This window comes from Pseudomonas sp. GW821-FHT01D09, from assembly GCF_059422465.1.
This window is the reverse complement of record NZ_JBWKWY010000001.1, coordinates 429,214-605,033: the sequence shown is the minus strand read 5'-3', so window position 1 is coordinate 605,033 and position 175,820 is coordinate 429,214. Positions and strand designations below refer to the sequence as shown.

Here is a 175,820-nt window from a genome sequence, read left to right as displayed (position 1 = left end):
ACTTTTGCGCTTTTCAAAAGTGAGCCGCCGTCAGGGCGGAACCCTAAGTGGCCGTTACCGCAGCAATGGATATGTACTCATCCCCAAAAGAAAGTTGTGTAGATACCTATGCCCGCTCCCACAGAGGGGATGGGGGCTTACACCACCTCCAGGTACGAGCTGTGGATCGCCCGTGCCAGTTCGCGCACGGTGTCGATAAACTCGGTCAGCCGGCTGTGCAGGCCTTCTTCGAGGATCTCGTCGATACCGGTGTAGCGCAGCCGCGCTTCAAACTCCGCCGCCAGGCGCTGGGCCGTGCGGCCGTAGCTGCCCGGCAGGTCGGCGAGAATATGGCTCAACTCCTCGACACACGCATGCAACGAACGCGGCACATCGCTGCGCAACAGCAGCAGCTCCGACACCGAGCGTGCATTCAGCGCATTGGGGTACAGCTCGGTGTAGGCCTCGAATGACGACAAGGCCCGCAGCAGGGCGCTCCACTGGTAGTAGCCACGGGCGGACAGGTCGCTGACTTCTTCGGACTCCTCACCAAACATTTCGTAACGCGCATCCAGCAGGCGCAAGGTGTTGTCGGCACGCTCGACAAAGGTGCCCAGGCGGATAAAACGATAGGCATCGTTGCGCATGATGGTGCCGGACGTGGCGCCACGGAACAGGTGGGAGCGCTGCTTGACCCAGTCACAGAAGTGGCTGATGCCATGGCGCGCCAGGCCGCCGGCGGCGATGCTGCGCATTTCCAGCCAGGTGGCGTTGAGGTTTTCCCACATGTCGGCGGTGATCCGCCCACGCACGGCATGGGCATTGCCCCGGGCGGCGCGCAGGCAGTTGTAGATACTGGCGGGGTTTTCTTCGTCGAGGGCAAAAAAATGCAGCATGCGCTCGGCGTCCAGTTGTTGATGGCGCTCCAGGTAGCTGTCCAGGGTGCCACTGCTGAGCAGCGACATCGCCAGTTCGTCCAGGCCATCGCTGCGCCCGGCGTGTGGCATCAGCGACAGCGAATAGCTGACCTCCAGCATGCGCGCCAGGTTTTCCGCGCGTTCCAGGTAGCGCGACATCCAATACAGATCTGCGGCGGTTCTACTCAGCATACTCAGCCCTCCACCACCCAGGTGTCCTTGGTTCCGCCGCCTTGCGACGAGTTGACGATCAATGAGCCTTCACGCAGCGCCACCCGGGTCAGGCCACCCGGCACCAGGCGCGTCTCCTTGCCCGACAGCACGAACGGGCGCAGGTCGATATGCCGTGGGGCAATGCCGTTTTCGACAAAGGTCGGGCAGGTGGACAGGCTCAGGGTCGGCTGGGCGATATAGGCATGGGGCCGGGCTTTGATGCGTTGACGGAAGTCCTCGATCTGCGCCGCCGAAGCGGCCGGGCCCACCAGCATGCCGTAGCCGCCAGAGCCCTGGGTTTCCTTGACCACCAGCTCGGGCAAGTGCGCCAGTACGTGGGACAGTTCGTCCGGCTTGCGGCACTGGAATGTCGGCACGTTTTGCAACACCGGTTCTTCATCCAGGTAGAAACGGATCATCTGCGGCACATAGGGGTAGATGGATTTGTCGTCGGCCACGCCGGTGCCGATGGCATTGGCCAGTACCACGTTGCCGGCGCAGTAGGCCGCCACCAGGCCCGGTACGCCGAGCATGGATTCGGGGTTGAAGGCCTGGGGGTCGAGAAAGGCGTCGTCGATGCGCCGGTAGATCACATCCACGGCTTTCGGGCCATCGGTGGTGCGCATGAACACCTTGAGGTCGTGCACGAACAGGTCGGCCCCTTCGACCAGTTCCACCCCCATTTCCCTGGCCAGGAACGCGTGCTCGAAAAACGCGCTGTTAAAACGCCCCGGGGTCAGCACCACCACATTGGGGTTGTCCAGGCGGCTGGCACTTTTCAGGGTCTTGAGCAGCAGGTTGGGGTAGTGATCCACCGGCGCGATGCGCTGCTTGGCAAACACCTCCGGGAACAGGCGCATCATCATCTTGCGGTCTTCGAGCATGTAGCTCACACCGCTGGGCGTGCGCAGGTTGTCTTCGAGGACGTAGTAGGTGCCGTCGCCATCGCGCACCAGGTCGATGCCGGAAATGTGGGAGTAGATGTGGCGGTGCAGGTCCAGGCCGACCATGGCCTTCTGATAGCCTTCATTGCCCAGCACCTGCTCGGCGGGAATGATCCCGGCCTTGATAATGCGCTGGTCGTGGTAGATATCGGCGAGGAACATGTTCAGCGCATTGACCCGCTGGATACAGCCGCGTTCGATCAGGCTCCACTCACTGGCGGGGATGCTGCGCGGGATGATATCGAAAGGGATCAGGCGCTCGGTGTCTTGTTCGTCACCGTACAGGGTGAAGGTGATCCCGGCGCGATGGAACAGGAGGTCGGCCTCACGGCGGCGCTGGGCCAGCAGCTCCGGCGGGGTGTTGGCCAGCCAGCGGGAAAATTCCTGGTAGTGCGCACGGCATACGCCCTGTGCGTCATGCATTTCATCAAAGAAAGATCGAGCCATTCCAATTACCTTGTCAGTGCCTGGGAAAACGCGACAGGCACTGCCGCTTTAGAAAACGCATTGTTATAAGCCCGTGGCTTTTGGCGCCAACGGACCGGGTCCTTACTTTCTTTTGGAGTCGGCTCTGAGTCGGGGGGTAACGTTTGCTCCTGTGTTCACCTGAGGTAGGCAGGGTGTTACAGAGGTAAGCAATGGCTGTGCCTGAATGGCCTTTGGTAGAAGAACAAGGTGTGTCAGCTTGTTATCGGGCTGGCGTGCGCAAGTACGGTGCAGTAAATAGGCCGGGGTCTGCTCCAGAATGGTGCGGGCAGCGGGGTGGGTGCTGGAGACAGATGCGCGATGGCCAGGCCCTGGGATGTTTTTCGGAACAAGGTCCTACTTTAACGCCACACAGGGAGAGGCCCCCAAAGACTGCGTGTCCTGCATGCCTTCGGGAAAACTCCGTTACTGAAGAGGAGGCGTCATCATGCAAAACAACACCATTGGTTTTCCCGGCGCCCACTATCCGGCTATTCCCCGCCAAGAAGGGCCTTCCTTGCAACGTGTGCCTCGTTCGGTTGATTCGCCTGCCGGGGCTGCCACGTCAGTCAGCCTTCCTCCTCTTTTTGCAAGCGCACAAGACACCCCTGCGGGGCAGCCCAAATCTTCAGCGGTATGGGTGAACTACCAGCATGGGGTCAATCTTGCAGAGATGATTGCGCCGGGTTCGTCCAAGGGGATGACCCGGGAAGAGTTGATCGCTTATCCAACCAAAATGAGTGCCGAGGCGGTTACGCCTGAGCAAAAACTGGTGATTGCCGGGACAAGAGTGGGACCGACGCTGGAGTGGGCCGTGGCCAACGGTATTATTGCCGAGCAAACCCATTACACAGAAAAGCAGATCCATACCGCGTCATCAGCCCTGGACCAATACCTGGAAGATATGGCTCATGCCATTTCCAGCCTCGCCGGGCCTGTGCCGACAAGGAAAAACTATTTCACCGGTACGCAAATGATTTCTCCGATTAAAGGCCATGACGACCCCAACAATAAGAAATATCCAGTGGCCCTCTATGACGATAAAAAGTTTGGTGATGACTTTAAGGCCGATCTGGCAAGCAAAAAAAACGCCTATGGCACGCTGATAAAACAACTGTTCCCCAAACTGCCTATGGAGGATCGGATCGCCATAGAGTACGGCAAGGTCGGGATATATGCCCTGAAACCACCACCGCCAGACAACGAATTGGAGCGTGGGAAAGTTCTTATCAAGGCGGTACACAATGGCAAAACAACTGCCTATGAAATTGATCCAGAACGCGGGACGGCGCGCCGACGTGATGACTACAACGGGGTGTTTAACGGCAGCAGTGCCATCGGCAAAAAAACGCTACCCGACGGCACTGAAGATGACAAATTTACCGCCTGGGAAAAACCAAGCATACAAGATACAAAGTACCAGCCAAAAGTTGAGCGCCAGCATGCCACCCCACCGGATAACCAGGCATTCAGATCGAAACTCTATTCCCTGGAACTGCTCAGTGAGTTTCCCGAATCGCCTATAAAGCCTACTGAACAGGTTATGCCGAACACCATGTCTTCTGCGCGGTTCAATGACATTGCCCACGCTATATCCAGCAAGTTGTTTTATGTCAAAGACCTGAATTTGCTGGAAATGGCAGAAGATGACCCGGAGCGGGTGACACCGGAAGAAAAGGAGGACCGAGAGAACTATAAGTTATTCAAGGCCTCCAGAGAGCACCGTCGAGAGTTCTTGAAAGGTTTTGTACCCTTCTGGCAAGGCGTCGAGGCTATAGTTGCGGGCCGCCCAATAGAAGGGTTGGCCAAAATATGGATAGATATTCTTTCTTTTATGTTACCGATCGAAAAAGTTGCTACCGGTGTTGCAAAAGTCGGCATACAACTTGTTGAGTCGACCTTGCCCAAACTCGCAACATTTACTAATAAGATGTTTGGGTTCACCCGCAGTCTCGGTGTACCGGGGGTTAAATGGGAAGGCGGTGTACAGGGACTTAAATGGACCCAGAATACTAGCGAAGAATTGACCAAGGGAGTGGCGCAATTTAAAGCCAATGCTGTTGCGCTTTCCAAAGGTGAATTGGCTGCACGAGAAATTAACTTCAAGGGCAAAAAATATTTTGTCGCCGACAAGCCAGATGCAGGCGACGGAGTGCATTACCTTTTACGGATACCAGACCCGAAAGACCCGACGAAGCTGGTAAGCAGCAGTATTGTCGCCAAGCCAGACGGCGCAGGCGTATGGAATAGAAGGGGGGATGTCGGCGGAGGCGTTGGCAGTTCCACAATGCGGCCTTCGCAACAGCCATTCACAGGCACCCCGAATGAAATTTTCATTGAGAAACTCCTGCAACAACGCAATGCAATGCCTGGCGCCAGGCCCAGAATCACTTCGCTGGAAGGTATCAAAAAAGAGAACTTTAGTGTTCCTCCCGTTATTTATCGTGCCCATACGGCTGCCGGAGATTCTGCCGCTACAGGTCTCAGACGTGCTGCCGGAACGACCACATCAGGCGATGACTATCTTGCGGCCATTATCAAACATACCGCCAGACAGGGCGGTAGTGGGGGGGAGGTCATGTCTTTTAGTGCAAGCAGGTCAAAGGTAAACAGTTTTGCCAAACAATATTCAAAGGACAGCGGAACGGCCGTTCCGGTCTTTACCGTCAATACCTCGGCGGATAAGCCGGCGTTCCGCACCGCTGCTGACATTATTCTTAATGACGGTAAGCGATTGGTAGAACAGCGGAAAATCACCCCGGCCACACTTTTGCAAGCGATTGATCAGCTTGCGAATAAAGAATTGGAAGTTTTTTACATCAAGGGCGATGTGCCCGGATCATTTCTGGTGAGTTGAACCGCCCAAAACGACGCCTACGGCCGTGGTGGCAGCAGGCGTCGGCGGGGTGGCCTTAGTGCGGCGCGCGGGGAATGGTCTTGAGCAGGTCCGCCGGGCTGATATGCCCCACAACCTGCTGCTGCACACCGCTGCCCGGCAACGGCAGGTCGAGGATATGCCCCTTGATCTTGCCCACCACATGCATTTCGCATGGCTTGCAGTCGAATTTCAGGGTCAGTACTTCATCGCCGTGAATCAGTTGCATCGGCGCGACCTTGGTGCGCACGCCGGTCACGCCCTTGGCCTGCTTGGGGCACAGGTTGAAGGAGAAACGCAGGCAGTGCTTGGTGATCATCACCGGCACTTCACCGGTTTCTTCGTGGGCCTCGTAGGCCGCGTCGATCAACTTCACACCATGGCGATGGTAGAAGTCGCGGGCCTTCTGGTTGTAGACGTTGGCCAGGAACGACAGGTGCGACTCCGGGTACACCGGCGGCGGCGAAGTTTCGGCTTTGCGGCCACCCCGGGGGTGGGCCTCGACACGGGCCACCGTCAGCGCCTCGATCACATCACGGCGCAGGGCCTTGAGTTGCGAGTTGGGAATAAAGTACGCCTGCGGCGCATCCAGCTCGATCGCCGTGGCGTGATACTGGGTGGTGCCCAGTTGGCCAAGCAGGTCGCGCAGGGTGTCCAGTGCCTGTTCCGGCTTGTTGGCCACGCCGAACGGGCCGGGCAGGGTGGTGCTGGCGCTCACGCCTTCTTCACTGGTGGCGGTCAGTTGCAGCTGGTCTTCGCGCAGGCAGGCCTGCCAGGACACGCCAACCCGGCGCTCGGCCGAGGTCTTGAGCAATGCTTGCTGCCAGTTATGGTCCAGGTTGCGGTTGAGCGGATGATTGGCCCGCAACTGGTGCAAGCCCGCCGGCATTTCGTTGGGCTCGACCCGGTAGCGATAGCGCTTTTCGCCGTCCTCTTCAAATTCACCCTTGGGCTCGGCGATATTGGCGCGAAAACCCACGACTTCACGCTTGATCAGCACGTTGAGGCCGTCACCGTTGGACAGCGGCTCGTGGGTGATCACCTGCAAGTCGCGCTTGCCGGCTTTTTCCACCACGCCTACCGGCAGGCCAGTAAAGGTTGGGGTGTCGAAGGCGCCGATATCAATCTTGCGGTCACTGACGAAGTAATCGGTGCTGCCGCGGTGGAAGGTCTTTTCCGGGTCCGGCAGGAAGAAATGCGCGGTACGCCCGCTGGAGGCGCGGGCCAGGTCCGGGCGGTCTTCGAGGATCTCGTCCAGGCGCTGGCGGTAATAGGCGGTGATGTTCTTCACATAGCCCATGTCCTTGTAGCGGCCCTCGATCTTGAACGAGCGCACGCCGGCGTCCACCAGGGCGCGCAGGTTGGCGCTCTGGTTGTTGTCTTTCATCGACAACAGGTGTTTTTCAAAGGCCACCACGCGACCCTGGTCATCCTTGAGGGTGTAGGGCAGGCGGCAGGCCTGGGAGCAATCGCCACGGTTGGCGCTGCGGCCATTTTGCGCGTGGGAAATATTGCACTGCCCGGAAAACGCCACGCACAACGCGCCGTGGATGAAGAACTCGATGGCGGCATCGGTCTCATCGGCAATCGCGCGGATTTCCTGAAGGTTCAGCTCGCGGGCCAGCACCAGTTGGGAGAACCCGGCCTGGTCGAGGAACTTGGCCCGGTTCAGGGTGCGGATGTCGGTCTGGGTGCTGGCATGCAGCTCGATGGGCGGGATATCCAGCTCCATCACCCCCAGGTCCTGGACGATCAGCGCATCCACGCCGGCATCGTACAACTGGTGGATCAGCTTGCGCGCCGGTTCCAGTTCATCGTCATGCAGGATGGTGTTGAGGGTGGTGAACACACGGGCGTGGTAGCGACGGGCGAATTCCACCAGTTGGGCGATCTCGCTCACGTCGTTGCAGGCGTTGTGGCGCGCACCGAAGCTCGGGCCGCCGATATACACAGCGTCGGCGCCGTGCAGGATAGCCTCGCGCGCGATGGCGACATCGCGGGCAGGGCTGAGCAATTCCAGATGATGCTTGGGCAAGGACATAGTTTTTTTAGTCAGGCTTGTCACGGTTGAGGTGCGCATTGTAGCTGCGATTTGTCTGATAGTGCGCCGGACTTATCCCTGGGCCGCCATCGCCGTGACTTCAACCCGCATGCCTTCGACCGCCAGCGCCGCCACGCCAACCGCCGCGCGGACCGGCCAGGGTTTGGCGAAGAAACGCTTGTACACCTCGTTGAACGCGGCGCGGTCGGCCATGTCGGTGAGGTAGATCGTCAGGTGCATGACCCGGTCCATGGTGCTGCCGGCACGCTCAAGGGCCACCTTCAGGGCTTGCAGGGTGCATTCGCTTTGCGCGGTGATATCGCCCAGTTCCAGGCTGCCATCAGCGCGCACCGGGATCTGTGTGGAGACCAGGATGCCGTTGAAGCCGATGACGTCAGAGGAGATGGAATCGGGGTCGAGGTCGGGGGTGTAGTCGAGGTGGGACATGGCGGTTCTCTTATGCAAGAAGTGGATCAGGCCGGCAGTTTAACCGGGCGTAACCTGTGTTGGAGCGTCAAAGAGGAATGTGGGTGGTCGACAAGACCTGGCGCAGTCCCATGAACGATCGGATCTGGCGCACCCCAGGCAGGTAAAGCAGTTGCTCCGCGTGGAGCCGGTTGAAACTGTTACTGTCCTTGGTGCGCAACAACATGAAGTAGTCGAACTCCCCGGTCACCACATGGCACTCCATGCAGCCGGACACTTTTTGTGCGGCCGCCTCGAATGCCGCGAAAGATTGCGGTGTAGAGCGATCCAGCACCACGCCGATCAAGACCACCATCCCCGCATCCAGCGCTACAGTGTCCAGCAGTGCGACGATGCCCTTGATCAGGCCGGCTTGCTTGAGCCGTTCGACGCGCCTGAGGCAAGCCGGCGCACTCAATTTCACCTTCTCTGCCAGCGCCACGTTGGAGATGGAGGCATCTCGCTGCAGAGCCTTGAGAATAGCGCGGTCGGTTCGATCCAGTGGTTGTGGCGTTGAAGCTTTTATTGCGTTCATGGTGATTAATTCGCAATTAAAGTAGGTTTGATTTTTATAATAAGAAATTATGTTTCTTTAAATAATAAAAGATTGCAACACATGTTTTTAGAAATCTTCTTACTATTGAACTCATCGAAGCCTGCCTGAAAGAACCTGGAATGCAACCTTTGCCGTTCGGCCTGGCGCTTGGATATCCAATAATCAAGGAGCAGAGTCATGAACTTGAATCGTTTTGAACGTTATCCGTTGACCTTCGGCCCTTCACCCATCACGCCCTTGAAACGCCTCAGTCAACACCTGGGGGGCAAGGTCGAGTTGTATGCCAAGCGTGAAGACTGCAACAGTGGCCTGGCCTTCGGCGGGAACAAAACGCGCAAGCTCGAATATTTGATTCCCGAAGCGATCGAGCAGGGCTGCGATACCCTGGTTTCCATCGGCGGCATCCAGTCGAACCAGACCCGCCAAGTGGCCGCCGTTGCCGCTCACCTGGGCATGAAGTGTGTGTTGGTGCAGGAAAACTGGGTGAACTACAGCGATGCCGTGTATGACCGGGTCGGCAATATCGAGATGTCCCGCATCATGGGGGCGGACGTCCGACTGGACGCCGCCGGGTTCGACATCGGTATTCGGCCCAGTTGGGAGAAGGCCATGAACGATGTGCTGGCGCGGGGTGGCAAGCCATTCCCGATACCGGCGGGTTGTTCTGAACATCCCTACGGCGGCCTTGGGTTCGTCGGCTTTGCCGAGGAAGTGCGCGAGCAGGAAAAACAACTGGGGTTCACGTTCGACTACATCGTGGTCTGCTCCGTGACCGGCAGTACCCAGGCCGGCATGATCGTCGGTTTCGCCGCAGACGGCCGCTCGAAGAACGTTATCGGCATTGATGCCTCGGCCAAGCCAGAGAAAACCAAGGCACAGATCCTGCGTATCGCCCGGCACACCGCCGAGCTGGTGGAACTGGGGCGTGAGATCATCGAAGACGACGTCGTGCTCGATACACGCTTCGCCTACCCGGAATACGGGTTGCCCAACGAAGGCACGCTGGAAGCCATTCGTCTGTGCGGGAGCCTGGAAGGCGTGCTGACCGATCCGGTGTACGAAGGGAAGTCCATGCACGGGATGATTGAAATGGTTCGCCGGGGTGAGTTCCCCGAAGGCTCGAAGGTGCTTTATGCGCACTTGGGCGGGGCGCCTGCGCTGAATGCCTACAGCTTCCTGTTTCGCAACGGCTGATGACCAAGCTGCTCCTACCAAACCGCCGGGAGTATCGCCATGCATGGGATCACGCAATTTGCAGTCTGGATCAAGGCGCCTTCGGCGGATGTCGCTGTGGTGATCGTGACCAGCGCCACATTGCCCCAATACATGATCGACAGGCTGCACGTGGCTATTGATGAGTGGGACCAGGTAGCTTATTTGGCCGTCAAGCAAGCCGCGGCGTTGAGGGCCGACTGGTTGCGGGACGGGTCCAGCCCGCAGCCCTCTGCTGGGGGCTACGTGTGCCATGCCAGCCAACTGTTGCGCTCCGTATCCCACGGAAGCTTTTTACTGGATGTCGAAATGGGCACGGACCCCGGTATGACTTGGCTGGGATCCGTCTGCGGTCACCCGTTGCGCGTTGTCGAACTTGGAGCAATCGCGTCCTCAACTGTGCAGATGGATCGACAAGTGGAGGCGGTGTTATCGGCGACCCGGTGTCTGGCGAAAAGCGTGCTGCAGGCACGTGGGGTCATTTGACTGATGTCCTCGCAGCGGTAGTTTAACGGGGAAGAGGCGAAAGTTCGGGGCTGACAAACCATCAGCCCTCGATAAAGACTTTCAACGGCGGTTCGTGCATCAGAAAGTTCTGGTGCGAGATGTTCCAGGCATAGGCACCCGCGAGGGTGAACACCAACAAGTCGCCAATCGCCAGTTGTGCCACCGGCTGCTGCCTGGCAAGAACGTCTTTTGGCGTGCACAGTTGCCCCACCAGGGTGATGGTTTGATTGCTGATCTGGGCCGGCCGAGGCCCCCGCAGTACCGTGAATGGATGGTCATGGCCTTGAGCCGCAGGTGTGCGAAAGTGGTGAGTGCCGCCGCGGCCGATGGCAAAAAGTTCGCCGTGGCTGCTTTTGATTTCTAGCACCTGCATCACGTAGTAGCCACAGGCGGCGCTGACGAAGCGGCCAATCTCGAAACGTACGCGGGTCGCCCCCATGTCGTACTGATTGATCAGCGTCTGCAAGCCCTGGCAAAAGCGTGGCCAGTCGAAGGACTGCGTTGCGTCCTGATAATTGATGCCCATTCCTCCGCCGACATTCAAGAGCGGCAGTTGCAGGTTGTGATCTGCGCACAGTTGGCGGAAGGTCAAGAAGTAGCTGCGGATCAATTCAAGATGGGCGTCGACATCCAACTGGTGCGACAGCAGATGAAAGTGCAGGCCCTTGAGTGCCAGAGACGGTTCTTCGCGCAACAACTGCAGGGCGCTTGCCAGACCGTCCTCATCCAGGCCGAACGGTGTGGGTTTGCCGCCCATGACCAAGCGGCTTTGCGGGGCCTGGGCCAGCTTCAGGTTCAGCCGCAGCATGACCGGAGCCTGCGTACCGCGTTCGCGGGCGATGCGTGCCAGGCTGCGCAGTTCGGTCACGCTCTCGACATGAAAGGCTGAGGTCCGGTATTGCAGGGCGATATCCAGTTCGTGATCGAGTTTGCCAGGGCCGCCAAAGATCAGCGGCTGGTCGGGGCACTGTTCATGCAGCCACGTCAGTTCGCCACCGGAGGCTGCCTCGAAGCCGTCCACCCACGGCGCGAGGGTTTTCAGCACCTGGGCTTCCGGGTTGGCCTTGGCTGCGTAGAACAATTCGCAGTTTTCCGGCAATACCTGGCGCATCGCCTTTATGTGACGTTCAAGGGCCGGCAGGTCGTAGACATAGGCGCATAAAGGCGCGTCGTGCTCAGCCCTGAGCTGCTGGATGCGTTGGGTAACGGCAACAGGAAGGCTCATGCGCGTTTCCTCTTTTCAAGCATCGCCAGCGGGCTGGGTAACCAGGTGTAACCCGCTTCGCGGTCGGCACGCATCATCAGGCGGGTCATGAAGTTTTCCTTGCTGGGGAAAGGTGCGCCGGCGCATAGCTCACGCAGTTCTGTCGGGTGGTCCAGGCGTGCGGATTGCACCTGCAGCAGGTCGCCGACCTGTGCCCACAGCTGCTGCTCCAACGAGCCGCTACCATTGGCCAGATGGAAGATCGCTTCGCCGAGATTGTTCACCAGTGCGCAGTAGCCCACTCGTTGCCAGGCCTTTTGCGCGCTGTAGTACACAGAACTGCGGGTACGCTCATCCAGTGCGCTCAGTCGTTCGGTGGGCCAGATTTCAGGCACCAGCTTGGTGCCTTCCAGATCGCGAATCCAGACCTGGCTGGGTAGCCCGTTTTCAGCGAAACCGATGACGGTGTTCTGCAAGTGCGGCTCCAGCGCCACGCCCTGACGGAACAGGCAATACAGCACGCCGCCGAGCATCAGGCCGGCATAGGCGTGCAGCCAGTCCAGCGTAGCTTGCTCAATGCTCAAGCCGGTGTTGTCGGCATAGCGCTGCAGCTGTGGGCGGCAAATACTGCGACCTTGCCGATCCCAGGTAAACAGCGCCATGGCCACTTGCGGTTGATAGCGCTGGCGGTCAGCGTGGGGAAGGTTCTCCCGGTAAACGATACCGAAGCACTCGGTGACTTCTCGGGCCTGCTCCAGCGTACCCAGAGCACTGAGGTCCAGGCTGGTGGCGCTGGGCTCGGGCATCAGCCTGAAGCCGGGTTGTTGCGTCGCCAGCGCGTCCATGACCGGGCGGAGCAGGCGGGTGAGGGCGACGGCGCTGTCCAGTTCATACCAGGCGTTCTTGCGCACGCAGTTGGTCAGGCGCACGTGCATCGAGAACTTCATGAAATAGGCCATTTGCGGATGGTAGAGCGTGCGTACCGATGACGTCGGGTACATGGCCTGCCCCAGGGGGCCGAGGTATTCGATCAAACCCTGTTGTTGCGCACGCTGTACCAGCGGGTCGGCCAGCACGCGGGCGACTTCCCAGGGGTGGCATGGATAGGCATCGTCGCGCCCCGACAGTTGCTGCAGCGTGCTGCGCGGGTCCTCGCCCTGATGACGAATCAGCCTCGGGGCGACCTTGAACCAGTGCAATTGAAAGCGGGCCCCGACTTCCGGCGAGCAGGCCAGCAAATCATCATGGGAAATGCCCTCGCGACTTTTTGGCGTCGGATGCAGAGCGTGGCCCCACAGCTGGTGTTGTTCGGAGGCCAGCAGGCTGTCGGTGGCTTCGGTTGGGCGTGAGTGGCGCAAAAAGGTGCGGGTGATCTGCAAGCTGTTAGCGATCTGTTGCAGCAGCTCGCCAACGCGCTCGGCGCCACTCAGTGGGGTGCAGAGCAGGCGGGCCAGTTCGGCGGCACTCAGCGGTCGCCAGCTCTGGTGGTTGCCTTTGAAATAAGGGCCGCTGAGGTAATGGCAACGGCCCAGTAGGCTGCAGCGGTCGATGCGTACGATCAGCCGGCCGCTGGGCAGGCGAATACTGATGCAGCGGGCGTTGGCCTGGCGCAGGCTCATCGGCAGATCCTGTGCCTGATAGTTCAGGTTCGCTTCGTTGCGCGGCAAGGCGTATTCGCGCAAATAGCAATTGAGCAGGCATTCGATGGCATGTCGTTCGGCTTCACCATCGAGTACATGGTCATGCAGGGAGACAGTGTTCAGTGAGGGGGTATTCAGAGTAAGCGTCATGCTGGAATCTCCCGGGAGGCGATCAAGAGCGGACGGGCAAGCACCATGGCGGTTATGGCCGCCAGGCACGCAACGAGAAAGGGTGAGGCGATGCCGCAGGCCTGACTGACCAGCGCCGCAGTGATCCCGGCCGCGGTGCCGGCCCATTTGCCGCTGGAGTCGAACCAGCCAAACAGGCGACCGGCGCTGCCTTTTTGGCTGCGCTGGCTCAGGCAGCGGTGCAGCCCGACAAAACTGAGCAGCATGCCGGCGCCGTTGAGCAGACGCAGGGCGAACAACGGCTCTGCCTGCACGCTCCAGAATTGCAGGGCGTTACTGATGGCCAGCAACGCCAGCCCCGGCAATAGCAGGTTGCCCCGATGTTTCTGAACCCAGGGCAGGGCCAGCAGGTAAACCAGGTGCGGCAGGCTGTAGAGCATGCCGATCAAGGCATCGTTGCCAATGTTCAGTTGCTCGCCGAAGGGTACGAAATAAGGGAAGGTAACGACCATCGCGAAACTGAACAGAAATTGCACTGCCAGTAATCGCGGCATGTCTTGCGGTAGCTCGCCCAAAGGGTCTGCTTTTTTGTTAGCCAAGGCGTGTCTAGGGGCGTCCTTGGGCAGCGGCAGGATGAGTACGAAAGCCAGCAGGGGTAACCAGGCCAGGTAGCGATACAGGCCTAACCCCAGACCCTGCGCGGTCAACAGCCCCAACAGGATCGGGCCACTGATCATCGCCAGGCGTGCTGAATACTGTGTCCAGTTCAGGGCGCGAGACAAATCGCCACCCTTGAACTGGGTCGACAGGTAGGCGTTGGACGCCGCCATTGCACCGCCAAAGGTGCCCTGGATGATCAACGCCAGGACAAATACCGTCAGATTAGGGCTGAAGCCGGCCAGCAGAAAACCCGCAAACAGTCCGGCATGTGCACGCAGCAACGACAGGCGACAACCGTTGCGATCGGCCCAGCGCCCCCACATCGGCGCCGCCAGTGCGGTGCAGAGGGTCGGCAGCACGAACAGCACACCGATGGCCCAGCCGGGTGTACCAGGTGCAAGGTCGGTGAGGATGCGCGGCAGGTACAACGGAATCCCCAGTGCCGTAAAGGCCGACAGGTAATGCCCCAGCAAGACGCTGGTGATCAGGCGCCGTTGCATGCCGGCCCCTCCAGCAGGAAGTTGGCTGCGCTGTAGCCATAGAACTTATTGATGTCGCTGGCCCCGGAATGCGCCTTGCTGAACAGGCTGCCGGCGCTGAGCAAGTATTTGACCGGCAATTTCGGGCGGTCGAGCAGCCAGAGGTGTGCATCGTGACAATCGATGCCTTGCGCTTGGAGTTGTTGCAGGCACCCCATGAGACGCTGACGCAGCGTGCCGTACAGGCTGGACCGGGAGGCCAGGCCCGCAGCGGCTATCGCTTCCAGGATCGCAATGATGTTCAACTGCAAGGTAATGGTGCAGAACATCTCGGCCAGGGGCTGGCTGCTGTCGACGCGAATACGCTCGTCCTGCAAGGCTGCCGGTAGGTCAGCAAGATCCGGGCACGCCGTCGAAAAGCGCTGCGGCCACAGGCGAGCGGCGTCGTTGTCCTTCATCAGCAGGCGTAATGGCTGACCTTGCTCGAACATCAAGACGGCGTTCTGCTGGTTGGCTTCCAGTGCGATGCCGTACTGCAGCCACAGTCGCAAATGGACCTGTAGCAACAGATCGAGATACTCCTCCAGCCAGTGTTGCAGCGAACCTCCATGGAAGCGCTCGACCAGTTGTTCGAGAAACAGGCGCCCGTCGGCAAGCGGGCTGGCCAGTGCGGCGACAGGGACCAGGGTGGTGTTCTCCAGCCCCGTCGGGTAACGGCGCACGATATAGGCCAGATGGCGACTTTCGGCGGCATGGCCACCGTGTTTTTCATCGACATGCAGATAACGTGAGGCCAGGGCGGGATCGCGCTGGGCCAACGTCATCAGGGTGGTCTGGAACCAGTGGCCGTCGTAGAGGGTGCTGGGTTTTATCAGGCGCAGATTACGCGCGCCGAGCGTGCTGACCAGCAACGGCAATTTGATGTGCCACTGAGGTTGATGGACGCAGACCACTGTGCGCACGGACAGCGTAGGCTCGACCTGCATGGCAGTGCGTGGCGCCTTGAATGTGCCTTCAGGCAGGCCGAATTGCTCCAGTTCGCCCCAGGTCAACGGGTGTACTGGCAGTAATAAATGGCTGTTTTTCAAGCTCGATGGCAAGCCGACCGCTGCGAAATCCGGCCAGTGCGGCGGCTGTGAGCCGGTCAGGGTCAGCGCATGACTGGGAATCGCCAGCCAGTTGAGTTCAAAGCGCGGCGCAAACTCTGGCGCGTAGCCTTTGAGTGCGGCGGCATCAAAGCCGCTTTTGGCCCGTGCCGTTGGATAAAACGGGTGATCCAGGTAACTGGCCAATTGATCGATCTTCAGCAGCCTCTGCGACCAGTCCTGCAAATCAATCGCGGCGCTCAGCATCGGCGCATGCTGGTGAAACGCCTGGTTGCACAGGGCTCGGTGTTCAGCCGCGCAATCGGCTTCTTGCCGATACGCCGCGAACAGCTCCAGGCTATCGTCATCCAGGCCGTGGCTCAGGTGGCCCAGCCAGAGCCGGTAGCCGTGTTGCACCTCGATGTGACGCTGCGGCGACACCTTGATCCAGGCCTCGCCCGTACCGATCCAGTCCTGTAGCGGATACGCCTTGGCCACCGGCAACCAGAGTTCGTCGCCGCCCAGATGGGCGATTCGCAACCAGTGGGTATCGGGTTGCTGCGGCACGTGTTGTCTAAGGTCTGGCGCAAGCGGACAAATCTGCCCTTGGCTGACAATCCCGCGGATATCTTCGCGCAGGCAGCAATCGATGATGCGTCGAGTCATGAACGCCTGGTCCTGCAGGCTCATACCATCACCCACTTCAGGTCGTGCAGGGTTGCATTCAACTGCGCTTCGAGACCCACGTCATCGGGGGCGATCAGTCTCAGTACGCCAATGTAGTCCTTGTTGGAGTGGCTGAGGGTGATGGTATCGCCGGTAGTGTGCAGTGCACGATAATCGCACCAATGGCCCTCACCCTCGATGTTGAAGCTGGCGCTGGCCTGATCCAGGCGCCCCGAACGGTCGGCTACCAGGTAGTGAACGGTTGCTGCGGCCTGTGCCGGCTGTGGGTCGGCCAGCTCGCCTCCCAGGTGCAGCGCGACAATGCGCTCGAACCAGCCCTGTGGCAGCAGCCGATCCAGCAGGAACTCGCGACCATCGCCGATGCTGCGGTAGTTGATTTCAACCAGCACCGGGCCTTGGGCGGTCAGAATGAATTCGCTGTGGCACACACCAAAACCGACCCCGAACGCGGCGACCTGAGCCAGCGCGGCGGTACGTTGGGCGCGGCTCAGTGGCCCATCCCAACGAGCGGCAAGTTCTACGAAATGCGGCGGTGGCGAGAGGGTGACGTCAAAGCCGCCAATCACGTGCAGGCTGTGCCTGTCACCCAGGGTTTCGAGGGTGAACAGGGGGCCTTCCATGTACGCTTCCAGCAACAGTGCCCGGCCCGGTTGTTGTTGCCAGAACTGCTCGCAGTAAAGGCTCAGTTCGGCGGCGTTGTGACACAACCGGACATCCAGGCTGGCAACCCCTTCACGAGGCTTGGCAACTACTGGCCAAGGCGCATCGCTCGGCAGTTTGGCGTGCGGTGTGAGCACCTGAAACCACGGGCCAGGCAAGCCCAGACGTTGCATGCGCTCGCGCATGACTGCTTTGTTCTTGGCCGCATAGCATAAGCGCCAGTCCTTGCCAGGGCACTCGAATGCCTCGGCCACTATCGCTGTGGCGGTCTGCAGGTGATCGCTGTTGGAAAACACGGCAACCGGTTGCAAGCCCTGACTGTTGAGCGTCTCGATGACCGCCAGCGGGTTGAACACATCACATTCGATAACGTGCACTTGTGCTGCGATCGGTGACGTGGCGAGCAGGCATCGGTGTTCCTGAGCATGGTCAGTAATGATCACGATCGGCAACCCGCGTTTGTGCGCGGCCGGCAGGAAACCCTCGAGAATGGCAGGGTGGGCGACATGGGCAAGAATGACAAATGGCCGTTGCATAACAGTTTTCCTGGGATCGACGTTTAGAAGCGATAGTTGACGCCTAAAGTAAGCGAGCGTTCTGGCGCGGGCTGACGCCCCCATGGACTGGTATCGATGCCGCGGAAGTAGTATTCGCGGTTGAACAGGTTGCTGACGCCGGCAGACGCGGTCAGGACGCTCTTGTTGCCCAGTTTGAACTCACGGGCAATGGCGGTGTTCCAGACCCAGTAAGCTGGCAGTTTGCCTACACTGGCAGTGGCATCTTCATTGCGCGAGTTGGCTGCATCGGTGTAAGCGCTGCTGACGTACAGGCCGTCAAGGTTGTAAGTCCAGTGCTCGGCAAAACGGTAACGGCCGTCAACCGTGAACTGATTGCGCGAGGAGTACGGGACTTCGTTGTCACTGTAGGTGCCATTGCGTTGCTTGGCATCGAGGTAGGCATAGCTGGCATGCAGGTCCAGATCGGGCAGGGCTTCTGGTGTCCAGAAAATCTCGGTTTCAAATCCCTGGTGACGTGTACTTCCAAGGTTGTCGAAGCGGTCGGTCGTGGCGTTGTAGGCGATCTGGTCATCGAAATCGATGCGATACAGATTGAAGTCGATGCGCATGCCGTCCCACGGCGTATAGCGCACTCCGGTCTCGTAGTTCCACGCCAACTCGGCGGCGACATCGCCTTCCTTGACGATCTGTGTGACTTGCGGTGGGCGCAGGGACTTCTGGGCATTGGCATAGACGTACCAGGCGTCGGTCGCCTGATAACCGACCGTCAAGCCCGGCAGCCACTCTTCGGATTTGTTCTCGCGCGAGAACCCGGTGATGCCATCGCCGTAATCCATACGAGCATTTTCATAGCGCACACCGGGGGTGATGGTCAGGCGACGATCGAGCAGGCTGATGGCGTTGCTGAGGTAGAACGCACGGGCATCGTCATTGAACTTCCAGTCCCGGAACGGCGTCGTCACGCTGCTGGCAACGTTCTGGCGATTAACTTTGTAATCGATGTCTTCGCTGACATAACGGGCGCCCAGCAACCAGGTTTGGCCAACGGTGTCGCCATCGATGGTGGCACTGATGCGTGGCTCCGTGCCCCAGACCTTAAAGTTGCGGGGGCCGTCTTGTTTGGTAACCGCCGTACCGTTTGGGGTGAACGGCAGGCCGACCACGAAGTTGCGGTAGCTGTCGTGGGCGAAGTTGGTCCAGCTGAACTCTACCGTGTCGAAGGGGCCCATGGCGCCCAGACGCTGGGTGTAAGTCCCCCAGACGCGATTGGTGTCGCCCTCGAAGCGGTCCAGCGGACGCGTCGATTGCCGGGGGTCATGCTTGTAATCCTTCACGCTGAGGGCGCCGGCCAGGTCCATATCGGCTTTGTAGCGCTGGATACCGAAGCTCAGGTCGCGATCGTCATCAATGTTCCATTGGCCGCGCAGACGGTAGTTCTGCACATCGGTGTCAGAGTGCTCGCGACCGTATTCGCCACTCAGGGTGTTGATGTCCAGTTGCAGACCGAAGTTGTCGGTCAGGTAGCCGCCGGTGCCCATGTAGCTATCCCACAACTGGCGCCCGCCGGCGTTGAGGGTCAATTTCTCTTGCAACGTGGTTTCCCACTCGCGGGGAATCGGCTTACTGATGAAGTTGATCACACCGCCAACGTTGTTTGGACCATATTGCACGGCGGCGCCCCCGCGCACGATATCAATGCGGTCGACGGTGGCCATGGTCATTGGGAACAGTGACAAACCGGTCTGGCCGTAGGGTGCCAGTGCCAGTGGAATGCCATCCGACAAGGCTTGAATCCGGCCGCTACGGCTCTCGTACAGCCCGCGTACCGAGATCTGTGGCAAGGCGCCGGTGCCGGTTTCGTCAAAGATCTTGACGCCCGGTACCCGTTGCAGCGCATCGTCCAGACCGCGGGCACTGGCCTTTTCCAGGGCGCTGGAGTCGATAACGCTACGGCTGCCGGCATAAGTGCGCACTTCCTGATCGCTGGCCGTGCCGAGAACGTCTCCCTGAATCGTCATCGGCGCCAGGATCACGCTGCCCGTGGGGGCGGCGGGCAAGTCGGCTGGTTGATCCGCAGCCATGGCGCTGTGACAAATGCCCAACGTGATAAGGCTGAGGGAAAAGTGCAGTGAGGTTGTTGTTTTCATTGGACTATTTGTCTCATGTTACTGCTGGAGAGAATGTAGGCGGGCTTTCAATGCGTTATGCAACAAGCCCCTGTCTTCACCGGCCAGAAAGCTGCGGACCCCACGAGCGCGCCACAGCGCGTTTTGTTCGGGGGTGCGGGGATTGGCGCAAAACGGTATTCCAGCGCCAAGACAGGCATCGGCCATGCCTTGCAGCGCTTGCCAGACTTGGGGGTGGAGCGGGGCGGGCCCTAGGTCGAGATCGAGCGACAGATCCAGTGCTCCTTCCATGATCATGCCGACCCCTGGCAGTTGCAGAATCTCGCTGAGCGCCTCGACCCCGGCGCGGCTTTCGATCATGGGAATAATTGGGGCCTGGCGATTAGCCAGATCAATGTATTCAGGTAAAGGCAGGCGGCCGAATCCGGTGATACGCCCACCGGTTATTCCGCGTTTTCCCAAGGGGGGGAAGAAGGCCGCTTCGATGGCGCGCTGAACTTGCGCAGCACTTTCGATACGTGAAAGAACAATGGCTTCAATGCCAGCATCCAGTGCCCGGCCAATCAGTTTTTCGTCCACTTGCGGCAGGCGCAACCAAGGCGAAATGCCAGCAGCCTCACATGCGCGGATGCAATGCATGATGTCTTCTTCGGAGCGCAGCAAGTGTTCAAGGTCGAGAATGACGAAGTCATAGCCCGCAAACGCGAGCATCTCGCAGAGCATGGGCGAGGGCAGAGAGTTGAGTACTCCGTAGACGCTTTTTCCTTCGTTTAATCGGGAAAATACCTGGGAGGTTCGTATCACTGGCACAGGTCCTGTCGGCTCGGATGAGGTTGCTAATAATAATTATTCCCAAACGTAAGTAAACAATTTTTATGTGACCGTTAGGTGATATTTATAACGAACCTTATAGAACCGCTCCTGCTGAATGGGGCTGGGTTGGCTGCACCCTATGCAATTTGGGGGTTGAGGGGCTAAAGCGAGACGGCCTTATAGGCAATCTGATCGTTGACGCGTACGCGTCACCGTCAGGGAGGAGGGAGCTAGAACAAGGAGGGCCCAGGCGAAACCTCAGTGTTGGTGATGTCGTGTGGGTTCCGACCAGTGTAGTGGTTGGAACCTGTCAGTGATCATGGCTAATATGCGTCGCTACGCGGATAAGGACATTAGAAGACATGTTTCATCAAACTCACCTGCAGCGTTACATGCCCGGAGAGCGAGCACTAAAAGTTCTAAGGGACGAGGGGTTGTATCTCCGGAGGACAGACGAATATCCCGACGACCCCACCGAAGGTGATCGTGAGCACTTTGGGCACAACGAAAAGCGCATTCTGGAAATTTTGAATATGAAGGTGCCTGAGGCGTTGCGGCTGTCTCAGCAAGAGGCTGCGAACCTCACTCACGGTCAGATGGTCAGTGAGAAAAAAGACCAGTTTATCCAGAGTTGGTATTGGGATAAGCATATGTCTCGATTCATGTGGGATAGTTATGGGGGCTACGCAAAATCAGCCGATTGCGTCCTGTTTGTGGCTGATAGACTCAAGCTTGGAGATTATTTGGATCACGTACTGCCCATCGGATATAGATTTGAACCCGTTAGGTATGTTGTGAATAAACAAGGTCAGAGAGAAGCCTTTTTTACAAAAGATCCTAAGTTCGGTGTTGAGAGAGAGTATCGCGTAGCTCTTGATGTCCGGCAGTTGATATTTTTTAATCAGAAAATTCTGCCAGACTTCAAGTGGATTAAACGGCATGAAGGGCTCGATGTTTCTAAGGATGGCAAAAACTATCGTAATGGTGGCGTGGCCTCCGAGAAGCTATTCCGATATGTCGACGAGTCTGGTTTTATTCTCAGCGCACCATTCACCCAATTGCTAGCAGCAGTTCTTATACCAGAAGATGCTAGCAGCGAATTCGTGACTCGACTCGATGAGCTACTTCTCCTTAAAGGGTGCCAACTCAAGGCTCAGCGAGTCAAGGTTCCCGAGTCGGAAGTGGCGTGTGACAGCTAATCGGATGCGTCTGCTGAGCCCGCAGTTGTGTTGCAGCTTCTGCGCTGGTGTCTCACGAGTTGAGTACGAATTGGCGGTGGGCGTCAGAGGCAGGTTTGTAGAATCAGTGGGTTAGGCGGCTCAGGAGCAGCTCTGACATAATCCTTTATTTAACATAATATACATTATGCGAACCTTCCTATGGAGAGCTGGGGGGCTCTGGCGGTCAGATTGAAAGCCAGCCCCCGAGAACTGCTGCTAGGAAAACGATGAGGTTTTCCCTGGATAAAAATCACCGCTCTTCAAAATGGGCTCAAGGAATTTCTGGTACTCAGACCAGGAGCTAAAAACCTTGGTATCGGCTTTAGGGTTTTCAGGATCACCACTCAGGGTGACGAGAAATACACCACCACCGGCCTGGATGATGCGCTGAGCTTTTTCACCTGTAGATCCACAGGAAAACAGGTAACCAAGCGAAGCAAGTCCGAGAACTGAACCCTTCTGAGCGGCAGATGCTTTGAGCAAAGGATCTTCTGGAACGTCAGAAATCATCAGCATCAGAGCGCCCAAATGATGAGCTTCGTCATCGAAGCCATCGGCAAGCTCTTTGCCAATTCTTAAAGCGTCAGCAGCACGAGATTTAGGTATCTCGTTTTCATGCGCGAATGAGCCATAAGACGTCAGAAGAACTGTACCAACGGTAGGAGGATTTTTTGGGTAGTGCCTATCGGTTTGCATGCCTGCCTCTAAAAAATTGACGGTCAGTGACGAAGAAAGCTTATAGAAAATGAAGCAAACCTAGGAAAAAAGCGACCAGAATAGGTTGGGAGTTCTTCATCACCAGGCGATGCCTGGGAGTTCTTCATCACGCCGGCGATGGGAGTTGCTCATCACCAGGTGATGCTTGGGAGTTGTTCATCACACACTGAGGAGGTTTTGTGAAAGACAGAAACTGGACAGAGTTGACGCAGGTTGAATGGATGCTTGAAATGCAAATAGCTCGGTTTGCAGAGCTGATCAGTGCAGAGAGAAAACGGGAAATTCCCGACCAAGAAAAAATTGACACTTGGCTAAAAGACCAGGCAGGCGCAGACGATTTGCACAACCAGGTTAGTTTGATGAGCACAGAAAAAGTAGCTGAGCTGCTGAAGCATTTGAAGCTAAAGAAGGATGAAAATGGATTTTGAGTACCCTCTCACCTCCCCTGACCTTAATAACCACAAGCAATAACTATACTAAATGACTATTTAGTATAGTTATATGTAAAGTTGACCTAGAAATGGTGCTCAAAGCTTGTCGACCATAACAGGAGTTAGAAAAAGGACAAGCTCAGTGCTATTCGAAACAGTGGATGTACTTGTGAAAAGCCATTTTAGGCCGGGGATGCTGCCGAAGAAAGGAATGCTTTTTGTGACAGTGGTATCAACGTTTGAATAAACGCCGCCCAGGGCAACGGTCTGTCCAAAACCAGAGAAAACCCGGGAGGTCAAAGACGTTGTGTTAATTGGTGGAACACCATTCATTGCATTGGAATAATCGGGCTCATCTTTAGAAAGAATTACATCAAGCAAAACACCTTTCTCATTTACAAAGGGTGTGACATCTAAAGACAAAGCCGCCTCTTTAAAAGAAATTGATGTTGCACCCTCCCCCGCAGATTGCTGGTAAGGAACTTGTGAACCCTTAATGATCTTGGCCTGATGACGATCAGAGGTATAGACGCGGGGCCGCGAAATGACCCTTCCTTTTCCACGCTGCTCCATGGCATCGAGTGCGGCGTCAAGGTTGACTGCCTTTGAGACTATGCCAAAACCAGCAGCTGCAGAAGCTGGAAGACCGAGAGGAACAGAGCCAGCGAGGGTTATAGCACCGCTGCCAGCAGATCCGGTCCAGTTGACTCCGAGAGATTTGGAATACGAACGATCGACCTCAACAATACGCGCCTCGATCATGACCTGCTTGCGAGAATAATCAACAGCAGCCAGGTAAGCGCGAAATTCAGAGAGACGAGGGTCAGACATTCTGGCGACAATAACAGATGAGCCATCCTCAAAATTAAGGCTCTCACCTTGATCCAAGGGAAACGCCTTAATAGCCTCAGACGACAAGATGTTATGAACTTTAAAGATAGTTACTTTAAACGAAGACTTAACAATAGGTTGAGTTAAGTCAGATTGAATAAAGGACCCATAGGACTGAGAGGTGCGTTCGCTTTGACGCTCCAAAGAGCTAACATGAAGAAAGCTGCCTTCAACAGTATAAAGAAGACCTTTAGAGGAACTGACGTATTCAATAGCCTCTTCCCAGGTAACATTCTTCATTCGCATTGACAGCGAGCCAGGAATGGTTTCATTCATTACAAGGTTCAAGCCGCGATAATCAGCAAGAAGTTGCAAGGCCGAAGAAACCTGTATGGTCTGAAAATCAAAGTTTAACGTTTGAGTGCTCTCATCAGCATGAGCAATAGAGAAAAATACAGAAAGAAGGAAGACAGCAAGTAGGCGATTCAAGTTATTAAAGGCATGCATAGAGTAATTCCAAATAGTTGGTGAATTGATTAGGCGCGTCGTTCTCGCTACGCTAAACGCCGCTCCCAATCAACCCACCTACAATCGGGATAGGTTTTTTGAGCGACCAATTAGTAATCTTAAAACCGTCTACTATGCAGAAAGCCTCAGTGAGATCAGGAAAATAACGACAGTGAGTGAAAGATATATATCTGCTATTGCCATTATTATCAGAGATTAAGGCCAAAGCTTCTGAAACAGAGTTTGAAGAAGGACTTGGCTTAGCGGGATGAATGAACCCAACCAGACGCCAAGTAGTAGAAATAGGAGGTTCAGGGGCCTTCACAGGGGCATTAGAAATAGGAGAAGAAGATGAATCATGCTTAACAGCTGGATTGCTGCTAGCAAAGAACCGTTTAACACCGAAAATACCCAGCGAAATGCATACAACAAAGAAAATGATAAGCGACCAAAGGCCAAAAGAACGAAAAATACTAGCCCTACCATCTGCCGATGACTCATCACCAACGAAGCCAGACACTGACTGAGTAGCAGACTTATAAAATGAGTAGACATCGCTTTTAAACGTTCCTGCAGTAGTCCTGACTAACTTGCTTTTTGAAGGAGAGTCTCCAGTGACGGCACCAGTATAGATGTCAACCTTAAAGGTTTTCTTGCTAAGCTTTCTAATTCTATAAGTTGTCTCGATTAATACGCGAACCCAAGACGATATTTGAGCAAGGTCCTGGGTAACAAGAACAACACGCATTGAGTTGTTTTTATCATCAACACGGTGACGATGCTCTGCCAAGAGTTTCTGATCAATCTTGTTTGCATGATTAGCGTTCTGACCTGACGGCCAGCGTCTCCAGCACTCATCTATTATCGCTACAGAGCCCGGTGGAATGATTGAGGAAAGGTCATCAAGTTCATACCAATCAGATGGCAGCTGCGTAACTTTGCCGCCATAAGTAGAGAGAAGATCATCAATAGAGAGCGGGATATTAGTAACAACATGCCTGTCTTGCTTCAAAGAAGGAATGACAACATGCTCAACGACACCATAACTTTTGCCATGGCCGGGCTTGCCAACGTAAGCATGAATAGCCATATATCACCCGACGATAGGAAGGCGGCGAATAAGGAATCGAATCAGATAACCGCTAAGAACAAAGGTGATACCTAGAGGGATCTGAAAAACATTCATGAAATACCAGACAGAAGCAGGAATAGCAGAGAACAAGGAAGATGCTTGAGTAACCGTGCTAGCAATTGGGAGAGTATCTAGAAGACCAATGAAAGCTGACCAAATCCAATCAAGTATATTGAGAAACATATCAATGAAAAATTGCGCAACATCGCCTATTACATCACGAAGCCAAAAAGCAAAATCACTAAGCATATCTATCACCTATGCAGAAAGAATTATAAGTACAGCAAGAAGAGCCCATGCAGCCATAAACACGAAAGACAACGTAGGAGCTATTGACTGAAAAATAACGCAGTGAGAATCGAAGGTTATATTTGTACCCAGTATGTCAATAGTGGCAACCGGACAAGCGGCTGATGGATCACCAATGTTTTGGAACACAGTGCTAATAGTTGTATACGTATTAGATTGCTGAAGGGTTGAATAAAAGCCTAGATACTGTCCAGAAATACGGGCTTTTCGCTGACCTTCGCGGGGATCAAGGTCAGGTTTTCCGGGCGTTGAGAAGCCTTCGCCAGAGCCCGAGCCGTCACCACTACCCTCCCCCGAACCATCACCACCACTACCATTGCCATTGCCATTGCCACCACCTCCAGGAACGTCACATGTGCTTCCAGGAACTGTCTTATCGCAAGGCTCATCACCACCTGAGCCAGAGCCGTTAAGGCTGGAGCCAGTTTCATACGGGACAGAGTTATTTAAATCGCAGCTTGTGCCGTCAGCATTTTCATCAGTAACAAGAGTGAAAGCGTAATTACAAAAACCAGTTTGAGCATCTGTGGAAAGAACAAAGCAATCCTTAGTATTGGCAGTCTCAGGCTTTTCATAGAGACAGTTATTGGAACAAACAGAAGCGGGAGACGTACCGACTACATAGTTGTTGCCATCGCTACGAACTACAGCAGTATAAGGGCCGCGACTAACAATAGCAGAAGGAGCAGAAGAGCAAGCATTTGGAACATGGGGAATATCCGCCTGACCTTTTCTGTAGATTGGTGTGGGATGTCTTTTTACAGATACCTCATTCCATTTATCTGTACGATTGTAAAAACAAAAGCCATTTCCGCTAATAGTAGCGTCACCATCGGTTGCAGTAGCCCAGTGACTGAACGTAAGGTTTTTGTATCCAAGATCGGTATAAGTAGAAAGGAGGAAAGAACAAGCCGAATCAGGTGAAGAGTACTGCACACTACCGTCTGAAATAGTGTAGTAGTAAGCAGCTGATGCATACGAGCTGAAAAGGAAGGAAAACAAAGTGAAAAGTATGGCTCTCATATCACCACCCCGTAAAGGTAGCAAAGGAGCAACCACAGCCAATACAAAACATAGCAAAGTAGTAAAGCTGATCCATGTAGAGAGCCTCAGTACAAATAATTAAATTCCAAAAAAAAGGGCGCCCGAAGACGCCCAGGGAAACAGTGTAGGGAGGCTTAGCCGCGCAAGAAACCCAACACGATCTTGGCACCCTTGATACCGGCGTAAACAGCAGCGAGGATGCCAGCGACAGCGAGAACACCGACAGAGATAGTGCTGAAGTCGATAGAGGAAGTGAGGCCAGTGTAATCCCAGCCGCCAGTTGCATCGGCTGCAAAAACGGCAGGAGCGGAAGCAGCTACAACAACGGTGGAAACAACGGTAGCAACAGTTTTTTTGAACATTGGTAAATCCTCAGGATTGTTTGATGAAGTTTAAAAACGCACGAATGCCCATAGAGCCGACCATAAAGAAAGCTACCAGGGTAAATCCGGCCCCAAATGCTTGAGCCAAAATTGTTGGATCAAGCTGAGATGGATCAAAGGGAGGCTTATAAGACACAACCTCCCAGGTTGAAGAACAAATAGGCACACCACCGTCGACAGAAATATCAGATGGACAGTAAAGAGTGCCGGACATTACACAGTCTTTTGAGGAGTAGAAGAAGCAGAAACGGGATTGCTGATACGACGCCCTTGACGAGGATCGACTTCAAAAATCAGACGGTCATCGCGAACCTGCGCGATAACATCACACTCGTACTTTCCAGGCTGAGGAACCTGCTGAGGAGTCTCAGCGTAAAAGGTGCATTTCTGCGGATACGGAATATTTGGTAAATGGGCATAAGCCTCAAACATACAGTAGGGTTTTCCGCTCTTAGCGGCTGTACCACTACGGTGATTACCAGTTACTTCAACCACGATAACGTTAGACATGTTATGCCCTTATCTCAGTGTTGGAAGCCAGGAACAGTGCCGGGCTTACGGTATGCCCCAACTGGGCGCGATATACTCAGGGTTGCACCTGACTGTTTAAATTTTTGCACAGAACGTTGACGAGTTACTTCTTGCTGAGCCAGTGCACATAGAAACAGCCGCATAAGACTATTAACCCGAGCGCATTTATCATATTGAGGATTGTCAAATGCATTAGTAAATTCCTCCTCAACTGCAAAACGTAGATTTTGATAAGAAACCGGATTCATCAGAATCCCATCCATTCAGCAACAGAGGTTGTTCCCGTTTCTTGACGTTCAAGCGTCCAGATGCGTTCTGGTTTAACACCCTGTTCCTTTCGCGCCTCGATAGCCTTGAGGGTTTGTTCAACCTGCTGAGCAAGAACAGGGTTGATAAAGAAAGCGCGAACTCGCTGCTGCTCAGCCAATCTCCGCTGCTGGCCGCTTGTAAGCTGAGCCCCTTGAAAACTTACCGTTCTCATGCTGCAACCTGCTGAAGATGATTAGGACGCTGATACCAGGTTGGTATAGCCAAGGTGCTTTTTGTGACTTCGCGACACTGGCGGACAAAAACAGGGGCAAAACGGCTGGTATCGCAAGCGTTGCGAATGTTAATGCCGATACGATTGAGCTTGGCGGCATGACCTTTAACTTGAGACTTTGAAAAGTCGATGTTGGATGTTCCAGACATCCACTCAAGAGCGTAACTAGCCGTGGTACGAGCAGAACGTAGTGTGTCGCAAACACCTTCAGCAACCAGCTGTTCAGCAATGCTAACAATATCCATGGCTGTCACCTTTAACTTTTCATCTATCTTAAGAAACTCGCTGTGGAGTTCGGCCAGACGCCTTTCATCAAATAGGCCCCAATAGCAAAGGGCTTCGCGCTGTAAATATTCGCTTTTAAGCTCTTGTTCCATGCGGACTACGCCTTCTTGTGAGCAGTAGTTTTTAACCCGCAGAACATATTTGTACTCAGGTGAATCTTCGCCAAAGACACGCTTTATCTTTGGAAGGCAGTTCTGATTCATTTCAAAGGCTTTGTCATAAGCCTTTCGATACTGGAGACGCCCTCCTTTGCCGTTACCTTTCGGCGTCCAAGCAACGGTGCGGCCATTGGGATACAGGAAGCCAATGGAGTGCCCAATTCGCTGGCTAGAAACACCGCGTAGATAGGCAAGCACATTGCCCTCCCCCAACGAAACATTGGTGGTCAGGTCGATCCGTTCAATCTTTGCTCCATCAGCGATACGGTCGCCGGACTTTGCACCTGACTCACCTTGACGAATATCTAGGCGAGTGCAGCGGGTGAAGCCCGGCAAACCGTATTCACGTAACAAAGCGTTGTAAACCGAGACGCATTGCTCGATAGAAGCGAAACCAAACAAGTTGTCGAGCCGCCCTACCCGGCTGGGATTTCCTTCAACACGAATCTTACGGCCCTGAACGTGAATACTGACCGAGGTAGAGAAGCTAGCTTCATGCTTGAAACGAGGCTGCCGGGTACTCAAAACCTCATTGCTGTTCGCGTCTATCGTTAGGGTAAAGACGTCGCACACAATCGGAAGATCGTGATCGTGCTCCTGCGAAATCGTCAGCCAATCGATGAACATGGGAAATCCTGTCAATATCTGTATTCCAATACAGAAGTGGCAGGATTATGAGACTATCGAATACTCAAATGCAAGCAGAAATGTACCGATATATAGATACTGTATGCATAAACAGTTAATACGATGGAAAACATGAGCAATCACGCAGGCAGCAGAGCCATGACCATCGGAACAAATCTGAAACGGTATAGGGAAGCCAAAGGGTTAACCCAGCAGGCCGTTTGGGAGGCTGCGGGGATTAGTAAATCGAGCTACACCTCTTACGAAGCAGGTCGCGGAATCCCATCAGCTGACAAGGTGGTAAGCCTTGCCCAGGTACTGGGAACAACCACAGATGAGCTGTTACTAGACCCATCGGAGATGGTTGTATCCCAAGACATGCTGCCTATTCTTCGAAGGTTTGAAGCTTTGCCTGTAGATATCCGAAATCAAGCCAAAATTGCCTTGAAAGGTGTGCTTTTCGGGTACGAGCAAGAAGCTCTGAGATAGAAAAAGCAGGTCGCATGAAGGCTGGAAAGTATGGAAAACCATACCAAAGTGGGGGTGTAACAGCACCCCCACCTGCTTCGCTCGAAAGCCAATGAGTTAAAGCAAAAACAGATCGAAAAAGGAGCAGCAGATGTCAGCAGAGAAGTACACGTGTGGTCATTGTCATTTTGAATTTAACAAAGGTGTAACGGCCTGCCAGGGCTGTCTAGGGACAGTCATCTGGGGAGCCACGCAACAAGAAATGCACCAAGCTGGTCAGTTCATGGCTATCGTCGGTGCGGTCTTGGGCGCTCTGCTGATGTTTGGGCTACCGAAATTACTCAATACATACCTGGGAACAACCATGACGCTAGGCTACGGCTTGGGGTTTGGGGCAATGATTCCGATAGGAGTCATGGGACTGATCGGTTATTTCTGGGGATCGAACAACGCCGCCAAAGAACACCGCGGGGAGTGCCGTACCTTCCGCTAGGACAGGCGGCCAACCGGTGCTGATACATCGGACCTGCCGGGACCTGTCAGGCGATAGCGCTACACGTCACGGAACCGCGCAGGCTGCGCGCAATATCCGGGATAACGCCTTGGGGTAATCAGGCCGCAAAGCGATACCACGGCGACTACAAGATTTTTGAATGCGAAGAAAACCCCAGGGCTCTCAGGAACGCTGGGGTTTTTTGTTTGGGCGATGGACCGGCCCGCGTTGCGGGGTATCGGCGCAGATGTTGATTAGCCTGGCTGTAGATCGGCGAGGCGCCTAATGCCCTACGGGCAGGTCGAGGTAAGACGAAACTACGAGGGATCGGAGAAAATATCGCCCTGGCCGGCAAGCTGAAGGCATAGCCGGAATCTCTCCCCATAGGATCAGAGGAAAGGCTTGATTTTCGCGCGCGAGAAAATATGTAGCCGGAATCCTTCCCCATTAGACCCTGGCGTAAGCCCTATTTTCGCGGGCGAGAAAATGGATAGCCGGAATCTTTCCCCTTTAGATCGAGGGAAAGCGCTTATTTTCGCGGGCGCGAAAAAGTACAGCCGGAATCTCTCCCCTTTTAAAAAAAGATGAGATCAAAGATCAAGGATGGAGCGACAAGCGTCCTGCAGCACAGCCAACCGAACATCGAGGTCAGCAGATTCAGCATCGAGCTGCTGCAGCCTGGATCGGGCCTTACGAAGCTCGGAAACGACCTTTGGATAATCATCCAAAACGTAACAGACAGCATCGAGCGGATCACGAGAAGGCGCATAGAGGGTGGCCGTTTTGACCAGGTGCGTGGGCAGATCGAGTGGGCTTCGCATAATCGACGTTACATTAAACCAGCTGCGGGGCCAGGGCCAGTATCCGCAGCAGGCTCAACGTAACGTCAGTCCATTATGCGAAGTATCATATACGGAGCTGGCGGGCTCTAGTGGTCAGATTTAAAGCCTGGCACTGACTGGTTGACGAGTTATTTCCTCCAGCACCTGATCCAAGTGCGGCGCGAGCTTCAACACATCCAGGTCAACGGCTTGAACCGAGTTGGCTTCATATGGATACCGGGTGCCAACGAAAAGCTTCGAGCTAGCCGTGATCCATTTTTCCAGTTGAAAGCCTGGAGCCAATCTCTTCGACGTTTCACGCAGTTGGTTAGCCAGCTCAATAGGAATAGCGTTGTACAGATCCATCAGGCCATGCCTGTTTCCTGGCAAGCCGGCGACCAAACGCAAATGTCCTTCAGGATCATATTCAGACCTTGGAAATCGAGGGTCAGCCTCAACAAGGAATGACTTTAGAAGCAGCTCAGACGCGAGCGCCGAATTCATCACGGCTGGCCAGTAGAGATGGAAATCACCGTTTGAGGCACCTTGTTCGAGGATCTGTGCGGCCCTCAAAAAAGCACGCGCTTCCTCGATAACCCAGGTACTCGGCAAACGCTCATAATCCATAATTCATTGCCCTTTATAGTGAATATAAGGATGACCTACCCTCCTCCCTTAATAACTATTAAATATAACTAAACTAAATGACTATTTAGATGAGTTAACTCCAAACCTTAAATACGTCCCACCCTGCTTTTAATTTCATCGTTCATCCAGATGGCTATCAAAGCAGGCCGTTTCGTAACGCGTACTCGTATAACTCCTTGTCATTGGCAACCCCCAGTTTTTGCTGAGCTGATATTTTTTGATGGCTGATGGTTTTCACACTTCGATTGAGCATATTGGCGATTTCAGAAACCGTGTGCCCGTTCACGAATAGCCGCATGACCTCCGACTCTTTACTCGACAGTGCCTTTTGCCCCCCGTCCCCACGCGAATTCAAGTTGTTGACCTTGACTTCATTTAGCAGGGCCTGGACCGCAGCACCTATGTACTTTCTGCCTTGGACAACAGCCCGAATCGCATCAACAAGGTTATCGTGTCCGCTACTCTTGAGCAGTACACCCTCTGCCCCGGCAGTAACGATATTGTCCAATATTGATGGATTGGTCATCATGGTAAGAATGATCAATTTGACGTCTGGATAGCGCCGCTTGACAAACGAAACCAACGTCAACCCGTCTCCATGTTTACCGCCAGGCATGTAAAAATCACTGATCAAAACATCGGGCTTTACTTTGTCCATCAACTCGACCAAGGCAGTCGAGTCTTGCGCCTCCCCTGAGACTTCAATGCCGGGTTCATTTTCAAGGGCCATACGAACCCCGAACAAAACAATTGGATGATCGTCTGCCAGAACCACTTTAAGGGTCATGATGACGCCTCCAATATAGGATCCAAATACTCCTTCAAACGACCCAGGCACGGGTCAACCCGGGACAGGTGACCAGAAGCGGCGATCTCTTCAAGGTGCGAACAAAACTCTGCCGCGTCCATAGCGCCGATCGTCACCAGGGCGCCCTTGATGCGATGGGCATACTGAGTGACTGCCGTGGCATTACCCTCTGACAGTGAGTTCATCATAGCCGCCCAATCGTGCCTGGTTGTTGAAACAAACAAATCGCGCATGGCCGGTTTGATCTCGTCCAGTTTTGCCATCACATTGGCCTTTGAGCCCCCTGCAATTGAAACGCCAACGGCTTGCAATGCCTCTCGTAGTGCCGCGAGTGAAACCGGTTTGACCAGATAATCATCCATGCCCGCCTGTAAGCAGCGCTCTCCTTCCTCGGTCTGGGCATTGGCGGTCACCCCGACAATAGGTACGTTGACCCCTTCTGCCCGTAGCCGCCGGGTCAACTGGTAGCCATCCAGTTCTGGCATGTTCACGTCAGTCACCACGATGTCGAAGTGCTCACCACGGTGCCAGCGTTGCAAGGCTTCACGACCATCCGAGACCATCGTGACCTGGTAGCCCAGTTGCTGCAGTTGTTCGGTCAGTACCAATTGGTTGATGGGATGATCTTCAACCGCCAACACGTGCAACGTCTTGAGCACCGCAGGCACTAAGACCGGTGATGCCCGGACCCCGCCGGGCTCCTTTCTGGCCGCCCGTTGCAAGGCTTGCAGAATTCCGTGCTGGCACATACTGCTCACATGCCAACCGTCTTCATGCCATTCCGGTGTTGGCGCACCTTGCGGTTCAAGCCAGACAATGCCTGCAAACCGGTTGTCCAAAGCTGTTTCTGGTCGGTGCGGCCAGGTCACCAACAACAGGTCGTGGTGTGCTGAGTCCGGTAGGGTTTCGGTAAGGAGCTGCGCCTGGCCGTCGGCATGCTTGACTAGCGCAAGCAATGTTTCAAGTTGCTCGTTGGCGCCCGCAGACACGTGGACGATAGGCAGCCCTGCCAGGCTGGTCGGTTGCAGCTTTTCGGCAATCGCAAGCTCAAGCAATAAGGTAAAGCTGCTGCCCAGGCCCAGCTCGCTGACCAGTTCTATTTTCCCGCCCATCAACTCCATCAGCTTGCGGCAAATCGACAACCCCAGCCCCGTCCCCCCAAAACGCCGGGCCGTGGAATTATCAGCCTGGATAAACGGTTCAAACAGCTTGGCCTGCAAGGTATTACGGATGCCAATACCCGAATCCGAGACCTGGATCCGCACATCGAGTTGGCCAGCCGTATTTTCAGTGCCTTCGATCCGTATGACGATCTTGCCGCTGTCAGTGAACTTCACCGCGTTACTCAACAGATTACTCAGCACTTGCTGCAGACGGTTACGATCCCCTGTGAGCAGCGGTAGATCCGGTTGTAGACAGCAATATAACGCCACCCCTTTTTTTTGCGCCAAAGAGACGAAGCTCCTCGCCACACCCTCAGCCAACTCAACAAGATTGAACGGTGCAAGCTCCAGAGTCAGCTGATTCGCTTCAATCCTGGAGAAGTCCAGAATGTCATCGATGATATTCAGCAGGTTACTGGAGGAATGTTCAATGGTGCTGAGGTAGCCTCGCTGCTGTGGTAGCAGCGTAGTGTTTGCCAGTAGCTCCAGCGTGCCCAAGACGCCGTACAAAGGGGTGCGAATTTCATGACTCATCATCGCCAGGAAGGTTGATTTAGCCAAGCTTGCCTCATCGGCGGCGTCTTTGGCCGAGGCCAGCATCAACTCCGCATTCCTGCGCTTATTGTCATCGCCAAACGAACAAAACAGTGCCGGCTCGTGGTGATACTTAACCTCGACCAGGTGAGCCAGAATACGCACTGAGCACCCGGTGCCCGGCCTTTTGGCATCAATTTCAAGGAGATCGGTTGCAGTTACCTCCTTGTCAAACAGCATCAAAAAATAGTCGCGCAACCCCCAGCGCCGCCCTTCGTACTCGACATCAACGGTTATCAGCTCGCCAGACAGCTCGTTCTGAATCAGTACTTCACCATCGCTCTTGCGCAGCAGGCACAACCCCACCAGCGATCGATCCATCACTACCTGGACCAGGTCACGCACTTCAAGCATGTTCATTGAGTCTGGCTGTTCCGAAACAGGTATTCGACGCCGAGCTCTTCTTGCTGCCCACACGGCACTCGCCAGCCCCAACGCCAGCGCGCATGACGAGAAAATAATGGCTAGCCAATTCACTGCGCCCTCCTCAATGAGTGTGACCTGATCAAACATTGCTCAAACTCTTGGCGTAGACCACCTTTCTCTGGTGTCGTCGGTGAGTCACCTGCTAGTGCAACCCTCCAATTCGCAGGAGTTCCTGCTTGAGCCCCGCCAGGGAAACAGGCTTGGCCAGATAGCCGTCCATACCTGCCTGCAAGCAGCGTTCTGTTTCGTCGGTCTGGGCATTGGCTGTCACGCCGACGATCGGCACTTTTATTCCCTCTGCCCGTAATCGCCGGGTCAACTGATAACCATCCAGTTCTGGCATGTTCACGTCAGTTAAGACCACATCGAAGGATTCACCACGTTGCCAGCGCTGCAAAGCTTCACGACCATCCGAGGTCATCGTTACCTGGCAGCCCAATTGCTGCAGTTGTTCGGTCAGAACCCGCTGGTTGATGGGGTGATCTTCAACCGCCAGCACGTGCAACGTCTTGGGCACCGCAGGCACTAAGACCGGTGATGCCCGGACCCCGCCGGGTTCATTTCCGCCCGCCCGTTGCAGGGCTTGCACAATTCCCTGTTGGCACAGACTGCTCACATGCCAACCGTCTTCACGCCATTCAGGTATCGACGCACCTTGCGGGTCAAGCCAGACGACACCTGCAAATCTGTTTGCGAAGGTCATTTCAGGCCGGTGCGGCCAGGTCACGAGCAACACGTCGTTGTGTGCTGACGCGGGCAAGACTCCCGTCAGGGGGTACGCCCGGCCGCCGGCATGCTCGATGAGCGCGAGCAATGTTTCACGTTGTTCGTTGGCACCCGCCAATACCTGGACGGTAGACAGTCCCGCCAGGCTGATCGGCTGCAGCGTCCCGGCAATCGGTAGATCAAGCAACAAGCTAAAGCTGCTCCCCAGGCCCAACTCGCTGACCAGATTGACTTCTCCCCCCATCAACTCCACGAGTTTTCGACAAATTGATAACCCCAGCCCCGTCCCCCCAAAACGCCGGGCCGTCGAATGGTCAGCCTGGATAAACGGTTCAAACAGCTTGGCCTGCGACGCTTTTGCGATGCCAATGCCCGAGTCCGAAACCTGTATCCGCACATCGAACCTGCCTGCCGCATTTTTAACGCCACCGATACGAATGACGATCTTGCCGCTGTCGGTGAACTTCACCGCGTTACTCAACAGATTACTCAGCACTTGCTGCAGACGGTTGCGGTCCCCAACAAGTAGCGGTAAATCCGGTTGCAAGCAGCAGTACAGTTCCACGCCTTTTTTTTGTGCCAGCGATACGAAACTTCTGGCCACATGCTGTGCAAGTTCAATCAGGTTGAATTGCCCCAACTCCAAGGCGAGCTGATTTGCCTCAATCTTGGAGAAGTCCAGAATGTCATCGATGATGTGCCGCAGGTTACTGGAGGAGTGTTCGATGGTGCCCAGATAACCCCGCTGCTGCGGTAGCAACGTCGTGTTTCCCAGCAACTCCAGTGTGCCCAACACGCCATACAACGGAGTACGAATTTCATGACTCATCATCGCCAGAAACGTAGATTTGGCCGCATTGGCCTCGTCGGCGGCTTCTTTGGCGGCAGCCATCATCAATTCCGCACGTCTGCGTTCGCTGTCATCGACAAATGAACAGAAAAGAACAGGCTGATCGTTGTATTGCAACTCTGCCAACGAAACATGAATGTAGCGTTGGGTACTTTCATGAGGGGTAAATGTTGTCACACCCGTGCGATAGGACGTTTCACCGCCTTTCAGCGGGACACTCATAAAGAACTCACGCAGGCTTGCACGGCACCCGCCCATTTCGACATACGATGCGAGCATTGCCTTGGCTTTTTCACTCTGAAGCAATAACTTTCCACTTTCCCGGCTGAATACGCAGATCCCGACTGGGGCCAGTTCCAACATCGTACGGTTGAACGCCTCTCGCTCCATAAGTTGCACGGCCTGCTCTTGTGCTGGAAGAAATACTGCGCGGCGCATGTAGCGCATGACAATATAAGCCGACCCCAACGAAGCAATAAAAACCAAACAGCCGAAAACCACCGAATAACGCACCTGCCACAACACGTCACTATAACTTGCATAATAAACAACCCAGCGCTGCCCGCCGCCCAATTCTTTTTTCAATGATACGTTGAATACAGGGGCGCCATAGCTTTCAAAACCGTCACCCTTATTGTTCATCGCATTCAGAAACTCAATGGTACGATGGTCGCCCAAGTCCAGTTCTGGAACGCTACTTATTATTCGCCCATTCTTATCCAGAATCATGTACTTGATACCCAACTGCGGCGCCGCGTTCATTTCGCTCATTATTGATTTTTGAACTCGCGCATGAGGCACCTCTATTCCGAGCCAGGCATGCGGCATCAGTCGCGATGAAACCGGTTCAAAGATATATGACTTTTTCTCGTTGCCGGTCCCCAATTGAAATACGTGCAGCCCATTCTCCAATTGTTTGGATCCGTCAACATCCTGAAGTTGCTCAGAAATCTGTTTTAGCTTATTGCTATTACTTGTATCGGATTTGAATACATAGCGTGCAACGCCCGCGGCCATGTCAACGCAAATGATATTGACATTCGACTCGCGAAGCTCCTTACGCATCTGCGCAGACAGATTTAATATTCCATTATGGCTATCTGGCGCCGGCAAGGGCTGCAAATAAAATCGCTCTTTTCCCGGGTTTGAAGCGGGAGCAGCCAAGCCGCTTACAAAGTTGACGCTTTTGATCATCCCAGCAAGCAGAAGCTCATTTTGTTCAAAGAAGTCTCGGCTTTGAGTGTAACCGTTATTAAAATTCTTACGGTACTCCGAGGCTTCGGATATCACCGAAACATAAAAATACATGACGACAGCGCCCAGCACCCCGAATATAAATGCAATCGCCAGGCAACCAATCAGCTTATAAGCAAATTTCGGATGTAAAACCCAATTATCTGGAAGGCGTTCAGTATGCTTCATCATGGCGAAATACTATTCGCCGAACCAAACCTCTAGAATGAGAGGATTCTTAAACTCAAGCAAAAAAAACAGGAGGCCGCAGGCTTCGCCCCTCCCCCATTCAACCAAGCAACCGCTGCTCCAGCGCCGACGCCGTCATGGGTTTGCTAAACAGATAACCTTGCACAGTACGGCAGCCCAGTTTTTTAAGCAGCGCCAAGTCCTGAGGGTCTTCAACGCCCTCTGCAACCACTTTTATATTTAACCGTTCAGCCAGGGAAAGGCTGCTTTCAAGGGCGGCCTGAGTGACAGGGTTCTTATGTGCACCGTGAACAAATACACGATCTATCTTGATTTCGTCGAAGGGTACCGACATCAAATTCAACAGCGACGAGTACCCTGTCCCATAATCGTCAATAGACAACTTGAAGCCCTTTAATTTGAGGCGTGCCGCCCCTGCAAGGTAGTCACTGTAGTCGTCGGTCTCGGTCGTCTCGGTCAACTCCAGCATCAGTGTCGCCGGGTCGCCTCCACACTGTTCGACAATCGCCAGTAAACGCTCGGGAAGCGACTCCTCCGCGAGCAATGAAACAGGAATGTTAAACGACAAGGTGAGCGGCCAGCCCATCTTGCGCCAGGCACTCTGGGCCCTCAGGGCTTTTTCCAACAGCATCGAGTTAAGGTGGTTGATCCAGCCCGACGAGATGATGGTGTTCAAGAATACCGAGGGCAACAGAATGCCTCTTGAAGGATGATTCCAACGCGCCAGCACCTCGACCCCAACGATCCTGGAGGTCTCAAGATCATGTTGCGGCTGATACCACGCGGTAAACTGTTTGCCGATCAACCCTTCCAGCACGTCCACAGAGTCAGTGGGCATCGGTGATGAGACTGCGCCGGGCGACGCCACGGCCAACAGGCTACGTGTGCTATCGAAACCACGCATGGCAGCGCTGAGCTCGCCCGTATCAAGCGGTTTGCTCAATGCACTCAACTGCCTGAAACCCAATGAGCTGGCCAGGCGCTCTACCAACTGAATAAGCGCGACGGGTTGTGACGAAAGCACGACAAGATCTGGCTTTTCGTTCAGCTCCGCCAGGCGCTTGATAAATACAATCCCGTCCATGTCGGGCATGGCCAGATCGCAGATAATCAAGTCGTAGCGCTTGACCCTCAGCATCTCCAGGGCCTGAATGCCATTTGAAGCACACTCCACCTCAACGCCGATGTCTGTACGCAATTGTTGCGCCACGTATTCGCGCTGAAAAACATGATCTTCGACCAAAAGTACAGAGGTTGACTCTGCTCTGTGTCTGTTCGATGCATCGTACTGACTCATACATTGCCCTCGGTGGGTTACCCGTTACAGGTTAAGTATTCCTGCATGCGCCCTGCTTGTGTCCTGCATGCACGATCGACATGCCCTTAGCCTAAGCGTTGGTCTGACGGGTAAAAATGAGACAGTTCGCAATATGCCTTTTACTGATAGTCAATGGTGAACTCGATCAGTGAGTTGGCCGTGCCCGCAGTGACATTGGCCTGTGTCTGGTAATAGGCCGCGTCCAGTCCGATCTGATAATTACCCGCCATCCCGGTGTAACCGGAAAAGCGATAGTTCATCTCAAACCCGACCACGGTCCCTGCTTGCGTCGTCGTGATTTGCAAGCCGATCCCACTGGCCGCCCCTGCCCCCGGTGTCAACTGTGCGACACCGTTTGCGATGTCCCCGACGCTGCCACTGACCGGGTGCAAAGTGAACCTGATCGTGCCAATACCCGCCGGGCAATCGTTCAATGGGAGAGTGAAGCTACGTTTTCCGACAGTCGTGCCGACGCCCTTAAACTCTGATGCCGAATGGACCCCCATATTCACGGATACGTTGGTCGTGGGTGTACAACCAAGAACTGGAAATGTGGATTTGAGCTGGGTCAAGGTGATGTTGTTCGTACCGAATACAGCCCCGTTGTATTGAATCGTAGTAGTACCAATGGTCACAGCGCTTTGCGCAACGAGGGTGCTTCCTGCGGCAATGGGGCCGATCTTGACGTAGCGTGCACTGATTGCAATGCCGATATCCGTTTGTTGGTACGCCAGTGAGAAGTTCCAGGCCGGTGCTGAATTGTTATACGTGTTGGTCAACGGCACATCAGTGGCTGGCTCATAGACCGTACCGGTGTAATTTCCCGAGCTATCGGCAGTCCCGTAGATCGGATGCCATTGAAATACGATGCCAAGCCCGCTGACCCCGGTCTTGAACACGCTGTAAGTGACCCCGTCAAGGGTCAGCGAGGACGGTGAAGCCAGTTGCCCGGTGCCCCTGAGCTGTGGTCGTAACACATCGCCCGTAGAGGCATAGCACCACCAGTTTCGGAATGTTTTGTTGTACCCCGACCAGTCACCGATCCAGCCGTTGACTGGCGTATCCGCCGACGAGGTGATGACATTGCCACCGATCGTGACGGGAACAGTCGGGTCCAGCGCATAGCCGCCTCCACACTGATAAGCCTGTGCGATACCGCAACAGAGGATCAACGACACCGCGAGGATCCAGCGTTGAAGATGGGCGCGAATAGCCAGTGCCGGGCTTGGCAAGCTGACAGCGGTCTGGTTCATATTGAGGGTTTGCACAAGCATGACTCTCCCGTTACTCATTCGATTGGCTAGCCGGCGTCGCAGTGCCGCTGTCTGCGGCAATGGGTTGGCAAACCGCGCTGATGGCGACAGTGCTCGGCTCGTCACCCTTGACCGGTGCTGGCAATTGGTAATCCACTCGACAGGTGTGCGGACTCGCGTCACTCCACTTGACGTTCAACACGCCGCTGTCGGTTTTCAGGCCTCGTGCAATGAGGCGGCCGCCTTGCGCAACCGTCCCGATAGTGCTGCCATCTGCCGCGAACACTTGCGCCCCGAACGGTAGCGACTGGCCTTGCGCGGTGGTCAAGCGCAGGAACACCGCACGACCGCTATTGACGGTTTCAAATTTCAGCTTGACCACCGCCCCTGCGGTCGGCGCCACTTGCTCCATGGTTGACTTCATCTCTACGTTAACGGGCAAGCCTTTCGGATCGATCTCCACCTGGTTTCGCGCATAAGGCGTCAGGCCCGATACCACCGCATGTCCCCATGGATCGACGCGTAAACCGCTGGCGTTGGTGATGCGCGCACCAACGGCATCATCGGCTTCCACGATGGCGCTGGTCTCACCCAGGCTTGGCGTAAACACCACACCGCCGTCATAAGCCACCACACCTCCCGACAGGCTGGCCCCCATCTGGCTGTAGCCGCTGCTATGGCTGACACTGCCGCTGACACGAGCCATTGAAGAGATGTAGCTGGCATTGCCTCCCATATTGGTACTGCCGGAGGCGCCCTGGTTGTCGCTACGGCTGGCGTTCATCCCGTAACTGAAATTGTTGTCCTTGCCCAAGGTGCCACTGACCCCCTCCTGGAGGCTGCTATGACCGCTAGAGCTCTTCTGTACGGTCGTTGTCGAGTAGAGTGGGTGCCCACCGGAGCCAAGGGTAAAACCGATCGTCAACATCAGCGTGTTGTCCCATCGATCCTGGGTGATATCCAACTGCCGGGAGGCCGAAACGCTATAACTCACTTGTTTGTAGTTGTTGTTGTAGCCGAACTGATATTGCACATCGCGACCGCTACGATCCCAGTAGTCCTGGCTGGAACCCGAAGCATAAAAGTTGCCATAGCCCTCAGGCAGACTCTGGTTGACAGTGACTTGCATTTGGCCGCGACGGCGCATCAGCGAGTCCCAGGTCTGGGGCGTACCCTTGCGTTGCGCATCGTTGAGCATCACGGCGTCCTGAAAATCGAGGTAACCGCTGCTTGAATAGCGGTAGGCGGCGACAGCAATATTGGTATTGGTCGGTGCCAGGAGCTTGCTGTAGCTCAAACGTACGCTTTGGCCTGTCTGCCCAGGTTGGTTGTACAGTTGGGCAACGGCATGTGTGATGTCCACGCCGAACGCACCGAGACGGGTGTTGAGCGCCATGCCGCCCAGCGTCGCCGAATAGCCCTCTGCGGCCCTGACACCGCCATAGCCCGTGAGCATGTTGGTAAACCCGTGTTGAAGCGTGCCTTGCACCAGCCAAGGCGACTCGTCAACGCCCGGATTGTCATACTTGCCACTGCTCAAGCTGTAGCGTGTGACGCCCTCGCGAACCGAGTTTACCGGGGCGGCATACGGTACTTTGGATAGATGGACGCTACCGTCGGCTTCAGTCACCACGACCTCAAGATCACCCCCGTAACCGGTGGGATATAGGTCGTTGATTTCAAAAGCGCCGGGGGCCACGTTGGTTTCGTAGATGAGATTGCCGTTCTGGCGGATCTGTACCACTGCGTTGCTGCGGGCAATACCGTGAATGATCGGTGCGTACCCACGCTGAGAGTCGGGACGCATACGATCATCGGTCGCCAGTTGCACCCCCCGCAATCCCACACTCTCGAACATGGACCCATCGGTATAGGCCTGACCGATCACCAACTGGCTGTCGAGCGGTGCCACCGAGCGCTGCAGATTGGTCTGGATACTTTGATACTTGCCCCCCAGATAAGGGCTCTGGCTATAGTTGCCATCATGACGAAGACGCCAGGCCCCCATGTTCACGCCGCTATTTAATCCCACATAGCTTTGTGTCGATGACGTGCCCGCCGAATCACTGCGATACAGGTTCGCGTTGTAACCAAGGCGCGCTGCCGTCACGCCCTCATCCCAGAACTGCGGGTCGACATAACCGCGAGCACTGCGACTCATAGCGATCTGGGGCACGCTGATATCGAGCCTTTGCTCACCGAAGTCAAACACTGCCGTGGCATCTGGAATCAACATCGGTAACCAGGCGCATGTGCTCCCTTGGGCCAGAAGCGCGCTGGCTTGTGGGCTGAGCTTGCCAAGATCGACATGGATCCGCTCAAGCAAATCACGGTCGAAGCACGGTTGTGCATCGCCCTTGTCCTCGCCCACTGCCCGCAGGGTAATGTCGGTCTTCGCCAGCCAACTCTTGTTGACGTACAAATCGACCCGATACTGTCCCGGCGGAGCCACATTGCCCTTGCTAAAACGGCGGGTATCGATCGCCTGTTTCCCGGCGCGCAGAAAGTCATCGCTGAACTGGACTTCTTTCGCTGTATTTGCCGGTTCGGCGGCCACCAGGCCACTGACACAAAGCAGTATCAAAAGACTGATCGAGCCTTGGCGAAGGGACAAACGAGGACTCACGCGGATTTGCATCGCAGTACTACCGAAATGACAGGAACAGCAAAGCCGTCGCAGCGCTACACGCAGCTATCGCTCAGCAATTCCTGGAGTTCTTGGGAAGGGTCAGTCAGCAGTCAGTGACGGTAAGAGGCCCTTGTCACTTGGCCTGGCTGGCAGTACTGATCAAGCTGGCATCCCCCTCGGTGATACCGCCGTAATCATTGATCGCGCGGTAGTGGACCTTGGCGTCGATACCCGAGCTAACCTGCCCTTTCAACGGGAAGCTGCGCGTTTCGCCGGGGGCGAGCATGCCACCCTCCTCAAACGTGGCCGTCTTGCCTCCACTGCCGACCTCAAGACTGGCGAACGAGGCGTGAAATACGCTGGGGTTATGCGCTTCCAGGGCGCTGCCTCCGGCATCCCGAATCAAGCGCCAGGTGATGCTGCCCGGAGTGTGTGCGGCATCACCCTTGAGGTCGGCAGGCCGGAAAAACAGTTTGATCCGAGAACGGATAGCAAGCTGAAGGTGGTTTTTATCCTCTTTATCTGCAGCCGGCCTGGGTGGAACCTCCAGAACGTTAAGCCAGAAGACCGACTCTTTATTCTTGGGCAGTGCCTCACCGGTGTAGAAAATGCGTAACGTCTGGCTCTTTTGCGGATCAAGGCGTGCCAGTGGAGGCGTCACGGTAAAGGGAACATCGATTTCAGACGGTTCTGCATTCGCCTCGCCGTTGTCCACCCACGCCTGAATCAGTGCTGGCTCCTGGCCTTTGTTGCTGATTTTCAACGTGGTTTCGTGCTCTGGTGCGTTATAGATAACCCGGGTTCCAGCAATCACCACCGATGCATTCGCAGAAGAACCGGCCACCAGCCCCAGCGCTAGCAGGCTGGCACCCAGAACGACGTAAAATTTGCTTTTGATGTTCATGACCTGTCACTGATGTCGCCTGAGAAAGCTGGATGAGCGCGGCGACAACAATCGCGATCATCCGTGTCGATACAACGCGGTCTGGTTGGGGCCTTAGCCTTAGTTGTAGACAATCTCGTACATCACACTGGAGTTCACCGAGCCTGCACCTGTGGCATCGCTTGCGAAGTAACGAGCGGTGTAGGTCAGCGTGGCAGCACCCGTTGCATTGGTGGTTTTCAGCGTGTCGCCCTGGGCCGCGGCAGTTGCATTATTGAGTGCAATTGGCGCGCTCGCGCTGTTGAGCAATTGGACTTGTACGTTGGTAGCCAGGCCAGTATTTTTCAGGCGTCCGGTGGCACCATCAATGCCGCTGCTGGCAGAGCTGAAAAAAGCGCGCACGGGAACCGAAGGCGAGCAACCGCTCAGTACAATGCTGAAAGGCGTATCGCCGGCGGTCTGGCCCGCTGCGGCCAAACTGGTTGTCTGGACTGATGGCAGGGACACGCTGAGGTCATTGCTGCCACCGCCGATGAGGCAGGTATCCGCAACGAGTGCACCCGTGAAGGTAATGGTACCTGTGGTTGGCGTCGCCGATGCGAACTGGAAGGCCATGGCGCTGACGGCAAAAATCGACGCGATAAGGCTGTTTGAGGTGTTCATGATGTGCTCCGCTTGAAAGGAATCGTGTCCTCGTGGACAACGATGCCAATTTAGTCGGAGTAATCTGATGTAAGTATCAGAGGATTCTCAAAATGAGCCCCAAGCACCGCTATCACGACTGATCTTAAAGCCAGGCACACGTCAAAGATCAAACCGATCAATCGCCCGCCGCCGCTCGTTGTCATCGCGCACGTCGTAGCTGGCGGTGGTCTGGATATTGGTGTGGTGCGCCAGTTTCTGTGCAATCGACAGGTCATGCTCCTCGATCACCCGGGTGATAAACGACCGCCGGAAGTCATGGGGCATGATCTTTACCCCCACCTGTTCGCCGCGCTGGCGGGCGATGTAGTAAATCGCATGTTTGGTGATGCGTTCGCGGGTGATGTGGCTGCCCCGGCGGATGCGGTTGAACAGGAAGCTATCGTCTTGCTCCCCTTCCTTCAAATGTTCACGGCGATATTCCAGCCATGCCTGCAACTTGGCAAACGCCCAGGCCGGGGCGTACTTGACCAGCTCTTTGTTGCCCTTGCCGATCACCCGCAGGCTGCGCTCTGCAAAGTCCACCTGGGCCAGGTCGAGGTTGACCGACTCCGATTTGCGCATCCCCGAGCCATACAGGATCCCGATCACCGCCGCATCCCGCAAACCCTGTGGCCTGGGGTCGGCGGCGCAGGCATCCATCAGTTCGCGGATCAAGGTGCGGCGCAGGTTACGCCCCTGGCTCAAGCGGGTGCCGGCGGTGGCCTTGACCGAGCGCATTTTCAGCAGGTGCTCCTGGCTGATCAAGCTGATGCGCCAGGCTTCGTTCATCACCCCGCGCACGGCGTTGACGTACAGCGATGAGGTATTGGGCGCGTACCCGTCTTCGCGCAATACGGCGACCAGGGCCATCACGTGTTCGGGTTGCAGCAGGTGCCAGTCGATATCTTCGAGGTTGAGTTCTTCAAAACCCAGGCGGTCGGCGGCATCTTGCAGCACGTAGCGCATGGTCAATTGGCTGGAGGGCGCCAGGCGCGCGAGATACAGGGTCAGGGGGTTGCGGGAAATCTCGGTCAAAATAGAGCAGCCTTGAGATTAAATATCGAGACTAAGCCTATGTTTAATCTCGGTATTTATTGGTTTGGCGAGCGTCGAGTCTAACGCAGGTCGGCGCACCCTACCAAACTAGGGCTCATCCTCGGCGGGCGCCGGGCTTTGTTGCTGGCTCCAGCCGGCGTCCTGTTTTTGCATCAGCGCAAACCACTGCTGGCGCATAAACACCAGCAGCTTGGCGGGTGCCTTGGCGAAGTCATGCTCGTCGTTGTAGCAGCCGGGCAATGGCAGGTCGGTGCCCTGCTCCTGGTACTGGCTGAGCAACGCCTGCTGCCCGGCAACGCTGCAATCGGTGGGCAGCGGCATACCCCGCAGGGCGCCGGCTTCCTCGTCCCACCAACTGGCGCCATGGCGGTCGACCCCACGTAGCCCGTATTTGTGCGCCTTGCCGATATGCATAATCAATTTGAATTCACGGGGGCTGACATCACTGGTGCAGGTGCGCGAATAGCCCACGGTCACCTGGCTCAGACCGTCACCCAGCAGATCAGTGACGCGGGTCGCAGCGTTATCGAAATGCAGGCCAGCGTCGAATTCGCAGCGCTGCACATCGTCATGCAGCATCCACAGGCGCTTGGGGCGGTCGCCCTCCAGCAGGTACTGGGCGGCATAGATCGAGGCCGATTGCGTGCCGTCGTCATCGCGCTCGCCGGCTTCCTGCTCGGCGAGTACCAGCAGGTTGTGGCCTTGCCGGTCATCCCAGCTATAGGCGGCCACCTGCCGGCCCCGGACCTCGACCCCGGCAGGCACCTGGGCCAGCGGCGTCAGGCTGACGTCCCCGGCAGCCCCAGCGGTATGGGCGGCCCCGAGTGTCATCCACACCACCATCAACGCCGGCCGTAACTGGCCGCGTAAAAACTGCACGCTATTCATCCGACTACCCAGGCAAGAGATCGCTCATTTTACCGGGACTTGCCGGGTGATGCAGAGAAGATTCTGCAGGCGCCCTGGATTGAAAACCCGATTGATTCACACCGAGTTCACATCAAAACACTTACAGATAAGGACTACGGTGCAAACCGTTATCGTTTGTCTGCGCTCGTTATTGTCTAGCTGAACACTAGCTGTCTGCCCACCAAATAAACGAGTTTTTCATCTGCCTTTCATATTCGCTGGACAAATTTACGCTTAACCTTGGCCGCAATCATTGGGGGGCGTCGTGTTTTGATGACTAACTCCTTGATAATCCTTTACCTTTGGCCGTTATGGGCTTTACTCAGGGTGGCTCTGCAAGCTGCTCTTTTTAATGAGTTGCCTGCACTTTCATCCATTGTTGGTTGTCATCTCTACGCTCAAAGTTGCTCTAACCCGAGGTCATGAATCTTTGAAACCCTACCCTATTCATTGCGTGTCGATCGTTATCCCGGTGTACAACGAAGAACAGAGCCTGCCCGAACTGCTGCGCCGTACCCGGGCTGCGTGCGCGCAGTTGGCCTATGAGTATGAAATCATCCTGGTGGACGACGGCAGCCGCGACACCTCCGCCCAACTGCTGGAAGACGCGGCAGGCGAGCCCGGCAGCCATGTGGTGGCGGTGATCCTCAACCGCAACTACGGCCAGCACGCGGCAATCATGGCCGGTTTCGAGCAATGCCGGGGCGAGGTGGTGATTACCCTCGATGCCGACCTGCAAAACCCACCGGAAGAGATTCCGCGCCTGGTCGAGCAAGCGGCCCTGGGCTACGACGTGGTCGCCACCGTGCGCAACAACCGCCAGGATTCGGCCTTTCGCCGCTGGCCTTCGCGCCTGATCAACCTGGCGGTGCAGCGTTCCACCGGCGTGGCCATGACCGACTATGGCTGCATGCTGCGCGCCTACCGACGCACCATCGTCGATGCCATGCTGGCCTGCCGTGAACGCAGCACCTTTATCCCGATCCTGGCCAACGGCTTTGCGCGCCATACCACCGAGATCCTGGTGCACCACGCCGAGCGCGAACATGGCGAGTCCAAATACAGCGCCATGCGCCTGATCAGCCTGATGTTCGACCTGCTGACCTGCATGACCACCACGCCCTTGCGCCTGTTGTCCATTGTCGGCTTCAGCCTGGCGGCCCTGGGCATGCTGTTTGCGTTTTCCCTGATCATCATGCGCCTGGCCTTCGGTGCCGATTGGGCCGGCGATGGCCTGTTCGTGCTGTTCGCCGTGCTGTTTGTGTTTACCGGTGGCCAGTTCATCGGCATGGGCCTGTTGGGCGAATACCTGGGCCGCATGTACAGCGATGTGCGCGCCCGCCCACGCTTCTTTATTGAAAAGGTGTTGCGCAACGCGCCCACCACGCCGGCCCCGACAGTCATCGTCGATGGCCTGCCCTCCTCCCAGTCTTCCCCTTCCTCTTCCAGTCAGGTTCAGTCATGAGTTCAAAAGCTGTTGTCTTCGCTTACCACGATATTGGCTGTGCAGGCATCGAAGCCCTGCTCAATTCGGGTTACGAAATTGCTGCCGTGTTCACCCATGCCGATGATCCCAAGGAAAACACCTTCTACGGCTCCGTCGCCCAGTTGTGCGCACGCCGTGGCATCCCGGTGCATGCCCCGGAAGACGCCAACCACCCGCTGTGGGTCGAGCGTGTGGCCAAGCTGAACCCGGACTTCATCTTTTCGTTCTACTACCGCAACCTGCTGGGCGAGGCGCTGCTGGCCACCGCACGCCAGGGCGGGTTCAACCTGCATGGTTCGCTGCTGCCCAAATACCGTGGCCGCGCCCCGGCCAACTGGGTGCTGGTCAACGGCGAAACCGAAACCGGCGTGACCTTGCACCGCATGGTCAAGCGTGCCGACGCCGGTGCGATTCTCGCCCAGCAAACAGTCATGATCGAACGCAGCGACACCGGCCTGACACTCCACGCCAAACTGCGCGAGGCCGCCACCCAGTTGCTGCGTGACGCGCTGCCGCAACTGGCCCAGGGCAAATTGCGCGAAACCGCCCAGGACGAAAGCCAGGCCAGCTGCTTTGGCCGCCGCACCCCGGCGGACGGCAAGCTTGTGTGGAGCAAACCCGCAGAAACGCTGTTCAACCTGGTACGTGCCGTGACCCAGCCGTACCCCGGCGCGTTCTGTGCGGTGGGCGAGCACAAGTTGATCGTGTGGCAAGCCGAAGTGCTTAAGGGCAATGAAGGCCAGGCGCCGGGGCGCGTGATCAGCGTCAACCCACTGCGCATTGCCTGCGGTGAAGACTCCCTGGTCATCCACTTCGGCCAGCGCAATGACCACGGCCTGTACCTGACCGGCCCGGCCCTGGCTGATGAACTGGGCCTGGTGGATGGCTCGATCCTGCGCGGCGCCGAGTCGGGCGCTAAACCACGGCGCACCCGGGTGTTGATCCTGGGGGTCAACGGCTTTATCGGCAACCACCTGTCCGAGCGCCTGCTGCGTGACGATCGCTACGAGGTCTATGGTCTGGATATCGGCTCCGACGCCATCGAGCGCCTGCGCAGCCACCCCAACTTCCATTATGTGGAAGGCGATATCAGCATTCACTCCGAGTGGATCGAGTACCACATCAAGAAATGCGACGTGGTCCTGCCGCTGGTGGCCATTGCCACGCCCATCGAATACACCCGCAACCCGTTGCGCGTGTTCGAGTTGGACTTTGAAGAAAACCTCAAGTTGGTGCGCTATTGCGTCAAGTACAACAAGCGCGTGATCTTCCCCTCGACTTCTGAAGTGTATGGCATGTGCCAGGACCAGAACTTCGACGAAGACACCTCCAACCTGGTGGTCGGCCCGATCAACAAGCAGCGCTGGATCTACTCGGTCTCCAAGCAACTGCTGGACCGGGTGATCTGGGCCTACGGTGCCAAGGGCCTGAATTTCACCCTGTTCCGCCCGTTCAACTGGATGGGCCCGCGCCTCGACCGCCTGGACTCGGCGCGTATCGGCAGCTCCCGCGCCATTACCCAGTTGATCCTCAACCTGGTGGAAGGCACGCCAATCCGCCTGTTTGACGGCGGCGAGCAGAAACGCTGCTTCACCGACATTGCCGACGGCATCGAAGCCTTGGCGCGGATCATCGACAACGATAACGACGCGTGCAACGGCCAGATCATCAACATTGGCAACCCGGACAACGAAGCCAGCATCCGCCAGTTGGGTGAAGAGCTGCTGCGCCAGTTCGAGGCCCATCCGCTGCGTGGCAACTTCCCACCGTTCGCCGGCTTTCGCGAAGTGGAAAGCAAGGCCTTCTACGGCGCCGGTTATCAGGATGTGGCGCACCGCAAACCGAGCATTGCCAACGCCAAGCGCCTGCTGAACTGGGCACCGAGCGTGGCCATGAGCGAGACCATCGGCAACACCCTGGACTTCTTCCTGCGTGAAGCGATGCTGGAAGTCGCCCAGACCCGCGAAGCGGGCAAATAATGAAGGCAGGTTTGCGCATCGACGTCGACACCTACCGCGGCACCCGTGATGGGGTGCCACGGTTGCTGGAGTTGCTGGATGAGGCCGGCATCAAGGCGACGTTCTTCTTCAGTGTCGGCCCGGACAATATGGGCCGGCATTTGTGGCGCCTGATCCGCCCGCAGTTCCTGTGGAAGATGCTGCGCTCCAACGCGGCCGGGCTGTATGGCTGGGACATCCTGCTGGCCGGCACTGCCTGGCCGGGCAAGCCGATTGGTCGCGACCTGGGGCACCTGATGCGCCAGGCCAGGGCGGCCGGGCACGAAGTGGGCCTGCATGCCTGGGATCACCATGGCTGGCAGGCCAATGCCGGGCGCTGGAGCGAGGCGCAGTTGGTGGAGCAGGTACGCCGTGGGCTCGACACCCTGGGCGATATCCTCGGCGCCCCGGTGCAATGTTCCGCCGCCGCCGGCTGGCGGGCCGATGAGCGTGTGGTGCAGGCCAAGCAAGGCTTTGGCTTGCGCTACAACAGCGATTGTCGCGGCAGCGGCCTGTTCCGCCCGCTCCTCGCCGATGGCCGCGCCGGCACGCCGCAGATCCCGGTGGACCTGCCGACCTTCGACGAAGTGGTCGGGCCACAGGTCGCGGCCAAGGACTTCAACGGCTTCATTCTTGATCGGTTCACCGAATCGACACTCAACGTCTATACGATCCACGCAGAAGTAGAAGGGATTCTGATGGCCAATGAATTTCGCCAGTTGCTTGCCCAGGCCGGGCAGCGCGGCATCCAATTCCAGCCCTTGGGCGACTTGCTGCCGGCCGACCCGGCGAGCCTGCCTCTGGCGCATCTGACACGCGGCGTACTCGACGGCCGCGAAGGCTGGCTGGGAGTGCAAAAGGCATGATCCGACGTTGGGCCCTGCCCCTGCTCCTGTTGGTCTTCGGCCTGTGTTACCTGCTGCCGATGGTCACCCATGGCCTATGGATCCCGGACGAAACCCGCTACGCGCAGATCAGCCAGGAAATGCTGCTGACCGGCAAATGGGCGTCGCCGCACTTTATGGGCATCCGTTATTTTGAAAAACCGGCGGCCGGCTACTGGATGATCGCCCTGGGCCAGGCCCTGTTCGGGCAGAACCTGTTTGGCGTGCGCGTGGCCTCTGCGCTGGCCACGGGCTTGAGCATCCTGTTGGTGTACTTCATGGCCCAGCGCCTGTGGAACGACCCACGCAAGAGCCTGGTCAGCGCCGTGCTGTACATGAGTTTTGTCAGCGTGGCGATGTCCGGCGGCTACGCCAACCTCGATCCGCAGTTCAGCTTTTGGATGAACCTGACGGGGGTGGCCTTGTGGCTGTGTATCGACAGCCACAGCCGGCGCGCCCGCCTGGGCGCCTGGGCCTTGCTGGGGTTTGCCTGCGCCATGGGGTTCATGACCAAGGGCTTTCTGGCGTGGCTGCTGCCGGTGTTGATCGCCCTGCCCTACATGGTCTGGCAAAAGCGCTTTGGCGAACTGCTGAGCCATGGCCTGGTGGCGGTGGCCGTGGCGATTGTGGTCAGCCTGCCCTGGGCGCTGATGGTGCATGCCCAGGAACCGGACTACTGGAACTTCTTCTTCTGGCACGAACACATCCAGCGGTTTGCCGGTGAGGATGCCCAGCATGAAGAGGCCTGGTGGTACTACCTGCCCTTGCTGGCCGCCTTCAGCTTGCCGTGGCTGGCCCTGCTGCCCTCCACTCTGAAGCAGGCGTGGCAGGAAAAACGCACGCACAAGACCGGCTTCCTGGTGTTGTGGCTGTTGATGCCCCTGGCGTTTTTCAGCTTGAGCAAGGGCAAGCTGCCGGCTTATATCCTGCCGTGCCTGCTGCCTTTGGCATTGCTGATGGGCCATACCCTGGCCGACAAGCTGGCCCAGGCCCGTGGCCGGGTGTTGCAGGTCAACGGCTGGCTCAACCTGATCCTCGGGGTAGTGGGCCTGCTGGCCATCGTGTATTTCCAATTGAAGAAGCCGGTTTATACCCCGCAGCAGGAGCTGTCGAGCCTGGTGCTGGTGTTTATCGTGTTGCTGGGCTGGATCATCGCCAACCTGTTGCAGGCCGCCCGCCCGCTGCGCCTGTGGGCGGCGCCCGCCGTGGGCAGTTGGTTGCTGGTGGCCCTGGTGCCGGCAGCGTTGCCGCATTCGGTGGTTTATAACAAGACCCCGGACCGCTTCATTGCCGACCACGCCCAAGCACTGGCCGGCACCCAGCGTTTGCTGAGTAACGACCTGGGCGCGGCCTCGGCCCTGGCGTGGCGGCTCAAGCGCCCGGACGTGACGCTGTACGACACCCAGGGCGAAGTCAAATACGGCCTTGCCTACCCCGACAGCGCTGCGCGCCGGGTCGACACCACACAAGTCCAGCAATGGATGACCGAGGCCCGTAAACAGGGCTCGGTGGGCGTGGTGATGCGGGTCAAGGGCGAGAGCGAAGTGCGCGAAGTCGAGTTATTGCCCAAGGACGGCCAGCGCTATGAGCAAGGCAACATGGTGATCCTGGTGTTCCCACAGGTGGCGCCTTGATCACCCTGCTGCTGCTCCTGGCCGCGTGCCTGCTGACCTGCATGGGCCAGATCGCGCAAAAGTATGCCGTGGAAGGCTGGCGTGGGCAGCCGGCGGGCTGGGCCTTGAAACTGCGCTCGCCGTGGCTGTGGCTGGCGCTGCTGTGCCTGGGCCTGGGCCTGCTGGTGTGGCTGTTGGTGCTGCAACGCCTGGAGGTGGGGATTGCCTACCCGATGCTCAGCTTGAATTTTGTATTGATCACCCTGGTGGCGCGCTTTGTGTTCCATGAGCCGGTGGATCGCCGCCACTGGATCGGCGTGGCCCTGGTGATGGGCGGCGTGCTGCTGCTGGGAGGCCAGGTATGAGCCGGTTACGCGGTTTCACCCTGGCATTATCCAGCGTGGCGCTGGTCAGTGCGGCCCAGTTGGGCATGCGCTGGAGCATGACACGCCTGCCCTTGCCGGCCGAGTGGCTCAACGCTCCGCTGGTTGATCCCCTGGCGCTGAGCGTGGTGGGCCTGGCCATCGTGGCCTACGCCCTGTCGATGCTCTGCTGGCTCGGCGCATTGCAGCACCTGCCCTTGGGCCGCGCCTATTCGTTGCTGAGTATCAGCTACGTCCTGGTGTACCTGCTGGCGGCCAGCCTGCCGGGCTTCAACGAACCCTTTTCCCTGTCGCGGACCTTGGGGGTGGCCCTGGTCATCCTTGGCGTCCTGACCATCAACTCCCGTCGTATCGGCCCTATAAGCCCCAGGAATACCCCATGAAAATCAGCGTATTTGGTAGTGGTTACGTTGGCCTGGTACAGGCCACCGTATTGGCCGAAGTCGGTCACGATGTGATCTGCATGGACGTTGACGAAAACAAGGTGCGCCTGTTGCAACAGGGCCATGTGAGTATTTTCGAGCCGGGGCTGGCCAGCCTGGTGCGGGAAAACCTGGAGAACGGCCGGCTGACCTTCACCAGCCAGGAAAAACTCGCGGTCGAGCATGGCGAAGTGCTGTTTATCGCGGTCGGTACACCGTCGGACGAAGACGGCTCGGCAGACTTGAAATACGTGCTGTCGGTGGGCGATGCGGTGGCCCGCCACCGCGTCGAACCGGTGATCCTGGTGGAAAAATCCACGGTCCCGGTGGGCACCGGCGACACCCTGCGGGCCCATATCGACAAGGCCCTGGCTGGGCGCAGCCTGGTGTTCGATATCGTCTCCAACCCGGAATTTCTCAAGGAAGGCTCCGCCGTGGCTGACTGCCGGCGCCCCGACCGGATCATCATCGGCTGCGAGCGCGAAGAAGTGCGCGAGGTGATGCGTGACCTGTACGCGCCGTTCAACCGCAACCACGACCGCATCATCTTTATGGATGTGCGCAGCGCCGAGCTGACCAAGTACGCCGCCAACTGCATGCTGGCCACCAAGATCAGCTTTATCAACCAGATCGCCGAACTGGCCGAGCACCTGGGGGCCGATATCGAGTCGGTGCGCCTGGGCATCGGTGCCGATTCGCGGATTGGCTACCACTTTATCTACCCGGGCTGCGGCTACGGCGGCTCGTGCTTCCCCAAGGATATGCGCGCCTTGATCCACAGCGCCCAGCAGGCCAACTGCTCCAGTGACCTGCTCGAAGCGGTGGAAGCCATCAACCAGCGCCAAAAAAGTAAACTGTTCGAGCGGATCCGGGCGTTCTACAAAGGCGAACTGCGCGGCAAGACCTTCGCCTTGTGGGGCCTGGCGTTCAAGCCCAACACCGACGACATGCGCGATGCGCCCAGCCGGGTGCTGATGGAGTCGCTGTGGGCCGCCGGGGCCAACGTGCGGGCCTTCGATCCCGAGGCCATGCAGGAAACCCAGAAACTGTACGGCGATGATCCGCGCCTGATGCTGATGGGCACCCCGGAATCGACCCTGGGCGGCGCCGATGCCTTGATCATCTGCACCGAGTGGCAGCAATTCAAGGCCCCGGACTTCGACCTGCTGCACGCGCGGCTCAAGGCGCCGGTGATCTTTGACGGGCGCAACCTGTATGACGCCGAGCGCCTGGCGCGCAAGGGCTTCGATTACTTCCCGATGGGGCGTGGGCAGTCCTGTGACTTACCGATCCCCCAACAACAGTGGGTGCCACGGTTGCTGGAGGCCTGAGGCGTGGACAAGAGGCTCGACCCTGCCCTGCGTCGCCAGTCCTGGGGCCTCGGCCTGCTGGCGCTGTTGCTGTTTATCGCCGGCAACTGGGACCAGGCGATCATTGGTTTCGACTCGCGTTTTGTGCTGTTTGCCCAGGAGATGCTGCGCCACGGCCCGGGGTTTTTCCCCACCACCTATGGCCAGCCGTATGCCGATTACCTGTCGACCTCGACCCTGCTGACCTGGCTGCTATCGCTGCCCCTGGGGCGCGTCACCAGCCTCAGTGCCTGGCTGCCGACCGCCGTTGCATCGGCGTTCATTGTCGTGCTGGTCTACCGCCTGACCGCGCCTTACTCCCAGCGCTGGGCGCTGCTGAGCATCGCGTTGTTGTTGCTCAGCAGCACGTTTATCAGCGAAGCCCGCGCGGTGTCCCTGGACCAGATGCTGGCGGCGGTGACCCTGGGCGTCTTTTACCTGGGCTATGCCCACGATCATTTCGCCAGCGCGCGGCGCCTGCCCTGGCTATTGCTCCTGTTATTGCTCGGCTTTGCGATTCGTGGCCCCATCGGCCTGGTGATCCCCACGGGGGTGCTGTGCAGCTATTACCTGCTCAACCGCCAGTGGCGCCGGTTGTTCAGCGTCGGCCTGCTGGCCCTGGCGTTACTGGGGGCCTGCGTCGGCCTGCTGTTGCTGCTGGCCAAGCTCAGTGGTGGCGAAACCTTTATGCAAGACGTGATCCGCATGCAGTTCCTCGGGCGCCTGGACGGCCGCGAAGGGTCCAGCAGCGGGTGGTATTACTTCACCAGCTCCCTGGGCAATTATGCCCTGGCGTACCCGTTGGCCCTGCTGACCCTGCTTGCGCTGCTGCTCAGTGGCCGGCGCACTGAGCAGAGCGGCTGGCCGTTGTTGCTCGGTTGCATGGCCGCAGGGTTGATGGTGATGGTGGGCCTGTCGATCCCCGAAGCGAAGAAAGCGCGCTATGTGTTGCCGATGTTGCCCATGATGGCGATCATCGCCGCGTACCCGTTCCAGCGGGCCGATGGGCGCCTGTTCCAAGGGCTGCGGGGCTTGATGCTGGGGGTGTGGGCGCTGACACCGGGCCTGTTGATCGGGGCGCTGCTGGTCGCTCGCCAGCGTTTTGGGGCGCAGTTGGAGCACTTCCAGGGTGTGCTGGGCTTGCTGATCGGCTTGCAGGTCCTCAGCGCCGGGCTCCTCCTCAAGTGGCGCTGGCGCCCTGTAGGCCCGGCGTTTTGCGCGGTGCTGGCGGTGTGGGGCGTCTATATCCTGGTGGTCGAACCCCTGGAGCGCCGCCTGTACGATACCCGCACCTTTAGTCGCGAGGCCCATGCGCTGATCCAGCAGCACCCGGCGCCGCTGGTGTTGCATGGCCTGGGTAAAGATGCCAAGGCCATCAAGTTCATGGTCAACGTGACGTGTGACCGGGTGCCGCTGTTCACCCAGGCGCCGGCCGACCTGGCAGCGCTGCCGGCGCCGGCGTGGCTGGTGATGGACAAGGCCGACTTCGAGCGCCTCGACGCGCCGCGCTGGCGCGGATTGACGCCGGTCCTTACGGGGTCCTTCGATAAAAACACCTATGTGCTGCTGCGCTTGGACAAAGTGGCGCCCTGAGTGGGCACTATCAAGAAAGCTCCTACGTTTGTATCCGTAAATGCCGGTAGCGACTCCCCTACCGGCCCCATGACCCCGACGGTAAACTCATTTTACATCTGCGCTACATAGTTACCGCCATGCGTTCACAAGACGCCTCAGAGGACCGCTGCCGTGCCTGACGAGCTATCGCCTGTTGCCGCTGCCATCGAGCCTGTACATGTCGGCTATATCCCGGTCACCCTCGACCGGCTGATGGAGCTGCGCGACGCCCTCGTGGCGCTCAAGGGGCCGCTGGCCAACAACCCGCACCTGCGGGAAAGCGTACACAAGCTACTGATCAACGCAGAGAACCACGACCGGGTGCTGGGCAAGGTCAGCCCGGGGCGGGAGCCGTATTGATGCAAAATTACTGCACTTAACCTGCATTAATATGCATTGGCGGCCGTTTTGTTTGATCGGCACACTGCGCCGGTTCCTCCCCCTGATGTGGGAACTTTTGAAGGGCTTTACGGGAAACCGCAAAGCCCTTCTTTTTGCCTGATGCCCGCTCGCCACTGGGTGGGCCCTTGTCTGGCCCCCTCTTCTTACCCCCCTCCTTATATTTAGATTGGATTGCCCCGCAATGCTCGCTCGCTGGTTACCCGCTACTATCAATACCCGTCCCGCCGAATGGAGCCGTGCCGCCATCGGCATGGCCCTGGGCACCCTGTTGACCGTATGGCTCTGCGCCCAGGTATTTGGCCTGGAAGTGGCCATGCACCTGTTGGGCCCGCTGGGGGCTTCCGCCGTGCTGTTGTTTGCGGTGTCATCGGGTGCCCTCGCCCAGCCATGGTCGATCGTCGGCAGCTACCTGTGTGCCAGTGTGGTGGCTTTGCTGGTGGTCCGTGTCCTGGGACGCACCCTGGGCAGCGCCTGCCTTGCGGCGGGCCTGGCGGTGATCCTGATGTGTTGGCTGCGTTGCCTGCATCCGCCCTCGGGTGGCCTGGCCATGACCCTGGTCCTCGCGGACCCGGCAACCATCGCCCTGGGCTGGCAGGAAGTCGGGCCGGTAATGCTCGGCGCTGGTACTTTGCTGCTCTCGGCCCTGGCCTACAACAACCTGACCCGCACCCGTTACCCCAAGGGCCCCAGCGAGGCGCCGCTGATGGTGCCGTTGCGGCCCCAGGAGGTGGACGCAAAAATCACCGCCGTGGACCTGGAGCAGGCGTTGGCGCAAATGGAGCAGTTTTTCGATGTCACCCCCAGCGAACTGGAAGAGCTGATCCATATCGCCGAAGACCATGCCCGCCGCCGCAGTATTGGCCAGGTGCTGGCCAGTCGGGTCTAGGCGTACACACCCTGGTTTTTTATCCATGACCTGCTGCATAAATGCAAAGATGACCTGCAGGATTCCAGGTTGTACTGGGCAAATTTGCACTGGTACGATCGAGCGAGGGTTCGCCCCCGAATCATTTTGATAAAGAACAATAAAAGCAGGGAGTTACAGATGACCGCTCAGGCTCAGTCCCAGGCGACATGCAGCACCGAGTCCTCCCAGGACAGCGTCCTGGCCGAAGTACGCAACCACATCGGCCACCTGACCCTCAACCGCCCCGCCGGCCTCAACGCCATCACCCTGGATATGGTCCGCAGCCTCTCGGCGCACCTGCGCGCCTGGGCCGATGAGCCGCAGGTGCACGCCGTGGTGTTGCGCGGCGCCGGTGAAAAGGCCTTCTGCGCCGGTGGCGATATCCGCTCGCTGTACGACAGCTTCAAGCGCGGCGACACGCTGCACGAAGACTTCTTCGTCGAGGAGTACGCCCTCGACCTGGCCATCCATCACTACCGCAAGCCGATCCTCGCCCTGATGGACGGCTTTGTCCTGGGCGGCGGCATGGGCCTGGTCCAGGGTGCCGACCTGCGGGTAGTCACCGAGCGCAGCCGCCTGGCCATGCCGGAAGTGGCCATCGGTTATTTCCCGGACGTGGGGGGCAGCTACTTCCTGCCGCGCATTCCCGGCGAACTGGGGATTTACCTGGGGGTGACCGGGGTGCAGATCCGCGCCGCCGACGCCTTGTATTGCGGCCTGGCCGACTGGTATCTCGACAGCGCCAGGCTGGCCGAACTGGACCAGAAGCTCGACCACCTGCAATGGCACGACTCGCCGCTCAAAGACCTGCAAGGCCTGCTGGCCAAGCTTGCGCTGCAACAATTGCCGGATGCGCCGCTGGCGGCCCTGCGCCCGGCCATCGACCACTTCTTTGCCCAGCCGGATGTGCCGAGCATTGTCGAGCAACTGCAGCAAGTGACCGTGGCCGACAGCCATGAATGGGCCGTGAGTACCGCCCAACTCATGCACACCCGTTCGCCGCTGGCCATGGCCGTCACCCTGCAAATGCTGCGACGCGGACGCCACCTGGCACTGGAAGACTGTTTTGCCCTGGAGCTGCACCTGGACCGCCAGTGGTTCGCCCGCGGCGACTTGATCGAAGGCGTGCGCGCGCTATTGATCGACAAGGACAAAGCCCCGCGCTGGAACCCGCCCACGTTAGCGGCATTGGACCAAAAACACGTCGACAGCTTCTTCCAAGACTTCGCGAAGAACGGGAACTAACTCATGCAAGACATTGAATTTACAGAAGAACAAATCATGATTCGCGACATGGCGCGCGACTTTGCCCATGGCGAAATCGCTCCCCATGCCCAGGCCTGGGAAAAAGCCGGCTGGATCGATGACGGCCTGGTGGCGAAGATGGGCGAATTGGGCCTATTGGGCATGGTGGTGCCGGAAGAATGGGGTGGCACCTATGTGGACTACGTGGCCTATGCCCTGGCTGTCGAGGAAATCTCGGCGGGCGACGGTGCGGTCGGCGCGCTGATGAGTATCCATAATTCAGTGGGTTGCGGGCCGATCCTCAACTACGGCACACCCGCGCAGAAAGAGACCTGGCTGGCCGAGTTGGCCAGTGGCCAGGCCATTGGCTGCTTCTGCCTGACCGAACCCCAGGCCGGCTCCGAAGCCCACAACCTGCGCACCCGCGCCGAACTGCGCGATGGCCAATGGGTCATCAACGGTGCCAAGCAGTTTGTCAGCAATGGCAAGCGGGCCAAGTTGGCAATCGTGTTTGCGGTGACCGACCCGGAGCTGGGCAAAAAAGGCATTTCGGCGTTCCTGGTGCCCACCGACACCCCAGGCTTTACCGTGGACCGTACCGAACACAAGATGGGCATCCGCGCCTCGGACACCTGCGCCGTGACCCTCAGCCAATGCAGCGTGCCTGAGGCCAACCTGCTGGGCGAACGCGGCAAGGGCCTGGCCATTGCCCTGTCCAACCTCGAAGGCGGGCGCATCGGCATCGCCGCCCAGGCCCTGGGCATCGCCCGCGCCGCCTTTGAAGCGGCCCTGGCCTACGCCCGGGACCGGGTGCAGTTCGACAAGGCCATCATCGAGCACCAGAGCGTGGCCAACCTGCTGGCCGACATGCAGACCCGCCTCAATGCCGCCCGCCTGCTGATCCTGCATGCCGCGCGTTTGCGCAGTGCCGGCAAGCCGTGCCTGTCCGAGGCCTCCCAGGCCAAGCTGTTCGCGTCGGAAATGGCCGAGAAGGTCTGCTCTTCGGCGATGCAGATCCATGGCGGCTATGGCTACCTCGAAGACTACCCGGTGGAGCGTTACTACCGGGATGCGCGGATCACCCAGATTTATGAGGGCACCAGTGAGATCCAGCGCATGGTGATTGCCCGGGAGCTGAAGCACTATCAGCTCTGATCGGAAAGGATTGCTCCCTTTATATATAAGGGAGCCATTGGCAAATAAGAGACGGTCATAAGTTTTCTATGTCGAACTTCACATTCGCCGTCAACTTCGTGTTTTCCCGTTCGGCCTCAATCAGCATCGTTCCGTGAGCACGCTTTTTGTCTGAAGAAAACGTAACGTCAATGTGGCCGCTTTTTGTCGGCCAGGGTTTTAATGAATCCAACGAATAATAGTCCAAGGAACGGAGCTCCTTGTCATCGTACTCATACTTGCCAGTGGGAGTGTTAGCCTCCAAAGCCGCTTCTATAGCCGTAAAATTGGGTGATACCCCTCGGTCACCGTATAGGTGAACTGAATTCTGGAGGTTGCCATACCAAACATAGTCCGCCACAAAATCCGGTTCAGAAGTGCCTCCTATTGTTATTTTTGCCGTCATTGTTCCTTTTAAACAGACACTGTCGTTTGGGTTTTTTCTACGCGTATCGATATACATATTCTCACCATCCAAGTGACTGATTAGTAGGGTGTGCGCCCATTAGATAACGAGTGGTGAATATTAAAAACTGTCAAATCTGACAGTCTAAAAAGTTGTTTTTTATTGCTTTTCATCGCAGTTGGTGCCCTTCTGCCAGTGGTGCCCGGCAGCCTGCCCGTGCAATGCCCGTAACGCCGACTATTCTGACTAGCGCCCAGTGCCCGTTCCCGCCACACAGGAGGTGTGCCATGAGTGCCGTCAATCATCGGATCCACGCCGAGCGGATCAGTCAGGAGCGTTACATCCAAGCCCCCATCGAAGCCGTCTACGACTACGTGACCCAGCCGGATCGCTGGCACGAGTGGCACCCCACCTCATTGAGCGCAGACACCGGCACCCGTGGTTCACTGCCCGCCGGTCAGCGCTTTACCGAGATAATCGACCTGATGGGCGTGCGCGTGCCCATGAGCTACCGGGTGCAGATCGCCGTGCCGCCACGGGAGTTCAAGACCGTTTTTACCTCGCTCGCCGTCGATGGCAGCATTCACTACTTTCTCCAGGCTCGCGGCAGCGGCACCTTGTTCACTCGGGTGCTGAGCTATGAGACCGAACTGCAACTGCAGGCCTTGCAAGTGCGCATGGTCGAGCTGTCGAATCAGGCCATGGATCAACTCAAGCAGCGCCTGGAAGCGTCTTGAGCTGACAAAACTGTCATCTTTGTCTCAGTTTGCCGACAGCTACGGACGCTAAGCTGCGTGCTTGTCGCGTGCCCGTATAATTTTGAAACATAACCACCTCACCTGATGCGCAAAAGCACGGACAATGCGCCCTCTTTGCGCACTCCGTAACCGATGGGACCTGTCTATGAAAACCACCCTGCGCCTGACTCTACTGTCCGCCCTGTTCATCACCACCCTGGCCCAGGCGGCCGAGTTGATCCCGATTGATGTGCACCGCGACGCCAACTGCGGCTGCTGCAAGCAATGGATCAGCCATCTGGAAAGCAACGGGTTCAAGGTCAATGACCATGTCGAAGCCGATATGAGCGCGGTCAAGCAGCGCCTGGGCGTGGTTCCGCGCCTGGCTTCGTGCCATACCGCCGTGATCGACGGCAAGTTCGTCGAAGGCCATGTGCCTGCCGACCAGGTATTGGCCCTGCGCAAACGCAACGACCTGCTGGGCATCGCGGCCCCGGGCATGCCCATGGGCTCGCCGGGGATGGAAACCGAGGGCATGAGCGACGCGTATCAAGTCATTGGCCTGACCCGCGAAGGCAAAGACGTGGTGGTAGCCCAATACCCGGCCCGCTGAGCAATGCTCGCGGGCTATGCCGGGCTGTTTTTCAGTGCGTTTGGCGCCGCCACACTGTTACCCCTGCAATCGGAAGCGGTGCTGGTGGCGCTGCTGCTCAATGGCAGCTACTCACTGTGGTTGCTGCTCGGCATCGCGACCCTGGGCAATGTGTTGGGCTCTTGGGTCAACTGGTTGCTGGGGCGCTCGGTCGAGCTGTTCAAGGACCGCCGCTGGTTCCCCGTCAGCGCCACGCAGCTGGAAAAATCCCGCCGCCATTATCGACGCTGGGGCCATTGGTCACTGCTGCTCAGTTGGCTGCCGATCATCGGCGACCCCCTGACCCTGGTGGCCGGGGTGATGAAGGAACCGCTGTGGCGTTTTGTGCTGATCGTCAGCCTGGCCAAGGCGGCCCGTTATGCCGTGGTGGCAATGGTCACGCTGCACTGGATGTAACACCGCCAGCCGCGAGGGCTTCAAGTTAGCGCGGTACCGGCAACGGGGTGTCTGTGCTGAGGCTATCTGCCCAGGCCTGGACCGCTTGGTGGTCAATGACGCGCCCAGCGTCAACATCATCCAAGGCTTCGCGTGTCAGGCGGCTACGCTCTTCTTCCTGGTCGATCCAAACGGACAGAGCCTGTAGCTTGCTGTAACAGGTTAATCCCCGCTTAATCCACTCGCCACAGCATCCGGGAGCATCGCCCCAGGAGCCTTCCCATGCCGCTGACACGCTCGTTTCTCTTTACCGGCCTGCTGGCCACTTGCGCCCTGCCTGCCTTGGCAGCCATACAAAACCCAAGCTATGGCCCGCAGTTGCAAGGCTTCCCATACCCGTATCCGCTCGAACACTTCGACTTCCAGTCCCAGGGCCAGGCCGTGCAAATGGGTTATATGGATGTGCCCGCCAAAAGCCCCGCCAATGGCCGCAGCGTGGTGTTGATGCATGGCAAGAACTTCTGCGGTGCGACCTGGGAGGCCTCGATCAAGGCCCTGAGCGAGGCCGGCTACCGGGTGATCGCCCCGGATCAGATCGGCTTCTGCACCTCCAGCAAGCCTGAGCACTATCAGTACAGCTTCCAGCAGTTGGCAATCAACACTCATCAGCTCCTGCAAAAGCTCGGCATTCCCAAGGCCACCCTTGTCGGCCACTCCACCGGTGGCATGCTGGCTACCCGCTACGCCCTGCTCTACCCCAAACAGACCGAGCAACTGGCACTGGTCAACCCGATCGGCCTGGAAGACTGGAAGGCCCTGGGCGTGCCCTATCGCAGTGTCGACCAATGGTATGCGCGCGAGTTGCAACTGAGCGCCGATGGCGTGCGCGAGTACGAGCGCAAGACCTACTACGATGGCCGCTGGAAGCCTGAATACGAACGCTGGGTGGACATGCTCGTCGGCCTGAACCAGGGGCCTGGCCATAAGCGGGTGGCGTGGAACTCGGCGTTGATTTACGACATGATCTTCACCCAGCCGGTGTACTACGAATTCAAGGACCTGCAGGTGCCAACCCTGTTGTTGATTGGGACATCGGACATTACCGCCATTGGCAGCGATAACGCACCGCCCGAGGTCAAGGCCAGGCTCGGTCACTACGACAAACTGGGCAAGCAGGTGGCCAAGCTGATCCCCCGCTCGACCTTGGTGGAGTTCCCGGGCCTGGGCCATGCACCACAGATGGAAGAGCCTGTGCGCTTTCATCAGGCGCTGTTGCAAGGGTTGCAGGCGCTCTGAGCTTCTTAAGGGTATCCAGGCATGGCGGGCGGGCGGTGCTTGCATAAAAAATTTTGATATTTGACTTCATGAATATAATTTAACTTCATGATTTATATATAAATCATATCTTGATAAATCACTTTAAGTAGCCTGCTGCACTGCTATCGAGCAGCCCGCCCCCGACGCCCCATCAAGAGGCAACCCCGCAGACACGGGTGTTGCAAATTAAATTGTCCTACAAGCCTTGCAGGCCCTGGGCTCTGTCCTAGACTGAAGAACGATGGGTCATCGATCAGAATAAAAGCCCCCGCAAAAAATCGAAACTTTCCAACTCTGCCGCAGGTCAGGTTTAAGGTAGGACGCACGCCACCGGCACCAGCCGGACGTCCGCCCATCCAATCTATCTATCAGTTCGGTGCAATTGGCATAAGCCTTGCCAGTCTGTGCAGTGCTAGTGCGCGTGACCGCAGGACGCGGTTGACTTTCGCCGAGGGCGCCAGGCTCTCGGCTGACCAACACATGGGAGATAACGATGATCAGTGCCGCTTCGGGAATTCAGGGACAGCGTTTCAGTCAGCCGGTCGATGGGCCAACCACTCTGGTTGACCTTCCCGGCACAGTGCGGCCGGTCTCGTCTCAAAACCCCAATCGCAAGAAAGTCCTGTTTGTGACCTCGGAACTGGCTGACCTGGTGAAAACCGGTGGCCTGGGCGATGTGTCCGCCGCCCTGCCCCGGGCCATGGCCCATCTGCATGATGTGCGGGTGTTGATTCCGGGCTACCGCCAAGTGCTCGACAGCGACAACCCGATCCATATCATCGGCGAACTGGGGGGCCATGCTGCGCTGCCGCCGTGCAAGATCGGGCGCATGGACCTCAAGGACGGCCTGGTCATCTATGTGCTGATCTGCCCCGAGCTGTACGAGCGTGAAGGCACGCCCTACGGCGCCAACAACGGTCGCGACTGGCCCGACAACCATATCCGCTTCGCCCGCCTGGGCCTGGCCGCTGCCGATATTGCCGCCAACCTCGCGCAAATCCACTGGTGCCCGGACCTGGTGCACGCCCATGACTGGCCGGCGGGCCTGGCCCCGGCCTATATGCACTGGCGTGGGTCACGCACGCCCACCCTGTTTACCATCCATAACCTGGCCTACCAGGGCGTGGTCAGCCTGGCTTCGTGCCCGGAACTGGGGATTCCCGACCATGCCTTGCAACAGGAAGGCATGGAGTTCTACGGCAAGATGTCGTTCCTCAAGGCGGGCATGGCCTATTCCAGCCATATCACCACGGTCAGCGCCACCTACGCCCGGGAGATCACCACCCCCGAGTTCGGCTGCGGCCTGGACGGTTTCCTCGCCAGCAAGACCCAGCAAGGCCTGCTCAGTGGCATCCCCAATGGCATCGATGAGAGCTGGGAATCGTCCACCGACCCGCACCTGGATCACCCCTTCAATATCGGCGATTGGCAAGGCAAGGCGGTCAACGCCAGCCATGTGCGCCAGCTATTCGGCCTGGATGAATCCACTGGCCCCTTGTTTGCCGTGGTGTCGCGCCTGGTGTACCAGAAAGGCCTGGACCTGACCGAAGCCGTGGCCGGTTTTATCGTCGAGCATGGCGGGCAGATTGCGATCATCGGGCGTGGCGAGCCGGAAGAAGAACAGGCCATGCGCGCCCTGGCCCTGCGTTTCCCCGGCCGTATCGGCGTGCGCATCGGCTTTAACGAAACCGACGCCCGCCGCATGTTCGCCGGCAGCGACTTTTTGCTGATGCCCTCGCGCTACGAGCCGTGCGGCTTGAGCCAGATGTACGCCCAGCGCTTCGGCTCGCTGCCGGTGGCGCGCAATACCGGCGGCCTGGCCGACACCATCGAAGACGGCGTGACCGGGTTCCTGTTCGATGAGTCCACCGTGCCCAGCTATGAAGCGGCCCTCAAGCGCGCCTTCAAGGTATTCGCCTTCCCCGGCCTGCTCAACGCCATGCGCTGCCGGGCCATGGCCGCCCCCTTCAACTGGGGCCAGGCCGTTGCACCCTATGCCGAACTTTACGAGCAACTGGTAGCGAAAGGACTGGGAAAATCGGGGAAAGTCTAAAGAGGTTGGGATAGATGCCGTCACGGACTCTGGAAACATGGCCCCACGGCGCGATCCTGCAGGATGCGCAACACACCCGCTTCGCCCTGTGGGCGCCGGATGCCTTTTACGTCAGCGTCGAGCTGCAAGGTGGCCAGTCGGTGCCCATGCTGCCCCAGGCCGAGGGTTGGTTTGTTGTCACCTTGCCCTGCCCGGCCGGCACCCGCTACCACTTCAACATCGAGGGTGAGCGCGATGTGCCGGACCCGGCCTCACGCCTCCAGCACGCGGGTGTGCATGGCGACAGCGTGGTGGTCGACCCGCTGGCCTACTCCTGGCGCCACGGCACCTGGCAAGGGCGGCCCTGGCATGAAGCGGTGATCTATGAGCTGCATGTGGGGCTCCTTGGTGGTTATGCCGCAGTGGAGCAGCACCTGCCACGCCTGGCCGAACTGGGTGTCACCGCCATTGAGCTGATGCCACTGGCGCAATGCCCCGGTGAGCGCAATTGGGGCTACGACGGGGTCCTGCCCTACGCGCCGCAAGCGTCCCTGGGCACGCCGGACCAGTTGAAGCACCTGATCGACAGCGCCCATGAGCATGGCCTGGCGGTGATCCTCGATGTGGTCTACAACCACTTCGGCCCCGACGGTAACGACCTGGGCCAGTATGCCAGCGGTTTTTTCCGCGAAGGCACCCACACCCCCTGGGGCGCCGGGATCGACTTTCGTCGCCGCGAAGTGCGCGATTTCTTTATCGAAAACGCCCTGATGTGGTTGCTCGAATACCGTTTCGACGGCCTGCGCCTGGATGCGGTGCATGCCATCAACGACCCGCCATTTCTCCAGGAACTGGCCCGACGGGTGCGCGAACAGGTGGACCCGTGCCGCCATGTGTGGCTGGTACTGGAAAATGAATTCAACCAGGCCAGCCTGTTGCAGCAGGGCTTCGATGGGCAATGGAACGACGATGGGCATAACGCCCTGCACGTGCTGTTGACCGGCGAGACCGACGCCTACTACGCCGACTTTGCCGATGACCCCACCGCCAAACTGGCCCGCTGCCTGGGTGAAGGTTTTATCTACCAGGGCCAGACCACACGCCACGGCACCCGGCGCGGCGAGCCCAGCGGGCATTTGCCGCCCAGTGCCTTTGTATTGTTTTTGCAGAACCACGACCAGGTCGGTAACCGCGCCCTGGGCGAGCGCCTGCACCAACTGTGCTCGCCCCAGGCGTTGCAGGCGGCCACGACCTTGCTGTTGCTGTCGCCGATGATCCCGTTGCTGTTTATGGGCGAGGAAGTCAACGCCGCACAGCCTTTCCTGTTTTTTACCGACTACCACGGCGCGTTGGCCGAGGCCGTGCGCGAAGGCCGGCGCAATGAGTTTGCCGACTTCGCGGCCTTCAGCGACCCCCAGCGCCGCGCGCAGATCCCCGACCCCAACGCGCTGCAGACCTTTGAACGCTCCATTCCACGGTTTACCCAGGCGCCTGCGGCGTTGTATCGGCAATTGCTGGGCCTGCGCCGGCAACATATCGTGCCCCATCTGCCCGGCAGTATGGCCCTCGGCGCGCAGGTCCTGGGCCCGGGCGCGCTGTCGGCACGCTGGCGCCTGGGCAATGGCCGCGTGTTGCAGATCGACCTCAACCTGAGCCCGGCCACCCTGCACCACCCGGCCGGCCCTATCGCGCTGTTCAGCACCAGCGGCGCCCCTGGGGTGCTCACGCCCTTCTCTGCCCACGCCAGCCTGACGCCGGGCGCCCCCTCATCCTCTGTTGGAGAACACCCTTGAGCGACGCGCAATTGCAACGCCTCGCCAGCCGTGCAGGCCTGGCGGTGGATTGGATCGACGCCAATGGCCGAGCGCAGCAGGTCAGCGCCGACGCGCTGCGCGCCGTGCTCAATGGCCTTGGCCACCCCGCCGACACCGACGAAGCCATCGCCGCCAGCCTGCAAGCCCTGGAACGCACGCAGCAAGACCGCCATCTTGCACCGCTGTTGACCGTAGACGTGGGCAGCAGCCTCGACCTGGCCGCTCACTTTGCCCCCGGCACGCCGTGCCAGGTTTATCTGGAGGACGGCAGCACCCTGGACCTTGAGTTGGATGCCCAGGCCAGGCTGCCCGGCATCCTGCCCGTGGGCTACCAGCGGGTGCAGGTCGCCGGGCAGTCCTTCACCCTGGCCGTTGCCCCCCAGCGTTGCTTCAGCGTCGCCGAGGCGGTGGGCTGCCAGCCCGCCCGCGCCTGGGGCCTGAGCGTGCAGCTGTATGCCTTGCGCCGCAGTGGCGATGGTGGCTTTGGCGATACCCAGGCCCTGGAGCAACTGGCCCGCGCAGCCGCTGAGCGCGGTGTCGATGCCCTGGCCATCAGCCCCCTGCACGCCATGTTCAGTGCCGATACCCAGCGCTATAGCCCGTATTCGCCTTCCAGTCGCTTGTTCCTCAACAGCCTGTATGCCTCGCCGGCGTGCATCCTCGGTGAACGGGCGTGGCGCAGCGCCATTGAGGCCACGGGGCTGGCCGATGAGTTGCAAGAGCTGGAACAACAAAGCCTGATCGACTGGCCCGCCGCCGCCAAGACCAAACAGCGCCTGCTGCGTGCCCTGTACGACGACTTCCGCCAGGGCGAGCACCTGCAACAGGCCGACTTCCTGAGCTTTCGCCAGGCCGGCGGTGAGGCCCTGGAAAACCACTGCCGTTTCGAGGCCGTGCAGGCCGAGCGCGCCGCCAAGGGCGAAAGCCTCGACTGGCGCCAATGGCCCGAAGACTGGCGCGACCCGGGCAGCGCCACGCTCACGCACTTTGCGGCCGAGCAAGGCGAAGCGATTGGCTTCTACGCCTTCACCCAATGGCTGATCGCCCGCTGCCTGGAACGCGCCCAACAAGCCGCTCGCGGCAGTGGCATGGGTATCGGCCTGATTGCCGACCTGGCGGTGGGGGCCGATGGCGCCGGCAGCCAGGCCTGGAGCCGCCAGGATGAACTGCTGGCCGACCTCACCGTGGGCGCGCCACCGGATATCCTCAACCGCGCCGGCCAGGGCTGGGGCATCTCTGCGTTCTCCCCCGAAGGCCTGAAACGCAACGGGTTCCGTGCGTTTATCGAAATGCTGCGGGCCAACTTCGCCCATGCCGGCGGTTTGCGGATCGACCATGTGATGGGCCTGCAACGGCTGTGGGTCATCCCCAGGGGCGCCTCGCCCAGGCAAGGCGCGTACCTGTATTACCCGGTGGACGACCTGCTGCGCCTGCTGGCCCTGGAGTCCAGCCGCCACCGGGCGATTGTGCTGGGCGAGGATTTGGGCACGGTGCCCGAGGGCCTGCGGGAAAAACTCAGCGCCCGCGCCATGCTCGGCATGCGCGTGCTGTTGTTCGAGCAGGACCATGGCGGGCGCTTCACGCCGATCCTCGACTGGCCGGACAACGCCCTGGCCACCACCAGCACCCATGACCTGCCGACACTCAATGGCTGGTGGCACCACCGCGATATCGAGTGGAATGTACAGCTGGGGCTGATCGATACGCCCACGGTGGAGCAATGGAGCGAACACCGCCAGCGCGAACGCGCGGCACTGCGCCAGGCCTTGAGCCAGGATCCGCAGAACTTTGGCGCTGCGCTGCGCAACGAAACCGACGCCCTGCTCGATGCCAGCGTGCGCTACCTCGGCCATACCCGGGCGCCCCTGGTCTTGCTGCCCCTGGAAGATGCCTTGGGCACCCTGGAGCAAGCCAACCTGCCCGGCACCCTCGACACCCATCCCAACTGGCGCCGCCGCCTGCCGGGGGATGCCACGCACCTGCTCGACGATGACAACGCCGCACGCCGCCTGGAACTGCTGGCGGTGGCGCGCCAGCAGGCCCTGGAGCGTGACCGATGAACGCCCCTGTGCTACGGGCCACCCAACGCCTGCAATTCCACCAGGGCTTTACCCTTGACGACGCGGTGCCGCTGGTGCCGTACTTTGCCCGCCTGGGCATCAGCCACCTGTACGCCTCGCCCCTGCTCAAGGCCCGCGCCGGCTCGATGCATGGCTACGACGTGGTGGACCCGACCACGCTCAACCCGCAGCTGGGCGGCGAGCCGGCGCTACGCCGCCTGGTGGCGGCCCTGCGCACGCACGACATGGGGCTGATTCTGGACATCGTGTCCAATCATATGGCGGTTGGCGGCAGCGACAACCCCTGGTGGCTGGACCTCCTGGAATGGGGGCGCCTGAGCCCCTACAGCGAATTCTTCGATATCCAGTGGCACTCGCCGGACCCGCTGCTCAAGGGCCAACTGTTGCTGCCCTTTCTCGGCAGCGACTACGGCGAAGCCTTGCAAAGCGGCACGCTGCCCCTGCGCTTCGATCCGGGCCAGGGCCGTTTTTTTGTCGAACACTACGAGCACCATTTTCCGATCTGCCCCCGTGACTATGGCGCTATCCTGCGCAGCCACCCTCCCCTCAAAGACCTCGCCGACCGCTTCAGCGCCCTGGCCTATCAGGCCGATGCCTGGCCCCTGGCCGCCAGCCTGAAACAGGAACTGGCCGCACAGGCCCGCAGCCCCTTGAACCTGGCCGCCATCGAACACGCCCTGGGCCTGTTTGATGGGCGCCAGGCCGAAGGTTTCGCGCGCCTGCATCAGTTGCTGGAACAGCAAGCCTATCGCCTGGCCAGTTGGCGCACGGCGGCGGATGACATCAATTGGCGGCGCTTTTTCGATGTCAACGAGCTGGGCGGCCTGCGGGTCGAACGGGCCATGGTGTTCGAGGCCACCCACCGCAAGATTTTCCAGCTGATCAGCGAGGGCCTGGTGGATGGCCTGCGTATCGACCATATCGACGGCCTGGCCGATCCCCGTGGCTACTGCCGCAAGTTGCGCCGGCGCGTGGACGGGTTGTCGCCAACCCGGCACTTGCCGATCTTTGTCGAGAAGATCCTCGGCAGCGGCGAAACCCTGCGCGAAGACTGGCAGGTCGACGGCACCACCGGCTATGAGTTTATGAACCAGGTGTCGCTGATGCAGCACGATCCCCAGGGGTTCGAGGCATTGGCCCGGCTGTGGAGCGCCACCAGCGAGCGGCCCTCGGCATTTATCGAGGAGGCGCACCTGGCTCGGCAACAGATCCTCAACGGCTCCCTGGCCGGGGATTTTGAAAGCGTGGCCCAGGCCCTGCTGCAAGTGGCCCGTGCCGATGTGATGAGCCGTGACCTGACCCTGGGTGCGATCCGTCGCGCCTTGCAGGCGCTGGTTGTGCACTTCCCGGTGTACCGCACCTATATCAGCGCCTGTGGCCGCAGTGCGGCTGACGAGGCGGTGTTCCAACAGGCCCTGGCCGGTGCCCGCGCAACCTTGAGCGAGGCCGACTGGCCGGTGCTCGACTACCTGCAACAATGGCTCGGCGGCCAACCCTGGCGCGAGCGCGCCTGGGGGCAACCGCGCAAGCGCCTCAAGCATGCCTGCGTGCGCTTCCAGCAACTGACCTCGCCGACAGCCGCCAAGGCCGTGGAAGACACTGCACTCTATCGCTCGGCGGTGCTGCTCGCGCGCAATGATGTGGGGTTCAATACCGAACAATTCAGCGCGCCCCTGGCCGACTTCCATGCCGCCAACCAGCAGCGCCTGCAGACCTTCCCCGACAATCTGCTGGCCACGGCCAGCCACGACCACAAGCGCGGCGAAGACAGCCGCGCGCGCCTGGCGGTGCTCAGCGAGTGCGCGCCGTGGTATGCCGAGCAGGTGCAGCACTGGCGCACCCTGGCCATGCCCTTGCGCGATGACCTAGCCATTCCGTCGGCCGCTGATGAGCTGATTCTCTATCAGGTGCTGCTGGGCAGTTGGCCCCTGGACCTGGATCTGCAGGACACCGGTGACTATCAGCGGCGCCTCTGGCAGTGGCAACAAAAAGCCCTGCGCGAAGCCAAGCTGCACAGCAGCTGGAGTGCGCCCAACGATAGCTACGAGCAGGGTGTCGAAGCCTTCCTCAGCCGTTTGCTGCTCGAGCCCAGCGGCTTGCCCTTGCGCACGGCGATCCACGCGGCCGCCGAGGCCATCGCCCCCGCTGGCGCCTTGAACGGGCTGGCGCAATCCTTGCTGCGCAACACCGTGCCAGGCGTGCCGGACCTGTATCAGGGCGACGAGTTCTGGGACTTGAGCCTGGTGGACCCCGACAACCGGCGGGCCGTGGATTTCAATGCCCGGCAACGGGCACTGGCGACAGCCCCGCACGCTTTGCTTGAGCGCTGGCGTGACGGGCACTTGAAGCAGGCGCTGATCGCCCAGGTATTGAACCTGCGCAAGGCCCACCCGCTGCTGTTTGCCAGGGGGCGCTATGTGCCGCTGCCCGTGTTGGGCAGGCATGCCCAACGGATTGTCACCTTCAGCCGCGAGTATCAGGGCCAGTGGCTGTTGGTGGTGGTGCCACGCTGGACCCACACCCTGCTTGAAAACAGCGCGTGCCCCCAGGTGGATGCGCAAGTGTGGGGCGATACCCGGATCACATTACCGTTCGACGTCACGTTGCAAAACTGGAAGGGACTTTTGCAAACCGGTGCAGTCACACCCAACAAGGAGCTACTGATCAGCGCTGCCCTGAGGGATATACCGGTGAATGTCTTTATCCATTCTGACGATCAAGAAAGCTGAAATTCTCTGTGAGGAGCATTGCGATGAGCACCGAAGACAAACGCATTCGTGAATTCGCGTATCAGATCTGGGAGTCTGAAGGTAAGCCCGAAGGCCAGGAAGCCCGCCATTGGGAAATGGCCCGCAAGTTGGCCGAAGCCGAGGCCCAGACCCCCAGCAAACCCAAGGCCAGCACAAAGCCCAAGGCCAAACCGCCTGCGGAAAAACCCGCCGTGGCCAAGAAACCCCGGGCCCCGCGCAAGCCCGCCGGCTGACCCACCTCAAGCGCCGGTACACAACGCAATGATTGACCTGACCTGATGTCAGCACGGGCCCCGTTTGGCCTGAAAAAACCTTGCAGGAGCACCACCATGAGCAAGACACCCGATACCGAGCCGTCGCGGATTCGTGAAGGTTTACCCTTCCCCCTCGGCGCGACCTGGGACGGTCTGGGGGTCAATTTCGCGCTGTTCTCGGCCAACGCCACCAAGGTCGAGCTGTGCCTGTTCGACGACACCGGCGAAGTCGAGCTGGAGCGCATCGAACTGCCGGAATACACCGACGAGACCTTCCACGGCTACTTGCCCGACGCCCACCCGGGGCTGATCTATGGCTACCGCGTGTACGGGGTCTATGACCCGGCCAATGGCCATCGCTTCAACCACCATAAATTGCTGATCGACCCCTATGCCAAGCAACTGGTGGGCGAGCTCAAGTGGTCCGAAGCGCTGTTTGGCTACACCATCGGCCACCCGGATGCCGACCTGAGCTTTGATGAGCGCGACAGCGCGCCCTTCGTGCCCAAATGCAAAGTCATCGACCCGGCCCATACCTGGGGCAACGACCAGCCGGTGCGCACGCCGTGGGACCGCACCATCCTCTACGAAACCCATCTGCGCGGCATCAGCATGCGCCATCCTTCGGTCCCGGAGGCGGTGCGTGGCACCTGCGCCGGGTTGATGGTCGACGATGTGCTCAAGCATATCCGCCAACTGGGCGTGTCGTCGGTGGAGTTGCTGCCGGTCCACGCCTTCGTCAATGACCAGCACCTGCTGCAAAAAGGCATGACCAACTACTGGGGCTACAACAGCATCGCCTTCTTTGCCCCCGACCCGCGCTACCTGGCCAGCGGCAAGATCGCCGAGTTCAAGGAAATGGTCGCGCACCTGCACGAAGCCAGGCTGGAGGTGATCCTCGATGTGGTCTACAACCACACCGCCGAAGGCAACGAGCAGGGCCCGACCCTGTCGATGCGCGGTATCGACAATGCCTCCTACTACCGCTTGATGCCCGATGACAAACGCTTCTATATCAACGATTCCGGCACCGGCAATACCCTGGACCTGAGCCACCCCTGCGTGCTGCAAATGGTCACCGACTCCCTGCGTTACTGGGCCACGGAGATGCATGTGGATGGTTTCCGCTTTGACCTGGCGACTATCCTGGGGCGTTATCACGACGGTTTTGACGAGCGCCACAGCTTCCTCGTCGCCTGCCGCCAGGACCCGGTGCTGCGCCAGGTAAAAATGATCGCCGAGCCCTGGGATGTGGGCCCCGGCGGCTATCAGGTGGGCAACTTCCCGCCAGGCTGGGTGGAATGGAATGACCGTTTCCGCGACACCGTGCGCGCGTTCTGGAAAGGCGATGACGGCCAACTGGCGGACTTTGCCGGGCGCATGACCGCCTCCGGCGAGATGTTCAACCAGCGCGGGCGCCGGCCCTACAGCTCGGTGAACTTCATCACTGCCCACGACGGCTTCACCCTGCACGACCTGGTGTCCTACAACGACAAGCACAACGAAGCCAACGACGAAAACAACCAGGACGGCAGCAATAACAACCTGTCGTGGAACCACGGCGTCGAAGGCCCGACCGACGACCCCGCGATCAACGCGCTGCGCCTGCGCCAGATGCGCAACTTCTTCGCCACCCTGCTGCTGGCCCAGGGCACGCCGATGCTGGTGGCCGGTGACGAATTCGCGCGCACCCAGCACGGCAACAACAACGCCTACTGCCAGGACAGTGAAATCGGCTGGGTCAACTGGGACCTGGATGAAGACGGCAAGTCGCTGCTCACGTTCGTCAAGCGCCTGATCAAGCTGCGCCTGGCCTACCCCATCCTGCGGCGCGGGCGCTTCCTGGTGGGCGACTATAACGAAGACATTGGGGTCAAAGACGTGACGTGGCTGGCCCCCGACGGCAACGAAATGACCATTGAACAGTGGCAAGACAGCCAGGGCCGTTGCCTGGGGATGCTGATGGATGGCCGCGCCCAGGAAACCGGAATTCGCCGGCCAGGCGCCGATGCCACGCTGCTGCTGGTGGTCAACGCGCACCACGACCTGGTGAATTTCCGCTTGCCCCAGGTGCCGGATGGCGGCTTCTGGACCTGCATGGTCGACACCCACCAGCCGGCCGTAAGCGGCCAGGAGCGCTTCGATTTTGACCACGAATACGCCGTGACCGGGCGTTCGCTGCTGCTGTTTGAACTGCAGCATGAGCCAGCGGCGTGAAAAGGGCTCGACGTGTTTCTACCAAGGGCCTGATGCACTCACCCTGAAAAAAATACGATTTTGCCCGACGACGGCGCGACGAATCCCCGGCTATGAACAATACTCATAGACGGCAATCCAGGATTCGGAGCGCCAGCGTGCCGTAATGGCCTTGCGCCATAGCGACAAAAAGGAGAGTCGACCCGTCAACGGGGTACGACCTGCATCATCAGGACAAGGACGTGACATTGATCAAACCCGCCCCTCTGCACGACAGTCGCCGCCTGCCGGCGCAAATCTGGAACAGTGCGCCGCAGTTGGCGCAAATCCCCACCATCAGCCCTTCCCTATTGGTGCCTCCTGGCTCACGCGTTGTTGTCGTTGCCCCCCACCCCGGTGATGAAGTGCTGGCCTGCGGCGGTTTGCTGCAACTGCTCAGCACCCTCGATTACCCCTTGAAGCTGATCTCGATCACCGACGGCAGTGCCAGCCATCCGGGTTCCAACCAGTGGTCGGCGCAGCGCCTGAGCGTGTTTCGCCCCCAGGAAAGTGTCGAGGCCCTGCGCCGCCTTGGCTTGCCCCTGCACAGCCTGAAGTGGATTCGCGGCGGCTTTTGCGACAACGCCCTGGCCGCCCGTGAACCCGCCTTGAGCCAATTTATTGCACGCTACCTGCAACCCGGTGATGTGGTGTTTACCACCTGGCGCAATGATGGCAATGACGACCATGATGCTGTCGGCCGGGCTACCGCCATCGCTTGTGCGCAGACCGGCGCGCGCCTGCTGGAGTTGCCGATCTGGGCCTGGCACTGGCCCGCCCGCGACGCCGGCCGCATGCCCTGGCAGTGCGCGCGCAAGGTGCGCCTCGACACCTGGAGCGTGGCGCGCAAACGCCACGCAGCCCACGCTTATGCCAGCCAGTTGCTTGGCGACCCGCTGATCGGCCTGGCGCCGATGCTACCGCCGGTGCTGCTGGAGCGCATGCGTGAACCCTATGAGATTGTGTTCCTGTAACTGGTCTATACCTGTTAATTCTGACAGTAGCGGGCCTTCCCGCCGGTTGCTAACGTGAAACAAGCGCTGCACAGGTTCAGGTGCAGTCGAGAAAGCCATGCCAACCCCTTGCACTGGCGATGTTTTACGATCAGGAAACCTGCTGTCCCTTCTCGTTATCGTGCTTCACGTTGCCATGGCCCTGAGCGTGCCTGCCCTTGCAGGCGGCAAGACGTCATCTCCCATCGAACGAGGGTGGATCATGAGCACACGGCGATATTCCCTGCTGTACCTGGGCATCTGGATGGCCAGCGCGACACTGATGTTCCCCCTCGCGCCACCGGCCGACGCAGCGTGTACGCCGGCAGTCACCGCCGGCGACGACACCACCACCTGCGACAGTGGCAGCACGCCAGGCTTTACCGACCTCAATGGCCATAACACCCTCAACCTGCCCGCCGGTGGCAATGGCGCCATCACCAGCGCGGTGACCTTTGGCGATGGCAACGATCGGGTGCAGGCCCATTCGGGCAGCATGGGTGCCCTGAACATGGGCAACGGGGCGAATACTTTGCGCGTGGAACTGAATGCCGTGGTGGGCCCGGTAACCCAGGGCGATGGGGCCGATAGCGTACAAATCAGCGGCGGCACCGTCGGCGCAATCAGCCAGGGCGCTGGCATCGACACCTACACGCAAAGCGGCGGCCGCGTGGCCAGCGTGGCCCAGGGCGATGGCCGGGATACGTTCATGATGAGTGATGGCGAGATTGTTGGCGCCTTTGAAGATGGCGATGTGGCCACCCAGTCCGGGGGCACCATCGGCCGCGTCGATATGAAGCTCGACAATAACTTCTACACCCTGCTAGGCGGGAGGATCAACGGCAACCTGGTAACCGGTTTTGGCCTGGACACCATCACGGTCTCCGGGGGCTATATTGGCGGCAACGTCAGTGTCAGCGGGGGCAACGACCTGCTGACCCTCAGCGGCGGCGTGATCAATGGCCAGATCCTCATGAGTTTCGGCAACGACCAGTTCAACTGGATCGGCGCCGGCACGATCAATTCCACGGTCAATATGGGCGCGGACAATGATACGGCGCTGCTGCAGAACCTGACGCAAGCCATCCTTGCCCCTACGCCCTTGATCGATGGCGGCCTGGGCAGCGACACCCTGACCTTTGACAACACCCAATCGGCCACCGCAGAACGCTACATCAATTGGGAAACGGTCAATCTCAACAACGGCTCGCGCTTTACCCTGGCCGGCACTTTCAAGCTCGGTGATAGCGCCAGCGCCACAGGCGCCTTGAATATCGACGCCAGCAGTGTACTGCTGGTTAGCCAGGGAGCCATCACGCCATTCACCGCTAGCCAGTTGGCCACCCTTAACAACAGCGGCCTGATCGATATGACCAGCGCCAGTACCAGCGCCACCGACAGCCTGACGGTCAATGGCAACTACACCGGCAACAACGGCCAGATTGCGCTGCAAAGCGTGCTGGGCAGCGACGGCTCGGCCAGTGACAAACTGGTGGTGAACCAGGGCACGCTACAGGGCACCACCCGCCTTGACGTCAGCAACCTGGGCGGACCTGGGGCCCAGACCCTGAGCAATGGCATCCAGCTGGTCGAGGCCCTCAACGGTGCGACGGGCAGCGACCGGGCTTTCAGCCTGGCGGGCGGCTCGGTGTCCGCCGGGGCGTTTGAGTACTTCCTGTTCAAGGGCGGCGTCACCGCAGGCTCCGAACAGCAGTGGTTCCTGCGCTCTGCCGTTGTCGCGCCACCGCTGCCCGACCCGGAGGACCCGGTGGTGCCGCCGCCGGTTCCCGCCGTGGGCACACCGGTGGACTTGCCAACGTCCGTGCCCGGTGCCGAGCCGATCCCGCTCTATCGCCCCGAAGTGCCGGTGTATTCGACACTGTTTCCGGCAGCCCAGCAGACGGTACGGGCCATGCTCGGGACCTACCACGAGCGCATGGGCGACCAAAGCCGCCAGACCGGCACCGGCTCATTCCCGGCGGGCTGGGGCCGGGTCTATGGCAACAGCCGCCGCCAGGCCTATGCCGGCACGGTCAGCCCACGGTTGGACAGCTCGGTCAGCGGTTTCCAGGTGGGCAGCGATCTGCATGCCTGGACCACCGCCAATGACCAGGTGCAGCGCCTGGGGTTCTTCGTCGGCCATAGCCGCCTGCGGGGCAATGTGGATGGCTTCAACCGAGGTTGGCAGCACCTGGATGCCGGCAAGACGACCTTGCGCGGTGACAGCCTGGGCCTGTACTGGACCTTGATTGATCCGAATGGCTGGTACGTCGATGTGGTGCTGATGGGCACCCGCCTCAAAGGCAGCAGCGAGTCTGATCGGGGGCTCAAGCTCAAGACCAAGGGGCATGATGTACTGGGTTCGGTGGAAGTGGGCATGCCGCTGCACATCACGCAAAACTGGGAGTTGGAGCCGCAACTGCAACTGATCGCCAATAAAACCCGGTTCGATCGCGAGCATGATGGGGTCTCCGAGGTGGCGTTTTCAGCCGACACGGCCCTCACCACCCGGCTCGGGGTCAGGCTGCGGGGCAGCTATCTGCTGGCTTCAATGCCGATCCAGCCCTATGTCCGCGCCAATGTCTGGCACGCGTCCTCCGGGACCAACCGGGTGCGCTTCAATGACGTCACGGATATCGATACCGAGCAGAAATCCACCACCCTGGGCCTGAGTGCCGGTGCCACGTTGCAGGTTTCCAGACAGTTCAGCCTGTATGGCGAGTTGGGTTATGAAGGCAACCTGGACAGCAATGCCCTGGATGGGCACCAGGGCACTGTTGGCGTCAGGATGGCGTTCTAGCACGATGGACTATTGGAACACTTGGGCTTCGCCATCGACGGTTGCACTGATCCAGCGTGGCTCCATGGGATCGCTCCATACCGAACGGGGTGGCGTCCCGCCATCGCTGATCAGGATGCGCCTGCCCGACTGGCTCCACTCCTGCATCCGCGCCTTGAACGCAGCCGGGTAATCGGCTGCCCGGCAGGTGATACCGGCCCAGGGGTCGACGACCCAGGCGTCGTCCCACTCCGGCCCCACAAAGCCTTTGCTGCGCGGTTGCCCCGGCGGCCCACCGACAATCGCGAAGGTATGGCCCTTGACCTGGGCGATCCGCGCACTGCCGCCACTGGCATTGATCGTATCAACGGCGACCTTGGCCATCTGGTCACAATTGCCGGCACCGGTCTTCAGGACCATTTCGGAATAGTTCGGCGCGCCCGTGCGTGTATAAAGCCAACCCACCATTTCCGTCGCCGTCTCGCTGCGCGCGGCCTCACCGGCCAGCCCAGGGACCTGTTGGTTGGCTGAGCGGATGCCTGTGGCCTGGAACTGCTCGTCAACCGCTTTTCTCGCCCCTTGTGCATACACGCGGTTCTGTTGTTCGGCCGACAGTTGGGCAAAGTCAGCCGGCTTCTTGACCGGCGCCAGGCGAATCGGTTTGGCCGCGATCACCACATGCCCGGGGTTGTTGCCCGCCGCGTACACCCCCATCAGGACTTCGCGCTGTTTCTCGGGGGAAAGGCCCTGCAAGACGCTGGCAAGATGGTTGATCTCCGCGGGCGACATGGGTTCGTCAGCCACGATTTTCTTGATCAGGCTCTCAAGGCTGGGCAGCACCACCAACGGATTGTCCGGAAGCCCCTGCGCCACGAAACCGTAGACATCCTTGTATTGGTCATACTGCTTGATGAATTGAACATCCAGCGCATCATTGCGGGTCATCCGGTGAAAATCGAGTTGCCCGTTGCCTGTCAGCTCGGCGTAATAGTGAACACCGGTATCCGCTTCGACCACTACGTACTGGTGGCCGCCATGGTTGATCTTGATCCCCCGGATGACACGCTGATCATTACTCATATCGCTGATCGCATCCATCTTGACCACCACCGTATCCTGGTTGATCGCCCGGGGCACACCGAAATCGTCATAGCCAAAATCCGGCTCGTTGACCAGCGTGCCGCTTGTGCGAGGCTTGTAGGTCACGGGTTCTACACTCGCCATCGGCAGCAGTTCCTGGTTTCCCGCTTCATTGACGCGGTAACGACGGTGCTCGTGGATCACCGTGCGCGGCCCTTTTCCAGGCCCGGCCCCCGGAATCAGTCGCCGATGTTCAAGGGCCTGGGCGTCCTGGAAGACCGACGTTCCTCCTGGCTCGATCTGTTTGGTGTAGCACAGGTCGTTGAGGTCGCGTTTCAAGCGCCGGCCGCCGCCGCCACACGTCAGCACAAACCCTTCAAATAGCCCGCTATCGTCGGGGCCGCCGAGTTTGATCAGGCTCTCGGGTTTTTTCGGGTCATAGCGATAGACATCGTCACCGATTATCACGTCGCTGTGGTTGTGCCTCTGCAGAACCCGGGCCTGGTCACTGGAGATCCCTTCGGGCACCCGCAACGTCTTCCCTTGCCCAATGGGCCTGGGCGTCAGGGGAATTTGTGGGGTAACGTCGTAACGGCCTCGGCCAGGCAGTTTAAGGGCCGCGGACTGTTTGAACTTGCCGAGGCTGGCCTGGAGATTTTTCAGGCCCTCGCCCTGATACTTCAGCACACGACGCCCACTGCTACTCAACACGGGCATCAACGGGTCGAGAGGGTTGAGGTTGCGCGCAACGGAACCTGCGAACTTTTTCACCAACGGTGCAAATTTTGGCAGCAGGGCCCGCACGCCGATCTTGCCTGCCGTGGACACGAGGCGCACCGAGCCTGCGGCAAACTTGCCCGCCGGGCCGGCGAACGTCAGCAGCCCATCGGTGATCAGGTCTTTGATGCCTTGCTTGGTATCACCCTTGATCAGGTTCTCGATGCCACTCCAGAACGGAATAACCATCTGGCCGACGCCTTTGACCCGCTCCCAAAATGCGTCATCGTTTTTATGTGCCGCGCTTTCCCGGGCAGGGTCGGACTCGGCCCATTTTTTCAGCGTGTCCTCATCGACATAAAACAGATCCGTGGTAATGGCCTTGGTGATCGCCACTGAACGTTCGGACGCCAGGGTGTGCGGCACCGCATCTTTAGACGGATTGCCCGCCGCTGGAAAGTGCGCGAGCTGTTGCGGTACCACGATGGAAAAGCTCTTGGGTTTGGGGCCCTTGCCGGCCTTGTAGTCTGCCCACTGTTGCTTGAATTCGACCTTGCTGTCGGGGCGGGTATGGCGCACTACCAACTCTTCAGAAGGCGTACCATCAGCGGTATGGTCAATTGAAATAAAATCCTTGCCATAGTTTTTATCGGTGGGGTTGTAGGACTCCAGGATCGGCTTCAAGTCGTCGCGCCGGCGGGCGATGCCCTTGACCGGGTTCATTTCGTAATAGTTTGTCTCACCCTGGTGTACCGCCTTGAGAATAAACGCCGGACGTGTGATTGCCGCCTTTTTCTCCTCGTCTGTCTCATCGGTGCCGGGTTTTGTCCGCAGGGCATACAGCGTTACGTCACCCCGTTCAATCGCCTCGCGGTCCTTTAGCGGCAACTGGGCCAATTGGTTGTGGATAAGCGTTCCGTAGGCGACCTTGGTGTCGGCCAGGTATTTGTCAAACGCCCCCTGGAACTGTCCTTCATCATAAACAGGGTATTGATAGAGAATGTCCGAGGGGGTGATTTTCTCGCCGCTGGCATGCCTGTACAGCGCAAAAATAGGGCTGATCAGGCTCAGTAATTCGGTACGGGAAGTGCCCTTCTCCATACGCTCAAAATAGTCCTTGCGCATCGGCACATCGGCCATCATCTGCTCGGTTGCCGCGACCACACCGGCACTGTGCTCATCAAATGCAGTGGCCGCCTTATTGATATCCTCCGGCGAATAGCTTTCCTTTTGCGCGAGTACACCTTGTGCCACCGCCCACTCCAAGGTCGCCTGGGTCCGGGTCGACGTTATAAGTGCCCAGTCGTTGTCCGTGGTCGCTTGCTCGCTGAGCTTGCCAGGCAGATCGACCAGTTGTTGAAAACCCATGCCCCGCGACGAGCCCGGTTTGATTGTTTCGGCCAGATTGACGCCATGCTGGAAGTTCACCCACACCGCCGAACCCCGGTAAGGCAGGTCCGCCGGCATATCACGCACGGCAAAGTCGGCCGGGAACTGGGGTTGTAGAATATAGGCCGCCAGAGACGCCTGATCGCTGGAAAACTGCTTTGAATCGACCAGGTGTTGCCTGAACGCGGACTTTATCGACGGGTAGCTTTGGCCCCAATGGGCACTTGAGGCCAGATTAAAGCCGGCCACCTCCCCGGGTTTACGCGCCTGTAGCGGGTCCAGGCTCAAGGTCAGGGCCTTGAGCAACAGCTTGACCTTGACGCCGGGCGTAATCACGCCATCCAGGGGGAAATCGGCCCCACCCAGGGTTCCTAACAACTGCTGAACCCGTTCATTGGCCTTGGGCGATTTGAGTATCAGCTCCAGCACGGCGGCCGGCGTGCCCTGGGCTTTTTTCAGGGCCTGTGGCGAGAGTTCTTCGGTCAACTGGCTGAGCAAAGGTTTTTTGTACTTGGCCTCTTGCTCGGCGACCCAGGCCTGGATCGCTGGATCATTGCTCTTGCGCAACAAGCCATCCACATCACTGGAAGCATCATCCAGGCCCAGGGCAATTTCGCTGCGGGCGTCTTCCACGGCGTTAATCGCCGCTTGCACCTGCTCCGATGTCTTGGGGTTGGAGGGCACTATCGCGTAAAACGCGAGCATGTTATCCAGCCGATTGGTACCCGGTTGGGTGGAGCCATTGGCGGGTATCAGCGGCGAGTCTTTGTTGAGAAACAAACTTTTATTGACGACGGCATTGGGGGTGTTCAGCGCGTGCAGCACCCGCAGTATTTCATCCAGATCACCGAGTTTTCCCCGCACTTGCGCCTGGTGTGAGGTGGCCGCTGGCGCAGGCGGTTGCACCAACGTCAGGCTGGCATTGCCTTCGGAAGCGGGTGGCGTGTCGGAGCGTTGCAAGGTGGGAGCGGCAGCAGGCAAAAATCGTGTATTCAGGTGGACAGGCGTCATGATTATTCGTCTCTGGCAGTGATACACCGGCCCAGCGACAAAACGATTAGGACTGGGGAACTACGCCTGATCGCTGGTCATTCTTATGTGGCGCACACGTAAGAAAATGTTCCAGACAGATTGGTAACCGCGTTCGTCAGGCCATTGTGGTTAAACCACGATGGCCTAGCCGCCCCCTTCACGCCTGGCTCAGTATCAGCACCGCCAATGGCGGCAAGTTCAACGCCAGCGACACCGGCTGCCCATGGTGGGGCTCATCCTGGGTGAACACTTCGCCGCCATTGCCGTAGTTGGAGCCGCAATAGGTGTCGGCATCACTATTGATCAGCTCTTTCCAACTGCCGGCAAAGGGCACGCCCACCTGGTACGCCTCACGGGGCACCGGAGTGAAGTTGGCCACCACCAGCACCGCCTTGCCGTCCTTGCTCCAGCGCAGCCAGGCATAGACGCTATTGATCGCATCGTCGCCAATCAGCCACTGGAAGCCCTGGGGCGCGGCGTCTTGTTCATGCAGCGCCGGCTCTTGGCGGTACAGGCGGTTAAGGTCGCCCACCAGTTTCTGCACGCCGCGGTGTTCCGGGTATTGCAGCAAGTACCAGTCCAGTTGCTGGTCGTGGTTCCACTCGCGCCACTGGCCGAATTCACAGCCCATGAACAATAGCTTTTTGCCGGGGTGCATCCACATAAAGCTCAGGTAGGCCCGCAGGTTGGCGAATTTCTGCCAGCGGTCGCCGGGCATCTTGTCGATCAGCGAGTGTTTGCCATGCACCACTTCATCGTGGGAAATCGGCAGCACAAAGCGTTCCGACCAGGCATACACCAGGCCGAAACTCAGCTCATTGTGATGATGGGCGCGGTACACCGGGTCCTGTTGGATGTAATGCAGCGAATCGTGCATCCAGCCCATGTTCCATTTGTAGTTGAAGCCCAGGCCACCCTGCTGGGTCGGCTGGCTGACGCCCGGCCAGGCGGTGGACTCTTCGGCGATCACCAGGGCCCCGGGGGCTTCCAGGGCGACCACGTCATTCAAATGCCGCAGGAAGTCGATGGCTTCGAGGTTCTCGCGCCCACCGTGGCGGTTGGGCACCCACTCGCCGGCTTTGCGTGAATAGTCGCGATACAGCATCGACGCCACCGCATCCACCCGCAGCCCATCGATATGGAAATGCTTGAGCCAGTGCAGCGCCGAGGCCAGCATAAAACCGTGGACTTCGGTGCGCCCCAGGTTGTAGATCAGCGTGTCCCAATCCTGGTGGAAGCCTTCCAGCGGGTTGCCGTATTCGTACAGCGCGGTGCCGTCAAACTGGGCCAGGCCGTGGGCATCGGTGGGGAAATGCGCCGGCACCCAGTCGAGAATGATGCCGATACCCGCCAGATGGCAGGCATTGACGAAGGCGCCGAACTCATCGGGCGAGCCAAAACGCGCACTGGGCGCGAATTGCGACAGCGGCTGGTAGCCCCAGGAGCCACCGAAGGGGTGCTCCATGATCGGCATCAGCTCGATATGGGTAAAGCCCAGTTGCTGCACATAGGGAATCAGCCGCTCCCCCAGTTCGCGCCAGCTATATTGGCGCGCCACTTCGCCCAACTCATCGAGCTCGCATTGCCAGGAGCCGACGTGCAGTTCATAGATCGACAACGGCGCACTGGCCGCCTGGCGTGCGCCACGGGCCTGCATCCAGGCCTCATCGGCCCAGTCCACCTGTAACGGCGCGGCGACTTTCGACGCGGTGTCAGGTGGCAGTTGCGTGGCCAGGGCCATGGGGTCGGCCTTGAGCGGCAGGATGCCGGCAGCGCCGAGGATTTCGTATTTGTAGGCGGCGCCCGCTTGCAGGCGCGGGATAAAGATCTCCCAGACCCCGGCGGGATGTCGCAGGCGCATCGGGTGGCGGCGCCCGTCCCAGATATTGAAGTCGCCCACCACCGACACCCGCCGCGCATTCGGCGCCCACACCGCAAAACGCACGCCCTGGATGTCATCGACGCTCATCACCTGGGCCCCCAGGCAACCGCTCAAGTTGCGGTGATTGCCTTCGGCAAACAGGTACAGGTCCATCTCGCCGAGCAACGGGCCGAAACTGTAGGGGTCTTCGGTGATCTGCTCGCCACCGGCCCACTGGATCTGCAACAGGTAGCCCTGGCGCGTGGCGAAATGCCCGATAAACAAGCCCGGCACCGGGGTGGTATCCAGGCTGCCAAGCACTTCGCCGCGGTCCCGGGCCAGCACCTGTACACTCAAGGCCTCCGGCAGGAATGCGCGGATAACCTGGCCGCCCTGCTCATCGTCGTGGGGCCCGAGGATCGCAAAAGGATCTGGATGTTCGGCGCGCACCAGGGCTTCAATGTCCTTGGGCGCAGGCATGACAGCGAACTTCGATTGCAGCGGTTCTTTATGTGTAAAGCTCATGGTTTCTCCCACCTTGAGGTTCGCGCGCTTGGGCTGACCGTCATTAATAACCTTCCAACAACCCGTGCAATCCGCGCAATGGCACCGCCAGCCAGGTCGGACGATTCTCTGCCTCGTAGGCCACTTCGTACGCGGCCTTCTCCAGGCTGAACAACGCCAGTGCCGCCTGCGCGCCCTTGGCATCCTGCCAGTCATGCGCCAGTGTAGACGTAGCCTGTTGATACGCCTGGATAAACGCCTGGCGCGCTTGATTCAGGTAACGCTCCGCCACGCGCTGGCATGCCGCATCGGCGGCGGCCGAGTGCTCCAGGCCTTGGCCTTGCACATTCAGGGCCATGGCGGCGGCATAGTCGAACGAACGCAACACGCCGCTGACGTCTTTGTATGGGCTGTGTTTGCCCCGGCGCTCGTGCAGCGGCCGTGCGGGCTCACCTTCAAAGTCGATCAGGTAGGCATCGCCCTTGACCACCAACACCTGGCCCAGGTGCAAATCACCATGCACGCGGATGCGCAAACCGCCTACCGTGGCTTTCGCCAGGGCCTGTACATGGCTGGCAATCGCCTTTTCCTGGGTCAGTAGTTGAGTGACCAGGGCCTGGTCGGCCGGGTTCAATTCAGGTTGGTGCTGTTTGAGCAACTGCAGGGCACGCGCGATCTGCGCCCCCACCTGTTTGGCCCAACCCTGGCTGTCCTTGACCGAGGTGACTTGCGGCTGGAAGTCCGGGTTGGCCGTTGGCGCAGCCAGGACCTGGTGCATTTCCCCCAGCCGCTGCCCGAGCAGCCCGGCGAAATCCGCCAGTTCACCCAGGGCGTTGTAGTGCTGCTCCTGCTCGGACATGGCCTCGGCCAGCTCATCGCGGATGGCCCGTTCCAGGTTGTTCTGGGTCCAGCCCCAGGCGTCGCCCTGGTTACTGAGATAGCCCTGGGCAATCATCAACAGAGTGTCCTGGCCCTCGGCATCGCGACGGATCACCGACCCCAGCAGCGGCGAAATATGCCCATAGCCGGCGGCGGTCAGGTAGGCGCCCATTTCCAGTTCCGGGTGAACCCCGGCGCTGACCTTGCGGATCAACTTGAGCACCAGGCTTTCGCCGACCACCACCGAACTGTTGGACTGTTCGGCCGCCAGGTAACGTACTGGCAATTCATCCCCCAGCGGCAGGTCGGCCAGTTGGGGGGTGGCTTGGAAACGGATCTCGCCGTCGCTGCTGCTGAGCACGGTCTGGGCGCGCAGGCCCTCGAGCACCGCACGGATATAGCTGTCGAGGCTGAAGGCATCGGTGATCAAGCCCACCTGGCGTACCCGGCGCACCCGCGCCAGGGCCAGTTGTTGCGCCAAGGCTCCGCTGAACTGGTCTTCGCCCAACAAGCCGAATGGCAGTTGGTAACGGCTGGTCTGCCCGCCGCTGGTCACTTCAATCTCACTGAGCAGCACCGGATGCTGGGCATCGCCAAAACGTACGCCATAGGCGATATGCACGCGCTCGATGGCTGAGCCCTTATTGGCAAACCAACGCCGCTTGGGCAGCCAGCTAGGCAACGAGGTCTGCTCCAGGGTGGTGCGGCACGGCGCTTCGAGCAATTCTTCGAGGCGTTTTTTCAACACCAGGGTGGTGAAGTCCGGCAGGCTCTGGGCCGGTTCCACATGCCAGCTGGGCATCTGGTTTTCGGCGGCGAGCACGAACCAGTAGAAGCCATAAGGGGCCAGGGTCAGCAGGAAATTGAGCTGGCCAATGGGGGGGAATGCGTTGCCGCCGAGCATTTCTACCGGGACCATGCCGGCAAAGGCTGACAGGTCCAATTCCGCCGCCTGGGCCGTGCGCGAGACGTTGGCCACGCACAGGATGATTTCAGGCTTGCCATCGACGCCGGTGTATTCGCGGGTGTAGGCCAGGATCCGGCGGTTGCTGGGCGAGAGCATTTTCAGGCTGCCGCGCCCGAAGGCCTTGGACTGCTTGCGGATCGCCAGCATGCGTCGGGTCCAGTTCAGCAGCGAATGCGGGTCCTGGGCCTGGGTTTCGACGTTGACCGACTGGTAGCCGTAAAGCGGGTCCATGATCGGCGGCAGCACCAGGCTGGCCGGGTCGGCGCGGGAAAACCCGCCGTTGCGGTCGATGGACCATTGCATCGGCGTACGCACGCCGTCGCGGTCGCCCAGGTAGATATTGTCGCCCATGCCAATTTCATCACCGTAATACAGGGTCGGTGTGCCAGGCATGGACAGCAACAGGCTGTTGAGCAGCTCGATGCGGCGGCGGTCGCGCTCCATCAAGGGCGCCAGGCGCCGGCGGATGCCCAGGTTGATGCGCGCGCGGCGGTCGGCGGCGTAGTAGTTCCACAGGTAATCGCGCTCTTTGTCGGTGACCATTTCCAGGGTCAGCTCATCGTGGTTGCGCAGGAAAATCGCCCATTGGCAGTTGGCCGGAATCTCCGGGGTCTGGCGCAGGATATCGGTGATCGGGAAGCGATCCTCCTGGGCCAGGGCCATGTACATGCGTGGCATCAGCGGGAAGTGGAAGGCCATATGGCATTCATCGCCGTCGTCGCCCTTCTGCTCGCCGAAGTACAACTGGGTGTCTTCCGGCCATTGGTTGGCTTCGGCCAGCAGCATGCGGTCGGGGTAGTTGGCGTCGATCTCGGCACGGATCTGCTTGAGCACATCGTGGGTTTCGGGAAGGTTTTCGTTGTGGGTGCCGTCGCGCTCGATCAGGTATGGGATCGCGTCCAGGCGCAGGCCGTCGATGCCCATGTCCAGCCAGTAGCGCATCACCGACAACACGGCTTTCATGACTTGCGGGTTGTCGAAGTTGAGGTCCGGCTGGTGGGAATAGAAGCGGTGCCAGAAGTACTGGCCGGCGACCGGGTCCCAGGTCCAGTTGGACTTTTCGGTGTCGAGGAAAATGATGCGGGTGCCGTCGTACTTCTGATCGTCGTCGGACCACACGTAGAAGTCCCGGGCGCTGGAGCCGGGCTTGGCCTTGCGCGCCCGCTGGAACCATGGGTGCTGGTCGGAGGTGTGGTTGATCACCAGCTCCGTGATCACCCGCAGCCCGCGCTTGTGCGCTTCGGCGATAAAGCGCTTGGCGTCGGCCAGGGTCCCGTAGTCGCTGTGCACGCCACGGTATTCGGCGATGTCATAACCGTCGTCGCGGCGTGGCGAGGGGTAGAACGGCAGCAGCCAGATGGTGTTCACGCCCAGGTCGGCGATGTAGTCGAGTTTGGCGATCAGCCCGGGGAAATCACCGATGCCGTCGTTGTTGGCGTCGAAATAGGATTTGACGTGAACCTGGTAAATCACCGCGTCCTTGTACCAGAGTGGGTCCTTGATAAAGGTGGCAGCCTTGGGTTTCTTCGCCATTGGAAACTCCTGGATAATTCAAAAAAATTGACAGACAGGACGTGCTCAATGTGGGAGCGGGCTTGCCCGCGATAGCGCTGGATCAGTTGATGGATACGTGACTGAAACACTGCTATCGCGGGCAAGCCCGCTCCCACACTCGATCGCCGCCAGCATCAAGACTGGGTGACGCGCCAGATGCCAAACGGCAGGTGGGGCTCGATGCGCATCCATTGGGTCTTGCCGTACCAGGTCCAGCGATGGCCATTCATCAGGTCTTCGCCCTGGACCTGGGCGTCGTCCGGCAGGCCCATCTCCCACAGCGGCAGCTCGAAATGCGCCTCCTGGGGGTTGAACGGGTCGAGGCTGACGGCGATCAGGATGAAGTTGCTGCCATCCTCGCTGCGCTTGCCGAAGTACAGGATGTTGTCGTTGAACGCGTTGTAGAGCGTCAGCCCCAGGTGTGTCTGCAGCGCCGGGTTTTGCCGGCGGATGCGGTTGAGCTGGGCGATCTCGGCAATGATGTTGCCGGGGGCGCTGAAGTCCCGAGGGCGGATCTCGTACTTTTCCGAGTCCAGGTACTCTTCCTTGCCCGGCACCGGCGCGCTTTCACACAGTTCAAAGCCCGAATACATGCCCCACAGGCCCGAGCCCATGGTGGCCAGCGCCGCGCGGATCAAGAACCCAGGGCGGCCGGATTCATGCAGGAAGCCTGGGTTGATATCCGGGGTATTGACGAAAAAGTTCGGCCGGTAGCATTCACGCCAGGGCGACTGGTTGAGTTGGGTGAAGTACTCGCTGAGTTCGGCCTTGGTGTTGCGCCAGGTGAAATAGGTGTAGCTCTGGGAGTAGCCGACCTTGCCCAGGCGCGCCATCATCGCCGGGGTGGTAAAGGCTTCGGCGAGGAAAATCACCTCGGGGTGCCGGGCCCGTACGTCGCTGATCAGCCACTGCCAAAATGGCAGCGGCTTGGTGTGGGGGTTGTCGACGCGGAAGGTCTTCACGCCCTCCTCGACCCAGCCCAGCACGATATCGCGCAACTCCAGCCACAGGCTGGGGATCGCATCGGCGGCATAGAAGTCGACGTTGACGATATCCTGGTATTTTTTCGGCGGGTTCTCCGCGTATTTGATCGTGCCGTCCGGGCGCCAGTTGAACCAGCCGGGGTGCTGCTTGAGCCACGGGTGGTCCTGGGAACACTGGATGGCAAAGTCCAGGGCAATCTCCAGGCCATGCTCGGCGGCAGCCGCCACCAGGCGGCGGAAATCCTCGCGGCTGCCCAGTTGCGAATGGATTGCATCGTGGCCACCCTCCTCGCTGCCAATCGCATAGGGGCTGCCGGGATCGTCGAGGCCGGCGCTCAGTGCGTTGTTCTTGCCCTTGCGGTGGCTGCGGCCGATGGGGTGGATCGGCGGGAAGTACAGCACGTCAAAGCCCATGTCGTGGATCATCGCCAGGCGCCCATGCACGTCATTGAAGGTGCCGTGGCGCGCCGGATCGTCGGTGATCGAGCGTGGGAACAGCTCGTACCAACTGGCAAACAGCGCTTGGGGGCGCTCCACATCCAGTGGATACACCGGGCTGATACTCAGGTAGGGGCGCAGATCGGCCTGGGCCATCAGCTGTGCACTGTGTTCGTGCAGAAACAGCGCCACCTGCTCGGTTTCCAGGAGTGCGGACAGTTGTTGATGCAACTGCTGCAATTGCGCCTGCAATTCGCCTTCGCTGCGTTCGGCCGCTTGCAGCACCTGCAGGCGGCCTTCCTGCAGCTCCAGGCTGACCGGCACGCCGGCCGTGTGTTTCTTGCCCAGTTCGTAGCAGAAACTGGCGAAATGGTCGATCCACGCCTCTACGCAATATTGGTGCGGGCCCTGCTGGGTGACGTCGAAAGTGCCTTCCCAGGTGTTGTTGCCCTTGTCTGCCATGACCTCGCTGTGCCAGTTGTCTTCACTCAACGACCGCCAGCGAATCAACACGGCCAACTGGTCATGCCCGTCAGCGAACACCTTGCTGGTAACGTGGATGGCTTGCCCTTGCACGGCCTTGACCGCGAATGCGCCGGCATCAATCACCGGCATCGTGTCTTCAATGGCGATCCTGGGCAGCAACAGTGCCTGGGACAGCGGTAATGCGGATATTTCAGGCGTCATCGAGCATCTCCCCTTACGCCCCATGGACGCTCTTGTGCTTGATTGCTGCAGGCGGGCTCTTGCTGAGCCGGCCACATAAGGTCCGAGCCCGGTGGCCGGCGCAAAGTTCAGATGGATGTGCCGCCACTGGGCGGGAATCAATCGGCCATGGCGGTTGTCCACCGATTGAGCAAAGCACAAACGAGGCCACCGCGATGAATATCCCGATTCCTGCCCAAACCCCAGACCCGAATATTGATCACCCCACCTTGCCACAGACCGAGCCAGAGCCGATCCCTGAGCCGATCCCTGAGCAGGAGCCTCCGGAAAGCGTGCCACCGGCAAAGGAAGAACCACCGACGACTCTGCCGCCGGTTATCGTATAGGAGCCCGAAGCTAAGGCTTGTCCAGTCGCTTCACTGCTGAATACCACTGGCGCCAGTACGGTGCTCAGTACCGCGGTGTGTCCACTCCTCTGGCACAGAATCCTCCAACACCTTAAGGAGAACATTCCCACCAACAGGGTAGACAAGGATTAACGTTTGCTTTGCCTCGGTGCTCTAGGCTGATTTCACACATACCTGCAACTTCATATCCGTAGTAGGTGCTACGTCTAGAGGACTGACCATGTCGATCATCAGTAACCAACCCAGAGCCCCTCATCCAATCCACACAACTGAGCCCCCATCCGACGCCCAGAGCGCAGGGCGGGACCGAGGGCCAGACGGTACTTCACCCACGCGCACCGCGATAAGTGAATTTATACGCGAGAAAAGTCTCAGAGAACTGCACGCCTTTATAACACCCGAGAATGTCATTGAGTTACTGCGTAACCCCAGCTCTAAAAAGAACGCTGAAGTCTTGAAGAAGATTAATGATCTATTGACTGCGCAGAGTATCAACTCATTGCTACGGGGCCCCTATGCCAAAGAAAATGGCAAAATCCTCACAGAATTAGCCTCTCTATTTACAGACAAAATCAATAACGATCTTCTCACTATTGGGGAGGAAGTGCTCAAGAGGATGAAGGATGAAAACGAAGAAAGAAGATACAACATGTATTACCAACTGATCTCTGTCGGCACTGACGGTGACAATGGCGTCCTGAATCTCATAACCGAATGGCAGCATACGATGGACAGTCTGCAGCGAGGTTTCCAGCAAAGTGATAAGACAGCAGGCATCTTTTTAGAAGTCGGCTCTCGCTTGAGCAAGAGCAGAATCAGTAAGAACGCCGACGGTTGAAGGCCAGCACCGGTGATTCGGTGATTTGATTGACCTGGATCAGCATGCCCCCAGCGCTGTTGATCCAGGCACGAGCCCCACGGCTTGCGGGGTGCTGCACATTGTCGCAGGCGCGCCTTAAAAACCCATCTGATCCGCTTTTTATCGTTTTACCTGAGTCTGTTATGCAAACAGATCGCGGCCCATAGTTTGTCGGCCTGATGGAGGCTGATGAGCGAAAGACCATGAGCGATAGAATCCCCGTCCGATTAGTAGAAAACTTCGAGCCTGCACATCCAAAGAAGATGAAGGCCAAGTCCAGCGACAACCAGATCCATACCCGTAGTTTCACCGGCCTGTTCCGTACCTTGCGCATAAGCGGTGCGGGCTTTTTGTTCCTGGCGTTTTTTGGCACCGTGTGGCTGAACTGGGATTCACGCCAGGCGGTACTGTGGGACTTGGCTGAAAGCAAGTTCCATATCTTTGGCGCGACCTTCTGGCCCCAGGACTTCATCCTGTTGTCGGCGCTGTTGATCATCTGTGCTTTCGGCCTGTTTGCGATCACCGTGTTTGCCGGCCGTGTGTGGTGTGGCTACACCTGCCCGCAAAGTTCGTTTACCTGGCTGTTTATGTGGTGCGAAAAGATCACCGAAGGCGAGCGTAACCAAAGGATCAAGCTGCAGGCCGCGCCCTGGGGCGTGAACAAGCTGGCGCGCCGGGCCGCCAAGCACACGCTGTGGCTGGCCATCAGCGTGCTGACCGGCCTGACCTTTGTCGGCTACTTCACGCCGATCCGCCCCCTGGCCGAAGAGCTGCTGACCTGGCAGATGGGCGGTGTCAGCCTGTTCTGGGTGCTGTTCTTTACCGGCGCCACCTACATCAATGCCGGCTGGCTGCGCGAAGCGGTGTGCATGCATATGTGCCCGTATGCGCGGTTCCAGAGCGTGATGTTCGACAAGGACACCCTGACCATTTCCTACGACGCCGCCCGTGGCGAAAGCCGTGGCCCGCGCAAACGTGATGTAAACCCGGCCGAGGTCGGCCTGGGCGACTGTATCGACTGCCACTTGTGCGTGCAGGTCTGCCCCACCGGCATCGACATCCGCGACGGCCTGCAAATGGAATGCATCGGTTGTGCGGCGTGCATCGATGCCTGTGATTCAATCATGGACAAGATGGGCTATGCGCAGGGTTTGGTGGGCTACACCTCCGAGCATCAGTTGCAAGGTGGCAAGACCCACCTGCTGCGGCCACGGTTGATCGGCTACAGTGCGGTGTTGCTGGTGATGATCGCCGCGTTGGTGATGGCGTTGGTGCAGCGGCCGATGGTGTCGCTGGACGTGACCAAGGACCGTGGTATGTTCCGCGAAAACAGCCAGGGGCTGATCGAGAACATCTACAGCCTGAAGATCATCAACAAGACCCAACTGCGCCAGGATTACCACGTAGAGCTGGTGGATGGCGAAGGCTTCCAACTGCAAGGCAAGACCCAGATCAGCCTGGCCCCCGGGGAAATCACCGATGTGCCGGTGTCTGTAGCCTTGACCCGTGACAAACCGAGCAGCAGCTCGCAAACCATCCGTTTCAAGGTGACGGATAGGGATGAGCCAAGTGTTTATAGTGTCGCCGAGAGCCGTTTTGTGGCGCCGCTGAACCGCTGAGACAGGTGGGAGTGGGCTTGCCCGCGATTACGGTGTGTCAGTCGAACTATCGGCTACTGACACACCGCCATCGCGGGCAAGCCCGCTCCCACATTTTTACCTGTGTAGACCCTAGGATCACGATGAAACGCTACGAGAAATTTGCCGACGACATCGCTGAACTGATCCGCTCCGGCGTCCTCGGACCGGGCCAGCGGGTGCCGTCAGTGCGCTATGCCAGCCAGACCTATGGCGTCAGCCCGTCCACGGTGTTCCAGGCCTATTACCTGCTGGAGCGCCGTGGCTTGATCCGGGCGCGGCCGCGCTCCGGGTATTTCGTCAATACCCATGCCCCCAGCCCGTTCTCGGAACCGGCGGTCAGCGCCCATGTGCACGAGTCCACCGAGGTGGACGTCAGTGAACTGGTGTTTTCCGTGCTCGATTCGATCAAGGACCCACAGACCGTGCCCTTTGGCTCGGCCTTTCCCAGCCCGACGCTGTTCCCCCTGCAACGCCTGGCCCGCTCCCTGGCCAGCGCCAGCCGCGAAATGGACCCGCGCATGGTGGTCACCGATATGTCGCCGGGCAACCCGCAACTGCGCCGGCAAATCGCCCTGCGCTACATGGTCGGCGGTTTGATGTTGCCCATGGAGGAGCTGCTGATCACCAACGGCGCCCTCGAAGCACTGAACCTGTGCCTGCAAGCAGTGACCGAGCCCGGCGACCTGGTGGCCATCGAAGCCCCGGCGTTTTATGCCTGCCTGCAGGTGCTGGAGCGCTTGAAGCTCAAGGCCGTGGAAATCCCGGTGCACCCGCGTGACGGCCTTGACCTCAAGGTGCTGGCCCAGACCCTGGAGCGTTACCCGATCAAGGCCTGCTGGTGCATGAGCAGTTTCCAGAACCCCATGGGCGCCACCATGCCCGAGGTCAAGAAACAGGAGTTGGTCGAGTTGTTGCGCGGGCATCAGGTGCCGCTGATCGAAGACGATGTGTACGCTGAACTGTACTACGGCCAGCAGGCACCCAAGCCGGCCAAGGCTTTTGACACCGAAGGCCTGGTGATGCACTGCGGCTCCTTTGCCAAGAGCCTGGCCCCCGGCTATCGCGTCGGCTGGGTGGCGGCCGGCCGCTATGCGCAAAAAATCGAGCGCCTGAAGTTGATGACTTCACTCTGCGCCTCGATGCCGGCCCAGGCAGCGATTGCCGACTATTTGCAACACGGTGGCTACGATCGGCACTTGCGCAAACTGCGCTATGCCCTGGAAGAGCAGCAAAGCGCGATGCTCGCCGCCATTGCCCGCTATTTCCCGGCGCAGACCCGGGTCAGTCAGCCCGCCGGCGGCTACTTCTTGTGGCTGGAGCTGCCGGAGCAGACCGATTCGCTGAAACTGTTCCAGATGGCCCTGGCCCAGGGTATCAGCATCGCGCCGGGGCCGATTTTCTCGCCGACCCAGCGCTTTCGTAACTGCATCCGTCTGAACTACGGCAGCCCCTGGGATGAGGCGGCGGAAAAGGCCATGGAAACGCTGGGGCGGATTGTGCGTTCGTTTTGAGGGCAGGCTTGAAATAAACCGGCCAAATAATCCCGTTGGAAGGTGCCATTTAGCGGTTTAGGATCAGCGTGTTCTCATTAAAACAGAGCGAGACGCCATGAATAATCTCCTGCCGCCATTTTTTTATTTTCCATTGCCCATCCCGCCCAACTACATGCGTGTCGCAGAACAGCGCGAAGTGCGCCAACTGGCTGGGCCAATGGGACGTCCTGCCGGGGATCAGCGTTCGGCGCAAAAAATTATCGAACAGAGCACGGTCTTGAAGCACTTCCTCGACGGGCATCACCGCTGGCAGTTGGAGCATGATCTCAAGCAGCATGTGGGTGACTGGACGCAAGCCAATCCAGACCCGGAATCACGCGCCAATGCGGCCTATGACCTGGAAAGAGTGTTGCGTTTTATCGATAACCTGAACGAGCGCAAGCTCGACGGTAGCGATGAGCGCAACGGCAAGATAGACGGTTTTGCCGAGAGGGGGGTCATCATCCAGCACAACTCGGAGGCGGACTGCCTGGACCAGTTCGCCCGCGAAGGTTACGCGGCGTTGCGTGCTTTTTGAGGTTCGAGCGGTGGCAAGGGGTTTGGCCCGTGTTATCGCCCGCCCCCGAGGTCAACAAACGTCCCCGTGGCATAGGACGCCTTGTCCGACAGCAGCCAGACAATCGCCTCCGCCACTTCATCCGGCCGCCCGCCACGGGCCATGGGAATCGCCGATTCAAGCTTGCTGACCCGCTCAGGATCGCCGCTCAAGGCATGGAAATCAGTGAAGATGTACCCGGGGCGCACGGCATTTACCCGAATCCCCTCGCCCGCCACTTCCTTGGCCAGGCCGATGGTGAAGGTGTCCAGTGCGCCCTTGGACGACGCATAGTCCACGTACTCGCCAGGCGAGCCCAGGCGTGCGGCCACCGAGGAGACGTTGACGATGCTGCCACCCTGCCCGCCATGCCGGGGCGACATGCGCAACAAGGCGTGCTTGGCACACAGGGTCGGGCCCAGCACATTGGTCTTGAGGGTTTTCAGGATACGGAATTCGGACATCTCATCGACGCGGGACTTGTGCCCGACAGTGCCGGCATTGTTGACCAGCGCAGTGACGCGGCCCAATTCGGCGTCGACCCGGTGGAACAGGCCAATCACTTCGTCTTCGATGCTGACGTCGGCGCGCACCGCAATGGCCTGGGCGCCCAGGGCGCGTACCTGTTCCAGTACCCGTAGCGCGGCGTCTTCATCGGACTGGAAATTGATGCAGATGCGATAGCCCTGCCGGGCCGCCAGCAAGGCCGTGGCGGCTCCGATCCCACGGCTGGCACCGGTGATGACGACAACTTTGTCCATCTGTACTGACTCCCCATTCAACTTCAGCTGTTGGGCCCAAGAATACCGGTGCCTGCCAGGTTTTGCATGGACCGGGGTCAATGCCGGTCAGGGGGCGGCCGGCGGCGGCGCCTGTTGTTCCTTGGCGACGATGGCGCTCATAAAGGTGTCTGGCGGCAACGGATGGCCCAGCAGGTAGCCTTGCAGCGAGTCGCACCCCAGGCGGGTGAGGAAGTTCTGCTGCATGTCGGTCTCCACCCCTTCGGCCACGATGCGCAGGCCAAGGGCCTGGCCCAGGGCAACAATCGCCGAGACGATAGCCGCATCGTCGCTGTCATGTTCGAGGTCACGGACAAACCCGCGGTCAATCTTCAGCTCATTGGCGGGCAGGCGCTTGAGGTACATCAGGCTGGAGTAACCGGTGCCAAAGTCGTCGATAGACAGGTCCACGCCCATTTCCGAGAGTTTTTGCAGCACCGTCATGCTGGCATCGGCATCGCTCATGGCCGTGGTTTCGGTGATTTCCAGGGTCAGGCTATTGGCCGGTAGCTGGTGGCGTTGCAGGGCCTTGGCAACGCTGGTGACCAGCCCGGCATGGCAGAACTGCAGGGCCGACAGGTTGACCGCAATGCGCCAGTCACGGTAGCCCAGGGCAAACCACAGCTGCATTTGCCGGCAGGCTTCGTTGAGCACCCAGTCGCCGATGGCGATGATCAGGCCGGTCTTTTCCGCAAGCTCGATAAACTTGTCCGGCAACAACAGGCCGTGTTGTGGATGCTCCCAGCGCAACAGGGCTTCGGCGCCGATGGCGCGGCCGCTGAGGGCATCGAACTTGGGCTGGTAATACAGGCGGAACTGCTGTTGCTCCACTGCAATGCGCAAATCCTGGAGCAGTTGCAATTGTTTGCGTGCATTGGTGTTCATCGACACATCGAAAAAGCTGTAGCCGTTTTTGCCCATGCTCTTGGCGTGATACATCGCCGCATCGGCATTCATCAGCAGCTCCTGGGGCGTGGCACCATTGCCGGGGAACATCGCAATGCCGACGCTGGCGGAGATGTTCAAGTCATGCTCGGCCACCCGGAACGACTTGTTGATCAGCCCCACCTGGCGTTCGGCCAGGCGCAGTGCATCGTCGGGCTGGCTCAGTTGCACCAGCAGCACAAACTCATCGCCGCCGATCCGCGCCAGGGTATCCTGGCTGCGCAGGTCTTCGCGCAGGCGCAGGCCGACCTCGCGCAACAACTGGTCGCCCAGATGATGGCCAAAGGCATCGTTGACCGGTTTGAAGCCGTCCAGGTCGATAAACATCAAGGCAAAACAGCCACCCTGCTCCGCCACCAGCTGTGTTGCCTGCTGGATACGATCGGCCAGCAGCGTGCGGTTGGGCAGGCCGGTCAGGGTGTCGTGCAGGGCCAGGTGGGTCAGCTCCTGGTTGGCCTGGGTCAGGGAGTCGGCCAGCACGGCGGTGCGCGCTTCCAGCCGGGCGTCGAGCAACGAGGTCAACAGGGCGATGGCCAAGACCGCCAGGGTGGTCACCAAGACCAGGTTATCCAGGCCGCTGCCGCTCAGGCCATCCACCGAGGCCCCGCAAAAGCTGCCATCGGCAAAGCGCGCCGCCGCCATGCCGGTGTAATGCATGCCGACGATGGCCACGCCCATCACCACCGCCGCGCCGCTTCGCGCCAGACGTACATAGGGGGTATTGCGCCGCAGCTTAAAGGCAATCCACAACGCGGCGGCCGAGGCGCCCACGGCAATCAGCAGCGAGGCGCCAAATAACGTGGGGTCGTAGTCGATGCCCGGCACCATGCGCATGGCGGCCATGCCGGTGTAGTGCATGGCACTGATGCCCGCGCCCATGATCAAGGCCCCAAAGCCCAGTTGCCAGGCCGGCAGGCGCGATTGGTTGACCAGCCACAGGGCGAACCCGCTGGACAACACGGCGATCAGCAGCGACAGCGCTGTTATGCCGATGTCATAGCCCAGGGTGATGGGCAGGCGAAACGCCAGCATCCCGATAAAGTGCATCGACCAGACGCCAATCCCCATGGCCAGGGCGCCACCGGCCATCCACAATTGCGCCGCCCGGCCCTTGGCGGTGGCGATACGCCCGGTCATGTCCAGGGCGGTATAGGAAGCCAGGATCGCCACAAACAGGGAGATCAGCACCAGTGCGGGGGAATAACTGCCGGTCAGCATGGGTCTTCTCGAGGCTGATAATGCGAACGGCGTCCATGCCGTGGAAAAGCTGGAGATTGTAGCGAGAATAATTCTTGGGCAGTTGGAATATTGCCATAACGCCATTACTGGCAATGTATCGCGTAACGGGCCCCAACAGTACATATCCGTGGTTGCGGTAACGGCGGTGTGGCCGATCCCCCTGTGGGCGCTGGCTCCCGCAGGGGTCAGGGTTTTTCTTGTGGCTCCAGCTGGCCATCCCAACCGCCACCCAACGCCGCGATCAGTTGCACACTGGCCACCAGCCGGGTTTGCAGCAAGGTCAAGACCGTGCGTTCGTTGCTCAAGGCCGTGGCCTGCACGTTAACCACATCCAGATAGGCAATCAGGCCCGCCTTGTACTGGTTCTGGGTCAGGCGCAGGGATTCGCGCGCGGACTCCAGGGCCTCGTTGCTCACGCCCGCCTCGTCCTCCAGGACCTTGAGCTGAACCATATAGTTTTCCACTTCGCGGAAACCGTCGAGCACGGTCTGGCGGTATTTGGCCACGGTTTCGTCGTAGGACGCTTCGGCACGGTCGACTTCCGCCGAGCGTTGCCCACCGTCGAACAAGGTCATCGCCAGTTTGGGCCCCACCGACCAGAAACGGTTGGGCAGGCTGATCCAGTCGGCATAGGTACTGCTGGAATAACCACCGGCCAGGCTCAGGGTCAGGTCCGGGTAGTAGGCGGTTTTCGCCACGCCGATATTGGCGTTGGCAGCGATCACCGCACGCTCGGCCGAGGCGATGTCCGGGCGGCGCTCCAGCAGTTGCGATGGCAGGTTGGCAGGAATCTGCGGCAAGGCGGGAATGTCCTGGCTCACCGCCAGGTTGAACGTGGCCGGGGGCTCGCCGATCAGCACCGCGATGGCGTTTTCCAGCTGCGCACGCTGCCAGATCAGGTCGATCAGGCTGGCCTGGGTGCTTTTGAGCTGGGTCTGGGCCTGGGCCACGGCGTCCTTGCCGGACACGCCGGCGCGGTACTGGTTCTGGGTCATTTGCAGCGAGCGCTGGTAGGTCTCGACGGTGGCTTGCAGCAAGCGCGTCTGTTCGTCCATGACCCGCAGCTGCAGGTAGTTCTGCACCAACTCCGACTGCTGGCTCAGGCGCATGGCGGCCAGGTCGGCGGCGCTGGCTTGCTCACTGGCATTGCTGGCTTCCAGACCACGGCGCAACTTGCCCCAGATATCGGCCTCCCAGCTCACCCCCAGCTGGGTGTTGAGGGTGTTGCGGATACCGCTGCTGGAGCTGCTCAAGCTCGCATTACTGCTGCCGGTGCCCTGGCTGGCGCGGGTTTTCCCGGCGCTCAGGTCAACGGTCGGGAAGAACGCGCCACGGGCGCTGCGTGCGGTGGCCTGGGCCTGGCGGTAGCGGGCTTCGGCCTGGGCCACGGTCTGGTTGGCCGTGTTGAGTGTGTCCACCAGGCTGTTGAGTTGCCGGTCGCCATACAACTCCCACCAGGCGCCACGGGCCAGGGCATCGCTGGGGGCGGCCTGGCGCCAGCCCTGGGCTTGTTTGTACTGCGCAGGCTCTGCGACTGGCGGGCGCTGGTAATCGGGGCCTACGGCGCAGGCGCTGAGGAGCGCGCCGCACACAATCACCGCCAATGCAGGGGCCCGGAAAACAGTTGATTCGGTCATAACGGAGTGTCCAGGGCAGCGTCGGTACGCACCCCGCGCCAGTCGTTGAAACGATGGCGCAGGCGGTCGAGATAGAGGTAAACCACCGGGGTGGTGTAAAGGGTAAGGATCTGGCTGAAGACCAGGCCGCCGATAATGGTCAGGCCCAGAGGCTGGCGCATTTCCGCGCCTTCGGCGCTGCTCAGCAGCAAAGGCAAGGCACCGAGGATCGCCGCCAGGGTGGTCATCAGGATCGGCCGCAGGCGCAGCAGGCAGGCACTGCGAATCGATTCCAGGGGCTGCATGCCTTCCTTGCGTTCCAGTTGCAGGGCCAGGTCGATCATCAGGATCGCGTTTTTCTTCACCACGCCGATCAGCAGGAACAGGCCCAGCAGCGAGATCAGGCTGAACTCGCCGCCCAGCACGTAGATCGACAGCAGCGCGCCGACCCCGGCCGAGGGCAAGGTCGAAAGGATGGTCAGCGGGTGAATGTAGCTTTCATAGAGAATCCCCAGCACCAGGTACACCGCCACCAACGCGCCGAGGATCATGAACGGCTGGCTTTTCTGGGTGGCGGCGAAGGCGTCGGCGGTGCCGGCCATCTTGGCGATCACATCTTCGGGCAAGCCGACCTTGGCAATCGCCCGCTCGATGGCGGCCGTGCCCTGCTCCACCGTGACCCCGGGCGCCATATCGAAAGCAATGTCTTCAGAGGCAAACTGCCCTTCGTGGCTGACGCGGTCGTCGGCCAGGCTGTTTTCGTAGTGGGCGATGGTCGACAGCGGAATCCGCGCGCCGTCAGCGGTAATCACCTGCACCTGATTGAGGGTAATCGGGTCCTGAGCGTATTTGGGGTTGACCTCCATCACCACCCGGTACTGGTTGAGGCTGTCATAAATGGTGGAAATCTGCCGCTGGCTGTAGGCGTTGTTCAGCACCGAGGTGACCATGTTCATGTCCACGCCCAGGCGCTTGGCCTGGTCGCGATCGACAATCAGCGTCACCTGCTGCGCGCCCCGGCCTTCGCGGGCGTCGATGGCGGTCAGCTCTGGCAAGGCGCGCAAGGCGGCGACCACTTTCGGGTACCACAGGCGCAAGGCGGCCAGGTCGCCACTTTGCAGGATGTAGGAATACTGCGAGGACGTCTGGTCGCGGCTACCGCCAAATTGCAGGTCCTGGTCGGCCATCAGCATCAAGCGGCCACCGGGCACCGGGGGCACGTTTTTGCGCAGGCGCTCGATCACCGCCTGGGCCGACAGCTTGCGTTCCTTGATCGGCTTGAGGCGTACCAGCATCACCGCGTTGTTGGTGCCGTTGCTGCCACCGATAAAGCCGGCCACGCTTTCCACGGCCGGGTCTTGCAGCACGGCCTTGCGGAAGATCTCCATCTTCGGCTGCATGACACTGAATGACAGGCCGTCATCGCCGCGCACAAAACCGATCAGTTGCCCGGTGTCCTGCTGCGGCATAAAGGTTTTGGGCACCACCACATACAGCGCAATATTCACGCCGATGGTCAGCAGCAGGCTGAGCAGGGTCAGGCGCTTGTGTCGCAGCACCCAGTCGAGGCTGCGGGCATAACCCGCGACCATCTGGTCGTTGACCTTCTGGCTCCAGCGCTGCAAACCGGTCTGCTGGCCTTTGACATGGGGCTTGAGCCAGCGCGCGCAGAGCATTGGCGTCAGGGTCAGGGAAACCACCAGCGACACGATGATCGCCGCCGCCAGGGTGATGGAGAACTCACGGAACAGGCTGGTGACAATCCCGCCCATAAACAGGATCGACAGGAACACCGCCACCAGCGACACGTTCATCGACAGCAGGGTAAAACCGACCTCCTTGGCCCCCAGGTACGCCGCCTTCATCGGTGCGATACCGTCGTCGATATGCCGGGAGATGTTCTCCAGCACCACAATGGCGTCGTCCACCACCAGGCCGGTGGCGAGGATCAGGGCCATCAGCGACAGGTTGTTCAGGGAAAACCCATACAGGTACATGATGGCAAAGGTGCCCACCAGCGACACCGGCACCGCCAGGGTCGGGATCAACGAGGCGCGGAAGTTACCGAGGAACAGGTACACCACCAGGATCACCAGGGCCACGGCAATCAGCAGGGTCATTTCCGCTTCATGCAGGGTGGCGGTGATCACCGGCGAACGGTCCATGGCCAGGTTGAGCTTGACGCTGGACGGCAGCACCGCCTGCAACGCCGGCAACTGGGCCTTGATCTGCTTGACGGTCTCGATGATGTTGGCGCCGGACTGGCGGTTGATCACCAGCAACACCGCCGCATCATTGTTGAAGAAACCACTGTTGTAGCGGTCTTCGACGCCATCGCTGATCTTCGCCACGTCACTCAGGCGCAAGGCGGCGCCGTCCTGGTAGCGGATCAGCAGCGGCTCATAGTCCTTGGCTTTTTCCAGCTGGTCGTTGGCCTGGATCTGCCAGTTGCGCTCGCCATCTTCCACCGAGCCCTTGGGCCGGCGCACGTTGGCATTGGCAATGGTGTCGCGCACTTCATCCAGGGACACGCCGTACTGGTCCAGGGCCTTGGGTTCCAGCTCGATGCGCACCGCTGGCAGGGAGCTGCCGCCGATCTGCACTTCGCCCACCCCCTGCACCTGGGACAGGCTTTGCGAGAGGATGGTCGAGGCCAGGTCGTACAGCTGCCCCTTGGGCAATACGTCCGAGGTCAGCGACAACACCATGATCGGCGCCTGGGACGGGTTGATCTTGCGGTAGGTGGGCATGCTGCGCATGCCGCTGGGCAACAGGTTGCGCGAGGCATTGATCGCCGCTTGCACTTCCCGCGCCGCGCCGTTGATATCGCGGTCGGAGTCAAAGGCCAGGATCACCCGGGTCGAGCCCTGGCTGGACGAGCTGCTCAGGGTGGTGACCCCGGCAATCGCGCCAAAGGAACGCTCCAGGGGCGTGGCCACGGTAGACGCCATCACTTCCGGGCTCGCACCAGGCAGGCTGGCAGACACCACGATCACCGGGAAGTCGATCTGCGGCAACGGCGACACCGGCAACAGGTTGAAACTGACACCGCCCAGCAACATGATCGCCAGGCTCAGCAGCATGGTGGCTACCGGCCGGCGAATAAAAGGTCCGGACAGGTTCATGGCTCAACCGGCTCCAGCGCTTCGGGGCTCTTGCGCCAGCGACGGCCAAGGCGGTCGAAGTACAGGTAGATCACCGGCGTGGTAAACAGCGTAAGGATCTGGCTCAACAGCAAGCCACCCACCATCACCAGGCCCAGGGGCTGGCGCAACTCGGCGCCGGAGCCCGTGGCCAGCATCAACGGCACGGCCCCGAACAGCGCTGCCAGGGTGGTCATCAGGATCGGCCGGAAGCGCAGCAGCGCCGCCTGGTAGATCGCGGTCTGCGGGTCCAGGCCCTGGTTGCGTTCGGCGTCGAGGGCGAAGTCGATCATCATGATCGCGTTCTTCTTCACGATGCCGATCAGCAGGATGATGCCGATGATCGCGATCATCCCCAGGTCATTGCCCGTGAACAGCAACGCCAGCAACGCCCCCACCGCGGCCGACGGCAAGGTCGAGAGGATGGTGATCGGGTGGATATAGCTCTCGTACAGCACGCCGAGCACGATGTACATGGTCACCACCGCCGCCAGGATCAGCAGCAAGGTGCTCGACAGCGACGCCTCGAACGCCTGGGCGGCGCCCTGGAACTGAGTCTGCACGCCGATCGGCATGCCGATCTCCTTCTGCACCTGGTTGATCAGCTCCACACCCTTGCCCAGGGCCACACCGGGCGCCAGGTTGAACGACATCATCACCGCCGGGAACTGGCCGATATGGGTAATCGCCAACTGCGCCTGGCGCTGTTCGAGGCGGGCCAGGCTCGACAGGCGCACCTGGCCGCCGTCGGTGGTCTTTACGTGGATCTGGTTCAGCGCGTCCGGCCCCAGGCTTTCGCCGGACTGGGCCTGCAGCACCACGCGGTACTGGCTGGCCTGGGTGTAGATCGTGGAAATCTGCCGCTGGCCGAAGGCGTCGTACAGGGCGTCGGTGATATTGGCCACCGACACGCCCAGGCGCGAGGCGGCATCGCGGTCGATCACCATGTACACCTGCAAGCCTTTGTCCTGCAGGTCGCTGGCCACGTCGGTGAGTTCCGGGTGCTGGCTCAGGGCCTGTACCAGTTTGCCGCTCCACAGGGCCAGCAGGTCGGCATCCGGGGAGGACATGCTGAACTGGTACTGGGTGCGGCTGACGCGGTCTTCGATGGTCAGGTCCTGCACCGGCTGCATGAACAGGCGGATGCCTACCAGTTTGTCCAGCGTCGGTTGCAGGCGCGCGATCACCTCGACAGCGCTCAAGTCCCGCTCTTTATGGGGCTTGAGGTTGATCAGCAGGCGGCCGCTGTTGAGGGTGGCGTTGTCGCCATCCACACCGATGTAGGACGACAGGCTTTCCACCGCAGGATCTTCGAGGATGATCTTCGCCAGTTCTTGCTGGCGCTGGCTCATGGCCGCAAAGGAAATCGACTGCGGCGCCTCGGAAATGCCCTGGATCACCCCGGTGTCTTGCACCGGGAAGAAGCCCTTGGGCACCACCAGGTACAGCACCACGGTCAGGCCCAGGGTAGCGATGGCCACCAGCAGGGTCAGCGGCTGGTGCTTGAGCACCCATTGCAGCTTGCGCCCGTAGGCGGCCACCAGCCAGTCGATCCACGCGCCGCTGGCCTTGTAGAAGCGGCCCTGTTCTTCCTCCTTGGGTTCGCGCTTGAGCAGGCGCGCGCACATCATCGGCGTCAGGGTCAGGGACACCACCAGGGAAATCAGGATCGCCACCGCCAGGGTGATGGCAAACTCGCGGAACAGCCGCCCGACCACATCGGCCATGAACAGCAGCGGGATCAAGACCGCGATCAGCGACAGGGTCAGGGACACCAGGGTAAAGCCGATCTGCTTGGCGCCCTTGAGCGCGGCGGCCAGCGGCGTCTCGCCTTCCTCGATATAGCGGGAAATGTTCTCCAGCATCACGATGGCATCGTCCACCACAAACCCGGTGGCGATGGTCAGGGCCATCAGGGTCAGGTTGTTGATGGAGAACCCGGCCAGGTACATCACGCCAAAGGTGCCGATCAGGGACAACGGCACGGCAATCGACGGGATGAGGGTGGCACTGAAACGGCGCAGGAACAGGAACGTGACCATCACCACCAGGGCAATGGCGATCAGCAATTCATGCTGCACATCGGTGACCGAGGCGCGGATGGTCTGGGTGCGGTCGGTGAGTACCGTCACATCGAGGCCGGCCGGCAGGTTATCGGTGATGCTCGGCAGCAGTGCCTTGATGCGGTCCACCACCTCGATCACGTTGGCCCCCGGCTGGCGCTGGATATTGAGCAGCACGGCCTGGTTTTCATTGGCCCAGGCGGCAAGGCGTTCGTTTTCGGCACCATCGACAATCTGTGCGACATCTTTGAGGCGCAGCGGCGCGCCGTTGCTGTAGGCCAGGATCAGTTCGGCGTACTGCTCGGGCGAGACCAACTGGTCGTTGGCATCGAGCATCGACACCCGGGTCGGGCCGTCGAAGTTACCCTTGGGCTGGTTGACGTTGGAGGCGGCGATCAGGCTGCGCACGTCCGCCAGGTTCAAGCCATTGGCGGCCAGGGCCTCGGGGTTGACCTTGATCCGCACCGCCTGGCGCTGGCCGCCGGCGATGCTGACCATGCCCACGCCGCTGATCTGCGCGATCTTTTGCGCCATGCGCGTATCGACCAGGTCATTGAGCTTGGGCAGCAGCATGGTCTTGGAGGTGATGGCCAGGGTCAGCACCGGGGTATCGGCCGGGTTGACCTTGTTGTACACCGGTGGCGCCGGCAGGTCCGAGGGCAGCAGGTTGCTGGCCGCGTTGATCGCCGCCTGCACCTGTTGCTCGGCCACGTCCATATTGACGTCCAGGCTGAAGCGCAGGGTCAGCACCGAGGCGCCACCGGAACTGGTGGACGCCATCTGCGTGAGGCCGGGCATTTGCCCGAACTGGCGCTCCAGGGGTGCGGTGACCGCGCTGGTCATGACATCCGGGCTGGCGCCGGGGTACAGGGTCATGACGCGGATGGTCGGGTAATCCACCTGGGGCAAGGCCGACACCGGCATCAGGCGATAGGCAATCAGGCCGGCCAGGACAATGGCCAGCATGCTCAGGGTGGTGGCGACGGGCCTGAGGATAAACAGGCGTGACAGGTTCATGCGCCGGCCTTTGGCGCCTTGCCGGCATCCGCCGCCGGGCTGCTGTCGCCTGGTGCCGCAGGCTTGCCCTGCAAGTGTTCGGTCGGGGTGGTGGGGACCTGGTTGCCGTCGTTGACCACTTCCACATCGGTGCCGTCCTTCAGACGGTCGGTGCCTTCCAGTACCACGCGATCGCCTGCCGCCAGGCCTTCCTTGACCACGGTGTTCTGGCCATCGGTATCACCGATGACCAGGGTGCGGATCTTGACCTTCTTGTCACCGTCCAGGGCGTAGACAAAGGTGCCATTGGTGCCGAACTGGATCGCCGCCGAAGGCACCAGCACCACGTTTTTCAGGGTGTCGGCCAACAGGCGCACGTTGACGAACTGGTTGGGGAATAGCACCTGGTCCTGGTTATCGAAGCGTGCCTTGAATTTCAGGGTGCCGGTGGTGACGTCGATCTGGTTGTCCAGGCTCTGCAACACCCCGGTGGCTTGCAATTGCACATCGCCACGGTCCCAGGCCTGTACCGGCAGCTTGTTGCCGCTGCGGTAGCGGGCCAATACGGTTTGCAGGCTGTTCTCCGGCAAGGTAAAGGCCACGCTGATCGGCTGGGTCTGGGTGATGATCGCCAGGGCGGTGGTGTCATTGGCCGCCACCAGGTTGCCGACGTCCAGCTGGCGCAGGCCGACACGCCCGGAAATCGGTGCGCGGATCTTGGTGAATTCCAAGTTGAGCTTGGCGTCATCCACCGCGCCCTGGTTGGTCTTGACCGTGCCCTGGTATTGCAGGACCAGCGCAGCGGCGGTGTCCAAAGTCTGCTTGGCAATACTGTCCTGTTCATACAGGCCGCGATAACGCTCGAGGTCGACCTGGGCGTTCTTCAATTGGGCCTGGTTTTGCAGCAGCGTGCCCTGGGCCTGGAGCAAGGCGTTCTGGTAGCTGCGCGGGTCGATTTGCGCCAACAGGTCGCCAGCCTTGACCATCTGCCCTTCTTCAAAGGCGATCTTGACCAGCTCTCCCCCGACCCGGCTGCGCACGTTGATGGTGTTCAAGGCCGTCACGGTCCCCAGCGCCTTGTAGTACAGCGGGAAGTCCCCCGTGACCGCCGGCGCGACACGCACCGGCACTGCCGCACCGGAGCCGCCGAAGCCGGGACGCATCATCCCGGTCTTGCTGGTCCTGGCGGCCGGCGCGTCCTTTTGGGCGGTGCCGGTCGGCCAGAATTTCCAGCACAGGAAGGCAACAACCAACAGCACGAGCAAGCCAAACAGCCAGCGGCGGGAACTACGGGGGGACGATTGCATGGATTGATCAACCATTGGAGGCGAGGGCTTCTACTGTGGGAGGCTGAAAGATAAGCACTGGGGCGCGTTTAGAAAAGCGCCTTTACCGGCTATTTACCTTCGGGCTTACAAACATTTACTTTTCGCGGTGAAACATCAGCTATTTGACCTAAACCGCTGAAGCACAAATAAAAACGGCCTGGACAAGGCCAGGCCGCAAGCATGCATCATACGTGTTACTGCAAAGCGACAGTAACGCGCAGCCGCAATTACTTCAGTACAGCCAGGGCCGCGTCGTAGTTTGGCTCTTCGGCGATTTCGCCCACCAACTCGCTGTGCAGCACCTTGTCGTTTTCGTCCAGGACCACCACGGCGCGGGCGGTCAGGCCCTTGAGGACGCCATCGACAATGGAGACACCGTAGTCAACGGCAAAGTCGGCGCTGCGGAAGTCCGACAGGTTCTTCACGTTTTCCAGGCCTTCGGCACCGCAGAAGCGGGCCTGGGCGAATGGCAGGTCGGTGGAGATGCACAGTACAACGGTGTTATCCAGCGCGTTGGCCTGGGCATTGAACTTGCGCACCGATGTGGCGCAGGTCGGGGTGTCAACGCTTGGGAAGATGTTCAGTACTTTGCGCTTGCCGGTGAAAGTCGCCAGGGTGACGTCCGACAGATCGCCTGCCGTCAGGGAAAAGTCGAGGGCCTGGGTGCCAACTTGCGGCAACTGGCCTTCAACCTGGACCGGGTTGCCTTTGAGGGTGACTTGAGCCATGAACGGAATCCTTATGCTGAGTTGGATGAAACGAATTCGAGAGGCCGAAGTTAACCACAAAGTGCGATTGACACCTATGCCCTAACACAAAATGTCATGACTGCGCCCGTGCCGGGCCGCTGTGGTTTAATTGCGCCGCTTTTGCCCTGCCCTTGAAGGAATCCATCGTTGAACACTCCGTCTGCCACCCACGTCCTGGTCATCGGTTATGTCTGGCCGGAGCCCCGCTCCTCGGCCGCCGGCGGGCATATGATGCAGATCCTGGAAAGTTTTCTGGCCCAAGGCTGGAAGATCACCTTCAGCAGCCCGGCCGCTATCGGCGAGCACAAGGCCGACCTCGCGGCACTGGGCATCGACGAATGCGCCATCGAGCTCAATAGCAGCAGTTTCGACGACTTTCTCCGCGAACTGGCCCCGGACATTGTGCTGTTCGACCGTTTCATGATGGAGGAACAATTCGGCTGGCGTGTGGAAAAGCATTGCCCCCAGGCCCTGCGCGTGCTGGAAACCTCGGACTTGCAGAGCCTGCGCGATGCCCGCCAGCAGCGCCTCAAGGATTACCTCAAGCATCAGCCGGATGCTGACGACTTCAGCCCGTTATTCGCCCCCGCCCTGGACGAAGCGTTCCAGATGATGGCCGACACCGACCTGGCCAAGCGCGAGATCGCGGCGATCTACCGCTGTGATATCAGCCTGATGATTTCCGATGTGGAGATCCAGTTGCTCACCGAACACTTCAAGGTGCCCGCCGCCCTGCTCCACTGGTGCCCCTTGATGGTCGATGCGCCCAGCGAGACCTTTACCCCTTATGAGGATCGCGCGCATTTCTTGAGCATCGGCAACTTCCGCCATGCCCCCAACTGGGACGCCGTGTTGTGGATGAAAAACAGCCTCTGGCCGTTGATTCGCCAACAACTACCCGGCGCCCAGCTGCATATCTATGGCGCCTACACGCCGCCCAAGGCCACGGCCTTGCACAACCCGGCCCAGGGCTTTCATGTGATGAACTGGGCCGAGGACGCCCTGCAAGTGATGTCGGCCGCGCGTATCTGCCTGGCGCCGCTGCGCTTTGGCGCCGGGATCAAGGGCAAGCTGGCCGATGGCATGCTCTGTGGCACACCGAGCATCACCACGCCCATCGGCGCCGAAGGCATGGGCGACGGGCAGCCCTGGCCTGGTGCGGTCGCCCACAGCGCGACGACCCTGGCAGCCGCTGCCGTGGCCCTGTACGAAGACCGGCACGCCTGGACCCAGGCCCAGGAACAGGGGCGTGCGCTACTGGCCCGGCGCTATGCCTCACAGATCCACGGCCCGGCGCTGGTCGAGCGCCTGCAGCACTGCCGCGATACACTGGCGCAACATCGACGCAACAACTTTACCGGCAGCATGCTGCGCCACCATCTGCACAAAAGTACCCAGTACATGGCGCAGTGGATCGAGGCAAAAAACCGCGCGCTGTAGGCAGCGGCGCTGGCGAGGTGGCGTGCAACGGGGCATTATCGGTTGCGCACCCCCACTAAAAGCGACGGCAGCATGACCCGGGCAGCGCGAATCACCGACCCTTCCTACGAGCTGATGGACGACCACAACGGCCTGTCCATCATCTATCGCCAGCATGGTTTCCCCTGCCCGCTGGTGCGCTGGCACTTTCACAAGGAATACGAGCTGCACTTGATTATCGCCAGCGCCGGCAAGGTGTTTATCGGCGACTATATCGGCAATTTTCACCCGGAAAGCCTGTTCCTCACCGGCCCCAACCTGCCCCACAACTGGATCAGCCAGGTGGCGGAAGACGAAGTGGTGCCCAAGCGCGACATGCTGGTGAATTTCACCGATGAATTGCTGGAGGGCGCCAGCCAGATCTTCACTGAGCTCAAGAGCCTGGCGCCGCTGCTGGAACGGGCGCAGTACGGCATCGAATTCCGCTGCAAAAAGACCATCGCCCAGGCCATGACCCTGATGCAACACATCGAGGACGCCCGGGGCATGGCGAGACTGGGGCACTTCTTTATCTTGCTGGAGGCCCTCAGTGCGTGTGAGGACTACCAGTTGCTGTCAGGAGGGACCACGGCGCAGTTGGCCGATGAGCACAGCATCGACCGGACCAACCGTGCGGTGGACTATATCTTTGCCCATTACGCCCGGGAGCTGCCGCTGGAAGAGGTCGCGCAGTACCTGGGGATGAAACCCACCTACTTCTCCCGGGTGTTCAAGCAGGCCACCGGGCGCACTTTCATCGAGTTCGTCAACCGCCTGCGCATCAGCAAATCCTGCGAGTTGCTGGCCGATGGCGACAAGGCCGTGACCGAGGTGTGCTTTGAGTCCGGGTTCAACAATATTTCCAACTTCAATCGGCGCTTCCAGCAGCTCAAAGGCATGACGCCCTCGCACTACCGGCGCCTGGCGGTCCAGCGCCTGACGGAGCAAAACCTGGCCTGAGCCGCCGTGGATGGGTAACCATTCGTCGCCACTGTCAATCTTGACAGTTATATGCGCCCCCGCCTTGGGTGTGTGATGTCCTTGTTCAGTTGCCCGCCCAAGGAGCATCCACGATGAAGAAGCCTGCGCCATCCACCCCGCCCTCGTTACCTTGCCTGCCTCATCACCCGGCCCCCGGACAACCGACTGATGCAGACGAACTGCTCCCCCCCTTCGTCAGCGACGAGGTGATCCCGCTGCCGGGAGCCGCGCGTGGGCTGGGCATTCGCCATACGATGCCCTGGATGACGGTAAATTTTCCACGCTGGACCAGGCTCAGCCCAGGCGATACCTATAAGTTCTATATGGGCAGTGATCGCTTTGCCATTGCTTCGGATGAGATCAGGGCAGAGGATCTGGACAAGGCTGTTTTGCGGTTGGTCATCCTGCCTGAGCTTATTCCGGAGACGTTTACCTACCCTACTTTTTGCGAAGTTATCCGCAGAGGCAGCACCACCCCCAGTACTTCACCCCGTGAAACCTGGTATGTCAAACGCACTCGCCCGGGTGGGGTCAGTAAAGACCCGGCATTGCCCTATCACACCGAACTGGTGATACACCTGCCGCCGGACCTGGTGGGCAACGTGCTGGACCCCGAACGCGCCAAGGAGGGAGTAGAGCTGACGATCGACCGCTACCCTAATATCACGGAAGGCGACACCGCCGAGGTGTATTGGAACGGCCATCTGACGATCCTTCGGATTGATGGCGAGCATGTCGCCGGCATCAAACCCATTACGGTATTGATCCCTGAGTCGACCATCATTGATGGTGGCAGCGGCGACGTCATTATTCGCTTCCGGCTGTATGACAAGGTGTTCAACTTTTCCGGAGAGGTCCAACAGTGGTCGGATCACGTCACGGTGGACAGCGATCTGGACCCCCTCCTGCTCCCTACTCCACACTTTGTGGTGGATGGGGAGTCCGTCATGAAGCTGAACCTCGACACCCATGGCGATGCCTTCTTCGAGGTCGAAGTGGTTATTCCCAGAAGGCTGCCAAGTGGAACATTGACCCCTGCTGGTGCCTTGATCATCATGACCTTGAAAGGCGCCGATGCCGAGGGCTTGCCCTTTGAAACCACATTGCCAGCGTTTCCGGCACGTATTGGGCTGTCGGCCACGGCCCCAGTGGACCGCAAACACCTGGTGGCGGTGCTCAACGGCCATATGCAGTTTGAATACACGCTGACCACGGCCACCCACGTGCCCCTGGGCAAATCCCGGCGCCGGAATATCACGGTCTTCGGCACCAAAAGCACGATGCCGGCGATGATCATCGAGCAGAACGAAGGTGGCAACATTGACCCTGCGCATCCCTTTATCAAAGTCTTCTTTCCGCGCTACACCCCTTATGATCGCCACTACAATGTGACGTTGCGGATGGAGGCGGTACGGCCAGGGGGCGGCCTGGTGTTTTATGAAGAGAGCGCATTGGCAGGCCAGGAGCCACCGCCGGAGCGTTACCGTATTGTCGACCAGGAAGACTTCGCGCGTTTTGTCGGGATTGGCACCGTCCAGGTGTTTTACCTGGTAGATGATGGCAAGGTGCGGATCATGAGCCCCGGCATCCAGACCATTCGCAAGTCCGATGTGCTGGAAGTGACCTTTGGCCAGCGCGATGCCGAACTGCCAGAGCCGCAGCTGCAATATGTGGACGAGTTCAATAATCTGGACCCCGCACGCATAAAGGGCGGCCAGCTCCAGGTGACCCTGCCGTATACGCGGACGGTGCCAGACGATGTTTTCAGGTGGACCTTGCTGGGGGCTAACAGCAACGGATCCGCCAGTGACGAGATCCCCCTCAACACCGGAACGGCAGGCAGGCCCGTGCAGTTCTACCTGGAGGAGGCGCTGATTGTTGCCAGCAAGAATGGCGAAATTCGCCTCAGTTATTCGCTGGTGCCTGCAAGTGGTGGTGGCACACGCTATTCGCAAGTCTTGATCGTCACTGTGGGGGAGGCCCTGGACCTGTTGCGGCCAGAGGTATTGCAAGCCCAGCGTTACCCCGACCAACTGGTCCCCGAAGCCGCGCTGTCCGGGGCGACCATCGCCGTCTCCTATCTACAGATGCTGCCCAGTCATCGCATCCAGGCCTGCTGGACCGGTATTCCCGGGATAGGTACCCATTGCGAAACGAAGGATGGCAATACGTCCAAAACCTTGCACTTCGAGGTGCCCGCAGAGGTCATTGGCGCCAGCCTCAATGGATATGGACGCTATATCGAGGTGCAGTACTTCGTGCTCTTGGGTGTCCATCAAACACCTTCGCCCGTGCTGAGCCTGAACCTGCTGCCTCCCGTCCTCCCGCAGCCCTACATCGAAGGCCATACCAGCAGCGTGCTGAACATCAGCACCTTGCTCGGTAGCGAGCGCGCCATGGTCGATCGCTGGAGCTTTATCAACCGCAATCAACGGATGTGGTTTGAATTGCGGGGCACCTATGCCAATGGCACAGATTTCTACGCAACCTTCTACAACGGCGACCCGGTGACCTTTAACGGCGAGCAGAACGGTATCCGCCCAACGGCGCCAGTGAGCGAGATGCGTCAACTCAAGGATGGCTCGCAATTGCTGATGCGCTTCGGGGTGACCTTTGACCAAACGGCCATTGAGTCCAATGCCCTGTGGTTCCCGGAACGCCGGTACACCATTCAGGCCATCCCGGCCCAGTTCCCGGTGCCGACGTTGCGACAGGCCACGGGCTCTGGCTCTTCAGTGACCTTAGCCCCGCTGGATGCGCGATTCGGTGCAACGGTAGACGTGTCCTACAGCCCGATGTATGTCACCGACTTCATTACCCTGGAGGTGATGGGGGCCCCGGGAGCGGGTTCGGGGCAACAGGGGCCAATCAACGGAGAAGCCGACGGCACGGTCACCTTCAACCTGCCGGAGGCGCTTATTGCCGCAAACATAGGCAATAAAGACACCCTCTTCACCGTGAAATATACCGTCCTGCGCAATGGCACCTTCCAGCCGTCAGCAGTGTTGACCGTAACGCTCAAGGCAATCCCCCAGGCAGAGCTGAAAAGAACCCTGCTGCGTATTGATGAAGCGATCAGCGGTGTACTCGATGTGGGGGAATTGGTCGGTAATGCAACGGCAACGGTGGGAACCTGGCCATTCATTGCCAGGGACCAGCCTGTGTGGCTGCGCTTGTTCGGTAACAAACCCAACGGTACGGCCCATAACCTGCCCCTGCTCAACGGTGCCGACGGCGATCGGGTGACCGATGCCTGGTTGAACCTTGGGTATCAGCAGAAAGCGATACTGAATACGTACCTGATTGATCTGGGCAATGCGACCCAACTGACCATGCAACTCAAGGCGGCGTTAACGACCAGTACCGATGAATCGAAGGCCATTGAGTTCCCGCCGGTGGTGTACAACATACGCAGCCGGATGATTAACGACGAGACGACGTTCGACGAGTACTACTTCAATCACTGGCTCAGCCAATGGCCCAATGTGGGCATCCGCCGCGAGACAAATGCCAACTATTACCTGCAATCCGTTCCCTATACGGGCAGTGGTGTCAGGATCTACAAGGTCTATTTCCCTTATGCAGCGGGATACTATCGAATTAGATTTAGGTACAAGATCAGCAAGTTTGCCAATATTGGTGGGCCGACCAGTATCTTGGTGCATACCAGAAACTGGCAAAACAATGTTGTCATCCCCAGCATCAATACATGGCTCAATGCCGATGTGCAGACGGGCTTTGTGCCGGGTCAATCCTTTGAACTTTCAATCTCTGTAGTCAACCCGGCAGACGGTGGCATCTACGATTTTGATGACATCAAAGTACAACAGCGTCCTTATCCATCGGGGACCGATCTGGAGGAGTAATTTCTGCGGTGTTAAAAGACCGAGGCCCCAGCGAAAATGCTGGGGCCTCGGTGTAACTACAGGGTATCACTGGCACTTTCCAATGCTCTCATCAAACTCCTGCCCACTAGGGCAGCGGTAGTCATATCTAGTGAACTTATCAGCTCCAGGTCTTTTGTAACACCTGTAATACCCGCCCACGATGACCGTACTTTTAAAATAACCATTCACTGTGCAAGGTGGCTCTTCAGCGTTGGGTGATTGTGTTGTGCAGGCACTGATAAACAGCGCCACGCCCAGGCCTAGAACCGCTTTGTACAACGGGTTAATCGTGGGTCTTACCTTGGAAAGATCCATAGCCATCTCCTGATTGGATTGTGCTCCATCATTAACCGGCTATTTGTTTATATCGTCTACTGTCAAAAGTAACAGGTGGCATCAACGCCAATCCCTTGTGCATAGACTTCCCTGAGGCAGCTTCCAGCAGGGCTCAGTGCAAAAAAGTATCAGTCCAAGTGCTCCCAAGGATTTGTCATCACGCCTGCGCAGCGCTGTAATCAACGCACACTCTTCCTGCCACCTTGGGAAGACACAACAACAATAACTGTCCTTCTGCAGCCCCCGGGCGCAGAAACGGAGTGCGCGATGAATTCCACTGCAAAAGCCCTGCTTGCCTGTACCTGCATGACCCTCAGCGCCGCCAGCCTGGGTGCGCAAACCCTGACCATTGCCACCGTCAACAACAGCGACATGATCCGCATGCAAAAGCTCTCGAAAACCTTCGAGGCCGAGCACCCGGACATCCAGTTGAACTGGGTGGTACTCGAAGAGAATGTGCTGCGCCAACGCCTGACCACTGACATTGCAACCCAGGGCGGGCAGTTCGATGTGCTGACTATCGGCATGTACGAAGCCGCACTCTGGGGTGCCAAGGGCTGGCTGGAACCGATGAAGGACCTGCCGGCGTCCTACGACCTGGACGATGTGTTCCCTTCGGTACGTGATGGCCTTTCGGTCAAGGGCTCGCTGTACGCCCTGCCGTTCTACGCCGAAAGCTCTATCACCTACTACCGCACCGACCTGTTCAAGGCGGCCGGGCTGAGCATGCCCGAGCATCCGACCTGGGTGCAGATTGGCGAGTTTGCGCAAAAGCTCACCGACAAGAACAAGGAGCAATACGGCCTGTGCCTGCGCGGCAAGGCCGGTTGGGGCGAGAACATGGCGCTGATCACCACCCTGGCCAATGGCTATGGCGCGCGCTGGTTCAATGAGCAGTGGCAACCCGAATTCAACGGCCCCGAGTGGAAGGACGCGCTGAACTTCTACGTCGATAATATGAAGAAGTCCGGCCCGCCCGGCGCGTCCAGCAACGGCTTCAACGAGAACCTGGCGCTGTTCAACAGCGGCAAGTGCGCGATCTGGGTGGATGCCAGCGTCGCCGGTTCGTTCGTTACCGACAAGACCCAGAGCAAGGTCGCCGATCACGTCGGCTTTACCTTTGCCCCGCAACAGGTCACCGACAAGGGCAGCTCGTGGCTGTACTCCTGGTCCCTGGCGATCCCGACCAGTTCCAAAGCCAAGGACGCAGCCAAGGTCTTCAGTGCCTGGGCAACCTCCAAGGAGTACGGCGCGCTGGTGGCCAAGACCGATGGCATTGCCAATGTCCCGCCAGGCACCCGCGCCTCGACTTACAGCGAGGAGTACATGCAGGCTGCGCCATTTGCCAAGGTGACGCTGGAGTCGCTGAAAGTCGCGGACCCGACCAAACCGACCCTCAAGCCGGTGCCCTATATCGGTATCCAGTTGGTGACCATCCCTGAGTTCCAGGCCATTGGCACCCAGGTGGGCAAGTTCTTCTCCGGCGCCCTGACCGGCCAGCAGACAGTGGACCAGGCCCTGGCTGCCGCGCAAACCACCACCGAGCGGGAAATGAAGCGGGCCGGCTACCCCAAATAGCCCAGGCTCACCACAGTCGATGTGGGAGCTGGCTTGCCTGCGATGGCGGCCTGTCAGTGGATAAATCAGTTAACTGATCGACCGCTATCGCAGGCAAGCCAGCGCCTACATTGACCGCATTCCAAGGCTAATTCTGTATGCCTCCAATGGGTTTTGATTGTCATGAATACGTCTAAAAGCCGCCTGCGCAACCCCGGCTGGTTCCTCGTCAGCCCCTCGGTGGCCCTGTTGCTGCTGTGGATGATCGTGCCCCTGGGCATGACCCTGTACTTTTCGCTGATCCGCTACAACCTGCTCTACCCCGGCGAAAACCAGTTCGTGGGCCTGGAGAACTTCACCTACTTCATCACCGATTCAGGCTTTTTGCCCGGTGCCAGCAACACCCTGTTGCTGGTGGGCAGCGTGCTGCTGATCAGCATGGTGCTGGGGGTGTTGATCAGTGCCTTGCTGGAGGCCAGCGAGTTTTTCGGCCGCGGGCTGGTGCGGGTATTGCTGATCTCGCCGTTCTTTATCATGCCCACGGTCGGTGCGCTGATCTGGAAGAACCTGATTTTCCACCCGGTGTCCGGCGTACTGGCGGCGGTATGGAAGCTGTTTGGCGCGCAGCCGGTGGATTGGCTGGCGCACTACCCGCTGCTGTCGATCATCATCATTGTGTCCTGGCAATGGCTGCCCTTCGCGATCCTGATCCTGATGACCGCCATGCAGTCCCTAGACCAGGAACAGAAAGAAGCCGCGCGCCTGGACGGTGCCGGGCCGCTTGCGATCTTCTGGCACCTGACCCTGCCGCACCTGGCCCGGCCCATTGCCGTGGTGGTGATGATCGAGACGATTTTCCTGCTCTCGGTATTCGCCGAGATCTTCACCACCACCAACGGCGGCCCCGGCTACGCCTCGACCAACCTCGCCTACCTGATCTACAACCAGGCGCTGGTGCAGTTCGACGTGGGCATGGCCTCGGCCGGCGGCTTGATTGCCGTGGTCATTGCCAATATCGCGGCGATCATCCTGGTGCGGATGCTCGGCAAAAACCTGACTGACAAACCTTGAGGGCCGCGCCATGACGCTTCAACAATCCCGCCGCCTGCAAAGCCTGCTGCTCGGCACCCTGGCCTGGGCCATCGCCATCGTGATTTTCTTCCCGATCTTCTGGATGGTGCTCACCAGTTTCAAGACCGAAATCGACGCGTTTGCCACGCCGCCGCAGTTCATCTTCACGCCCACCCTGGAGAACTACCTGCACATCAATGAGCGCAGCAATTACGCCAGCTTTGCCTGGAACTCGGTGGTGATTTCCTTCAGCGCCACCGCCCTGTGCCTGCTGATTGCGGTGCCGGCGGCCTACTCCATGGCGTTCTACGAAACCCAGCGCACCAAGGGCACGTTGCTGTGGATGCTGTCGACCAAGATGCTGCCCCCGGTGGGCGTGCTGATGCCCATTTACCTGCTGGCCAAGAGCATGGGCCTGCTGGATACGCGCATCGCGCTGATCATCATCTACACCCTGATCAACCTGCCGATTGTGGTGTGGATGGTGTACACCTACTTCAAGGACATCCCCAAGGACATCCTCGAAGCCGCACGCCTGGATGGCGCCACCTTGTTGCAGGAAATGCTGCGGGTGCTGCTGCCCATCGCCAAGGGCGGCCTGGCCTCCACGGTGTTGCTGTCGCTGATCCTGTGCTGGAACGAGGCGTTCTGGTCGCTGAACCTGACCTCGTCGAATGCCGCGCCGTTGACCGCGTTGATCGCCTCCTACTCCAGCCCCGAAGGTTTGTTCTGGGCCAAATTGTCCGCCGTCTCGACCCTGGCCTGCGCACCGATCCTGATCTTCGGCTGGATCAGCCAGAAGCAACTGGTGCGCGGCCTGTCCTTTGGCGCAGTGAAATAACGACCCCTTATAAAAAGGAGGCCCATCATGGCCAACCTGAAAATCAAGAATCTGCAAAAAGGCTTCGAGGGTTTCTCCATCATCAAGGGCATCGACCTGGAGGTGCACGACAAGGAGTTCGTGGTATTCGTCGGCCCCTCCGGCTGTGGCAAGTCCACCCTGCTGCGCCTGATTGCCGGCCTTGAGGAAGTCAGCGACGGCACCATCGAACTCGATGGCCGCGATATTACCGAAGTGACCCCGGCCAAGCGCGACCTGGCCATGGTGTTCCAGACCTACGCCCTGTACCCGCATATGAGCGTGCGCAAGAACATGTCGTTTGCCCTGGACTTGGCCGGCGTGGACAAAAAGATCGTCGACAGCAAAGTCAGCGAGGCGGCGCGCATCCTGGAGCTGGGCCCGTTGCTGGAGCGCAAGCCCAAGCAGTTGTCTGGCGGCCAGCGCCAGCGCGTGGCCATTGGCCGGGCGATTGTGCGTAACCCGAAAATCTTCCTGTTCGACGAGCCGCTGTCCAACCTCGACGCCGCCCTGCGCGTGCAAATGCGCCTGGAGCTGGCGCGCCTGCATAAAGAACTGCAGGCCACCATGATTTACGTGACCCATGACCAGGTCGAAGCCATGACCCTGGCCGACAAGGTGGTGGTGCTTAACAGCGGGCGCATCGAACAGGTCGGCTCGCCCCTGGAGCTGTACCACCAGCCGGCCAACCTGTTTGTCGCGGGCTTTTTGGGCACACCGAAAATGGGTTTTCTCAAGGGCCAGGTCACCCGGCTCGACGGCCAGGGCTGCGACGTGCAACTGGACGCCGGCACCCTGATCAGCCTGCCCTTGAGCAGCGCCAGCTTGCGCGTGGGCAGTGCGGTGACCCTGGGCATCCGCCCGGAGCACCTGGAACTGGCTGCGCCGGGCGATACCACCCTGACCGTCACCGCCGACGTGGGCGAGCGCCTGGGCAGTGACACCTTCTGCCATGTGCTCACCGCCAGTGGCGAGCCGCTGACCTTGCGAATCCGTGGCGATATGGCCAGCCAGTATGGCGAGACCCTGCAACTGCACCTGGACCCGGCGCACTGCCATCTATTTGACAGCGACGGTGTGGCGGTGGCTCGTCCACTGCGCGCTGCCGCCTGATTTCGAGAACTCTTGATGAAACTCAATAAGCAGAACCTCACGTTGCTGGCGCCCGAAGTGCGCCTGCCGGCCTACACCATTGCCGATACGCGCCAGGGCATCGCCCATATCGGCGTCGGTGGTTTCCACCGTGCGCACCAGGCGTATTACACCGACGCCTTGATGAACACTGGCGTCGGCCTGGACTGGAGCATCTGCGGCATTGGCCTGCGGGCCGAAGACCGCAAGGCGCGGGATGACCTGGCCGGCCAGGACTATCTGTTCACCTTGTATGAGCTGGGCGACACCGATGACACCGAAGTGCGGGTGATCGGCGCCATCAGCGACATGCTGCTGGCACAAGACGGCGCCCAGGCCCTGATCGACAAGCTGGCCAGCCCTGCCATCCGCATCGTCTCGCTGACCATCACCGAAGGCGGCTACTGCATCGACGACAGCAACGGCGAATTCATGGCCCACCTGCCGCAGATCCAGCATGACCTGGCCCACCCTGCGGCCCCCAGGACCGTGTTCGGCTTTATCTGCGCCGCCCTGGCCCAGCGCCGTGCGGCGGGCGTTGCGGCCTTTACCGTGATGTCCTGCGATAACCTGCCACACAATGGCGCCGTGACCCGCAAGGCGCTGCTGGCATTCGCGGCGTTGCGCGATGCCGACCTGCATGACTGGATCAAGGACAACGTGAGCTTCCCCAATGCGATGGTCGACCGCATCACACCGATGACCAGCACTACCCACCGCCTGCAACTGCATGATGAACACGGCATTGATGATGCCTGGCCAGTGGTGTGCGAGCCCTTTGTGCAATGGGTGCTGGAAGACAAATTCGTCAACGGCCGCCCGGCCTGGGAACAGGTGGGCGTGCAGTTCACCGATGACGTCACCCCCTATGAAGAAATGAAGATCGGCCTGCTCAACGGTAGCCACCTGGCCCTGACCTACCTGGGGTTTCTCAAGGGTTATCGGTTTGTCCACGAGACCATGAACGATCCGCTGTTTGTCGCGTATATGCGTGCCTATATGGACCTGGACGTGACCCCCCACCTGGCGCCGGTGCCGGGCATTGACCTGACGCAGTACAAGCAGACCCTGGTGGAGCGCTTCTCCAACCAGGCGATTGCCGATCAGTTGGAGCGCGTGTGTTCCGATGGTTCGTCGAAGTTTCCCAAGTTCACCGTACCGACCATCAACCGCTTGATTGCGGAGGGCCGTGACACCGAGCGCGCGGCCCTGGTGGTGGCGGCCTGGGCCTTGTACTTGCAGGGTGTGGATGAAAATGGCGTGCGCTACCGCATCCCCGACCCCCGCGCCGACTTCTGCCGGGCACTGGTGGCGGATGACGGGTTGATCAGCCAACGGTTGTTGACGGTGGAAGAGATTTTTGGCCCGGCGATTCCCAACTCACCGGAGTTTGTGGCCGCGTTCGAGCGGTGTTTTGCCAGTTTGCGCGATAACGGTGTAACAGAAACCCTAAAACAACTTACCTCCTGAAGAAACTCGATCAACCTGTGGGAGCTGGCTTGCCTGCGATGGCGGTGTATCAGTCACATCATGGTTGCCTGGACGGCCGCCATCGCAGGCAAGCCAGCTCCCACATTGATCGGGTTTTCACCCTACTGTCTGCTGAGTAACCACCATGACCCGGCAATCTTTGTTTCTTGGCATCGACTGCGGCACCCAAGGCACCAAAGCCATCGTCCTCGACGCCGCCAACGGCCAGGTGCTGGGCCTGGGCGCCGCCGCGCACAGCCTGATCAGCGGCGCCAATGGCCGGCGCGAGCAGGACACCACGCAATGGCTGGACGCCTTGACCGAAGCCACCCACCGCGCCTTGCAACAAGCCGGCGTGGACGGCCAGGATATCCTCGGCATTGGGGTTTCCGGCCAGCAGCATGGCCTGGTCCTGCTCGATGCCCAGGGCCAGGTGCTGCGCCCGGCCAAGCTGTGGTGCGACACCGAAACCAGCGCGGAAAATGCCCGGTTGCTGCAGCACCTGGGCGGTGAACGTGGCGCCCTGGAGCGCCTGGGCGTGGCCATTGCGCCGGGCTACACCGTGTCCAAGCTGCTGTGGACCCTGGAGCAACACCCGGATGTGTTTGCGCGCATCGCCCATGTCCTGTTGCCCCACGACTATCTCAATTACTGGCTCACCGGCCGCGCCTGCGCCGAATATGGCGACGCCTCGGGCAGCGGCTATTTCAATGTGCGCACCCGCCAATGGGACTTGCCATTGCTGCGGCATATCGACCCCAGCGGGCGCCTGGAAGCGGCGTTGCCAGCGCTGATCGAAGCCGATCAGGCGCTGGGCACTGTGCTGCCGGGGATCGCCGAACGCCTGGGGATCAACCCCGGGGCCATTGTGTCCAGTGGCGGTGGCGACAATATGATGGGGGCCATCGGCACCGGCAATATTGTGCCGGGGGTGATCACCATGAGCCTGGGCTCATCGGGCACCGTGTATGGGTTTGCCGACCAGCCGACGGTCAGCGCCCAGGCCGCGGTGGCGACATTCTGTTCCTCCAGCGGCGGTTGGCTGCCGTTGATCTGCACCATGAACCTGACCAATGCCACCGGGGTGATCCGCGAATTGTTCGAGCTGGACCTGGTGGCGTTCAACGCCCTGGTGGCCCAGGCACCGATTGGCGCCGAGGGCGTCAGCATGCTGCCGTTCCTCAACGGCGAACGCGTGCCCGCCCTGCCCCACGCCACCGGCAGCCTGCACGGCCTGACCATGACCAACCTGACCCGTGGCAACCTATGCCGCGCGGTGGTCGAAGGCACCACCTTTGGCTTGCGCCAGGGCCTGGACCTGCTGCGCCAGACCGGCCTGCAAAGCCACAGTATCCGCCTGATCGGCGGCGGCTCGAAAAGCCCGGTGTGGCGGCAGATGGTCGCCGATATCATGGACACCGAAGTGGTGTGTACCGAACAAAGTGAAGCGGCGGCCCTGGGCGCGGCGATCCAGGCTGCGTGGTGCCAGTCCGGCGAAAGCCTGCAAGCACTGTGCGCCCGCTGCGTCAGCGTCGACCCGGCCAGCCGTACCCAGCCCGTCGCCGCCAGTGTTGCGGCCTATCAACAGGCCTATGCACGCTATCAACAGTATGTGGCAACCCTTTAAGAGCGAATAATATGTATCTGGTGTGTGGCGAAGCGCTGTTTGATTTTTTCAGCCAGGAGGATGCCAGCGGGCAGGCCTCGAAAGTCAATTTCAAGGCGATTGCCGGCGGCTCGCCGTTCAACGTGGCCGTGGGATTGCGCCGCCTGGGGATTGAGGTGGGGCTGTTGGCCGGGTTGTCCAGCGACTACCTGGGCCAACGCCTGCGCCAGGTGCTCAGGGATGAAGGGGTGCGCGACGACTACCTGGTGGAGTTTGCCGCACCGACTACCCTGGCGATGGTCGCCCTGGGGGCCAATGGCTCGCCGCACTACAGTTTCCGGGGGGAAGGCTGTGCGGACCGGCAGTTGCAGCTCGGGCATCTGCCGGTCCTCGATGCGCAGGTGCGCGGCCTGCATTTCGGCTCGTTTTCCCTGGTGGTGCAGCCGGTGGCCGACAGCCTGTTGGCCTTGCTGCGCCGAGAAAGCGGCCAGCGCCTGATCAGCCTCGATCCGAATGTGCGCCTGAACCCCGAGCCGGATATCGAGGTCTGGCGCCAGCGCGTGGCCGAGCTGGTGCAGCATGCCGACCTGATCAAGGTCAGCGATGAAGACCTGCACCTGCTCTACCCTGGCCAGGCGCCGGAAAGCGTGCTGCACGGCTGGCTGCAGCATCGTTGCCAGCTGATTTTCCTGACCCGTGGCGGTCAAGGGGCGACGGTGTTCAGCCGCCAGCATGGCAGTTGGTCGGCCCCGGCGGTGCCAGTGGTGATGGCCGATACGGTCGGCGCCGGCGATACCTTCCAGGCGGCCTTGATTGCCTGGCTGACCGAGCAACAGCTGGATTCGGTAGACGGCGTGCAGGGCCTGGCCCGGGAGCAGATCGACGCGATGCTTAGGTTTGCCATTCGCGCCGCCGCGCTGACCTGTGGCAAGACCGGGCCCGACCTGCCTTATCGCCAGCAATTGCACGGCTAACCATACTCAGGGCTTTTCCCGTATCGCCCGGGCCACCAACGCGCCGACCACGCCGCCGGCCAGGGGCGCCAACCAGAACAGCCAGAGCTGCATCAGGTAATCAGTACCGGCAAACAGCGCCGGCCCGGTACTGCGGGCCGGGTTGACCGAGGTATTGGTGACCGGGATCGACACCAGGTGGATCAGGGTCAGGGTCAGGCCGATGGCAATCGGCGCAAAGCCTGATGCGTTACCCGGCGCCGTTACCCGCATGACAATAAACACTAGGAAGAACGTGCCCACCGTTTCCACGACCACGGCGGCCAGCAGGCTGTACTGCCCCGGACTCAACGCGCCATAGCCATTGGCGGCGAACTCGCCGATCTCAAACCCTGGCCGGCCACTGGCGACCAGTGCGAGGATCGCCGCCGCAACCGTCGCGCCGGCGACCTGGGCGATGATATAGGGCAGCACCTCCAGCCCTGCAAACCGCCCTCCGACCCACAACCCCACCGTCACTGCCGGGTTAAAATGCGCGCCACTGATACTGCCCACCGCATAGGACATGGTCAGCACACTCAGGCCAAACGCCAGGGCCACCCCCGCAAAACCAATCCCCAACCCTGGAAACGCGGCCGACAGGATCGCACTGCCGCAACCGCCGAAGGTCAACCAGAAGGTACCGAGAAACTCTGCTGCGATTTTTTGTTGCACTGAAACCCTCACTTCCTTCAAGGGGCAAGCGCTGACGTTAGCAACAGCAGGGCCAAATCCGTATCAGAGTTTTCTGGTTAATGCGCAGCATCAATGGCTGGCATTCGGGCTTGTGGCGGTTATATAAGTCCTGGACAGAGAGTGCCAATGTGGCTACGCCTATTTTGAAGTTGGTACAACTGTCAATTTTGACAGTTGTACGAAGGTCCAGCGCAGCCTTTAATGTTTTCAGCATAGAGGCAGCTGTTTGGCGCAAACAAAGGACAAGTAATACTGCAGAAATAGAGTTGAGCTGGGAGCGGGACTCTCGAACCGCTCACGCTTATCAAGCCTGCCGTCAATTACTTATCAGTGATTTCCAGGAAGGAATAACATGAACTCTTTTATAAAAAACAACGCAATAATCGCCACGCTACTGATGGGGCTCGGCGGTGCACATACTACAATGGCCGCTTATGTCGCGATCACCCCACCTGGCGGAAAACAGTGCAGTGTTTCAGGCATCAATAATGGCGGTGTTGTGGTTGGAAACTGCAGTACCGGCAGTATAACAATCCCCAATTCCCCCTGGGTCGCCCTTACCCCGGCAACGCCTGTCTTGTTACCGCGCCTGGCGCCTTCACAACCTTGCTCAGTGGGGGCCATCAGCAATGCCGGGTGGATTGTCGGTAAATGCGGTGCCCCGGATGGGGCCGACTATGCCGTTGTGTGGGACGCCAACGATCTGCCGTCCGGCATTCTTAAACTGTTCCCGCGCCCAGGGCTGATTGGCCTGTTTCCCGATGTCAGCACCGTTCCCTCTGCAATCAATCAGCGCGGCGGTGTGCTGGGCTCCAGCATCAACCGGTCCGGGGTTTCCACGGTTGTCCTGTGGGGCGCGGGGCAAAGCAATGCTCGAGATGTATCGAGCCCCGGTGACAATTGCAGAGGGGTCGATCTCACTTATACATTGGTCAACTCCCGCCCCGTAGTCGCCACCAGCTGCCCTGATGCCAACGGCACCATGATCGGTAAAATTGCCCAGCACAATGGCCTGTTATATGTCTCCACCCCATTACCCAAACCTGCCGGGGCACTGACCTGTATCGCCACGAGCATCAATGATGCGTTGCAGGTGGTGGGGGGGTGCAAGTACTCAACCGCACCGTTCTCCCGTGCGGCATTCTGGGCAACGCCAACCTCGACGCCAACACTCGTACCAACCTTGAGTGGCAATAGCGTGAGTATTGCCAGCCAGTTGAATAACGCTGCACAAGCCGTGGTGGATTACACCGACACCGATGGGAACGGCAGCACCGCCGTATGGAATATTACGGCAGGCACCGTCAACCTGGTTCCGGCCTTTACAGTGGGGGTTGGCAGTTCAGGTGTAGCACTGGCGGATAACGGAACTTTATTAGTCCAGGGCGCCAACTCTGGCACGTTTACAGAAAGCGCCACTTGGGATATTTCAAACGGGTTGCAGAGTTTTGGATTCTATAGCGGCGGCAAGAGCGCGATGATTGGGGTGATTTCCCAGGACGGTACTAAGATCGCCGGAACTGTAGAAGACAGCGCACAAACCTATACGGCAGTTATGACTCAATAAATAATACTCCAACTTAACTAAATACTCACTACAAAACTTACGGAGTCATTATGTTAGTACCAATATTAAATTTGAATTTTTTTACAACCAAAAAAAGCGTATTTCTCAAAACCATAACATTGATGGTTATCTTAGGACTTGAAATGAGCAGCAATACGGTCATGGCAAAAGTTTTTGATGGACACCCCTATGGCGGCCTGACAAAAAACGAGCAAGTTAATTTGTATTACAGCGCCGCTAACGGCTATGTCGGCCCCGATATAGAAAGGAATTGGGATTTAATCAACGCGAGAGACAAGGCAGACGAAGAGCGCCTTAATAAGATGCTCAAGATGTTTAATAAGAACTTTCTCATGCATCACTATAACAATAAATTTACTTATAGTTATTGATAAGTACTTCAGATGCTACACCAGCCTGGAATCATGCAAACAAACACTTCCGGGCCTGGCGTTTACCCAGGCCCGGCAATCCGCAATACCCCAGTTGCCCCGATCAGTAAAGCCTCGCCCCCGCCCGACGTGGCGCCGGAGCATGGGCATGCTTGAGGTCTTCACGCAACTCGGTGATCAGGTTGCAGATGGCTCGACTGCTGTCGAGCTTATCGGCCTGGATACCGGTGACGGTGATGCCCGTACCCTCAGCATCGTCGTAGACTTTGATCGTCAGCGTCGCATCCTGGGCCTTGATGCATTCACAACGTCGAGGCAGGAAACCTCCTTCAATAATGCTGCGCAACTCCAGTTCCGAAAGCATGGCTAAACCTCTCCTTTGTTGAGACCGCCAATGAATTATTATCGCTATCGATAGTCTGACCGTCGCGTCGACGGTTGACTTCACGCCTTGCCAACCCTGGCAGGTACGTTCAACTGCTGAGCCTACTCCTTGTGTCCAACGGCGTAGGATCCTTTCCTCATAAGCAACCGCCACTCTTATATAAGTTGCTGCCGGTTTGCACTGCCGAGCGTTGGCGTGCATCGTTGGCAACCACTGTTCAACTGACCTCAAGATAAGGACGTCCCATGACGGCTTCTCCCTTCACTCTCCTTTCGGTACTGGCAATGAGCATGCTGGCCGCACAGGCCAACGCTGCCAAACTTGAAGATATCGCGCCCTACCCCAAGGCCGATGCCGGGCACGTGCGCCAGGTTATCCACTTGCCTGCACAGCCCCGGGAACAGGACCTTCAGGTCGAGATCCTGGCCGGCAAAACCCTGTCTGTGGACTGTAACCAGCAACGCCTGGGCGGGGTGCTGGAAGAAAAGAATCTCGAAGGGTGGGGCTACCCGTTTTACCGGATGGAGAACGTCATTGGTCCCATGAGCACCCTGATGGCCTGCCCCGACGGCAAGACCCGCAAGGCGTTTGTACCGGTGGTCGGTGACGGTTTTTTGCTGCGCTACAACAGTAAATTGCCCATCGTGATATATGTTCCAAAAGATGTCGAAGTGCGTTACCGCATCTGGTCGGCCTCGCCCACCGTCGAGAAGGCCAGCGTGCAGTAGCGCCATAGATCAAATGGGGAAGCTGTGCTGTTGTGCCGCCACCCGCTCGGCCACATGGCGCAAACTATCGAAATTGATATTGGCCCCGGAGTTGATCGCCACCAGCGTCTGCCCCAGGGCCCCGCTGCGTTTCACATAGCGGCGGATACCAGCCACCGCCAGGGCGCCGGAGGGCTCAGTGATGGCGCGGGTGTCGTCGTAGATCAGCTTGATCGCGCTGCACAGTTCATCGTTGCTGACGGTGATGACTTCATCGACATGGTGACGGCAGATTTCAAAGCCATAGGCGCCGATCTGCGCCACGGCGGTGCCATCGGCGAAGTTGTCCACACTGGGCAAGATCACCCGCTCGCCTGCACCCAGGGCCGCCAGCAGGCAACTGGAACCTTCAGGCTCCACGCCAATCACCCGTACTGCTGGCCGCAGGTATTTGATATAGGCGGCGATCCCGGCGATCAGCCCGCCGCCACCGACCGGGACAAAGATCGCGTCCAGCGCGCCTTGTTGCTGGCGCAGGATTTCCATGGCGACGGTGCCCTGCCCGGCGATCACATCGGGATCATCGAAAGGCGAGACAAAGGTGGCCCCCGACTGCTCGGCCAACTGCAACGCATGGGCCAGGGCAAATGGGAAACTCGCGCCCTGCAACACCGCCTCGGCACCTCGCGAGCGCACACCCAGCACTTTCAATTCGGGCGTGGTGCTGGGCATCACGATCGTCGCCCTGATCCCCAACTCACGTGCCGCCAGGGCCACGCCCTGGGCATGGTTGCCCGCCGAAGCTGTAATCACCCCGCAGGCCTTTTGCGCTGCGGTCAGTTGCACCAGCTTGTTGTAGGCGCCACGGATCTTGAAGGAGAACGTCGGCTGCAAATCTTCGCGCTTGAGCAGGACCTGATTGCCGAGCAGCGCCGACAGCGCCGGGGCCGCCTGCAAGGGCGTGCGTATCGCCAGGTCGTAGACCGGCGCGGCGAGGATTTTTTTTACGTATTGCTCAAGCAGCAAGGGGCTACTCATGGGGGACTCCTGGCGTTTGACAAAGCCCAGGAGACGGAAAAACAAAACCCGCCTCTAGGGCGGGTTTGGGTACAGCCGAACGCTATCCCGCCAAATGAGGAATGGCGGTAATAATAATGCTTGGCTGGGAACGATAGGTTTGCAAGGTCATGCCGCAAAACTAACCGGCGCTCTGTGGCAAGTCAACTCTGGGGGTTTACGAGCGATATACGAAACGTATACGCTTTGTATATCAACCCTACACAGTGAAGCTCATGGGCATCGTCAAGATCACCGATCAACTGCATGAACAAATCCGTCTGGCCAGCGCTGCCATGGACCGTTCGATCAACGCCCAGGCGGAGTTCTGGATCAAGATCGGCCTGTTGGCCGAACTCAATCCGCACCTGGCCTACAACGACCTGATCAACAAGCTGTTGCTCGACAAACCCGACCTGATCCGGGGGCGCAGCCGATGATCAAGACCCCTGCACAGATCGCCGTGATGCGCGAAGCCGGCCGCCTGCTGGGCCAGGTCTTCAGCATGCTCGACAACCGGGTCCGCGCTGGCCTGACCACCCTGGAGCTGGATGCGGCAATCGAGGCGTTTATCCGCCAGGACCTGCAAGCGCGCCCCGCCAGCCTTGGGCAGTATGACTACCCCTTCAGCAGCAACACCTCCCTCAACGAAGTGGTGTGCCACGGCATGCCAAGTGCCCGGGACGTGTTGAAGGACGGCGATATCCTCAATATCGACATCACCCTGGAAAAAGGCGGGTTTATTGCCGACGCCAGCAAGATGTACATGATCGGCGCCGTCGCGCCCAAGGCCCGGCGTCTGGTAGAGCAGACCTTCGAGGCGATGTGGGCCGGTATCCGCCAGGTCAAGCCCGGCGCACGCCTGGGGGATATCGGCCATGCGATCCAAAGCCACGCCCAGGCCAATGGCTACAGCGTGGTGCGCGAGTATTGCGGCCACGGGATTGGCCGGCAAATGCACGAAGAACCGCAAATCCTGCACTTCGGTCGCCCGGGCACCGGCTTGACCCTGCGCGAAGGCATGGTGTTCACCATCGAGCCAATGCTCAACCAGGGCAGCGCCAAGGTGCGCAGCCTCAAGGACGGCTGGACCGTGGTGACCCGCGACAACAGCCTGTCAGCCCAGTGGGAACATACGGTGGCCGTGACCGCTGAGGGGTTTGAAGTGCTGACGCTACAGGCGGGAGCCTAGGTTACCCCGCTTTCCCGCCGCCCCTGGCAACCCGCCTGAGCCCCAACACCATCCCTGCGGCGCCCAACGCCATCGCCAGCAGAAACAGCGGGTACGCCACCCACCACGGTGTACCCGCCGTCATCATGCTGAACTCGGACATGCCGCCAATGCTGGCGATCAGGTTCAGCGGCAGGAACACCACGTTGATCAGCGTCAGCTTGCGCAACAGGTTGTTCATGCTGTTGTTCATCAGGTTGCCCCGGGCGTCGATCAGCCCCGAGAACACGTTGGAATAGATCTCCGCCTGCTTGTAGCACTGGTGGTTCTCGATGATCAGGTCATCGATCAAGCCCAGGGTCTCTGGGCTGAAATGCTCCTTCTCGGCGTGGTTGCGCAAGCGCGTCAAGACCGCGCCGTTGCTGTGCAGCGCGTTGATGTAATAGATCAGGCTCTCGCTGAGGCTGAACATTTGCATCAGGTGGCGGTTGCTCATGGAGGCGTTGAATTGCTGCTGCAACTCCCGGGCGACCAGCTTGATCACCTTGAGGTGGCCCAGGTAGTGGTGAAGGTTGTTCAGCAGCAGGTCCAGCAACACGTCCAGCGGTGTATGCAACGGCCGCCGCTCGCCCAGGCCGGACAGTTGGCTGTCGTCGGTGGCAATCACCAACAGGCGGTCCGGGGAAAACAGCAAGCCACAGGACGACACTTCAAACACCAGGTTGCTGCCCCCGGAGTAGTTTTGCGGGCGCTTCCAGATCAAAAACAGGTTGTCTGGATGGAACTCGATACGCGACACCTCGTCCGGGTCCAGGGCCGACGCCAGCGCGTGCTCATCGACCTTGTAGCGCTCGCGCAGTAATTCACGCTCATGGCTGTCGGGGTTGTTGAACAGCAGGATCTCGGCATTTTCGCGCTCGCTGCGGCGCAGCGCGCCTTCGCGCAGTTCAAAGCCGATCACCAGCCTTGGCCCTGGCGCTTGAGCTCCAGGCGGCGCACGAACTCTTCCAGCACCAGGGAATACAGGTCGTCCTGCAAGTAGGCATCTTCGATCCCGGCATCCATGTTCGGGTTGTCGTTGACCTCGATCACCACCACCTTGTCGCCGGACTGCTTCAAGTCCACACCGTACAAGCCATCGCCGATCAGGTTGGCGGTCTTGACCGCCAGCTCCACCACGGCCTTGGGCGCCTCGTGCACCGCCAGGGTCCGGCACTCGCCGTTGATATCCTGGCCGATAGCCTTATGGTTGTAGATCTGCCAATGGCCCTTGGACATGAAATATTGGCAGGCAAAGATCGGCTTGCGGTTGAGTACGCCAATGCGCCAGTCGTACTCGGTATAGAAAAACTCCTGGGCCAGTAGCAACACCGAGTGCTCGAACAGCTCGGCCGTGGCGGTCAGCAGCGCCTCCTGGCTTTCTACCTTGATCACCCCCCGGGAGAAACAGCCGTCGGGGATTTTCAGCACCAGGGGGAAGCCCAATCGCTCCCCCACCCGCTCGAAATCTTGCGGTCGTTCCTTGTACAGAATCTCGGTGGCGGGCATGCCCAACTGATGACTGTTGAGCAGGTCCGTAAGGTAGACCTTATTGGTACAGCGCAGGATCGACGCCGGGTCGTCCATCACCACCAGCCCTTCACTCTCGGCTTTCTTGGCGAAACGATAGGTGTGGTTGTCGACACTGGTGGTTTCGCGGATCAACAACGCGTCGTATTCGGCCAGCCGTGCGTAGTCCTTGCGCTCGATCAGCTCGACATCGATGCCCAAGCCCTTGCCCACCCGCACGAAATTATCCAGGGCCTTGGCATTGGACGGCGGCAACTGCTCCTGGGGATCATGCAGGATGGCCAGGTCATAACGGGCCAGGCGCTTGGAGCGCGGTTGGCGCCAGATCCGGCGGCTGAAGTTGTCCAGGGCATGGGCGAATTGATCTTCCTGATCATCACGCAACTTATGTAAGACCCCGGACTTGATGCCTTCGATATGCCAGCCGTTATGCTTGCGGAACTCAACTAACAGGATGGGGGATGGGAAGGCTTCAAATAACTGCCGGGCTAAATCTTGCAGCGGTTCAATATTGGTCCGGCCAAAATAAAGTGTCAGGGTAAACCCTTCGGTATTGCTGTAAAGATGATGACTCAATGCTTTATCGAGGGTTTTATCCAGGTCATCCAGGGCCAGGCCGTACAGGGATTTTTTCGTCAATTCGCTGATGGTACGCACCGACGGAATCACCTTGTGCCCCCGCGCTTCGGCCAGCAGCGAGCAGTAGTAGCCATGCCCCAGGTACTTATAGCTGCGGCACAGGTTGATCACCTGCACCCGTTTGCCTGCCTCGTTCTCCCGGGAGTGTTCGAGGTATTCCTGGGCGGTGACTATATCTTCGCTGGGGAAGTACGAGGCCCAGTCTTCCTTGCGCTCAACAATAATCACGACTTGGCTTGGACTCTTGGGCTGTGTGGAAAAATATCCGCTGGAAGTGATTGTCGCCGCGACGCTTTGCTCGGATACTTCTCGCCAATGACTTTGTACCGCTGACATATTGATTGATCCGCTAGAGAACTTGACCTTTTCTATTAAGCACGATCTTTCACGGAAGTCTCGTTTAGTTACGCAACTTTTACGGCGGTTATATGACTCTTTGTTTTCGCATTGCAACCCTTGATGACGTGCCGGCGCTGGTGGCACTGGAACAGCACTGTTTCACCACCGAGCGTCTGTCCACCCGCAGTTTCCAGTGGATGATCAGCCGTGCCCATGGGCAGTTGCTGGTGGCCGAAGACACCGGCCACTTGCTCGGTTATGCCCTGGTATTGTTCCATCGCGGCACCTCGCTGGCGCGCCTGTACTCCATCGCCATTGCCACGCCTGCCCGGGGCATGGGCCTGGGCAAGCAACTGCTGGCGCGCATCGAAGCCTGTGCCGTGGAACACGACTGTGCCTACCTGCGCCTTGAGGTGCGCACCGACAACCCTGGCGCCATCGCCCTGTATGAGCGCAGTGGCTACCGGCGCTTTGCCCTGATCAACGACTATTACGCCGACCATACCGACGCCCTGCGCCTGGAGAAACGCATCCTCCAGCACGCTGACGCCCGGGCCTTGAGCGTGCCCTACTACCCGCAGACCACCGATTTCACCTGCGGCGCCGCGTGCCTGCTGATGGCCATGGGCGCCCTGGTGCCGGGGCGTGAGGCCCTGCGCCGCGAAGAACTGCAGATCTGGCGCGAAGCAACCACCGTGTTCATGACCGCCGGCCACGGCGGCTGCAGCCCCCAGGGGTTGGCCCTGGCCGCCTGGCGTCGGGGGTTTCGCGTGCGCATGCAGGTCAACGTGCGCGGGCCGCTGTTTCTCGATGGGGTGCGTAACCTGCATAAAAAAGAGGTCATGCGCCTGGTGCATGAGGGGTTCGAGCAAGAGTTGGCCAACAGCGAGGTGCAGCAGGTGTTCGGCGGTGCGTTGGACCTGGCGCAGGTCCTGGGCGAAGGCGGTCAGCCGCTGGTGCTGATCAGCAGCTACCGGCTGACGCGCTCCAAGTCACCGCACTGGGTGATCGTGACCGACTGCGATCAGGAGTTTGTCTACCTGCATGATCCCGATGTGGACCATAGCCAGCATCGCCAGCCCATGGACTGCCAGCATTTGCCGGTCAGCCACGGGGAATTCGCGCGGATGTGCCGCTTTGGCAATAACCAACTGCGTGCGGCGGTGGTGCTATACGGGTAACGCCGTCGCCCTGGCGCTGCCGGTCGCGGCGGCCTTGGCCTCCAGTTCGCGCACCAGGGGCAGCACGCGCTGGCCAAAATACGCCACCTCTTCCTGAAAGTGCAGGAAGCCCGCCAGCACCAGGTCCACCCCCACCGCCTTGAGTGCGACGATGCGCTCGGCAATCTGCCGGGGTGTGCCGATCAGGTTGGTCTTGAAGCCGTCGTTGTACTGCACCAGGTCAGCGAAGCTGGACTTGGCCCAGTTGCCCTCGCCTTCCGGCGAGGCCTGGCCCGCCTGCCTGGCGGCATCGCCAAAGGCATTGACCGCTTGCGGGTCGGCCTTGTCGATGATCTCGGCCAACACCGCCTGGGCCTCTTCCTCAGTGTCGCGGGCGATCACAAACGCGTTGACCCCGATCTTGACCGAATGGTTATTGGCTGCGGCCTTGGCGCGGATATCATCGACCTGGGCCTTGATCCCTTCTGGCGTGTTGCCATTGGTGAAATACCAATCCGACACCCGCGCCGCCATATCCCGTGCCGCCCGGGAGCTGCCACCCTGGAAAATCTCCGGGTGCGGTTGCCCCAGGGGCTTGGGCTTGAGGGTGTAATTGTTGAAGCGGTAGAAATCGCCCTTGAAGGTGAAGTCATCCTGGGTCCAGATGCCCTTCAAGGCGCGGATGAATTCCTCGGAGCGCCGGTAGCGCTCGTCGTGCTCCAACCAATGTTCGCCGATGGCCTGGAACTCGCCCTTGAACCAGCCACTGACGATATTCACCGCGACCCGGCCATGGGTCAGTTGATCGATGGTCGCCAGTTGCTTGGCCGCCAACGCCGGCTGCCAGGGGCCCGGCAGGATCGCGGCGATCACCTTGAGCGTGCGGGTAGCGGCCAGCAATGCATGGCTGAAGGCCACGGATTCATGCTGGTATTCGGCGCCGTAGCCGGCGGTGAAGCGGATTTGCGTCAAGGCGTACTCAAACCCCGCCGCCTCGGCCAGTTGGGCCAGTTTGCGGTTGTAGTCGATGCCCCAGTCGGTGCGTTGCTCGACCTTGCTGACCACCAGGCCACCACTGACATTGGGCACCCAATAGGCAAATTTCACGGCTTGCTGAGTCATGGCTCGGTACCTCGCACACAGGGGATGTGCAGGGTGTGGAGCAGTAAGCATGCCAGCGCGGGCAAAGCCCCGTGGCTGGGGCGTTCGACCGCTCCGGGCCCGGGCGCGGCAATGTTGCCCTGGCGGGTGGTTTGTTGGATCACTGTTGCTGGCACAACACCTGGCTCCTCTTGGTGAGGGTGTGTTGCAACAGTCGCCCTGGCAAGCGGTTATCGGTAAGCTATCGGACTTTCGCGCAGCCCCTTTCTGCGCCTCGCCGAAAATAAGTCGCCTCCATGCCTTTTGAACTCAGCGTTGACCTCACCACCCTGGCCATCCTCGCCGTGGTGGCCTTTATTGCCGGTTTTATCGATGCCATTGCCGGCGGCGGTGGCTTGCTCACCACACCAGCCTTGCTCACCGCCGGTATGCCGCCCCATCTGGTGCTGGGCACCAATAAATTGAGTTCGACCTTCGGCTCGGCCACCGCCAGCTTTACCTTCTACCGGCGCAAGCTGTTCCATCCGCGCCAGTGGATGCACGCCATCGTCGGCACCCTGGTCGGCGCGCTATTGGGGGCCATCGTTGCCCATTACCTGCCCGCCGAGTGGCTGAACAAGATGCTGCCGGTGATCGTCTTCGCCTGCGGGATCTACCTGTTGTTTGGCGGCACGCCCAAGGCGCCGCTGGATGCCGATGCGCCGATCAAGAAGAAATGGCAATCGACCCAGGGCTTCGGCCTGGGCTTCTACGATGGCGTGGCCGGTCCCGGCACCGGCGCGTTCTGGACCGTCAGCACCCTGTTGATGTACCCCGTGGACCTGGTCAAGGCCAGCGGCGTGGCACGCAGCATGAACTTCGTCAGCAACGCGGCGGCGCTGTCGGTGTTTATCTTCAACGGTTCGGTGGACTGGATTGTCGGCCTGAGCATGGGCCTGTCGGTGATGGTGGGCGCATTCTTTGGCGCCCGCAGTGCCATCAGCGGCGGCGCCAAGTTCATTCGCCCGGTGTTTATCACCGTGGTCCTCGGCCTGACGGTGCGCCTAGCCTGGCAGCACTGGTTCAGCGTGGCCTAGACGGCGCGCCACATACAGGTCGATAAGGTAGCGGGCAATCGAGCGCGAGGCCGGCAGCGGCGGCAACTGGTGGATGTTGAACCACTGCGCATCTTCAATCTCATCGGCCTGGGGCACGATCTCGCCCCCGGCGTACTCGGCGTGAAAGCCCAGCATCATGGAATGGGGGAACGGCCAGCACTGGCTGCCCACGTACTGGATGTTCTGCACCTTGACCTGCACTTCCTCGCGCACTTCGCGGATCAGGCAGTCTTCGGCAGACTCCCCAGGCTCGGCAAACCCGGCCAGGGTGCTGTAGACCCCGCTGACAAAACGCGGCGAACGCGCCAGCAGAATCTCATCACCACGGGTGATCAGCACAATCATGCTCGGCGAAATGCGCGGGTAACTGCGCAGGTCGCAGGCCTTGCAGAACATCGCGCGCTCGCGCGGCACCTGCACCATCGCCTGGCCGCAACTGCCACAAAAACGGTGCTCGCGGGCCCAGGTGCCGATTTGCGCGGCATAACCCAGGACGTTGTACAGGCGGTGATCGTCTTGCAGCATAAAGGCGCGCAGGCCTTGCCAGCGGCAACCGGGCACCTCGCCAGGGCTGTTGAGCTCCAGCAGGTACACCGGCTCGCCATCCAGATGGCCAATGCCGTGTTCGGCCATCACCGACAGGTCCTGGCGCTTGAGCCAGGCCCTGGGAAACAGCGGCCCGTTGTCGTCGCGTAAAAAGCCTTCGCGACTCCGGGCCACAGCCCAGCCGCCCGGGGCCTCGTTGTCCAGTAGCGTTGTAGTGATCCAGCCTGGGGTCATGTTCAGTCAATCCACGAATTCGGGTTTCTGCTTGCTCATATGGGCCGCAATGGCCACGCGCAGGTCGTTGGATTGCAACATAGCCGCGTTCCAGGTGGCAACGTATTCCAGGCCGTCGTTGATGCTGTGGTCACGCATGTAGCTGATCATGGCCTTGGTGCCGGTTACGGCAATCGGCGATTTGGCGGCAATTTGCGCAGCCAGCTCCAGCACCCCGGCCAGCAGGCTTTCATGGTCGGCAAAGATCCGGTTGACCAGGCCGATGCTGCGCGCTTCTTCGGCGCCGAAGGTACGGCCGGTGTAGGCCAGTTCGCGCAGCATGCCGTCGCCGATGATGCGCGGCAGGCGTTGCAGGGTGCCGACGTCGGCGGCCATGCCGATGTCGATTTCCTTGATCGAGAATTGCGCGTCGTCAGCGGCGTAGCGCATGTCGCAGGCGCTGATCAGGTCGATGGCGCCGCCGATGCAGTAGCCCTGGATCGCCGCCAGCACCGGCTTGCGGCAGTTATCCACGGCGTTGAACGAGGCTTGCAACTGTAGGATCTTGCGCCGCAGCAAGCGCGCATTGCGCCCCACGTCCTTGCCGAACTCATTGGCCACCGAGGCCAGCATCATCAGGTCGATGCCCGAGGAAAAATGCTTGCCGGCACCACTCAATACCACGGCGCGCACGGCGTCGGTATCGTCGATCCATTGGAAGATCTCGACGATTTCGCTCCAGAACGCCGCGTTCATGGCGTTGATTTTTTCCGGGCGATTGATCTGCACATGGGCGACGTTGCCGTGGAGCTCGACGACAAAGGCTTGGTATTCGGACATGGCAGTGATCCTTGACTGGCGGCTGATAAGGCCCGAACTATAGCAAGGGTGCGTCAAGGGCGGTAAGGCTGCGCATGTGCCAAAAGCAGGACTGCATAAAAACCCCCATCAATGTGGGAGCTCTAGACAGACAGTTAGGTGGGCAGCCACAGGCGCAGGCGTGCGCCACCCAAGGGCGAGGCCTGGGCGGTGAGTGTGCCGCCCTGTGCTTCGACGGCCCGGCGGCTGATCGCCAGGCCCAGGCCGAAGCCGCCGGTGGCGCGGTCGCGGCTGCGGTCCAGGCGGTAGAACGGCTCGAAGATCCGCGCGCGCTGTTCCTCGGGGATGCCAATGCCGTCGTCATCCACCCAGATCTCGCAGCCCTTGGCGCAAACCTTGACGCCGATCTGGATACGTCGTTCGCAATAGCGCATGGCATTGCGCAGCAGGTTTTGCAGGGCGCGGGCGGTTAGGCGTGGGTCGAGGGTAAAACGCTCCACGGCGCAGTCCAGCACCACATCAATCACGATCTCGGGGTTCTCCAGCTCGTCGTCGATGCTGCCCAGGATGCTGTCGATAAACTCATCGAGCACCACCTCCACCTGCTCGGGCAGTTGCGCCGGGTTTTGCAGGCGGCTGTAGGACAGCAACTCCAGCACCAGTTCATCCAGTTCGCGGATATGCGCCACCAGGCCTTGCAGGCGTTCGCGGCTGGCCGCCGGCTGGTCTTCGGACAACGCCAGGGCCAGGCCGAAGTCCAGGCGGGTCAGCGGGGTACGCAGTTCGTGGGACACGGCGTTGAGCAGGTCACGCTGCTGGTTGAGCAGGTGCTCGATGTCATTGGCCATGGTGTCGAACACCGCCGCCAGGCTGCCGATGTTGGAGCTGGGGGGGATGTGCGTGCGTTCTTCCAGATGGCCACGGCCCAGTTGCGCGGCGGTGGCCTTGAGGCGTTCAAGGTCGCGCCAGTGCGGGCGCAGCCACAGCAACAGCCCCCCCAGCAACGCCGCGCCAATCAGCACGTTCATGGTCCAGTACAGCAGGTTCATGTCCAGCGGGTCGGGGGGGATGGTCAGCTTGACCGCCAGTTGCCCGTTGAGCGGCGAGCTGATTTCTTCCATCCAGCCCCACTCCCCCAGGCGGATCACCGGCTTGCCCTGCTCCAGCAACTGCTCTTCGGCCGGTGTGTAGCGGGCATCCTGGCGATGCAGCAATTGCACTTTCAGCGGCGCAAAATCCCGGGCCAACTGGGCGGTGACCTCCGACCAGCGCTCCACCGGCCGGCTGTGGTACTGGCGCACGATCAGGCTCTGCAAGCCCCGGGACTGTTCGATGGTGTAGTTCATGTAGCGATGATGGAAGACCTCGATGATGCCCATGGGGATCAGGTAGATCGCCGCGCTGTACGTCACGATGGTCAACAGGTAGAGACGGATCAGGACCCTGAACATGCTGTCAGCATTCCCACTCGGAACGGCTGAACAGGTAGCCCTTGCCCCATACCGTCTTGATCTTGCGCGCCTCGCCGGCATGGTCGTCGAACTTGCGCCGCAGCTTGGAAATGGCTACGTCCACCGAGCGGTCGGTGCCGTTGAACTCGATGCCCCTTAAGCGTTGCAGGATCTGGTCGCGGCTAAGCACTTCGCCAGCATGCCGCGCCAGCACCACCAACAGGTTGTATTCGCCGCTGGACAGCTCCACCGCCTGGTCGCGCCAGGTTACGGAACGTTCCGACAGGTCGATGCACAGGTTGCCCATCAGGATCTGGTCATTGGCCGCCTGTGGCTCGCTGAGGCTGCTGCGGCGCAACAAGGTGCGCACCCGGGCCAGCAACACCCGTGGCTCGCAGGGCTTGGTCACGTAGTCATCGGCACCCATTTCCAGGCCCAATACCTGGTCGTGGCTGTCATCGCGGGCGGTGAGCATCAGGATTGGCAGGCCGGCCGAGTCGGCGCGCAGCAGGCGGCACACTTGCAGGCCATCCAGGCCCGGTAGCATCAGGTCGAGGATCACCAGGTCCGGCGGGTTGAGCCTGGCCCGCTCGCGCACATGGTCGCCACGGCAGAGCACGTTGACGTGATAGCCATTGCGTTCAAGGTAACTGGCAATCAGCTCGGAGAGCGCGGCGTCGTCTTCGACCAGGAGGATGTTGGGCATGGTGCTTCCAATTAATACAGTTTCACATTAGATCGTCATTGATCAAAGGAGCTTGTTAGGATCCACAGCCGTGAAGGATATACGCACGGGTGATCGAGCGCGCTCGCACCTTACATTTCTTCACACACCACCTACACAGCTTCACAGCACCAAGCCGGGGGCGCCCGTAGGATGCGCCAGTCAATATTGGGATAAGAGCATGTCAAAGAATCTGTTTGCGCCGTTTTGCCTGTTGGCACTGACGTTGGCCCTGAGCGCGTGTGACAACTCCGCAGGCGACGCCCCGCAAATGCCCCTGGCCAAGGTACGCATCGAAACCCTCGAAGCCAAGCCCCTGTCCATCAGCAGCGAGCTGAGCGGGCGGATTGCCGCGCCGCGCATTGCCGAGGTGCGCGCACGGGTCGCCGGCGTGGTCTTGCAGCGGGTGTTCAAGGAAGGCCACGACGTCAAACAGGGCGATGTGCTGTTCCGTATTGATCCGGCGCCGTTCAAGGCCGACCTCGACAGCGCCCAGGCCAGCCTGCGCAAGGCCGAGGCCAACGCCTTCCAGGCGCGCCTGCAAGAGCAGCGCTACAGCCAGTTGGTCGAAGGCAATGCCATCAGCGCCCAGGACTACGACAACGCCCGCGCCGCCGCTCGGCAAACCGCCGCCGATGTCGCGGCCAACCAGGCGGCGGTGCAGCGCGCCAAGCTCAACCTCGGTTATGCCACCGTGACCGCACCGATCTCCGGGCGTATCGGCCGGGCGCTGGTGACCGAAGGCGCCCTGGTGGGCCAGAACGAAGCCACGCCCATGGCGCTGATCCAGCAACTGGACCCGATCCACGCCGACCTGACCCAGTCCACCCGCGAACTCAATGACCTGCGCCGCGCCTTCCGCGCCGGGCACTTGAAACAGGTGGGCCAGGACCAGGCCAAGGCCACGTTGATCCAGGATGACGGCAGCCTCTACCCGTTGCCGGGCAAGTTGCTGTTCGCGGAGATCTCCGTGGACCCCGGCACCGGGCAAATCATCCTGCGCAGCGAATTCCCCAACCCGGACCTCGACCTGCTGCCTGGCAGCTTTATCCGTGTGCGCCTGGAACAGGCCGTCGACCAGCAAGGCCTGAGTGTGCCGCAGCGCGCAATCACCCGCGACAGCGCCGGTATCCCCATGGTGTTGCGGGTAGACGCCGAACAGAACGTCAGCCAGCAGCCGGTGGAGTTGGGCGCGGCGATCAATGATCGCTGGGTGGTCAACAACGGCCTGAAGGCCGGTGACCGCATCATCGTCGAAGGCCTGCAACACGCACGCCCGGGTGAAAAAGTCGAAGTCGATGCCAGCCCCGCGCCTGTCGCCCAGGCAGCCGGCCAGTAATCAAAGGGATCAGAGACAATGCCGCAGTTCTTTATTGACCGCCCGATCTTCGCCTGGGTGGTCGCCTTGTTTATCCTGCTGGCCGGCGCCCTCGCCATCCCGCAGTTGCCCGTGGCGCAGTACCCCAACGTCGCACCGCCGAAAGTGGAAATCTATGCGGTGTATCCGGGCGCGTCGGCGCAGACCCTGGACGAAAGCGTGGTCAGCCTGATCGAGCAAGAGCTCAACGGCGCTGATCACCTGTTGTATTTTGAATCCCAGAGCAGCCTCGGCTCGGCCACCATCACCGCAACCTTCCAGCCGGGCACCAACCCGGAAATGGCCCAGGTCGACGTGCAGAACCGCCTCAAGGCGGTGGAGCCGCGCCTGCCGCAAGCCGTGACCCAGCAAGGCCTGCAGGTGGAGAAAGTGTCCGCCGGTTTCCTGTTGCTGGTGACCCTGACCTCCAATGACGGCAAGCTCGATGACGTAGCGCTCAGCGATTACCTGGCGCGCAACGTGATGAACGAGCTCAAGCGCCTGGACGGCGTGGGCAAGGCGCAGTTGTATGGCGCCGAGCGGGCGATGCGCATCTGGATCAACCCACAGAAGCTGATCGGCTTTAACCTGACCCCGGCCGATGTCAACGCCGCGATTGCGGCACAGAACGCCCAGGTCTCGGCCGGCAGCATCGGTGATTTGCCTGGCACCCACACCCAGGAAATCACCGCCTCGATCCTGGTCAAGGGCCAGCTCTCAACCCCGGCCGAGTTTGCCGACATCGTGCTCAAGGCCAACCCGGACGGCTCCACCGTGCGCATTGGCGATGTGGCGCGCGTCGAGATCGGCAGCCAGGAGTACCAGTTCTCCACGCGCTTGAACGGCAAGCCGTCCACCGCCATCGGCGTCCAGTTGACGCCCGGCGCCAACGCCTTGAACACCGCGACCCTGGTGCGGGCGAAGATGGACGAACTGTCGCGCTACTTCCCGGCCAATGTCGAGTACAAGATCCCTTACGACACCTCGCCGTTCGTCAAGGTCTCGATCACCAAGGTGATCTACACCCTGGGCGAGGCGATGCTGCTGGTGTTTGCGGTGATGTTCCTGTTCCTGCAGAACATCCGCTACACCCTGATCCCGACGCTGGTGGTGCCGATTGCGCTGATGGGCACCTTTGCCACCATGCTGTTGCTGGGCTTCTCGATCAACGTGCTGACCATGTTTGGCATGGTGCTGGCCATCGGCATCCTGGTGGACGATGCGATTGTGGTGGTGGAGAACGTCGAGCGGATCATGGTCACCGAAGGCCTGTCGCCCAAGGAGGCCACGCGTAAGGCCATGGGCCAGATTACCGGGGCAATCATCGGGATTACCCTGGTGCTGGTGGCGGTGTTCCTGCCAATGGCCTTTATGCCAGGCTCGGTGGGGGTGATCTACCAGCAGTTCTCCCTGTCGATGGCGACCTCGATCCTGTTCTCGGCGTTTCTCGCCCTGAGCTTGACCCCAGCCCTGTGCGCCACCCTGCTCAAGCCGATTGCCAAAGACGAGCACCATGCCAAGGGCGGGTTCTTTGGTGGGTTCAACCGCCGCTTTGAACAACTGACTGACCGCTATGAAGGCTGGGTCGCCTATGCCCTCAAGCGCAGCGGCCGTTACCTGCTGATCTACCTGGTCTTGCTGGTGGGCCTGGGGTTCCTGTTCAGCCGCCTGCCCGCCTCGTTCCTGCCGGTGGAAGACCAGGGCTACACCATCACCGATATCCAGTTGCCACCGGGCGCGAGCAAGAACCGCACGGTGCGGGTGGCCGAGCAGATCGAGGCGCACAACGCCAGCGAGCCGGGCGTTGGTGATACGACGATGATCATGGGTTTCAGCTTCTCCGGCTCCGGGCAGAACGCGGCGCTGGCGTTTACCACGCTCAAAGACTGGTCCGAGCGCAGCAGCGACGATTCGGCGGCCTCGATTGCCGATCGCGCCAACATGGCCTTTACCGAGCTCAAAGATGCGATGGCGTATGCCGTGCTACCGCCGCCGGTGGATGGCCTGGGCACCTCCAGCGGCTTTGAGTTCCGCTTGCAGGACCGGGGTGGCGTGGGCTATGCCGCGTTGATGGCGGCGCGCACCGAGCTGCTGGCGGCGGCGGAAAAAAGCCCGATCCTGGCCAATGTGCGCGAAAGCGCCCTGGCCGAGGCGCCACAAGTGCAGCTTGAGGTGGACCGCAAGCGCGCCAATGCCTTGGGCGTGTCGTTTGCCGATGTGGGCAACCTCCTGTCCTCGGCTATTGGCTCGGCCTATATCAACGACTTCCCCAACCAGGGGCGCATGCAGCGCGTGGTGGTGCAGGCCGAAGGCGACCAGCGCAGCCAGGTTGAAGACCTGATGAAGATCCATGTGCGCAACAACGTCGGCAAGATGGTGCCGTTGTCGGCGTTTGTCGAAGCGCGCTGGGTCCAGGGCCCGGCGCAGTTGACCCGTTACAACGGCTACCCGGCCATCGCCATTTCCGGTGAGCCTACGCCAGGGCACAGCACCGGCGAGGCCATGGAAGAAATCCAGCGCCTGGTCAGCCAACTGCCGGCGGGCCTGGGTCAGGAATGGACTGGCCTGTCCTTGCAGGAGCGTTTGTCTGGCTCCCAGGCGCCGCTGTTGTTGATGCTGTCGCTGTTGGTGGTGTTCCTGTGCCTGGCGGCCTTGTATGAAAGCTGGTCGATCCCCACCTCGGTGCTGCTGGTGGTGCCATTGGGCGTACTGGGCGCGGTCATGGCGGTGTCGCTGCGCGGCATGCCCAACGATGTGTTTTTCAAGGTCGGCCTGATCACGATTATCGGGCTGTCGGCGAAAAACGCGATCCTGATCATCGAGTTTGCCAAGGACCTGTATGACCAGGGCGAAGACCTGATTGACGCGACATTGAAGGCCGCACGCCTGCGCCTGCGACCGATCATCATGACCTCGCTGGCGTTTATCCTCGGTGTGGTGCCGTTGGCGATTGCCACCGGTGCCAGTTCGGCGAGCCAGCAGGCGATTGGGACCGGGGTGATCGGCGGGATGATCACCGCGACCCTGGCAGTGGTGTTTGTGCCGGTGTTCTTCGTGGTCGTCATGAAGCTGGTGCGCAAACGCAAAGGTTGATCAGCCCCCTGTAGGCGCCGGCAAGCCGGCGCCTACAGAAATAGGCTATGGTGCTCACCTATCCTGTGTTTGTGAGCCCCCATGCCCTTTCTCGCCCGCACCCACCCTCGCCTGTCCGCCGCTGCCGTGCTTGGCCTGGCGATAGGCATCCTCGCCCCCTTCGACGCCCTCCTCACCCAGGTCCTGATCGGCTGGAACGCCGGGGTCTGGACCTACCTGGTGCTGATGCTGCGCCTGACCATCCGGGCCAAAGCCGAGGACGTCAAGCGCATCGCCGAGGTCGAGGATGAAAACGCCGGCCTGGTGTTGTTCATGGTGTGCATTGCCGCGATTGCCAGCCTGGTGGCTATTGCCGTTGGCCTAGCCGGCAACAAGGACCTGGGCACTGCCGAGCGCTTGTTGCATTACGGTTTTACCGGGGTGACGGTGATGGGTTCGTGGCTGCTGATCGGGGTGATTTTCAGCGTGCATTATGCCCGCCTCTATTACACCTGGGAGGGCAAGGAGCCGGCATTGCGCTTTGCCGAAGGGTTGCTGACCCCCAACTACTGGGACTTCCTGTACTTCTCCTTCACCATCGGCGTCGCCGTGCAGACCTCGGATGTAGGTGTGGCTACCCGGGCCATGCGCAAGGTGGTGTTGGGGCAGTCGTTGATTGGGTTTCTGTTCAATACGGCGATACTGGGGTTCTCGATCAATATTGCGGCGGGGTTGTTCGGTTAGCCTAAGTGCCAAAAAGTCTTAAAACCAGTCAGCTTAGACTGTCATTCCTGACAGTAGAAAAACCTTTGAAAAGGCGTCTAATGATATCGAGCCAGGTTTGGGGGCCGGTTCCAGGACATTCATAAGTCACTCCCTTCGTCCCCTGTTAGTTTTGACAGTTTACAGCCCAGGCCTACTGCTATTCCATGACTCGAACAGAGCCGTCGAAACCTCTGTGACTCGCACAATCATCAGCGATGGAGAAGCGATCATGACCGTACCCGCGCAACAGTTGTCCCCTGAGCAAAAAAAGTTGCTGTACCCCAAGCCCCTTACTGCAACAGGCACATTCAACGCAACTATCGATGCAATACCGGTCCACTTTCAGACCTTGACCCTGGTGCATGACCGTGAAGCGGCCATCTACCGCCTTGTAGCACGACATGCTGATCCCGCAGTCACGGTGAAAAAAATCACGATTGAACTGCCCGATATCATTCGCGAGGCGCAGGTTATAGAACTGAGTAAGTGGCAGTCCAATAAGGTCAATGTCTGGTATGCCGTCAAGTCCCCTACGATTCATTACGTCGTGCGATGCTCCACGGGTACTTTGATCATTACTGGCTTGGAGGGTGGCATCATCAAAATCAGCGGCACGCTGGATGGCACCACCGATAAGGATGTCAACGGGAACACCCACACACTAGAGGTCAATTTTGACGTAACCAGTTGATCGCTTATGCAAGAGCAAAAAAAACGCCCGTATCTTTCGATACGGGCGTTCATAAGCGTCAAGTCTTTACCAACTGTAGCGTACACCTACGTTGGCGCCCCATGGCTGCTCGACCTTGCCGCCGCTGCTGTGCTCAAGGTCGGCGTGCAGTTGCAGGTTTTGCGACAATTTAACCGCAACGCCCGCACCAAACTCAGCGCGTGAACCCGACAGGTCGTTGTTGAACACATTGTTGTTGACCTTGACCTTATTGTTATTGGCAAACTCATGCACCATCGCCGCCCGCAGGTAGGGCTGGACCACGCTGCCACTGTCGAGCTGGATGTCACGCCCCACCGTCGCACCGGCCTTGGCCATGATCGAACGGGTGCGCTCGCCATCGGCGTGCAGGCCATTGTCCAGGTTGTAGTTGGCGCCCTGGATCACCACGGTGGACAGCTGCGCATATGGCTCGACAAAAAAACCGTCGTCCAGCTTGATATTGCGGCCGAACTCCGCCGACAGACCGCCACCCGTGTTGGCGTACTTGCCCTTGGATTTGGTGCCGTCACTCAAGCCGACCTTGGACTCGTTATGGAAACGGTTGAGCTTGGCCACGGCGTCGAAATACAGACCGCTCTCTTCATCCAGCCAGGTTGCATAAGCCCCCACGTAGTAGCTCTTCACCGTGCCTGACGTACCGCGCTTGAGGTTCAGGTCCGACGTACTATGGCCGGCCATCACACCCACCAGCCACTGGCTGTCGGCCAACGGTGTATCAGCACCCAGGGTAAAGCCCTGCTGGTTCTGGTTGTAGCCAACCCCGGTGCTCTCGGCCACCTTGTATTTGTTGCCATAACCACGCATCCACACACCTGCCTGGCCAGGCTCGAAACGCAACTCGCCCATGCGCGTACGCAGGGAGGTCGCCTCGCCGTACCAAACAGTGGGGGCGGTATTGAACAGTGCCATGACCGAGCGAGTCGCCGGGCTGATCACGCGATTGTTCGGGTCGAGAAACCAGTCGGTGCCCTCCTTTTTCAGACCATAGGAATAGGCACCCACGTCGACGAAATCGCCCACCAGTGAGAACTGCGCGTCGCCCCCGCCGGTATGCACGATACGAATCTCTTCGGGGCTGACCGGCTCCACACCGCTGGCTTCAAGCAACAGGCTGTGATTACCGTTGGCCTCGCCGCTGATATTCAGGAAGTCCGTCATGCCGTTGGCAAAATCGGTGCCCATGACGAAGGTGCCGTTGCCGTCGAGGCTGTCCAGGTCCAACTGATAGAACGCATCGGTATGACCGAATATCACCGTACCGTCCACCAGGTTCAAGGCACCCACCTGGCTGTCGGCGGTCAACTCCCAGTACGACCCGTTGCCTACGTTCAAGCTGGTGACATTCTGCAGTTGGCCTTTGAGCCCGGAGCTGTTTTCCAGGTTCAAACGCGCCGTGCTGCCATCTTCGACAATGACGTCGCCTTTCAACTGGCTGCTATCGACATTCATGTTCGCCTGGGCACCGCCGTTGACTTCCAGCAGCACGCCATTGCCACCGGTCAGGGTTGAGCCATTGCGCACGTCGATTTCAACTTCCATCTCCTCGCCAGGGTAACCTTCGACGACAATGGCCGAGCCGCTGCGCCCTTCGACGCTGGAGTTATTGAGCACCAGTTTGCCGGCACTGCTGTTGCCAACGTCGTTGGTAAACAACACGCCACTCTTTGCGCCAATGATGCTGCTTTGGCTGGCAGTCGCCGTTGCACCGTCGAGCCACACGCCATAACTATCGGTGCCGGTGCCTTCGACCACGGTGTTCTGGTTGAAGTGCAACTCAGCATTGCCGCTGGCTATTGCCCCGCTCTTTTCCCCCCGGATGATGCTATTGAACACCTGGGCAATGCCGCCCTTGCCGGAATTGAAACTCTGGAACGCCTGCAGACCGAAAGTTGTGTTGCTGGTGATGGCACTGTTGCGAATGATGGCCGTGCTGTCATCCAGGCGCACCGCCCCCCATATCGAGTGGTTGGATTCAACAGTGGCACCGTCAACGTTGACGGTGGAGCCCTGCGTCGCACGGATATCTTCGATCCGGCTGCCGGCATTGACATTCAACGTTGAGTCGTTGGCCTGGATATGTCCGGCGCGAGCGCCATTGACGGTCAGCTCGGACTTACGATCCAGCTGCCAATCATTTTTCAGCTCATGGGGGCCAATGGTCCTTGACTCACCGATCAGCTGACCGGCTTGGACATTTGTGTGCACCGCTGCAAGCAAAAGCACGCTAATGGCTGGAACATGCATCATCTTGCTCAAGGGCTTGAGCTCGAATCGGGTAGGTAATGACATCGGGGTTCACTCTCTGGGTAGCGCCTCTAAAAACGGCTTGGCTCGTTCCCGCGGAATGAAGCCTCACCTCTGTAAGGCGCAGAGGTTACGTAGTGAACGTACTGATGACTGTAGGACTAATCCGATCAAAGAATGGGCATAGGCACCGCAGTGGCATGGAAAACGGCACAACTGGCAAACTGATCCGTTCACAAAGCAGTCATCCATTGCTACCCGATGCACAAAAGGGAAGCCATGCTTCCCTTTTGTACTTTCAGCGGTTTATGGACTTGAAGCAGTGGTTTCGTAGGTTAAGCAGGGATGCCATCACAGAAAGAGTCAGGGTTTGAGAATGTTGTGTAGACTTCGGCCGGCCGGCCGCGACCGATGCCTCCACCCGCCACGTTCGTGGTGTAGGTGACCTCGCAAGGCCCAAACGGTACTTGAGCCAGGAATGGACGGTAAGTGATCTCGACATTAAAGCCGTTGGCTACATCGCCAGCGGTCAAGGGCAGGGTTGTAATAGTCAGTTCAAAGGGGCCCGGTGGAAAAAAAGGGAAGTCGTTAGTGATAGTGACCATAACCTCCACGGTATTGCCCACTACCAGCCTGGGATCGCCCGGAATGTGAAGTATGGCGGCCAGTACCGGGGGCGAACCAGGCAGCCGTGGTACCAGCGACTCACAGGTCCAGTCGCCAAAATCGAGACGTTCATATACTGCCGGCGCCAGTTCCACCGTCACGGCATCGATCACATTGACGGTGGTAACGGGCGACGGGTTTTCATTGATAGTGCCGGGGCCAGTGACCGAATAGCTGACAAGCTGCAGATTGTTCCCGTGGCGGGCAACCACCTCCCAGGGAATGGTGAACGTCGCGTCGGCGCCGGGAACCGTAGTGCTTAAAGGGAAAGGCCCGACACGCTCTTTGGAGGCGCCCCAATACAGGTAAAACTGATTGTCTGGGTGAGGCAGTGCCGCGATATTCCAGAGTGGAATCACAATAGTCACAGGTCGGTTCGCATCGCCAATGCGCAGGATGTTCAATTCGCCTGAAACCTCGCCAAACACTTGTGCCGGGTTCAGCCCAGGGTTTATGTCGCCTGGTTCCAGTGTGCCCGGCAATACAGGGCCTTCTACTGACAAGTCGAGCCGGACGTTTTTAGTTGGCGAGAGGAAGAACACACCGTTGCGATCAATCCGGTATCGCACGCCTACTGTCTGAGGGCCTAGGGTCGCGGTATAGGCGGCCTTGATCGCGTCATTCATATTACTGAAAACTACCGGGAAGCCACTGAGTTCAGGGCTTTGCGGACCAAAGGGTTCGCTTTCCCATTGTGTCTCGAACTTGTCCAGCCCTGTAGCGAAATTAAGATACTGTTCGATATGGAGTTTAATTCCCTGCACATAGTCCGCAATGCTGAGCAAATCATCCGTGCTACCGTCACGTGGGGCCGGCGCGAGCGGTAGGAAAGGTTCCAATGGTACAGGGTCCGTCAATAACGAAACCGTGCGGAACTCATTGAACGATGGGCGACTGACATTCCCTGCCCGGTCCGTGATGGTGTAGAAAATATAATACAGCCCACTCAAGATGATCTGGTTGGCTGGCAGGAAGTAGCTGGTCTGGGCGGGTGGCGGCAGCATCGGCACACCTGCACCAGTGACCAGATACTCTGGTCGTGTGTCCATTACCGGGCTGAAGTAAATGTTAATCAAATCTCCCGCTTCAAATCGCCCGGACTGCGAACTAAAGGTGTTTGGGGGAATACTGATATCCAGGCCGCCCTGGTTTATCAGGAATGCATTGTCGATAACCGTCCCCACCGGCGCATTGACTAATGTCGGAACGGTCGGTTGCTCACGTGACGACGCTAGCGCGTAAGGCGCAATGAGATCGACCCGGAACGCGGCAGGGCTGGACTCATCCCGCGAAGGGCCTGGGACACCACCGGAATTGCGGTATTGCACGACTTTGAGTTCATAAAAACCATGCTGGAACTCAAGCTCGGGAGGCGGAGCAGGAATAAATCTATCAAGGATTGCGGGCACTGGGGTCTCGTTGATCTGGAATGGGGGCAAAAAGGTCCTCCAGGTAGGCACCGGATCTGTGGTTGTGCGAATTTGAATACCCAGCCAATCGGTCGGCACCGAGATCAGCCCGGTTCTACACTCCACGGTGATACCCGCACGGGCAACGACCGCTGGAATAAGACCCGTTGCATCATCCAGGGCTTCTGCAATCGTGGGTGCATCCATAAGCAAAGGTTCTGGTGTAATGGTGACGTCAGGGTTGCTGCTCATATCAGTCTCTCCTTTAGTACTTAATGTAGACAGCGCACAAACACTCCCCCAGCCGTAAGACATGCGGCCAAACAAACCGACTTTGGATTTACCCGTCAGAAGTTCAATGAAACGTGCGCGGTATTCCAACACTCATGACACGAAGCCCTCGGAATCAGGGTTCGGGGCCATTGCCATCAATCCAGCAATAGATCGGGTTTGGCGGCGGTGGCGAGGTATTGACTACCCGATCGAACGGCACATACCTGGAATCAGACCGGCCAATGATCACGCCCCCCCTGGACACCGTGTAACTGGCCTCTCCTCCGGCGTTTTCTTTCAGGGGCCGGATCAATCGCTCGACATCGGTAATCAAGAAGACATAGCCCGATGCATCGATGACCCCATCCCAATAATGCGTGAGGGTTTCCACGATATTGGGGTCTGGATTGACATCCGGGTACAGGCCATACCCCTGGAACCGCAGCGTAATCAGATCGCCAGAAAGTATGTCCACGTGAGGGGCGATGAACACCTCGACATAGGACCAGATCGCAGGATCGGAATCGCAGGTCATGTAGCCGTTAGGATGCGACTCTGATTGCGGGAAATGGGGCCGAGGGTATCTGGACGGCGGAAGGCCGGTTTGCAGCCCGGCTTGCGCCACCAGTGAAAACAGCGGGTTGATGTTGCCAGCACGGTCCTTCAGGCGATAGAAGCAGAAGATCCAGAGCGCCCCCGGAAAACGACGGAACACGTCGCTGGGCACATCCACGAATATGCGGCCGGTGGCGCTGGTCAACGGCGCGGAAATCAGGGTGGGCACGCCGGTTGGCAAGGTATTCATGTCTGAAAAATACAGCAGTACCTCATCACCGATCTCACGCCCCAGATATCCCTTGGGGATTTCCATGCGCACCAGAGGGTTGGCGACCAGGTAGGCCTCGGTAATCGGATCAATGGGAAAAATGGCCGGTGCCAGCAACGCGCCACCGCCGGGCGCATCGCGGTCGATCCTGAGCGTCACCACCTCAGAGGTATCGAAGCTGGGGCTGTTCGGCGTGCTGTTATGGATGCGAAACCTCAGATCAACAATTGCACTGTTCAGCAGGAGTACCTGGGGTATCTGCATGGGGTAGGGAAAGTCGGCGGCAGTCATCGACTCAGGCAGCAAAACCGGTGGCAGATCGACGGGGCGGGCGCCGTGCACGCGCCACTCGAACACCAGATATTGCGGCCTGCCCGGGCCCGGTAGAAACGCCCAGGGCTTCGGAATCAAAAGCCGTAAGTCCGAAAAGTAATACTGTGCCGGCAACAACCCGTCAGGCAGCGCGTCGACGACGATGGGCGCGTCAATCGCCCGGACACCTGGGCCTTGGGGGCCAGCATTGTGGGTGCTCATCTAAACCTCCCGTCCCTCGTACACGCCTATGCATCAACGGATCACAGCGCTACGGTTCTGTTGGGGCAATTGAACACCGCCTGTGGTGCTGCGGATACTGTCAGAATTAACAGGTACGTTCGCCGCTCGTCGGTTTGAGCAGCCCAATTTCACGCTTGCCCGAACAAAGATTTCTTGACGAGACGAGCTGGCTGGTGTTTTCTGAAACCGGTTTCAATGCCTCATGCACTGTCACCTCACACTAATAAAAAAGGCCCTGCCGTGACTTCATTCTCCGCCGCCCAGCGCAGCCGCGTGACCATGCTTGATGTGGCCCAACGCGCTGGCGTATCCAAGGCCAGCGTGTCGCGCTTTATCGGCGATGACCGCGCCCTGCTGTCCGATGCCATCGCCCTGCGTATCGAGCAAGCCATCGATGAGTTGGGCTACCGCCCCAACCAGATGGCCCGTGGCCTGAAACGCGGGCGCACACGCCTGATCGGCATGCTGGTGGCCGATATCCGCAACCCCTATTCGATTGCGGTGATGCATGGCGTGGAAACCGCCTGCCGCCGCCACGGCTACAGCCTTGTGGTGTGCAACACCGACCGCGATGACGAGCAGGAGCGCCAGCACCTGGCCGCCCTGCGTGCCTATAACATCGAAGGCTTGATCGTGAACACCCTGGGGCATCACCTCGAACAACTGCTGGAACTGCAACGGGAAATGCCCCTGGTGCTGGTGGACCGCAAGGTCGACGCACTGCACAGCGACCTGGTGGGCCTGGATAACCCGCGAGCCGTGAGCATGGCCCTGGACCACCTGGAGCAACAGGGCTACCGGGAGATCCTGCTGGTCAGCGAGGCCGCCGACGGCACCAGTTCGCGGGTTGAACGCATGGAAGGCTTCCATGCCCAAATCCGTCGCCGCAACCGACTGCATGGCGCCGTGCTGGAAATTGGCGCTGATTTGCCCGCCCGTTTGCAGGCATTTATTGCCTCACCCCAGGCCGGCCCCAAAGCCCTGTTCTGTGCCAACGGCGTCGCCGCACTGGCCTGTACCACAGCCCTGCGCGCGTTGGGGTGTCGGTTGTTCGAGGACGTGGGCCTGATTGCCCTGGATGACCTGGAATGGTACCCGCTGGTAGGCAGCGGCATCACCGCCCTGGCCCAGCCGACCGAAGCCATAGGCGCCAGCGCCTTTGAGTGTTTGCTCAAGCGCTTGCGCGGCGATACCTCGCCCACCCGCTCCCTGGATTTTGCCCCGCAACTGATCGTCCGAGGTTCAACCCGCCCCCTGTAGGCGTCGCCGCCTGGGGGGCGTTTTTTTATTTACAGATGAAACCGGTTTCAGAGATCAATAAAAATGCATAAATACCCCGTTTCCATCAGCCTCTCCAGCTACGGTGCCGACCTGGTCCGCCAGCGTGGCCAGTTGAGTTTCGTCGAATTGCTGGCCGCTGCCGGCGCCCAGCGCATTGAATGGCGTGAAGAACTGCTGACCAGCGAACAACCCGGCGAACTGGCCCAGGCCGCCGCCGCGCAAGATCTGGAGTGTGTGTTTTCGTCGCCCCTGGAGCTGTGGGGCGCCGGGCGTGCCCAAGCCCATTCGGAGCTGGCCGCCACCCTCGACCGGGCCCAGGCGTTCGGTGCACGCTGGTTAAAGGTTTCGCTGGGTTACTTCACCGACACCCACGACCTGCACAGCCTCGGCGCCCTGCTCAACCGCCACCCGGTGCGCTTGCTGGTGGAAAACGACCAGACCCTGCACGGCGGGCGTATCGAGCCGCTGCAGCGCTTTTTCGATGCCGCCGAACGCCTGGGCGTCCCGGTGAAGATGACCTTCGATATCGGCAACTGGCACTGGCAAGACCAGAGCGCCCTCACCGCCGCGCGCTTGCTCGGCCGGCATGTCGATTACCTGCACTGCAAGGCCGTGGCCCGGCGGGCCGACGGCAAGCTGATAGCCCTGCCGCCGGGCGCCGCCGACCTGCATCTGTGGGAACAATTGCTGCGCCTGATGCCCCGGGGGATCAGCCGGGCCGTGGAGTTCCCACTGCAAGGCGCGGACCTGCTGGCGGTCACCGCCGCCCAGGTCGCCGCCCTCGCCCATCTTGGCCAAGCCTCTGTGGAGAATGCCCATGTCTGACATCGATATCCTCTCGTTTGGCGAGACCATGGCAATGTTTGTCGCCGAGCAAACCGGCGACCTGGCCCAGGCCGGCCACTTTGAAAAACGCATCGCCGGCGCCGACAGCAACGTGGCGATCGGCTTGTCGCGCCTGGGCTTCAACGTGGCCTGGTTGAGCCGGGTCGGGGACGATTCACTGGGGCGTTTTGTGGTCGCTACCCTGGAACGCGAAGGCCTGGATTGCCGGCATGTGGCGGTGGATCCTGCGCAGCCTACCGGCTTTCAGCTCAAGTCCCGGGAAGACACCGGCAACGATCCGGTTGTCGAGTACTTCCGGCGCGGTTCGGCGGCCAGTCACTTGTCCTGCGCCGCCATCGTCCCCGAGCTGCTGCGGGCCCGGCACCTGCATGCCACCGGGATTCCACCCGCGCTGTCGCAGGCCACCGCCGAGCTGTCGCGCCAGTTGATGAGCGAGATGCGCGCGGCCGGCCGCAGCGTGTCCTTCGACCCCAACCTGCGCCCGTCGCTATGGCCCAGCACGCACAAGATGATCCGCGACATCAACGCCCTGGCCTGCCTGGCGCACTGGGTCTTGCCGGGCTTGAGCGAAGGTCGCCTGCTGACCGGCTTCGAGGACCCGGCGGATATCGCCGCCTTTTACCTCGACCAGGGCGTGGAGGCCGTGGCCATCAAGCTCGGGCCCCACGGTGCCTACTACCGCAGCCATCTGGACCAGGGTTTTGTCGCCGCCGTGCCGGTGGCCAAGGTGGTGGACACCGTCGGCGCTGGCGATGGCTTTGCCGTGGGCCTGATCAGTGCCCTGCTGGAAAACCTCAGCCTGGCCCAGGCGGTACAGCGCGCCAACTGGATCGGCAGCCGCGCCGTACAGAGCCGTGGCGATATGGAAGGCCTGCCGCTGCGCGCCGACCTGCCCGCCTGGCAAAAAACCGGCTGACCCCAGGCTTCAACCCGTTACCTGTTGCCACAACTACAACAAGCTCAGGAGCCCCCCATGAATCACCTGAAACTCGCCACACACCGTTGGTGGTACATCATGCCGATTGTGTTTATCACCTACAGCCTGGCGTACCTGGACCGCGCCAACTACGGCTTCGCCGCCGCCTCCGGGATGGCCGAAGACCTGATGATCACCCCGGGCATGTCCTCGCTGCTCGGCGCGTTGTTCTTCCTCGGCTACTTCTTCTTCCAGGTGCCGGGGGCGATCTATGCCCAGCGCCGCAGTGTGAAGAAGCTGATTTTTGTCAGCCTGATCCTGTGGGGCGGCCTGGCCACCCTGACCGGCGTGGTCTCCAACGCCTATATGCTGATTGCCATCCGCTTTATGCTCGGGGTGGTCGAAGCGGCGGTGATGCCGGCGATGCTGGTGTACCTGTGCCACTGGTTCACCCGCGCCGAACGCTCGCGGGCCAATACCTTCCTGATCCTCGGCAACCCGGTGACCATGCTGTGGATGTCGGTGGTGTCCGGCTACCTGGTACAGCATTACAGCTGGCGCTGGATGTTTATCATCGAAGGCCTGCCTGCGGTGTTCTGGGCCTTTATCTGGTGGCGCCTGGCCGATGAGCGCCCGGCCGATGCCAAATGGCTGAGCGCCGGCGAGAAACACGACCTGGAAACCGCCCTGGCCGCCGAGCAAGTCGGGCTCAAGGCGGTGAAAAACTATGCCGAAGCCTTCCGCTCGCCCAAGGTGATCATCCTCGCGCTGCAGTTCTTTTGCTGGAGCATCGGCGTCTACGGCTTTGTGCTGTGGCTGCCGTCGATCCTCAAGGCCGGCCTGCAGATGGATATGGTCGAGGCCGGCTGGCTGTCGGCGCTGCCTTACCTGGCGGCGGTGATTGGCATGCTTGTTGTGTCCTGGGGCTCGGACAAGCTGCAAAAACGCAAACGCTTTGTGTGGCCACCGCTGCTGATCGCCTCCGTGGCGTTTTATGGCTCCTACCTGTTGGGCGCCGAACATTTCTGGTGGTCGTACACCCTGCTGGTGATCGCCGGCGCCTGCATGTATGCGCCCTATGGGCCGTTTTTTGCCATCGTCCCGGAGATCCTCCCGGCCAACGTCGCCGGGGGCGCCATGGCCTTGATCAACAGCATGGGCGCCCTGGGCTCGTTTGGGGGCTCGTACCTGGTGGGTTACCTCAACAGCAGCACCGGCTCGCCGGGGGCGTCCTACCTGTTGATGAGCGGCGCGCTGCTGTTGTCAGTGGTGCTGACGATCCTGCTCAAACCCGAACAGCCCGGGGCGCGAGCCCTGCACTCGCTTGAATTGAAGGTCAGAACCTGATGAAAAAACATGTCGTGCTCTACAAAAAACTCTCCGCGCCGCTGATGGCCCGCCTGCATGAGGCCGCCGAGGTGACGCTGATTGACAGCCTCGACGCCAGCGGCCTGGCGCAACTGCGCGAGGCCTTGCCCACGGCCCATGGCCTGCTGGGAGCCAGCCTGCGCCTGGATGCCCAACTGCTGGACCTGGCACCGCGCCTGGAAGCGGTGGCCAGTGTTTCGGTAGGCGTCGATAACTACGACATCGGCTACCTGATCCGGCGCGGTATTTTGCTCAGCAACACCCCGGATGTGCTCACCGAAACCACCGCCGACACCGGCTTTGCCCTGATCCTCGCCACCGCCCGGCGCGTGGTGGAGCTGGCCAACCTGGTGCGCGCCGGTAACTGGAACCAGAACATCAGCCCCTTGCACTTTGGCAGCGATGTACACGGCAAGACCCTGGGCATCATCGGCATGGGGCGCATTGGTGAAGCCCTGGCGCAGCGCGGGCACTTTGGCTTTGGCATGCCGGTGATCTACCACAGCCATTCGCCCAAGCCTTGGGTCGAGCAACGTTTCGGCGCGCACTACCGCAGCTTGCCGGAGTTGCTGCAACAAGCCGATTTTGTCTGCCTGACATTGCCGTTGACTACCGAGACTCAGGGGTTGATTGGCGCCAAGGAGTTCGCCCAGATGGGCCCGGAGACGATTTTCATCAATATCTCCCGGGGCAAGGTGGTGGACGAAGCGGCCCTGATCGATGCCTTGCAACAGCGCACAATCCGCGCGGCGGGGCTGGATGTGTTTGAGCGCGAGCCGCTGAACCATGATTCGCCGCTGCTGCGCTTGAACAATGTGGTGGCGACGCCGCATATCGGCTCGGCCACCCATGAGACCCGGGAAGCGATGGCGCGGTGCGCGGTGGATAATCTGCTGGCGGCGTTGGCGGGGGAGCGGCCGAAAAATCTGGTCAATCCCACTGTGTGGGGAGCCTGACAGGCGGTGCATCAGCCACTAGAAATAGTGACTGATACAGCGCTATCGCGGGCAAGCCCGCTCCCACAGGGGGGCTTGGTCGGGCACTGAATTTCAGCCACGCCACAATTTAAATGTGGGAGCTGGCTTGCCTGCGATAGCGGTATGCCAGCCACCCAAGCCTTCCCTGCTTAGATCACAAACCGCGCCACCATGGCATTCAAGTCCACCGCCAGGCGCGACAGTTCATGGCTGGCGGCGCTGGTCTGGTTGGCGCCGGCCGCCGATTGGGTCGCCAGGTCGCGGATGTTCACCAGGTTGCGGTCCACCTCGCGGGACACTTGGGCCTGCTCTTCGGACGCGCTGGCAATCACCAGGTTGCGCTCATTGATCAGGCTGATGGACTGGGTGATCTGTTCCAGCGCCACCCCGGCGGCGCGGGCCATTTCCAGGGTGCTGTGGGTGCGCTGGTTGCTCTGCTGCATGGACTGCACCGCGTCCCCGGTGCCGTTCTGGATGCCGGCGACCATTTTTTCGATTTCCTGGGTCGATTGCTGGGTGCGATGGGCCAGGGCGCGCACTTCATCGGCCACCACGGCAAACCCGCGCCCGGCTTCACCGGCGCGTGCGGCTTCGATGGCGGCGTTGAGGGCCAACAGGTTGGTTTGTTCGGCAATCGCCCGAATCACATCCAGCACTTTGCCAATATCGCGGCCCTGGGTCGCCAGGCCTTCGATCAATACCGAGGTGTTCTGCACGTCCTGGGTCATGGTCTGGATCGCCTCCACGGTTTGCACCACGCGGTCGCGCCCTTCCCGTGCGGCCTGGTTCGACTGGGTCGAGGCCTCGGAGGTGGACACGGCATTGCGCGCCACTTCTTCCACGGCGGCGGTCATTTCATTGACGGCGGTGGCGGCCTGGTCGATTTCGTTGTTCTGCTGCTGCAAGCCCTTGGAGGCTTCCTCGGTCACCGCGCTCAGTTCTTCGGCAGCGGAAGCCAGCTGTGTAGCCGAGCCGGCGATATGCTGGATCGTCTGGCGCAGGTTGCCCTGCATGGTGGCCAGGGCGCCGATCAGGCGCGCGGGTTCATCCTGGCCATCATCCTCGATAACCTTGCTCAGGTCGCCGCTGGAGATGGTTTGCGCCGCCGCCACCGCCTTGCGCAGCGGCGTGACGATGCTGCGGGTCAGCAACCAGGCGAGCAAGACGGTCATCAGCGCTGCAACCACCGACACCCCGATGATCCCGCTGATCGCATCGCTATAGCTGCGCCCGGCGTTTTCCCCGGCCTGCTTGGCATCGGCGGCGTTGATCGCAATCATCTTATTGAGCTGTTCCCCCATCTGATCGGTGCCGTCCTTGATCCGGCTGTTGATCAGGGCCCGCATTTCCTCGACCTTGTTCTGCTGGGACAGCGTCAGCATTTCAGCCTGGGCTTTGAGGTAGTTGTCCAACGTGGCTGCAAATGTCTTGTAGACCGCAGCCTCTTCGGCCCCGGCCGGCATCGCGGCATACCCGGCCTGGGCCTGGCGCGCCTTATCGACCAGTACCCCGATGCGCACTTGGGCTTCCTGCAGGGCTGCCGGTTCGCGGTTGACCAGCACCCGGAACGACAGAATGCGCAGGCGCAACACGTTCTCGGTCATATTGGCCAGGTAGCCGACACTCGGCAGTTGGTTGGCGCCCATATCCAGCGCGGCCTGGCGAATCAGCGTCATGCGGTTGACGGCAAACACCCCCAGAACAATCACAAGCAACGCAATAAACGCAAAACCGAGAAACGCCCGAGGTGCGATATTCAAATTACGGAGGGACATAGGAAAGCTCTCAAGAGGGGATGGCTGCGAGCATCCTTGCCGCGACACGGGACACCTGTTTTTTGTGGGGCCTTGCTGCGACGTCAGCATTAACGGGCCTATCCGTGTTATCGGCCGGCTTGAGGTTTTTTTGCAGGGGCCGGAGAAATATATTTTCACACTTTTGACAACGGGTACTTTCTGGCATCCTGCGCGTCCATTTTCTGACCCGAGCACGTATTTTGTCTGACGCTCAAGCCCCCCGCCCCCGTTATAAATCCGACCTGATCTATGGCCTGGAAGACCGCCCGCACTTCACCGCCGCGATCTTTGCCGCCCTACAGCATGTGCTTGCCAGCTTCGTCGGGATCATTACCCCGACCCTGATCGTCGGTGGCGTGCTGGGCCTGGAAAGCGAAGTGCCGTACCTGGTCAGCATGGCGCTGTTTGTCTCCGGCCTGGGCACGTTTGTCCAGGCGCGACGCTTCGGCCCGGTGGGCTCGGGCTTGCTGTGCCTGCAAGGCACCAGTTTTTCCTTTATCAGCGTGATCCTCAGTGCCGGCTTCATGGTCAAGGCCCGGGGCGGCGGCACCGATGAGATTCTCTCGACGATCTTCGGCATCTGCTTTTTCGCCGCGTTTATCGAAGTGGTGCTCAGCCAGTTCATCGGCAAATTGCGCAAGCTGATCACCCCGGTGGTGACCGGCACCATCATCACCTTGATGGGCTTGTCGCTGATCAAGGTCGCGGTTACCGACATGGCCGGCGGCTATGGCGCCGCCGACCTGGGCGCCGCCAGCAATATGGGGCTGGCGGCCCTGGTGCTGCTGACCATCGTGGTGCTCAACCGCTTCAATAACCCGTTCCTGCGCTTGGGCTCGATTGTCATCGGCCTGACCCTGGGCTTTGTGGTGGCCTGGTGGCTGGGGCGCGTTGACCTGGCGGCATTGCCCCAGGTGCCGCTGGTCAGCGTGCCGGTGCCGTTCAAGTACGGGTTTTCGTTCGACTGGGTGGCGTTTATCCCAGTGGCGGTGATCTTCCTGATTTCGCCCCTGGAGGCGGCCGGTGACCTGACCGCCAACTCGATGATTTCCCAGCAGCCGGTCAAGGGCCCGCTGTATATCAAGCGCATCAAGTCCGGCCTGCTGGCCGATGGCCTGAACTCGGTAATGGCCGCCACCTTCAATAGCCTGCCGATGGTGACCTTCGCCCAGAACAACGGGGTGATCCAGTTGACCGGCGTGGCCAGCCGCTATGTGGCGTATTTCATTGCCGGACTGCTGGTGTTGCTGGGCCTGTTCCCGATGATTGGCGCGGTGCTGCAACTGATGCCCAAGCCGGTACTGGGGGGCGCGACCCTGATTATGTTCGGCACGGTGGCGGTGGCCGGGATCAAGATCCTCGCCGAGGCCGGGCTGCATCGGCGCAATGTGCTGATCGTGGCGATTTCCCTGGGCATGGGCCTGGGCGTGGCGGCGGTGCCGGAAGTGCTGCGCGAGCTGCCCAAGGCCTTGCATAACATCTTCGAGTCGCCGATTACCGTCGGAGCGTTCTGTGCGATCCTGCTGAACATTTTCCTGCCTGAAGAGTTCATAGAGCTGCAAGAAGATGAATTTGACCCGGAAGCCTCTACCCTCAAGGTGATGCAGGACCCGGAACCGACGAAATAGGAACCCTTATGCGCAGATTGATCGGCCTGACCCTGTCTTTGATATTGCTCAGCCTGAGCGCCTGCGCCCTGTTCCCCAGCCGTGACCCGCTGCATATCAATGTGGTGGGCATCGAGCCGCTGCAAAGCCAGGACCTGGAGGTACGCTTTGCGGTCAAGCTGCGGGTGCAGAACCCCAATGACACGGCCATCGACTACAACGGCGTGGCCCTGGACCTGGAGGTCAATGGCCGGCCGCTGGCGGCTGGGGTGAGTGATCAGCAGGGCTCTATCCCGCGCTTTTCCGAGACGGTTCTGACAGTACCGGTCAGCGTTTCGGCGTTTTCGGTGTTGCGTCAGACCCTGGGCCTGAGCCAGACCCAGCGCTTGAACAACCTGCCCTATGTACTGCGCGGCAAGCTGGCGGGTGGGGTGTTTGGCACGATGCGCTTTGTCGATCGCGGCACCCTGGACCTGCCCAACAGCGTGACCTGGTAGACCACCTGTAGGCGCGAGCTTGCGCCTACTTGGCAGCCATCAGGCGGTTGACTTCGCTGCGTACCATGTTGGCAAATTCCGGTGGCGACATGCCGTCCAGCTCCGAACGCACCCATTCGGCCCATTTGCCCTTGCGCTTGGCGCGCTCGCCAAACAGCCGTGCACCCTCGCCCTTGGCCTTGCCCAGGTTGCTTTGCCACAAGTCGTACAGACGGGACTTTTCATCTTCAAGCGCCGCGCGCTCGGCAAGGGGCTTGTTGGCCAGATTGAAGCTCATGTGGAATTACCTGCTGCACAAATAGGTGACATCTTACACTGTAGGTCGAAAGGTCCGAATTCGGATTTTGCATCGTGTAGAGGCCCGGCGAAAAAAACTGCAACTTTTGCACCGCGCGAAGACTCCATTGTTCACTGCCCACTTACCCCGCAAGGAGCTACTCAATGGCCCGTAAAACTGCCGCTCAAGCTGTCGAAGAGCAAATCAAGGACCAGGCGTTCAGCGAACTCCAGGCCCTGATCGAAGAATCGGACAAACTGCTCAAAAGCAGCGCATCGCTGGTGGGAGAAGAAGGTGAAACCCTGCGCGAGCAGGTGGCGATCAAGCTCAAGCAGGCCCTGGAGTCGGTGTCCAACGTGCGTGAGCGCAGCAAGCCGGTGGTAGAGGCCACCGAAACCTATATCGGTGGCCACCCTTGGCAGACCGTCGCCATTTCCGCCGGCTTGGGCCTGGTGGTAGGCCTGCTGCTGGGCCGTCGCAACTGATCGATGCCACGGCCGGCGCGGCTTAGCCCGCGTCGGCCATCAGCCCTGCGCCAGCGTGCGCAGCCACGCCAGTTCATCCCCGTCCAACAAAATGCCTTCCTGCACGGCCTTGGCCCGGGTGCGATGACGCCGGTCGCCGGGCAAGCGGCGCAACCCCACCGCATGCATCTGCCGCACCAATTCCTGGCTGCGTTGGGCAAAGTCTTGCCCGGCGGTTTTGCTGGGGTCGATCACGATCAGCAACTGGCCGGTCCAGGGCGTCTTGGCGCCGGGGTGGTTGGACCAATCGAACTCAAATGAGAAGTTGCCTCCGGTCAGGGCGGCGGCCAGCAACTCCACCATCATCGACAGCGCCGAGCCCTTGTGCCCGCCAAACGGCAACAGCGCACCGCCTTCGAGAATCGCCTTGGGGTCCTGGGTTGGCTGGCCCAGGCTGTCGACCCCAGTGCCCGGCGGCACCCGCTCGCCCTTGCGCGCAGCAATCTGTACATCGCCATGGGCAATGGCGCTGGTGGCCAGGTCAAACACAATCGGCGGCCCATCGGCCCGTGGTGCGGCAAACGCGATGGGATTGGTGCCGAACAGGGGCCGATCCGCACCGTGGGGCACTACGCATGTCATGCTATTGACCACGCTCAGGGCTACCAGGCCTTCTTCGGCAAACGGCTCCACATCCGGCCACAGGGCGGCAAAGTGATGAGAGTTACGAATCGCGAGTACCGCGATCCCGGCGCTGCGGGCCTTGGCCACCAATAACGGGCGGGCGGCGGCCAGGGCGGGCTGGGCAAAGCCATTGGCGGCGTCCACCCGCACGAACCCCGAGGCAACATCCTCAACCACCGGCACCGCCTGGCCATTGACCCAGCCGCTGTCCAGGGTCGAGACATAGCCGGGTATGCGAAACACCCCATGGCTATGCGCCCCATCCTGCTCGGCGCGGGCGCAGTTGTCGGCCAGCACACAGGCAACCTCGGGCGAGGCGCCATGCCGGATGAAGATGCTCGTGAGCAGTGTCACAAGTTCAGTGAAGCCAAGGGGTGTGGCTGACATCTGAAGCTCCAGAATTGTTATTGGGAGGGGCAACAGCCTGCGGAATCCAGCGCATTGATTAACAACGTGTGACCAGTGAGCTGTCAACCACCGGCAGCGGTTGCGCGCTATTTATTTAATGCCTGGGCAATGCCCCCCGCTCCTAGGCTCGCTGCATCTATAGCCTGCACCGAGCCTTTGCGATGGACGACCTGCAACCCCCCTATTTCTTCCCCGAGGCCATGCGCCTGGCCAAACACTTGAGTGCCCGCGAGCGGCATCGCGGTATCACCGACCTTGACCGGAGTTTCTTGCGCAACCTGTTCTTTGCCAACGCGGCCGGGCGCAAGGCGCAGTCGCCGCCGATGATCGCCGAACGCTTGCTGATCAACCGCCCCGAACAGCAACCGATGGAGCTGGCGGGGGCATTCGTGATGGGCTCGCAGGGCAGCTACAGTTCGGTTTTTTTCTATGGCCCAGTGACCGGCCTGGAAAAATTCAGTGACTATGAACAGTTGATACACACGCTGGAAAGCCGCCTGCGCGACGCTCAGAAACAGCGCGAACTCCTGCATTTCCTGGCCATTGACCAGCGGGCCGGCTTTACCTTTGCGGCAGGTTCAAGCCTCACGCGGCAACTGATCGAGGGCAATGTCTTCGACGAACAAAAGGCCTGTATCGAGCGTTACCAGCACCTGAATGTCCAGGTCATGCTTGATGAACTGGGCAAGTTGCCGTTGATGGAAACCCTGCTGGATCAACTGCTGGCCAGTACCTTGCACACATCCCTGGCGAACATCGACCAGCGCAAGACCCATGTGTTTTTCTACGCCCTGGCCACCTCCCCCACGGACCAGGACCGGTGGGTGAATGCGCTGTTGTTGCGCGATGCCTTGTTGCTGTATTACCGGCAACAGTCCTGGCCGGTTGGCCTGCGCCGGGTATTTCTGAACCCACAGGTGGCCGCCACCCAGACGCAAGCGCAAACCCACTGGGAGGACGGCATCAAACAGGCCGCCCAGCAGTTGCCTCTGTTCCTGCGCAACGCACTTGAGACCTACTGGAACAGCCCTGTGGCTGCTGGCTGTTCAAGGCGTGAGTACTTTGCCCAGGCCATAAGTGATAAATCCCGGGTCGATTTACTGTTCAAGCGCCAGGAAGAGGTGATCTCGGCTGAACAGTGGCAAGAGTTGGACGCCCTCTACCTGCCCGCCGAACGTCGCACCACACTCGCTATCGAAAAAGTCCGCCTGTGGGAGCACTACCCCCATTACGTCGAACTGGCCAGTACGCTGGTCATCACCAACAGCGCGGCCTTTCTCTATACCCAGTCCAAGGGTTTGCAGGTACTCAAGGACTACAGCGACCTGCAGGCAACACTCAGGGCCATGGTGGGGGCACGCGGGCATGAAGATGACTTCTTCGGTTTCCTGGCCCTGGAGGAACGCGCGCGGTTTGTCGGTTTTCAACAGCCGCAGTTCAGTCCGGCCCCCTTCAGTGGCCCGGTGTTCAAGCGCTTGCTTGAAGACATCATCGCCAAGCAGCAGCAGAACCTCGAATACTGCCTGGATGTTTACCGACGCCATCAAGGGACGATGGATGCCTATGCCCTGCTCGATCACGGCCTGGATATCCGTGCCCTGCTTGACCATCGGTTGCTGGCATTGGACGCCAGGGGACGCTGGAGCACGCACCCGGCCGCCCCCTCGGTGCCCGCAGAAAAGGCGCGCCTGACCCTCCGCCAACTGCACAGCGTGGAGAATGCGCTGGCTAGCCTGCTGGCGCTGGTCCCCAGCCTTGAGACGGTAATTGCCGACCAACTGCGTGCAACGTTCAGCACCTCTACCGTGCTGCCGCTGAACCCGCAAGACCTTTACATCAACCGCTATGCAGGCCATGCCGACGATCAGGAGCGACGCACGCCACGGGCCAGCCAGAGCGTGCTGGAGCATTGCATCGCTCGCCTGATCGGCCAGGCGCAGGCCATCCCGGTCACACCGGAGTACGCGGTGTACGGGCCACGGATCCGCGGCCAGGCGAGTAAACGGCTGGAGCTGAGCATTGACCGACTCAATACCATGGTGGAGCACTGGCTGCTTGGCCTGAGCCTCCAGACGATCGCACAGATCCCCCGCGCCGGCCTGGAAGCTGCGCTGCCCAAGCTGGTGCACAGCATGTCAGTGGGGATTCTGGAGGAAGCCCGCCTCAGGGGGCAGGACAAGAGCCTCGACGAGCGTGATATCCAGATCCTGCAGACAGTGTTGAGCCCGGATAACGCCACGCCTGAGCGGCGCCGTACATTGAAAGGCTTTACGCCGGATGCATTCACCCTGTCGGTGCGGGTGAATGGCCAAACCACGCTGCATCGCCTGGCCAACTGTTTTGTGCTCACCGAGCGCGGAGGTCTCGACCCGCATCATTCTGGACACGCCGTGTTATGGACGCCGGCCGCTGGCGTGGAAGTCTTCGCCTCGGTCAGTGCCCTGAACGATACCCTGGCGCATCGGCTACGCAGCCCAACCCGACGCTTGAGCCTGCTGGAAAACCTGGCCGCCCCTGCGCGCCTGCCCCATCAATGCTATGAGCCGGGGCCGTTGCAGTTGATAAAAGAACCCGCCCTGCAGGAGTGCCAGCAGTCGTGGATCAATCAGTACATCGCCCAGCGCCAACACACCCTGGGGCTCAAGGCCAAAGCGCAGTCATTGCTCCAGGCACTGGGGCAGGTGCGCAAAAAGCTCCCGGTCAATAACCTCCAGCGTGCGGCGGCTATTGCACGGCTGGCAGAACTGCGGCACTCCCTACCGGACGGGCTGGGAGCGGCGCCTCCCCGGGAGCAGCAGCGCCAGGCGGAAATCCTCGAGCAATACCGCATCAATACCCTGCATGGCCGGGATTATCTGGATGAACTTCAGCCACTGCGTCAGCACGTGGCGGACCGCCTCAACGCTATGCTCGTCGATTATTCAGTCTTTGCTGCGGATGTGACGATTGTGCCCAGGTTGGCCCTGGCCGGCCAACGCCAAGGCTTGCTGGATTTCGCCATGAACCCCGCCAGCCTGCAAACCGCCGGGTTTGATGTGCTCTGCCAGGCTCCCAGCCTGACCGAGGCCGTCGTGCGCCAGATGCTGTTGCAGTTCAAAGCCCACGAGGATTATCAAGCCTATGTGACGGAACGTTTATCGGCTGCCAACCCCGGTTTCGAGCGGCGCCTGAAGGACTTCAGCCAGCAAGTGCCCTGGCAGCTGTTACAGCACGCCCACGCCCTCAAGCTACAGGAACGCCTTTCAGAACGGGGCTTTGACCTGATCCAGCAGGTGGTCGACATGCCAGACGCCATTGCCCGCGCAGCGGTCATGGGCACGACGGCCAGGGTCAGGCCCCTGGAGTTGATTGCCACGGCCGGCGCTGCGCCAGCAACCGCCCTGGGGCTGTACCTCATTGGCGCCGGGCGCCAGGGGGTGCAGGTGTTGTATGCGCCTTATCATCCGACCTTGAGCTTTACCGAGTTCGAGAACGAAGCACAGTGCCTGGAGGCCCTGAACCGGCCCGGCGCCCTGCAAGACTGTGTGCTCAAGCGCCTGCCCGCGCCCCAGGACGCCACGGATCGGAACTTGCTGGCCAGCACCCTGGGATTCAATCCGATCCAGGGCAACCTGTTCAGCCAACTGTTCGACGACAACCGGCAGTTGCTTCTGAAGTTGCTGGGCACCCAATTGATCAGCGGGGCTGAAGAGGAATGGGAAACCATCAAGCAGGTATTCAGTGGTTCGGTTGGCCGGGTGATCGGCTTTTTGCCTGGCAAGCTGGCGTTGCCCTGGGTGATCTGGCAGAGCATTTCCCTGTTCACCGAGTCCGCCGAGGCCTTGCAAGACCATCATTGGCGCCGGGCCTTGCAGGCGTTTATCGACGGCGTTGCGCAAATGGCCGCAGTTGGCCAGGCCTTGCAGCAAGCAAAGTCGCTCATCCTGGAGCCGATAGAAGAAACACCCCTTGCACCGTTGCCCTCTATGAACTGGCCGCTGGACATCACCACCCCTGAACGCACCGTGCTGTCGCCCAGCGAAGTGCATGATGTGGCGCTGGTCAACCTCAAGCACAACGCCCTGAAGGGGATATACCAGCATAACGCTGCGTCCTACATTCCCATGGCTGGCAAGGTGTATCAGGTCAACCCCCTTGGCGCGTTCTGGCGCATTGCGACGGAGCAGCAAAACGGCCCGTTTGTGTGGCGCAATACCCTGGGGCAATGGGTGGTCGATACGCGCAACCATATCGCGCGCTTTGGCCAGACTTATGGCCGCCTGCAGGACCGCTCAGAAACTCGGACTGCGGCACGTCAGATAATGAACATCGAAGCGGTTGGCATGCAGGCAATTCGTGCGCTGTATCCCGAGCGGGCCCGGATGATCGTGGAGGCGCTCGACCTGGCGACGTTTTATGTACAGAACTGTAAGTTGAACCTGGGGTTGCTGGCACCTGGGATAGCCCCTGTGACGCGGATCCATCGCTTCATCAATGAGTTTTTTGGGATTGATATCGACCCGGATCATGGCCCGCAAGAGATTGATCCGGTCCTGGTGCAAAAGCTGCACCGCATTGTCGACCTGATCCTCGCCGGCCTGCTGGATCCGACGCTGTCTACGATCGATTCAAAGCGTTTCGTCGTGGGCGCCCATCGAACGGACCCACAACAGAATTGGGGGTTTGTCATCGACAATGATCCGCAGCGACGGTTTTACCTGACCGAACACTTCTTTACGCCGCCGTTGAGCAACTATGACAATCACCTGCCGGATTATTTCGACCGGGCGGCTCATGCGCGGGCGACGATGTTGATTCATGAGATGAGCCATGTGGTGGCGATGACAGCCGATGCCGCCTACCTGAACGCGGTGATGCCGTTTTCCGATCTGATCGAGACGTTGACGCAGGCTGGGCGCACCCTGTCGGATTCCCAGAAAAGCTACCAGGACCAGAGCTACTCGCGCAAAACCCCCATCACCCAACTGTTCAAGTTCCCCGATATCAGTGGCACCTTCTGGCGTGACCTTGGAGCGACCCCTGAAACCGGGCACATCAAAAATCAGATACTGCGCACCACCGGGGGCGTGGATTTGAGCAACGCGCGGGGGATTTTCATGAGCAACCTGGCCAGGCGAGTCGACACGATGCTGGACAATGCCGACTCGGTGGCGTTCCTGATCAGTCACCTGGGTCGCCAGTTGGACCCAGTGCCCTCCAGTCGAAGGGAGTCGATAAACTGATCGCCGGGGTCAGTCCTTCTGGTCGCGCAGCACATTGCCCGAGGCGCCGTCGATGCGTACTTCATAGACCACACCGTCAGCCTTGCGGCCTTTGACTTCCCAGTAGCCATTGTCGTCCGCTTCGGCCTGGTAGACCTCAATGTAACCGGCCTTGGTCTTGGCGGTTTCGATGGCTTTTTCGATGGTGATCCAGCCGGCTCCTGGCTTGTCGGCCAGGGCGGCTCCGGCGCCGAGCAAGGTGGCAGTGGCAAGCATGGCAGTGAGGGTTTTCTTCAGCATGTTCTTACTCCGTTAGCGAGAATGACTTACAGATCCAGATTTTTAGGGTGTTTGCAGGCTGAATTAGTTCCACATTGATGCTCATACGCCATGATGGCGGTTCTCGGCACCCTGCCGGGAAGGTTAGAATGTAGGAAATCAGGAAGCACCAATGACCGAACAGCCCCTTTCAGAAGCCGACTATGACGCAATCACCGATGCCGCTGCGCACTGGTGTATGCGCCTGCACGCTTTTGATTGCACGGCGGCCGAGCGCCAGGCGTTTGAACAGTGGCACGATGCGCATCCCCTGCATGCCTTTGAATATGCGGCCATGCTGGAAGTCTGGGAGGTGGCCGACCATTTGCCGCGCAGCAGCGAAACGGCCCCGCCGCTAGCGCAAGTCACACCGCCCCGCCGCTGGCGTACCTATGCCGTGGCCGCCGCCATCTCGTTGCTGGCTCTGCCTCTGGCCGCCTTCACCGGCTGGGAAGCGGGTTGGCTGCCCAGTTCCTATGAACATTACGACGCCACCAGTGGCCTGCGCCAAGTGACACTGGCCGATGGCAGCGAAGTGGAGCTGAACCTGGGCACCGAGCTGGTCTACAGCAACTATAAGCATGAACGCCGGGCCACCCTGAAAAAAGGTGAGGCGTTCTTCAACGTCAGCCATGACCGTGAACACCCGTTCGTGCTCCACGTCGGCGCGGGGCAGATCCGGGTGACCGGCACCCAGTTCAACGTCTGGAAGTACGACGATCAGGTGCGGGTCATGTTGCTGGAAGGCTCGGTGAAGATCAGCAGCGATGCCAGCCACAGCGGCCTGAGCCTGACACCCGGCATGCAGGCCAGTTACAACCGGGGTGATGCGCAACCGCAGTTGCAGGCGTTCTCCCCCCATGACCCGGCGCTGGCCTGGCGTCGGGGCAAGTTGATCCTCGACAACCTGGCGCTGGTGGATGCCTTGCCGCTGATCAACCGCTACCTGAGCAAACCGGTGATGCTGGCCGATACCGGTACCGGCAACATCCGTATTGGCGGGATCTACGATATCCATGAAGTCACCCACCTGGTGTCCTCCCTGCCCAAGGTCCTGCCGGTCTACCTGACCCAGAACCAGGATGGCAACACCGTGCTCAACGCGATACCGCGTAAAACGCCCAAGACCTGAGCGACGCAAAGACAGCGCCTTGGGCAGTACCGGGCGCGACCTCTGTGCGCGTCGCAATGTCCACTTTTGAAACACCCCTCCCTGCGCAACGCCCCTGTGGCGGCGGATTCATCGGTTCGTCATCAAGAGTGTTGCATGGCTGAAACAGGCCAGGTGCTGGTCATTGGGTAGCGCCCTGTTTCATGCCTGATACACCGGGGCCTACGTCCGGCCTGCCAAAAACCCCAACTCATTGAAAAATAAAACAATATAAAAAGCGGCACAGCTTCTGCTCTATGCCTTGCAGCGCTGTTTAGGGTCAGCGCCACAAAACAAGGAATGATGCCGTGGCAACTCTCAATCAAGGCTCGCTGAGCCTGCTGCTGATCAGCTGTGTACTCAGCGCCAGTGTGAGCGTGCCGGCCCTGGCCGAAAACGGCGTGATCGTCACCGGGCGCAACGTCCAAGGCCATATGGCCGGGCGTTCCTCCTTCGGCCCGGACCCTTATCCCTCTACGGCCAATGCCAATCCTGGCACGCAGATTCTGCGCGCCACGGCTAACGGCGAACTCAACGATAACGACTTCGCCGGGGTCAGCAGCGGGTCAAGCATCACACGCTCCATCCTGCCCAATGGCACCCTCCCCGGTTTGAGCACCACCCATGGCAGCAGCGCCTCCGGTTTGGGTGCCGGCGCGGCGGCGGGCCATAGCGGCGGTAGCAGCCTGGGCGGACAGATCAGCGGGACGATCCAGCGTGGTATGGCCCCTCTGAACAACCTCGGCAGCCTGATGGGAGGCCAGAAATGAAGCACGCATGGCTGATCCTCGCCCTCCTCGGCTGCACCAGCGCGCTGGCCGACAGTAACAATCATGCGCTGATCGACAGTTCCGGCCAGCAGTACAGCGGCGTCGCCTCTGTCAATCAGGCCGCCGGCAACCAGCAACAACAGATTAATAGCCGCGCAATCACGGTGGGCGGCCAAGCCACTGACGCACTGGTGCAGCGGCTCGACGGCAAGGTCGACCCGGCCCTGAATGCCAGTGCAGCGATCCAGGGCTCATCGTTCAGCAACGGCAACGGTGTACTGGGCGTCAACCAGTCGGCCGGGGCCAACAACCAGGCAATCAATGCCGTGCGGATCAGTATCAACCCTGGCCCGCAAAGCATCGATGACAGCGTCCTGTCGCAACAGAACATGACGCTGCTACCAGACTCCCGATCCGCCTCTACCACTGGCAGCCGCCAGGTCGTGACCAGCGACCAGGCCTTCACCGGCAGCCGTGGAGTGGTACAGGTGAATCAGAGTGCAGGGGTGGGGAACCGTGTGGCTAACACCCTGGGTATCACGATCAAGTAAGCGCTTGATCGGTGTTTGCAAGACCGTACCAACACTTAACCAACCAATTAGAAGCAAGGAGATACACCATGAAACCTACAATGGCTCTCAAACCACTGGTTTTTGCTCTGGCTGCGCTCATGGCTGTTGCTGCACAGGCTGATAGTGATAAGTGGAAACCAACCCCTAAACCTACAGGTACAGTCGCTGCAGTTGTGGACAGCACTCAACTGAGCAAAGACAACAAGTTCGACGACACCAAAACCAAGAACGATGCCTCGGCCAACAAATCGCTGAACAACAGCGACGGTAACCTGGGGGCCAACGTCGCGGCAGGCAGTGGCAACCAACAAAGCAACAGCACTAGCATCGCCAGCAGTGCGGCTAAAGACGCCCTTGAGGTCTTTGCCGCGGCCATCACTGATCAAACCTCCAAGAGCAACAAATTTGACAACAAAGGCACGCAAAACGACGCTTCGTTGAACAACTCGGCCAACAACAGTTCGGGTAACGTGGGTGTCAGCGTCACTGCCGGTCAAGGCAACCAGCAGGCCAACAGCACGGCTATCGTGACTGCTGACGGTAAAAATATTGGCGCCGTGGCCGCTACCGGCCAGGAATCGCTGAACAACACCTTCCTCAACACCGCATCGGCCGGCAAAGGCTACGGCAACTGGGGCAAGACCTATGTTACCAACGATGCTTCTTTGAACAACTCGGGCAACAATGCTTCCGGCAACATCGGCATCAACGTGTCTGCGGGCTCTGGCAACCAGCAATCCAACTCCCTGTCCCTGGGCAGCGGTTGCACCCAGTGCGCAGCGGGCAGCGGCGTACGCTTCTGACCTGACGCAGAGGGCCTTGGCAACAAGGCCCTTTTTTATTCCCGTGTCCAACAGGTCATTCGATCATGCGCCTCGCGACCTTGTGCCTGCTGTTAATGCTCACCGGCCCCTCCTGGGCAGGGCAAATGGCGATTTCCGCCATGCCTGGCGGTGCGCTGGTCTTCAAGAAAGTCGAGAGCATCCGCGAGCGGCGGTTCGCCAACTTGGTGGAACAAAAAACCGATTTCAGCTGCGGGGCCGCAGCACTGGCCACCATCCTGCGCCAGGGTTACTGGCTGGATGTCGATGAGGAACACGTCATCAAGGGCATGTTGGTCAACGCCGACCAGGACCTGGTACGCACCCAGGGCTTTTCCATGCTGGATATGAAGCGCTACCTCGAAAGCATCGGCATGCGGGCCCGGGGTTACAAGATCGGGCCGGACACCCTGACCACGGTGAAGATCCCGGTGGTGGTGCTCTTGGATATCCGTGGCTACAAGCACTTTGTGGTGATGCAACGTGCCGAGAAAGACTGGATCTATATCGGCGACCCGGTACTGGGCAACAAGCGTTACTCGCGGGACGATTTCCTCGCCGGATGGAATGGCATCGTGTTCGCCGTGCTCGGTGAAGGCTACGACAAGGCCAACGCCCTGCTCGACCCGCCGATACCGTTGACCGCCAAGAGCAAAATGAACGAGTTCCGGCCCGTGGGCGATGCCGAGCTGATGGACTTCGGTTTCATCCAGAGCGACTTCTTCTAGAAGCGCCATCAGGAGCAGGAAGCTCCAGGAGCAGATGATGAACACTTACCGTTGGCTGACGGTCCTGTGCCTGGCAGCCTCAATGCCCGCTTATGCAGCTTCGGCGTTCAAGCCGATTGAAATGAATGACGCGGAACTGGCCCAACTGCGCGGCCGTTTCGTGATGCCGGGGCGGATTGTCAGCTTCGGTATCGTGATGAGCACCACCTGGACCAACGCCGCCGGTGATACCAGCACCGTCAAGGCCAACATGCAGATCGACGCCTCCACCATCACGCCGCAGTTCTACGTGCAGACCACCGGGGAAACCGGCAAGGGCGGCGACCGCCCCACGGGCACCGGCACGGTCATCGGCGGCTCCGGGCTGGGTACCGGCAGCGGCGTGACACAAACCGTCCGCGCCGCTGGCGATGGCAATACCGCCTATAACAACGTCGGGATCAATGTCAGTGAAAACGGCCTGGCGCCCGCCAATCTGGTGCAGTCGGGCCAGGTACTGGTCGCCGGTGGTTCTATCTCCGGCAATAGCGCCGCCGGCAAAGTCAGTGTCTCGGCCAATAACGGCGGCCTGCAGATGGCGATCCAGGCCAACCATAATCAGGGTAGCGCCGTACAGCAAATCGGCGGCGGTAATGTTCTGCAAGGCACAATTTTGCAAGGCAACAGTAACTTCGTAAACAACATGACCCAACTCAATGTCGTGCTGGGTAATAACGGTCTAAACAACGTGGCTTTGAACTGTAATCTGGATCAACTCAAGGGCCTACGCACGCTCGGTTATTGAACTACGCTGACCCTCGACACTTACGCATTAGAAAAGGACGGCTTATTTCATGCATCGAACGTTATCGCTACGCGCCGTTGTTTGTTTAAGTACGATCTTGCCAGCGAGTTTGTTGTACGCAGCGCCAGACGCCGATATCGAAACCCTCAAACAGGAACTTCTGGAACTCAAGCAACGCTATGAAGTACAACAAAAAGCCCTGGCGGTCCTGGAACAACGGGTACGCCAGGTAGAAGACCAGCCCGCGACACCTGCGCCCAAGCGCCTGGCCAAGTCGCCAGCCGACTTCAAGCAAAGTGGCAGTACCGTGGCCGCCGGCGGCAGCTCCTATGGGCAGGCGCTCAAGGATGATTCGGCCCCGGCACAAAGTGTCAGCAACCTCTATAACGAGGCCAGCGGCTTCTTCGGCAATGGCAAGTTCAGCGTTGAGACGGGCATTACTTACGCCCGCTACGATGCCCGGCAATTGACCCTCAATGGCTTCCTGGCGCTGGACTCGATCTTCCTGGGCAATATCAACCTGGACCGCATCAAGGCCGATAACTGGACCCTGGACCTGACGGGCCGCTATAACGTCGATAACCGTTGGCAGTTCGATGTCAACGTGCCGGTGGTGTACCGCGAATCGACCTATCAGTCCGGTGGCGCAAATGGCGGCTCGGGCACGGCAACTTCCGAGGAATCGGTCAGCCGCGATCCCACCATCGGCGATGTCAACTTCGGGATTGCCTACAAGTTCCTCGACGAGTCGGCGACGATGCCCGATGCCGTGGTGTCGGTACGGGTCAAGGCGCCAACCGGCAAGGAACCGTTCGGGATCAAACTGGTGCGCTCGCCCTCCAATACCAATCTCTATGTGCCGGAGAACTTGCCGACCGGCAACGGCGTCTGGTCGATTACCCCGGGGATCTCCCTGGTCAAGACTTTCGATCCGGCGGTGCTGTTCGGCTCACTCTCCTACACCCACAACTTCGAGGACTCGTTTGACGACATCAGTTCGACGGTCAACGAAAAAGTCGGCGGCAAGGTCCGCCTGGGCGACAGCTTCCAGTTCGGGGTTGGCGTGGCGTTTGCCTTGAACGAGCGTATGAGTATGTCGTTCTCGGTGTCTGACTTGATCCAGCGCAAGAGCAAGCTCAAGCCCGACAATGGCGATTGGCAGTCGATTGTGTCCAGTGACGCCAATGCCGGCTATTTCAACGTCGGCATGACCATCGCCGCCAGCGAAAACCTGACGATTGTGCCCAACCTGGCCATCGGCATGACGGATGACGCGCCGGACTTTACCTTCAGCCTGAAATTCCCGTACTACTTCTAAAAGCAAGAGAAGGAAAAGCCCCGCCGCGATAAGGGTCGCGACGGGGCTTTTTTACCCGCCCTAGCGGATCTGGTGTTTGTGCAGCAACCGGTAGAAGGTGGGCCGGGACACCCCCAGCACCCGGGCGGCGACACTCAGGTTGTCGCTATGCCGGTTCAGCACATCGCACAGCGCCTGGCGTTCGGCGCGGTGCTTGTAGTCTTCCAGTGTCGCCATGGGCAGCACGATGGCCTGCCGGCTTTGCAAGCCCAGGTCGGCCGCTTCGATCTGTCGCCCTTCGGCCAGTACCAGGCCGCGCCGTACCCGGTTGGCCAGCTCGCGTACATTACCCGGCCAGGCATGCTTGCCCATGGCGATCAGGGCATCCTCGCTGAAGCTGCGCGGGCGGCGCCCGGTCTCATGGCTGTAGAACCTGGAAAAATGATTGGCCAACATGCCCACATCGCCATGGCGCTCACGCAGCGGCGCGGTCATCACTTGCAGGACATTGAGCCGGTAGTACAAGTCTTCGCGGAAGGCGCCCTTCTCGATGGCGGCTTCCAGGTCGACGTGGGTCGCGGCCAGTACCCGCACATCCACAGGGATCGGCTGGCTGCCGCCGACGCGCTCGATGTGTTTTTCCTGGAGAAAGCGCAACAGGTTGGCTTGCAACTCCAGCGGCAGGTCGCCGATTTCATCGAGGAACAAGGTGCCGCCATTGGCCGCCTCGATGCGCCCGATCTTGCGTTGATGGGCGCCGGTAAAGGCGCCCTTTTCATGGCCAAACAGTTCGGACTGGATCAAGTGTTCTGGAATAGCCCCGCAGTTGATCGCCACAAAAGGCTTGGCGTGGCGCTGGGATTGGCGGTGCAAGGTCTTGGCCACCAACTCCTTGCCAGTGCCGCTGTCGCCACGGATCAAAATCGGCGACTCGGTAGGCGCCAGTTTCGCCAACAATTTGCGCAGCTCGCGGATCGGCCGGCTATCACCCAACAGCTCATGTTCCGGCGCATTCACCTGGGCCGCGCCTTTGCCTCGCAGCCTCGCCATGCCAAAGGCACGCCCCAGGGTGACCTGAACCCGCGACACGTCGAACGGCAAGGTATGGAAGTCAAAAAACCATTCACACACAAAGTCGCCGACATTCTGCAAACGCAACATTTCGGGGCTGAGCACAGCGATCCATTCCGTGCCGCTGCGACTGATCAGCTCCTTGACCGCTTCGGGGCGCTGCAGGTGAAAAGGCTGCAGGCGCAACAAGCCGACGTCACAGGTCCGCTCACCCAGCGCCTCCAGGGCACAGCTGTCGGTATCCCAGCCAGCCGCCCGCAAACCAGGCAATAACTGGTGGCAATCATCACAGGGGTCGACCACAAGCAAGCGACGCAGGGTTGGTGTAACAACCATGACTGTTCCTTGGCGTCAAAATCATTAAAGTTATTAAGAAACAACAGTTTGGACGAGCTGCTCATAACCCTAGCAAGATCTTGACACTCCCCTTGTATCGTTTCGCGATAAAACCATCACCGATACAGCATTTGGCGATCAGCCCCCCCTCAATGCACGCTACTTCAATCTTTCATGCACCTTTCAAAATCGCGCCTTACATGACGTTAATCACGAAAAGTTGAATTTTCTTGCTCTAACATGTGACCCGTACCCTGTCATCGTGCATCAGTACAGGTACTAGCCGAACGGTAAGCCCAACCGACGGCACATCTTTTGATTGGGCACTTAGAGAGAAGACCCCATGAACGCCCCGCTCCGTATCAACGAAGCTCTTTTGATCGCAGACCGTGCTTTCCAACCCTTTCACTGCGTGGCCTGGGCCCCACAAGACGGGACTGGCGAACTGAGCCTGACCGTGATTGACCGCACCGAAAAGCGCATCGGGCGCAAACAGATTCCTTGCAGCACTTATTCCGATCCAAAACAATTGGAAACCCTGCTGCTGCAAGCCCGCGCCGAACTCAATGGCGAAGGTTATCAACTTCAATCCTGGGCAATGCCCAAGTAAGTTAATGCAGCCACTGCGACATACCGTCGCTTCTTAATATTGGCTGCAACTTGTTAAGACGACTAAACCCGTGGCGCGTGAGTTCGACCCTCGCCACGGGTTTTGCATGCCTGACACTTTGGTTTCGCTCTTCTTTATATAGCCGCCAGGCCATGTTCACTTGATCTTCCGGTGAGCATCGGGCACTTTGCGCGCTTCTCGCCCCCAGGAGCACCCCATGTCCGGTTCAATGGCCCAGGCCTTCGCCCATAACTTCCTTGGGTACTCGCCCCGTTGG

At 59.8% G+C, this 175,820-nt stretch carries 137 protein-coding genes and 1 pseudogene (1 of these 138 running past the window's edge); 74 read left to right on the top strand and 64 right to left on the bottom strand.

Features of this window, described 5'->3' with window-relative positions:
- Nucleotides 1-137: 137 nt before the first annotated feature.
- Entirely contained in the window at nt 138-1,088 is a 951-nt protein-coding gene (locus AC07W7_RS02730) for an alpha-E domain-containing protein (RefSeq protein WP_076960941.1), read from the bottom strand.
- A 2-nt stretch (nt 1,089-1,090) separates the two neighbouring features.
- Nucleotides 1,091-2,500, bottom strand: coding sequence for a circularly permuted type 2 ATP-grasp protein (locus AC07W7_RS02725; RefSeq protein WP_495038607.1), 1,410 nt, complete (start codon nt 2,498-2,500; stop codon nt 1,091-1,093).
- A 466-nt stretch (nt 2,501-2,966) separates the two neighbouring features.
- On the opposite strand from AC07W7_RS02725, the gene AC07W7_RS02720 reads away from it, so the two are divergent.
- Complete coding sequence (locus tag AC07W7_RS02720) at nt 2,967-5,375, top strand: hypothetical protein (protein WP_495038606.1); 2,409 nt, start codon at nt 2,967-2,969, stop codon at nt 5,373-5,375.
- A 55-nt stretch (nt 5,376-5,430) separates the two neighbouring features.
- On the opposite strand, the gene AC07W7_RS02715 is transcribed toward AC07W7_RS02720, so the two are convergent.
- From AC07W7_RS02715 to AC07W7_RS02705, 3 genes are all read right to left on the bottom strand, one after another.
- Complete coding sequence (locus AC07W7_RS02715) at nt 5,431-7,434, bottom strand: peptidase U32 family protein (protein ID WP_495038605.1); 2,004 nt, start codon at nt 7,432-7,434, stop codon at nt 5,431-5,433.
- 72 nt (nt 7,435-7,506) lie between these two features.
- Nucleotides 7,507-7,881 (bottom strand): RidA family protein, encoded by a 375-nt coding sequence (locus AC07W7_RS02710; RefSeq protein ID WP_076960948.1) that lies wholly within the window; start codon nt 7,879-7,881, stop codon nt 7,507-7,509.
- Nucleotides 7,882-7,948: 67 nt separating this feature from the next.
- Complete coding sequence (locus AC07W7_RS02705) at nt 7,949-8,434, bottom strand: Lrp/AsnC family transcriptional regulator (RefSeq protein WP_169866348.1); 486 nt, start codon at nt 8,432-8,434, stop codon at nt 7,949-7,951.
- Nucleotides 8,435-8,632: 198 nt separating this feature from the next.
- Between AC07W7_RS02705 and AC07W7_RS02700 the strand changes: the two genes are divergently transcribed.
- The gene (locus tag AC07W7_RS02700; protein ID WP_495038604.1) at nt 8,633-9,649 is read left to right on the top strand and encodes a 1-aminocyclopropane-1-carboxylate deaminase; all 1,017 of its coding nucleotides are present in this window, start codon (nt 8,633-8,635) and stop codon (nt 9,647-9,649) included.
- A gap of 39 nt (nt 9,650-9,688) precedes the next feature.
- Nucleotides 9,689-10,153 (top strand): transketolase, encoded by a 465-nt coding sequence (locus tag AC07W7_RS02695; RefSeq protein WP_076960951.1) that lies wholly within the window; start codon nt 9,689-9,691, stop codon nt 10,151-10,153.
- A 61-nt stretch (nt 10,154-10,214) separates the two neighbouring features.
- On the opposite strand, the gene AC07W7_RS02690 is transcribed toward AC07W7_RS02695, so the two are convergent.
- Genes AC07W7_RS02690 through AC07W7_RS02660 form a run of 7 tightly spaced genes read right to left on the bottom strand, consistent with a single transcriptional unit; the run spans nt 10,215 to nt 20,085 of the window.
- The gene (locus AC07W7_RS02690) at nt 10,215-11,399 is read right to left on the bottom strand and encodes a type III PLP-dependent enzyme (protein ID WP_495038603.1); all 1,185 of its coding nucleotides are present in this window, start codon (nt 11,397-11,399) and stop codon (nt 10,215-10,217) included.
- A complete protein-coding gene (locus AC07W7_RS02685) occupies nt 11,396-13,168 on the bottom strand; it encodes an IucA/IucC family protein (protein WP_495038602.1) in 1,773 nt (590 codons plus the stop codon). The genes AC07W7_RS02690 and AC07W7_RS02685 overlap by 4 nt, the downstream gene beginning before the upstream one ends.
- Complete coding sequence (locus AC07W7_RS02680) at nt 13,165-14,307, bottom strand: MFS transporter (protein WP_076960953.1); 1,143 nt, start codon at nt 14,305-14,307, stop codon at nt 13,165-13,167. The genes AC07W7_RS02685 and AC07W7_RS02680 overlap by 4 nt, the downstream gene beginning before the upstream one ends.
- Nucleotides 14,292-16,061 (bottom strand): IucA/IucC family protein, encoded by a 1,770-nt coding sequence (locus AC07W7_RS02675; RefSeq protein WP_495038601.1) that lies wholly within the window; start codon nt 16,059-16,061, stop codon nt 14,292-14,294. The genes AC07W7_RS02680 and AC07W7_RS02675 overlap by 16 nt, the downstream gene beginning before the upstream one ends.
- A complete protein-coding gene (locus AC07W7_RS02670; protein ID WP_495038600.1) occupies nt 16,058-17,254 on the bottom strand; it encodes an ATP-grasp domain-containing protein in 1,197 nt (398 codons plus the stop codon). Before AC07W7_RS02670 ends, AC07W7_RS02675 begins: the two co-directional genes overlap by 4 nt.
- Nucleotides 17,255-17,277: 23 nt before the next feature.
- A complete protein-coding gene (locus tag AC07W7_RS02665; RefSeq protein WP_495038599.1) occupies nt 17,278-19,383 on the bottom strand; it encodes a TonB-dependent receptor family protein in 2,106 nt (701 codons plus the stop codon).
- An 18-nt stretch (nt 19,384-19,401) separates the two neighbouring features.
- Entirely contained in the window at nt 19,402-20,085 is a 684-nt protein-coding gene (locus tag AC07W7_RS02660) for an HpcH/HpaI aldolase family protein (protein ID WP_090412700.1), read from the bottom strand.
- Between the two features lie 452 nt (nt 20,086-20,537).
- Here AC07W7_RS02660 and AC07W7_RS02655 point away from each other — a divergent pair, with 452 nt between their 5' ends.
- The gene (locus AC07W7_RS02655) at nt 20,538-21,374 is read left to right on the top strand and encodes a hypothetical protein (RefSeq protein ID WP_076960958.1); all 837 of its coding nucleotides are present in this window, start codon (nt 20,538-20,540) and stop codon (nt 21,372-21,374) included.
- Nucleotides 21,375-21,611: 237 nt separating this feature from the next.
- Here the strand turns inward: AC07W7_RS02655 and AC07W7_RS02650 are convergent, their stop codons facing one another.
- Entirely contained in the window at nt 21,612-22,091 is a 480-nt protein-coding gene (locus AC07W7_RS02650) for a hypothetical protein (protein ID WP_495038598.1), read from the bottom strand.
- A 200-nt stretch (nt 22,092-22,291) separates the two neighbouring features.
- Here AC07W7_RS02650 and AC07W7_RS02645 point away from each other — a divergent pair, with 200 nt between their 5' ends.
- A complete protein-coding gene (locus AC07W7_RS02645) occupies nt 22,292-22,540 on the top strand; it encodes a hypothetical protein (protein WP_495038597.1) in 249 nt (82 codons plus the stop codon).
- Between the two features lie 99 nt (nt 22,541-22,639).
- On the opposite strand, the gene AC07W7_RS02640 is transcribed toward AC07W7_RS02645, so the two are convergent.
- From AC07W7_RS02640 to AC07W7_RS02600, 9 genes are all read right to left on the bottom strand, one after another.
- Complete coding sequence (locus tag AC07W7_RS02640; RefSeq protein ID WP_495038596.1) at nt 22,640-23,881, bottom strand: secretin GspD/PilQ domain-containing protein; 1,242 nt, start codon at nt 23,879-23,881, stop codon at nt 22,640-22,642.
- 52 nt (nt 23,882-23,933) lie between these two features.
- A complete protein-coding gene (locus AC07W7_RS02635) occupies nt 23,934-24,971 on the bottom strand; it encodes a zonular occludens toxin domain-containing protein (protein ID WP_495038595.1) in 1,038 nt (345 codons plus the stop codon).
- Between the two features lie 3 nt (nt 24,972-24,974).
- Complete coding sequence (locus tag AC07W7_RS02630; RefSeq protein ID WP_495038594.1) at nt 24,975-25,262, bottom strand: DUF2523 family protein; 288 nt, start codon at nt 25,260-25,262, stop codon at nt 24,975-24,977.
- Nucleotides 25,263-25,271: 9 nt separating this feature from the next.
- A complete protein-coding gene (locus AC07W7_RS02625; protein WP_495038593.1) occupies nt 25,272-26,345 on the bottom strand; it encodes a hypothetical protein in 1,074 nt (357 codons plus the stop codon).
- Nucleotides 26,346-26,500: 155 nt separating this feature from the next.
- Nucleotides 26,501-26,728 carry a hypothetical protein gene (locus AC07W7_RS02620; RefSeq protein WP_495038592.1) on the bottom strand — a complete coding sequence of 76 codons (228 nt, stop codon included), beginning with the start codon at nt 26,726-26,728 and terminating at the stop codon, nt 26,501-26,503.
- A 10-nt stretch (nt 26,729-26,738) separates the two neighbouring features.
- Nucleotides 26,739-26,963 (bottom strand): hypothetical protein, encoded by a 225-nt coding sequence (locus tag AC07W7_RS02615; RefSeq protein WP_495038591.1) that lies wholly within the window; start codon nt 26,961-26,963, stop codon nt 26,739-26,741.
- Nucleotides 26,963-27,259: a propanediol utilization protein gene (locus AC07W7_RS02610; RefSeq protein ID WP_495038590.1), complete on the bottom strand. Its 297-nt coding sequence runs from the start codon at nt 27,257-27,259 to the stop codon at nt 26,963-26,965. The genes AC07W7_RS02615 and AC07W7_RS02610 overlap by 1 nt, the downstream gene beginning before the upstream one ends.
- Before the next feature lie 268 nt (nt 27,260-27,527).
- Nucleotides 27,528-27,761, bottom strand: a complete 234-nt coding sequence (locus AC07W7_RS02605; RefSeq protein WP_495038589.1) for a hypothetical protein — start codon at nt 27,759-27,761, stop codon at nt 27,528-27,530.
- Nucleotides 27,758-28,891, bottom strand: a complete 1,134-nt coding sequence (locus AC07W7_RS02600; RefSeq protein WP_060408702.1) for a phage/plasmid replication domain-containing protein — start codon at nt 28,889-28,891, stop codon at nt 27,758-27,760. The genes AC07W7_RS02605 and AC07W7_RS02600 overlap by 4 nt, the downstream gene beginning before the upstream one ends.
- A 159-nt stretch (nt 28,892-29,050) precedes the next feature.
- Between AC07W7_RS02600 and AC07W7_RS02595 the strand changes: the two genes are divergently transcribed.
- Entirely contained in the window at nt 29,051-29,380 is a 330-nt protein-coding gene (locus AC07W7_RS02595; protein ID WP_241496215.1) for a helix-turn-helix domain-containing protein, read from the top strand.
- Nucleotides 29,381-29,510: 130 nt separating this feature from the next.
- Complete coding sequence (locus AC07W7_RS02590) at nt 29,511-29,852, top strand: hypothetical protein (RefSeq protein ID WP_495038588.1); 342 nt, start codon at nt 29,511-29,513, stop codon at nt 29,850-29,852.
- Between the two features lie 941 nt (nt 29,853-30,793).
- Here the strand turns inward: AC07W7_RS02590 and AC07W7_RS02585 are convergent.
- The 11 genes from AC07W7_RS02585 to AC07W7_RS02535 form a co-directional block, all read right to left on the bottom strand.
- The gene (locus AC07W7_RS02585) at nt 30,794-31,300 is read right to left on the bottom strand and encodes a HEPN domain-containing protein (RefSeq protein WP_495038587.1); all 507 of its coding nucleotides are present in this window, start codon (nt 31,298-31,300) and stop codon (nt 30,794-30,796) included.
- 157 nt (nt 31,301-31,457) lie between these two features.
- Nucleotides 31,458-32,108 carry a response regulator gene (locus AC07W7_RS02580; RefSeq protein WP_186353216.1) on the bottom strand — a complete coding sequence of 217 codons (651 nt, stop codon included), beginning with the start codon at nt 32,106-32,108 and terminating at the stop codon, nt 31,458-31,460.
- Complete coding sequence (locus AC07W7_RS02575) at nt 32,105-34,399, bottom strand: hybrid sensor histidine kinase/response regulator (RefSeq protein WP_495038586.1); 2,295 nt, start codon at nt 34,397-34,399, stop codon at nt 32,105-32,107. Before AC07W7_RS02575 ends, AC07W7_RS02580 begins: the two co-directional genes overlap by 4 nt.
- 55 nt (nt 34,400-34,454) lie before the next feature.
- On the bottom strand, nt 34,455-37,313 hold the full coding sequence (locus AC07W7_RS02570) for a response regulator (protein ID WP_495038585.1): 2,859 nt from the start codon (nt 37,311-37,313) through the stop codon (nt 34,455-34,457).
- Nucleotides 37,314-37,410: 97 nt separating this feature from the next.
- Nucleotides 37,411-38,628 carry an EAL domain-containing response regulator gene (locus AC07W7_RS02565; RefSeq protein ID WP_076960963.1) on the bottom strand — a complete coding sequence of 406 codons (1,218 nt, stop codon included), beginning with the start codon at nt 38,626-38,628 and terminating at the stop codon, nt 37,411-37,413.
- A gap of 140 nt (nt 38,629-38,768) precedes the next feature.
- Entirely contained in the window at nt 38,769-39,923 is a 1,155-nt protein-coding gene (locus AC07W7_RS02560) for a fimbrial protein (protein WP_099170660.1), read from the bottom strand.
- 10 nt (nt 39,924-39,933) lie between these two features.
- Entirely contained in the window at nt 39,934-42,540 is a 2,607-nt protein-coding gene (locus tag AC07W7_RS02555) for a fimbria/pilus outer membrane usher protein (protein WP_495038584.1), read from the bottom strand.
- A gap of 124 nt (nt 42,541-42,664) precedes the next feature.
- Nucleotides 42,665-43,435, bottom strand: a complete 771-nt coding sequence (locus AC07W7_RS02550; protein ID WP_099170662.1) for a fimbria/pilus periplasmic chaperone — start codon at nt 43,433-43,435, stop codon at nt 42,665-42,667.
- Between the two features lie 99 nt (nt 43,436-43,534).
- Nucleotides 43,535-44,077 (bottom strand): fimbrial protein, encoded by a 543-nt coding sequence (locus AC07W7_RS02545; protein ID WP_495038583.1) that lies wholly within the window; start codon nt 44,075-44,077, stop codon nt 43,535-43,537.
- A 141-nt stretch (nt 44,078-44,218) separates the two neighbouring features.
- Complete coding sequence (locus AC07W7_RS02540; protein ID WP_197881043.1) at nt 44,219-45,133, bottom strand: site-specific integrase; 915 nt, start codon at nt 45,131-45,133, stop codon at nt 44,219-44,221.
- Nucleotides 45,134-45,241: 108 nt separating this feature from the next.
- The gene (locus tag AC07W7_RS02535; RefSeq protein ID WP_495038582.1) at nt 45,242-46,042 is read right to left on the bottom strand and encodes a M949_RS01915 family surface polysaccharide biosynthesis protein; all 801 of its coding nucleotides are present in this window, start codon (nt 46,040-46,042) and stop codon (nt 45,242-45,244) included.
- 451 nt (nt 46,043-46,493) lie between these two features.
- On the opposite strand from AC07W7_RS02535, the gene arnC reads away from it, so the two are divergent.
- The 12 genes from arnC to AC07W7_RS02475 all read left to right on the top strand — a co-directional run bounded on the left by arnC (nt 46,494) and on the right by AC07W7_RS02475 (nt 59,520).
- Nucleotides 46,494-47,528: an undecaprenyl-phosphate 4-deoxy-4-formamido-L-arabinose transferase gene (arnC, locus tag AC07W7_RS02530; RefSeq protein ID WP_076960969.1), complete on the top strand. Its 1,035-nt coding sequence runs from the start codon at nt 46,494-46,496 to the stop codon at nt 47,526-47,528.
- Entirely contained in the window at nt 47,525-49,528 is a 2,004-nt protein-coding gene (gene arnA / locus AC07W7_RS02525; RefSeq protein WP_076960970.1) for a bifunctional UDP-4-amino-4-deoxy-L-arabinose formyltransferase/UDP-glucuronic acid oxidase ArnA, read from the top strand. Before arnC ends, arnA begins: the two co-directional genes overlap by 4 nt.
- On the top strand, nt 49,525-50,412 hold the full coding sequence (arnD, locus tag AC07W7_RS02520; protein ID WP_373562160.1) for a 4-deoxy-4-formamido-L-arabinose-phosphoundecaprenol deformylase: 888 nt from the start codon (nt 49,525-49,527) through the stop codon (nt 50,410-50,412). Before arnA ends, arnD begins: the two co-directional genes overlap by 4 nt.
- Entirely contained in the window at nt 50,409-52,064 is a 1,656-nt protein-coding gene (gene arnT, locus AC07W7_RS02515; RefSeq protein WP_495038581.1) for a lipid IV(A) 4-amino-4-deoxy-L-arabinosyltransferase, read from the top strand. The genes arnD and arnT overlap by 4 nt, the downstream gene beginning before the upstream one ends.
- Nucleotides 52,061-52,408, top strand: a complete 348-nt coding sequence (gene arnE, locus AC07W7_RS02510) for a 4-amino-4-deoxy-L-arabinose-phosphoundecaprenol flippase subunit ArnE (RefSeq protein ID WP_495038580.1) — start codon at nt 52,061-52,063, stop codon at nt 52,406-52,408. The genes arnT and arnE overlap by 4 nt, the downstream gene beginning before the upstream one ends.
- Complete coding sequence (arnF, locus tag AC07W7_RS02505) at nt 52,405-52,809, top strand: 4-amino-4-deoxy-L-arabinose-phosphoundecaprenol flippase subunit ArnF (protein ID WP_495038579.1); 405 nt, start codon at nt 52,405-52,407, stop codon at nt 52,807-52,809. The genes arnE and arnF overlap by 4 nt, the downstream gene beginning before the upstream one ends.
- Nucleotides 52,806-54,179: a UDP-glucose dehydrogenase family protein gene (locus AC07W7_RS02500; protein ID WP_099170669.1), complete on the top strand. Its 1,374-nt coding sequence runs from the start codon at nt 52,806-52,808 to the stop codon at nt 54,177-54,179. The genes arnF and AC07W7_RS02500 overlap by 4 nt, the downstream gene beginning before the upstream one ends.
- A gap of 3 nt (nt 54,180-54,182) precedes the next feature.
- The gene (locus AC07W7_RS02495) at nt 54,183-55,790 is read left to right on the top strand and encodes a glycosyltransferase family 39 protein (RefSeq protein WP_495038578.1); all 1,608 of its coding nucleotides are present in this window, start codon (nt 54,183-54,185) and stop codon (nt 55,788-55,790) included.
- Nucleotides 55,791-55,943: 153 nt separating this feature from the next.
- The gene (locus AC07W7_RS02490) at nt 55,944-56,171 is read left to right on the top strand and encodes a type VI secretion system contractile sheath small subunit (RefSeq protein ID WP_495038577.1); all 228 of its coding nucleotides are present in this window, start codon (nt 55,944-55,946) and stop codon (nt 56,169-56,171) included.
- Nucleotides 56,172-56,394: 223 nt separating this feature from the next.
- Entirely contained in the window at nt 56,395-57,099 is a 705-nt protein-coding gene (locus AC07W7_RS02485; protein WP_076960977.1) for an HPP family protein, read from the top strand.
- 159 nt (nt 57,100-57,258) lie between these two features.
- The gene (locus tag AC07W7_RS02480; RefSeq protein ID WP_099170671.1) at nt 57,259-58,365 is read left to right on the top strand and encodes an enoyl-CoA hydratase/isomerase family protein; all 1,107 of its coding nucleotides are present in this window, start codon (nt 57,259-57,261) and stop codon (nt 58,363-58,365) included.
- 3 nt (nt 58,366-58,368) lie between these two features.
- The gene (locus AC07W7_RS02475) at nt 58,369-59,520 is read left to right on the top strand and encodes an acyl-CoA dehydrogenase family protein (protein ID WP_495038576.1); all 1,152 of its coding nucleotides are present in this window, start codon (nt 58,369-58,371) and stop codon (nt 59,518-59,520) included.
- A gap of 55 nt (nt 59,521-59,575) precedes the next feature.
- Here AC07W7_RS02475 and AC07W7_RS02470 read toward each other — a convergent pair whose 3' ends face one another.
- Nucleotides 59,576-60,001: a hypothetical protein gene (locus AC07W7_RS02470; protein ID WP_495038575.1), complete on the bottom strand. Its 426-nt coding sequence runs from the start codon at nt 59,999-60,001 to the stop codon at nt 59,576-59,578.
- A gap of 230 nt (nt 60,002-60,231) precedes the next feature.
- Between AC07W7_RS02470 and AC07W7_RS02465 the strand changes: the two genes are divergently transcribed.
- The 3 genes from AC07W7_RS02465 (at nt 60,232) to AC07W7_RS02455 (ending at nt 61,729) form a co-directional block, all read left to right on the top strand.
- Complete coding sequence (locus tag AC07W7_RS02465) at nt 60,232-60,681, top strand: SRPBCC family protein (RefSeq protein WP_495038574.1); 450 nt, start codon at nt 60,232-60,234, stop codon at nt 60,679-60,681.
- Between the two features lie 166 nt (nt 60,682-60,847).
- Complete coding sequence (locus tag AC07W7_RS02460) at nt 60,848-61,294, top strand: DUF411 domain-containing protein (protein WP_076960982.1); 447 nt, start codon at nt 60,848-60,850, stop codon at nt 61,292-61,294.
- Between the two features lie 3 nt (nt 61,295-61,297).
- Nucleotides 61,298-61,729, top strand: coding sequence for a YqaA family protein (locus AC07W7_RS02455; protein ID WP_169901956.1), 432 nt, complete (start codon nt 61,298-61,300; stop codon nt 61,727-61,729).
- 25 nt (nt 61,730-61,754) lie between these two features.
- Here AC07W7_RS02455 and AC07W7_RS02450 read toward each other — a convergent pair.
- Nucleotides 61,755-61,913: pseudogene (locus AC07W7_RS02450) on the bottom strand (CopG family ribbon-helix-helix protein); the annotation flags it as partial.
- Nucleotides 61,914-61,990: 77 nt separating this feature from the next.
- Here AC07W7_RS02450 and AC07W7_RS02445 point away from each other — a divergent pair.
- The 9 genes from AC07W7_RS02445 (at nt 61,991) to AC07W7_RS02405 (ending at nt 77,983) form a co-directional block, all read left to right on the top strand.
- On the top strand, nt 61,991-63,004 hold the full coding sequence (locus tag AC07W7_RS02445) for an alpha/beta fold hydrolase (protein ID WP_076960984.1): 1,014 nt from the start codon (nt 61,991-61,993) through the stop codon (nt 63,002-63,004).
- 514 nt (nt 63,005-63,518) lie between these two features.
- Nucleotides 63,519-65,078: a glycogen synthase GlgA gene (gene glgA / locus AC07W7_RS02440; protein WP_236309592.1), complete on the top strand. Its 1,560-nt coding sequence runs from the start codon at nt 63,519-63,521 to the stop codon at nt 65,076-65,078.
- Nucleotides 65,079-65,092: 14 nt separating this feature from the next.
- Entirely contained in the window at nt 65,093-66,850 is a 1,758-nt protein-coding gene (treZ, locus tag AC07W7_RS02435; RefSeq protein WP_495038573.1) for a malto-oligosyltrehalose trehalohydrolase, read from the top strand.
- Nucleotides 66,847-68,931 carry a 4-alpha-glucanotransferase gene (gene malQ, locus AC07W7_RS02430; RefSeq protein WP_495038572.1) on the top strand — a complete coding sequence of 695 codons (2,085 nt, stop codon included), beginning with the start codon at nt 66,847-66,849 and terminating at the stop codon, nt 68,929-68,931. Before treZ ends, malQ begins: the two co-directional genes overlap by 4 nt.
- Nucleotides 68,928-71,681, top strand: coding sequence for a malto-oligosyltrehalose synthase (locus tag AC07W7_RS02425; RefSeq protein ID WP_495038571.1), 2,754 nt, complete (start codon nt 68,928-68,930; stop codon nt 71,679-71,681). The genes malQ and AC07W7_RS02425 overlap by 4 nt, the downstream gene beginning before the upstream one ends.
- A 23-nt stretch (nt 71,682-71,704) precedes the next feature.
- Nucleotides 71,705-71,935 carry a DUF2934 domain-containing protein gene (locus tag AC07W7_RS02420; protein ID WP_076960989.1) on the top strand — a complete coding sequence of 77 codons (231 nt, stop codon included), beginning with the start codon at nt 71,705-71,707 and terminating at the stop codon, nt 71,933-71,935.
- Nucleotides 71,936-72,031: 96 nt separating this feature from the next.
- Nucleotides 72,032-74,173, top strand: a complete 2,142-nt coding sequence (gene glgX / locus AC07W7_RS02415) for a glycogen debranching protein GlgX (protein WP_495038570.1) — start codon at nt 72,032-72,034, stop codon at nt 74,171-74,173.
- A gap of 230 nt (nt 74,174-74,403) precedes the next feature.
- Nucleotides 74,404-75,165 (top strand): PIG-L deacetylase family protein, encoded by a 762-nt coding sequence (locus AC07W7_RS02410; RefSeq protein WP_076961145.1) that lies wholly within the window; start codon nt 74,404-74,406, stop codon nt 75,163-75,165.
- 241 nt (nt 75,166-75,406) lie between these two features.
- Nucleotides 75,407-77,983 (top strand): autotransporter family protein, encoded by a 2,577-nt coding sequence (locus AC07W7_RS02405; protein WP_495038569.1) that lies wholly within the window; start codon nt 75,407-75,409, stop codon nt 77,981-77,983.
- A gap of 9 nt (nt 77,984-77,992) precedes the next feature.
- On the opposite strand, the gene AC07W7_RS02400 is transcribed toward AC07W7_RS02405, so the two are convergent.
- The 4 genes from AC07W7_RS02400 to AC07W7_RS02385 all read right to left on the bottom strand — a co-directional run bounded on the left by AC07W7_RS02400 (nt 77,993) and on the right by AC07W7_RS02385 (nt 90,053).
- Complete coding sequence (locus AC07W7_RS02400) at nt 77,993-82,159, bottom strand: hypothetical protein (protein ID WP_495038568.1); 4,167 nt, start codon at nt 82,157-82,159, stop codon at nt 77,993-77,995.
- 178 nt (nt 82,160-82,337) lie between these two features.
- A complete protein-coding gene (glgB, locus tag AC07W7_RS02395) occupies nt 82,338-84,566 on the bottom strand; it encodes a 1,4-alpha-glucan branching protein GlgB (RefSeq protein WP_495038567.1) in 2,229 nt (742 codons plus the stop codon).
- Nucleotides 84,567-84,609: 43 nt separating this feature from the next.
- The gene (treS, locus tag AC07W7_RS02390) at nt 84,610-87,924 is read right to left on the bottom strand and encodes a maltose alpha-D-glucosyltransferase (protein WP_495038566.1); all 3,315 of its coding nucleotides are present in this window, start codon (nt 87,922-87,924) and stop codon (nt 84,610-84,612) included.
- Between the two features lie 155 nt (nt 87,925-88,079).
- The gene (locus AC07W7_RS02385; protein WP_495038565.1) at nt 88,080-90,053 is read right to left on the bottom strand and encodes an alpha-1,4-glucan--maltose-1-phosphate maltosyltransferase; all 1,974 of its coding nucleotides are present in this window, start codon (nt 90,051-90,053) and stop codon (nt 88,080-88,082) included.
- Between the two features lie 606 nt (nt 90,054-90,659).
- Here AC07W7_RS02385 and AC07W7_RS02380 point away from each other — a divergent pair.
- The 4 genes from AC07W7_RS02380 (at nt 90,660) to AC07W7_RS02365 (ending at nt 95,008) form a co-directional block, all read left to right on the top strand.
- A complete protein-coding gene (locus AC07W7_RS02380; protein ID WP_076960996.1) occupies nt 90,660-91,277 on the top strand; it encodes a hypothetical protein in 618 nt (205 codons plus the stop codon).
- 224 nt (nt 91,278-91,501) lie between these two features.
- On the top strand, nt 91,502-92,917 hold the full coding sequence (gene ccoG / locus AC07W7_RS02375) for a cytochrome c oxidase accessory protein CcoG (RefSeq protein ID WP_495038564.1): 1,416 nt from the start codon (nt 91,502-91,504) through the stop codon (nt 92,915-92,917).
- Nucleotides 92,918-93,039: 122 nt separating this feature from the next.
- On the top strand, nt 93,040-94,449 hold the full coding sequence (mapR, locus tag AC07W7_RS02370) for a GntR family transcriptional regulator MpaR (RefSeq protein ID WP_076960998.1): 1,410 nt from the start codon (nt 93,040-93,042) through the stop codon (nt 94,447-94,449).
- Between the two features lie 97 nt (nt 94,450-94,546).
- Nucleotides 94,547-95,008 carry a hypothetical protein gene (locus tag AC07W7_RS02365; protein ID WP_495038563.1) on the top strand — a complete coding sequence of 154 codons (462 nt, stop codon included), beginning with the start codon at nt 94,547-94,549 and terminating at the stop codon, nt 95,006-95,008.
- A 32-nt stretch (nt 95,009-95,040) separates the two neighbouring features.
- Here the strand turns inward: AC07W7_RS02365 and AC07W7_RS02360 are convergent, their stop codons facing one another.
- From AC07W7_RS02360 to tpx, 7 genes are all read right to left on the bottom strand, one after another.
- On the bottom strand, nt 95,041-95,787 hold the full coding sequence (locus AC07W7_RS02360) for an SDR family oxidoreductase (RefSeq protein ID WP_495038562.1): 747 nt from the start codon (nt 95,785-95,787) through the stop codon (nt 95,041-95,043).
- Nucleotides 95,788-95,874: 87 nt separating this feature from the next.
- The gene (locus AC07W7_RS02355) at nt 95,875-97,968 is read right to left on the bottom strand and encodes a putative bifunctional diguanylate cyclase/phosphodiesterase (protein WP_495038561.1); all 2,094 of its coding nucleotides are present in this window, start codon (nt 97,966-97,968) and stop codon (nt 95,875-95,877) included.
- 206 nt (nt 97,969-98,174) lie between these two features.
- On the bottom strand, nt 98,175-99,626 hold the full coding sequence (locus tag AC07W7_RS02350; RefSeq protein WP_076961001.1) for an efflux transporter outer membrane subunit: 1,452 nt from the start codon (nt 99,624-99,626) through the stop codon (nt 98,175-98,177).
- Nucleotides 99,623-102,730 carry an efflux RND transporter permease subunit gene (locus tag AC07W7_RS02345; protein ID WP_076961002.1) on the bottom strand — a complete coding sequence of 1,036 codons (3,108 nt, stop codon included), beginning with the start codon at nt 102,728-102,730 and terminating at the stop codon, nt 99,623-99,625. The genes AC07W7_RS02350 and AC07W7_RS02345 overlap by 4 nt, the downstream gene beginning before the upstream one ends.
- The gene (locus AC07W7_RS02340; RefSeq protein WP_076961003.1) at nt 102,727-105,828 is read right to left on the bottom strand and encodes an MdtB/MuxB family multidrug efflux RND transporter permease subunit; all 3,102 of its coding nucleotides are present in this window, start codon (nt 105,826-105,828) and stop codon (nt 102,727-102,729) included. Before AC07W7_RS02340 ends, AC07W7_RS02345 begins: the two co-directional genes overlap by 4 nt.
- Nucleotides 105,825-107,129, bottom strand: a complete 1,305-nt coding sequence (locus AC07W7_RS02335; protein WP_169901944.1) for an MdtA/MuxA family multidrug efflux RND transporter periplasmic adaptor subunit — start codon at nt 107,127-107,129, stop codon at nt 105,825-105,827. The genes AC07W7_RS02340 and AC07W7_RS02335 overlap by 4 nt, the downstream gene beginning before the upstream one ends.
- A gap of 233 nt (nt 107,130-107,362) precedes the next feature.
- Nucleotides 107,363-107,863: a thiol peroxidase gene (gene tpx / locus AC07W7_RS02330; RefSeq protein WP_495038560.1), complete on the bottom strand. Its 501-nt coding sequence runs from the start codon at nt 107,861-107,863 to the stop codon at nt 107,363-107,365.
- Between the two features lie 168 nt (nt 107,864-108,031).
- Between tpx and AC07W7_RS02325 the strand changes: the two genes are divergently transcribed.
- From AC07W7_RS02325 to AC07W7_RS02280, 10 genes are all read left to right on the top strand, one after another.
- Nucleotides 108,032-109,324, top strand: coding sequence for a glycosyltransferase (locus AC07W7_RS02325; protein ID WP_495038559.1), 1,293 nt, complete (start codon nt 108,032-108,034; stop codon nt 109,322-109,324).
- A gap of 72 nt (nt 109,325-109,396) precedes the next feature.
- Complete coding sequence (locus AC07W7_RS02320) at nt 109,397-110,302, top strand: AraC family transcriptional regulator (RefSeq protein WP_076961007.1); 906 nt, start codon at nt 109,397-109,399, stop codon at nt 110,300-110,302.
- Between the two features lie 113 nt (nt 110,303-110,415).
- The gene (locus tag AC07W7_RS02315; protein WP_495038558.1) at nt 110,416-114,189 is read left to right on the top strand and encodes a hypothetical protein; all 3,774 of its coding nucleotides are present in this window, start codon (nt 110,416-110,418) and stop codon (nt 114,187-114,189) included.
- Between the two features lie 624 nt (nt 114,190-114,813).
- Nucleotides 114,814-116,124 (top strand): ABC transporter substrate-binding protein, encoded by a 1,311-nt coding sequence (locus AC07W7_RS02310; protein WP_099169805.1) that lies wholly within the window; start codon nt 114,814-114,816, stop codon nt 116,122-116,124.
- A 162-nt stretch (nt 116,125-116,286) separates the two neighbouring features.
- Nucleotides 116,287-117,174 carry a carbohydrate ABC transporter permease gene (locus tag AC07W7_RS02305; protein ID WP_495038557.1) on the top strand — a complete coding sequence of 296 codons (888 nt, stop codon included), beginning with the start codon at nt 116,287-116,289 and terminating at the stop codon, nt 117,172-117,174.
- 10 nt (nt 117,175-117,184) lie between these two features.
- Nucleotides 117,185-118,015, top strand: a complete 831-nt coding sequence (locus tag AC07W7_RS02300) for a carbohydrate ABC transporter permease (RefSeq protein WP_495038556.1) — start codon at nt 117,185-117,187, stop codon at nt 118,013-118,015.
- Nucleotides 118,016-118,042: 27 nt separating this feature from the next.
- Entirely contained in the window at nt 118,043-119,146 is a 1,104-nt protein-coding gene (locus tag AC07W7_RS02295) for an ABC transporter ATP-binding protein (RefSeq protein ID WP_495038555.1), read from the top strand.
- Between the two features lie 15 nt (nt 119,147-119,161).
- Complete coding sequence (locus tag AC07W7_RS02290; RefSeq protein WP_197881088.1) at nt 119,162-120,634, top strand: mannitol dehydrogenase family protein; 1,473 nt, start codon at nt 119,162-119,164, stop codon at nt 120,632-120,634.
- 145 nt (nt 120,635-120,779) lie between these two features.
- Entirely contained in the window at nt 120,780-122,261 is a 1,482-nt protein-coding gene (xylB, locus tag AC07W7_RS02285; RefSeq protein ID WP_495038554.1) for a xylulokinase, read from the top strand.
- Nucleotides 122,262-122,272: 11 nt separating this feature from the next.
- A complete protein-coding gene (locus AC07W7_RS02280) occupies nt 122,273-123,214 on the top strand; it encodes a carbohydrate kinase family protein (RefSeq protein ID WP_495038553.1) in 942 nt (313 codons plus the stop codon).
- A 6-nt stretch (nt 123,215-123,220) separates the two neighbouring features.
- Here the strand turns inward: AC07W7_RS02280 and aqpZ are convergent, their stop codons facing one another.
- Nucleotides 123,221-123,907: an aquaporin Z gene (gene aqpZ, locus AC07W7_RS02275; RefSeq protein ID WP_495038552.1), complete on the bottom strand. Its 687-nt coding sequence runs from the start codon at nt 123,905-123,907 to the stop codon at nt 123,221-123,223.
- Between the two features lie 373 nt (nt 123,908-124,280).
- Here aqpZ and AC07W7_RS02270 point away from each other — a divergent pair, with 373 nt between their 5' ends.
- On the top strand, nt 124,281-125,495 hold the full coding sequence (locus tag AC07W7_RS02270; RefSeq protein WP_495038551.1) for a hypothetical protein: 1,215 nt from the start codon (nt 124,281-124,283) through the stop codon (nt 125,493-125,495).
- 143 nt (nt 125,496-125,638) lie between these two features.
- Nucleotides 125,639-125,887 (top strand): hypothetical protein, encoded by a 249-nt coding sequence (locus AC07W7_RS02265; RefSeq protein ID WP_130898181.1) that lies wholly within the window; start codon nt 125,639-125,641, stop codon nt 125,885-125,887.
- A 103-nt stretch (nt 125,888-125,990) separates the two neighbouring features.
- On the opposite strand, the gene AC07W7_RS02260 is transcribed toward AC07W7_RS02265, so the two are convergent.
- A complete protein-coding gene (locus AC07W7_RS02260) occupies nt 125,991-126,251 on the bottom strand; it encodes a DUF1652 domain-containing protein (RefSeq protein ID WP_076961020.1) in 261 nt (86 codons plus the stop codon).
- Between the two features lie 266 nt (nt 126,252-126,517).
- Between AC07W7_RS02260 and eco the strand changes: the two genes are divergently transcribed.
- Nucleotides 126,518-127,000 carry a serine protease inhibitor ecotin gene (eco, locus tag AC07W7_RS02255; RefSeq protein ID WP_099169798.1) on the top strand — a complete coding sequence of 161 codons (483 nt, stop codon included), beginning with the start codon at nt 126,518-126,520 and terminating at the stop codon, nt 126,998-127,000.
- Nucleotides 127,001-127,009: 9 nt separating this feature from the next.
- On the opposite strand, the gene ilvA is transcribed toward eco, so the two are convergent.
- The gene (ilvA, locus tag AC07W7_RS02250; RefSeq protein WP_169864025.1) at nt 127,010-128,017 is read right to left on the bottom strand and encodes a threonine ammonia-lyase, biosynthetic; all 1,008 of its coding nucleotides are present in this window, start codon (nt 128,015-128,017) and stop codon (nt 127,010-127,012) included.
- A 254-nt stretch (nt 128,018-128,271) separates the two neighbouring features.
- Here ilvA and AC07W7_RS02245 point away from each other — a divergent pair, with 254 nt between their 5' ends.
- Entirely contained in the window at nt 128,272-128,475 is a 204-nt protein-coding gene (locus AC07W7_RS02245) for a ParD-like family protein (RefSeq protein WP_076961023.1), read from the top strand.
- Entirely contained in the window at nt 128,472-129,227 is a 756-nt protein-coding gene (map, locus tag AC07W7_RS02240; protein WP_169864027.1) for a type I methionyl aminopeptidase, read from the top strand. The genes AC07W7_RS02245 and map overlap by 4 nt, the downstream gene beginning before the upstream one ends.
- 1 nt (nt 129,228) lies before the next feature.
- Here the strand turns inward: map and AC07W7_RS02235 are convergent, their stop codons facing one another.
- Both AC07W7_RS02235 and AC07W7_RS02230 read right to left on the bottom strand, forming a co-directional pair.
- Nucleotides 129,229-130,170, bottom strand: coding sequence for a magnesium transporter CorA family protein (locus tag AC07W7_RS02235; protein WP_495038619.1), 942 nt, complete (start codon nt 130,168-130,170; stop codon nt 129,229-129,231).
- Complete coding sequence (locus tag AC07W7_RS02230; RefSeq protein ID WP_076961025.1) at nt 130,164-131,750, bottom strand: RimK family ATP-grasp domain-containing protein; 1,587 nt, start codon at nt 131,748-131,750, stop codon at nt 130,164-130,166. The genes AC07W7_RS02235 and AC07W7_RS02230 overlap by 7 nt, the downstream gene beginning before the upstream one ends.
- A 92-nt stretch (nt 131,751-131,842) precedes the next feature.
- Between AC07W7_RS02230 and AC07W7_RS02225 the strand changes: the two genes are divergently transcribed.
- Entirely contained in the window at nt 131,843-132,934 is a 1,092-nt protein-coding gene (locus tag AC07W7_RS02225) for a peptidase C39 family protein (protein ID WP_495038550.1), read from the top strand.
- Here AC07W7_RS02225 and sfnG read toward each other — a convergent pair.
- Entirely contained in the window at nt 132,923-134,035 is a 1,113-nt protein-coding gene (gene sfnG / locus AC07W7_RS02220; protein WP_495038549.1) for a dimethylsulfone monooxygenase SfnG, read from the bottom strand. The two genes, AC07W7_RS02225 and sfnG, sit on opposite strands and share 12 nt — an antisense overlap.
- A gap of 275 nt (nt 134,036-134,310) precedes the next feature.
- Between sfnG and AC07W7_RS02215 the strand changes: the two genes are divergently transcribed.
- Nucleotides 134,311-135,090 carry a TSUP family transporter gene (locus AC07W7_RS02215; protein WP_076961028.1) on the top strand — a complete coding sequence of 260 codons (780 nt, stop codon included), beginning with the start codon at nt 134,311-134,313 and terminating at the stop codon, nt 135,088-135,090.
- Here the strand turns inward: AC07W7_RS02215 and nudC are convergent.
- From nudC to AC07W7_RS02195, 4 genes are all read right to left on the bottom strand, one after another.
- On the bottom strand, nt 135,058-135,891 hold the full coding sequence (nudC, locus tag AC07W7_RS02210) for an NAD(+) diphosphatase (protein WP_076961029.1): 834 nt from the start codon (nt 135,889-135,891) through the stop codon (nt 135,058-135,060). The genes AC07W7_RS02215 and nudC overlap by 33 nt on opposite strands.
- A 6-nt stretch (nt 135,892-135,897) precedes the next feature.
- Nucleotides 135,898-136,710: a crotonase/enoyl-CoA hydratase family protein gene (locus AC07W7_RS02205; protein ID WP_076961030.1), complete on the bottom strand. Its 813-nt coding sequence runs from the start codon at nt 136,708-136,710 to the stop codon at nt 135,898-135,900.
- Between the two features lie 134 nt (nt 136,711-136,844).
- A complete protein-coding gene (locus tag AC07W7_RS02200) occupies nt 136,845-138,140 on the bottom strand; it encodes an ATP-binding protein (protein ID WP_076961031.1) in 1,296 nt (431 codons plus the stop codon).
- Nucleotides 138,141-138,144: 4 nt separating this feature from the next.
- Nucleotides 138,145-138,846, bottom strand: coding sequence for a response regulator (locus AC07W7_RS02195; protein WP_076961032.1), 702 nt, complete (start codon nt 138,844-138,846; stop codon nt 138,145-138,147).
- A 199-nt stretch (nt 138,847-139,045) separates the two neighbouring features.
- On the opposite strand from AC07W7_RS02195, the gene AC07W7_RS02190 reads away from it, so the two are divergent.
- The 4 genes from AC07W7_RS02190 (at nt 139,046) to AC07W7_RS02175 (ending at nt 144,749) form a co-directional block, all read left to right on the top strand.
- Nucleotides 139,046-140,203, top strand: a complete 1,158-nt coding sequence (locus AC07W7_RS02190) for an efflux RND transporter periplasmic adaptor subunit (protein ID WP_495038548.1) — start codon at nt 139,046-139,048, stop codon at nt 140,201-140,203.
- 18 nt (nt 140,204-140,221) lie between these two features.
- The gene (locus AC07W7_RS02185) at nt 140,222-143,314 is read left to right on the top strand and encodes a multidrug efflux RND transporter permease subunit (protein WP_495038547.1); all 3,093 of its coding nucleotides are present in this window, start codon (nt 140,222-140,224) and stop codon (nt 143,312-143,314) included.
- 81 nt (nt 143,315-143,395) lie between these two features.
- Entirely contained in the window at nt 143,396-144,037 is a 642-nt protein-coding gene (locus tag AC07W7_RS02180) for a DUF1345 domain-containing protein (protein WP_076961035.1), read from the top strand.
- Nucleotides 144,038-144,287: 250 nt separating this feature from the next.
- A complete protein-coding gene (locus tag AC07W7_RS02175; protein ID WP_495038546.1) occupies nt 144,288-144,749 on the top strand; it encodes a hypothetical protein in 462 nt (153 codons plus the stop codon).
- A 66-nt stretch (nt 144,750-144,815) separates the two neighbouring features.
- Here AC07W7_RS02175 and AC07W7_RS02170 read toward each other — a convergent pair whose 3' ends face one another.
- The 3 genes from AC07W7_RS02170 to AC07W7_RS02160 form a co-directional block, all read right to left on the bottom strand.
- Nucleotides 144,816-147,080 carry an autotransporter outer membrane beta-barrel domain-containing protein gene (locus AC07W7_RS02170; RefSeq protein WP_495038545.1) on the bottom strand — a complete coding sequence of 755 codons (2,265 nt, stop codon included), beginning with the start codon at nt 147,078-147,080 and terminating at the stop codon, nt 144,816-144,818.
- A 290-nt stretch (nt 147,081-147,370) separates the two neighbouring features.
- Nucleotides 147,371-149,362: a hypothetical protein gene (locus AC07W7_RS02165; protein WP_495038544.1), complete on the bottom strand. Its 1,992-nt coding sequence runs from the start codon at nt 149,360-149,362 to the stop codon at nt 147,371-147,373.
- Nucleotides 149,363-149,516: 154 nt separating this feature from the next.
- Nucleotides 149,517-150,743, bottom strand: coding sequence for a hypothetical protein (locus tag AC07W7_RS02160; protein WP_495038543.1), 1,227 nt, complete (start codon nt 150,741-150,743; stop codon nt 149,517-149,519).
- Between the two features lie 261 nt (nt 150,744-151,004).
- Here AC07W7_RS02160 and AC07W7_RS02155 point away from each other — a divergent pair, with 261 nt between their 5' ends.
- The 5 genes from AC07W7_RS02155 (at nt 151,005) to AC07W7_RS02135 (ending at nt 156,131) form a co-directional block, all read left to right on the top strand.
- A complete protein-coding gene (locus tag AC07W7_RS02155) occupies nt 151,005-152,024 on the top strand; it encodes a LacI family DNA-binding transcriptional regulator (protein WP_495038542.1) in 1,020 nt (339 codons plus the stop codon).
- 63 nt (nt 152,025-152,087) lie between these two features.
- Complete coding sequence (locus AC07W7_RS02150) at nt 152,088-152,870, top strand: sugar phosphate isomerase/epimerase family protein (RefSeq protein ID WP_495038541.1); 783 nt, start codon at nt 152,088-152,090, stop codon at nt 152,868-152,870.
- Nucleotides 152,863-153,807 carry a sugar kinase gene (locus AC07W7_RS02145; protein WP_076961042.1) on the top strand — a complete coding sequence of 315 codons (945 nt, stop codon included), beginning with the start codon at nt 152,863-152,865 and terminating at the stop codon, nt 153,805-153,807. Before AC07W7_RS02150 ends, AC07W7_RS02145 begins: the two co-directional genes overlap by 8 nt.
- A gap of 57 nt (nt 153,808-153,864) precedes the next feature.
- A complete protein-coding gene (locus tag AC07W7_RS02140; protein WP_495038540.1) occupies nt 153,865-155,154 on the top strand; it encodes an MFS transporter in 1,290 nt (429 codons plus the stop codon).
- Complete coding sequence (locus AC07W7_RS02135; RefSeq protein ID WP_495038539.1) at nt 155,154-156,131, top strand: 2-hydroxyacid dehydrogenase; 978 nt, start codon at nt 155,154-155,156, stop codon at nt 156,129-156,131. Before AC07W7_RS02140 ends, AC07W7_RS02135 begins: the two co-directional genes overlap by 1 nt.
- A 170-nt stretch (nt 156,132-156,301) precedes the next feature.
- Here the strand turns inward: AC07W7_RS02135 and AC07W7_RS02130 are convergent, their stop codons facing one another.
- Complete coding sequence (locus tag AC07W7_RS02130) at nt 156,302-157,927, bottom strand: methyl-accepting chemotaxis protein (RefSeq protein WP_495038538.1); 1,626 nt, start codon at nt 157,925-157,927, stop codon at nt 156,302-156,304.
- Between the two features lie 221 nt (nt 157,928-158,148).
- On the opposite strand from AC07W7_RS02130, the gene AC07W7_RS02125 reads away from it, so the two are divergent.
- Both AC07W7_RS02125 and AC07W7_RS02120 read left to right on the top strand, forming a co-directional pair.
- Nucleotides 158,149-159,576 carry a nucleobase:cation symporter-2 family protein gene (locus AC07W7_RS02125; protein WP_076961046.1) on the top strand — a complete coding sequence of 476 codons (1,428 nt, stop codon included), beginning with the start codon at nt 158,149-158,151 and terminating at the stop codon, nt 159,574-159,576.
- Nucleotides 159,577-159,584: 8 nt separating this feature from the next.
- Entirely contained in the window at nt 159,585-160,052 is a 468-nt protein-coding gene (locus AC07W7_RS02120; RefSeq protein ID WP_495038537.1) for an LEA/WHy family protein, read from the top strand.
- Between the two features lie 25 nt (nt 160,053-160,077).
- Here the strand turns inward: AC07W7_RS02120 and AC07W7_RS02115 are convergent, their stop codons facing one another.
- Nucleotides 160,078-160,329: a hypothetical protein gene (locus AC07W7_RS02115; RefSeq protein WP_038441493.1), complete on the bottom strand. Its 252-nt coding sequence runs from the start codon at nt 160,327-160,329 to the stop codon at nt 160,078-160,080.
- Between the two features lie 164 nt (nt 160,330-160,493).
- On the opposite strand from AC07W7_RS02115, the gene AC07W7_RS02110 reads away from it, so the two are divergent.
- The gene (locus AC07W7_RS02110; protein ID WP_076961048.1) at nt 160,494-160,814 is read left to right on the top strand and encodes an ElaB/YgaM/YqjD family protein; all 321 of its coding nucleotides are present in this window, start codon (nt 160,494-160,496) and stop codon (nt 160,812-160,814) included.
- A gap of 39 nt (nt 160,815-160,853) precedes the next feature.
- Here the strand turns inward: AC07W7_RS02110 and AC07W7_RS02105 are convergent, their stop codons facing one another.
- Nucleotides 160,854-161,864, bottom strand: coding sequence for an Ldh family oxidoreductase (locus tag AC07W7_RS02105; protein ID WP_495038536.1), 1,011 nt, complete (start codon nt 161,862-161,864; stop codon nt 160,854-160,856).
- Nucleotides 161,865-162,046: 182 nt separating this feature from the next.
- Between AC07W7_RS02105 and AC07W7_RS02100 the strand changes: the two genes are divergently transcribed.
- A complete protein-coding gene (locus AC07W7_RS02100) occupies nt 162,047-167,107 on the top strand; it encodes a dermonecrotic toxin domain-containing protein (RefSeq protein WP_495038535.1) in 5,061 nt (1,686 codons plus the stop codon).
- A gap of 9 nt (nt 167,108-167,116) precedes the next feature.
- Here the strand turns inward: AC07W7_RS02100 and AC07W7_RS02095 are convergent, their stop codons facing one another.
- Nucleotides 167,117-167,386: a PepSY domain-containing protein gene (locus AC07W7_RS02095; RefSeq protein ID WP_057436705.1), complete on the bottom strand. Its 270-nt coding sequence runs from the start codon at nt 167,384-167,386 to the stop codon at nt 167,117-167,119.
- 151 nt (nt 167,387-167,537) lie between these two features.
- On the opposite strand from AC07W7_RS02095, the gene AC07W7_RS02090 reads away from it, so the two are divergent.
- The 7 genes from AC07W7_RS02090 to fapF all read left to right on the top strand — a co-directional run bounded on the left by AC07W7_RS02090 (nt 167,538) and on the right by fapF (nt 173,547).
- Nucleotides 167,538-168,536 carry a FecR family protein gene (locus AC07W7_RS02090; protein ID WP_099169777.1) on the top strand — a complete coding sequence of 333 codons (999 nt, stop codon included), beginning with the start codon at nt 167,538-167,540 and terminating at the stop codon, nt 168,534-168,536.
- Nucleotides 168,537-168,862: 326 nt separating this feature from the next.
- Nucleotides 168,863-169,324: a fibril amyloid chaperone protein FapA gene (fapA, locus tag AC07W7_RS02085; RefSeq protein ID WP_495038534.1), complete on the top strand. Its 462-nt coding sequence runs from the start codon at nt 168,863-168,865 to the stop codon at nt 169,322-169,324.
- The gene (gene fapB / locus AC07W7_RS02080; RefSeq protein WP_495038533.1) at nt 169,321-169,875 is read left to right on the top strand and encodes a fibril amyloid subunit FapB; all 555 of its coding nucleotides are present in this window, start codon (nt 169,321-169,323) and stop codon (nt 169,873-169,875) included. The genes fapA and fapB overlap by 4 nt, the downstream gene beginning before the upstream one ends.
- Before the next feature lie 68 nt (nt 169,876-169,943).
- Nucleotides 169,944-170,699, top strand: a complete 756-nt coding sequence (gene fapC / locus AC07W7_RS02075; protein ID WP_169901467.1) for an amyloid-like fimbrin subunit FapC — start codon at nt 169,944-169,946, stop codon at nt 170,697-170,699.
- Between the two features lie 65 nt (nt 170,700-170,764).
- The gene (gene fapD, locus AC07W7_RS02070; RefSeq protein ID WP_076961056.1) at nt 170,765-171,445 is read left to right on the top strand and encodes a fibril amyloid maturation endopeptidase FapD; all 681 of its coding nucleotides are present in this window, start codon (nt 170,765-170,767) and stop codon (nt 171,443-171,445) included.
- 37 nt (nt 171,446-171,482) lie between these two features.
- Nucleotides 171,483-172,229 (top strand): fibril amyloid subunit FapE, encoded by a 747-nt coding sequence (gene fapE, locus AC07W7_RS02065; protein ID WP_076961057.1) that lies wholly within the window; start codon nt 171,483-171,485, stop codon nt 172,227-172,229.
- A 49-nt stretch (nt 172,230-172,278) separates the two neighbouring features.
- Nucleotides 172,279-173,547, top strand: a complete 1,269-nt coding sequence (fapF, locus tag AC07W7_RS02060; RefSeq protein WP_099169773.1) for a fibril amyloid transporter FapF — start codon at nt 172,279-172,281, stop codon at nt 173,545-173,547.
- A gap of 60 nt (nt 173,548-173,607) precedes the next feature.
- On the opposite strand, the gene AC07W7_RS02055 is transcribed toward fapF, so the two are convergent.
- The gene (locus AC07W7_RS02055; protein ID WP_076961059.1) at nt 173,608-174,933 is read right to left on the bottom strand and encodes a sigma-54 dependent transcriptional regulator; all 1,326 of its coding nucleotides are present in this window, start codon (nt 174,931-174,933) and stop codon (nt 173,608-173,610) included.
- 343 nt (nt 174,934-175,276) lie between these two features.
- On the opposite strand from AC07W7_RS02055, the gene AC07W7_RS02050 reads away from it, so the two are divergent.
- Both AC07W7_RS02050 and nhaB read left to right on the top strand, forming a co-directional pair.
- Nucleotides 175,277-175,543 (top strand): hypothetical protein, encoded by a 267-nt coding sequence (locus AC07W7_RS02050; protein WP_029291472.1) that lies wholly within the window; start codon nt 175,277-175,279, stop codon nt 175,541-175,543.
- Nucleotides 175,544-175,760: 217 nt separating this feature from the next.
- Nucleotides 175,761-175,820: the 5' portion of a sodium/proton antiporter NhaB gene (nhaB, locus tag AC07W7_RS02045; RefSeq protein ID WP_169864062.1), read on the top strand. 1,443 nt of this gene lie beyond the right edge of the window; the window shows 60 of its 1,503 coding nt (coding positions 1-60); the start codon lies at nt 175,761-175,763; its stop codon lies off the right edge, out of view.

Bases quoted from the DNA above. Each gene is read 5' to 3' on its own strand.
- AC07W7_RS02175 (WP_495038546.1), top strand. From the start codon at position 144,288: ATGACCGTACCCGCGCAACAGTTGTCCCCTGAGCAAAAAAAGTTGCTG.
- AC07W7_RS02670 (WP_495038600.1), bottom strand. From the start codon at position 17,254: ATGCAACGGCCATTTGTCATTCTTGCCCATGTCGCCCACCCTGCCATT.
- AC07W7_RS02140 (WP_495038540.1), top strand. From the start codon at position 153,865: ATGAATCACCTGAAACTCGCCACACACCGTTGGTGGTACATCATGCCG.
- ilvA (WP_169864025.1), bottom strand. From the start codon at position 128,017: ATGAGTAGCCCCTTGCTGCTTGAGCAATACGTAAAAAAAATCCTCGCC.
- AC07W7_RS02580 (WP_186353216.1), bottom strand. From the start codon at position 32,108: ATGACCCTTAAAGTGGTTCTGGCAGACGATCATCCAATTGTTTTGTTC.
- map (WP_169864027.1), top strand. From the start codon at position 128,472: ATGATCAAGACCCCTGCACAGATCGCCGTGATGCGCGAAGCCGGCCGC.
- AC07W7_RS02610 (WP_495038590.1), bottom strand. From the start codon at position 27,259: ATGTCTAACGTTATCGTGGTTGAAGTAACTGGTAATCACCGTAGTGGT.
- AC07W7_RS02340 (WP_076961003.1), bottom strand. From the start codon at position 105,828: ATGAACCTGTCACGCCTGTTTATCCTCAGGCCCGTCGCCACCACCCTG.
- ccoG (WP_495038564.1), top strand. From the start codon at position 91,502: ATGAGCGATAGAATCCCCGTCCGATTAGTAGAAAACTTCGAGCCTGCA.
- AC07W7_RS02545 (WP_495038583.1), bottom strand. From the start codon at position 44,077: ATGAACACCTCAAACAGCCTTATCGCGTCGATTTTTGCCGTCAGCGCC.
- arnF (WP_495038579.1), top strand. From the start codon at position 52,405: ATGAGCCGGTTACGCGGTTTCACCCTGGCATTATCCAGCGTGGCGCTG.
- AC07W7_RS02225 (WP_495038550.1), top strand. From the start codon at position 131,843: ATGACTCTTTGTTTTCGCATTGCAACCCTTGATGACGTGCCGGCGCTG.
- AC07W7_RS02460 (WP_076960982.1), top strand. From the start codon at position 60,848: ATGAAAACCACCCTGCGCCTGACTCTACTGTCCGCCCTGTTCATCACC.
- AC07W7_RS02115 (WP_038441493.1), bottom strand. From the start codon at position 160,329: ATGAGCTTCAATCTGGCCAACAAGCCCCTTGCCGAGCGCGCGGCGCTT.
- xylB (WP_495038554.1), top strand. From the start codon at position 120,780: ATGACCCGGCAATCTTTGTTTCTTGGCATCGACTGCGGCACCCAAGGC.
- AC07W7_RS02120 (WP_495038537.1), top strand. From the start codon at position 159,585: ATGCGCAGATTGATCGGCCTGACCCTGTCTTTGATATTGCTCAGCCTG.
- AC07W7_RS02200 (WP_076961031.1), bottom strand. From the start codon at position 138,140: ATGTTCAGGGTCCTGATCCGTCTCTACCTGTTGACCATCGTGACGTAC.
- treZ (WP_495038573.1), top strand. From the start codon at position 65,093: ATGCCGTCACGGACTCTGGAAACATGGCCCCACGGCGCGATCCTGCAG.
- glgX (WP_495038570.1), top strand. From the start codon at position 72,032: ATGAGCAAGACACCCGATACCGAGCCGTCGCGGATTCGTGAAGGTTTA.
- glgB (WP_495038567.1), bottom strand. From the start codon at position 84,566: ATGAGCTTTACACATAAAGAACCGCTGCAATCGAAGTTCGCTGTCATG.
- AC07W7_RS02280 (WP_495038553.1), top strand. From the start codon at position 122,273: ATGTATCTGGTGTGTGGCGAAGCGCTGTTTGATTTTTTCAGCCAGGAG.
- AC07W7_RS02130 (WP_495038538.1), bottom strand. From the start codon at position 157,927: ATGTCCCTCCGTAATTTGAATATCGCACCTCGGGCGTTTCTCGGTTTT.
- AC07W7_RS02260 (WP_076961020.1), bottom strand. From the start codon at position 126,251: ATGCTTTCGGAACTGGAGTTGCGCAGCATTATTGAAGGAGGTTTCCTG.
- AC07W7_RS02310 (WP_099169805.1), top strand. From the start codon at position 114,814: ATGAATTCCACTGCAAAAGCCCTGCTTGCCTGTACCTGCATGACCCTC.
- AC07W7_RS02405 (WP_495038569.1), top strand. From the start codon at position 75,407: ATGAGCACACGGCGATATTCCCTGCTGTACCTGGGCATCTGGATGGCC.
- AC07W7_RS02620 (WP_495038592.1), bottom strand. From the start codon at position 26,728: ATGTTCAAAAAAACTGTTGCTACCGTTGTTTCCACCGTTGTTGTAGCT.
- AC07W7_RS02600 (WP_060408702.1), bottom strand. From the start codon at position 28,891: ATGTTCATCGATTGGCTGACGATTTCGCAGGAGCACGATCACGATCTT.
- AC07W7_RS02630 (WP_495038594.1), bottom strand. From the start codon at position 25,262: ATGCTTAGTGATTTTGCTTTTTGGCTTCGTGATGTAATAGGCGATGTT.
- AC07W7_RS02650 (WP_495038598.1), bottom strand. From the start codon at position 22,091: ATGCAAACCGATAGGCACTACCCAAAAAATCCTCCTACCGTTGGTACA.
- AC07W7_RS02135 (WP_495038539.1), top strand. From the start codon at position 155,154: ATGAAAAAACATGTCGTGCTCTACAAAAAACTCTCCGCGCCGCTGATG.
- AC07W7_RS02355 (WP_495038561.1), bottom strand. From the start codon at position 97,968: ATGCTGACCGGCAGTTATTCCCCCGCACTGGTGCTGATCTCCCTGTTT.
- fapB (WP_495038533.1), top strand. From the start codon at position 169,321: ATGAAGCACGCATGGCTGATCCTCGCCCTCCTCGGCTGCACCAGCGCG.
- AC07W7_RS02420 (WP_076960989.1), top strand. From the start codon at position 71,705: ATGAGCACCGAAGACAAACGCATTCGTGAATTCGCGTATCAGATCTGG.
- AC07W7_RS02615 (WP_495038591.1), bottom strand. From the start codon at position 26,963: ATGTCCGGCACTCTTTACTGTCCATCTGATATTTCTGTCGACGGTGGT.
- AC07W7_RS02575 (WP_495038586.1), bottom strand. From the start codon at position 34,399: ATGTTTGATCAGGTCACACTCATTGAGGAGGGCGCAGTGAATTGGCTA.
- AC07W7_RS02315 (WP_495038558.1), top strand. From the start codon at position 110,416: ATGAAGAAGCCTGCGCCATCCACCCCGCCCTCGTTACCTTGCCTGCCT.
- AC07W7_RS02565 (WP_076960963.1), bottom strand. From the start codon at position 38,628: ATGAGTCAGTACGATGCATCGAACAGACACAGAGCAGAGTCAACCTCT.
- AC07W7_RS02180 (WP_076961035.1), top strand. From the start codon at position 143,396: ATGCCCTTTCTCGCCCGCACCCACCCTCGCCTGTCCGCCGCTGCCGTG.
- AC07W7_RS02185 (WP_495038547.1), top strand. From the start codon at position 140,222: ATGCCGCAGTTCTTTATTGACCGCCCGATCTTCGCCTGGGTGGTCGCC.
- AC07W7_RS02265 (WP_130898181.1), top strand. From the start codon at position 125,639: ATGAGCAGCAATACGGTCATGGCAAAAGTTTTTGATGGACACCCCTAT.
- AC07W7_RS02535 (WP_495038582.1), bottom strand. From the start codon at position 46,042: ATGAATAGCGTGCAGTTTTTACGCGGCCAGTTACGGCCGGCGTTGATG.
- AC07W7_RS02665 (WP_495038599.1), bottom strand. From the start codon at position 19,383: ATGAAAACAACAACCTCACTGCACTTTTCCCTCAGCCTTATCACGTTG.
- AC07W7_RS02465 (WP_495038574.1), top strand. From the start codon at position 60,232: ATGAGTGCCGTCAATCATCGGATCCACGCCGAGCGGATCAGTCAGGAG.
- AC07W7_RS02400 (WP_495038568.1), bottom strand. From the start codon at position 82,159: ATGACGCCTGTCCACCTGAATACACGATTTTTGCCTGCTGCCGCTCCC.
- AC07W7_RS02555 (WP_495038584.1), bottom strand. From the start codon at position 42,540: ATGCAAATCCGCGTGAGTCCTCGTTTGTCCCTTCGCCAAGGCTCGATC.
- AC07W7_RS02365 (WP_495038563.1), top strand. From the start codon at position 94,547: ATGAATAATCTCCTGCCGCCATTTTTTTATTTTCCATTGCCCATCCCG.
- AC07W7_RS02160 (WP_495038543.1), bottom strand. From the start codon at position 150,743: ATGAGCACCCACAATGCTGGCCCCCAAGGCCCAGGTGTCCGGGCGATT.
- AC07W7_RS02470 (WP_495038575.1), bottom strand. From the start codon at position 60,001: ATGTATATCGATACGCGTAGAAAAAACCCAAACGACAGTGTCTGTTTA.
- AC07W7_RS02605 (WP_495038589.1), bottom strand. From the start codon at position 27,761: ATGAGAACGGTAAGTTTTCAAGGGGCTCAGCTTACAAGCGGCCAGCAG.
- AC07W7_RS02480 (WP_099170671.1), top strand. From the start codon at position 57,259: ATGACCGCTCAGGCTCAGTCCCAGGCGACATGCAGCACCGAGTCCTCC.
- AC07W7_RS02380 (WP_076960996.1), top strand. From the start codon at position 90,660: ATGTCGATCATCAGTAACCAACCCAGAGCCCCTCATCCAATCCACACA.
- AC07W7_RS02205 (WP_076961030.1), bottom strand. From the start codon at position 136,710: ATGTCCGAATACCAAGCCTTTGTCGTCGAGCTCCACGGCAACGTCGCC.
- AC07W7_RS02190 (WP_495038548.1), top strand. From the start codon at position 139,046: ATGTCAAAGAATCTGTTTGCGCCGTTTTGCCTGTTGGCACTGACGTTG.
- AC07W7_RS02675 (WP_495038601.1), bottom strand. From the start codon at position 16,061: ATGAGCCTGCAGGACCAGGCGTTCATGACTCGACGCATCATCGATTGC.
- AC07W7_RS02245 (WP_076961023.1), top strand. From the start codon at position 128,272: ATGGGCATCGTCAAGATCACCGATCAACTGCATGAACAAATCCGTCTG.
- AC07W7_RS02385 (WP_495038565.1), bottom strand. From the start codon at position 90,053: ATGACGCCTGAAATATCCGCATTACCGCTGTCCCAGGCACTGTTGCTG.
- AC07W7_RS02215 (WP_076961028.1), top strand. From the start codon at position 134,311: ATGCCTTTTGAACTCAGCGTTGACCTCACCACCCTGGCCATCCTCGCC.
- AC07W7_RS02485 (WP_076960977.1), top strand. From the start codon at position 56,395: ATGCTCGCTCGCTGGTTACCCGCTACTATCAATACCCGTCCCGCCGAA.
- AC07W7_RS02500 (WP_099170669.1), top strand. From the start codon at position 52,806: ATGAAAATCAGCGTATTTGGTAGTGGTTACGTTGGCCTGGTACAGGCC.
- AC07W7_RS02360 (WP_495038562.1), bottom strand. From the start codon at position 95,787: ATGGACAAAGTTGTCGTCATCACCGGTGCCAGCCGTGGGATCGGAGCC.
- AC07W7_RS02150 (WP_495038541.1), top strand. From the start codon at position 152,088: ATGCATAAATACCCCGTTTCCATCAGCCTCTCCAGCTACGGTGCCGAC.
- AC07W7_RS02705 (WP_169866348.1), bottom strand. From the start codon at position 8,434: ATGAACGCAATAAAAGCTTCAACGCCACAACCACTGGATCGAACCGAC.
- AC07W7_RS02095 (WP_057436705.1), bottom strand. From the start codon at position 167,386: ATGCTGAAGAAAACCCTCACTGCCATGCTTGCCACTGCCACCTTGCTC.
- sfnG (WP_495038549.1), bottom strand. From the start codon at position 134,035: ATGACTCAGCAAGCCGTGAAATTTGCCTATTGGGTGCCCAATGTCAGT.
- AC07W7_RS02655 (WP_076960958.1), top strand. From the start codon at position 20,538: ATGTTTCATCAAACTCACCTGCAGCGTTACATGCCCGGAGAGCGAGCA.
- tpx (WP_495038560.1), bottom strand. From the start codon at position 107,863: ATGGCTCAAGTCACCCTCAAAGGCAACCCGGTCCAGGTTGAAGGCCAG.
- AC07W7_RS02700 (WP_495038604.1), top strand. From the start codon at position 8,633: ATGAACTTGAATCGTTTTGAACGTTATCCGTTGACCTTCGGCCCTTCA.
- AC07W7_RS02560 (WP_099170660.1), bottom strand. From the start codon at position 39,923: ATGCTTGTGCAAACCCTCAATATGAACCAGACCGCTGTCAGCTTGCCA.
- AC07W7_RS02710 (WP_076960948.1), bottom strand. From the start codon at position 7,881: ATGTCCCACCTCGACTACACCCCCGACCTCGACCCCGATTCCATCTCC.
- treS (WP_495038566.1), bottom strand. From the start codon at position 87,924: ATGGCGAAGAAACCCAAGGCTGCCACCTTTATCAAGGACCCACTCTGG.
- AC07W7_RS02595 (WP_241496215.1), top strand. From the start codon at position 29,051: ATGACCATCGGAACAAATCTGAAACGGTATAGGGAAGCCAAAGGGTTA.
- AC07W7_RS02640 (WP_495038596.1), bottom strand. From the start codon at position 23,881: ATGCATGCCTTTAATAACTTGAATCGCCTACTTGCTGTCTTCCTTCTT.
- AC07W7_RS02685 (WP_495038602.1), bottom strand. From the start codon at position 13,168: ATGACGCTTACTCTGAATACCCCCTCACTGAACACTGTCTCCCTGCAT.
- arnT (WP_495038581.1), top strand. From the start codon at position 50,409: ATGATCCGACGTTGGGCCCTGCCCCTGCTCCTGTTGGTCTTCGGCCTG.
- AC07W7_RS02195 (WP_076961032.1), bottom strand. From the start codon at position 138,846: ATGCCCAACATCCTCCTGGTCGAAGACGACGCCGCGCTCTCCGAGCTG.
- AC07W7_RS02305 (WP_495038557.1), top strand. From the start codon at position 116,287: ATGAATACGTCTAAAAGCCGCCTGCGCAACCCCGGCTGGTTCCTCGTC.
- AC07W7_RS02475 (WP_495038576.1), top strand. From the start codon at position 58,369: ATGCAAGACATTGAATTTACAGAAGAACAAATCATGATTCGCGACATG.
- AC07W7_RS02570 (WP_495038585.1), bottom strand. From the start codon at position 37,313: ATGATGAAGCATACTGAACGCCTTCCAGATAATTGGGTTTTACATCCG.
- AC07W7_RS02625 (WP_495038593.1), bottom strand. From the start codon at position 26,345: ATGAGAGCCATACTTTTCACTTTGTTTTCCTTCCTTTTCAGCTCGTAT.
- AC07W7_RS02425 (WP_495038571.1), top strand. From the start codon at position 68,928: ATGAACGCCCCTGTGCTACGGGCCACCCAACGCCTGCAATTCCACCAG.
- AC07W7_RS02170 (WP_495038545.1), bottom strand. From the start codon at position 147,080: ATGTCATTACCTACCCGATTCGAGCTCAAGCCCTTGAGCAAGATGATG.
- AC07W7_RS02320 (WP_076961007.1), top strand. From the start codon at position 109,397: ATGACCCGGGCAGCGCGAATCACCGACCCTTCCTACGAGCTGATGGAC.
- AC07W7_RS02055 (WP_076961059.1), bottom strand. From the start codon at position 174,933: ATGGTTGTTACACCAACCCTGCGTCGCTTGCTTGTGGTCGACCCCTGT.
- arnA (WP_076960970.1), top strand. From the start codon at position 47,525: ATGAGTTCAAAAGCTGTTGTCTTCGCTTACCACGATATTGGCTGTGCA.
- AC07W7_RS02270 (WP_495038551.1), top strand. From the start codon at position 124,281: ATGAACTCTTTTATAAAAAACAACGCAATAATCGCCACGCTACTGATG.
- AC07W7_RS02100 (WP_495038535.1), top strand. From the start codon at position 162,047: ATGGACGACCTGCAACCCCCCTATTTCTTCCCCGAGGCCATGCGCCTG.
- AC07W7_RS02680 (WP_076960953.1), bottom strand. From the start codon at position 14,307: ATGCAACGGCGCCTGATCACCAGCGTCTTGCTGGGGCATTACCTGTCG.
- AC07W7_RS02300 (WP_495038556.1), top strand. From the start codon at position 117,185: ATGACGCTTCAACAATCCCGCCGCCTGCAAAGCCTGCTGCTCGGCACC.
- AC07W7_RS02050 (WP_029291472.1), top strand. From the start codon at position 175,277: ATGAACGCCCCGCTCCGTATCAACGAAGCTCTTTTGATCGCAGACCGT.
- AC07W7_RS02145 (WP_076961042.1), top strand. From the start codon at position 152,863: ATGTCTGACATCGATATCCTCTCGTTTGGCGAGACCATGGCAATGTTT.
- AC07W7_RS02635 (WP_495038595.1), bottom strand. From the start codon at position 24,971: ATGGCTATTCATGCTTACGTTGGCAAGCCCGGCCATGGCAAAAGTTAT.
- AC07W7_RS02165 (WP_495038544.1), bottom strand. From the start codon at position 149,362: ATGAGCAGCAACCCTGACGTCACCATTACACCAGAACCTTTGCTTATG.
- AC07W7_RS02090 (WP_099169777.1), top strand. From the start codon at position 167,538: ATGACCGAACAGCCCCTTTCAGAAGCCGACTATGACGCAATCACCGAT.
- AC07W7_RS02445 (WP_076960984.1), top strand. From the start codon at position 61,991: ATGCCGCTGACACGCTCGTTTCTCTTTACCGGCCTGCTGGCCACTTGC.
- AC07W7_RS02730 (WP_076960941.1), bottom strand. From the start codon at position 1,088: ATGCTGAGTAGAACCGCCGCAGATCTGTATTGGATGTCGCGCTACCTG.
- AC07W7_RS02585 (WP_495038587.1), bottom strand. From the start codon at position 31,300: ATGGATTATGAGCGTTTGCCGAGTACCTGGGTTATCGAGGAAGCGCGT.
- glgA (WP_236309592.1), top strand. From the start codon at position 63,519: ATGATCAGTGCCGCTTCGGGAATTCAGGGACAGCGTTTCAGTCAGCCG.
- AC07W7_RS02350 (WP_076961001.1), bottom strand. From the start codon at position 99,626: ATGACCGAATCAACTGTTTTCCGGGCCCCTGCATTGGCGGTGATTGTG.
- AC07W7_RS02345 (WP_076961002.1), bottom strand. From the start codon at position 102,730: ATGAACCTGTCCGGACCTTTTATTCGCCGGCCGGTAGCCACCATGCTG.
- AC07W7_RS02105 (WP_495038536.1), bottom strand. From the start codon at position 161,864: ATGTCAGCCACACCCCTTGGCTTCACTGAACTTGTGACACTGCTCACG.
- fapC (WP_169901467.1), top strand. From the start codon at position 169,944: ATGAAACCTACAATGGCTCTCAAACCACTGGTTTTTGCTCTGGCTGCG.
- nudC (WP_076961029.1), bottom strand. From the start codon at position 135,891: ATGACCCCAGGCTGGATCACTACAACGCTACTGGACAACGAGGCCCCG.
- AC07W7_RS02720 (WP_495038606.1), top strand. From the start codon at position 2,967: ATGCAAAACAACACCATTGGTTTTCCCGGCGCCCACTATCCGGCTATT.
- fapD (WP_076961056.1), top strand. From the start codon at position 170,765: ATGCGCCTCGCGACCTTGTGCCTGCTGTTAATGCTCACCGGCCCCTCC.
- AC07W7_RS02230 (WP_076961025.1), bottom strand. From the start codon at position 131,750: ATGTCAGCGGTACAAAGTCATTGGCGAGAAGTATCCGAGCAAAGCGTC.
- AC07W7_RS02725 (WP_495038607.1), bottom strand. From the start codon at position 2,500: ATGGCTCGATCTTTCTTTGATGAAATGCATGACGCACAGGGCGTATGC.
- AC07W7_RS02290 (WP_197881088.1), top strand. From the start codon at position 119,162: ATGAAACTCAATAAGCAGAACCTCACGTTGCTGGCGCCCGAAGTGCGC.
- AC07W7_RS02690 (WP_495038603.1), bottom strand. From the start codon at position 11,399: ATGAGCCTTCCTGTTGCCGTTACCCAACGCATCCAGCAGCTCAGGGCT.
- AC07W7_RS02550 (WP_099170662.1), bottom strand. From the start codon at position 43,435: ATGAACATCAAAAGCAAATTTTACGTCGTTCTGGGTGCCAGCCTGCTA.
- fapE (WP_076961057.1), top strand. From the start codon at position 171,483: ATGAACACTTACCGTTGGCTGACGGTCCTGTGCCTGGCAGCCTCAATG.
- eco (WP_099169798.1), top strand. From the start codon at position 126,518: ATGACGGCTTCTCCCTTCACTCTCCTTTCGGTACTGGCAATGAGCATG.
- AC07W7_RS02295 (WP_495038555.1), top strand. From the start codon at position 118,043: ATGGCCAACCTGAAAATCAAGAATCTGCAAAAAGGCTTCGAGGGTTTC.
- fapF (WP_099169773.1), top strand. From the start codon at position 172,279: ATGCATCGAACGTTATCGCTACGCGCCGTTGTTTGTTTAAGTACGATC.
- mapR (WP_076960998.1), top strand. From the start codon at position 93,040: ATGAAACGCTACGAGAAATTTGCCGACGACATCGCTGAACTGATCCGC.
- AC07W7_RS02110 (WP_076961048.1), top strand. From the start codon at position 160,494: ATGGCCCGTAAAACTGCCGCTCAAGCTGTCGAAGAGCAAATCAAGGAC.
- AC07W7_RS02335 (WP_169901944.1), bottom strand. From the start codon at position 107,129: ATGGTTGATCAATCCATGCAATCGTCCCCCCGTAGTTCCCGCCGCTGG.
- AC07W7_RS02590 (WP_495038588.1), top strand. From the start codon at position 29,511: ATGTCAGCAGAGAAGTACACGTGTGGTCATTGTCATTTTGAATTTAAC.
- AC07W7_RS02660 (WP_090412700.1), bottom strand. From the start codon at position 20,085: ATGCTCTGCGAGATGCTCGCGTTTGCGGGCTATGACTTCGTCATTCTC.
- AC07W7_RS02715 (WP_495038605.1), bottom strand. From the start codon at position 7,434: ATGTCCTTGCCCAAGCATCATCTGGAATTGCTCAGCCCTGCCCGCGAT.
- AC07W7_RS02455 (WP_169901956.1), top strand. From the start codon at position 61,298: ATGCTCGCGGGCTATGCCGGGCTGTTTTTCAGTGCGTTTGGCGCCGCC.
- AC07W7_RS02695 (WP_076960951.1), top strand. From the start codon at position 9,689: ATGCATGGGATCACGCAATTTGCAGTCTGGATCAAGGCGCCTTCGGCG.